Origin of the sequence: Solibacillus sp. R5-41 (assembly GCF_002736105.1) — a bacterium.
GTDB lineage: Bacteria > Bacillota > Bacilli > Bacillales_A > Planococcaceae > Solibacillus.
In genome coordinates this window covers 3,123,572-3,354,257 of sequence record NZ_CP024123.1, presented here as the reverse complement: position 1 = coordinate 3,354,257, position 230,686 = coordinate 3,123,572, and the positions used below count along the sequence as shown (strand labels likewise).

The window sequence follows — 230,686 nt, the reverse complement described above, 5'->3', positions numbered from 1 at the left end:
TCACCGCCGTGGTGTCGAATTTCCTGGTGGCAAGCAAGAAGCGGATGAAACATTGCAAGAGGCAGCTGTTCGAGAAGTTTATGAAGAAGCAACTGTGCGAATTGAAGATGTAAAATGGTTTGCCTATTATATTGTGCATGACGAAATTCCGTTTTGTAAGGCGGTGTTTACAGCAAAAGTAAAAGAAATTGACCCTTTTGTTGGCGATTACGAAACGGAAGGCATGTTATGGCTTTCAGAAGCTGAGCTTTGGCAGCAACCTAATTTGAGTTTTTACATGCGCGATGCGGGGATGAAGATGATGTTACAGGAAGTGAAAAATCATGAAAGGCAATGGTAAAATTGTTTCCGTGCGAAACTATCCCTCACCTAATCCAGCAATCCGGTTGGATGAAATTACATATTGGTCACAAGGGCTACGTGTAAAAGGATTACTTGCACGTCCAAAGCAGCATGGAGATTATGAAGGCTTACTTTATTTACGTGGAGGCTTACAATCCATTGGTATGGTTCGTCCAGCGCGCATTGCTCAATTTGCGGCACAGGGCTTTGTCGTTTTTGCTCCATATTACCGTGGAAACCGCGGAGGAGAAGGGAAAGATGAGTTTGCCGGTGAAGATCGCTATGATGCTGTTTTTGGCGTTGATGTATTAAAGAAATTCATAATGAAAGATAAAGTTCACTTATACGGATTCTCACGTGGTGGGCTGATGGTATTATGGACAGCGATTATACGAAATGATATCCAGTCTGTTGTCACGTGGGCGGGTGTGTCAGATGCGACGGCTACCTATTGGGAAAGAGTGGACATGCGGAGAGCGTTAAAACGCATTATTGGCGGGACTCCAAATAAAGTACCTAAACAGTATGAGGAAAGGACACCCCTCTATGCAATCGAGCAAATTCAAGCCCCTGTTTTGATTATTCATGGTACGGAAGATGCACATGTTGATATTGCGCATGCGTACCAATTAGAGAGAAATTTAAAGGGTGACGGAAAATCTGTGGAAACGTGGTTTTCATTTGGCTTAAAGCACCATTATCCACCAAAGTTAAACAGAGAAACAGTTAAACAATTATGTGAATGGATGAAATCTCATCAATGATAAAAGCGTTAAATGAAAAGAAGGCTAATATGTAAGTAAAAACACTTACGAATTAGCCTTCTTTTCTATGATATGAAATATAATTAAGTTAAAAGTTTAACGTTATGTCGTTAATTAGTGGATTTGCAATTAAGCTAATGGGCCACCTTTAGTTTGGATTGATTCATCAACATTTGCAAATTTAGTGAAATTGTTTTTGAATAACCCAGCAAGATCAGCTGCTTTTTTATCATATGCCGCTTTATCTGTCCATGCATCACGAGGATTTAATACTTCTGTTGGAACGCCTTCAACAGTTGTTGGAATATTTAATCCAAATACAGCGTCTTGAATCGTTTCAACATCGTTTAATTTGCCTTCGATTGCTGCACGTACCATTGCACGTGTATAAGAAAGCTTCATACGGCTACCTACGCCATATTCGCCACCAGTCCAACCAGTGTTAACTAAAAATACTTGTGAACCGTGCTCATCAATTTTCTTACCTAATTGCTCAGCATAAACTGTTGCAGGTAGTGGTAAGAATGGAGAACCGAAGCATGTAGAGAATACTGGTTCTGGCTCAGTAACGCCACGCTCTGTACCTGCTAATTTTGAAGTGAAACCACTTAAGAAGTGATACATCGCTTGCTCTTTAGTTAATTTAGAAACTGGAGGTAACACACCGAATGCATCCGCAGTTAAGAATACGATTGTTTTTGGGTGACCTGCAACAGATGGTAATACGATATTGTCAATATAATCAATTGGGTATGCTACACGAGTATTTTCAGTTAATGAACCGTTGTCGTAGTCACATACGCGTGTTTCTGGATCCACCGCTACGTTTTCTAAAACCGAACCGAATTTAATCGCATTGTAAATTTCAGGCTCTTTTTCAGCTGAAAGATTGATTGTTTTTGCATAACATCCACCTTCAATATTGAACACACCATTATCTGACCAGCCATGCTCATCATCACCGATTAATTTACGGTCAGCATCTGCAGATAAAGTTGTTTTACCAGTACCTGATAAACCGAAGAATAAAGCTACGTCGCCTTCTTCACCAACGTTTGCAGAGCAGTGCATTGGGAAAATACCTTGTTCAGGTAGTAAGTAGTTCATAATACCAAAGATAGATTTTTTCATTTCGCCAGCGTACTCTGTACCACCGATTAAAATGATTTTCTTCTCAATTGATGTAATAATAAATGTTTCTGAATCTGTACCATCAACAGCAGGGTCTGCTTTGAAGTTTGGCGCAGATACGATTGTAAAATCAGCAACGTGAGAAGCAAGTTCTTCTGCAGTTGGGCGGATGAATAATTGATGGCAGAAAAGGTTATGCCAAGCATATTCATTAATTACTTTAATCGATAATTGAGAGGCTTTATCGGCACCTGCAAAACCGTTAAATACGAATAATTCATCGCGCTCTTTTAAGTAATTAACAACTTTAACATAAAGATTGTCGAACACTTCAGATGAAATTGGACGATTCACTTTACCCCAGTCGATTTTATCTTTAGAGCTGTCTTCTTCAACTGTATATTTATCTTTAGGAGAACGTCCAGTATATTTACCTGTTTCAGCGCGTAATGCACCATCAACAGTTAACGTTGCTTCTCCACGTGATGTAGCTTTTTCAACTAATTGTGGTACTGATAATTGATTATTAATATTTTCCCCGTTTAAAAGTTCTTTCAGCTCGTTAGCAATTTCTACCGAATTCATCGATTAAATACCATCCTTTTTTCAAAGTATTCCCTTGTGGAGGGGAGTTGTTTGTTAATTCAAAAATAGTATAACACATTGCTTTCAATTATTTATACTAATTAGGAAATTTTTTTTTTGCTAATATAGTAAATGTTTAGAAACAGGACAAAATTGGTTGACATTAAAATAATATTTACGTAAGATGTTTAATTGAACGGATACTCTTATCCCGAGCTGGTGGAGGGTCAGGCCCTATGAAACCCGGCAACCTGCAATACGTGTAATGACGTAACGCGTTGGTGCCAACCTGATGCAAGGGGAATTTCCCTTGAACGATAAGAGTGAAAGGTAACGAAACACATCCCCCTTTCCTCACGCGTGTTACACGCAATTTGTGAGTGGAGGGTTTTTTTATTTTGGTGATCATTACGGATTCATATGGATTGGAATTGTACCGTTTGATAACGGAGTTTTAACCGTAGCAATGAATCGTAAACATGCCAAATATGATTTTACAAATTAAATCGAATTTTAATCATAAATAAACAAACAACCTTTCAAAACCCTCGTGTTAAAGCAGTAAAGCTTGGCGTTTATAATTAACTTGTTTCAGCAGAAGTCCCTACTTCCATAAGTGTGGGAAGAATGCCAAATCTGCAATTTTATTCAGTAGGTTTCAAACCCCGGCTGAATCAAGTTATTGCCCCGGTGGATGTCACAGATTTTTAAGGGAGGCCTGCGTGATGCAGGTCAGTTAGCCGTTGTCGCATGGACGCGACGAACTTAGGCTAACATCCTCCCAACGAGCGAGCTCGAAAAAAATCTGGACGCAAATACGCCGAGGCGTATTTGAATTATAAACGGACATGGGTAACGAGTACCGTATCAAATTAGCAAAACACTTGCAAAGTGACCTAGGAGGAAATGAAATGAAAAATCGTCGACTGTTTACATCAGAAAGTGTAACAGAAGGGCATCCGGATAAAATTTGTGACCAAATTTCAGATGCTATTTTAGATGCTATTTTAGCAGCAGATCCGAATGCACGTGTAGCTTGTGAAACTACGGTAACAACAGGCTTAGTATTAGTTTCTGGTGAAATTACAACATCTACGTATGTAGATATGAAGGGAATTATCCGTGATACAGTAGCAGGTATCGGCTATACGCGCGGTAAATACGGCTTTGATGCTGAAAACTTGGCGGTTCTTGTAGCTGTTGGTGAGCAATCTCCAGACATAGCTCAAGGTGTTGACCAAGCCCTAGAAGCACGTGAAGGCTCTATGACAGATGAAGAATTAGAAGCGATTGGCGCGGGTGACCAAGGCTTAATGTTTGGTTATGCATGTAACGAAACACCAGAGCTTATGCCATTACCAATTTCATTAGCACATAAATTAGCACGTCGTTTAGCAGAAGTTCGAAAATCAGGCGAACTTGCATATTTACGTCCAGATGGTAAAACGCAAGTAACAATCGAGTATGATGAAAATAACGAACCAGTACGTGTAGATACAATTGTTATTTCAACACAGCATGATGAAGAAGCGACTTTAGAGCAAATTCAAGCAGATATGAAGGCACATGTTATTCAACCAGTAGTACCAGCTGAATTATTAGATGATGCAACAAAATACTTCATTAATCCAACAGGTCGATTTGTTATTGGTGGACCTAAAGGGGATGCAGGTTTAACAGGCCGTAAAATTATTGTAGATACGTATGGTGGGTATGCACGTCACGGTGGTGGAGCATTCTCTGGTAAGGATGCTACAAAAGTTGACCGTTCAGCAGCGTATGCAGCACGTTACGTTGCAAAAAATATCGTTGCAGCAGGACTTGCTGATCGTGCAGAAGTTCAGCTTGCGTATGCAATTGGTGTTGCACAACCAGTTTCGATTGCTGTCGATACATTCGGCACAGGGAAAGTGGAAGAAAGCCAAATTGTGGAGTGGGTACGTGAATTATTTGACCTACGTCCAGCAGGCATTATTAAAATGCTTGATTTACGTCGACCTATTTACAAACAAACAGCGGCATACGGTCACTTCGGTCGTACAGATCTTGATGTTTCTTGGGAAAAGACAGATAAAGCAGCTGAATTACAAGCAAGAGCAGGACTATAATTAAGATAGAATCTTTGAGATTAAGGGTCTATCTAATAAGTCCCTTTTACAACAAAATTACTTGAATTTGAAAATGCCGAAATGTTGTTAAATCAACGTTTCGGCATTTTGCGTTTTACACATTTTAAGCTCAAACTTCCCTTTGGGAAAGCCTTTTTAAAGAATGTTTAATCCCCCATGAAAAATGAACATATATAAAGGAAGAATTTAAGAAGGAAATGTATAAAATTAGAAAAATGTAGATTTATCTGAATATTACAATTATAATGTTGAGTAAAATAGAATGGAGGATTGAGTTATGTCGACAGATTTAGTTCATGTTTATAGAGGCAATATAATTGAGTCAAAGCATTATGGATCTATTGTAGTTGTTGATAATTTTGGTAATATAATAAGTCAAATTGGGGAAAGTCAAAGAGAAATATTTGCCCGTTCATCCATGAAACTTTTTCAAATAATCCCCGCAATTGAAGCAGGTATTATGGAAAAATATGATCTTGCATCTAAAGATATTTCGTTATTTTGTGCTTCTCATAGTGGAGAAGATTTTCATACTGAAACAGTTATGAAAAATTTAGAAAAGGCAGATTTACAAATTAATGCGTTGAAATGTGGGGTACACCCACCAAGACATATTAAAACATACGAAAATATGCTAATTGAACACAGGGAATTTAGTCCAATACATAATAATTGTTCTGGGAAGCATACGGGAATGCTATTAACGGCAAAAGCTTTGAATGAAGAAATAGCAAATTACTATGAGTTGAATCACCCGGTCCAACAACGAATTTTACATGCAATTAGTGACATATGCGAATATCCCATCGAAAAAATTCAACTCGGGGTTGATGGGTGTGGTGTCCCTGTACATTGTTTACCAATGTATAATATTGCACTTGGTTATGCGAATTTAGTGGCAAATTTGAAATACGATCCACAGCGTACAAAAGCTATTCAAACGATGGTTCATTCAATTATTAATGAACCAGAAATGATTGGAGGAACGAATCGTTTTTGTTCTGATTTAGTGCGAATATGTGGTGGCAAGCTTATTGCAAAAGCCGGTGCAGAAGGAGTGTATTGTATAGGACATATTGATAAAAAATTTGGTATTGCAATAAAAATAGATGATGGTAATTCACGTGCAAGCTATCCTGTGGCAATGGAAGTATTGAAACAATTAGATTTAATTACAACCGACGAATATAGCGAACTAATTGAATATGCACTTCCAAATGTATTGAATGCCCGAAATGAAATTGTCGGCAAATTAAAAGTGAATTTTAAGCTTTCAAAGACAGTGAAGGAAGAAGTGTGATGAGGTTTGAACTACCCTATTATTGATCTGCATTGTGATGTATTATCGAGGTTTGAATCGAAAAAACTGAATTTTCTGGATTCTGTTGAATTAGATGCGAATTTAGAAAATTTACGTATTGGTCATGTAAAGGTTCAGGCGTTTGCTATTTTTATTTCTCCAAACATACCAAAGCAAGAAAAGATTAAAAGCGCCCTTCGTCAAATCTATTATTTTAATGAATACGTCATTCGTCCTGAAAATAATGTTATCCATATAAAAAAATGGTCTCAAATTGAGCAACTAAAAGAAAATGAAATTGGAGCATTTATAACGATAGAGGGGGTAGATTTCTTTGAAGGCGATATAAAAAAATGGCATTTATTTAAAGATTTCGGCGTTCTAAATATTGGATTAACATGGAATTTTTCAAACGAAGCGGCAGATGGTGTAGGAGAAGATTTAGCGCGAGGAGTGACAAGTTTTGGGCGAGAGATCATTCAATTGAATAATGCACATAAAATTTTTACAGATGTTTCTCACTTAAGTGAAAGAAGTTTTTGGGATGTAATTGAACATGCAAATCATGTTATAGCGACGCACTCAAATGCAAAAGCATTATGTGATCACCGACGTAATTTGTCAGATGCTCAAATTCAAGCAATGATACGAAAAAATGCCCCGATCCATATTGTATATAACCCCCCGTTTATTAAACAGAATGGTGTGGTGAATATAAAAGACTTATTACATCATGTAGAACATATTTGTTCATTAGGTGGAAAGGAGCTGGTTGGGCTAGGTTCAGATTTTGATGGGATTAGTGAAAAAGTATGTGGGCTTGAAACAGCAGCTCAACAACAAAATTTAATCAATGAAATGTTAAAGCTGTATCCAGAGGAAGATGTAAAAGGTTTTGCTTATCAAAATTTTTTAAATCATTGTCCGAAGTAATGTTATTACATATTTAGGTAATCTTGTAGAGTTAGCAGGTTCAACTGAATTATATGAAACGCCTTTACATCCGTATACACAAGCATTACTTTCTGCAATTCCAGTAGTAGAGCGGAGTCGTAAACGAATCATTCTTGAAGGTGATATACCAAATCCTATTAACCCACCTGTTGGTTGTCCATTTAGAACGAGATGCCATGTAGCGATTGATAAATGTGAACAAAAGCCAAATTGGTTTGAAGCAAAACCAAATCATTGGGTTGCATGTCATATTGTAGAGGGAAATTACAAAAAATAAAATTTGGAAATTGAACAAGGCGAAAACTATTCCTAGGTGATGTTCATGAAATTAATGAACATCACCTAGGATTTTTTCTTTATACGCTTAATTACTTTTGCAGCGATTTATAATACTGCCCTTTTTCTACATATTCGCGAATGATGCGATCCATATCTGCCCGGTCCTCCGCTGTTACTTCGCGCACGACTTTAGCGGGACGGCCCATTGCTAACATATTCGGTGGAATTACCTTACCTGGTGGAACAAGACTACCGGCACCGATAAATGCCCCTTCACCAATTACAGCGCCATCTAAAATTATGGAACCCATACCGATTAATGCGCGTTTACGAATGGTGCAGCTATGTAATGTTACTTGATGCCCAACTGTCACCTCATCTTCTATAATTAATGGGAAGGCTGGACTTTGATGCAAGCAAGATAAGTCTTGAATGCTAACGCGCTCACCAATAATGGTTTTGTTGACATCTCCACGTATGACCGTATTAAACCAAATAGAAGTTTGCGCACCAATTTTTACATCACCTGTAATCGTTGCGTAATCTGCAATGAAAGCTGAAGGATCAATAATTGGGTGTTTATCTTTGTATGGATAAATCATTTCGTAACGCCTCTTTTCTTTTATTAAACAAGTCTACCACTATCGTAACAAATGATTAGCAATTTTCAAATATCATTTCATTTTCTAAAAGATACATTATAATAAGATAAGTTTAGTATTAAGGAGGTTAGGCCATGTGGAAATGGGAGGCTGAAGGGCAACCGAAAGCTGTGGTAGCAATACTTCATAGTGCATACGAGAATCATCACTGGTACGCATGGTTAATCGAAAGGTTTCGAAGCGCTGGCTTTCATGTCGTTATGGGCGATTTGCCTGGGCATGGAAAACAGGGTCAATATTTAAGATATCATAATGAAGATTTTAAAGGTTATTTAACCTATACAAAACGATTATTAAACATAGCACTTGAATATAATTTACCTTTATTTGTGATTGGTAATGGTCTAGGTGGCGCAATTGCCTTAAGAGCATTACAAAAATATAAAATTGAATGTGCTGGATTAGTCATCACATCCCCGTGGATCAATTTAAAACTAACACCAGGGAAGATACCAAATGCTTTATCAAGCTTTAGTGCCTTTACATCAAATGTTAAGTTAAATCACGAGCTGACATTGTATCATTTTACGAGAAATACAGATGTTTTACTTGAGTTAAAGGAGCACTTACCTTTAAACAATGTCGTTACGGTAAAATGGTATAGTGATTGGAAAAATTTAACGAGGGACTTGCGTGATCCAGAATTTAAGCTTCCGAATATACCATTGCTACTAATGAATGGTGAAAAAGATAAAGTGGCAGATAGCTCGGCATCAAAAAGATGGTTAGCGCAGCAAAGCTTATCAGAATACCATTATAAAGAATGGAATGATTGTTTCCACAGTCTTTATTTTGAGGTTGAGCGTGAGGAAATATTCCAATTTACTGTGGATTTTATAAATAATGTGTTACGAGATTTAGGATATATAATAGAATAATGGAAAACCTAACAAACTATTTTGTTAGGTTTTTTTTATAAACGTAAAAAACATATCGAATATTTCGAAAATTTGTAATATACTAAATACATAAACAATACAATGTTTACCAAAGGGGTGACTAAATGGGGTTTATTAATGATTTTGTAGGCTGGGCTAATAATATTCTTTGGGGTCCAGTAATGATTTACGGTATTTTAATTGTAGGACTATTTTTCTCTATTTTGACAAAGTTTGCCCAGATTCGATTAATTAAGGACATGTTTGTGTTAATGTTCACAGGTGAAAAATCGGATGCTGGTGTATCCTCCTTCCAAGCAATGTCGATTGCATTATCAGGTCGTGTAGGTACGGGGAATATCATTGGTACGGCGTCGGCTATCGCTTTTGGTGGTCCTGGTGCAGTATTCTGGATGTGGGTGACTGCATTCATTGGCGCATCGACAGCCTATATGGAATCAACACTAGCTCAAATTTATAAAGAAAAGAAAAACGGACAGTATCGTGGTGGTCCAGCTTTCTACATTGAAAAAGCGACAGGTATTCGTATTTTAGGGGTTATTTTCGCAATTTCTGCTATTCTTTCAGTAGCGGTTCTAATGCCGGGAGTACAAGCTAATGCGATTGCTGGTGCGGTGGATAATGCATTTGGAATTGAACCTTGGATTACTGGACTTGTAACGATTATTTTATTAGGAGTCATTATTTTCGGTGGGGTTAAACGTATAGCGAATGTTGCCCAAATTTTAGTACCTTTTATGGCTTTAGGTTATTTAATTGTAGCTGGAATTATTATTGTAATGAATATTTCTGAAGTACCTGGCATATTTTCATTAATTTTCCGAAGCGCATTTAATTCAGATGCTGTATTTGGTGGAATGATTGGTAGTGCAATTTTCTGGGGTGTAAAACGTGCGATTTATTCAAACGAGGCAGGTCAAGGTACAGGAGCTCACCCGGCTGCTGCTGCTGAAGTTTCACACCCAGCAATGCAAGGTTTAGTGCAAGCGGCATCTGTTTATATTGATACACTTTTAGTATGTACAGCAACAGCTTTAATGATTTTATTCATGGGTACCTATAACGTCCATGATGGTAGTCAGGATGGTCCATTAATCGAGGCGAAAATGGATACTGAAATAACGTATACAGGATTTACACAAGCGGCAGTGAATGAAGCGTTCCCATCATTAAACAATTTTGGTTCAAGCTTTGTTGCAATAGCGCTATTCTTATTTGCCTTTACAACATTAATGGCTTATTACTATGTAGCAGAGACAAATGTCTCCTACTTAGTATCTGGAACAGCAGAAAAAATTGGAATATTCCTTATGAAGCTTGTTCTTCTAGCATCGGCATTCTATGGAACTGTGAAAACATCTGATTTAGCGTGGGCATTTGGTGACGTCGGATTAGGTTTGACAGTATGGATAAATGTTATTATGATGCTATTCATTATGAAACCAGCGCTCATTGCTTTAAAAGACTATGAGCAACAGAAAAAAGAAGGAAAAAATCCAGTCTTTGATCCTATTAAACTAGGTATTAAAAATGCTAAGTTCTGGGAAACGTATAAAAAAGAATAATGAAAAAATCGTCATTTGGAAATCCTTCCAGATGACGATTTTTTTGATTATATAAGTAAAGTATCAGCTTCCCTTAGGAAGTTCCTTTACCTTTTCTAAAGCGATAACAAACGGTGGCTCATTTTTTTGATTTAAAAATTCATATTTCAGAACATGTACCGATTTTTGTGGTAGCTCGCTTACAAAACGAATCACTTCATCTCGTTCCTCTTTACCACCATCATGCCCATGATAGACAACTAATACAATGACACCACCGATTTTTAATAAAGGCAATAAGCTTTCCAGTGCTTGTATAGTCGTATTTGGTTTCGTAATAATTGAATGATCACTACCTGGTAAGTAACCAAGATTGAAAATGGCACCTGCAACGGGCTTTGTTACGTATTTTCCAATGTTTTCATGGCCATCGCGCAATACAAGTGCGCGGTGTTCAAGCGAGTGATCAAGCAAGCGGTGAAGGGTCGCGTTAACTGCCTCTTTTTGTACATCAAAGGCATAAACATACCCATCATCACCAACTAGGTTTGCTAAAAATAATGTATCATGCCCATTGCCAGCAGTTGCATCTACAGCAATATCACCTTCTGCAATCGACATTTGAAGTAAATTTTGAGCATATTGTAATACGCGTTGAAGCTTCATTATTTCATCACATCCGGTTGATAAAATTTCCCCTGCCAACTACCTCGACGTTCCAACTCGGCATCGATGCCATTTAATACTTCCCACTTATTAACAGACCACATTGGACCAATCATTAAATCAATCGGACCGTCTCCAGTAATGCGGTGAACAATCATTTCAGGAGGAAGTATTTCAAGCTGGTCGGCAACAAGTTGAATATAGGCATCCTTGTCCATAAATTCAAGCATTCCTTTTTCATATTGCTTTACAAGTGGTGTGCCTTTTAATAAATGTAGCAAATGAATTTTAATCCCTTGTACATCAAGTTTTGCCACTTCACGAGTCGTTTCCATCATCATATTGTAATCCTCGAGTGGTAAGCCGTTAATAATATGTGTTACAACTCGAATGCCATGTTTTCGTAGCTTATTAACCCCTTCAACATACATTTCATAATCATGCGCACGGTTAATTAAATTCGCTGTTTTTTCATGTACAGTTTGTAATCCTAGCTCAACCCAAAGATATGTTCGTTCATTTAATTCAGCTAAATATTCGACTACATCGTCTGGTAAGCAGTCAGGGCGGGTTGCGATACTGAGTCCCATTACACCTTCACAAGCAAGTGCTGCCTCGAATTTTTCCTTTAAAACAGGAAGTGGTGCGTGGGTATTTGTGTAAGCTTGGAAATAGGCCATAGTTAAACCGTCTTTCCATTTGCTCTCCATTTTCGATTTAATCTTTTCAAATTGTACAGAAATCGGATCTACCTTATCGCCAGCAAAATCCCCTGAGCCAGCAGCTGAACAAAATGTACAACCACCAAAAGCGACCGTACCATCTCGGTTTGGACAATCAAAACCAGCATCCAATGCCACTTTATAAACCTTCTTACCAAATTCATTTCGTAAATAACGGTTCCATGTATAATAGCGCTTTCCATCAGATGGGAAAGGGAAATTTATTTCAGTCATTAGTCTATTCACTCCTCTAACGTTTTATTTTAACATGTACACATATACGGTACTAATAGAAAATCTTTTATATTGTATATTTTCGGCTAAAAGAATAAACTAATTCAATGAAAGTTGTAAATTTTAGGAGGAAAATACATGCCAAAACAAGTTTGGCTTTTAATAATTGGAACATTTGTCAATACGGTCGGGAATTCATTTTTATGGCCGTTAAACAGTATTTACATACATGATTATTTAGGAAAGACATTAACGATGGCAGGGTTTGTTTTGATGCTCAATTCCTTAGCCGGTGTGTTTGGCAATATATTAGGCGGTATATTGTTTGATAAGCTTGGCGGCTATAAAACTATATTAATAGGAGTCATTTTAAATTTATTTTCGATTACATTACTTGCAATTTGGCATGAATGGCCGCAATACATTATTTTTTTAACGATGTTAGGGTTCAGTGGTGGGATTGTATTTCCCGCACTTTATGCTATTGCAGGAAGTGCTTGGCCAGAAGGGGGTAGGAGGTCGTTTAACGCGATATTTTTAGCAAATAATGTAGGGGTAGCGATTGGACCGGCACTTGCAGGGGTCATAGCAGATATACAATTTGAATGGGTCTTTATTTCAAATTTAATTGCTTATATTGTGTTTTTCCTTATTGTCATCTTTACATTTAAGCGCTTTGATTCAGGTAAAATCACAATGAAAAAAGTAACTTCAGAAGCGAGCGATAAAAAAGTGAGAGCACCTCTTATTGCGTTAAGTATTTTAAGTGTTTCATTAGTATTATGCTGGTTATCCTATTCGCAATGGAGTGCAACAATCTCCTCTTACACGCAGTTTTTAGGTATGAGCTTGTCGCAATATAGTTTATTGTGGACATTGAACGGCTTTATGATCGTGGCGGTTCAGCCAATTATTAAACCACTTGTGACACGTTGGGAAAAGAAAATCAAACATCAGCTCGTACTTGGTTTAGCATTAATGTCCGTTTCCTTTTTCGTCGTGTATTTTGCAGGTGATTTTAAAATGTTTGCCGCAGCGATGGTTATTTTGACTTTAGGGGAAGTATTCTTTTCACCTGTTATCCCAATGCTGGCGAATAAGTTGGCGCCACCTGGACAGGAAGGCTTTTATCAAGGGTTAGTGAACAGTGCCACAACTGTAGGAAGAATGATTGGTCCGTTATTTGGTGGATTAATGGTCGATCTATACGGAATGCAAGTATTAATGCTTATTTTAACGGTTATATTGATTGTAGCGATGGTTCCTTGTTTATTATTTGACCGAGGATTGAAAAACAAGGAAATTGGATGATTTTTTTGATGAAAGAGCAATATGAAATATTGAAATTGCCAGTAAATGATAAACAGCCTCTTGTGCTTTTGCTGACAATCCGCTAAAATGAATGAAATATTAAAAAAGACTGTGATAAGGAATAGTAGACGGTTCTTCCTTTTAGAGAGCTAGCGGTTGGTGAAAGCTAGTAGGTAGTAAGTCGAACTCGCCTTTGAGTTAGCTTTGGTGAACTAATAGTAGCTAAAGCCGTGTATTCGCGTTAAGAAATCAAGCTGAGTGCAGTGTCACTAATGTGGGTGGTACCGCGGGAGTATAAAATATCTCTCGTCCCTTCTTATTTTTTAAGAATGGGGCGGGATTTTTTTGTTTCCTGAATTTTCTGTAAATTCAACCCAAATACATTAACAGCTTATGTATACATTTTTAAAGGAATCCACATAAGAAAGAATAGAACCTTGCACAACTTTTGTACAAGAAATATCTTTCTAATCACAGCAATCGAAAACTAGAGGAGGAATTTTTGTGAGCTTTAATCATCAACAAATCGAAAAGAAATGGCAGAAATATTGGGCCGACAATAAAACGTTTAAAACGGAAAATGAAGCGGATAAACCAAAGTTTTATGCACTTGATATGTTCCCATATCCATCGGGTTCAGGTCTACATGTAGGGCATCCAGAAGGGTATACAGCAACAGATATTCTTTCACGTTTTAAACGTATGCAAGGCTATAATGTGCTACATCCAATGGGCTGGGATGCATTTGGTTTACCAGCAGAGCAATATGCACTGGATACAGGAAATGACCCGGCTGAATTTACGGCGAAAAACATTGCAACATTTAAGCGTCAAATTCAAGAGCTCGGCTTCTCTTATGATTGGGATCGTGAAATCAATACGACGGACCCTTCATACTACAAATGGACACAATGGATTTTCACGAAATTAGTGGAAATGGATTTAGCATATGTGGATGAAGTGGCTGTTAACTGGTGTGAAGCACTTGGGACAGTACTTGCCAATGAAGAAGTAATTGACGGTCTTTCTGAGCGCGGTAGTCACCCAGTAGTGCGTCGTCCAATGCGCCAATGGGTTTTACGTATTACAAAATACGCAGACCGTTTAATTGACGATCTTGTAGATGTCGATTGGCCAGAATCAATTAAAGATATGCAACGTAACTGGATTGGGCGTTCTGAAGGCGCACAAGTGAAATTTACTATTGCAGGTACTGACAAAGACTTTGAAGTATTTACAACGCGTCCAGATACATTATTTGGTGCAACTTACTGTGTACTTGCGCCAGAGCATAAATTAGTAGCAGAAATTACGTCAGCTGACCAAAAAGCTGCGGTAGAAGCATATTTAGAAAAAGTTTCATTAAAATCTGACTTAGAGCGTACAGATTTAGCGAAAGAAAAAACAGGTGTGTTCACTGGTGCTTATGCTGTGAATCCGATTAACGGGAAGCAAGTACCGATTTGGATCGCTGACTATGTGCTAGCTACTTACGGTACTGGTGCCATTATGGCGGTTCCAGCACATGATGAGCGCGACTATGAATTCGCAAAAGAATTTGGCTTAGACATTGTTGCTGTTTTAGAAGGTGGCAACATTGAAACAGAAGCGTTCACTGGTGACGGTGTCCACATCAATTCTGATTTCCTAGACGGTTTAAATAAAGAAGACGGTATTGCAAAGGCAATTGCTTGGCTAGTAGAAAACGGTGTTGGGGAACAGAAAATTACGTACCGTTTACGTGACTGGTTATTCTCTCGTCAACGTTATTGGGGTGAGCCAATTCCAGTTATTCACTGGGAAGATGGCACAATGACAACGATTCCAGTTGAACAATTGCCATTAGAATTACCGAAAACAGATAATATTCGTCCTTCAGGTACAGGTGAATCACCACTTGCAAATATTGACGAGTGGGTTAATGTTGTACACCCTGAAACAGGCTTAAAAGGTCGTCGTGAAACGAACACAATGCCGCAGTGGGCAGGTTCTTCATGGTACTTCTTACGCTATATCGATCCAACAAATGATGAAGCAATAGCAGATCCAGAATTACTAAAACGTTGGTTACCAGTTGATATTTATATCGGTGGCGCGGAGCATGCGGTTCTTCACTTGCTGTACGCACGTTTCTGGCATAAAGTGCTGTACGATTTAGGTGTTGTACACACGAAAGAGCCATTCCAAAAGCTATTTAACCAAGGAATGATCCTAGGTGAAGGTAATGAGAAGATGTCTAAATCAAAAGGGAATGTTGTAAACCCGGATGATATTATTGAATCCCACGGTGCGGATACATTACGTTTATATGAAATGTTCATGGGTCCATTAGAAGCATCTATTGCATGGAGCACAAATGGCTTAGATGGGGCACGTCGTTTCTTAGATCGTATTTGGCGTTTATTCGTAACAGAAGAAGGTCAATTAGCTGAGAAAGTTCAAGTTTCGGCTGATCAAACATTAGAAAAAGTATATCATCAAACAGTGAAAAAAGTGACGGAAAACTATGAAGGTATCCGATTCAATACAGCTATTTCACAAATGATGGTGTTCATTAATGAATGCTATAAAGCGGAAGTGATTCCAGTTGATTATGTAGAAGGCTTTGTGAAGTTATTATCCCCAATCGCACCACACGTAGCGGAAGAACTTTGGGCGGTTTTAGGTCGTGAAGGTACAATTACGTATACAGAATGGCCAGTAGCTGACGAGTCTAAGCTTGTAGATGATGAAGTAGAAGTCGTTGTTCAAGTATTAGGTAAAGTACGTGCGAAAGTAAAAGTAGCAAAAGATATTTCTAAAGAAGATTTAGAAAAAGTTGCACTGGAAGATAGCAAAGTACAAGAATTTATCGACGGCAAAACAGTCGTAAAAGTCGTTGTTATTCCAGGGAAATTAGTAAACATTGTTGTTAAATAATAATCTGTAAATTTAATCTATTCAAAAAATGACATTTTGGCTTATGCTGAAAATGTCATTTTTTGTTTTAAAACCACAAATGATATGGTAGAATTTTGAAATAGAATACTGTGCGATAAGAAATAAACTGCTTTGGAATGATCAATATCACAACTTTGGATGGCGAAAAATTAAAGTTGATTGGAATGAAGGGGAGGCGACTCCTGCGGGAACAGCACGACTTCTGAGACTACAGGCTCAGGCCGTATCCGTGGAAAGCGTCCGAACCGGAATGGAAATCAACCCCTATCATACGGGAGAGATTCAAAAAAGGGACGTGAACACTTTTGGAAGAATCAACAATATTAATCATAGAAGATGATGCTGATATTTTAGAAGTACTTTCATTGTATGTTCAAAATGCAGGATATCACACATTAAAAGCAACATCCGTTGAAGAAGGCTGGAAGCTAATTACGACAGAAGCCATTGATTTAATGTTAATTGATATCAATTTACCAGATGGGAATGGCATCGATTTAGTAAAGCGAATACGTGAACAATCGGAAGCCATCATCTTTTTTGTTACGGCCAATGATACAATCGAAGACAAGTTGCAAGGCTTTGATGTTGGAGCGGCAGATTATATTACAAAACCTTTTATACCGAAAGAAGTAATCGCTCGAATTAAGGCACATTTAAATCGCAAAAATGTCCAACGAAAACATCAATATACTGTAAGTAATCTAGTAATCGATTTCGAAGAAAAGTCTGTATACAAAGCGGGAGAGAAACTGCATTTATATACAAAAGAAAGACAAATATTATTTTATTTAGTCGAACACCGGAATCAAGTATTAAGTGTAGATCAAATAATTAATTATGTATGGGGCTTTGAAGAAATAGTCGACATAAAAGCGGTTACGGTACATATAAGCATGCTCAGAAAAAAGATTGAAAAAAATCCTGCGAAACCTGAAATAATTAAAACAGTAAGAGGTTTCGGCTATGTATTTAATACGAACATAGACGAAAATTAGGGGTTATATAGAATTGGCAACTAATAAAAATGAAACAAAATTGTCGATGAAACGTCATATGTATAAGGCAAAATAGCTATTCAGAACATAGTAAATTTATGTAATACTATAGGAGTAAATGATTTTGACCATTTAACGATCTAATAGAAGAAAGTAGTGTATAAAGATGGCACAAGCATCACATTCAGTTGAAATTCCAGTAAGTCAAGACAAGGTATGGAGCTTTGTTAGTAAAATCGAAAAATGGGCAACATTAGTTCCTGCTTATAAAGAGCACACAGAAATCGATGATCAAACATCAAAATGGACTTTCGAAGGTAATTTTAAAGGCCTAAAGAAAAAAGTAGAACTTGAAATAAAAATTGTAGAGTTTAATGAACCATCAAATATTAAATTTGAAATCAAAGGTTTATCTGATAACTTCACTGGTGGCGGTGAATTTAAAGCCGAAGCAAATGACAACGGCACAATGATGACAGGTACAGTAGAAATTAATGCGGGTGGTTTATCAGGCGCGGTTTTAACACCAGCTATTAAAGTGTTGTTACCAAAAGTGACGTCACGTTTAACAGAAAAAATCGCACGTAAAATTCAAGCGTAATTTTTTAGCTCATTAGAAATGTTTCTTATTTCTAATGGGCTTTTTTGATGGAAAAGACAAAAGAATAGGGTAATTAGAAATAGTTCTAAATAACTTTTAAAATTTGACGATGAATAGTACAGAGGTATAAGTTGTTTCATATTTAGTTTAGTATACATAGAGAATTTAATGATAGTAGGAGGAAAATGTTATGAAAAAAAACAGCTCGAATTTTAATAAATTATTTGCAACGACAGCCATCGCAACAGCTGCTATTGTCGTCCCGGTAGCTATAGCTGGGGCGGAGGAAGTGAAAGAAGTCCCTGTTGAAAAAATTTCAGAATTAATTAAAGTACATAAAGTAAATGGCGAGACACCGAAAATTAATTATACGATTGAAGTGGATGCAAAAAAGATTCCACCAAGACATATTACAGAAAAATATGAATGGTATTATGTTGAGACTGTAGATGGGGTAGAGAAGGAATTCATCATTCAAGACGCAACTTCCAAAACGCTAAAAGTTCCGCTAGAAGCACTTGGGAAAAGTATTCAAGTGAAAGTAACAGCTCATGAAATTGATGCAAATGATAAACCTGTGAAAGATGATGCAGGCAATATTAAAAAGAAGGTATTCGTCGCCGACCAACCCCATGAAGTAAATAAAATCAATATAACAATGGATCCAATCTCATTAGTAGGAATTGATGTAGAGCAAGCTGCAACGGTTGGTGATGTAATTACAGTGGGGGAAATTGTATTAAAAGATAGTGATACTCAAAAAGTTTTACCGGTTGAAAATAATCAAATTAAGTACACTTTTGAATGGTATGAAAAAGATGAAAATAATTATAGTATTATTTCCGGTGCAACAGCTCGATCATTTAAAATTACACCTGCTACAAAGGATAAAACGATTTTAGCAAAAGTATCGTTTGAATTAAATGGTGAAACGTATTCGAATTATACAGATTCATTTGATTTGAGTGGAAATTTAGATCGTATCGCTTTATTGAATAAAGATATTGATGATTTAATTATATATTCTACCGTTCAGGATCAAGATGTATATGAGATTGGGGATTATAGTAAATTCTCGGAAGATATTAATAATTTATTGAAACGTTACAATGCGCTAGCTGAAGGTGCGAAAGCTCAAATTACAAATGCAGATATTTTAAAAGACGCAGAAAAAAATATTGGTATTATTAATGAATTCGTTAAAGAAATTGAAGCTGCTAAAGTAAAAATTCCAAGCGATGATATGTTAAATCAATTAACTGAAAGTCAAATAAATAATCTAGAAAAAATTCAACTATCACTGCAAACAAAATACGATGCACTTGATTCGTTACAGCACTCATTATTGAAGGTAATGAATGAAGTTAATTATGACGAATTAATGACAGTCTTAAGTGATGTTTTAGAGAATCGACAATATAATGTCGTATTTGAAAAAGTGAAGGAAATAAATAATGAAATCATCGGATTATTTAATGTGAATCTTGATTTAAGTACCTCACCAATTGTAGTCGATAGTTTACGTTCAGCTTATAATGAATCGCTTGCAGAAGTATCAAGTAAAATTGCCTCTATTAATAAGGAAATCTCAAAGCTTGATAAAAATTATAAGCCATTTGTTTATACGAATTTAGTAAAGCAAATTGATGCGGATGTAAAAAAAGCAGAAGCTGTAGATAAAAAAATTACTAAAATTTCAGAAGCAAAGCTCGATAAGAAAAAAGCAACTGCAAGTGCGGCTTACAAAGCCTATATTGCATTGACTCCATTACAAAAATCTTTAATTTCAGAAGAGCGCTTTGCATTAATTAAAGCGGGTATAGATATTGAATTAGATGATAAACTTTTAGAGTTAAATGAAAACATTGTGGATTATTTATTTGGAGGCGCAAGTGATAGCTATGATGCCTATGAGGTGAATGATTTATCATCAGCGCAAGGAGAAACGGATGCGTTATTAGCTACTTATAAAATGCTCACAAGTGCTGAAAAGAAATTTATTACAAACTACCACTATTTAACAACAGCTCAAAAGGATATTAAAGCAGCACTAAATGTAAATAAATTATTTGAAGAAGCTGAAACATTAGAAAGTAATATTGGTGGAAATACTGAAAAAGAAGAGTTATCTGCTACTGAAAAAGCAATATCGAAATATAAAAGTGCCATTTCTGCCCATGCAAAATTAACAAAAATGCAGCAATCATTAATTTCAGATATCTCTCTGAATAATACATTAGCGACATATGGTGATTTAGTAATAGCAGCATATGAACTAGAAATCGCAATTAAACTAGACAAAAATCCAGATTTAGATATTGAAAAGCCTGATTTTTCGTTGAATAGTAGCATTGCAGCATTGATTTCTTCTGACAAATTATCTTATACGGGAACGATTCCAAATTTCCAAAAGACAGTTAATGAATTGCTTCAAAAATATAAGGAGTTACCGTCTAAGGATCGAAAGGCCATTTACAATTATTCTACTTTAACAAAAGCAAGTTCTGATATTAAAAAGGCGGCAAGTGTGTTATCCAAGCTTCAAGCAGCAGCAAATGCGAATGATCAAAAGAAATATCAAAGTGCATTAGACTCTTATAAGAAACTTACCTCATTACAACAATCGCTCATAGATTTTTCCGATATTAATACAGATGGGATGGAAGGGATAAATGAAATTGTTGGTGAAGTGGAAGAGGCTATTAATGATTTGCGAGGTCTTATAGTAAACGGAACAGTATTGTTGGAAGATATTGAGTCTGTAAATCTGCAATATAATAAATTAACATCCTCTCAGAAAAAGCTTGTATCAAATTACACCATTTTAAAAGATATTTTAAAAGATGTGTCAGCAGTTAAAAGCTTTGTCTCAAAATTGGATAAGCTAGGATTTAACCCAACATTTTCAAAGAAAGAATCTATTTTACAAAGCTATTACAAATTATCAACTACTCAAGTAAAGTTGTTTAAAGATAATTATAGTGATGGTGGAGCTTACCAATCACCAGTGGATCGATTAATTGCTTATGAAGCAGACGTTTACAATAAAACAAACACTGCAAAACAATTAAATGAAAAAATTAATTCAATTGTAGATAAAAATACTACATATCCTACTTTAGCTGAGTTGAATGAAAAAGTAGCTCAAATTGACGCAGAATATTTAGCATTACCAAGCGCAGATCAAAAGCTAATTACAAATTATTCAAAGTTAAATACTGTGAAAAAGGATATTGAAGCAGTAACAAAGGCGATTGAATTAGAGGAGTTGAAGAATGAGGAAGCTAAAAAAGATCCAACGTCAGCAACTGCAATAAATGCGGAAAAGGACTGGAAAAAGGCGTACAACCGATTAAATAGCCGCCAAATGGGCTTATATAATAATCGATAAAATCAATTATCAAAAGGAAGTACCTCTTCATGAGTGTACTTCTATTTTTGTTAGAGGAACAAATATCCAACTAACCCATGATAAACATCACATCATATGCATGACACTTTTCTCTACTACTTATTCGGCACGTCTATTATACTTAATGTAAGAAAGAGGTGCATTGGCGTGACGCAAGTAATGACGAATCAGAGTAGTTATAGTGCAAAAGAGGAATTTTGGAATGGATTAACGCATGGAATTGCAGCGTTGTTAACAATACCTGCAACACTTTTATTAATAGAAAAGGCTCAAATAAGTGGGTCACAAACTGAAATGATTAGTTATATCATTTTTGGTATTTCCATGTTTTGCTTATATTTTGCCTCTACGATGTATCATATTTGGCCAACACATAAAGTATTTTTGAAAAAACTTGATCATAGTTCCATTTTCCTTTTAATCGCTGGAACGTATACACCGGTCGTTTTAGTAGCTATTGGTGGGAATCTCGGTTGGACGATATTTGTTATTCAATGGGTACTTGCGGCAATTGGCATTATATTAAAACAGTTTTTTGTATACCGCTTTAAAATTGTTTCGTTGCTTGTCTATATTGGGATGGGCTGGATTATTATTTTTGTTGCAAAGCCACTGTTAGCTCATATTTCATGGGAAGGTTTTTCCCTACTGCTTGTCGGGGGGCTTTGTTACACAGCGGGAACATATTTTTATAAAAATAAACGAATTGCATACAATCACGCAATTTGGCATTTATTTGTTGTAGCTGGTAGCGCCGCGATGTTTGCCGCAATTTATTTATACGTATAAAATGAAAAGTCTATATAAGAAAAAAGGACAACCACTCAATTTCGAATGGTTGTCCTTTTTCATATAGCTTGTAAGTTCCTTATATACTTGCAGCAAATTTTTCGATTAAATCTTGTAAATAATCATCGTATTGCTCATTATTGCATTTTTTCATTTGTAATAAAATACGGTTTAAAAAATCCTCATTTTCCATAAACTGATCAGGTATCGTGTTATAAAGTTGCTCATGATGGAAATTTTCCTGGTCTAAATAAAGTTCGAAGTAATAGCCAAGCTTATCTTCCTCATTAAATAAATGCATCATGCACTCCACTTCATAACATTGCATAATATATTCATGGCTAAATCCTGCTTTTACCGTAAAGGCAATATGGCCACCCGTATCATCAATCGTGAATGGACTTACATTTGAAATGAGTTTATCCCCGTAATATAGCCAAAAAAGCGCGTTTGTTTGACGATTTGTCGATAACGATGTAATGCCCCGAGGTGCTTGGCTTAAAAAGAATTGCTTTGCCTGCGCTGCATGTATCGTTGTTTCTGGGTCCTCAGCCGTAATCAAAGCATTTAAGTTGCTTGAAATGCTTTGTAAAAATGCAGGACTTTTTTGTATATGTTCAACAATTTTCTTCATTTGTTTTGGCAATGTATTTGGAATATTGTTCAAATCGATTGCTAAAGACATGCCTAAACCATTTTTACTTAATCCAAGTATTAATTGAAGTGGCACATTTTTAGCATATTTTTCTTTTATTTCATAATAGCAATTCGCACGAACGAGAAATCCAAATTCCTCCGCATTAAAATCCTGCATTCGATAGGAAGTTAAGTGGAGCTGCATTTGCTCATCAGTGGCCAAATAAAGTGTTGTTGGTGAATCTTGGTTATTTTGCATGTTTCGGATCCCCCCTCGTAGTGTTGCTTAAGTTTCATTTTCCATTAATTAGTTAGCAGTTTGAGAACTATAATGACCTGCACTCATTCCCGCAATTCTTCCTGTTACGAGTGCTGAAGTAATATTATAACCGCCCGTATAGCCATGGATATCCAATATTTCACCACAGAAATAAAGTCCCTGTTTTTTCTTCGAAGCCATCGTTTTTGGTTCGATTTCTTTTACGGAAACACCACCGCCAGTAACAAACGCTTTTTCGATAGGCTGTGTACCGTGAGCATCCATTGTAAAGCTGATGAGCTCACGAGCAAGATTGCGAATTTTTTCTTGTGATAATTCAATACCCGTCATGCTTGGATCGATAGTTGCTCGCTCCATTAAAAAGAGGAGCCATCGTTCAGGGACGAGTGATTTCCATAAATTTTTCACTGCTTTTTTTGGATCTTCTTTAATCGTTTTATTTAGCAATTGGAAGCATGTTTCTTCATTGTATGCTGTTAATGACTGAATTCGAACTTGAACAGGTGCACTCCCTGTCTTTAATTGTTCCTTTACAATAAACTGGCTGCATCTTAAAATTGCGGGACCGCTTAAGCCAAAATGTGTAAAGAGCATGTCCATTTGATGGGTAACGAGTGTTTTGCCCTTTTTATTTAACACAGAAACAGCTACATCACGCAATGCCAATCCTTGTAGTTCACGTGATTGAATAAAGGGTTCTTTAGATGTGACAGGAACTTCTGTTGGGAATAATGTCGTCACTGTATGACCAGCGCGCTCAGCCCAAGGGTATCCGTCTCCCGTAGAGCCTGTTTGAGGAACCGCTTTACCACCGACTGCGACAACGACCGCTTGTGCACGTATTTCTTCACCACTAGCTAAACGGACTCCGTAAATTTGTTCATCATCCATTAACAGCTTATTAACAGCAGTATGGAAACGAACATCTACTTGTAGTCGTTTTAATTCTTTTTCTAATGCACCGACAACATCGTGGGCGTTATTGGAAACGGGGAACATGCGACCGTGATCCTCTTCCTTTAATGGAACGCCAAGGCCTTCAAAAAATTCGATAATATTTTCGTTATTGTAAACGGTAAAGGGACTGTATAAAAAACGGCCATTGCCAGGAATATGTTTGACGATTTCATCCGCAGATAAACGGTTTGTGACGTTGCATCGACCTCCGCCAGAAATCGCTAATTTTTTTCCGAGCTTGGAACCTTTTTCAATAAGCATTACTTTTTTGTGCTGCTCAGCTGCAGCGATCGCGGCCATTAATCCAGACGGACCACCACCAATTACTATTACATCAATCATTGGATATTTCTCGCTTTCTCTATAAAAAAATTTGTATTTCAAGTGCTATCTATAAGACTTATTATACATGAAAAAAAGAAACTATTTGAGTAAATGGACTTTCACATGTAAACTTGTTAAAGGAAAGGTACGGGAACCTCGTAAATGGGATTCCGTCGATAGGAAGAGCGACCGAAAATGGATAAAAAGTAATAATTTAATTTCGGTAAATCATTGTAATATAATTTTATTAGCGATAATATTGAGCAAATAGAAATACAGTTTAGTGAATTTTACATAGAACGGAAGGTTTTTCATGTCTTCATTAATGAAGGGAACGGCAATTTTAACCATTGGATTGTTTTTATCCAAGCTTTTAGGATTAGTTTATATTTTTCCATTTTACGCTATTGTTGGTGAAGAAAATATTGGTTTATATAATTACGCGTATATCCCATATAATATTATGCTTTCGATTGCGATATCGGGCTTGCCGATTGCAGTGTCGAAGTTTGTTTCGAAATATAATGCAATAGGAGATTATGATGCAGGCCGTCGTTTAGTCAAAACCGGTGCATTACTCATGATTATTACGGGGTTTATCGCGTTTATAATTATGAACATGCTGGCAACCCCGATTGCAAATATTGTTATTGCAGACGATGAGCAAATGTTTACCGTTGAGGAAATTGCCAATGTTATTCAATGGGTGAGCTATGCCTTAATTTTAGTACCATTTATGAGTTTAGTGCGCGGTTATTTACAAGGCTATGGTCATTTTTTACCGACCTCTGTGTCACAATTAATTGAACAAATTGCCCGTATCGTCTTTTTATTAGGCGGGGTGTTTATCGTCATGAACGTACTCGAAGGTGATCCTGTTACAGCGGTAAATGTCTCGGTATTTGCGGCGTTTTTCGGTTCAATCGGAGGGCTTGCCACATTATTTTATTTTTGGAAAAGGCTGCGACCTGAAATAAAGGCGGTGCAAGTTATTGCACCTAAAGAACATCAATTGCCTTATTCAACGATGTATAAAGAAATCTTTAAGTATGCTATACCAATCGTATTCGTCGGTCTTGGAAGCTCATTATTCCAATTAGTTGATATGTTAACGTTTAACCGTGCAATGATTGCTGGTGGTGTATCCGCCAAGCTAACGGACACATATTTCACTATGCTAAACTTATTAACGCAAAAAATTGTCATGATTCCAGTTGTTTTAGCGACAGGTTTTTCGATGGCAATCATTCCGACCATCGCGAAGTTTTATGCGCAAAAGGATATCATTCAAGTGCGCGTGTCAATGGATAAAACATATCAAATATTATTATTCATCACTGTGCCAGCTGCTTTAGGTATTTCGGCTTTAGCAGAAGATTTATATCATTTCTTCTATGAACAAAGTGAAATGGGTACACAAGTATTAAGTCATTACGCACCACTTGCCGTATTATTCGCGCTATTTACTGTGACAGCAGCCATTTTACAAGGTGTTGAATATCAAAAGTGGGTTGTCTTTAGTCTATTAGTAGGGGTGTTTACGAAAACCGTTTTAAATACACCCTTAATTAAAATGTGGTCCGTTGATGGTGCAATTATCGCCACGGCAATTGGTTATGGTGTGACGATATGCATTAATATTGCGGTCATTAACAAAGTAACGGACTATAAGGCGAAAATTATCGTCCGAAGAATTTTATTAATATTTATTTTAACCGGTGTGATGATTCTTGCTGTGTTAATTACCCACTTTGTATTAACATGGATTTCACCAGCTGACACGAAAGTTTTAGCCTTTATTTATGCAGCCATTTGTGCTGGCATCGGAGGTACTATTTACGGTGTGATTTCTTACAAACTCGGTTTAGCACAAGCATTACTTGGTGATAAAATAACGAAAATTGCACGTAAATTAAAATTAGTTAAATAAACGAACGAACACATTCCATTCGTTGTGATGGGATGTGTTTTCTTAAACTTGTTTCAGCAGAAGTCATCTTCATTTATAAGTGGTGGCTGAATTCCAAATTAAAGTCAGTGGGGGTTCAAACCAGGCTGAATCAAGTTAAAGCCCCGGCGGATGTCACAGATTTTAAAAGGAGTTTTTCGAGCATGCTCGAAAAAAATCTGGACGCAATAACGCCGGGGTGTAATTGATAATCAAGGAGGCAATTATTCATGAGATTAGATAAATTATTGGCTAATATGGGCTATGGCTCGCGCAAAGAAGTAAAGGTTTTATTAAAACAAAAGGCGGTTACAGTTGAAGGGGAAGTAGTGAAGGATTCAGCGATGCATGTAGATCCCGTTAAGCAAAATGTTGCGGTTTTCGGAGAGCGTGTAGAATATGTAGAGTTTATTTATATTATGATGCATAAACCACCAGGCGTCATTTCTGCAACAGAGGATCGCCATGATCAAACGGTTATTGATTTATTAGACCCGTATGTACAGCATTTTCAGCCGTTTCCAGTAGGACGATTGGATAAGGATACAGAAGGGTTGTTATTAATTACGAATGATGGCAATCTCGCACATAATTTGCTATCACCGAAAAAGCATGTACCGAAATGGTATTATGCAAAAATTGATGGAGTCGTTACAGAGGCGGATATTGAAGCGTTTGCAAAGGGTGTAACGCTGGATGACGGGTACGAAACTAAACCAGGCGAGCTCGTTATTTTATCTTCTGGCATTGAGTCAGAAATTGAATTGATGATTCAAGAAGGAAAGTTTCATCAAGTCAAACGCATGTTTGAAGCCGTAGGGAAAAAGGTAACGTATTTAAAACGTATATCGATGGGGCCGCTGCAATTAGACACAGAGCTTGAATTAGGGGATTACCGTGAATTAACGGAAGAAGAATTATCGAATTTAGTTAAACATAACATCTAAAAAATAGATAGGCGCGCTAAAAGAGAATGCCCCGACGAAAAGGCATTCTCTTTTAGTTTACCAAAAATTTTGAATTACAAAAGATATAGTTGATACTATACATAATTTATTACATTGTATAGCTGATCGACACCTTATAATATGTGTGAGGCAAATTCATGCCATTCTACTAAAATAAGAATCAGCCGCTATTACTATTCTAAGATGTCATTTTTACTTTTTTCTTCGTCGTTGTCCATTTACCCCGACTTGGGCTAACAACCAAGTCATTGAAGGCTAACACATTCAAATCTCTTTGAATGGTGCGAGGAGTGATGTTGAACTCTTCGACCAAATCCTGTGTAGTCACTTCACCTTTATTTAAGATAAACATATACACGTCTTTAATACGATTAAGCATTCTGTCAGTAGTTGGTTTCAAAAAAAACCACTCCTTCGATCTTAATTCTCATGGCATAAGACTAGCGGACGACAAGTTTTGTGCGGAGTGCACTGAGGACTTAATTGATTGCCTTAGACAGCCCCTTTTCTAAAAGTTTGGTCAGAATGAATGTTCTGACACAAACATTATAGCGAAAAATTAAGTATATTTCCATAATTGAAACCGAATTGTTAATATTTTTACCGAAAATTCATATACTTTAATTTTATTCAACAATTTCAATTTAATACCTACGTATATTAAAATGGGGCTATATCTACAAAATTCAGAAAATATTAAAAACATTTTAAATTTAAATAATTTTTGTGTATAATTGGTATAGACAACTATACCGAGTTGTACGAAACGAAATATGTTGTAGTAAATAGTAAAGGTGGTGGACCATTGATGGAAACATTGCTCATTACGAATAGTACAATTGTTAATTGCGATGAAAGACAAGAAATATGCGACATCTTTATTGAAAATGGGAAAATTATTGAAATTGGCCAATCTTTAAAAAAAGAAGCAATGCGGACAATTGATTGTAAACAACAGTCATTATTTTTACTTCCTGGATTTATTGATATTCACATTCATGGAGCGAATGGCTTTGATACGATGGACAGTTCGCAGCAAGCGTTGGAAGAAATATCAAAGCATTTAGTGAAAGAAGGCGTAACTAGTTTTTTAGCTACGACGATGACCCAATCAATCGGAAATATCGAGGCTGCTTTAGTAAATGTGAAAAACTATGAAGATCATTTTGAAGGGGCTCAGCTATTAGGTGTCCATGTCGAAGGGCCATTTTTATCGGTTAAGCGTGCAGGTGCACAACCAGTCGAGTTTATGCAACCACCTTGCATTCCACTACTTGAGCGTTGGCAGGAGTTAAGTGGTGGATTAATAAAAATAATGACGGTCGCGCCAGAACTTGAAAATGGATTGGCGTTTGTAAAGAAGCTGCGTCACCTTAATATTATTGCCTCTATGGGACATACGGATGCAACAATGGATGAAGTGCAAAAAGCTGTTGATGCAGGTGTAACACAAGCAACCCATTTGTTTAATCAAATGCGTCCATTCCATCACCGTGAACCAGGAGTAGTTGGCGCGGCATTACAAGATGATGAAATATTCGTGGAGTTAATTGTCGATTTTATTCATTGTCATCCAAAAGCTGTAAACTTAGTTTATAAAGTGAAAGGGCCCAAGCAAATTATTTTAATAACAGATGCCATGAGAGCAAAGGGATTACCTTATGGTGAATATGATTTAGGTGGGCAAACGGTGTATGTTGCGGAAGATGGTGCACGGTTAAACGACGGTTCATTGGCTGGAAGTGTCCTCACGATGGAGCAAGCTTTGAAAAATATGAGAGCGGTTACGGCTTGTAGTTTAGAAGACATTGTTGCGATGACCTCGTCAAATATAGCACAACAACTACATGCCACTACAAAAGGGCGCATTGCTGTTGGTTATGAAGCTGATCTCGTATTAATAGACAGCGAATTAACAGTGCATAAAACAATTCGTCAAGGACAGGTTGTTTATGAAAAATCCTGAATTTGAGAGGTATTAAAGATGCATACAAAAATTGATAAAAATTCTAGAATCCCAATTTATGGGCAAATAGAAGAGATTTTAAAGCAAAGCATTTATTCAAAGAGTTATAAAATTGGTGAAAATATCCCTTCTGAACGAGAGCTTTCGGTTCAATTTGATGTAAGCCGAATGACCGTTAGACAAGCAATCACAAACTTGGTTAATAGTGGTCTATTATATCGTGAAAAAGGGCGAGGGACTTATGTAGCCAATCCAAAATTAGAGCAGCCACTAACAGGTCTTCGGAGTTTTTCAGAGGATATGCTAGCACGAGGTATGAAACCAAGCAGCAAAGTATTGCGGTTTGAAAAAATAATCCCTTCGCTCGATATAGCAAATGATTTATTTTTAGAGCCAGGGGTGGAGGTTTTTTACATTGTCCGTATTCGAAGTGCCGATAATAAACCAATGGGCATCGAGCACGCCTATATACCTGTAAGATTATTGCCAGATTTGGATGAACAAAAAGTATTGGGCTCTATATATGCGCTAATTGAAGGGAAGTTTCAACAAAAAATTGGCAATGCAGTACAGCAAATAGAGGCTTCCCTTGTGACAAAAGATGAAAGTAAACATTTAAAAATAAACCCAACTTCCGCTGTTTTAAATATTAAGCGGATCAGTTACTTTAGCGACGGCTTCCCATTTGAAGTGGTAGAAAGTACGTATCGAGCGGATAGCTATAAATTTATAAGTGAGATTAAAAGATAAATAGATATAAAAATATGAGTATGAATTTAATTTAAATAAATGGGGGTATGAAAAATGGAAAAAATGTTTAAAATTACTGCGCCAGAAGGACTTCATGCAAGACCGGCTGCATTGCTTGTATCAGCGGCTACACCATTTAAAGCGGACATTACATTGCATTTTAAAGAAAAAACAGCAAACTTAAAATCAATTATAGGTGTTATGGCACAAGGTGTTGCTCCTGGAAGTACGATTGTTATTTCTACGCAAGGGAGCGATGAAGCAGAGGCATTGCAAGCAATTAGCGATGTTATTGCGACGAAGGGAATTGGAGAAGAATGCTAGCATTAAAGGGAATCCCAGTTTCGAACGGTGTTGCCATTGCAAAGGGTTATTGTTTAGTAGAGCCCGATTTGTCCTTTTCCAAAATAACGATTCAAAATAATGATGCAGAAATTATGCGGCTAAATGAAGCAATCGAGCATTCAAAAATAGAAATTGAACGCATGCAAGCTGCTGCAACACAAAAATATGGTGAAGATAAAGGGGCTATTTTTGGCGCACATTTACTTGTTTTACAAGATCCAGAACTATTCGTTGGGGTGGCGCAAAAAATTCAAAGTGGAATGAATGCTGAGCATGCATTAGATGAAACGGTGCAATTTTTCATTCAAATGTTTGAAGGAATGGATAATGACTATATGAAAGAACGTGCTGCGGATATTCGCGATGTATCAAAACGGGTAATGGCTCATCTGTTAGGTGTGGAGTTGCCAGATTATAGTCGTATTAACGAAGCCGTCATTATTGTAGCAAAGGATTTAACGCCGTCGATGACAACACAGTTGGATCCAACTTTTGTAAAGGGATTCATCACAGATATCGGAGGGAAAACATCGCATACTGCTATTCTGGCAAGGACGATGGGCATCCCAGCGGTAGTTGGTGCTAAAAGTGCGACAATGGATATTAAACATGGAGAACCTTTAATTATTGATGGTTCCACGGGAGAAATTTTTATTCAACCGAATAACGAGCAGATTGCCCAATACAAAAAAGTAGAAGAAGAAAACAAGCAATTCAAGCAACAATTAGCGAAATATAGTGAATTAAAAAGTATATCAAAAGATGGCTATTCCGTTGAGCTTGCAGGGAATATTGGTAAGCCACAAGATGTCGCATCTGTCCTAGCTGCTGGTGGTGAGGGCATTGGTCTTTTTAGAACAGAATTTCTCTATATGGACCGACTAGATTTGCCAAGTGAGGAAGAGCAATTTACAGCGTATAAAGAGGTTTTAGAGGCGCTAAATGGTAAGCCTGTCGTTGTTCGTACATTGGATATTGGTGGGGATAAAAACTTACCTTATTTAAACTTACCACATGAGATGAATCCCTTTTTAGGCTATCGCGCTATTCGACTTTGTTTGGATCATCAAGAGCTATTCCGTATTCAATTACGAGCATTGCTGCGCGCGAGTGTTTATGGCAATTTAAAAGTTATGTTTCCGATGATTGCCACGTTAGAAGAGTTTCGTATGGCTAAGACGATTTTAGAAGAAGAAAAAGAAAAGCTACTATTAACGGACGTTCCAATATCAACAGAAATAGAAATCGGTCTGATGATTGAAATTCCATCAGCTGCAATTATTGCGGATTTATTTGCGAAAGAAGCAGATTTTTTATCAATTGGCACAAATGATTTAATTCAATACACATTGGCTGCGGATCGCATGAATGAAAATGTATCGTACTTATATCAGCCTTATCATCCAGCCATTTTACGTTTAGTAAAAATGATTATTGATGCGGGCCATGCAGAAGGTAAGTGGGTAGGGATGTGCGGTGAAATGGCAGGGGATAAGGTAGCCATTCCAATTTTACTTGCACTCGGTTTAGACGAGTTTTCAATGAGTGCTTCATCGATTTTAACTGTACGTAGTCAGCTCGCGACTTTGAGTAAAGAGCTGCTTGTTCCACATGTCCAAAAATTACTACAACTATCCACTGCACAGCAAGTAGAGCAGGTGGTAATAGATATACTAAAATAATTATTGCTTGTTAATGAAAGGTGATGAAACATTTTGGAAATCAAAAAAGTACCACCTTCTGATTATGAACAAATTTATCGATTACGTGATTATAGCTTTCCGACGGTTTATGATGGCGACAAAAAAGCGGATTTTCAATATTGGGTAGCAAATAGTACAACGCTTGGTGCATATGAACAAAACCAAATAATCGGTCAATTATTAGTGCTTCCGTTAAATATGACTGTGCATGAAGTGAATATGCCGATGGGGGGAATTGGCTTTGTTGCAACGTATCCAGAGCATCGAAATAAGGGCGTAATGAAACAATTAATACAAAGAGCATTAGAAAGCATGCGTCAACAAGGGCAGCTTGTTTCAGTGTTAGCACCATTTTCTGTTTCTTTTTATCGGTACTTTGGCTGGGAACTTTTTGTTGATAAAGTTCACTATACAGTACCACGCACCACATTTCCTGACTTTGGTAAGCAACTAGATGAGGTCAAACGTTTTAGCTTTTCAGTAATAGACGGACAGCTTTTTTACGATGTACAACGGTTTCATAATACGATGTGCGCGAAGAAAAACGGTGCCATGTTACGTGATTTAGCTTGGTGGAAGCGAATCGAACGACGCCAACCAACGAGCCATTTTGCTGTTGTTTACGAACAGCAAGAAGTGATCGGCTATATTCGTTATACGATCAATCAATTAACATTTGACGTGCAAGACTTTATTGTAAAAAACTATTCTGCCCATAAAGCTTTATGGCGTTTTATGACCGCTCATGCAGCAAGTGTAGAAAAAATATGCGGTATTACTTCGGTCAAGGAGCAGATGGGCTTCCTATTCCAAGAGCCTCAATATAAGCGTGAACTGACGCGTGATGTAATGGCTCGAATTGTTGATGTGGAAAAGTTTTTGCAGCTATACAATTGGCGAGCGGTTGAAGTGAATTTATATGTGCAAATTACCGATCCATTTTGCGAGTGGAATGAAGCACTTTATGAAATAAATAAATGTGGAAAAATTACGAAAGACAGTGAAGAAAATGTGAATAAGGAGCATATATTAATGCTAACAATTAATCACTTGTCTGCATTGCTACTTGGGTATATTACTATGGAACGTTTAGTATATTTAACAAATGTTACGTGTAAAGAGGAAATTATTCATCATTGGGAAAGGGCTATTCCGTCTCAAGCACCTACTTTTTACGAGTACTTTTAACTTGCATCAGATGAATCAAGTTAATGCAGCCGGCGGAAGTCACAGATTTTTAGCGGAGTATTTCGAGCAAGCTCGAAAAAAATCTCGACGTAATTGATAAAATTTTTTTTGGATTTTTTTCTGGACTATACCAGTTTTTCAAGAAAGGTTAATTTCATTGCAATTCCGTTATAGACCGCACATTCAAGTAAATGGTAATTAATAAATATTCTGTAAAAAACATATTGTGGTATAGACCGACAGATGCTATTCTCACTTTAAGAAAGCGATTTCATGAGATGGAAACAGAAGAAAATCTTTAGAACAGGGGTGTGTTAAATGAAGAATATTATGTTAGTTTGTGTTGCAGGTATGAGTACTAGTTTACTTGTTTCAAAAATGCAAAAAGTAGCGCAGGAAAAAAATGTAGAAGCTCATATTTTCGCAGTTGCTGAAAATGAGGTGGACAAGGTTTTAGCGAGTGAAGATGTCCATGTTTTATTGCTAGGTCCACAAGTTCGTTATTTAAAATCTACTTTTGAAGCGAAGTATAAAGATTACAATATTCCGATTGATACAATTGCGATGGTTGATTACGGCATGATGAATGGTGATAAAGTATTAAATCACGCATTACAGCTTATTGGATAAGGGGTTTTGACGGTGGAGCAAAATGAAATGTTACAAGCAGTGATGGGGTTAATCATCCACAGTGGGAATACGAAAAGTGAATGTATGGAAGCGTTACAACTTGCAAAAGCAGGGAATCTTAGCGAGGCAAAAGAAAAAATTGCACTAGCGAATGAAGCGTTAATTGAAGCACATCATTCGCAAACAGGGCTACTTACAATAGAGGCAAATGGGGAAAAAGTAGAACTGACGATGTTGTTGATACATGCACAAGATCATTTAATGAACGCGATTACATTTAGAGATTTGGCAATTGAAATGATTGAGCTGTATGAACGTTTTGAAGGAAATACCATCTAATTTTAGATGCATCTTATAAAAACAAAGGGGATTGGTTGTTATGTTCAAATTTTTAGAAGAAAAATTTGTACCCGTAGCAGCAAGAATTGGGAACCAGCGTCATTTAATTGCCATTCGAGATGGCTTTATCGCAATTATGCCACTGACAATTGCGGGATCACTTGCAGTATTAGTTAACAGTTTGCCAATTGATTTTTATCAAAACACGATGAACGCCATTTTTGGTGAGGGAAATTGGAAGCAGTGGGGAGGGAATATATGGAATGCTACCTTCGCAGTGCTGTCCATCTTACTGGCATTTACAATTGCCTATAATTTAGCAAAGGGCTATGGCAAAGATGCACTATCCGCAGGGGTGATGGGACTCGCGGCTTACATGACATTCGGTACATTCGGTGATGGTGGATTGTCAGGGCTAACAACAGGTACAGGCGGAATATTTATTGCCATTATTGTTTCATTACTTGCTTCTGAGATATTTTGCCGATTATCTGGAAATAGTAAACTAATAATTAAAATGCCAGATGGTGTACCACCAGCAGTATCAAAATCATTTGCGGCATTATTTCCAGTAATTATTACAATCAGTATTTTTGCTCTCGTTCGAACATTGATTTCGGTAGGGTTGGAAATACCTGATATTATTGGTTCGTTTTATTCGACAGTACAAGAGCCGTTCATGGGCTTAACAAACACTTGGACAGCAGGATTAATCATCGCGTTTATCCCTGCGTTTTTATGGACATTAGGTGTGCACGGTGCAAATATTATTGAGCCTTTCATGCAAACGATTAATGCAGACGCGATTGCTAAGAACGTAGCAGCACTACAAGCGGGAGAAACAGCACCGTATATTATTAACAAGCCATTCTTTGATGCATTTGTTAATATGGGCGGTTCAGGAACAACAATCGCATTAATTATCGCAATATTCATATTTGCAAGAAAGAACAAGCAATATAGCACCGTCGGAAAACTTTCAGCGGGACCAGGTTTATTTAATATTAATGAACCATTACTATTCGGACTTCCGATTGTATTAAATCCAATTTTATTCATTCCGTTTATTTTAACGCCGATGGTCAATGTATCAATCGCTTATTTCGCTACAAAATTGGGCCTTGTACCTGCAGCAATTGCTGTTATACCTTGGACAATCCCTCCTGTTATAAACGGCTTTTTAGTAACGCAACATTGGAGTGGCGCGGTATTAAGTTTAGTGCTCCTTGTCATTTCGGTATTAATTTATTTACCATTTATCGCGATGGCGAATCGTATGGCGAAAAATAATGAGCAAAACGTGAATTAATGTATGGAGGTATTGCAATGAGAAGGCTTGGAATTGCTGTTTATCCGCAGCATAGCACAGTAGAAGAACTGCAAGCCTATATTCAGCTTGCGCATAGTAATGGCTTTGATCGAATGTTTACATGCTTAATGTCATTAACAAATGAACAGGAACTGAACAAGCTACAGCAAGTCAATGCATTTGCAAAAAAATTAGGTTTTAATATTTCCGCAGATATTGCACCATCAGTGTTTCAGGAATTAGGCAAAACATATCGTGATGCTGGTTATTTTAAAGAGCAATTTCATCTATCGGCATTGCGTCTCGATATGGGCTTTAGCGGGCAAGAGGAGGCGTTTATGTCTCTTGATGAAAGCAATATTAAAGTAGAATTAAATATGAGCAACGGAACTAAATATGTTGAAACGATTTTGTCCTACGAAGCAAATCGTGAAAATTTATTAGGCTGTCACAACTTTTATCCAAGAAAATATACAGCACTTTCTCGTCAGCATTTTTTGACAACATCTCAACAATTTAAAGCGCAACATATTCGAACGGCTGCGATGATTAGTTCGCAACACGGAAAGTTTGGACCATGGGAAGAGACGTTGCACGGGCTCCCTACATTAGAGGAACACCGTGATTTACCGATTACTGTACAAGCAAAGGATTTGTGGAATACCGGTTTAATAGACGATTTAATTATTGGTAATATGTTTGCCTCTGAGCAGGAGCTACAAGCACTTGGTCAACTAAATCGTCAAAAACTAGAACTACAGGTCCTCCCGGTAGCAGACATTACTTCTGTAGAGGAAAAAATTGTTTTTGATGAACATCACTTTAGTCGTGGGGATGTATCAGAATATATGATTCGCAGCACGCAATCACGCGTAAAATTTAAACAGGAAAGCTTTCCGGCACACACGGTTGAACCATTACGATTCGGCGATGTGACAATCGATAATAATGAAGATATTCGGTATAAAGGGGAGCTGCAAATTGTCCTAAAAGAAATGCCGAATGAAAGGACAACAAACATTGTGGGAACAATTGTAGAGGAGGAAAAATTTTTACTCCATCAAATTAAACCGTGGCAATCGTTTAGACTTGTTAAGTAGAAGGTAAAATCGAGGGGGTTGGGCATTCATTGCTCGGTCCTTTTTTTCGTTTTTAAAACAATACCTTTTGCCAAATTACGTAGCAATGGACTCATTATTGTTCCAAGTAGTATGATAAGTAGGAATTGTAAAAATCTATGTAAAATGAGTGTTTGAGATTGTCATAATGAAAAGGTGAGGTGCTTTGATGGACTGGTTGAAAATTGCCGAAATGAGGCAAGAGGAACTCGTAAAAGAATTACAACAACTGATTCAAATTGAAAGTATATTAGATGAACAGCATAAGTCTAAAGAGACGCCATTTGGACCTGGTCCGCGTGCAGCGCTTGATTTTATGCTAGCAAAAGGGCATCAGTACGGCATGAAAACAAAAGATGTAGACCATATGGCAGGACATATTGAAATGGGTGAGGGCGAAGAGTTAATCGGTGTGCTTTGCCATGTAGATGTTGTGCCAGCTGGAGACGTAGCCACATGGACTTATCCTCCATTTGCAGGGCAGGTTGAAGGTGGAAAACTTTTTGGTCGTGGTGCAATTGATGATAAAGGGCCAACGATGGCGGCGTGGCTTGCGATGAAGATGATTCAAGATGAAGGCATCCAATTAACGAAACGTGTGCGCATGATTATTGGTTCAGATGAGGAAAGTGGCTTCCGTTGTGTGAAGCGCTATTTTGAACAAGAGGAGATGCCAACTGTTGGCTTTGCACCGGACGCGGATTTTCCGTTAATAAATGCTGAAAAAGGAATTGCTCATCTAGTGTTTAGTTTAAATGCTGAAAAAACGGGACAAGAACAGCTCATTACATTTGAAGCAGGAAAGCGAATAAATATGGTTCCGGAACAAGCAACTGCAAAATTAAAAGCGGTACAAAAAGATACAAAAGAGAATTTTGAGCTATTTTTAGCAGATAATCGTATAGATGGGTCTTTCATTGAGTCGGATGAAGGGATTATAATAACGATTAAAGGGAAATCTGCCCATGCAATGGAGCCAGAAAAAGGGCGAAATGCTGCAGTTTATTTAGCAAAGTTTTTAAAAGCTGTTTTAGTCGAAGGACAAGATGCCGCATTTATCAAATTTATTGTCCAACTTTTTGATGGAGATCATACCGGCTCTATGCTGCAATTAAACTTTGAAGATGCCATGTCGGGTCCTACTACGTTGAATCCAGGTGTTGTGAAATTTGATAGAAATGGCGGTTTTGTTGAAGTAAGCATGCGTTATTCTGTCTCGTACCCTTTTGAACAAAAAATAACATCTGCACAAAAAATGTTGCAAGAGCAGCCGTTTACATTAGATGTCGTAGGGAATTCAAAGCCACATTATGTTAGTGAAGATGACGAGTTTGTTCAAACGCTACTGGAAGTGTACCAAAAGTATAGTGGGGACTTCTCAAAGCCACTATCTACTGGTGGTGGAACGTATGCCCGCGTTATGAAAAAGGGCGTTGCCTTTGGAATGCTCTTTCCTGGCGAGCCTGACGTGGCGCATCAAGCAGATGAATTCGTTGTCATTGAAAACTTAGTAAAAGCGGCTGCGATTTATGCAGAAGCAATTGTAAAATTAGCAAGTAAATAATTAATAAAGGATGATAAAAATGAGTTATAGCTTATGGAATGACCAAATCGTAAATGATGAAAAAGTAGTAGTTGATAAGGAGGACCGTGGCTATCAATTTGGCGATGGTGTTTATGAAGTTGTAAAAGTATATAACGGTGAATTATTTACAGCAGAGGAGCATGTCGATCGTTTTTACGCGAGCGCTGAAAAAATTCGCGTTACGATTCCTTATACGAAAGACAAATTGCATCAATTATTGCATCAGTTAGTTGAAATGAATAAAGTTGAAACAGGGCATATTTATTTCCAAATTACGCGTGGTGCTGGCCCTCGTAATCATATTTTCCCTGGTGATGAAGTGAAGCCAGTATTAACAGGTAATACCAAGGAAAATCCACGTCCCGTTGCAAACTTTGAAAACGGTGTGAAAGCAACATTTGTAGAAGACATTCGTTGGTTACGCTGTGACATTAAATCATTAAATTTACTTGGTGCGGTTCTTGCGAAACAAGAAGCTCATGAAAAAGGATGCTATGAAGCGGTTTTACATCGTGATGAAATCGTAACAGAAGGGTCTTCTTCAAATATTTATGGAATTAAAGATGGTATTTTATACACACATCCAGCGAATAACTTCATCTTAAACGGTATTACTCGCCAAGTAATTATTAAATGTGCAGCTGAAATTGGCTTACCGGTGAAGGAAGAAGCAATGACTAAAACTCAACTTCTTGCAATGGATGAAGTGATTGTTTCATCAACAACTTCAGAAGTAACGCCAATTATCGATATAGATGGAACAGTAATTGGTGCGGGTAAACCGGGTGAATGGACACGTAAATTACAAGCACAATTTGATACGAAAATTCCAAAAGGTATTCGCGCATAATCACTAATCTTCATTCAGTAGAAAATGCTCATTTCAATAGGTGGTAGGATGAATGCAGTTTTAAACTTTTATCAAAAGGTGTTCAAACGCTCACTGAATGAAGATATTGCCTCAGGCGGATGTCACAAATTTTGAAGGAAATTAATATTAGGATGTTATCCTAAGTTCGTCGCATCCATGTGACAACGGCTAACTGACCTGCATCGTGCGGGCCTAAGCACAATTCAAAATCTGGACGCAATTACGCCGAGGCGTAATTGATTTAGTAAATAGAGAATTGCAATTTAGCAATTCTCTATTTTTTTCGGTCAATAACCTGTAAAATATGAAGCAATGACAACTAGATATAAATAGGGAGTAGATCATTATGGCTCAGTTAGTAAAACTTCAAGATTATATTTCACGCTATGAAAAGGACTTGACCCGTTATCCGACGCAATTTATTCGCTTAAAACAAAACCAATGGGAACGGGTAAAATACCAGTGGCAATCAGGCGAAATTATTGAGCGTTGGGAGCAAGAATTGGATACGGAAGTAGAAGAACCGAAAAAGTCTTCCATTTTCCAAAAGCTTTTTTCATTTAATAAGGTGAAAGACGATAAATCGGATAGTGAAAATGTAGATAGTTCAAATGAATTGTTATTAAATGAAGACGAAATTCCTGAGGAAAGCTCAACTTTAATGTTTGAACCGAATATTGTATATGCACCGAAAACAATAGAAGAATTAAAGCGAATGTTTATTGACCAATTTTTCCATTTTCAAATGAAGTGGGCGAGTTCGACATTACGTGAAAAATCCTATGTGGATCCAAAATATATGCGTGATACATTACTGCGTGCGATGCTTCAAACATTGCCCGATACGTATCTTCTGTTTTATTTTCCGATTTTGCGTGTCAAAAAGGCGCCAATTGAATTAGATATTATGATAATGACACCAACAGAATGTATATGTGTGACGTTATTAGAACAAGAAGATCAAGCAGTATATGTAGGAACGAGCGAACGTTTTTGGGTAAAAAAAGTGGGGAAAGTTGATAAAAAAGTATTAAACCCGCTCATCCAATTAAATCGCATGGAAAAAGTGGTCGAGCAATTATTTATGCAAAACGGAATTGAACTTCCAATTAGAAGAGTATTATTAACGCGAAATGGCTATATAGATTATCCAGGTACAATGTATGGTATTCAACTTGTTGATAAACGAAATTTTCCTGAATGGATGCAAAATTTACAAAAATCAGTGTCCCCAATGAAGCATATGCAAATTCGTGCAGCTCAAACGATTTTAAAAACGGTCCAAACAACATCTTTCAACCGTGATATTTGGAACACGGAAAAGATAGAGGATTAAATTTGCAGCTACACTTTATTGTGAATGCATTTGCGGGCGGTGGAAAGGGAAAAGAAGTTTGGCAACGGTTTGAGCAACAGTTAAAAATACCATATGAAATACATTGGACAAAATATTCTGGACATACAAGTGAGATTGCGAGAGAAATTGCACAAGCGACAACAGAGCAAGAGAACGTGTGCTTGATTGCTATTGGCGGAGATGGAACGATCCATGAATTATTAAATGGAGCGGGAATGTACGACCATATTATTATTGGTGTCATTGCTGCTGGTTCAGGAAATGACTTTGCACGTGGGTATGAGATTTTTGAAACAATCGAGCAAATTGAGCAATTTATTCAAACACGTGAAGTGACTGTTCATGATTACGGTGTAGCATATTTTAACGAGCAAAAGAAGCTCTTTGTTAATAATTTTGGCATTGGTTTTGATGCACTTGTCGGAAAATTAACAAATGAATCCCAACTAAAAAAATTTTTAAATCGGATAAAGCTAGGGAAGATAAGCTACGCATTTTTTGTCATTTATGCATTATTTACATTTAAGCCTTTTCATTTAAAGGTGCTACATAACGGGTATGAAAAAAGATTTAAAGATGTTTGGTTTGTGACCGTGAGCAATCAACAATTTTTTGGTGGAGGAATGAATTTATCCCCGACTTCCGATACTTCTGACGGCATGCTTGAGGTGACCGTCGTTTCGGAGTTGTCAAAATGGAAATTACTGTTTGTTTTCATGACTGTTTACTTTGCAAGACATACGAATTTTAAGGAAGTTCACCAATTTAGTAGCAATGCGATAACTTTAAAATACGATGCAACGATTTTAGGTCATGCGGATGGAGAAATTCAGACATTGCCGCATGGACATAATACAATCAAGCTTGTCGTAAAAGAAAAAGCATGGAAGCTAGCAAAAAAAAGTAAATATTAAAGCGAAACCTATAAATTTGCGCTATAATATGGGCAATGTACAACATAGAAATGAGGATTTATTAGTGAGATTAAGACATAAACCATGGGCAGTAGAATTTATCGATGCACATACAGATGTGGTTATTCCAAACCCAGAAGCACATAAAACAAAATGGAGTGAAGTATTCGGAAATGAAAATCCCGTTCATATTGAAGTAGGAACAGGAAAAGGTCAATTTGTTCTAGGAATGGCTTTGCAAAATCCGGATATTAACTATATTGGTATCGAATTATTCGACAGCGTCATTGTGTGCGCATTAGAAAAAATTATTGAGGCAGAAAAGCCAGCCAATTTACGATTATTAAAAGTAAATGGTGCTAAATTAGAAGAGTTTTTTGCGAAAGGCGATGTAAGTCGTGTTTACTTGAATTTCTCGGATCCTTGGCCAAAAATACGCCATGCAAAGCGTCGTTTAACGCATGAGGGCTTCCTGAAATTATATGAAAATGTTTTAATTGATAATGGTGAAATTCACTTTAAAACGGATAACCGTGGTCTTTTTGAATATTCATTAGTTAGTATGAATGAATATGGCATGGCATTAAATTTTGTTTCATTAGATTTACATGTCAATATGCCAGAGGACAATGTGATGACTGAGTATGAAGAGAAATTTTCTGCGCTAGGTCAGCCGATTTATCGATTGGAATGTCAATTTAAATCGAATAAATAATTGTTTTAAGGGGGAGAAATGGATGGATTCTTACGTATTTCACAACATGACATTAACTTGGTTAAACGGTGGTGTTACAGCACTTGATGGCGGGGCGATGTTTGGGGTAGTGCCAAGAGCATTATGGTCACGCAAATACCCAGTGAATGAATTAAATCAAATTGAATTAGCTTGTGAACCTATATTAATTCAATATGAGGGGAAAAATTATTTAATAGATTCGGGTGTAGGCGCAGGAAAGTTGAACGAAAAGCAATTGCGTAACTTCGGCGTTTCAGAGGAATCAACAATCGAAAAAAGCTTGGCAAAACTCGACATAAAGCCAGAGCAAATTGATGCGATTTTAATGACGCACTTACATTTCGATCATGCCGGAGGTTTAACAAAATGGGTAGGCGATACGTTAGTACCCGTGTTTCCAAATGCGGTAATACACACGACTCAAACGGAATGGGATGAAATGCGTAATCCAAATATCCGTTCGAAAAACACGTATTGGAAAGAAAATTGGGAGCCTGTGCAGCATTTAGTGAAGACATTTGAAGGGGAGCTAGAAGTAGCGCCTGGTTTAAAAATGATTCATACAGGTGGACATAGTGATGGACATGCCATTATTCGTATTGAGCAAAATGGTGAGGTGGCATTACACATGGCCGATATTATGCCGACACATGCACATCAAAATCCTTTATGGGTGCTTGCTTATGATGATTATCCGATGACAAGTGTATTTGCAAAGGAAAAGTTATTAAAAGAAGCACTAGAAAATGGCTATCGTTTTATTTTTTACCATGATGCATACTTCCGAATGATTCAGTGGGATGTAACGGGTAAGAATATTGTTGATAGCTTGAAGCGAACGAACGAGGCAATGATTCAATTTAAATAATGCTTAGAAATGTAGAAACGTTAATAAAAGCGTTTCTACATTTTTTAGTTAATAGAAACCTCAAAAAAAAACAAATCCCGATCACTTACTGCGAACTTTAAATATATATTGTGCGTTAATGCTGATTAGTATGAGAGAAATTACTAAAATAGAAAATAGTTGTGATTCACCTGTTAAAACGGAATACACCATAAAAAGAACGAGGGCAAAAATAAGTAAAACATACATTAAATTATAGGCAGAATAAAGACCATTTAATATAATATGACGCTCCCCTTCATCAGCAGCTTCTAAAAGTTTGTTCATATAATTTTTATCATTTTGGTTTGGAAGGTTACGGTCTGGATAAACATAACGCATGGAATTGCCTGTCATAATGGAAACGATCGAACTAAAGAATACTAATATTAAGGAAATAATAATAAGTGGGAAAACCTCTTCTGTAATGACACCAATGCAAAGTATCACAATGCTTAAAATGAGAGCAGTAGAACTTGCTAAAGATACATCGCTATATTTCTTGTATAGCCAATCATCACGTAAATCTTCCTCCTCTCCATAAAGCGTTTGTGATGCTTTCTTTTTAATTGTAGCTAAGCGAATTAAGCTAAAAATACATAGAAAGAACGAAATGATAGCGAAAATGACCATTGTTTCTGTTGAAAAATCATAAATCGGAAGTGTAAAGGAACCTCCTAAAAGAACATACCCTAAAAACCCCCCGATTAGTGCGCCATAGCCTAATTGTTTTAATACTCTCATTACAATTCATCCTCCTCGAAAATAAAAATGTTATCAATTGGTTCGTTAAATATTTTGGAAATCCTAACGGCAATTATTAGCGATGGAACGAGTTCTTCGCGTTCAATTAGGCTTATTGTTTGACGAGAAACTTTTGCACGTTTAGCCAATTCGGTTTGATTTAATTGATCACGTGCACGCAATTCCTTTATTCTTGTTTTCATCGTTTCACCTCTTGAAAATAATGTAAACTAAAGCAAACATTTTGACAATTATTTTTGTCATAATGACTAATAAATTTTAATGAAACCAAAAATAAAATGCCTACTGATCTAGGTCAGATAGGCATTTTTGTATTAATAAATTTTTTTTTAGTAACTTCAAGTTAAACTTTTTTTAATTCAACAACGGCGCCAGAACGGGCATCGGCAGCGAATTCAAAGTTTTCCATTTCGCCATCCATCATGCGAGAAATACCGCCACGATAGACAGGTGTTTCCGTAAAGCCATTGTTAAATTGCTCTGTTTTCATATAAATCCAAGAGCCGTCAATTGGTGCTTGTTTTTTAAATTCGTCTTTAATCGTAGTTAAAATGTTATTTGGAGATAAGTAAGGTGAAACGCGTTCGCTCATTTCCTTAATGATGACAGCTGCTGCTAGTCCCGTAACAACGCCAAGTGCAAAATCTTTCATTTTCATACAAATAACCCCCTCAAATAATGAACTACTATCACTTTAACATACTGTTATTTCGGTGTACAAAAAAATAGAAGGTTCGAATTACGAAATAAACTTTTAATTTATGTTATAATGAGAAAAATTCAAATTTTACGAGGTGTTTACAGTGAATCAAGATACACTTGCGATGTTTAAAACGTTAACAGAATTACCTGGTGCTCCAGGAAATGAACGAGCAGTTCGTCAGTTTATGCGTGAGCAACTAACGCCATACGCAGATGAGATTATTCAAGATCAATTAGGTGGGATTTTCGGTGTTCGAAAAGCGCAGGATGAAAATGCGCCCAAAATTTTAGTTGCGGGTCATATGGATGAAGTCGGGTTCATGGTAACTTCTATTACGGATAATGGGATGCTACGTTTCCAAACGCTAGGTGGCTGGTGGAATCAAGTGATGCTTGCACAGCGCGTAACAGTTTATGCGAAAGATCGTGAAATTCCAGGGGTCATTGCTTCGATTCCTCCGCATTTATTAACAGATGCAGAGCGTGCAAAGCCAATGGACATTAAGAATATGTTAATTGATATTGGTGCTGATTCGAAAGAGGACGCGCACAATATGGGCGTACGTGCGGGACAATCCATTATCCCAATCTGTCCATTTACACCAATGGCAAATCCGAAAAAAATTATGGCGAAAGCTTGGGATAACCGTTATGGTTGTGGTTTAGCGATTGAATTATTAAAAGAATTACATGGCCAAGAAGTGAAGAGTCATATTTATTCAGGTGCGAACGTAATGGAAGAAGTCGGTTTACGTGGCGCGGCTGTATCTGCTAATATGATTCAGCCTGATCTATTCTTTGCGCTTGACGCTTCACCAGCAAATGATACATCTGGCGACAATAATCAATTTGGTCAATTAGGAAAAGGTCCGTTATTACGTATTTTCGACCGTTCTATGGTGACACATCGCGGAATGCGTGAATTTGTATTAGATACAGCTGAATCGAATAAAATTCCATATCAATATTTCGTTTCTCCTGGTGGAACAGATGCTGGTCGTGTACATACACAAAATGACGGTATTCCATCAGCTGTTATTGGAATCTGTTCACGCTATATTCATACTGCAGCTTCTATTATCCATGTAGATGACTACGCTGCAGCAAAAGAATTATTAGTAAAGCTTATCCAATCTGCAGACCGTTCTACAATTGAGTCAATTAAAGCAAACGTATAAAAAAAAAAGCGTATGCATTATAATACAAGAATGTGGTGTACTCACATTCTTGTTTTTTTTAGTTAAACATATGAAAGTATATTGATAAAATTAATGGAGATGAAATGATGAAAATTGCAATTGGTACAAAAAATCAGGCAAAAGTTGGTGCAGTAGAAGCCATCGTTTCACAGTATTTTTCGAATGTTCAATTTGAGCATGTGGATGTCGCTTCTGAAGTATCTATTCAACCATTTTCGAATGAAGAGACGAGACAAGGAGCGATAAATCGCGCGCGAAATGCATTGATTGCAACACATGCAGACATCAGTTTTGGCTTAGAGGGCGGTGTAGAAGAAATAGACGGTTTAATGTATTGCTGTAATTGGGGAGCGGTTGCTTTAAAAGATGGGACAATCCTTTCAAGTTCAGGCGCACAATTTGCCCTGCCTGAAAAAATAGCCATTGAATTACGTAGTGGCAAGGAACTTGGTACGGTCATGGACGTCTTTACTAATGAAAAGAATATACGACACCATGCAGGCGCAATTGGAATTTTCACAAATGGATTAATTGATCGCAAAGAGATGTTTGAACATATTGTGAAGCTTTTAATTGGACAAATTTTATTTTCGTCTAGCAAAGAACTCCCACCAAAATAGTTGGTAAGATGAATGCAATGTTCGTAGGTTTCAAAATTTAGACATCAGTTAGCTGAGTCGAAATTGATAGTTAACAAACTAAAAGGTTTAGTCAAATCACAAAATTTGCAATTAGTTAAAAAGAGAAATTATGATAGAAGAAAAAGAGTGAAGGTGAGGGAATTGAAAATGAAACGCAAATGGGTTCTTGTTTTTTTCGTAAGTATCGTAATGTTACTTATTACTGGATGTAATCAGTCTGTTGAAGAACAAGTTTCAGCTGGCTTAGAAAATGCAAAAACGACTTTTGAAAGCAAGCCGAATGAGCCGAATAAAATGATTGGACATATTGAACTATATATTCCAAAGGGCTATGGCATTGAAAAAGGGATTGATGAATTAAATTATACAATAGTGAATGGTGAGGATTCTTATATTTTATTTGTGAATCCCCATGAACCAGGTGATAGTCAATTACATCATACAATTTTAAAAGAGGAACCAAATATAGAAATTGTGCAAGAAAAAATATATAAGGCTGATGAAGTTTTTGGCTTTTCTACTGTAATCAGACGCGATGAAAATCAATATGAACTCGTTGTTAGTATCGGTGGCGTAAAATTAACTACTCTTTCTAATAATAAAAAAATCGATCAAAAATTACAGGAAATGATGGAAATTGTGCAAACTGTTCGCACCATTGATTAACTCAAGCAAGGAACAGGGCATTATGGGTACTTTTTTGATACAATGAAGTAACGATAGCGATAATGGAACGGTTCACAATGGTGGACCGTTTTCTATTGGTACATAAAAGTAGAGGAGTGATGAAAATGGAATCTCCACAATTAGTCGCGCAAATTAAAAGCCGATTAGGGGAAGCGACGTATTCGTTTACTTTTGATGAGAAGCAAGATAAATTGCGCCTAGATCATAAAGTTTTAGAGAAAGGGATGGATATTTCTTTAGCTGAAGTTTTAGCAAAATATGAAACGAAAAAAGATCAAGCAATAGATGAAGTTATTTATACGATTAAACAAACGTTTTTGGCGATGGAACGTGAACTAAAAGAGGGCTTTGCGGGCTTTGCTGCAGTATATCCAATTATTCGTTCGACTTCATTCCCCTTAAAATCAAATGAAGGACATACATTTATTACGACAGATCATACAGCAGAAACTAGAATTTATTATGCACTTGATTTAGGCACTACGTATCGATTGATTGACGAGTCCATGCTGCCGAAATTGACAATAACACAAGATCAAATACGAGAAGCGGCACGTTTTACTGTAAAAAAATTACCGACTTCTTTCAAACGTGATGAAGTTTCAGGCAATGTGTATTACTTTTTAAATCATAATGATGGTTATGATGCGAGTCGCATTTTAAATGAAAGCTTTTTAAATGAGATGGCACAACAAATAGAAGGGGAAATGACGGTATCTGTTCCTCATCAAGACGTGTTAATTATTGGTGATATTCGCAATGAAGTAGGGTATGATGTATTAGCACAGATGACGATGCATTTCTTTACAGTCGGAGCGGTTCCAATTACATCGCTTTCGTTTGTTTACGAGAACGGTCATCTCGAACCTATCTTTATTTTAGCAAAAAACAAAGTGAAAAAGGAGCAAGAAGATTAATGAAAGTAGCTTATAACAAACAACATGTCGGCGATGTTCTATTAGTTCAAATCGCGATGGAAGAAATTGTACAAACACAAATGGAGCGCATTGGCGATTTAGCCATTTTAAAAGAAGAAGCAACAGGTGAGGTAAAAGCATTTAACTTGTTCAACGCAAGTAAATATATTGCGTTAGATGTCGTGGGCAACGTAGAAGTAACGCCTGAGCTTGTAGAAAAATTAGAAGCTGCGATTCAAGCAAACGGTGCAGAGCTTTCATTAAATGTTGACTTCTCGCCAAAGTTTGTTGTTGGGTATGTCCAATCGAAAGAAAAACATCCAAATGCAGATAAATTAAGTGTGTGCCAAGTTAACGTGGGCGATGAAACAGTACAAATTGTATGTGGAGCGCCAAATGTTGAAGCAGGTCAAAAAGTAGTCGTTGCAAAAGTAGGCGCGGTTATGCCATCTGGTTTATTAATTAAAGAAGGAAATTTACGCGGAGAAGATTCTTTCGGTATGCTTTGTTCGGCTCGCGAATTAGCTATTCCTGGAGCACCAGAAGTTAAAGGGATTTTAGTTCTAGAGGAATCATCAGAAGTGGGTAGTCCGTTCGAAGTTCTAGCACGCTAATTTGAATATAAAGTCAGTATGAGTTTTTATTATTGCTCATACTGACTTTTTTTATGTTGAAAAACATCCGTACAATGCCCATTTCCCCCACTAAATATGATATGATTTTGAGGGATGCGTATTATAACTTGTTTCAGCAGAAGTCCCCTACCTCTATAAGTGGGGATGAATGATAAATATGCATTTTTATTAGGTGGGGGTTTAAACCCCGGCTAAATCAAGTTAATGTTCCGGCGGATGTCACAGATTTTTTAAGGGGAGTTTTTCGAGTGAGCTCGAAAAAAATCTGGACGCAATTACGCCTCGGCGTAATTGATAAATACTATAAAGACCACTACAAAATATAAGCTTGTAGGGCGATGTTTTTTGAGAAAGAAGTGATGAACTTGAGTTGGATAAAAAATCAGTTAAATAAATTCCTCTATAAGGATACAGAAGATGAGTTTGATGACGCTGAATACGAGCGTTTTTCAGAAAATAAGGAAGCACAATATGGGGGACAACGCGTTGTTCATGATACGCCGCAATCGAGTCGTACAACATTTCGTTTCCCTTTAATTGATGATGAAGCTGCCGAAGTAACTGAACAACAGAAGCAACAACAATTTGAACCGAAAAAATATGAGCAACACAATAATCATTATAAAAGTGAAGATAATGAGGAATTTAAATTACCGCAATATTTGCAAAAACCAGCGCCCAACACTGTTTACGATGTTGAAATATCAGGTATTCGGGATTTATTAGAACGCCGTAGAAAAGGTCGAGGTCATTCAAATGTCATTCGCAGTCAAGATAGTACAGAACCTAGAGCGCAGGTGACAAGAGCAGAACGCGAAATTTTAACGACAAATCCAAAGCGTGAAGAGCGAAAAATTAATAAGGAATTTGTTAATCCACTAGCTAATCGTAAACGTTTTGTACCGACAGATGTGCCATCACCAGTATATGGATTTCAAAAACTAACACCGATTGAAACGTTAATGGAACGACAGCAACCAACTCAAAGCGATCAGCTAAACAACGAGAACCATTCAGCTGTAACTGAAAAGGTCGAGAGCAAAGTTGCGCCATTGCCAGCTAATGAAGAAATTTTGGTACATAATGAAAATATGGAAGCACCAAAAATAGTACCCGTTCTAGTAGAACAACAAATTTTAGATGAAGTAGCAGTAACAACAGTAGAGTCGGTACTAGAAAAAGAGCCGATTCCATTAAAAGCGGAAATAACGGATGTATCAAAAGAAATCGTAGATGATACGGCTTTCTCTGAAAATCATCGTGCACCATCGATTCAAGGAGATGCAGTGGAAGAAGAATCGTTAAATGAAGTTCAAGTGAAACATGTAACGATTGAAAATTCAACCATTCATATCGGGCAGTTAAATGTTGAGCAAATTCCACAAACTGAAGAGGTACAAGTAACGGATGAAAATAGACAAGTAGCGCAACAATTACGTGAAAGAACAAGAAGTCGTGTGCCATTTAATGTGGTCATGCTAAAATCTGATAAGCAAAAACTAATGGCACGCCAAATGCTTGAAAAACAATTTTATCAAGCACATGCGACACAAAATGCTGAAATGAAAGAAATCAGTCACGAAAAAAGCATTGAAGATGTATTGATAAAAGATGACGCACATTTGAATGTAGTTGATGAAGAAAAAAGTGAGCCAGTTAATGAACATTTGAGTGCGCCAGTTGAAATGATCGCTGTGCCATTACAAGAAATAGTTGAACATGAACAACTGCAAAAGGATAGCGAACTACTTGACCAAAAAACTGAACCAATTGAAAAATTAGTTCAAAAAGACGTGGAACCTATTAAAGAACTGAGTAAACTGATGCCCGAACAAATTGAGCTAGCTATAACGGGTGAAATAGTTGAAGAAAAGATTGAGGAACCGACGCAGGATATAAGCGAACTAGCAATGGAAGAAATAAGTGAAGAACCAATCGAAGAACCAATCGAAGAACCAATCGACCTTTCATCACAAGAAGTCGAGGTCGTTCTAGATAGATTCGAGCCGATTCAACAAGCAGTAGAAGTGAAAAAAATCCCATATGTGAAGCCACCATTAGATTTTTTAGTTCCACCAGAGGAAATGTTAGAAGATCGAGAATGGATGGATGAGCAAGGGGAACGATTAGTAGAAGCATTGTCGTATTTTCAAATTCAAGCACATATAGAATCGATCGTTCAAGGTCCGGCTGTTACCCAATTTGAAATTACAGTTGGACAAGGGACAAAAGTGAGCAAAGTTCGCAACCTTGCTGATGATATCAAGCTTGCTTTAGCGGCAAAAGATATTCGAATTGATGCGCCAATTCCAGGGAAACGCTCCATTGGAATCGAAATTCCGAACCGTATTTCACGAGCAGTTCGCTTGTCTGAAGTTACCGATTCGGATTCATTCCGCAATTCCGATTCACCACTTGAAGCAGCGCTGGGCTTAGATTTGACAGGGAAGCCTGTAACGATTGATTTACGCAAAATGCCACATGGATTAATCGCAGGCGCAACTGGTTCTGGAAAATCGGTATGTATAAACTCAATTTTAGTGAGCTTATTATATAAAGCGAATCCAAATGATTTAAAATTAATGTTAATCGATCCGAAAATGGTGGAGTTAGCACCGTTTAATCACATTCCACATTTAGTGAGCCCAGTCATTACAGATGTTAAAGCGGCCACAGCTGCATTGAAGTGGGCAGTAGAAGAAATGGAAAGACGTTATCAGCTATTTATGCATAGCGGTGCACGAAAAATTGAAGCATATAATAAAATGTGTGAAGAGAATCGAATGTACGCACAAAAATTACCTTACTTATTAATTGTCATTGATGAGCTAGCAGATTTAATGATGATGTCGCCACAAGATGTAGAAGATAGCATTTGTCGCATTACACAAAAGGCACGTGCAGCTGGAATTCATTTGATTGTTGCTACACAGCGTCCTTCTGTGGATGTTATTACCGGTTTAATAAAGGCCAATATACCATCTCGTATTGCCTTCTCTGTTTCATCACAAATTGATTCTCGTACAATATTAGATGCACAAGGTGCGGAACGATTACTTGGGCGGGGAGATATGTTATATTTAGGAAATGGTATGTCTGCACCAACGCGCATTCAAGGCACATTTGTAACGGACGATGAAATTGAAGAAATTATTGAATATGTCCGTGAACAAGGAGAGCCAGAATATATTTTCAAACAAGAAGAGTTATTAAAACGTTCAGAATCTTTAGAAGAGCAGGATGAGCTGTTTGAAGAAATTTGCCGATTCGTATTTGAACAAGGCTCTGCTTCCACATCTTTATTACAACGTCGCTACCATATTGGCTATAATCGCGCAGCAAGATTAATCGATATGTTAGAAAAACATGGCTATGTTTCAGAGCCAAAAGGTAGTAAACCGAGGGATGTTTTTATTACGGAAGAGGATTTAGCTGTACAATTTGGAGACTAAAGATCTAGTAAATGAACGGAATCAATTTTTAGAATTGTCGTTCATTTATTATTTTGAGCAAATAGTGCTATAATAAATATAGTTTAAACAAAATAATGATTAAAATATTGATGATTCAATGGGATCTTTGCATCCTAGGAGGGTTTTACAAAATGACACGATATCATTTTACAGGTATTAAAGGTTCGGGTATGAGCCCACTTGCGCAAATTTTATTTGATTCTGGTGAAGAAGTGCAAGGTTCTGATGTAGAAACGTATTATTTTACTGAACAACCTTTACGTGACCGTGGTATTAAAATTTTAACTTTTGATGAAAATAATATAGAACCAGGTTTAACAGTAATTGCTGGAAATGCTTTTTCAGATGACCACCCAGAGCTTGTTCGCGCACGTGAATTAGGTTTGGAAATCATTCGCTACCATAAGTTTTTAGGGGAATATAGTAACCGCTATACGTCCATTGCGATTACTGGTGCTCACGGAAAAACGTCAACAACAGGCTTAATGAGTCATGTAATCGGCGGCTATATGCCAACATCTTTTTTAATTGGTGATGGTACAGGGGCAGGTAAAGAAGATGCGTCTTATTTTGTAATGGAGGCATGTGAATACCGCCGACATTTCTTAGCGTATCATCCAGATTATGCTGTGATGACGAATATTGACTTTGACCATCCAGATTATTTTAAAAATATTGACGATGTATACAACGCATTCCAATCATTAGCTTTACAAGTAAATAAAGCGATTATTGCATGTGGTGATGACGAGCAATTACAAAAAATCCAGGCAAATGTCCCTGTTGTCTATTACGGCTTTGGTCAAGAAAATGATTTTGCAGCGCGTAATATTGTGAAAACAACGGAAGGTACAGAATTTGAAGTATATGTCCGCAATGAATTTTATAGTAAGTTCTTCATTCCATTGTTTGGTGATCACACGATTTTAAATTCATTAGCTGTTATTTCACTATGTCATTATGAAGGGATTCCAGCGAGCTTAATTCAGGAGCGCCTTCACACATATGGTGGTGTAAAAAGACGATTTACGGAAAAGACTATTGGCAACAATGTGTTAGTGGATGATTATGCACATCACCCAACAGAAATTGCTGCGACACTTCAATCTGCTCGTCAAAAGTATCCAGATCGTGAAGTTGTGGCGATTTTCCAACCACATACGTTTACACGAACACAAGCATTCCTGCAAAATTTTGCAGATAGCCTAAGCGGAGCCGATGCTACTTATTTATGTGATATTTTTGGTTCAGCTCGTGAAAAACAAGGTGAATTAACTATTACAGATTTAAGCGATTTAATCGACCGTAGTGAAGTGCTACAATTGGAGACAATATCACAATTACAAAAGCATAAACATGCTGTGTTCCTATTCATGGGTGCTGGCGACGTACACAAATATCAAGATGCTTTTGAAGCGCTATTGAACGAAGAAACAGCTTAGTCCATTACGGATAGGCTGTTTTTCTTCAATTGAATAGTATGACAAATTTCTCGATTCCTTTTACATATAATATTGTTTTATCTTTTAAATGAATGGGAATTATGTAATTATGGATAATATGTAATGGATATTTCCAAGCAGGATTGTCACTATTTTTGTCGAATAATTATATAGGAACGAGATGGAGGAGGTCATCAGATGGAGTTAGTACTTTATATTGCCGCTTTAATTGCAGCAATTGGTTTTTTAGTTTTATGTATTAGTATTGGTATGACATTGTTCTCATTGAAGAACACATTAAATTCAATTGCTGGGACGGTAGCCGGGATTGAAGGCCAAATGGAAGGCATCACACGTGAAACAACCTCGTTATTAACGAAAACAAATAATTTGGCTGATGATATTTCAGATAAATCTGAGAAGTTGAATTCCGTTATACATGCTGTACAAGGTGTTGGCGAATCAGTAAATGGTTTAAATTCATCCGTACAACGCATTACCACTTCTATTTCAACAGAAGTTCAAAAGAATGAAGAAAAAATTGCGCAAGTTGTTCAATGGAGTAATGTAGCAATGGGTATTGCCGAACAATGGCGTCAACGTAAACCAATTGATCAAGATGAAGTGGTTTTTACTAGCACGAAAACAAATGAAACACCAGCAGGAATGGAAACGAAATCAAAGTTTGGCTTCTTAAAACGCAATAAAGCATAATTCTGTTATCTTCGTTCAGCAGAAAATTCCTACCTCAATAGGTAGAGATGAATGGAGTGTTCGTTTTGTTTATTGGGTGTTCAAACATACAATGAACAAAGATAAAGCCCCCGGCGGATGTCACAGATTTTGAAGGGAGGGATGCAGGTCAGTTAGCCGTTGTCGTATGGATGCGACGAACTTAGGCTAACATCCTGTGCAAATACAATTCAAAATCTGGACCAATTACGCCGAGGCGTAATCGATAAGGGGAGAGCTGAATATGTCTGAAAAGCAATTTACTGTAAATGCACCTCAAGATTATACGCATATTAACGAATCGATTTATGGAGAGGAGACAATACAGTTGAAAGATTTCATTCTCGGTGCATTTGTAGGCGGAATTGTAGGTGCAGCTGCCGCATTACTTCTAGCACCAAAGGCAGGTAGTGAATTAAGAAGTGACGTTGCAATCCAAGCAGTTTCTTTAAAAGAAAAGAGTGTAGAATTTTCAGGAACGGCAAAAGAAAAAACAACTCAAATTTCGAACCAATTAAAAGAGCAATCAACTAACTTAGTAGAAAAAGTAAAAGCAAAAACAGCAAAACAGCCACCCGCTTTTGATGATGGAACGGTTTCTTTTGAAGGCGAGGAGCCGCTAGACTCAATTAAAGATGTGGTAGATGCGACTGTAACAGAGGCGACGGAAGGCATTTCAGAAGTGGCCAATTCGACTCGCCATACTTCTGTGGAGGAGTCATATAAGTAAGAACTATGCAATCCATTTAAGACGCATTAGTAAACGCACCATTTCACAAAAGTTGAAATGGTGCGTTTTTGGTTTTTCGAAAATCCTCTTACGTTATATTTTTATAGATTGCTCGATTAACTGAATTTCCAATTGATCCCCACCGAATATTTCTGCATCAAATGAAGAAGACTGTCCATTTCTTAAAATGGAAAACGAACCTTTAAAGGCAGTAGGCAGTTGCCAAGATGAAAAACGGAACACATCTTGATAAATCCACTTGCTCGAATCTTTTTCTAAAATTTTGATCGTCGCTCCATTTGGCACAGTCGCATGTTTTTGTACGACTATCCCATTAACAAAAAATTCTCGTGCCGTTTTTACAAGCTCAACTAGTTCCTTTTGGAATGTAACAACTGCTTTTTCCTCAAGCAGTAAATTGAGCTCGTTTGCAATCATATCAGCCGTAGGTAACTGGAACTGTTCAAATGTAATGACATCCCCATTTTGAATTGGGTAGTTCAGTTTACCAGGCTTGCCATTAACAAATAATCGCGATGAAAATTCAGGCAGGTGCACGGGCTTCCCATCAATATGAATAAAGTATGAACTGAATTGATTTAATTGTAAAAGGTTATCGGTATGTTTAAAAGCCGCTTCAATAGTTTCAACGGTTTCGACCATTATAATATCACGATCTTTTAGCATCGTATCCAGGCTGACTAATTCACCGTTTACATATACTTTTGGTTCAATCATAAACAATGTATTTTGAATCGTTACAGATTTAACAGCGGCATTATCAATAATATCACGTACATTTACCGTGGCGTCTGTACCATCCAATCCAGCAATCAGCTCTATTTGATCGCCATTTTTAACGAGCGATTTCGTCGAGGCAGTTTGTCCATTTAATAGTATTTGCGCGGGTTGCCCATGCTCACCTGGAACAAAGATACTTTGGCCATTGACTGTAATAGATAAACCATGTCCTAATTTTCCGTAAAGCTGTTTTGCACGAATATTTGCCGCTAAAAAGGCATCCCCCACAGTCATTTCCTTCAATTCAAATAAACGAATAACTTGCTCGTTTACAGAAATGGACATGTAGTGAATGGGTGCTTTTTGTGCAGCAATGGCAATACCAATTGGCGTCACAAGCTCTGGTGTTGCAGCAATCTTCTCATCACGTGTTAAATTTTGAATAGCGTCAATTCCTCGAACAGCTACACGATTTTCTGGTAGCCCTAAAACATTTCCAATTTCTTTAGGTAAATTGGGTGTTAAGCTTCCTCCACCGACTAACATCACCGCTTTTGGGGCAACATTATTATTAAGACGTAAAATTTCTTTACCGATGGATTGAGCTAAGTTTTGTATTGCAGGATATATCGCTTTTAACACGTCATCATAAGGGAAATATTGATCGAAGCCTAAAATATCTTGTATTAAGATTTCTTGCGCCGTATGCATTTGACGCTTCGCCATTTCTGCAACAGGGAAATCAAGTAAATAATGGTCGCTCAATGCTTCAGTAATTTCATCTCCAGCTGTCGGTACCATTCCGTAGGCAACAACCGTGCTATTATCTGTAATGGCTATGTCAGATGTGCCAGCGCCAATATCAACAAGTGCAATATTTAATCGACGCATTGTAGGAGGGATGAGCACATTGATTGCAGCAATCGGTTCAAGCGTCAGTGCTTCCATTTCTAAATCCGCCCGTTTCAATGCTGCGAGTAAAGATTCTATAACGACGCGCGGTAAAAAAGTCGCAATCACTTCAATTGTTGCCTCGTCACCTTGTTGATCCAATAAACTACCGATTTCTTCCCCATCTAACCGGTAGTACAACACGGAATAACCGACACAATAATAGTGATTGGATTTCGCATCCTCTTTTTGTTGAAGAAGCTGCTGCTGTGCTTGCTGTACAGCTTGTAATTCCAAACGATTAATATCTTCTTCAGTGAAAATTGGACGGTTTTTAATCGGAATTGTGACACTTGCATGCTCCGTTTTTAAAGCACGACCAGCAGCTGCGACGCTTACCTTTTTTAGAGGCCCGTGCAGTACTTCTAATTCTTTTTTAATTACTTGTATGAGCTCGGATACATAGAGCACATTATGTATTTGACCATCTACCATTGCTCGTTCTTTATGTTCTTTTACGAGAATATCTGAAACATGGTAATGATCATCGTGCTGTTCTAAAATAATGCCGACTACGGAGCGAGTACCAATGTCCAAAGCAAATAATTTTTTCGTCATGTGAAAACGCTTCCTTCCGTTCAAATTCTCACATTATACTTTAACGAGTTGAAGCGCTAAAATAAAATACGTGACATTCTATCATTAGTTGATTATAATAAGATTATTATTTTAAAATGTATCATACTTTTATAGTAACAGAAAGTGCCGGATACGAGGAAGAGGGGAACAAGATGATGGGTCAACAAGATTTAGAAAGCTTACGTAGTCAGATCGACGATTTAAACTTAGAAATTTTACGTTTAATTAATGAACGTGCCTCAGTAGTTGAAGAAATTGGTAAAATTAAAGAAAAGCAAGGCGTTAATCGATACGATCCGCTACGTGAACGTCACATGCTGGACTTAATAAAAAAGAATAATAACGGTCCTTTAAATCAAATGACGGTTGATTTTATTTTCAAGCAAATCTTCAAGACAGCGTTAAAACAACTTGAAGCTGAAAAGAAAAAAGAGCTCCTTGTTTCACGAAAAGAAAAGTCAGAAGATACTGTCATTAATGTGAACGGCGAATTAATTGGTTCTGGGGCACCTTCCTTTGTATTCGGACCATGTGCAGTTGAGTCATACGAGCAAGTAGCAGCGGTTGCCGCAACAATTAAAGAAAAAGGCTTAAAACTAATTCGTGGTGGTGCATACAAACCACGTACATCACCATATGATTTCCAAGGTTTAGGCTTAGATGGTTTGAAAATTTTAAAACAAGTTTCAGATGAATACGGTTTAGGGGTTATTACAGAAATCGTAACGCCATCGGACTTAGATCATGCGTTAGATTACATTGATGTGATCCAAATTGGTGCGCGTAATATGCAAAACTTTGAGCTATTAAAGGCAGCAGGTGCTACGAATAAGCCGGTATTATTAAAACGTGGCTTAGCGGCTACAATTGATGAATTCATCCATGCTGCGGAATACATTATGTCAAAGGGCAATGAAAACATTATCCTTTGTGAACGCGGTATTCGTACGTACGAAAAAGCAACACGTAATACATTAGATATTTCAGCTGTGCCTATTTTAAAGCAAGAAACACATTTACCGGTAATGGTAGACGTAACGCACTCTACAGGTCGTCGTGATTTATTATTACCATGTGCAAAAGCGGCAATTGCAATTGGTGCAGACGGTGTTATGGCAGAAGTACACCCTGATCCTTCAATTGCACTATCTGATCAACAACAACAAATGGACATCCCAACGTTCAATGCTTTCTATGAAGAAATTCAAAAATTCATGAGGCAATATGAAGTATCAAAATAAGTGAATGTCTAATCTCTAAGTCAACTAAGGCTTAGAGATTTTTTATAATAAATTATTTACTTACTTTCAAATGAAGGAATAAAAATGACCTTATCAGATAAAAATGAAGCGGGATTACCACAAGTAATATTTGAGAATCCAACCCATGATTTATAAACTGAACAGTTTACCTTTAAACTATTTAATGATAAACTAATTATAATTAACTGATAAGGGAGCTGTATTCTTATGAAATTACAAGATAAAGTTGTTATTATTACTGGCGGTGCTGGTGGTATTGGTGGCGGTATGGCAAATGCAATGGCAAAAGAAGGCGCAATTATAGCAATCGTTGATTTAAATGAAGAAACAGGTAAAGCGATGGAAGCGGAATTACAAAAAATTTCTCCAAAATCAATGTTTATTCAAGCGAACTTAACTGACCGCGAAAACCTACCGAAAATTATTGATATAGTAATTGCGCAATACGGTAAATTAGATGTATTAGTAAACAATGCACATGCATCACGTCAAGTAAGTCTTGAAGAAGCAACTCAAGCAGATTTAGATTTATCATTTAATACAGGTTTCTACCCAACATTTTACTTAATGCAAGCAGCATACCCGCACTTAAAAGCAACTGAAGGTAATATTATTAACTTTGCTTCTGGTGCTGGTCTAAATGGTCACGTTACACAAGGTGTTTATGCAGCAGCAAAAGAGGCGATTCGCGGGATCTCTCGTGTTGCAGCAAATGAATGGGGTAAAGATGGAATTAATGTTAACTTAATTAGTCCGATCGCAGAATCTCCAGGAGTTCGCGCATGGGCAGAGGCACAACCTGATTATTACCAAGAAGTATTATCGAAAATTCCTTTAGGTCGTTTCGGTCATATCGAAGAAGATATCGGTCGTGTTGCAGTATTCTTAGCAAGCGAGGATTCACAATATATCACTGGTCAAACAATTATGGTAGATGGTGGGTCAATTATGTTAAGATAATGATAAAAAAGGTTAGGTTTTCAAATGGAAAAAAAGAGTATTTTTCAATTAATTCATACAGTTGAGCAAATGAATAATGAATACATTATCCGTTTCACCAAAAGATATCCTTATCCAATCGGCGTATCACCCATTTTAGTATTAGCCGAGCTAAGAACTAAGGGGCCAAGGAAACAAGTAGAACTAGCAGAAGTGCTCGGTTATACAAAAGGCGCTATGACAAGCATTGCAAATAAATTAGTATCGCTTGATTTAGCGGAGCGGATGTATGATGAAACAGATCGCCGAATCATTCAACTTCGTATAACAGAAAAAGGGAACGAAGCTTTTCTTATGGCACAAAAAATTGGTGAAGAGATGTATATGGAGTTATACAAAATATTTACTCCAGAAGAAATCGCAACCTATTTATCATTACAACAAAAGTTATTGAGCAATGCGAAAAAGAACATTCGAAATTAATATGAAGGAGTGCTATCTCTTGGTAGCGCTTTTTTTATTGAATCGACTATGTTTAACTTACTTTAGTAGAATGTCCTCAACGTCTATACGAGTACGGGATGAATAAAAAATCTGGACAAAAGTTAGTCTTAGTGTAATTGATTAATTGATTGAAAATGGAAATGAAAGTATTATATGATTAGTATAACCATATTCGGTGCTATAAATAAGTCTGGGCTAATTGGATGGAAAATAGCATTTATCAATAAAAAAGGGGGAGATTCTTTGACTGTCACAATTTATGATGTTGCACGTGAGGCAAATGTGTCAATGGCAACGGTGTCTCGAGTAGTAAATGGTAATCAAAATGTAAAGCCTGCAACAAGAAAGAAAGTATTAGATGTAATTGAACGACTAGAGTATCGTCCAAATGCTGTAGCACGTGGTTTGGCAAGTAAAAAAACAACATCAGTAGGAGTCATCATCCCTGATATTTCAAATAATTTAAATGCAGAGTTAGCGAGAGGGATTGAAGATATCGCAACGATGTATCGATATAATATTATTCTGGCCAATTCAGACCAAAACGAAGAAAAAGAGTTAACACTTTTAGATACAATGCTTGGCAAACAAGTAGATGGCATTGTCATAATGAGTGATGAAGTAACAGAAAATATTCAACGAGCAGTTGAAGCATGCTCTGTACCAATCGTTTTAGCGGGTTCCATTAGTTTAACAGAAAAAGTGGCATCAGTTAATATTGATTATTACACAGCAACGTATGAAGCGATTCAATTATTTATTGAGCATGGTCATAAACGAATTGCATTTGTTTCAGGTCCATTAAAACATACAGTCAATGGTCAGCAAAAGTTACAGGCTTATTTGGATGTATTGCAAGAGGCTGGAATTGAGCTAGATGATTCATTAATCGTTGCAGGGGAAGATTCCTATGATGATGGTTTAGAAGGATGGGAAACGTTAAGCCAACTAGAAAATCCACCAACTGCTATATTTGTAGGAAATGATGAGTTAGCAATTGGTCTTGTCCACGGCATGCAAGATAGCGGAAAACAAGTACCTGAAGATATAGAAGTAATTAGCTTTGGAAACTCGAAACTTGCCCGCATGGTTCGCCCACAGCTAACAAGTGTCGTTTTACCGCTTTACGATATCGGAGCTGTTGCGATGCGTCTATTAACGAAGTATATGAATAAAGAAGAAGTAGAAGTTCAAAAGGTCATTCTGCCTCATCGAATTGAAATGCGCGACTCCATTCAAAAATAATAGAAAACTCCCCATTCATCGATTTATTAATGTGAATAGGGAGTTTTAAGTGTTGGATGAATGCTAAATATGTACTGAATTCAGTAGGAGTTCAAACCCCGGCTGAATAGGGGAACTCAGGCTAAGATCGCCACGTCCTGCGGAAACGCCTGAGTAACCAACATCTTGTTGGCCCTAAGCCCCCGGAGGATATCACAGATTTTTTACGAGTATGCTCGATAAAAATCTGGACGCAATTACGCCGAGGTGTAATTGATTTATTCTTACGTTACGTTTGGCTAGTGATTTGGAGTACCGTTTTTCATGTTGTTCGTTGTCTTTACGAGTTTTGGCGTTTCAGAAACACTAAATTTTGTTTTAGTTTGATTACTTATCACCTTTTTCATTAATCGAAGCTGTCTTTCCAAAGTAAAATGAAACAATTGAAATGATAACCGTTTGAATAAAATTAGTCTCCAGCAAGCCCTTCACCGAAAGGACAAAGAATAATAATACCGTAACTAACGCAATAATCTTCCTTACCTCCAATAATGAAGTTAGCTTGTTTTTCATTAACCAACACCTTTCTCCCAGCCTCTTGCTAGGTTTAATCTAAATACATTCTACAGCCAAGTGAAATGTCCAACTGCGATTACTATCACTATATTGATAAATTACGAATTTTATCACCCATGTTCAAATTCAATAAATACAGGGCAATCGAACATCGTTTACTGCTAACCAAGGCTAACCGCATAAATAAAGAAACGCCCTTTCCACATTAATTGTTAATGTGGAAAGGGCGTTTTTTAATCTTTCATTTTGAACTATAATTTTATGGTTATTTTACTAGTAAAGTCGAACAGTTCGCATTTTTCGTTACATATGTACTCACACTGCCAAATACCATTTCGTGCATTGGGTTTAATCCGCGACAACCGATGACAACTAAATTCACTTTATTGTCGTTCGCGTATTTTGAAATCATACGACCTGCATGACCATGAGTAATAACGACTTTATAGTTGGCATGATTATTTTTAATGAATTGTTCCTCTCTGGCAAACTTAGTGCGGTAATTTTGTTCTAAGTTATCTAAAGTACCTGCGTGAGCTGCTTGTGAAGTAATTCCTTCTGTTGATATAACAGAAATAATTTCGATTAAAGTATTAGATGTTGCAATATTCACTGCATCCTGTGCTGCGCGGAATGAATTGTCAGAACCATCAACTGCAAGTAAAATATGTTTATACATAAAAACTCCCCCTAATCTATTATGATACTATTATAGTATAAGGCTGAATATTTTTGGGTCATTCTTCTTTTTTTAGCTAAAAAGCTATACAATCTTTGTCCAAAGAGTGTATAGCTAGTCAATTGCTATGATCGATTTTTTTCAGTACGTATCATATGTAGCGCCTTTGCAAGCATTTGGGCGTTTTTTTCTTGAATTTCCGCCTTTCGAGGAATCGCTTCATAGAGGGGAAATGGGTCATTCCAAGTCGGAATTAACGGTACGGGAGATTCGGCTTGCCATTTATCTAGCCAAGCTTGTGGCAATGGCCCGGCAGGTTCTTGTTGATCTGTCATTTCCGTCCAAATATAAGACCAGGCACGGGGAACAACGCGCCAAATATCATAGCCACCCCCACCAACTGCGATCCATCTTCCCCCGCAATATTCATGAGCGAGTTTATGGGCAAGCTTTGGAATTTCTTTATAAATATTCATCGTTCCGTATAAGTGTGTGAGCGGATCAAAATAATGTGCATCTGCGCCATTTTGTGTGAGCACAACATCGGGTTTAAAAAATTCGAATACTTCACGCATCGATTGCTCATATATTTCTAAGAAGCTTTCATCCTCGGTAAATGCATCGACAGGGAAGTTAAAAGAAGTACCATAACCTTCACCATTGCCTCGCTCGGTAATATTCCCTGTACCTGGAAATAAATAGCGACCTGTTTCATGAATGGACAATGTACAAACATTGGGGTCATCATAAAATGACCATTGCACCCCGTCACCATGATGTGCGTCGGTATCCACATATAAAACACGTAGACCATACTTTTCTTGAATATATTTTATAGCGACACTGCTGTCGTTATAAATACAAAATCCAGAAGCACGACCACGGAAACCATGGTGCAAACCACCGCCAAGATTGAGCGCGTGCTGTGCTTTTCCTTGTAAAACATAATCCACTGCTTGGAGAGTACCTCCTACAAGCAGTGCACTTGCCTCATGCATATTTTGGAACATGGGCGTATCTTCCGTCCCGATTCCGAAAGGCTCTCCTTGCTTAGCAGTTAATTCCCCGTGACCTGCTTTTTTGACAATTTCAATATATTTCGGATCATGAGCTAGTGCAATTTCTTCATCTGTGGCCATACGTGCAGGAATAATATCATCATCGCTCAATGCGTTAATATTTTTTAATAAATCAATTGTTAAGTGTAATCGTTTATGGTTGAAAGGGTGTGTGTCCGAAAATTTGTAATTTAATTGGTCTGGCGAATAAACAAAAACTGCTTTTTTCATAGCGTAACGCCAGGGAGATTTGGCCAGAGCACATTGTAGCCCTGCTGACGTAAATCTTCAATAATTGAGAGTGGGTTAATTACTTGTAATCGGACACTTAAAATACGCGTATTAGCGCTTTCACCATCTGGATATACCAAAACACTTAAAACGTTGGCTTTATGATCATTAAATATTTTCGAAATCTCAAATAACACTCCGGGCTTGTCTGTGACACGAATATCAATTTTAGAGCCTGGTTTATGAGTGCCTGTTAATTCGATATAGGTATATAGCAAGTCCGTAGTTGTGACGATACCTACAAGCTCGCCTGCTGTCACAATCGGCATGCAGCTAATTTTAGATTCATAAAAAATAAGGGCAATTTCCTCGACGAAATCTAAAGGATGGCCAACAATTGGATTTTTCGTCATAATACTTTCGATGGGTGCATCAAATAATGAAGAATCTGGCTCCTCACGAGCAGGTAAAACATTTTTAATATCACGCTCTGTAATAATACCAATTACGCTCTTGTGCTCGTCGATAATCGGTAAATGGCGGAATTTTTTTTCACGCATTAAACGAGAGGCTTCTCGAATTGTATTTTCAGGCGATAGTGTATGTACTTCGGTATTCATAATCTCTTCGACAATCATTTTTCAATCCCCTTTGTGATAAGAATTAATACATGAAACGACTTTTAAAACGAAGTCTGTCAAAACGTTCAAGCGTCTCAGCTTGAACTCGTGAGCCAGTACGTGCCATTAAGCAGTTTGCTGGATGAGAAGTAATTTCTGGGTCATCTGTTGCATAATATTCAAATTTAGCAGAGCTCATCATCCGCTCCATCATATTACGGTAATCCCAAACGGATAAACCAGTACCTTTCAAATCCCAGTGCCAGTAATATTCGGTCGTAATAACTAAATAATCTTCTAAAGCGTCATCCATGAACGACACTTCAAGTAATTTCTTTCCAGCGCCTGTTCCACGGAAGGATGGAATCACCTCAATCGCTCCAAGTTCAATCATATTGGGAATTCGATCTTCTGCCCAGCGCTCGAGCGGGTCGGGATAAAGATAGGTTACATAGCCGACGACAAGGCTATTTTGCCGAATGACGATAATACGTCCTTCGTCAAGTTGGGCAATTCCGATGAGTGCTTCATGTTGTTGCTTGGAAGGTCTAAATGCTTTGAGGTCTTCGTGTAATTCGTAAGTAGCTAATATCTCAGAGGGAACAGGACCTTCAATTAAAACTTTACCGTTTTTTGTATTTTCTTCAATACTGTAAAAAATTTTAATGTGCTCCATTTTCACACCACCTGCTCGTTATATTTCTATTATACAGGATTTAATGCGAAAATACGCTCAATATTGTTAAAAACAACTAAATTGTCACAAAATTATAAAAATTTTGCCGATTAAAAAAGTTTTCGTGTAGAATAATACTATCTTTGAAGTTGAAGGGGGATATTTCATGGGGATGAAAACATTGGAGAAATTAGCAGCACGTCCAGGGGAACATAGTTTAATAAACTATGAGGATACGGCAGCAACTCACGATTGGGAGAATACGGAGAAGGCTTTTTCTTGGTATGAAACGGGGAAGGTGAATATTGCGTATGAAGCAATAGACCGTCATGTAGATAGTCATCGGAAAAATAAAGTCGCACTTTATTATAATGATGGTGTACGTAAAGAGTCGTATTCATTTTATGATATGAAGCGCAACTCAAATAAAGCGGCAAATGTTTTAAAAGAGAAGGCTAATTTACAAAGGGGTGATCGCCTATTTATTTTTATGCCACGCTCACCAGAATTATATTTTAGTTTGCTTGGCGCATTAAAAATGGGCGTGATTGTTGGTCCGTTATTCGAAGCGTTTATGGAAGGTGCGGTATATGACCGGTTGGCTGATAGTGAGGCGGTTTCGATTGTGACAACACCATCATTGCTAAGTCGTGTTCCAATCAATAAATTACCAAACTTAAAAACGGTTTTCGTTGTTGGGGAGAACGTCGAAGAAACCGATATAATTATTGATTTTAATCGTAATTTTAAAGAAGCCTCTTCAAACTTTGAAATTGAATGGATGGATAAGGAAGATGGCTCTATTTTACATTATACATCGGGTTCTACTGGGGCACCAAAAGGCGTGTTACATGTACATTATGCGATGGTACAACAATATCAAACAGCACAGTGGGTACTCGATTTAAAAGAGAATGATATTTATTGGTGTACAGCGGATCCAGGCTGGATTACAGGTACGGCATATGGTATTTTTGGTCCTTGGTTAAATGGTGTCACGAATGTAGTTGTCGGTGGTCGCTTTAGTCCACAAGCTTGGTATGGTGCCATTGAGGAATATGGTGTTACTGTATGGTATAGCGCACCGACTGCATTCCGAATGCTAATGGGTGCAGGTCCAAAAGCGCTTGAGCAGTTTAATCTTTCAACGGTACGCCATGTTTTATCGGTTGGGGAGCCGTTAAATCCAGAGGTTGTACGATGGGGGATTGAAACGCTAAATCATCGTATACATGATACATGGTGGATGACAGAAACAGGCGGGCATATGATTTGTAATTATCCTTCCATGGATATTAAGCCAGGTTCGATGGGGAAACCGGTACCTGGAATTTTTGCAACAATTGTGGATGACCAAGGAGATGAAGTACCACCTTGTACAATGGGGAATTTAGCAATTCGTAGAGGATGGCCGGCAATGATGCGTCAAATTTGGGGCAATCCAGAACGTTATGAATCTTACTTCTTAAAAGGAGAATGGTATGTCTCTGGAGACTCCGCTTATATGGATGAGGAAGGTTATTTTTGGTTCCAGGGTCGAGTGGATGATGTCATTATGACTGCGGGTGAACGTATTGGTCCATTTGAGGTAGAAAGCAAATTACTCGAGCATCCACATATTTTAGAGGCGGGTGTTATTGGGAAGCCTGATCCGGTGCGCGGGGAAATTATAAAGGCGTTTGTTTCATTACGTGAAGGGGTAGAACCTTCAGAAGCATTAGAAGCAGAAATTCGTGAATTTGTTAAAACGGGATTGTCTGCACATGCGGCTCCAAGAGAAATCGAATTTAAGGACAAGCTGCCAAAAACACGGAGCGGAAAAATTATGCGTCGTGTATTAAAAGCATGGGAACTAAATCTCCCAACTGGTGATCTTTCAACAATGGAAGAGTAATAGGTCTCAAGTAATTAAATGCATGTGGAAGTCTTATGTGAGCATAAGGCTTCTTTTTATTTGATTCGCAAGTTAAATTTAAAAAATTTAGAATTATTTATATTTATATAAAAATACAGTTGACTAAATAAATATACATAATTTATACTTACTTTTATCCTTTATAAAAATAGACAGAATATTATTTTCCGTGAAATAGAATGATTAAGAAATCCAGGGGTGACGTGATGAAAGTTGGAATTATTGGGGCTACTGGCTACGGTGGCTTAGAGTTAGTACGTTTTTTACATAATCATAAAGAAGTAGAAGATATTGCATTATTCACATCTTCGGAGGAAGGAACAATTTTTTCAGCAAAGTTTCCTCATTTAACAGATTTATATAATCAGCCATTACAAAAAATCGATTATGATGCATTAGCTAAGTTTGATGTGGTGTTTGCGAGTACACCATCTGGGGTATCTAGTAATCTATTTCCTCCATTAGTAGGCGTAGGACCAAAGCTTATTGATTTATCGGGAGATTTTCGTTTAAAAGATGTTACCAGTTATGAAACGTGGTATAAAAAGGCGGCAGCACCTCTAGAAACTGTGAAAAAAAGTGTGTATGGCTTAACAGAATGGAATGAACAGGAAATTAGGCAAGCAGAGCTCATCGCAAATCCAGGATGCTACCCGACTGCTGTATTACTATCCCTCTTGCCTTTAATTAAATCGAATTTGATTGATCCAAGTTTTTTGGTGATTGATGCAAAAAGTGGGGTTTCAGGGGCAGGGAATAAGCCATCTCAATTGACGCATTTTAGTGAAACCAATGAAAGCTTCTCCATTTATAAAATTAATGAACATCAGCATATTCCAGAAATTGAGCAGGCCATTTCAATGTTCGCGCATGTTGATACAAAAATTACATTTAACACACATTTAGTCCCGATGACGCGCGGAATTTTAGCCACGTCCTATGCCCAAGTTCACGCAGGTACTACACAGCAGCAATTAGTACATTGTTTAAAAGAAACGTATGCCAACCATCCATTTGTGCGAGTAATAGAAGAAGCATCTTCTATCGGAACGAACAGAGTGAAGGGGTCCAATTACTGTGATATTTCAGTAAAGCTAGATGAACGAACAAATCGTGCAACAATTGTTGGCGTCATTGACAATTTAGTCAAAGGGGCAGCAGGGCAAGCAATTCAAAATATGAACGTTCAGTTTGGATTACCACAAAAAACAGGATTGGATCTCATTCCGTATTTTATTTAGTTAATTTGCTTCAGCAGGTTCGAAAAAAATCTGGACTAAAGTTAGTCGAGGTGTAATTGATTAAAAAACACATTATCCTGAGGAGGAATTTTATATGGTATCAACAATTGAAATGAAAAAATTATCGAGTAAAAATATCGTTTCACCGAAAGGCTTCAAAGCAGCAGGAATTCATTGTGGCATCAAGCATAAGAAAAAAGATTTAGCAATTTTAGTCAGTGAGGTACCGGCAAGCGTTGCGGGTGTATTTACGACAAATGCTGTACAGGCGGCTCCGATCAAAGTTACGAAGGAAGTTGTGTATGCCACTAAAAAAATGCAAGCGATGATTGTTAACTCAGGAAATGCGAATGCTTGCACAGGAAAGCAAGGGTTGGCGGACGCGTATGAAATGCAACAGTTGGCAGCGCAAAAATTAGGCATTGATAGCGAATTAATCGGTGTAGCTTCTACGGGTGTTATTGGTGAAATTATGAAGATGGAGCCAATCCAAAAAGGCATTGAACTACTAATACCAGATTCAAAATTAGAAAATGGCATTGATTTTGCACAGGCAATTATGACGACGGATACGGTTATGAAAAATACGACGTACGCAACTGTAATTGATGGCAAAGAAGTGCTCGTTTCAGGCTCTGCAAAGGGTTCAGGAATGATTGAACCAAATATGGCGACGATGCTAGGCTTTATAACAACAGATGCCAATATTGAATCGGATGAATTACAAAAAGCATTATCGAGCGTGACGGATTGCACGTTTAATTCAATTACAGTGGATGGAGATACGTCAACGAATGATACAGTAATTGTGATGGCAAATGGCTTAGCAGGGAATGAATCGCTAACACCTGCACATCCAGAATGGGAAAACTTTTATACGGTACTACGTCTTGTAGCGGAAGATTTAGCTAAATCGATTGCTCGTGACGGAGAGGGTGCGACAAAATTAATTGAAGTCGAAGTAGACGGGGCAATTTCAGATGAAGAAGCAAGAAAAATTGCGAAAACAGTCGTTGGTTCACCACTTGTTAAAACAGCGGTCTTTGGCTGTGATGCAAACTGGGGACGTATTATCGCGGCAGTGGGATACTCGGGTGCACATGTAGATCCTGAAAAAATTACGATTAAAATTGGCGGTGCAACAATGGTCGAAAATGGCGAGCCAATTAAATTCTCAGAAGAAGAATTGATTGAAATTTTAAAGCAGCATGAAGTAAAAATTTATGTATCGCTAGAAGTTGGAGAAGGGCGCGGATTTGCATGGGGGTGTGATTTAACTTATGACTACGTTCAAATCAACGCATCATACCGTTCGTAAAATGGTCATCAAGCTTGGTGGTAGTACTTTAGAAGGTCTAAACGAGGCCTTCTTTCGTAATTTTAAAGCATTACAGCATCAGGGAATTCAATTAATTATTACACATGGTGGAGGACCTGCGATTAATCGTGAGCTTGCGGCAGCGGGGATTGAATCGTATACAGTTAATGGTTTACGTGTAACGAATGAGGACATGATTGGCATTGTCCAATCGACGTTAATTGGAAAAGTAAATCCGGCACTTGTGCATGAGCTAACAGCGGCAGGAATTGCTGCAGTTGGATTAAATGGTTTTGATGGAAATTTACTAGAGAGTCATTTTCTTGATGAAGCCACATATGGTTATGTAGGTGAAGTTAAATACGTTCATACACGAATATTGAATGCATTATCAGCAGCAGGCATTGTCCCGGTTATTGCTTGTATTGGTACGACGAGAGAAGGGCAAGCATTGAATATTAATGGTGATACGGTTGCAAGTGAGATTGCACTTGCTGTAGGCGCAGATCGCTTATTACTCGTAACCGATGTTGCAGGAATCCGTATTAATGACGAGTATCAAAGGGAAGTTACGCCAACACTCATCAAGCAATGGATTGAGGAAGGTCATATTAATGGTGGGATGATCCCGAAAGTACAAGGGGCGATTAATTGCTTATCAGCGGGAATTCCATCGGTACAAATTGTGAATGAAACATTAACAGGTACAACTATTTTAAGTGAGGAGCTAGTCCAATGAGTGCATTATTTCAAAATTATGCAAGAAGACCAATCGTGATAGTTGAGGGCAAGGGAACAGAAGTTTTTGATGTAAATGGAAAACGTTTTTTAGATTTTACAAGCGGGATTGCTGTATGTAGTTTAGGGCATGCACATCCAGGAATTGTTGAGACGCTTCAAAAGCAAAGTGAAAAACTTTGGCATATTAGTAATCTGTTCGAAAGTCCAGGGCAGGAAAAATTAGCAGCTAGCCTTTTGATGGATTTACATTTGTCGTATGCATTTTTCTGTAATAGTGGTGCAGAGGCGAATGAAGCAGCGATTAAGCTTGTTCGTAAGCATACAGGAAAGCATAAAATAATTGTATTCGAACAAAGTTTTCATGGCCGTACATTTGGGGCAATGAGTGCAACTGGACAGGATAAAGTGCGCAATGGCTTTGGTCCACTTGTGAGCGAATTTATTACATTGCCATTTAATGATGTTGAAGCATTACAGGCAGCGGTAGATGGAGAAACGGCTGCAATTATGCTCGAGATGATTCAAGGTGAGGGCGGCGTAAACGCGGTATCGGAGGAATTTGCACAGGCGATTCATGATATCCATCAATCAACGGACATTTTATTAATTATTGATGAAGTACAAACGGGAATTGGTCGAACGGGAACACGTTTTGCATTTGAACAAACGGTTCTTAAGCCGAATATCGTTTCATTGGCAAAAGGTTTAGGAGGAGGCTTCCCAGTTGGAGGTATTTTAGGGACGGCCGAATTATTTGAAACGTTTAATGCAGGGACGCATGGTACGACGTTTGGTGGAAATCCACTAGCCGTAGCTGTAGCGCAAACCGTGATTGACCATGTATTTGACGAGGCATTTTTAGAAACGGTTCAGCAAAAATCAGCCTACTTTACTGCGAAGCTAAAAGAGGCTTTCCCAGAGGGAAAATATTCGGTGCTAGGAAAGGGCTTAATGCTTGGTTTCGGCTTTGGTGAAGAAGTAGCACCCTATGTTTCGGCACTTGATGAAGCTGGGTTACTGACAGTTGCTGCAGGTCCTAAAGTCATTCGTTTATTGCCACCACTAACTGTTTCAGAGCAAGAAATAGATGAGGCTGTGGCCATTTTAAAATCAGTTATACAAAAATCATAATCAAAAAAATCATCATTTTAGGCCAAAGCCCGAAATGATGATTTTTGATTTAGAGGAAAACCTTAAAATATTCCTAGTAATAGCTAGTTCGTACCAGTATCTTCAACAGGTTGTTCTATGTCCTCTGGTTCCGTCGGTTCGATAGTGTCCTCGGTATTGTCACCTGGGTTCGTATTTTCTTCAGGATCTGGAGGGAGTTCAATAATTACCCCAACTTCATTTGAGTGACTCGATTCAAAACCTGTAATATCCACTGCGACTACTACATAACGTACACCAGGTGTAACTTTCATACTGTGACTTTCATTAGATTTGAATGAAGCAACGAATGATCGACCACCATTTGTAAGGCTATATACACGATAGCCAACAATATCGTTTGAAGCGGAATTCGTCCATGATAGTACCCCATTCCCCAATGTTGCCGATACAGGGCTTGGAGACACACTATCAGCTTTGAATGCTGAACTAGAAACGACCGTATTACCGGAACTGTGTGGTAATAGTTTTGATGCGTCCCCACCTAATTTACCTAACATTCGATTTGCAAATGCTTGATTCAAACCGAAGCCACCTTTTTTAACGAATTCTGGTGGTGTTTTTCCAAGTGCTGCATAAGACTTTCCATTTATGACAACCGATGAAGAGGATATAAAACTATCATCAGGCTTCGATGGATAAAGGACGCTTTTATTAAATAAGTCAGACGTTACAAGACCTGCATTTGCACAGGAAGTGGATGGCGCTAAGCCTGAAATTCCACAAAATGAAGCGGAAACGACATTCGCAGGTTTTTGGAACGGCTCTTTTGTCCCAATCAATTCTGGGTCTACTTTGTATAAACTATTCATATATTTTGCCCAAAGCGTGTTAACACGAGCACTTGGGTGCTGATACGTATTATTGAAAGCGTATAAAGTACGTGGCTGATCATAACCTAACCAAACCCCGAGTGAAATATTAGGATTATATCCAACTAACCAGACGTCTTTATGATCTTGCGTTGTCCCAGTTTTAGCTGCAAAATCAGATGAGAAACTTAATAAGTTCTTCGCTTTTGTTGCTGTTCCACCGTCTTTTAAAACGCCGCGCAGCATATCTGTCATCATATAAGCAGTCTCTTCAGAAAATACGTCTACTGGCTCTGTTTGATGTTCAAAAATGACATTGCCATCTAAATCTTCAATGCGTTCGATCATATAGGCGTCGATAAATTGTCCGTTATTCGCAAATGTTGCATAGGCATTCGTATTTTCTTCTACCGTTGCGCCGTGGGTAATCCCACCAATTGCAGTAGAAAGGTTAACGAAATCGCCTTCCGTTAATTTTGAAAAGCCCATTTTCTCTAAAAACGTGGCAGGTCGTTTATCTAAAATGTCGTCATATAGTCGGAGCACAGCTAAGTTTTGTGACGATGCAACTGCTTGACGAGCTGAAATAATACCAAGCTCTTGATTTGGATTGTAGTTGACTGGTTCATAGTTGTCGTAGCTACGTTTAAATTTCACATCAACGACTGGGCTACCCGCACCGATAACACCATACTCTAAAGCGGGTGCATATGCGAGTAGAGGCTTCATCGTAGAACCGTTTGAACGGTATGCCTTTGTAGCGTGATTTAATTGTTCTAATTCATGATCACGTCCACCAACGAAGCTTAAAATTTTGCCCGTCTTATTTTCGATGACCATACTACCAGTTTGTACAGGGACATCGACTTCAATTTCTTCCCCAGTTTCAGGGTCTTTTACTTTTTTCTTATACGTTTGACCATATAATTTAAATTCATCTGTTACTTGCTGCATTGCATCATACATATCTTTATTTATTGTTGAATAAATGCGGTAACCACCTGAACGAATCTGACGGTCAGCTAAGATTGTATATTTATCGTGAAGATTTGATTCTTCTTTTAGACGTGCTGGATCAATCCCATCTTTTTCAGCAAGGATAGTGGCAAAAACCTCTTTAGCACGTTCTTCTAGCTCCGCTGTTAGCCATGGATATTTATCCTCTGGACGTTCTTCGTGATCTCTAAAATCTTGTGTAATATCATAAGCAATAGCTTCTTCATATTCTTTTTTCGTAATGTATCCAACTTCATTCATGCGATACAAAACGGTTTTCATACGGTCAATTCCGTGTTGCATCCCTTCTTGACTTTTACGCTCCCCTTTGTTCGTGAAAGGAGTATATTTAAAAGGAGCCTGTGGAATACCGGCAATATAAGCAGATTGTGGCAAAGATAATTCAGATGCAGGAATCCCGAAAATACCTTGTGCCGCCGTTTCTATCCCTGCAATATTACGCCCAGATGAATTACGTCCATAAGGAATAATATTTAAATATGCCTCTAAAATTTCTTCTTTTGACATAAAATACTCTAAACGTAATGCGAGTAAAATTTCCTTTGCTTTACGCTCATAAGATACTTCGTTTGTTAATATTTGGTTTTTAATTAATTGCTGCGTTAACGTTGAACCACCTGTTTGAGTTGAGGAATTCGATACGTCCTGTAAAAGACCACGTAAAACCGCTTTCGGTACAATCCCATTATGCTCACGGAAATATTCGTCCTCTGTCGCAAGAACTGCATTAATTACGTTAGGTGATATATTGGCAAGCGATGTTTCACGACGGTCTAAATCAGTACGGATTTTTCCGATGTAAATATCGTTTGCGAAATAAAGCTCACTTGTTTCTTCATAGCTAAAGATTTCCTCGCGCATTTCTTCTTTTGAACGGAGTGGTTCCTCCTTAACGAGTGAAGCAAAATAACCAGCTCCAACGCTTACCATAAAAATGGCTGAGGCGGTGAGGAATATAATCGTTAAAAGAGTCAGGTTCCAAAAAACGCCACCCGCTATACGGAAATGACGCATCCATTTTGAAGAAGCAAGGATTTCGATTTTTTTATTTAATTTTTCGAGCCATTCTTTCACTTCATCGACCTCCTAAAGTCTTGTTTATCTTCATTCACAAAGATAATATTTACTGAACGAAGATAAAGCTCCCGGCGAATGTCACAGATTTTGAAAATCTAGACACAATTACGCCTAGGCGTAATTGATTATAGCATATTTGTTTCTGATACGAATATAATTATTGACATAGTAAAGATATTGAGTAGAATAAAGAATATAAAATTTCAAACAATGAAGAGTTTGCAGTAATGAATTCATTCCCTGATTTAGAGAGCTAGCGGTTGGTGTAAGCTAGACATAGTGAATTCATGAAGTACGTGCTCAGAGTTTGAACGGGTCGTTTCGATATAAACGCTTAAAGTGGAAGGAATTTTTTCCTTCAAGCCGGGTGGTACCGCGTTAAATAATGCTTATTTGACGTCCCTGCATGCAGTTTGCGTGTAGGGACGTTTTTTGTTGCCCTTACATGCAAAAAAACACATGTAAAAGGAGAGTTTAAGATGAACGAATTAATTCAAGACTTACAATGGCGCGGGTTATTATACCAGCAAACAGATGCAGAAGGTATGGAAAAATTATTAAACGAGCAAAAAGTATCGTTGTATGTTGGGGTGGATCCAACAGCTGATTCCATGCATATCGGTCATATTGTACCATTATTAACATTACGCCGTTTCCAACAAGCGGGGCATACGCCTGTTTTATTAGTAGGTGGAGCAACAGGAACAGTTGGAGATCCATCGGGTCGTTCAGAAGAGCGTCAATTACAAACGATGGAGCAAATCGATCAAAACGTACAAGGCTTAAAGAAACAAATGGAGCGTTTATTTGATTTTACTTCGGGTTCTGAAAACGCAGCTAAACTTGTAAACAACCATGACTGGGTTGGTCCATTATCATTAATCGATTTCCTACGTGATTACGGAAAGCTAATTAACGTCAACTACATTTTAAATAAAGATACAGTGGCATCACGTCTTGATTCAGGTATTTCGTTTACGGAATTTGCGTACACATTAATTCAAGGGATTGACTTTAATCATTTATACGATCACCACAATGTTCGAATTCAAGTAGGTGGTTCTGATCAGTGGGGGAATATTACGACTGGATTAGAAATGATTCGTAAAACACATGATGAGCAGGCGAAAGCTTTTGGTATTACGATTCCTTTAGTAACAAAAGCAGATGGTACAAAGTTCGGTAAAACAGCGGGTGGCGCGGTTTGGTTAGATGCAGAAAAAACATCACCTTATGAGTTCTACCAATTTTGGATTAACGCAGCCGATGCAGATGTTGTGAAATACTTAAAAATCTTCACATTCTTATCGCATGAAGAAATAGAAAGCTTAGAAGTAAGTGTGCAAGAAGAGCCACATTTACGCAAAGCACAAAAGGCATTAGCAGAAGAAATGACGCGATTAATTCATGGAGAAGCGGGCTTAGAAGCAGCGGAACGTATTACAAAAGCATTGTTCTCAGGTGATTTAAAGTCGTTGTCTGTAGATGAAATGAAAGTTGCCTTTGCGGGTATTCCTTCTGTTGAAGTAGCAAAGGCAGATCAAAACATCGTGGAATTAATTGTTGAAGCAGGCATTTCATCATCAAAGCGTCAAGCACGAGAAGATGTGACAAATGGAGCGATTAGCATTAACGGTGAAAAAGTGACGGATTTAGAATATGTTGTCGATAGTAAATATCGTTTAGAAGACGCCTTTGCCATCATCCGTCGCGGTAAGAAAAAATACCATATGGTGAAATTCGTCTAATCTTAAATGACGAGCTTATAGGGGAAGCGTCTCAGAAATTACTCTGAGGCGTTTTTTATATTATCGGAGTGAATGCGTAGTGAAATTAGTTGCAACGATTTTTAACGTTCGATAACTTTGAATCACTTTAAAAATAACAGTATAATATAGTTTGTATTATTATTTTTAGGAGGTTCTATTTTGGTTGAACAGCAAGTGAGATATGTCGATGATCGGCATGCCATTTTAAGTATTGCGATTAAACCGCGTGATACAATTCAGTATGTATTAAAAACGAAAAACTTGCCGTACTTTCTATTTATCGGGATTATCGGCATGTTTAGTAGTAATGTAGCGAGTTTTATAGGGTCGACGTTTGATGGGAAATACTCATTAGGAGATATCATTTACTCTTCGTTCATGTCGAGTTTCTTACTTTATTTTTTATCAACCTTCATTGTAGCGGGAATTTTTCTATTGTCTGCAAAAATGTTAGGTGGAAAAGGCACCTTTAAGCAAATGTTCCGTGTTGTAAGCATCACGATGATTCCCTATATTTGGATTTTGCCATTGCTGTTATTTTGGATGCAATTTGCACCGCAGTCCTTTTTCGATATTTCGTATATCGAAACCGGTCTAGGTGATGTCATTTTACAATTTGTTGGCTACGTCTTTATTCTCATCGCAAGTATTTGGACATATGCATTAACGATTATCGGTATTTCAGAAGTACATAAAATTACAAAATGGCGTGCCTTTTTCGCTTCAATTCTTGTACTCATTGTCCTATGTGCGATTTTAGTATTTACATTACTTTAGTAGCAAAAAGGTTATAAAAAACAGTCAATCAATTTTAAATTGAGGGCTGTTTTTTTATATAAAGAAAGTAATTTGTGTGGAATATAAATTATAAAATAACTTTGGGATGGTTTTAATACAAATAAAAAACTCCCAAACACTTGATAAACAAGGTTTGGGAGCTTTTTTGAATCTCGGAACGATTAACGAGAGTAGAACTCTACGATGAATTGTTCGTTGATTTCAGCAGATAATTCAGAACGCTCTGGTAAACGTACAAATGTACCAACTTTAGAGTCAGCATCAAATGATAAGTACTCAGGAACGAAGTTGTTTACTTCGATTGATTCAGCAACTACTGTTAAGTTAGCTGATTTTTCGCGTAATGCGATTGTTTGACCTGGTTTTACTGAGTAAGATGGGATGTCAACGCGACTACCATTTACTAAGATGTGACCGTGGTTAACTAATTGACGAGCTGCACGACGAGTGCGAGCTAAACCTAAACGGTAAACTAAGTTGTCAAGGCGAGTTTCTAATAAGATCATGAAGTTTTCACCGTGTAGACCTTGTAATTTACCAGCTTTGATATAAACGTTTTTGAATTGACGTTCAGTCATACCGTACATATGACGTAATTTTTGTTTTTCAGTTAATTGTAGACCATACTCTGATTTCTTAGTGCGAGAGTTTGGACCGTGTTGACCTGGTGCGTAAGGGCGTTTAGCGATTTCTTTACCTGTGCCGCTTAATGAAATACCAAGACGACGAGAAAGTTTCCATGATGGACCTGTATAACGAGACATAATTGTGTCTCCTCCTTTAAATTTGGTTTTTGTTGTAAAAGAAAAACCAGCTGTACCCAACAAAAAGGGTATTTTATTTTCACGTATCTTCGCCCATGCAGCCGAAAGGGTTACGCAATACACCGTCCTATTTTAAAAATAGAAGGAATAAAATACAAACAATTAAGTCATACAACTACTGCGTTCATTTTACACAAGTAGTATTGTAACTTTTATTATCATTTTAGTCAATAAAGAAGTATATTGCGGGAAATAGATGAATATTAAAATAGCAGGACAACTTTTGGTTAAAATGACCTATAAATGACCTGTTGTTTATAGATATTTCAATTGATTATGAGAAAGGCACAGGAAAATAGAAAAAAAAACCATAAATTTATAGTCAAATAGACACGATAAGTGTATACTTGAAATTAAGTTAATCGATTTGATTCGGTAAATGTGAAAGAAAAGGTGATTTAATGATAGTGCATCAAAAGATGATAGAAAAATTTAAATCTGAAGTCCTGAGTCTTTGTATTAATTCAAATAAAAAATTGAATAATTTTGAAGATTTTTTTTCACTACTTAATAATAGTTTGACTAAATTTTTTGGTGTAGAAGAGTGCTTTCTTTTCAATATAGAAGGTGAATTTTTAAAACCGTTACAAAAAGAACTTTTAGTACAAGGCTTCGAATTACCTTTAGCTTTTAATTTATTTGAAACTTATTTTAATGATAGTAAAGTAGTTGAATTGCCAAACTTTTTGAAAGAAAAGGGGCCTTTTACTGAGTACACTTCCATGATGCTTGTGCATTTGGCAGAAGATAAACCAGAGGCAATCTTATTGTTCAAATGTAATCACGAACACGAAGGATGTTTATGTTTTAATCATGCTAATGAATCGGTAATAGAACTCGAAGCTATTTTTAAATATTTATATCAAAGTTTTGAAGTGCATGCAAATGAGCAACAATATCGTAAATTATATAATATGACCGATTTATTCCATTCTACAATGGATATCGATGTTATTTTAGAAAATGTACTTGTAACCATTGAGGAAAATTTTCATGATTTAGAAGTAGAGCTTATATTACCAAATGATCAAGACCGACAAACAAGAGTTCGAATTAAGCCGTTTGATTATTTATTGGAAAGACCATCTACAATAGAAGCATTCGTTTCAGGTGAGTTGAAAGAGGAAGTGGTAGAGGAATTGAATTACCGTTTGCTAGATGCACCAATTAAAGGGCGTCAAGCGATTTACGGTATCCTTCAAGTGAAAGCGCCTTTAACATATGCCTTTTCAGAGGCGCAAAAAGAATTTATTCGCATGTTAGCACAAGCATCAGGGAATTCCCTCGAAAATGCGAAACTTTATCATCAATCACATCGATTAATAAGTGATTTACAATTAATCAATGAAACGTCACATCGTTTAAATATGAAGCTTAATATTAATGAAATGCTCTCGTTTTTACAAAAGCAGTTAAGCAAATCATTCCAACCGACGGAACTGGGCTTCCTATTTAAAGTTGAAGATTCCTATGAAATGTCAAATGCATGTACAGATGTATTTAAATCAGCAGCAGGAAACGCCTATATCCAGCATGTAGAGAAGCATTTCGAAAAAACGCAGGATCCGCTATTTATTGCCGATTTTAGTCGATTACTTGAAGCGGATATCGAGTATAAATCGTTGATGGCCATCCCGATGATTGTAGAAGAAAAAATTAGCGGTTTTAGTATTGTCCTTCATAAAGAGCCCTATTTCTTCTCCTTTGACAGCTTTAAATTAATGCAATCCTTAATCCATCACTCGTCATTAGCAATATCTAACTCCATTTTAAGAAATCAGCTACAAGACATGGTAGATTGCGATCATTTAACGAAGCTTTATGCTCGTAATTATTCAGATAAATATATTGTAAATTCTTTAGAACAAGATGACTCAGGTATGTTCTTATTAGTCGATATTGATGATTTTAAAAAGATTAACGATACGCATGGTCATCAAGTTGGTGATGATGTTCTTGTGCAAATTAGTTCGGAACTCCGAAATTTTATCGGAACGAGGGGGATTTGTTCTCGTTGGGGTGGAGAAGAGCTGTCGATTTATATTCCAAATATACTAGAGAGTGAAGCACTGAAAATTTCGAGGGAAATTGTTGAAGTCTTGCCAAAAGTGACGAGTCCGACTGTGACTATTTCTGCGGGAATGATTGCATGGAAGAAAGAAAATCGTCCGCAATTCCAACAATTTTTCCAACAAGCTGATATAGCGCTTTATTGTGCAAAAAATAGTGGGAAAAATAAAGTATGTGTATTTGAAGATTCGATGCAATTACAATCATAAAAAATGGAGAGTGGGTCGTAAGTGTAAAGGACAACTCTCCTTTTTTTTATGCTCAAAATGAGGAATTTACAAGTGATTGATGAGCGTTTGTACAAACTGCTCCAAGCCTAATTGATCCTCTTTTGAAAATCGCGCTTCAAATGGACTGTCAATATCTAAAACGCCAATAATTGTATCATTTTTAATTAAAGGAATAACAATTTCCGATTTCGAAGCTGCATCACAAGCAATATGGCCAGGAAATGCATGAACATCATCGATAAGGAGCGTTTGTTTTTGCTCAACCGATGAACCGCACACCCCACGCCCAACAGGAATACGTACGCAAGCAGGTAACCCTTGGAATGGTCCAAGCACAAGCTCGCCATCGTTCATTAAATAAAAACCAACCCAGTTGATTCGGTCTAAAAATTGATTTAATAATGCAGATGCATTACTTAAATTTGCAATCAGATCCTGTTCGCCATCTAATAATGCATGTAACTGTTGAGAAATTGCTGTATATTGCTCGGCAAGTGAGCCTTCATAATTAATTTGAGAATACATAAAGAACCTCCGTTTAAAATTTAAATTTTTGAGAAATTTGGCTGTAATGTTGATGTAAGTCTTTGGCGGTATGGGCATCAGAACCAAAAACAACGGGTAACTTGATTTTTTGTGCAAATGTAACTAGATCCAATGGCGGATAAGGTTCTTTGCACAGTGGTTTACTTAATCCAGCACTATTTAAATCGAGCTCGTAACCACTTCTTGCCATCTTAGTAAACAATGATTCGATTTGATTTTTGTCATCGATTTGGAGCGAATGTGCGAGCTGAAATTTATGAATTAATGTTGGATGTCCAATCCTTTTTGGTTTAAAGGGACCTAAATCCGCTTGAATGGACATTTGTACAGTTTGATAATAATGATCATACATTTCCTGAATCCCACCAACTTGCTCTGCAAAATGTAAGTAAACTTCCTCAGAGAAATCAATGCAATAATAATTGTCGTCGTGTTTTAAAAAGTGGACCGATAATATAGCGTCGTCGAGAAATTTCCCGTATTCGTTCAAAAATTGGCGCGTTTCAGCTTCATATCCGACAATATAATCAATTTCTAAACCGATATTAATTTTAATTTGAGCTTTATACAATTCTTTTAGGCGCTGAAGCTGCTCAATATAATTATGTAATTGCGCCGAATCCATCCCACTATCTTGCTCAGGTGTAGGGTCGACAAAGTTTGCAGGTAGCGGTGCATGCTCGGTAAATGTGATTTCTTCAAAGCTATTGGCAATTGCCTTTTCAATATATAACTCGAATGGGTCAGAAGAACCGTGCGGACAAAATGGTGTATGGATGTGACCATCTCTTTTTATTTGAATCCCCTCCTTTTGTACTAGGTTTAAAGAAGTTAGAAAAAACGGTGAAATAGTTCAACAAAACTATGAAAACATGGTATTATTAGAGTTACGTATATAGCCGATTTATAGATTTTAATTTGGAGTAGGGGGCTTACAATGATAAAGTATATCATCATTGTCGTCGTCATACTATTAGCATTATTAATTACAGGATTAGTAGTAAGGCGCAAGCATAATGCAGAAATAGGACGATTAGAAAAAGAGAAGATGCAAATCCAGCATTATCCAATATTTGAAGAGCTTGCAAAAGTAAAGGCTTTAAATATGAATGGACAAACCGAAGAACTTTTTGAAAACTGGCGTAATCGTTGGTTGGATGTTGTCGACGTTCAAGTGACAAAGTTAGACGAAATGCTTTTTGATGCAGAAGAGTATATCGACCGCTTTAATTTTAAAAAAGCGACACATATTGAACGTGAAATCGAACAAGAGATTATTAAATGCGAGCAAGTGCGAGTTGAAATTATTACAGAGCTGGATGAATTAATTGGCAGTGAGGAAAAGAATCGTATTGAAATAGAACAACTAAAAGAATATTACCGTTCTGCACGAAAAACGATTTTAGCTCACCAGCATTCATTTGGACCTGCACTAAAACAACTTGAGAAAAAAATAGAAGATTTCACACCGAAATTTGAAGAGTTTGATACATTAACAATGGACGGAAACTATTTGCAAGCTCGTGAAATCGTGTTGCAACTAAATAGTGAAGCACAAAATATTTTTAGTTTATTAAGTGAAGTTCCTACTTTATTGACAGATATTCAAGCGAAAATACCAACAGCAATCCATGAATTGCGTAACGGGCAGCGCGAAATGGAAGAGCAAAATTATTATTTACGCCATTTAGAGTTATCACAGTATTTAGATAATCTAGAAAAAGAATTGGATACATTAAAAACAGCGATTGCTGAATTAAATTTACAAGCTGTTGCACCACGTATCCAAGAAATTAATGATGAAATTGATAATTTCTATGACTTGCTAGAAAAAGAAGTACTCGCAAGAAATTACGTGGATCGTCATTGTTCGGCTATGTATAGTACGATTTCAGAGGTTGTGCGTTTAACAAAAGAAATCAGTGCTGAAGCAACGTATGTTCAACATAGCTATCGCCTGCAAGAAAAGGAAGCCGAAATTCCGAAAGCGGGCTTGAAACATTTAGAAGTTTTACAAAGGCGATACGATTTATTGTCTATTCGAGTGCAAGAGGAGCAATCCGCATATTCTAGCTTGCAAGAAGAGCTTCAGGAAATTACAGAAGAAATTGAGCGTATTGCAGATGAGCAAGAAAGCTTCTCAAATAACCTGAAAAATTTACGTATTGATGAAAATCAAGCACGTGCAGATTTAGAGGGCTTGAAGCGTTTATTACAAAATACCGATCGCATGATAAACCGAGCAAACATTCCAGGGATTCCGGGAGAAATGGATGCACGCATTGAAGAAGCAGAGGAAAGAATTTATGTTGTGATGCAAAGCTTACAAGAAGTTCCACTAAATATCGGGCAAGTAAATCAAAATTTATTTAGTGCTAAGCAAAGCATTGAAGAAGTAAATGACCGCGCACAAGAAATGATTGAAAATGTGATGATTATTGAACGTCTAATTCAATTTGGTAATCGTTATCGTGCTACCAATGGACAAGTGCATGAGCGTTTATTGGAAGCGGAGGAAGCATTTACACAATTCCGCTATGTAAAAGCATTAGAGGATGCGGCAAAGGCTGTGGAAACGGTCGATCCAAGTGCGATTAAACGAATTGAAGAGCTCGTTCAGGAGGAATTACTAATAAAATCATAAGCATAACGGTTACATGTTCAGCCTTTGCGCGTTATAATTATAGAGCAAAAAATGAAGGCCACCTTGCATAGTTTGTGCAGGTGGTTTTCTTAGTGAAAAGAAAGTAAATCTTCCGCCAAAATAGGCAAGTACGCGTATAATACTTACGTGAGTTGCTTCTTACTAACGGAAAGAACGTTAATAAAAAGAAGGTAAAACATTCATGATTTATTTAGATAACAGCGCCACAACAAAACCACATAAAGAAGTGCTTGCGACATTTATGCAAGTCAATGAATTGTATTATGCAAATCCTGCGTCTATTCATAACGCAGGAGTTGAGGCGAATAGTTTATTAGCAAAAGCACGTGAACAAATTGCCCAATTATTAAATACAGTGGCAAATAATGTGTTATTTACAGCTGGAGGAACAGAGTCAAATAACTTTGCTTTTTTTGGTGCTGCAAAAAAAGGAAATTTCAGAGGGAAGCATATTATTACAACCGAAATTGAGCATCCGTCCATTTTAGAAGCCGCAAAACGTTTGGAAGCGGAAGGTTATGAAATAGATTACTTAAAACCGGATAAAAACGGCGTCATTTCGTTAGATGAACTACATGAAAAATTGCGTAAAGAGACGATTTTAGTAAGTATTATGCATGTAAATAATGAAATGGGTGCGATTCAACCGATTGAAGAAGCTGCTGAAATGATTCACGAAAATAGCCGAGCAATGTTTCATGTTGATGCGATTCAAAGTTTTGGTAAGCTACCTATTGCATTTAATGATGAGGCAGGTCCTGATATTTTATCTATATCTGGTCATAAAATCCATGCACTAAAAGGATCTGGTGTTATCGCTTTCCGCAAAAAACCAATGATTGAGCCATTTCTTGTCGGAGGTGGCCAAGAATTTGGATTAAGAAGTGGTACAGTAGCTGTGCCGCAAGCTGTTGCTCTTGCTAAGGCAGCTCGGTTAGCTGTTGAGGCACTGCCGGTTCAGCTTGAAAAATATAAAAAATGGTCAGCCAACTTACACGAGTATTTTACCCAATTTGGTTCGGAAGTATTAGTCCTTTCACCAAAAAATGGGGCAGCACATATTTTATCATTTAGTGTGCGCGGTTTAAAAGGTGAAATTTTAATTAATGCCTTGCAAAAGCGGGATATTATTGTCTCGACTTCAAGTGCCTGTTCATCGAAGCAAACGAAAACGAGTCATGTCGTGGAAGCGTTAAACGTAGACAACCGTTTTAAAAATGGTGTGCTTCGACTCAGTTTCGGTGCTTTTACAACAGAAACGGAAATCGAACAATTTAAACAAGCATTTACTGCTGTAATGAAAGAGCTAAAAGGAGAAAATGAACAATGATATTTAAAGAAATATTAGTTCGCTATGGCGAATTATCTACTAAGGGTCGCAATAAAAAGGATTTCATCAATCGATTACGAGATAATGTCCGTTATTCATTTAATGATATTATGCCATTAAAAATTCGTGCTGAACGTGATCGCATGTTTATCGTCATTGAAAACGATGAGAAATTTAACGTATTGATGGAAAGACTTCCGCATGTATTTGGTATTCAATCATTTAGCCCAGTTGCTTCGTGTGGAAAAGACTTAGACGAAATGAAGGCACTTGCTTTAGAAATTTTAGAGGATTACCGTGATGTAGGTGACATTACTTTTAAAGTAGAAGTGCATCGTACCGATAAAGCATTCCCGTTAAATACACATGAATTACAACGTGAAATGGGTGCAACCATTTTACCTCAATTCTCAAATTTTTCAGTGCAAGTAAAAAATCCGGATGTTGCGTTACGTATTGAGGTGCGTGAAGATGCCGTTTATATGATGGCACAAGTAATTCAAGGTGCGGGTGGCATGCCAGTTGGTTCAAATGGTAAATCATTATTAATGCTGTCAGGTGGGATTGATAGCCCAGTTGCAGGTTATTTAATGATGAAGCGCGGCGTTCGAATCGATGCGATTCATTTCTTTAGTCCGCCATACACAAGTGATAATGCGCTACAAAAGGTAAAAGAATTAGCAAATGGATTAACAAAATTCGGTGCCAATGTGCGACTGATTGTCATTCCATTTACTGAATTACAAGTAGCGGTCAAAGATAATGTTCCAGATAATATGACGATGACTTCGACGCGACGCATGATGATGAAAGTGGCCGATAAAGTGCGAGAGGAAGTTGGCGCACTTGGCATTGTTACAGGAGAAAGTTTAGGTCAAGTAGCTTCACAAACACTTGAAAGCTTAACAGCAATTAATGATGTAACGAGCACACCTATTTTACGTCCGTTAATTGCGGCAGACAAATTAGATATCATTAAAATTGCAAAAGAAATTGGCACATATGAAACATCGATTCAGCCATTTGAAGATTGCTGTACAGTATTCACACCAGCGAGTCCGAAAACAAAGCCAAGACTTGATAAAGTGCAACACTTTGAAAGCTTTACGCAATTTGATGAATTAATTGAACGTGCCGTAAAAAATCGTGAAACATATATTTTCCCACAAAAGGAAGTAAAAGAAGATAAATTTGCTGATTTATTATAAATTTTCACGGATTTGATAGTAATTACCTAATAGAAGAACAAATTACCTATAATTAATGGCGTATGTTTTTTCTCATCCGGCGCATTCTAATTGCACAAGGAGGTGAGAGAGACATGACAAACAACAACGGTAGTTCAAACAAATTAAACGTACCTGGCGCAAAACAAGCACTTGACCAAATGAAATACGAAATCGCTCAAGAGTTTGGCGTACAATTAGGTGCAGAAGCTTCATCACGTGCAAACGGTTCAGTAGGCGGAGAAATTACAAAACGCTTAGTACAAATGGCTGAACAACAACTTAAAGGTAAACAATAACAAATCTTTAAAAAAGGACGCTGCAACTTTAACGAGTTGCAGTTCTTTTTTTATTTTTAAACAATTCGCTATGGATTATACAATTAAAAAAAGTACATAAGAACAGGAAATTTTTGAAAATATGCCGGAAAGTCAGTATACTGAATTTGTAAGAATCATTTTTACAATCAAAGGGGGATTCGGAAATGATCCACAATCAGTTAATTGCACCAAATGTTTATAATATTATTAATGAATTTGAAAAGCATGAAAATCTAGAACGAAAAATTGCACTTATTATTAAAGAGGAAGATGGCAGTGAAGCAAGTTTTACATATAAACAAATTTTGCAACAGGCCAATCAAGTAGCAAATACATTCCATTCTAAGGGACTAAAAAAAGGGGACGTTGTTTTAATTATGCTTCCACGTTGTTTAGAGGCATACGTAACATATATTGCTGCGCTTAAAGCAGGACTTGTCATCATCCCGAGCTCAGAGCTGTTGCGTGGAAAAGATATTGATTATCGTATTGAACATTCAAATGCGAAAGCAATTATTGCTATGGAGCAATATATTGATGAATTTGAACAAGCAGAAAATTTAAGCGGACTTCAGTTGTTCATAGTCGGTGATGAAAAAGATCAATGGACATCTTTAATGACAGAAGCTCAGCAACAGTCAAATGAATTCCAAGGAGCAGCAACTGAGGCTTCTGATTTAGCCTTTTTAGCATATACATCTGGAACAACTGGGAATCCAAAAGGGGTTATGCATTCCCACGGTTGGGGCTATGCACATTTACGTACAGCAGCAACGCAATGGTTAGGTGTACAAGATGGCGACATCGTTTGGGCGACAGCAGCGCCAGGTTGGCAAAAGTGGATTTGGAGTCCATTTTTAGCGGTATTGGGTAGTGGTGCAACTGCTTTTGTTTATAAAGGAAAGTTTGATGCTCAAAATTATTTAAATATGATTGAGCAGCAAAAGGTAAATGTATTATGCTGTACGCCAACTGAATATCGAATGATTGCGAAGCTCGATAACTTATCGTCGTTCCATTTATCATCTTTGCGTAGTGCGGTATCTGCTGGAGAACCATTAAATCGCGAAGTAATTGAAACGTTTGAGCGTGAATATAATCTTGTTGTGCGCGATGGCTATGGTCAAACAGAAAATACATTGCTTGTTGGGACGTTAATTGATACGGAAGTGCGACCTGGCTCGATGGGTAAACCGACACCGGGTAATCAAGTAGACGTAATCGATGAATTTGGTCAACCATTGCCAGCTGGAGAAGTGGGTGATATTGCGGTTCACAAATCGACTCCGGCGTTATTCAAGGGCTATTTCAATGATGCAGAGCGAACAGCGATGCAGTATCGAGGCGATTGGTATGTTACTGGGGATCAAGCGAAAAAAGATGAGGATGGTTACTTTTGGTTTGAAGGTCGTAACGACGATATCATCATTTCATCTGGCTACACAATTGGACCATTTGAAGTAGAAGATGCATTAGTAAAGCATCCGGCAGTAAGTGAATGTGCGGTTGTAGCGAGTCCTGATGAAATTCGTGGAAATGTTGTAAAAGCGTATGTCGTTTTAAAAGATCCAGAATTAAAAAATTCGACAACACTTGTAGCTGAGTTACAAAATCATGTGAAAGTATTAACAGCACCTTATAAATACCCAAGAATTATTGAATTTATTGATGAACTTCCGAAAACGATTTCGGGGAAAATCCGTCGTGTCGAATTACGAGTAGTTGCGCAAAAATAATCGTATTTTCGAAATTATTTCCTGGGGAATGAAAAGATGGTCGAATTTTGGCCATCTTTTTTCTGTGGGATAGATCAATGGTTGAAAAAAATGAAACTTAAAGTAAAATACTTTCGTATGAAGGTATAGGAGGTAATGAAATGAATACAAAACGATGGGTAGCACTAGGCATTGCGGCAGTGCTCATGTTTTTCTCAATTGGGATTAACACAATTATTACTATTTTTAAAACAGATTTCTTTAGTAGCTTCGATAATTTGATGGGAACTGAAGTAACTGCACTTGAAAATGTTGTTGAAACTGGCGATTATAATAAACGAATTGTCCATTTAACAGTAAACGGCGTAATCCAGGATGTGGGCGAGCCGAGTGTTTGGGAAACGGTTGACTACAATCATCAATTATTTATGGATCAATTGGAATCCGTTTTATATGATGAATCAATTAAAGGTGTTGTTCTAACAGTTAACACACCTGGTGGCGGTGTTATTGAATCCGCTGAAATTTATGAAAAGCTCGTGCAAATAAAAGAAGAGCGCAATGTTCCAATTTACGTATCAATGGGAACGATGGCTGCATCTGGTGGTTACTATATTTCTGCACCAGCAGACAAAATCTTCGCACAGCGTGAAACAATTACAGGCTCGATTGGTGTCATTATGCAGTCCATTAACTATGGGGAATTAGCCAAAAAAGTAGGCATTGAATTTGAAACAATCAAATCAGGAGAGCATAAAGATATGTTCGGCGGTGTCCGTCCATCTACACCAGAGGAATTGGCGATGCTTCAAGAAATGATTGATGAGTCGTATGAGCAGTTTGTAGATATTATTGAAGAAGGTCGCGGTATGACTGATGCACAGGTGAAAAAAGTTGCGGATGGTCGAATTTTAGGTGGCACGCAAGCATTAAAAGCTGGATTAGTAGATGAAATCGGAAACGAAAAGGATGTAATTGCTGCGATGCGTGCGGATTTTGGACTTGAGGATGCAGAACTTTTTGAATATGCTACAGAATCAGATAGCTGGGCATCACTATTTGGTGTAAAGATTGGTTCGATGTTAAGCCCATCTGCTGAATCACAATATCTATCTAAAATTATTTCATCGACAAACTCACCGCGAATGATGTATTTATATGGTGAATATTAAAGGGAGGGAACGACATGACTGAGGTAATCGAAACATTTGAAACGACGCCGACCATCCGGTACCCTCAAATTCAACAAAAAACAGCAGGATTTTGGATGCGCTTTTGGGCATTTGTTTTAGATTCACTGATCATCTCTGCGATTGTAGGCGTTACAATTCGTCCACTTTTTGCCGTGATGGATTGGGATTTAGTTGGTGTTAATTGGTATGCGCCGTTTACTGTGTTATCTGTAATGATTTATTATGCGTATTTCGTTTTTTTAACAAAATATTTTAAGCAAACATTAGGGAAAATGGTATTTGGTCTACATGTAGAAAAGGATAATGGGGAGCCGTTAGATTGGCCCACTATTTTATTCCGTGAAGGTATAGGACGATTTATTAATAGTACATTTTTACATTTGCCGTATTTAATTGTCGCCTTTTCACAAAAAAACAAAAGTGTAGCGGATTATTTTTCTGATACAATCGTAGTGCATGAAAAAATGTTTGTAGAAAAGGTTTAAAATATTATATATCGAAAACGTTTAACTATCGACAACTTCTAAGCTTGAAAAGTCGCCTATTTATAGGCGGCTTTTCGTTTGTGGAAAAATGACATCTGCCGGAGACATTGGGCCAACAGGATGTTGGTCACTTAGGCGTTGCCGCAGGACGCGGCGTTCTTAGCAAGAGTTCCTCTATTCAGTTTGCGTTTGATTCCCTCTGAAAAAAGCTTACTTGCATTCATTACGCTATATATAGATCTGAGTATTCTGCTGAATGAAGATAAAATAAGACTAGTTAGTTGCATTCACTATTTTATATCTAGTAATATAAGGGAATAATAAGGAGGCGGATATTTATGGTACAAGTAACATTTAAAAATGGTCCAGTAACACTAATCGGTAATGAAGTAACAGTAGGATCTATGGCACCAGATTTTAACGTATTAGCAAATGATTTATCAGCAGTAACATTAAATGATTCTAAAGGTAAAATTCGTTTGTTTTCAGTTGTTCCTTCTTTAGATACGGGGGTTTGTGATCAGCAAACACGTAAATTTAATGAAGCGGCAGCCGAATTAGGCGACAATGTCATTGTTTATACAGTGTCAATGGATTTACCATTTGCTCAAAAACGTTGGTGCGGTGCAGCGGGAATTGATCAAGTTGTTACAGTATCTGATCACCGTGACGCATCATTTGGTGAAGCATATGGCGTACATATTAAAGAATTACGCCTACTAACTCGCGCCGTATTTGTAGTAGATGAAACAGATAAAGTTACCTATGTAGAGTACGTATCTGAAGCAACAAACCACCCAAACTACGAAGCTGCAATTGAAGCCGTAAAAGCCCTTTCAAAATAACTTTTATTTTGTTATTGTGTTGCTCATCAGAAATGAAAACGGACACCCACTCAATTATATTTGAGTGGGTTGTTCATTTTAGAAGGAAAATAATCAAAGTTCGAGTATAGTAGTAGTTATAGTGCGGATGCTACAGATTTTGAATTGTGCATAGCACAATCCAAAATCTGAACGCAATTACGCCAAGGCGTAATCGATTAGAAGGAGCAATAAAGATGGAAAAATTTGAACAAATTTTTGGATTTATGAATGGACATGCAGAAGAAATTGTAAAAGAGCAAGACATCGATTATTTAGATGCTTTATTACAAACATTAGAGGAAACATTGGATGGAAAATATGAATGGCAAGTCGAAGGTACGACGAAAGAAGATATGCGAAAAGCAACTCAAATTGCCATTTTAAAAGGAATGCGTAAAAGTGCACAACCAAATCATCAAATGACACCCGATACACTTGGATTACTCGTAAGCCATTTTGTGGAGCAATGCTTTGAAGAGGAATTGAAAAATGGTCCTATTTCCGTTTTAGATCCGGCATTAGGAACAGGCAATTTACTTTATACAGTGATGAATAAAATGGATGGGAAAATTCAAGCAACAGGTGTGGAGGTTGATGAGTTGCTCATTCGTTTAGCAGCAGCAACAGGGGATTTGACTGAACAGCCTGTAACATTATTCCGCCAAGATTCATTAGAAAAGTTATTAGCTGACCCAGTGGACGCAGTCATTTGCGATTTACCGGTTGGATATTATCCAAATGAAGAAGTTGCATTAGATTATGAGCTTTGTGCATCGGAAGGGATGAGTTATGCGCACCATTTGTTCATTGAGCAATCGTTGAACCATACAAAAGATGGCGGCTATGCGTTCTTTTTAATTCCTACAAATTTATTTGAGTCAGAGCAGGCTAAGCAATTACACAAATTTATTAAAGGTCACGCTTGGATTCAGGCTGTTATTCAATTGCCTGAAAATCTATTTTCTTCAAGTACACATGAAAAAAGCATTTTAATTTTGCAAAAACAAAGTCCGGCACTTAAAGCACCGCGCGAAGTATTACTAGCAAAAGTACCAAATATGTCTAATAGACAGGCACTAGCAATGTTTTTTGAAAAAGTGCGCATGTGGAAAGAAGGAAAATAATAAAAAAAGCTACTGAAAGATCATTGAAAAATGACTTCCAGTAGCTTTTTTAGGTGGAAATGATCATCACTCTGGCGTACGAATAACTAATACATCACAGTTTGCAGAACGTACAATCGCTTCTGAAACAGAACCGATCAAGAAACGTTCAACAGCGTTTAAACCTGTTGCACCACAAATAATTAAGTCTGCTTCAACTACTTTAGAAAGCTCTTTTGTGATGATGTTTTTTGGAGAACCGTATTCAATTACTAAGTTAACGTTTGTAAGGCCTGCTTCTTCAGCTTGCTTTTTGTAACCGTTTAGTAATTCTTCAGAGTGCTCTTGTGCGCGCTCAGCGATTGTGCGGTCATATGCTTCAATTGCAGCGAATGAACGTGTGTCGATTACATTTACAAGATTGATTGTTGCACCTTCATTACGTTTTGCCACGTCAATTGATTTACGGAATGCATATTCTGCTTCTTTAGAACCGTCTACTGCTACTACAATACTTTTATAATGATTAGCCATTTTCATTTCCTCCTTATTTGCCTATACGTGTATTATACCAAATGTTTTACAGTTGGAAATAGCTAACATTGAAAAAACAAAGGTAACAATCGAAATGTTAAAAAAAAGACAATAAATATACTAATATTTTTCTTGGAAATAGTAGAATTTCAGTACTTTAATATTGTGACGAAGAGTGGAAAAACTGATAAATGAAGCATTTGAAAACTGACAATTAAAAATTAATTGTAAATTGAATAAATTTAACTACTATTTTTTTCGTTAAATTGGTAGAATGGATTTGAATTAACTTTGTTCTTGGGAGGAATAAACGATGAAAATTGGGGTACCGAAAGAAATTAAAAATAATGAAAACCGTGTGGCAATGACACCAGCTGGGGTTTTATCACTCGTGACGGCAGGACATGAAGTAGTAATAGAAAAAGGAGCAGGCTTAGGCTCTGCATTTACAGACGCAGATTATCTTTTAGCGGGGGCAAAAATTGTTGAAAGCGCAGAAGAAGCTTGGACTGCCGAAATGGTTTTAAAGGTGAAGGAGCCAGTTGAAAGCGAGTATGGTCATTTCCGCGAGGGGTTAATTTTGTTTACATATTTGCATTTAGCGCCTGAGCCAGCATTAACGAAGGCATTAATCGCCAATAAAGTAGTAGGTATTGCATACGAAACAGTACAATTACCAAATCGTTCATTGCCGTTATTAACTCCAATGAGTGAAGTTGCAGGGAAAATGGCAACGCAAATCGGTGCACATTACTTAGAAAAATTACCGGGTGGAAAAGGGATTTTATTAGGTGGTGTGTCAGGCGTACAGCGTGGCAAAGTGACGGTAATTGGTGGTGGAATTGCTGGTACGAACGCTGCGAAAATTGCTGTTGGTATGGGGGCTGACGTGACGATTATTGATTTAAGCCCAGAGCGCCTTCGTCAATTAGAGGATATTTTTGGCCGTGATGTACAAACACTAATTTCAAATCCATATAATATTGCGCAGGCCGTGAAAGAAGCTGATTTAGTTGTAGGATCTGTATTAATCCCAGGAGCAAAGGCACCTAAGCTTGTAACAGAGGACATGATTCGTTCAATGTCACCTGGTTCAGTTGTTGTTGATATTGCGATTGACCAAGGTGGCTGCTTCGAAACATCTGAAAAAGTAACAACACATGACAAACCAACATTCGAGAAGCATGGTGTCGTGCACTATACGGTTGCTAATATGCCAGGTGCGGTTCCACGTACTTCAACGGTTGCTTTAACAAATAATACAGTTCCGTATGCATTACAAATTGCCAACAAAGGCTATGTGCAAGCATGTTTGGACAATCCAGCATTAAAACTAGGTATTAATACACTAGAAGGTCATGTTGTGTATAAGGCTGTAGCAGATGCACAAGGCGTTCCATATGTTTCAGTAGATGACGTATTAGGTGTTTTATCTGGTTTAGCTAATTAAAAAAAAGTCGACGAATTTAGGATTCGTCGGCTTTTTCATTTATTGATTAATCTTGGACCGCTATAAGCTCTGTTGAAGTATTGCCTTCATAGTCTGTAATTTTAATGATGCCATAATCTTTAGCAATAAATAATGTCGAGCCATTTGGATAAGTTAGCACAACGACATTTTTGAATGTACCAGCTTTTGTATGGACCGTTTCGGTAGTGCTAGTAACAGTCACATCGGTATAATCATTTTTTTCTATTCCATAATCCGTGTCGCGAATGGTTGCCTTTGCTTTCATTGGATAATCTAATGAAAAATAGAAAACATCCGAATACGCGACACCAAGGGCAAAGCTTGAAGGAGATTCAATATACGTATAGCCTGTGTACTCATCTTCTAATAAATTTACCGCATTGTCGAAGTAGGGATTTTTTGTAGCCACATATGTTTTTTTCTCAGGACCATGAAATGAAGGCTCATATGTGTAACTTTGCCCTACATTCGGTAGAAGTCCACCTATAATTGTCGTGTCGGTTGCTAGATTTGCTACTAACTTTTTTTTCGTTTGTGTCGATACATCCAAATTGCCTTTTCCTTTTTGAAACTCAGTCGATGCCCATCTGTTTGTCACAGCGTGAATAATTTCTTTAGTGTGATTTTTAATGGTTGCTTTTTTTTCGGCATGGGAAGTAGGTGCTTCATGAAGAGAAGTGCCGTGATTTGTTTGAATAGCTTGTGTAGATGCTGCTTGCGTTAAACTGTGCTTAGAAATACTGTAGGGCAAAACGGTTACAAACAATAAGGTCATTGTAAGTATCAATGAATTTTTGAACCGTTTCTTCATGCTTCACTTCCTTTCATAAATAAGTTGTTCTTATTATTCCAAGAAAAACCATTTTAAAACGAGCAAAAAAATGAAAGAAAATAGATTTCCTTATGAAATTATTAAAATTTTGAAAGAAAAAACCATTTTGAATTCTATCAAAACGGTCTTTTTTAAATATATGAAAGTCAATTTTATAAAATGACTAATTCTTTTGTGAATTTCGTTAAAATTTCTACGCCATCCGCTGTAACGACTACATCATCCTCAATTCGAACTCCGGCAACATCATTCTTATAAATTCCTGGTTCGATTGTAAATACAGTACCTGGATTTAACATCATTTCATTTGTCCCTGTAATGGATGGGAATTCATGAACAGAGATGCCAAGTCCATGACCGAGGCGGTGCGTGAAATATTGTCCGTAGCCTGCTTCCGTAATAACATCACGCGCAATTTTATCTAAATCCATCGCGCGAACACCTGGTTTTACAGCAGCAACCGCATCCTCATTTGCTTTGCGAACTGCATTGTAAATTTTTACTTGTTCTTCATTTGGCTGACCAAACGCAACGGTACGCGTAATGTCGGAACAATAGCCTTCATAAATTACACCTAAATCAAATAAAATAAGATCCCCTTTTTGAATTTTTCGATCTCCAGGCGTCCCGTGTGGGGATGCTGCTTTTTCACCTGCAAGCACCATCGTATCAAAGCTCATTGCATAGCCTTTTGCTTTAATAGCGGATTCAATAGTATTTAAAATGTCCATCTCCGTTTTGCCCTCAGCAATTGCATCACAGCCTACTTGAATAGCGAAGTCAGCGAGTTCTGCTGCTTTACGCATTTTCACTAATTCATCTTCATCCTTTTGAATACGCATCGCATTAATTTTAGTATCAATGCTCGCAAATTGAGCTGCTGGATAACGCTCCTGTAACGCCTCTAAACGTTCAACCGTAAGATGCGCTTTTTCAATAGCAAGTGAAGATAACTGAACATTCATTGAAGCAACAGTTTTGACTAAAACATCCCAAGCATTATCCGTATCTTCATGACCGACCACATCATATGTCCAACCCGCGGCCACTGCATCAGGAACTTCCATCTTAGGACAAATTAAAAATGGTTTCTCCTGTTGGAACACCATAATCCCTAATAATCGTTCATGTGGATTGCTTTTGAAACCTGAAAAATAAAAAACATTGTCTGGTGTTGTAATGAATGCGGCCTCTAAATTATTTTCAATCAAATAATTTTGTAATTGTAGTAGTTTTGACATATGCAAAACCCCCTTCTTCTTATTTAATCTTGCTGAAAAGTGAAATATCTGACATAAATAGCATATCAAAAAAAAGGGATTTCTGCATTTTTCTCGAATAACAAAATAAATGCTAGAATAGGAGGCTTTTTTTATGCGAATTTCATTTCATGGACATTCAGTTGTAAAAATTCAAACAAATAATCACACTATTTTAATCGATCCATTTATTAATGGAAATGGACAAACCGACTTGCACGTAGAAAATGAAAAACCCGATGTAATTTTATTAACACATGGGCATAATGATCACGTCGGGGATACGGTGGAGCTTGCGAAGAAAAATGACGCACTTGTCGTAGCGCCGAATGAATTAGCGAATTATTTAGGTTGGCAAGGGTGTCGTGTACACAATATGCATATTGGCGGTGCGCATGTATTTGATTTTGGTAAAGTAAAATTTACTCAAGCCTTTCACGGATCTTCATATGTAACAGAAAATAATGAAATGATATATACGGGTATGCCTGCAGGGATTTTATTTACGGCAGAAGATGTCACAATTTATCATGCAGGGGATACGGCGTTATTTGGAGATATGGAGCTGATTGGCAAACGCCATCCAATCGACGTCGCGTTTTTACCGATTGGCGATAATTTTACGATGGGCCCTGAGGATGCGGCATATGCAGTGTCATTATTAAAGCCGAAAATCGTTGTCCCAATCCATTATAATACATTCCCACCAATCGTTCAGAATCCAAATGATTTTTCAAAGTTAGTAGAAGATGTAAACGTTCAAATTTTAAAGCCAGGTGAGGTTGTTCGATTTTGAATAGTCGATATGAAAAAAAGTAGCGAAAACAGCTACTTTTTTTCTATGTGTACAATTTTTGTTAATTGACATCCTCATACGTCTGACCATTAGTGAAATTTGTATAATTGTAACAATCAAATATGGTACACTAGGGACAGGAACGAATGATGGGAAATAGGTGATAATATTGTCAACAAAACACGAAAAAATACTACAATATATCGAATCTCTACCGGTTGGCGATAAAATTTCAGTACGCCAAATTGCTAAGGAAATGCAAGTAAGTGAAGGAACAGCTTACCGCGCGATCAAGGAAGCAGAAAATCGCCGTTTAGTAAGCTCGATTGAACGAGTTGGTACGATTCGTATTGAGAAGAAAAAGAAAGAAAATATCGAACGCCTGACATTTGCAGAAATAGTCAATATTATAGATGGTCAAGTTTTAGGTGGTAAAACAGGATTACACAAAACATTAACTAAATTCGTTATTGGTGCTATGAAGCTGGATGATATGATGCGCTACACAGATGCGGGAAGCTTACTCATTGTTGGGAATCGTACACAGGCACATGAATATGCATTAAAAACGGGTGCAGCTGTGTTAATAACTGGTGGCTTTGATACAACAGAAGAAAATAAAATACTTGCAGATGAATTAGATTTACCAATCATTTCGACAAGCTATGATACTTTTACAGTGGCAACAATGATTAACCGCGCCATTTATGACCAATTAATTAAAAAAGACATTTTATTAATTGAGGATATTTATGTCCCGATGGAAGATACAGCGGTGCTACGCAATACGCATTTAATTGCTGATTATCATAAACAAAATATGCGTACAACACATGGTGCGTTTCCAGTTGTCACAAATCAAAATAAGCTAGTTGGAATGATTACAAGTAAAGACGTTATTGGACGTGATGAATCGGAAGCCATTGATAAAGTTATGACGAAAAACCCAATTGCTGCATCGATGAAAACAAGTGTTGCTACTGCAGGACACCGTATGATTTGGGAAGGAATTGATTTACTTCCTGTTATTAATGAAGATGGATTATTACAAGGTGTTATTACCCGCCAAGACGTTTTGAAAGCATTGCAATTAGCCCAACGTCAACCGCAGCATGGTGAAACAATTGATGATTTAGTGAAAAATGAAATGCGTGTATTAGGTGATGAGGATCTCATCGTGGAATTTACAGTCACGCCTCAAATGACGAACCAATTTGGTGCGATTTCTTACGGTGCCTTTACAACATTGTTAGCGGAAGTTGGTTCGTTTGCATTAAAGCGTCGAAAACGTGGGGATGCAATTGCTGAAAATATGACCATTTATTTCATTAAGCCCGTTCAAATGGAGAGCATATTAACTGTTCGACCACGAATTTTAGATATGAGTCGTAAGTTTGTAAAAATGGATTTCGAAGTATTTAATGGCACTCTCTTAGTAGGAAAAGCGATGATGATGTTCCAACTTTTAGAAAGATAATCGCAATATGAAATAAAAAGGGGCAGCCCTCAAAATAGGATGCCCCTTTTCATCATTATTTATTAAGTTCATATTCTTCAAAAATGTACTTACCTTCGTGACGCATGCGCTTAAAGTTATTTACACTAAGTCCCGCACCAACAATAGCAAATATAGCCGCTACAATAAAGCCAACAGCATCCGGGTAAAGTATGATGGCATTACAACTAAAGAAAATAAGAAAAGCACCTAATGCAACCCCAGCTTTTGCTGTGTACCATTTTTTACGAATCGGTAATGTAGCACGAAATTGTTTTGTCTTAAAATAAAAGTAAAAAACGATTGAAATAACAATAGCTGCCACAAAAATAAAGTTTAAATAAATCATAGTGAACCTCCCAATAGCATAGCTAATAAGTATTGTACCGATTTTTTAGAAAAATTGCGACTGGAATTCACTTACCATTAGGGGGAAACACTTGTGAAACGACAAATCATCGACACAATTCAGCAATACGAAACAATTATTTTACACCGCCATGTACGTCCAGACCCAGACGCATATGGTTCGCAATTTGGCTTAGCGGAACTTATTCGAGCTAATTATCCAAATAAAAAAGTTTATACCGTTGGAGAGCATGAGGAATCCCTCACTTTTTTAGCGCAGCCACAGCAAATTCAAGACGATTTATTTGAGGGAGCGTTAATAGTAGTCACAGATACGGCCAATACCGAGCGCATCGATGATCAACGCTATAAAAAGGGCGCATTTGTCATTAAAATTGACCATCACCCGAATGATGATGCTTATGGAGATTTGCTTTGGGTTGATACGAACGCTAGCTCTTGCAGCGAAATGATTTATGAATTGTATGAAGAGGCTAAAAATCATGCAAATTGGGCGATGTCAGATGAAGCTGCTCGGTTACTTTTTGCAGGTATTGTTGGCGATACAGGACGCTTTTTATTCCCAAGTGCAAGCGAAAAAACATTCGAAACAGCAGGTCATCTCGTGTCATACAATTTTAATCGAAATGAATTATTTGATGCGATGTACGAAATGGACCGAAAATTACTTCACTTACAAGGGTATATGTATCAAAACTTTACGATGGATAAACACGGCGCGGCCCATATTAAAATTACAAAAGACATTTTAACAGAATTTGATGTAACCCCTTCAGAGACATCATTATTAGTTGGTTCTTTAGGCACTGTGAAAGGAATTTGTGCATGGATTATCTTTATCGAAGAAAACGACACAATTCGTGTGCGATTACGCTCAAAAGGACCGGTTATTAATACTTTAGCGAAAAAATATAATGGTGGCGGACATCCATTAGCATCAGGTGCCACTGCATATTCTTGGGAAGAAGCTGACCAAGTCATTGAAGAGTTAAAAGAAATTTGTAAGAATCATTAATTATATAACTTGAACATATGAATCCTGCTTTATATTGGAATGGAAATCTAACTAAGAATTCGCCGACTCCCACGGTAGTGGCGCAATAAATCTAGAAAGCTTCAGTATGCAAGCCTAACAGGTACACACTTTATTAGAATTCATAATAGAAAGCTTACAGTAACAGAAGGAATTCTTTAATTCAATTTATATAGATGGAAAGGAAGGGATGGATTATGTCTATTGTTTATCCACAAATACGGACAAGTGCAGATTTATTAAAAAGTACGATTCGTATCGAAGAGCTCATTCCTTTTTTACAACACCAAGAGGCAGAAGCATGTGCAATCGTTAATACGAAATTGTACGGGCTTTTGCCTTTTTGGCATCAAATGAAAAAAGCTGGGATTCATCCTGTTATTGGATTAACGCTACAAATTGAAGTTGCAGAAAATCAATTACTACCGTTAGTCCTTTATGCAAAAAATGATATAGGATATAAAAACTTATTGAAAATTTCAAGCAGCATCGCGATTCGTCCTCAAAATACACTGCCATTACGCTGGTTAGTTGCTTATGGAAAAGGGCTTGCCCTAGTTGTGCCTGCACTCGAACAGCAAGCCAGTTGGATTCACGATGCACATCATTCCACGGTTCAAACGTTAAAAGAACAATTTGCAGACAATTTTTTTGTTACGATATCAAGAGCAAATGGTATTTCCGAACAGGAGCCCATTGCAGTACAGTGGGCGGAAAAAATGGGGGCGGTGCTCCTTGCCACACATGAAAGCTTGTTTTTAAGACGTGAAGATTATTTTGCATTTGAAGTTGCACAAGCTATTGAGACAGGTAGAAAACTTGATGAATCGACGCACAATGAAGAATTAAAGGACAACTATGTGTTATCAAAAAATGAATGGGAACAGCGTTTTGGTGATAAACCGGAATGGCTTCAAGCAACAAGAGACTTATTAGTAAGCTGTCACGTAGAGGTGGAAAGTGATGCCGTGCATATGCCGAAATTCCCTTTGGCACCAAATCAAACGGCAGAGCAGTTATTATATGATGAAGTAAAAAAGGGGTTGCAACAACGTCTCCTTGCAGAAATACTTCCGGAACAGTACGAAAAGCGCATGCACTATGAGCTACAAGTCATTCAAACTATGGGCTATTCCGATTATTTTTTGATTGTAGCAGACTTTATGCGCTTTGCGAGAGAACAGCAAATTTTGACTGGCCCAGGGCGTGGATCATCTGCGTCGTCACTCATTGCCTACGCACTACGAATTACGCAAGTAGACCCTTTACAATTTGATTTATTATTTGAACGATTTTTAAATCCCGAGCGTGTTTCATTACCTGATATAGATATCGATTTTCTCGATACGCGTCGCCATGAAGTGATTCAATATGTCGCTAAAAAATACGGGAAACAATATGTCGCACAGATTATTACGTTTGGTACGCTGTCTGCAAAAGCAGTAGCCAGGGATGTTGCGCGAATGTTTCAATTTGATAGTGAAACACTTGAAATGATTTCTAGATTGATACCAAATAAACCGGGCATTACCTTAAATGAAGCGTATGGCCAATCTGAAAAGCTAAGACAGTGGATTATGTCACAACCGATTCATCAAAAATGGTATGAAGCAGCATGCCGTCTAGAAGGCTTACCGAGAAATTCCTCTACGCATGCAGCGGGTGTCGTGCTAAGTCCAGTGCCATTAGTAGACGTTGTGCCGATAGAAGAAGGGCATGAAGGGATTTATTTAACGCAGTGGCCAATGAATGAGGTTGAACAAACAGGCTTATTGAAAATAGATTTTTTAGGGTTACGAAATTTAACCATTATTGAACAAATTCGTCGTTCTATTCAATTTTCACATCAAGTACAACTGGAGTTAAATCATATTCCATTAACGGACGCAGCAACTTTTAAATTGTTGCAGCATGGCGATACGGCGGGAGTTTTCCAATTAGAATCAGAAGGTATGAAAAATGCATTACGTGAAATACAGCCGACGCATTTTTTAGATATTGTGGCAGTTAATGCATTGTATCGACCTGGTCCTATGGAGTTTATTTCTAATTATTCGCGTCGTAAGCATGGTCAAGAGCAAGTGTTAATGCCTCATCCTGCATTGGAGCCGATATTGCGTGAAACATATGGGGTCATTATTTACCAAGAGCAAATAATGCGAATCGCCAATGTGATGGCAGGCTTTTCGATTGGTGAAGCTGATTTATTGCGCCGCGCGGTTAGTAAGAAAAAACGAGAAGTGCTCGAGCAGCAGCGAACGGCTTTTGTACAAGGGGCCTGCAAACAAGGATTTACCGAGCAAGTAGCGGATGAAGTGTATGAATTAATTGTTCGTTTTGCAGACTATGGATTTCCGAAAAGTCATGCTGTGGCTTATAGTATAATCTCCTATCAAATGGCGTATTTAAAAGCCAATTTCCCTGTGAATTTTTATGCGGCGTTATTAACAAATGCCACAGGAAATGCTGACAAATTAGCTCAAATTATAGCTGAGGCAAAGTCACGAGGAATTGAATTTTTACCTCCTTCGATTAATCGTAGTGTGCGTCATTTTAAAGTGGAAAGTGGCAAAATTCGTTTTAGTCTTACGGCAATAAAAGGGGTTCCACAACCATTTTTACAAAAATTAATTGCGATACGAGAAAATAAGGAGCAGACTTTCCAGGATATTTTTGATTTAGCAATTTCACTAAGTGCAGCAAACTTTTCGCGAAAAGTGATGGAGCCTTTAATTAAAGCAGGCGCTTTAGATGAGTTTGGGAAGGAGCGAGCGACGTTATTGGCGACGATTGATGGTGCGCAAAAACAGGCAGAACTCGTACGCCCAAATGAGGGAGAGGAGTTATTTGCCAATTCAATGTTTGTTTTTGGGAAGCCCAAACATAATGAAGTACCTCCGCTATCTGAAAAAATAAAATTGCAATTTGAAAAAGAAGTACTCGGCTATTATTTATCGGATCACCCACTTGTCAAAATTCGTCCAGAGTACCCTGAGGCGACAACAACGGTTAAAATGTTAACGATGTTAAAGGATAATACTTATGTGAAAATGATTGGTTTTGTAAATGAAATACGTCAGCTGCGTACTAAAAAAGGAGAGCTGATGGCTTTTGTTCAAATAGAAGATGAGTTCGGTAGCGTGTCTTTAACATTATTTCCAAAAGAATATGAGCTCGTTGCAGGCAAGTTAGTTGAAGGAATATTAATATCGATTGAAGGCTTTTTTGAACAACGATTTAATAAACAGCAAGTCAAAGTGAAACAAATTATTATTCTATAAATAGTAAAAGAGGATGTTCTATGTATAAATACTAGAGCATCCTCTTTTCTTATTGGAAAAAATATTGTAGAAAAAGTATGTTTATTAGTTATAAAAGCGAAAAAAATCTTATATATATTAGAAGCCTATGCTAATTTTTGCTTTACATTTCTAAAAACATTTTGTATTCTATGGTAAGAAAATGGTCAGACCACTTTTATCTTTGTTCAGTGAGTTTTCAGACACTCACTGAACGAAGATAAAGCCTCCGGCGGATGTCACAGATTTTGAAAGGAGTCAATTGTGTAGGCACAATTCAAAATCTGGACGCAATTACGCCAAGGCGTAATTGATAATGATGAGGTGAGAAAAGTGGAGCAAAAGCATACGAAAAAAATGTTTCTCCAAATTGTGAAGCAGCTACGCGATTTAATTGCTGTCCAAAATATTCAAGAAGGAGAAAAATTGCCTTCTGAACGGGTATTAAGTGAACAGTTAAATGTAGGGAGGTCTTCGGTAAGGGAAGCTTTGCGAAGTCTAGAACTACTCGGCTTAATTGAAACAAGGCATGGCGATGGCACCTATTTAGCGAGCATGAAGCACCATCATTTAGTTGAAATCGTCGGATCATTTATTTTACAAGATGCAAGCTCAGTTGCTGATGTCCATGCAACACGTGAGATGCATGAAAAAGAAGCGATAAAAATCATTTGTCAATCGGAAACATTGAGGAAACTACCAGTTTGGGAGAGTTTTTTTGCAGAAATTGAATTAGAGCAATCATTGCAACGTGAAGCAATATTACGTGAATGTATGATTGTTACAGAAAATAGGCTCGCGTTTAAAATTTGGCTACAATTATCGGCATATAGTAATAGCGCATTAGTGAATGATATAACAAAGGAAGAAAAATCACACTTACAAATTATGCTAGCTTCAATGCAAATGGGCTATTTACCCGAAGCGATTGAAGCCTATGAAAAATGGATAGAAATTTTGAAGTAATAACAATATTAGCAGTGAAAACAAAGGGGGATTATCATGGCAATTCGTGATTTATTTTCGATAAACCGTAAGAAGAATACAGCAAGTATAATTAAAAAATCGGATGAGAAACACTTTCCAGAAGGAATTGTAACAAAATGTCCGCAATGTAAAACGATTCATGTAACGAAGGAAATTGAAAAAAACATCAAGGTTTGCCCAAAATGCGCGTACCACTTTAATATGACAGCTCATGAACGAATTAGCTGTTTTTTAGATAAAGATTCTTTTACCTCAATGGATGACCATCTACAAACAACCAATCCATTAAATTTCCCAGCTTATATCGAAAAAGTGAATTCTGATATGGCTAAAACAGGATTGAATGAAGCGGTTTTAACAGGGGTTGGCACATTAAAGGGGAATCCTGTTGCGATTGCTGTTATGGACTCTCATTTCCGAATGGGCTCAATGGGCTCGGTTGTTGGAGAAAAAATAACGCGAGCGGTTGAAAAAGCGACAGAATTACGTATTCCCTTCATTATTTTTACTGCGAGCGGCGGTGCGCGAATGCAAGAAGGTGTCCTGTCATTAATGCAAATGGCCAAAACAAGTGTTGCGTTAAAGCGCCATAGTGAAGAGGGCTTATTATACATTTCGATTATGACACATCCAACGACGGGTGGCGTATCAGCTAGCTTTGCGTCGATTGGGGATTTAAATATTGCGGAACCACAAAGTTTAATTGGCTTTGCAGGAAGACGTGTGATTGAGCAAACAGTTCGTGAAAAGTTACCAGATGATTTCCAAACGGCAGAGTTTTTATTGGAGCATGGTCAATTAGATGCTATTATTAGCCGCTTAGATATGCGCGATAAAATTGCAACGATAGTGAAACTACATGTACAAGGAGGCGTGTCTCATGTCTAAATTAATGGCGTTTGAAGAACCCGTTGTAAAGCTACGCGAAAAAATAGATGAATTAAAATCAATCGCAGTAGAAGCAGATGTGGACATGAGCGGTGAGATTGAAAAGTTAGAAACGCGTTTATCCCAGCTAGAGCAAAGCCTTTATGCTAATATGGAGCCGTGGAATCGCGTACAAGTAGCTCGTCATCCTCAACGACCTACAACGCTCGATTACATTGAACGAATTTTTAATGATTTTATCGAATTACATGGCGATCGTAGTTTTAAGGATGATGCAGCGATTGTTGGTGGGATCGCGTCATTTAATGGACAACCTATTACGATAATTGGGCATCAGCGAGGAAAAACTACCAAGGAAAATATTCGTCGTAATTTTGGAATGCCCCATCCGGAAGGGTATCGAAAAGCTTTGCGATTAATGCAGCAAGCCGAAAAATTCAAAAGACCAATTATTTGCTTTATCGATACGAAAGGCGCATATCCAGGAAAAGCCGCGGAAGAACGTGGTCAAAGTGAAGCCATTGCGCGTAATTTATTCGAAATGGCAGGCTTTAAAGTGCCGATTATTAGCATTGTTATTGGTGAAGGTGGAAGTGGTGGCGCATTAGCACTTGGCGTTGCGAATAAAATTTTCATGCTTGAAAATTCAACGTATTCGGTTATATCTCCTGAGGGAGCGGCCTCGATATTATGGAAAGATGCAAGCTATGCAAAGCAGGCAGCAGAAGCCATGAAAATTACTGCACCGGATTTAAAACAATTGGGTGTCATTGATGGCATTATCCCTGAAGTTGCAGGCGGCGCACATAAAAATATTGATCAGCAAGCAAGTACGATGAAAGAGTGTATTGCAGACACATTAGCCCATTTAAATAGCTTATCCGTAGACCAATTAATTGAAGAGCGTTATTCTAAATATAAAAATATCGGTCAATTTATCGAATAAGCGATTGAGTAGGAATTTTCCTAAAAAGTCAATTATGCCTAGGCGTAATTGATTTTTTTTGTAAAGCTTTCGATAATTGTTCTCCAGAATAGTTACATATCAACGATTTTCTGTTAATGTGAATAGTATGAGTAATATAGGAGGAGAACATTTGATGAAAAAGATAGCAGTTTTAACGAGTGGAGGAGATTCTCCAGGGATGAACGCTGCCATCCGTGCTGTTGTTCGTAAAGCACGTTATCATGGCGTAGAAGTCGTTGGAGTTTATCATGGTTATGAAGGGCTCTATAATGAAAATTATAAGCCTTTAGATATAGGCTCAGTAGGTGACATTATACAGCGAGGTGGTACGATCTTATATTCTGCTCGTTTCCCAGAGTTTAAAGAGGGAGATTATCAGGAAAAAGCGATAGAACGCATGAAAAATGCAGGCATTGAAGGCTTAGTTGTCATCGGTGGTGATGGCTCTTATCGGGGTGCGATGCAGTTATCTGAAAAAGGTTTCCCATGTGTTGGAATCCCAGGTACGATTGATAATGACGTTCCTGGGACAGAATATACAATAGGATTTGATACAGCATTAAATACAGTGGTGGAGTCAATCGATAAAATCCGAGATACGGCTACAAGTCATGAAAATACTTTTGTAATCGAAGTAATGGGGCGTGATGCGGGGGATATTGCATTATGGGCTGGATTAGCAGCAGGAGCAGAATCGATTTTAATCCCAGAGGAAAAGTTTGAAATTGAGGATGTCGTGAAGCGTTTAGAGCGGGGTGCTTCACGAGGAAAACGACATAGTATCATTATTGTTGCTGAAGGTGTGATGAAAGGCCATAAGCTCGCAAAACAATTAGAAGAACGTACTGGGGTAAAAATACGAACTTCTGTACTAGGTCATATTCAGCGTGGCGGCTCACCATCCGCGCGTGACCGAGTTTTAGCAGGTTTATTTGGAGCACGCGCAGTCGAACTTCTAATAGAAGGTAAGGGCGGACGTGCTGTAGGTATTAAAAGTCATGATGTGGTTGATTATGATTTTAAAGAGGCTTTTGAACAAAAGCATCAAGCAGATTTAAGTTTATACACATTATCAAAAGAATTATCAATTTAAAGTGCACAAACGGAGATGACATAAAATGAGAAAAACTAAAATTGTATGTACGATTGGACCAGCAAGTGAATCACCAGAAATGCTAGATAAATTAATTACAGCAGGTATGAATGTTGCGAGATTAAACTTTTCGCACGGGAATCATGAAGAGCATGCTGTTCGAATTGCGGCAATCCGCGATGCATCAGTGCGTTTGAAGAAGCCTGTTGGAATATTATTAGATACGAAGGGACCTGAAATTCGTACACATAATATGGAAAATGATGAGCTTCATTTAGTAGTAGGACAAGTTATTGATATTTCAATGACAGAAGTAATCGGAAATGAATCTTGTTTTTCTGTAACATATGATCGTCTTATTGAAGATGTGGAGCAAAATGACCGAATTTTATTAGATGACGGCTTAATCGAACTACGTGTTTTAGCGAAAGATATGGAACAAGGTCGAATCCATACTATTGTTGAAAATACGGGCGTTTTGAAAAATAAAAAAGGTGTAAATGTGCCAGGTGTTTCAGTGAAATTACCAGGTATTACTGACAAAGACGCATCAGATATTTTATTTGGTATTGAGCAAGGTGTTGATTTTATTGCGGCATCATTTGTTCGAACTGCAAAAGATGTTTTAGAAATTCGTGAATTATTAGAACAAAATGAAGGCAGTCATATTCAAATTATTCCTAAAATCGAAAACCAAGAAGGTGTCGATAATATTGATGAAATTATCGAAGTTTCAGATGGTTTAATGGTTGCACGTGGAGATCTAGGCGTAGAAATTCCTGCTGAGGAAGTACCACTTGTACAAAAGAACTTAATTAAAAAATGTAACCAAGTAGGAAAACCTGTAATTACAGCAACACAAATGTTAGATTCTATGCAACGCAACCCACGTCCAACTCGCGCAGAAGCATCAGACGTTGCCAATGCCATTATTGATGGTACAGATGCAATCATGCTTTCTGGTGAGACGGCTGCTGGATTATATCCAGTAGAATCCGTAGCAACGATGAACAAAATTGCAGAACGCACGGAAGATTCATTAAATTATCGCTCAATCGTTTCGCAACGTAGTCGTGAAAGAGAGGCGAATATGACCGAAGCGATTTCTCAAGCGGTAGCATTTACATCAATTAACCTTGGTGTAAAAGCAGTGTTAGCGCCAACTGAAAGCGGAAATACAGCACGCATGATTGCCAAATATCGTCCAGGAGTTTCAATAATTGCAATTACAAGTCAGACATCAACTGCTCAAAAATTAACGTTAGTTTGGGGCGTAAAACCAATTGTTACTTCTCGTGTAACGACAACAGATGAAATTTTAGAGCTATCTGTTGATGAAGCATTAAAGCATGAATTTGTAAATCATGGAGATGTTGTAGTAATTACTGCAGGCGTACCAGTTGGTGAAGCAGGTACAACAAACTTAATGAAAGTTCACGTAATAGGTGACTTATTAGCGCGCGGGCAAGGTATTGGTAAAGCATCTGTTGTTGCTAAAGCTGTTGTCGCAAAAAATGCAGGTGAAGCATTAGCTTATGATACAGAAGGTGTAATTATCGTAACGGTTGGTTCGGACCGAGAAATGATGCCTGCGATTGAAAACTGTGTAGGAATCATTACAGAAGAAGGTGGACTAACGAGTCATGCGGCAGTAGTCGGCTTGAGCTTAGGAATCCCAGTAATTGTTGGTGTAAAAGAAGCAACAACTTTAATTCGTCATGGTCAAGAAATTACAATGGATGCAGAAACAGGTGTCATCTATAAAGGGCATGCAAGCGTACTTTAATAAATAATACAAATAAAACATCATTAGATTTTTTATCTAAATGATGTTTTTTTGTTGAGACGAATTGAAACTTTTTCGTCCTGCAAACGTATATAAAAGTAACAATAGGAGGAATACCCATGAAAAAGCTACTAGTAGGATTATTATTTATAGTATTTGCAGAAATTGCGACATTGATCATTGTTGGTAAAGCAATTGGTGTTTTATATACATTATTATTAATCGTCATGACATCTGTTGTCGGCGTAATCATTGCCAAAAAACGTGGCATTAAATCTTTTCAAGAGATTCAAAAGAGTGCTGCACAAGGGCAGCCTCCTGGTTTACCAATGATTGAAACTTTTCTAATATTTATCGGAGGCGTTTTATTAGCCTTGCCAGGTTTTTTAACCGATATTATTGGCTTATTATTTGTATTAGGCATTACAAGAAGCTTATTTAAGCCACTTATTTTCTATTGGTTACGTAAAAAGATGAAGCAAGGTCAAGTCGTTATTTTGCAAAAATAGCACTTTGCTTCACTTTTACTGCAAGCATTAATAAAATTGGGCTTATGAGGATGCCATAAAATCCGAACAGTAAGATTGAGGCAGCGCTGATTAAGAATGTATGAATCATGCGTATATGCAGCGTATGTGACCATAGTTTTGACTCAGCCAACTGCCTCGTTATTTGAACAAATAAATAAAGAATAATGATAGCTACCCCTAAAGTTAGTTCATTGACAAAAAGGTAATATGCCGCTAATGGAATTAAAAAAATTCCAATACCTAAAAAAGGAAGGCAATCGGCTATTGCAATTAAAAATGCTTTACTAATAGGTGCATCAAATTGTAAAAAATAAAATCCTGTACAAAGTAGAATAAATGTTAGTGTAAATAACTGAATTTCGACAAAAATAAAATAGCTAATGAGTTCCATTGACTTTGAGAAATAGTGCGACCATTCTTTTCGGAAGGATTTTGGTGTATAGGCAAAAAACCAAAGTCTATTTTTTTTGCTCTCAAAAATAGAGAAGTAAAAAGCAATAAGAAAAATGAATAATTCAAAAATGGAATTAAGAAGATTTTTAATGAAGCTAATAAAAAATAGCATCACATCATTCAGTAATGTGGAGACTTTTTCAAGAAAAAATGGTAGTAACGGTTGCGTAATGTAATGACTTGAAAATGTTTGAAGTGCATTTTGTATCGTGGGAAGGAGTTGTAATGAACTTTGTAGAAATAAGAAAACTAATGTTGCGATGAATGCGAGAAAAAGTAAGGTAACAATAATCACCGAAATGAAAAAGGGTATTTTTAATCGCTCTTTTAAAAAAGCGATGACTGGATAAATAATGTATGCGCAAAAAATACCTAGTACAATTGGAAACGTGAAAAAAATTAAAGCAATATATAGCAATAAAATGACGTATTTCCAGGTCCGATTCAGTAAACTATTAAAATTATACAATTCCTTCATCTAAATCACTCCTATTATATTCCAAATATATCTCGTTCGAAACTCTTTATTCTCTTTAATACAAGAAATAGATTAGATTTGCTTTTTTTTCCTAAAATAAACGTAATTCATTCACAAAGCCGTCAAAATTGATTATAATAAATTTTGTAAGCGATTTACTTATAGGTTCATTGAGCAGAACATATGTAAATGTTTTTTTATATATTTAAGAAAGCACTTACAAAACTAATTTATCATGTGAAGGAGCGATTTTTTTATGTCAGCAACTAAAGGTTTAGAAGGTATCGTTGCAGCGGAATCTAAAATTAGTTCTATCATCGATGATACACTTACTTATGTAGGTTATAACATTGACGATCTTACTAATAATGCAACGTTTGAAGAAATCATTTACTTATTATGGCACACTCGTTTACCAAAAGCGGACGAGCTAGCTGAATTAAAACAACAACTTGCTGAGAACATGTCTATTCCAGCGGCAATTACAGACTTATTCAAATCTATGCCAATCAACACTGTACACCCAATGGCTGCTTTACGCACGGCTGTATCAATGTTAGGTACATTTGATGAAGAAGCAGACGTAATGGAAACAGAAGCAAACTACCGTAAAGCAATTCGTTTACAAGCGAAAATTGCTACAGTTGTAACTACTTTTGCTCGTGTTCGTCAAGGTAAAGAACCGATTGCTCCGAAACCAGAATTAGGTTATGCAGCAAACTTCTTATATATGTTATCTGGTAATGAGCCAGAAGCAATCGCAATCGAAGCATTCGACAAAGCGTTAGTATTACACGCTGACCACGAATTAAATGCTTCAACATTTACAGCTCGTGTATGTGTAGCTACATTATCAGATGTATATTCTGGTGTAACAGCTGCAATCGGCGCATTAAAAGGCCCATTACACGGTGGCGCAAATGAACAAGTTATGAAAATGTTAACTGAAATCGGGTCAATTGATAAAGTTGAATCTTGGGTTCAAAACAAACTTGATAACAAAGAAAAAATCATGGGCTTCGGTCACCGCGTATACCGCAAAGGCGACCCACGCGCACCACACTTACGCGTAATGTCTGAGAAATTAACTAAATTAACTGGTAAACCAGAATTATACGATATGTCTGTTAAAATCCATGACATGATCGTAGAACAAAAGAATTTACCAGCTAACGTAGACTTCTTCTCAGCATCAGTATATGATTCTTTAGGTATCGAGCATGACTTATTTACACCAATCTTCGCAGTATCTCGTACTTCTGGTTGGGTAGCTCATATTCTTGAGCAATATGCAAACAACCGTTTAATCCGTCCACGTGCAGAGTATGTTGGACCAGGTATGCAAAAATACATTCCAATTAACGAGCGTTAATCAGAAAAGTATGATAACATATCTAGGACTGTGCGGACGCCAGTCCTAGATTTACGATTATTAGGAGGCAATTTCCAATGACTAACAAAATAGTAGTAGATAACGGTAATTTAAACGTTCCAAACAATCCAGTGATTCCTTTCATCGAGGGTGACGGTATCGGTCCAGATATCTGGGCAGCAGCTTCTCGCGTAATCGACGCGGCTGTAGCAAAAGCTTATAACAACGAAAAGAAAATCGAATGGTTAGAAGTTTTAGCTGGTGAAAAAGCATTCAACCAAACTGGTGAATGGTTACCACAAGAAACTTTAGACAAAATCAATGAATATTTAATCGCTATTAAAGGTCCTTTAACAACTCCAATCGGTGGCGGTATCCGTTCTCTAAACGTAGCATTACGTCAACAACTTGACCTATATGTATGCTTACGTCCAGTACGTCACTTTGACGGTGTTCCTTCACCAGTTAAACGTCCTGAGGATGTAAACATGGTTATTTTCCGTGAAAACACAGAAGATATTTATGCTGGTATCGAGTTTGAAGCTGGTTCTGACCAAGCTAAAAAAATCATCGACTTCTTACAAACAGAATTCGGTACAAAAAACATCCGTTTCCCAGAAACTTCAGGTATCGGTGTTAAACCAGTATCTAAAGAAGGTACACAACGTTTAGTGCGTGCAGCAATCGAGTATGCAATCAAGCACAACGAACCAACTGTTACTCTAGTACACAAAGGTAACATCATGAAGTACACTGAGGGTGGATTCAAAAAATGGGGTTATGAATTAGCAGAAACTGAATTTGCTGATCAAACTTTCACTTGGAACCAATATGATGCAATTAAAGCTGAACAAGGTGAAGCTGCTGCAAACGCTGCACAAGATGCTGCATTAGCTGCTGGTAAAATCTTAGTTAAAGATTCAATTGCTGATATCTTCTTACAACAAATCTTAACTCGTCCAAATGAGTTCGACGTAGTAGCTACAATGAACTTAAACGGTGACTACATCTCTGACGCATTAGCTGCTCAAGTTGGTGGTATCGGTATCGCTCCAGGAGCTAACATCAACTACGTAACTGGTCACGCTATCTTTGAAGCTACTCACGGTACAGCTCCAAAATATGCTGGTCAAGATAAAGTAAACCCATCTTCAGTATTACTTTCAGGCGTATTAATGCTTGAGCACTTAGGATGGCAAGAAGCTGCAGACATGATTACAAACTCAGTTGAGAAAACAATCTCTTCTAAAGTTGTAACTTATGACTTTGCACGTTTAATGGATGGCGCTACTGAAGTAAAATGTTCAGAGTTTGCTGACGAATTAATCAAAAACCTTTAATTTGTAAACAACTTTACCCATTCATGTGAAATATTACACAAATTGTTTGTTGTCAAATAATTTAATAAATCTATGTTTGGGTAAATATTGACATTGCGTTCAATACGTTTCAAAATAAATAGTGTAGTTAGAAAAGGGAGAAGCTTTTAGTTTTCTCCCTTTTTTGTCGATAAAAAGCATATATTTGTTGTGCTGGTTGTGTGTAATTAAGAAAGATTGTAAAATAAATGAAGAGGAGTGGATTGGACATGTCATTGAATCGTAAAAAAATCTCTGTAATTGGCGGTGGCTTTACTGGTGCGACTGCTGCGTTTTTAGTAGCACAAAAAGAGTTAGGTGATGTTGTTTTAGTAGATATTCCAGAAGTAGAAAATCCAACTAAAGGTAAGGCACTTGATATGTGGGAAGCTGCACCTGTACAAGGCTTCGACTCTTATGTAAAAGGAACTTCAAATTATGAAGATACAGCGGATTCAGACGTTGTTTTAATCACGGCTGGTGTAGCACGTAAACCAGGTATGAGTCGTGATGATTTAGTACAAATCAATCAAGGCGTCATGAAGTCCGTGGCTAAGCAAATAGCGAAGTTCTCTCCAAATGCGACAATTATTGTATTAACAAATCCAGTGGATGCGATGACTTATACTGTATTTAAAGAAACAGGGTTCCCTAAAAACCGTGTCATCGGACAATCAGGTGTGCTCGATACAGCGCGTTTCCGAGCTTTTATTGCAGAAGAGCTCAATATTTCGGTAAAGGATATTACCGGCTTTGTATTAGGCGGTCACGGGGACACGATGGTTCCGCTAACTCGTTATTCATTTGCAGGTGGAATTCCACTAGAAACACTCATTCCAGCCCAACGATTAGAAGAAATTGTTCAACGTACGCGTGTTGGTGGTGGAGAAATCGTTAACCTATTAGGGAATGGTTCGGCCTACTATGCTCCAGCGGCTGCAATGGTTGAAATGACCGAAGCAATTTTAAAAGATCAAAAGCGTATTTTACCGTCAATTGCCTATTTAGAAGGCGAATTTGGTTATGAAGGAATTTATTTAGGCGTTCCGACGCTTTTAGGTGCCAATGGTATCGAAAAAATCTTTGAATTAGAGTTAACCGAAAAAGAAAAAGCTGCATTAGACGATTCTGCACAAGCAGTTAAGGAAATAATGGACGCATTATTATAATTTTGAATGACCCAAGCAGGAAGAGACTTCTCGCTTGGGATTTTTGTATGAAATTTTGATTATTAAATAAAAATAAAAATTCATTACACCTGTATTTGTACTTTGTGGTAAAAGTTGATACTATGAAAGTAATCTCAAAATGAAGGGGTTGCGCATATTTGTTGAAACCGAATGGAAAATTAGGCAGGAAAATTGATGAAATGGAAATTGGCGAACGATTACACATTACAGAAACGATAGAGGATAAGGATTTATTATTATACCTAGGTTTAACAAATGACAGTAATCCATTGTATATCCAGCATGATTATGCAGCAGACACACCATTTGGCAAACCAATCGTACCGACGATTATGTTAAATGGAATTATCACTTCAGCTATTTCCAAGCATATGCCAGGACCGGGTTCAAATATTTTAGAGCAACATTTAATCTATTCACTGCCCGTTTTTCATTACGAAACGATTGAATTCACATTACAAATGGAACAAATTGATGAGGCGAAAAATATGGTTGAAATCAGTGTGCGAGGCTATAATACACAGAAACAATAGGTTGTTGAAGGGATTTTGAAAGTTTCACCACCATACTAATGGAAAATATCGATTTGAGGTGGGGGTTTCAAATTGATTTTGGAGGAAGCGAACAATGGTAAAAACAATTTTAGTAGTAGAAGATGAATTATCAATTGCAACGTTATTAAAATATAACTTAGAACAAGGTGGCTTTGAGGTACTGCTTGCACATGATGGACAAACAGGTTTAGATATTGCTGTTAAGCAGTTACCGGATTTATTGCTGCTCGATTTAATGTTACCTAAATTAGATGGCGTGGAAGTATGTAAAGAACTTCGCAGGTTGCGTATTAATATTCCAATCATCATGCTTACAGCAAGGGATGATGAATTTGATAAAGTGCTTGGTCTTGAGCTAGGTGCAGATGATTATATGACTAAACCATTTAGCCCAAGAGAAGTCATTGCGCGTGTGAAGGCCGTATTACGACGCTTTTCAGGTCCAATTGTAGAAGAAGTAATCGAACCAGGTGAGGTTGTTTATTCATATGGGAAACTACAAGTGTATCCAGAGCGCTTTGAGGCATTTATTAATGAAGAATCTTTGGAATTTACGCCAAAGGAATTTGAGCTTTTAGTTTATTTACTTGAAAATAAAAATCGAGTATTAACACGCGATCAGCTACTAAGTGCCGTTTGGAACTATGATTTTGCGGGAGATACCCGAATCGTTGATGTACATATTAGCCATTTACGAGATAAAATTGAAGAAAATAGTCGAAAACCGATTTATATTAAAACAATACGAGGATTGGGCTATAAGTTTGAGGAGCCTAAAAAATAATGAATGCAATGACAAATCGCTTATTCCATACGTTGATTTTTGTTTTTGGATCCATTTTAGCTGTTCTAATATTATTCTTAGGGCAGCTTTTTCCTTTCTTTGCCCAGGATTATGTAGAAATAGCAACAAGCTTGAATCAACAACAACTAGAGCAAGTATTAAATGAACAGAAAATACAGCTCACTCCTGCTGAAAAAGAAGCGTTGCTAGAAACGTATGAAATTGATAAGTATGCCGAAGAATTCTACTCAATCCATAAACGACTTTACGTATTTCTCGGCGTAATCATGCTTATTTCATTTGTATTAATGGTGACGATATCGCTGCGTGTAGCCAATAATTTCATTCATCCAATTATTAATATTACGAGAACCGCGATGGAATTATCGAAAGGGAATTATCGTGCGAGAGCATTTGCGAATGGACCAAAAACGGTAATAGAGCTGCGAAATTCAATAAATTTATTAGCAAGAAATTTACAAGATATTACAAAATCGAGAATGATTGAAGAAGAACGTTTGAAAACATTAATTGAAAATATGGGAAGTGCCCTTATGATGATTGATCGCGAGGGGAATGTTTCAATAGTCAATCGAAAGTTTCAAACACATTTTGAATTAGATAAAAATCAATTGATTGGGAAAAACTTTTTAAACCTTGGTATGCCAACAGCGTTGGAAGAATTTATTGATCATGTATTTTTAACAGAAATGCCGTATCGCCAACAGTTGCAAATGGAAATTGGGCAAGAATTGTATATTGAACAAGTATATGGTGCACCTGTTGTAGGGGAGCATGGGCGGTGGTTAGGTGTAGTAATTGTTATGCATGATATAAGCGAACTGATTCGTTTAGAGCAAATTCGAAAAGATTTCGTTGCTAATGTATCACATGAACTGCGTACACCGATTACGTCGATTAAAGGCTTTGCGGAAACGCTACTCGATGGTGCCTTTAAAGATGAGCAAATGTTGCTGTCATTTTTAGGAATCATTAATGAGGAAAGTAATCGCATCCAAGTGCTTGTAAATGATTTATTGGAACTATCCAAAATTGAACAGCATGGCTTTACAGTAAATGCTTTGCCAACTCGTGTACAAGATATTTTAATTCGTGTAGTGGATATTACGAGCGCACAGCTAGAAAGTAAAAATATGCAGTTTGAAGTGGAAATTGAACAAGATGCTATGATTTTAGGGGATGCGAATCGATTGATTCAAATTTTTACAAATTTAATTAATAATGCAATCGCTTATTCAAAAGAGGAAACGACAGTCACATTACGAATTAGTACAAATGAGCAATATGGAATATTTGAAGTGAAGGATCAAGGGATTGGTATTGAAAAGGCAGAAATACCACGCATTTTTGAACGATTTTATCGAGTAGACCGAGCGCGTAGTCGAAATTCTGGTGGCACGGGATTAGGTTTATCGATCGTAAAACATTTAATTGAAGCTCATCAAGGGAAAATCCATGTAACGAGTGAAGTAGGATGTGGCACGAGCATGAAAGTTTATTTGCCGCTTTCTCAGTAAACTTAACAATGTCTTTACAAATCGTTTATATGTACTTTATATTATGGTGTTAAAGTTATATTTAGAAACCCCCGTTTCAAATATAGCAAATGCCCTGGCGGATTTCACAGATTTTTAAGGGAAGCTTTTCGAGTGAAATCGGAAAAAATCTGGACGAAAATTAGCCAATGCGTAATTGAACTCACCCCAAAACAAAACACAGCCTGTCCTATTATTAATGGATGGCTGTGTTTTGTTTTGTCATTACTTCACTAATATAATAATTTTCTATAAAAATGAAACTAATTAAACTTTTATCCGTAAATGGTATAGAATAGAAAAATTGGATAGGAGGTTTTTTGCTATGGGTGTAAAACGTACGTTATTATTTATTGGTCTTAGTCTTTTCGCTCTTATTGCACTTCTTGCTGTAACGACGTCTTGGTATACCGTTGATGAATCTGAGCAAGCGGTTGTTATAACTTTTGGTCAGGCAGATGAAACGGTTCAAGATTCAGGATTACATTTTAAGCTCCCTTGGCCGATTCAAAAGGTAGAGGTGTTATCGAAGGAAACATACAGTTTACAGTTTGGCTATAAACAAAAGGCAGATGGTACATTAGACACATTTGATAAAGAAACAAAAATGATTACTGGTGATGAGTATATCGTATTGACGGATTTAGTCGTACAATGGCGCATCGTTGATCCAAAGAAATATTTATTTAATTCACAAGATCCGAAAATGATTTTACATAGTGCGACATCGAGCGCAATAAGATCCGTTATTGGTAGCTCAACAATTGATGCCGCTCTAACAGATGGAAAAGCAGATATTGAAGCGAAAACGCGTGATATACTCGTTTCACTTGTTGAAAAATATGATATTGGCATTGGCATTATGGGGGTAAAACTTCAAGATGTTGATGTTCCAAATGAAGATGTTCGAGCAGCATTTACAGACGTAACCGATGCCCGTGAAACGAAAAATACGAAAATTAATGAGGCAGAAAAGTACCGAAATCAGCGTAAAAGTGAAGCAGAAGGGGAAATAGATGCGATTATTTCAAAAGCAAATGGTGAAAAAACAGCTCGTATTGAACAAGCAAATGGTGAGGTTGCGATCTTTAATAAATTATTCGAACAGTACCGATTAAATAAAGAAATTACTCGTGACCGTTTAGTACTTGAGACGTTGGAAGCGGTATTACCGAATGCTCAAATATACATTATGAATGATGATGCGAATGGGACGATGAAGTATTTACCGATCCAGCCGGTTCAAAAAACACCATCTGCTGAAAAACCAACAGAAGGGAGTTCAAACTGATGAGCAATAATAAAAATAATTTTGATGGCGACTTAGAAAAGTTTGTGAAAAAATTATTTGGCAATAATAAATCGTCGAAAGCTGTGAAAGACGTGACTCCTGACGAGCAAAAAGAGTCAAATAATTCTAGCGGTCCAACTCCGATTAAAAAGAATAAAAAACCAGTTAATGTTCGCCAATGGCTAGCATCCACAATTGTTGTGACGGTTGTATTTGCTGCACTTGTCACTGTATTAGCGAATTTATATGTTGTAAAAGAAAATGAATTTAAAGTTGTTCGTCAGTTTGGGGAAGTCATGAAATATGAAAAAGAACCTGGGCTTCATATGAAAATTCCATTCATTCAAAGTGTGACAACATTACCTCGGAACTTAATGACACATGATATGACAGAAGAAGAAATTAGTACGAAAGATAAAAAACGTATTATTATTGATAATTATACGGTTTGGCGTGTGACGGATCCAAAGGCATTGATTTCCAATGCAGGTCAACTGTTAAATGCAGAAAACCGTATGGAGGAATTTATTTATTCTGCATTACGTACTGAATTTGGTCAAACGGATTATGATGATATTATAAACGAAAATAAATCAGATCGCGGGAATATTAATGACCGAGTGACAGAGCGTGTGAATGAATTGATTGCGGATGCAAATTTTGGGATTGAAGTGTTGGATGTGCGTATTCGTCGAACGGATTTACCAGCAGAAAACGAGCAGTCTGTATATACGCGTATGGTTTCTGAGCGTCAATCGATCGCCCAAAAGTATTTATCTGAGGGGGACGCGGAAAAACGTCGTAAGGAAGCGATCACGGATCAAGAAGTGCAAGTGATGTTGGCAACAGCGAAAAAAGAAGCAGCACTTATTCAGGCTGAAGGTGAATCACAAGCGGCACAAATTTATAACAATGCTTATTCTAAGGACCCTGAGTTTTATAGCTTATTCCGCACGTTAGAGTCGTATAAGAAAACAATTAATGAGGAAACGATGATTATCATTCCATCCGACTCACCATATGCGAGATTATTATCTGGGTCTTTAAAATGAAATCGAAACACCATTAAATGACGTTTTTAAACGTCATTTAATGGTGTTTTTTCTTATATGTGTACGGAAATTCCTATTCTAATACAGCATTCATTTAGTAGAGTGAAAGTATATTACTTTAAAATAATATTTTTTTTGTTATAATAGTTTATGAAACTAGAAAAAGGAGTGAGTGCATTTGAGTAAATGGATTCAAAATACATTGCTAGCGTTCATTATTGCAACTTCCGTAACAGCATTATTCCAGGGCACGAGCTTCACTTGGATCAATGCGTCTATTTTTCATATACCTGTCCTATTTATTGTTATATTATTTGCTGGCTTTATCATTGCAGAAGATGTTCGAAATTCGTTTAAAAAAGTACTATGGTTCGAAAAGCGTAAAGACAAACGACCTATTTGGCAAGTTGGGATTGGGATGATTTTTTACTTCACGCAAATCGGGTTTGTGGAAGTGTTTGCGCGCTCTCTCATGCAGTATGATTTAGGAGGAATGCCCCTGTATTTTGTCATTCCTTTCTTAAACGCGTTCCTATTAACGGTGATTTTTGAAGAAATCTTTTATCGAGAAGAAAAAGATTCCGTGGAAAATTTTAAATTTAAAAAGTTAAAATAATAAAGACAGACAACATATACAACGTCCATTTTGCATGTAAGCGAAATGGGCGTTTTTTTTCTGCATTTTGAATGAATTGCAAGCAAATCTACATTTTATTCTTATAATCGTTTAACAGTTATTTGAAAATTATTTGAAGGAATGAGTCATCGGCTATTTTGAAAAAAGATTTTTTTTAATTTGGTCAATATTTTTGAATATTACCAATAAACTAAATTGATTAATATGTAAGAAGAATGAAAATATTCGTTGACATGGAAAGGGAAAAGTTGCAAAATTTATGTAACCGATTACATGTGAGAAAGAATTTTTTAAGAAGGGAGAAAAAATGTCAAATATAAAAGATGTTGCAAATTTAGCAGGGGTTTCTGTCGCAACTGTATCGCGGTATATAAACGATAAAGGCTATGTTAGCGAAAAATCCAAGCAAAAAATAAAAGATGCAATTAATCAGCTGGATTATAAACCGAATTTAATTGCACGCTCCTTATCGACAAAACAAGACAATACAATCGGACTTATATTACCAGATATTACAAACCCCTTTTTCCCTGAATTAGCAAGAGCAATAGAGGATGTTTGTATTGAAAAAGGATATACGGTCATCTTATGCAATACTGATAATGATGCGAAAAAGGAAAGAGCTTATGTTGAAAAATTGCTCCAAAAATATGTCGCAGGGCTTATTATTACGACGAATTTATTGGAAAGCTCTGAATATGAAAAATTGAATATTCCGATTGTGGGATTAGACCGTGTACAAAATATTCCATTTCCCATTGTTACAACTGATAATGATGTTGGGGGGAAATTAGCTGCGGAAACATTGATTTCAAAAGGTTGCCAAAATATTTTAATTTTAGGCGGGCCAGAAAATATAAACTCATCACTTGAACGTATTGCTGGTTTTTTAAGTTATTCAAATCAATTCGAACACATTACGGTAAAGGTAATTCCATCTTTTTTTAATTACAAAAAAACATACGATATTGTGTTGAAAGCGTTACAAATGAGTGAAACAATTGATGGTATTTTTGCCTGCAGTGATACGGATGGTGTTGCTGCAATTAAAGCTGCAAGAACGCTTCAATATGAAATTCCAAATAATCTTCAAGTAGTTGGATTTGATGGGGTTTCACTAGGAGAGGTGACATCGCCTAGTTTAACGACAATTGCGCAAAACATTTATGAAATGGGCGAACTCGCAGCGGAAAAATTGATTATGCAAATTGAGGGGAAAGAAAATATTATAGAGCATATAAAAATTGCCCCTCAATTAATTTTAAGGGAGTCCACTAGAAAGGAAAATAAAGATGATTACGGTAATCGGTAGTATAAATATGGATATTGCGGTTTCAACAGAGCAATTTCCAGTACAAGGTGAAACGGTTTTTGGAACAGATTTTGCAACAATTCCGGGAGGGAAAGGTGCAAATCAAGCCGTAGCAGCAGCTAAGCTTGGTTCAAACACGAATATTGTTGGTTGTGTCGGAAATGATGCATTCGGTGGTGAATTGCTGAAGAATTTAGATAAATATCAAATCAATACGTCGACTGTTCAAATGGTTTCCAATTCGACAGGCATTGCAACAATTTTATTATACGAACAGGATAATCGAATTATCGTTGTTCCCGGAGCAAATGCAGCATTAACAAAAGAGAAGATTGATGAAAGTTGGGCAACAATTGAGCAAAGTAAATTAGTCGTTTTGCAGTTAGAAATACCGAAAGAAACGGTAGCTTATGTTATTGAACGATGCAATGAAGCGAACATTCCAATTTTATTAAATCCTGCACCAGCAACCCATTTTATGTTGGAATGGATGGATAAAGTGAGCTATATTACCCCGAATGAATCGGAATGTGAGCAAATTTTTCAAGAGCCGTTTGAAAAGGTTGTAGAAAAGTATCCTAATAAAGTAATTGTCACATTAGGGAGCAAAGGAGCTTGCTACCATGATGGTGAACGCTTTGTCATGGTAAACAGTTACCAATCAGAAGTAATTGATACAACTGGTGCAGGCGATACATTTAATGGTGCACTCGCTTATGCGTTAACAAATGATGCCTCTTTAGAAAAAGCAATACAATTTGCAAATTGTGCAGCATCCTTATCGGTTGAGAGTTTTGGTGCGCAAGGTGGAATGCCAACAATTACCGAGGTTATTATTCGATTGCAGCAAGTGAAATAACAAATAGACCGATTGCTATGAGTGAAATGTTCATTGCAAATACTTTTTCGGTCAAATGTAATCGATTACATATTACTTTTGAATAACGGGGAGGCAACGTATTATGAAAGAAATTAATATTTTATCTCCATGTGGGATGTTAGGTTATGGGTTTCCGATTGAAAGTTTTGAGAGAGCTTTTCAAGAGCACCAAGTAGACGGTATTGTTGTTGATGCAGGTTCAACAGATGCAGGTCCACATAAACTTGGCGCAAATGTTTCGATTGTTAGCCGCATGGCACTGAAAAAAGATTTGGTCAATATGATTCAAAAAGGATTGCATTATAAAATTCCAGTCATTATTGGATCAGCAGGTGGCGCGGGTGCAAAAACACATGTTGAGCATACGATTGAGGTTATTAAAGAGATTTTAGAAGAGATGAATGTACATGCGAAAATAGGTGTTATTTGGGCGGATTTCACACAACAAGAGATAATTACAGCAGTTGAAGAAGAACGTATTGTATCGCTATCCCCTAACATTCCACCATTAACTGTGGAAGCAATCAGGAAAACAAATACGATTGTTGCACAAATGGGACATGAGCCAATCTTGGAAGCACTAGAAAGAAACTGTGACATTATCATTTGCGGACGAAGCTATGACCCGTCTCCATTTGCAGCATTAGGTATTTACCACGGAATGGACGGAGGATTGTCTTATCATTTAGGAAAAATTTTAGAATGTGGGGCATTATGTGCAATGCCTGGTACGACGAAGGATTGCATTTTGGGGACGTTAAAAGCAGATAGCTTCACTATTCAAGCGTTGAATCCAATTCGTACATGTACACCAACAAGTGTTGCAGCACACACATTTTATGAAAAAGAGCATCCGTTTATTTTACATGGGCCAGGCTTTACATTAAATTTGGAAAACTGCACATTTACAGACATTGGAAATGGTGTTGTAGAAGTGAAAAATAGTCAATTTATAAAAGATGATGTGTACCGAATTAAGCTAGAAGGCGCTAGTAAAGTAGCTTATCGCACATTTGTGTTAGCTGGTATTCGAGATCCTTTATTAATTGCGCAACTAGATGAAGTAGAGCAGGAAGTGCTTCATCAAGTGCAAACATACTTCTCAGAAATTAATCCTGCAGATTACCAAGTCAATTTTTATCACTACGGTCGCAATGGCGTTTTAGGTGAGCAGGAGCCAGAGCTTTTTACTGGGCATGAGATCGGCTTAATGTTTGAGGTTTTAGCGCAGTCTCAAGAAATAGCGAATGCGATTTGTGCAAATGTTCGATCGACCTACTTACATTATGGGTATAAAAACAGGAAATCTTCTGCAGGGAATTTAGCATTCCCATTCGCACCGAGTGATGTAGAATTCGGACCTGTTTACGAATTTTCTATTTATCATTTAATGGAAATTCAAAATAGTCCGTTCCAACTAGATGTGATGGAGGTTTAACTATGAAACTTTATGAAAAAGCCAAAATTTTAAGAAGTAAAAATTCTGGCCCATTTGAAGTGACATTGGATATTTTATTTGATAATCAACTAGATTATGAGGATGTAAAAAATAGTGGGAAAGTAACGAAAGAAGCAATTGCAAAAGCGTACAATATTGCATTAACAGACATCCATCATTTTGTGTTTTTTGACCAAGCATATGGCATAAAAATTACGATTGCTCGAAAGATTTCATCAGGAAGTCCTGGTGATCGGGATGTATATGGGGCACAGCAACACGCGCCATTAATGAATATAGACGTATAAATCAATAGGGAAGGAGGAACTCACCTATGAAAACGTTAAAACGTATGCGCAAGGATCTTATTTTATATGTAATGTTAGTACCTGGGTTCATTTACTTCACAATATTTCATATTATTCCTATCGTTAATATGAAGCTTGCGTTCCAAGATTATAAAATTATTGGGGAAAATACATGGGTTGGCATGAAGCATTTTAATACGCTTTTCAGTTCGCCAGCGTTTCAAGATGTATTGCTAAACACTATTATTATTAGCTCAATGAAAATTATTTTTATCTTCCCAATTCCAATTCTATTATCACTACTTATTAATGAATTACGCTTTGGACCTTATCGGAAATTTATCCAATCCGTTTCGTATTTACCTCATTTTCTATCCTGGGTAGTCATTGCAGGGATTTGGATTACGCTATTAAATCCTGCTGATGGTGCAATCAATGTGATTCGAAATTTCTTCAATCTTCCATCGCTTGATTTTATGACGAGTAAAGAACATATCCGTTGGGTACTCGTGTTCTCAGAAATGTGGCGAAGTGCTGGGTGGGATACGATTTTATACATTGCAGCGATATTGAAAATTAGTCCAGCGCTCTATGAAGCAGCGAAAATGGACGGTGCATCAACGTTTCAACAGATGCGCTATATTACACTTCCAGCAATGATGAGTACTGTAATTACGGTATTTATTTTAAATTTAGGGTTTTTCATGAACGCTGGTTTTGACCAAGTATTCAATTTAATGAATGACTCTGTTTTAAGTGTGATTGATATTTTAGATACGTATGTATATCGAATTGGTTTAATGAATGGTCAATATGCCTATGCAACAGCGGCAAGTTTATTTAAAGGTGTGATTGGCTTAATTTTAATTTTAGGTACGCATTTTATCTCGAAAAAAATTACGGGCAAGGGCGTATGGTAGGGGAGGATTAAAATGAGAACATTTTCTGTTACAAAATCGATTATTCAATTTGTATTGTTTTTATTCGCGCTTGCGATATTAATCCCATTACTAAACATTTTAGCAATGTCATTATCTGATCCAGCCCGAGTAAATGAAATGTCAGGTTTAGACGTGTTACCAAAGGGATTTTCGTTCATAAATTTTGAAATTATTTTTTCGAACCCATTAATCATAAAAAGTTTACTTAATTCCTTATTTATTACGATTACTGGCACGTTATTAAACTTATTTTTAACAGCCCTTACAGCGTACGTATTAGCGCGTACTGAATTTGTAGGGAAAAAGTTAGTGTTGTTTGTATTAATCGGCATTATGGTATTCGAGCCTTCTATGATTACAGAGTATTTATTAATGAAGGATTTAGGGCTGTTGAATTCCTATGCTTCTGTCATTTTGTATAAGGCGATTAATGTTTATTACTTATTTATTTTAATGCGATTCTTCCAGGAAATACCCGATAGTGTTTTAGAAGCTGCGCGTATTGATGGGGCGGGGCATTTCCGTATTTTTACCCGCATTGTACTGCCATTATCAAAGCCTGCATTAGCCACATTAGCTCTATTTTATGGTGTGTATCATTGGAATGAATATTTCCGCGCAACAATCTACATTACCGATCCGAATAAATGGCCATTACAAGTCGTTTTACGCCAATTCGTCGTGTCTCAAGATAATAAAACGATGTTGCAAGGTATTGAAGGAATGACACCGGAATTGCTTGCGTCGCTTGATTTCGGTTCATTGCAATCTGCAACGATTGTCGTGGCAGTAATTCCTATGTTATTACTTTATCCTCTAATCTTGAAGTATTTCACAAAGGGTACGATGGATGGCGGAGAGAAAGAATAAAAAATTAAATGGAGGTATTTCAAATGAAAAAATTTAGTTTATTATTTTTAACTTTATTTGTGTTTATTTTAGCGGCATGTAGTGATAAGGGGGACACAACGACTGAACCACAAGTAAATGAAGAGGGCAAGACGGTTATTAAAGTAGTGTTTAAGGATGACGGTCCATCAAATCCAGAAGCAGTAAAATTTTATGATGCATTAGAAGTTGGTTTAAAAGAGGATAAAGGTTTAGATATTGAATTTGAACTGGTTGAAGTGGCACAAGGTTCTTATGCAGAAAAGTTAAATTTATTATTATATAGTGGTACAATTCCAGATTTAATTTACTTCCAAGGTGGCGATGAGCAAATCGCGAGCCAAGGTCTTTTAGAAGATTTAACGCCATATATCGAGAAATCGGAAAACCTAAAAGGCATTTTACAACCGCATAATAAAACACGTTTGGAAAATTATCCATATCTATTATGGGTGAAAAATATCGACAATAAAGTGCCAGTAGTGCGTACAGACTTCTTAGAGCAAACGGATTCGGGTCCTGCATTAGTACAAAATCCAACAGTAGAAAACTACACAGCATTCTTTGAAGAGTTAGTAGCAAAAGGGTTGGTAAAAAATGGTGTGACCGTTGCAGGTGATATCGCAGAGCTAGATTTTATTTTCAATGATGCATTTGGTGTTACTTCTTCATGGCTACAACAAGATGGCGCATATGTTTACAAGAAAGTATCGGCAGCAGAAAAAAATAAATTAGCTTACTATAGCGAGCTCTATTCAAAAGGTTTACTAGATAATCAATATTTAACACAAGCATGGGATACAAAGGAAGATGCATTTTATAATAATCAATCAGGTGTTGTTGTAGGTACGAATGGTAAAGTAGTAGATTTCTACAACAGCCGTCAAATGCAAGTGAACGGTGAAGCCGCTACATTAACAGTATTACCTCCTGCAAAAGGTGAGAGCCAAGGTTTCGGTGCGACAAGTGTAACGAAAGAAGCGCGTGGGTTAGCAATTTCTTCTCAATCACCGAATAAAGAGCTAGTGTTTGAAGTTTTAGATTATTTAGCGAGTCCAAACGGCTTAAAATTAGATGCTTTAGGTTATGAAGGCATACATCATACGCTAAATGGCGATGTAATAGAGTTAAATGATAAATACTATTCAGATTGGTATACGCGTTATTGGGAGCCAATGAATGCTGATTTAGGTGTGAAAGTTAGTGAGGATACGCCATTATTAAGCGCCCCTGCGAAACAATCACAAGAAGCCGTAAATTCGTTTTATCATGAAGATAATAACTTTACTATTCCAGAAGATATGATTTCGCAATGGGATGCTATGGAAAACTTATACAAAGAATATGCAGCAGATATTATTACAGGGAAAAAATCAATCGATGCATTTGATGAGTTTGTAACGAAATGGTATGCATCTGGTGGTGAGCAACTGACGAAATATGCAAACGAAAATATTAAATAATAGGAGCTAGTTATGACGAACTTTCACGATCGAGTAAAGGGAGTCTTACTTTCTACGGCACTGGGCGATGCGCTCGGTGCTCCCGTAGAAAAGCTAAGTCGCCTACAAATTGCTGAACAATATGGTTATGTAACAGCTTTAGAAACAGCTTGGTATAAAGAAAATTTAGGTCCAGAAGTGAATTTAGGAAGACATCGTGGAAACGGTACAGCGACAGATGATACGTTAATGACACTTGCATTATGCCGTGTTTATAAAACAGAAAAACGTCATTTAGATGCATATGATATGGCCAATGAATTCGTCAAAGAAATTGCCTTTCGTAAAGTGTACATACCTGAATTAAGACGTGACGCATTAATCATTGATCGCTTATTTTATCCAGAAAAGCATATTTTCCTCCGCCATGTATTAGCAAACTGTGAGCCACGTGAAGGCGGTTATGGAAACATGGTCAATTGCGGTGCTGCCATGTATATTGCACCAATTGGCATTGTCAATGCAGGAAATCCGCTTGCCGCTTACAATGAAGCAATTTTATTTGCAAGTGGACATCAAGTGAGCTATGGCTTAGAGGCGGCGGGAGTATTAGCGGCCTGTGTTGCAAAGGCGTTTGAAAAAAATGTCACGATTGAAGCGATTATTGAAACGGCTATTACCTTTGCGAAGGACGGCACGAAAGCAGCAATTATCGCAGTTACAGGAAAGGCGAACGAGTTAAAGGGACAAAATCTATCCTATGATGAAATCGTTGCGGCACTTCATGAAGCAATTGCACCTTTTTCTCCTATGGGTGATGACGTACATCGCAAAATAGAAAAATTAGGGGTGCCATCCAATCATTACACACCAAGTCGTCTATTTGCAATTGAGGAATTGCCTTTAGCGTTAGCATTTATCCTTTATAATGATGGCGATTATTATAAGTCAATCCAAGATGGCATTAACTCAGGGCGAGATACGGATTCAATTGGCGTCATGGCCGGTGTCATTTTAGGTGCCATGTATGGTGCGTCTATCATAAAGGCGGAAGATGAACAGCTTTTAAGTGAAACTAACCAGATTGATTTTGATTTAGAAGCGACAAGTTTTGCGGATGTTGCAAAGGCAATTATTCAAAAGGACATTGAAACCGCACACATAGTACAATCAATTCTTTCTTAGTATTCGGAGGGTATACCAATGTTTCCAATAGACTATACAGAAAAAGTTTATGCGAGTATTTTAGCGATGAACGCGGGCATTCGATTAGGTGCTCCAGTAGAACCGATTGAATGGGATACAGAAACTATTCAAGATGTATTTGGTGATATCCGTGACTATGTCAAGGATTATACAGTGTTCTCAGCAGATGATGATGCCAATGGTCCGATTTTCTTTCTTCGCGCATTAATGGACTATGCGAAAGACCGCCCACTTGAACCGCAAGATGTGGCGAAAACGTGGTTAAACTATATGCGTGAAGGCTTAGGGATGATTTGGTGGGGTGGTGACCAAATTAGTACAGAGCACACAGCTTATTTAAATTTGAAAAAAGGCATTCCCGCACCACAATCTGGCTCAATTGAGATCAATGGCGAGATTTTGGCAGAGCAAATTGGTGGTCAAATTTTCATCGATTCATTTGCTTTATTATATCCGAACAATCCAACAAAAGCGGCAGATTATGCTGAGATTTCAGCAAGTGTTTCACATGATGGTGACGGTCTACACGGTGCTCGCTTTATTGCAGCTTGTATTGCTACTGCTTTTACCGAAAAATCAATAAATGAAATTATTGAAATTGGTTTGAGTGAAATTCCAGCAACGAGTACATATGCTAAGGTTGTACATGCTGTTGTAGATTTCCATGCGAAGTACCCTCATGATTTCCGAGCATGTCGTCAATATTTAGAAGAGGAATGGGGCTACGACAAGTACGGTGGAATTTGTCATATCATTCCGAATGCTGGTGTATGTGTCCTTTCACTCTTATATGGTGAGGGAGATGTAAGCCGTACAATCGAAATCGCTACAATGTGTGGCTGGGATACAGATTGTAATGCAGGAAATGTTGGTTCAATTGTTGGAGTATTAAAAGGACTTGATGGCATCGCACCAAATTATAGAAAGCCAATTAATGATGCCATTGTTGCATCAAGTGTATCAGGTTACTTAAATATTGTTGATTTGCCTACCATCGCGAAGCAGCTTGCATTATTAGGATATCGTGAAAATAATATCGTACCACCTCAAGCGCTTGTAGAAAGCTATAAGGACGAGGAAATTTACTTTGATTTTACTTTGAAGGGCTCGACGCATGGCTTTAAAACAAGTTACCCATTTAAAACTTTTTTACGTCATACAGAATCAGTGGGCTATAAGCAAAATGGCGCATTAGAAATCTTTATTGATCGTATGTATAAAGGTGATGTTAGTACGGTATTTTACCAATCATTTTACCGTAGAGAACAATTTATGGATGAAAAATATGCACCGAACTTTTCACCAACAGCATATAGTGGTCAAACCGTTTCAATGAAAATAATTGCGGACCAAAAGCGAGGTTCTGAAATTATCATTTCTCCGTATGTTCGCACAACGTATAGCAAAGAAATCATTTTTATAGCGGAGCCGTTTGTTGTAACGGATGATTGGCAACATGTAGAATTTTTGATTCCAAATACGAATGGAGACTTAATTGAAGAAGTTGGGATTCAAATTCATTCTGATTCTGATCGAACAGACCGCGCATTTGGTAAAATATATTTAGATGAATTTCATATTTATGGTACACCAAGCTATTCGATTGATTTAAATAAACAGGCTGTTGAATTTAAATCGGTGACTCCATTTGCGCATCATCGCGGTAAATGGACGTTGGAAAATGGCGTCATGGCAATGGAAAGTCCAGATTTTACGGCGAGCTTTACCGGCCATTATTTCATGGCGCATACGGTATTAAAGGTCGCAATGGAAATAAAAGATGGTTCAAATCATCAAGCAATCGTTCGTGCAAAAGGTGTTGAACGTTATTATAGTGCAGGCTTTGAATGTGAAAATACAGTAGCTATTGTATTGAATGATGATGGGCAGAGGAATGTATTAGCATCTGCACCCTTTGAATGGCAAAAAGGTGAAACCTATGAACTAACTGTGAAAGCAATTGGTGAAGAAATTTCATTAGCAATTGACGGAAACCTACTATTAACAGCAAAAGATAATCGTTTCGAAACTGGGATGATTGGTGTATGTGCATTAAAAGGTGGACAATGTAACTACACTGGATTTTCGGTGAATATATAGATTGAACTATAGAAAACATCTTTTAAGGGCCACGATTAAAGGGGGAAGAGTTGATTTCCATTACGGTACGGACGCTTTCCACGGGCAATGAATTTTTCCATGAGATGAAAGTCAATTTAGGATTACGCCGCCTCCCACGGTAGCGGCACACTAAATGTGGAAATATTCGGAAGCGGAACCTTTATAAAGGCTGGCCTTGCACAAAGCACAAAGCACAAAGCTCAAAGTTGTGTGGCTCATGTGTTTAGCCAGCCAAATCAGCACACACTTTATTAGAATCCCTAATAGAAAACTTATAAATTTAAATTAAGATGGCAGCTCATTTCAAAGAGTTGTCATTTTTTTGTTTTTATATTGGCATTTTTCTTTAATAATAGCTAAAGTAGAAGGAGAACATACAATCGTAAATCAAAAACTGAAATAGAGTTAACCGAGGCGAAATTAATAAATTGGAGGAACACAGCATGACGAAAGAAAAATTACTTTTATTAGATGGCAATAGTTTAGCGTATCGTGCGTTTTTTGCTTTACCACCGTTGACAAATGATAGTGGGATTCATACAAATGCAACATACGGCTTTACGACGATGCTACAAAAAATTATTGGTGAGGAAAATCCAACCCAAATGCTTGTGGCGTTTGATGCGGGGAAAACGACATTCCGCCATGAATCATATGGAGAATACAAAGGTGGTCGTCAAAAAACACCTTCTGAATTATCAGAGCAATTTCCGTACATTCGTAAGTTGGTTGATGCGTATCAAATAAAACGCTACGAGCTTGCCATGTATGAAGCGGATGATATTATCGGTACTTTAGCAAAGCAAGCGGCGGCACTAGGAACAGAAGTCATTATTGTTTCGGGTGATAAAGATTTAACGCAATTAGCTTCGAGCGAGGTAACGGTTTATATTACACGTAAAGGAATCACGGATATAGAAAAATATACACCTGCTTATATTGATGAAAAATACGGCTTAACGCCTGAGCAAATTATTGATATGAAAGGCTTAATGGGTGACCAATCCGATAATATTCCGGGTGTGCCAGGTGTTGGTGAAAAGACCGCGATTAAGCTATTAAAAGAGCACGGTACGATTGAAGCACTTTATGAGGCGATTGATTCGATGAAGGCATCTAAAATGAAGGAAAAGCTTATTGAAAATGAGGAGCTTGCCCATTTATCGAAAAAATTAGTCACAATTCATACGGAAGCCCCGATTGAAGTGTCGTTAAATGAGTTAGCTTATGCAGGCCCTAATGAAGAGCAATTGCTTGAAGTATGGCAGGAGCTTGGCTTTAAATCTCTAATTGAAAAAAGTGATTTTGAAAGTGAGGAAATTGAGCAAGATGAGCTGCAGTTTTCAATAGTAGAACTTGTAACAGAAGACATGCTTCAAAATACGATGGCGATGCATTTAGAGCTTGAAAATGAGCATTATCATAGTTGCGAGGCGCTCGGGTTAGCATTAACAGATGGTATTCACACAATTTTTACATCCATAAATAACGTAGTAGAAAATAGCGCATTAAAAACATGGCTAGAGGATGCAACGAAGAAAAAATATGTAACAGATAGTAAAGCTACACAGGCGATGCTTCACCGTTTAGGTATTGAATTAAAAGGTGTGGAATTTGATTTATTATTAGCCTCTTACATTATGAAACCGTCCACTTCTGGTGATGATGTGGCTACACATGCAAAGGAATTTGGTTATCAAAATGTTAAGTCCAATGAATCTGTTTATGGAAAAGGTGCCAAATGGGCAGTACCAGCAGCTGATGTATTAGCGGAGCATGTGAGTCGAAAAGCAATGGCGATTTGGAAACTTCATCCGGTTTTAGAGGAAAAATTAAAAGCGAACGAACAATTTAAATTATATAACGAGTTAGAGCTTCCTCTTGCGCATATTTTAGGGAAGATGGAGAGCGAGGGCATTACAGTAAATGCAGATACTTTACAGCAAATGGGTAATGACTTAAAGCAAAAACTCGATGTTATAGAGGCAACGATTTACGACTCGGCAGGAGAGAAGTTTAATATTAACTCACCAAAGCAATTAGGTGTCATTTTATTTGATAAGCTCGGTTTGCCAGTTATTAAAAAAACAAAAACAGGCTATTCTACTGCAGCGGATGTGTTAGAAAAGCTTCAATCAGAACATGAAATTGTGAAACATATTTTAACGTATCGAACATTGGCGAAACTGCAATCGACGTATATTGAAGGATTAACGAAAGAAATTCATCACGAAGATTCAAAAGTGCATACACGTTTCCAACAAGCGTTAACTGCAACAGGTCGCTTAAGTTCAACAGATCCAAATTTACAAAACATCCCGATTCGTTTAGAGGAAGGGCGAAAAATTAGACAAGCATTTATACCATCTAAAAAAGATTGGATTTTATTTGCGGCGGACTATTCTCAAATTGAATTACGTGTACTAGCGCATATGTGTGAGGACCCTGCCTTAGTAGAGGCGTTTACACAAGGGATGGATATTCATACGAGAACAGCGATGGATGTTTTTGATGTCCAACCGGATGAAGTGACGAGCAATATGCGCCGAACAGCGAAGGCGGTAAACTTTGGGATCGTTTATGGCATTAGTGACTACGGTTTATCACAAAGCTTAGACATAACACGTAAAGAAGCAGCAACATTTATCGAAAACTATTTAGCAAGCTTCCCGGGTGTACAAAATTATATGGATTCGATTGTTGTCGAGGCGAAGAAACAAGGGTTTGTGGCAACGATATTAAACCGTCGTCGTTATTTACCGGATATTACGAGCTCGAATTTCAATTTGCGTAGCTTTGCAGAGCGCACGGCGATGAATACACCAATTCAGGGTAGTGCAGCGGATATTATTAAAAAGGCAATGCTTGATATGGATGCACGTTTGCAGCAAGAGGGCTTGCAGGCAAAATTATTGCTACAAGTACATGATGAGTTAATTTTTGAAGCACCAAAAGAAGAAATCGAAATTTTAGAACGTATCGTACCTGAAGTGATGGAGAACGCGATTCAATTATTAGTGCCATTGAAGGTAGACTTTTCATATGGCGACACGTGGTACGACGCGAAGTAAGGAGTTTTCATCATGCCGGAATTACCAGAAGTAGAAGGAGTTGTCCGCGATTTAAAGCCGATTGTGGAAGGGAAAACGATTGAAAAAGTAACATTATCCAGCGTTATTTTTGCTTCCAACGAGGCTGGCAAACAAGCTATCGTTAAAAATATGGCGCCACAATTATTTGAACAACAGCTTCAAAATTGGACGATTCTAGAAATAAAAAGACGTTCAAAATATATTTTTTTCATGCTTGAAAATGAAGGGGAAACCTTTGTTTTAGTGAATCATTTAGGTATGAGTGGCGCGTGGTTTGTCGTAAATGATGAACAGGAAATTACAGAGGAAAAATTCCGCAAGCATATCCATGCTGTTTTTACGTTAACGACAGGTGAGCTGTTAGTGTATTCTGATATTCGCCGTTTTGGGGAATTACGTTTTTTGAAGGAAATCGCGGATCATCCACCACTACTGAAAATGGCACCAGAGCCGTTTGATGAAGAGGCTTGTGCGTACTTTATGGCGCAAAGCGAAAAGCAAAAATATGCAAATAAGCCAATTAAAGAAGTCATTATGGATGGCCAGGTGATTTCCGGTTGTGGAAATATATACGCGACTGAGGCACTTTTTAAAATGGGTATTCATCCTGGGCGGAAAACAAGTCGCATAAGTCATGCAAGAAAAGAAGCATTGTTTCAAGTTATTTGTGATGTGCTTCAAGAAAGTATCGATTCAGGTGGCTCAACCATTTCAGATTATCGGAGTATTAATGGCGGGGCGGGAACGATGCAACATCGACTGAAAATGTACGGCAAGAAAGAATGTTTAGCCTGTGGTACAGAAACAAAGTCGATGGTTATTGGCGGAAGAACATCTGTCTATTGCCCATATTGTCAAAAATAAGAGGTGTAAGCGTATGATTATTGGTTTAACCGGAAGTATTGCAAGTGGAAAGAGCACGGTCGCAAAAATGCTAGCAGCGTATAAAATACCAATTGTCGATGCTGATATGGTAGCTCGTCAAGTAGTGAAGCCAGGAACTAGCACATTGCAGAAAATTGCCGAGGCATTCGGTCCAGAGGTCATTGCAGCGGATGGGACGATGGATCGTGCAAAAGTGGGAGCAATTATTTTTCATAATGAAGAAAAGCGCGAGGTGCTTAATGGAATTATCCATCCAGCAATTCGTGCAGAAATGCTTCGTCAACGGGATGAGCATTTGGCGAAGGGTGAAAAAACCGTCATTATGGATATTCCATTATTATTCGAAAGTAAGCTTCAGCATTTTGTTGAGAAGATTTTGGTCGTCACCGTTTCAGAGGAGAACCAGCTCAAACGCCTGATGGAGCGAAATGGCTTTTCGATGGAAGAAGCGCGTGCCCGTATTACGACACAAATCCCTGGTGCTGAAAAAGAAGCATTAGCAGATGCCGTCATTTTTAATAATGGCACGCTGGAAGAGACTGCCGATCAATTAGAACAAATTTTGAAGCGGTGGCAGGTCATTAAACTTGCTGTAAGCGAATAACGTTTTGGAATGAAGAATGCATCGTTTTTGTTCAACGATGCATTCTATTTGTGTTGGGTAAAACAAGGTAGAGTTAGGCATATATAAGTCAAACAAAAGATTCTATCCTTTTGAGGTAATTTTTCTATTATGGATTCTAATAATGAAGGGAAGGCGACTCCTGCGGGAACAGCAGCTTAGGAACGAAGGCTAAAACCGTCACTTCCTGTGACAACGCCTTCGTGACCAACATCGTGTTGGCCTGAAAATCCACTTGCTTCGAGATACATCTCGAAACAAGTTAGTTGGAGCCGCGCCCGCGGAAAGCGTCCGTACCGGAATGGAAATCAACTCCCCCTTTTAAAAGAGGGATTATTTAGTCTAATTTATAATAATGGAGCGTTTTCAGAAAATAACAACTTTATTATTATGGATTAAATATGTTCACTATTTAGAAAAATGTGTTATACTAATGAGCGGATAAAACAATTAGAATTAATCGTACTTTTAGGAGGATTTATATAATATGACAGTTTCTATTGCAATCAATGGATTTGGCCGTATCGGTCGTATGGTTTTCAGACAAGCGATGATGCAAGGTGATGTAAATATCGTTGCAGTTAATGCTAGCTACCCAGCTGAAACGTTAGCACATTTAATTAAGTATGACACAAATCATGGTACTTTTCCTGGAACAGTTGAAGCAGAAGAAGGCGCTTTAATTGTAAACGGTAAACGTGTTGTATTAGTGAGCGAACGTGATCCGTTAAAATTACCTTGGACTGAAATGGGCGTAGATATCGTTATTGAAGCGACTGGTAAATTTAATGACCGTGACAAAGCGGCGATGCATTTAGAAGCTGGTGCTAAAAAAGTTATTTTAACTGCTCCAGGTAAAAATGAAGATATCACGGTTGTTCTAGGTGTTAACGATGAGAAATTAGATTTATCAAAACATGATGTTATTTCAAATGCATCTTGTACAACAAACTGCTTAGCTCCAGTAGCGAAAGTATTAAATGATGAGTTTGGTATTGTAAACGGTTTAATGACAACAGTTCATGCGTATACAAATGACCAAAACAACATTGACAACCCACATAAAGATTTACGTCGTGCGCGTAACTGTGCATCATCAATTATTCCAACTTCAACTGGTGCAGCAAAAGCATTGCGTTTAGTGTTACCAGAGTTAGATGGCAAAATTCATGGTATGGCATTACGTGTACCTACACCAAATGTTTCTTTAGTAGACTTAGTTGTAGACTTAGAAAAAGACGTGACAGTGGAAGAAGTAAATGGTGCATTCAAAGCGGCTGCTGAAGGTAAAATGAAAGGTATTTTAAACTTCACAATGGAGCCACTTGTATCTTCTGACTTCAACACAACGACTTTCTCTTCTACAGTTGACGGTTTAACTACAATCGTTTTAGGTGACCGTAAAGTAAAAGTTTTAGCTTGGTATGACAATGAGTGGGGTTATTCTGCACGCGTTGTAGACTTAACGGTGAAAATTGCAAAAGAATTAGCAACAGTAAACGCCTAATTTCAAGAAAGAAATCCTTTGCGGAAAATTCCAATTTTCTCGCAAAGGTTTTTTATATTGTACATACATATTAATAAGCTGTATAATTTTCGGAAACGATGCGCGCGCAGGAATGACTATTTCATGCGCGTTATTTTTGTTATAATACGATTATGACTTAAGAATCAGGAGAATGAACTATGAGATGTCCAACTTGTCAATACAACGGAACTCGTGTTGTAGACTCTAGACCTGTTGATGATAATAAAGAAATTCGTAGACGTCGTGAATGCGAATCATGTAGCTTTCGATTTACAACGTTTGAAAAAATAGAAGAAACACCATTAATTGTTGTGAAAAAAGAAGGTTCACGAGAGGAATTTACTCGCGAAAAGGTTTTGCGTGGACTTATTCGTGCGTGTGAAAAACGTCCGGTACCGCTAGACCATTTAGAAGAGCTTGTGATGGACATTGAAAAAGAGTTGCGTCGTGTAGGAAATGCCGAAGTACGCTCGGAAGATGTTGGTGAAATGGTCATGGATCGATTAGCGAAAATTGATGAGGTTGCTTATGTTCGATTTGCATCGGTTTATCGTCAGTTTAAAGACATTACTGTATTTATTGAAGAACTAAAAGATATTATGACCCGTCAATCGCATGACAAATAATTCAGAGGGAGGAACAAAAATGGTTCAATTGATGAAAGAATTACAACCCACGGATCATTTTGAAATAAAGCTCCCTCATGCATTATCGACAAATGAACGCCAGCTTGTCACATTATTTTACCAGCCATTAACAGGGGCAGAACCGATTAGTCTTTATTTAACGTTATGGGCAGAGGCAGAAAGCTATGTTCCACAAGAGATGAACCATTATTATTTAATGAATGTGTTATCGATGCCGCTACCAAAAGTGTTTGAAGCACGCATTGCTTTAGAAGCAATCGGTTTATTACGTACGTGGAAAAAGGATTTAGGCACTAGTCGTCATTTTGTATATGAGCTTGTGCGTCCATTAGATGCCCAAAGTTTTTTTAAAGACCCGCTACTGTCGATGTTTTTATTCAGTAAAATTGGGGAAGGCGCTTATCGAAAACTGCGTCAACGTTTTATATCGCAACCAATTAAAGAAGCATTTGATGAAGTGACCCGAACGTTTATAGATGTGTACAAACCTGTGCATACGAATGTCCCAACGGATTTTAATGAAGAAGAAGCACCGAAGCAACAGGATTATCCGTTTTATTATGAACAATTTGATTTTCAATTATTACAGTCGGGATTATCTGAACAGCTTGTCCCTTCTTCTGCATTGACGATTGAAGCGCGGGAAATGATTGCAAAGCTTTCCTTTTTGTATAAGCTTTCCCCGATTGACATGCAAAAAGTCGTTATTTTAGCATTAGATGAACAAATGAAACTGCCGACGGAAAAGTTGAAGAAAGCTGCTGCCGATTACTATAAGCTATCTGTATCAAAAGATGCGCCGACGTTTACTAAGACTTTCCAAAGTAAACAAGTGGAAGAAACAGTTCAACAAAATTTATCGAAGGAGCAGGAATTGCTTCAATACTTAGAAACAACACCGCCCGTTCAGGTTTTACGGGATATTAACAAAGGCAAGGAACCGCTCCCTTCGTCGATTCAACTAGCGCAAGATTTAGTCGTAACCTATAGTATGCCAATTGGTGTTGTAAATGTATTACTTGAATATGTCATGCTATCTACGGATATGAAGTTGCCTCGAAGTTATGTTGAAAAGATTGCCGATCATTGGAGTCGAAAGCATTTAAAGACGGCGAAAGAAGCGATGGATTTAGCGCGCCAGGAACGTGATAAATATGCGCAATGGAAAACAGAAAGTGCTACGCCAAAACCTTCAACGACTCCAAATAAATCGTATCAAAAATCATCGACATCTCGTAAAAATACACGTAACGAGCAAGTGCCAGATTGGTTTTATAAGCGCAATGAACAACCGAAGCAAGAAGACACAAGCGCAGTCGATTTTGAAAAAGAACGTTTGAAAATCTTACAAAAACTAGAACAACAAAAGTAGGTGAATTCCAATCGAACCGATTAATGAACAATTAAATCAAATAAAGAAAAAAATGCCGTCATTTGAGGCGCGTTTTGAAGAGATGCGTAGAGAAACGGTCGAGCATCCGAAAGTACAACAATTTTTATTAGAACATAATCAACAAGTGACAACACAAATGGTCGATATTAGTTTACCGAAGCTTTATGAATATATTACGCAGGACACAGAATGCTGTGGTTGTGGCGATACGAGAAATTGCACGAATTTGTTAAAGGGTTACGTCCCGAAATTGTTTACAACATACAATGCTATTGATATTTCCTATGTACCATGTGAGCAAAAAATACGTGAGGACGAGAGACGTGACGTGGCAAATATGATTTCAAGTATGTATATGCCAAAGGATGTCTTAAAGGCAACGTTAAAAGATTTAGCCATCGACAATCACTCCCGTTTGAGCATTGCCGATCAAGCAGCTGAATTTGTTGCAGAATATAGTCGTACAGGCGTGCTACCGAAAAAAGGATTTTACTTGTATGGTCAGTTTGGTGTAGGGAAATCATTCGTACTAGGTGCGATTGCCAATGAACTCGCTTCATTAAAAGTACGTTCTGTCGTTGTGTTTGTACCCGAATTTTTACGTGAGATGAAAAATGCCATTTCAGATAATACATTAAATGAAAAAATTGATTATGTGAAAAAAGCACCTGTTTTGATGCTGGATGATATTGGCGCTGAAACGATGTCTGCTTGGACGAGAGATGAAATTTTAGGGACGATTCTTCACTATCGTATGAGTGAGGAACTGCCAACATTTATTACGTCAAATTTTGATTACGCTGGACTAGAGCATCATTTAGCGCAGTCGCAGCGTGGTGATATTGAGGTCGTGAAGGCTGCGCGTGTAATGGAACGTATTAAAGCGGTAACAGTTCCGATTCCAATGGATGGCATTAACCGCCGTCTATAATTTGTCAGAATAAATCTCCTATTAGCAGTTGCAATTCGTGAGGAACGAGCGTATACTACTTTAGTAATTAACTTGATTCAGCAGATATCTCCTACTTTTAAAATTTGGGATAAATGCCAAGTGCGAACTTTATTCAGTGAGGGTTTAAATCACAGCTGAATCAAGTTATGCCCCTGGCGGATGTCACAGATTTTTATAGGAGTTTTTCGAGCAAGCTCGAAAAAATCTGGACGCAATTACGCCGAGGCGTAATTGATCAACATTCAAATGCCTTGAAGAGGACAACAAGTTTTACGAACTAGCTTTTAGAGAGGGAAGTCACGGCTGCAAACTTCCTAGCAAAAGCGTAAATCTTTACTACCTTGGAGCAGTGACGGGGCGAATCCGTCAACGTTTCTCAGTACGTTAACTGACCGAGAGCTTCAATTTCGCAATTTTGCGAGAAGGAAGAAGGGTGGCACCACGAGCATATACAGCATCGTCCCTTTGTTGGGATGGTGCTTTTTATTTTGCCCGTAAAAGCGCACGAATAGATTAAAGGAGGAAGAAATATGTCAGAAATGATTCAACTTACATTCCCAGATGGCAATGTAAAAGAGTTTGAAAAAGGGATTTCAACTTTAGATGTTGCAGGCTCGATTAGTCCTGGATTAAAAAAGAGTGCATTAGCAGGTAAGGTCAATGGTACTTTAGTTGATGCCAAAACACCGATTGAAGAAGATGCACATATCGAAATTATTACGAATAAATCAACAGAAGCATTAGAAATTTTACGTCACTCTACGGCTCACTTAACAGCACAAGCAGTGAAACGCCTATTCCCAGAAGTGAAATTAGGAATTGGTCCGGTTATTGATTCAGGTTTCTACTATGATATCGATGCACCGACACCAATTACAGCAGAAGATTTACCAGCGATTGAAAAAGAAATGAAAAAAATTATTGCTGAAAATATCGAAATTGACCGTAAAGCGGTTTCTCGTGATGAAGCGCAAGCGATTTATGAACAAGTCGGCGACGAATACAAATTAGAATTACTAGAAGCTATCCCAGCAGATGACCAAGTGTCGATCTACTACCAAGGTGATTTCTTTGACCTTTGCCGTGGGGTTCACGTTCCATCGACAGGGAAATTAAAAGAGTTTAAATTATTATCTTTAGCAGGTGCTTACTGGCGCGGAAACTCGGATAATAAAATGCTACAACGTATTTACGGTACAGCTTTCTTCACTAAAGATGAGTTAAAACATCATTTACAAATGATTGAAGAAGCAAAAGAGCGTGATCACCGTAAAATCGGTAAAGAATTAGATTTATTTATGACGAGTCAAACAGTTGGTCAAGGTTTACCGCTATGGTTGCCAAATGGTGCAACAATTCGTCGTACAATTGAGCGTTACATCGTAGATAAAGAACTATCTTTAGGTTATAAGCATGTATACACACCAGTGCTTGGTTCGAAAAAATTATACGAAACTTCAGGTCACTGGGAGCACTATCAAGAAGGTATTTTCCCTCCAATGGAGATGGACAATGAAACATTAATTTTACGTCCGATGAACTGCCCTCACCATATGATGGTATTTAAAAATGGCTTGCATTCTTATCGCCACTTACCATTACGTATCGCGGAGCTTGGAACAATGCACCGTTATGAAATGTCTGGAGCTGTTTCAGGTTTACAACGTGTACGTGGAATGACGTTAAATGATGCACATATTTTCGTTCGTCCAGATCAAATTAAAACAGAGTTCAAAAAAGTAGTGGAGTTAATCCTTGAAGTTTACAAAGACTTTGATTTAACAGATTATTCATTCCGTTTATCTTATCGTGATCCGAACAACAAAGAGAAATACTATGATGACGATGAAATGTGGGAAACAGCACAACGCATGCTAAAAGAAGCAATGGATGAGCTTGGCTTAGACTACTTCGAAGCAGAAGATGAAGCGGCATTCTACGGTCCAAAATTAGACGTTCAAGTTAAAACAGCGATTGGTAAAGAAGAAACATTATCAACAGCACAGCTTGATTTCTTATTACCACAACGCTTTGATCTTTCTTACATTGGTGAAGATGGTCAACCGCAACGTCCAGTTGTTATTCACCGTGGTGTTGTATCTACAATGGAACGTTTCGTAGCCTTCTTAATTGAAGAATACAAAGGGGCATTCCCGACGTGGCTAGCGCCAGTACAAGCGACAGTTATTCCAGTATCAAACAGCGTACATTATGATTACGCACGTGAAGTACAAGAAAAATTAGCTGCAGCTGGTATCCGTGTAGAAATGGATGATCGTGAAGAAAAATTAGGCTATAAAATCCGTGAAGCACAAATGCAAAAAATTCCATACATGCTTGTTATCGGAGACAAAGAAGTGGAAGCAGGCGGCGTAAATATTCGTCGTTACGGCTCAAAAGATTCTGAAACAATTAGCTTTGATGAATTCTTAACAAATATTTCAGCAGAAGCAAAGAAATAATATTCGTATAGAAGTTACTCGAGAGGTGAATCCTTTTGAGTAACTTTTTTATTTTAAGCAATCACTTCGATGAGCAATTTTATAGACAAATTACACACGCTTTTAGTATAGTTACTTAGAATAAATTAACTTTAAACGATGAGTTTAATATAGTGAGAAAATAATAATTTTGGGCATTATTTTTTCTCTATAAATATTGTTGACATTATTAAATGACTCATGGTATTATTAATGAGGTTATGAATACTAAGTTTGAAAGTAGAGGCTGCCCGCTTCTCACCTGACGAATGCTTTCGAGTTATTTACAGGTAATGACACGTTGAATTGTTTTACGCAGTCGTTGCGTATGCACATATAGCGGGCGGACATCTCAAATGTCCGTCTTTTTTGTTGGGTTAAACCACAAAATGATTGGGAATATGAATTTATTTCCAAGGGACATATGGACATATCACGGAGGTGTACCGTTCGACCGGGGTATACTTTACACCAACTCATGTATTCGGGACACTATCTTGGAGGTGGATTAATATTAGCAAAGACATGTATGTAAACGAAGGCATTCGCGCACGTGAACTTCGATTAATCGATCACAATGGGGATCAACTAGGCGTTAAAACACGTATTGAAGCGTTAGAACTTGCTACTCGTGCTAACTTGGATCTTGTCCTTGTGGCCCCTCAAGCCAAGCCACCAGTCGCTCGTATCATGGACTATGGTAAGTTTAAGTTTGATCAGCAAAAGAAAGACCGTGAAATTCGTAAAAATCAAAAAGTTATCAGTATGAAAGAGGTTCGTTTGAGCCCTACAATTGATGAGCATGATTTCCAAACGAAATTACGTGCTGGAATTAAGTTCCTTGAAAAAGGTGACAAAGTGAAGGCATCTATACGTTTCAAAGGTCGAGCAATCACACACAAAGAAATTGGTCAGCGTGTGTTAGATCGCTTTGCTGAAGCTTGTGCCGAAATGTCTACGGTTGAACAAAAACCGAAGATGGAAGGCCGAAGCATGTTCTTAGTTCTTCAACCGAAGGCAGAGAATTAAAAGTATTGTTAGAAACAAGTTTAGGAGGAAATCGACATGCCAAAAATGAAAACTCACCGTGGAGCTGCGAAGCGTTTCAAAAAAACAGGTACTGGTAAATTAAAATTTGACCGCGCTTACGGAAGCCACTTATTCGCTAACAAATCAACTAAAGCAAAACGTCACTTACGTAAAGCTAAAGTTGCATCATCTGGCGATTTCAAACGTATCCGTACATTATTAACTTACATGAAATAATCGATTATCGATTTTCTGTAAACAAAAACAAAAAAACAATTAAACATTCGAAAGAATTAGCAGGAGGTAATTGCTATGCCACGCGTAAAAGGCGGAACAGTAACACGCGCTCGTCGCAAAAGAGTATTAAAATTAGCTAAAGGTTACTATGGTTCAAAACATACATTATATAAAGTAGCTAACCAAGCAGTAATGAAGTCAGGTTCATATGCATACCGTGACCGTCGTCAAAAGAAACGTGATTTCCGTAAATTATGGATCACTCGTATCAACGCGGCTGCTCGCATGAATGGTTTATCTTACAGCCGTTTAATGCACGGTTTAAAATTAGCTGGTATCGAAGTTAACCGTAAAATGTTAGCTGACCTAGCTGTAAACGATGCTGCAGCATTCGCTCAATTAGCTGAAGCTGCTAAAAGCGCTCAAGCTAAATAATTTACACTTCAAAAGACTGACAGGGAGAATAGCTCTCCTTATCAGTCTTTTTTCAGTCGTTAAAAAGTAGTTGCTTTGGGGAATCTAATCACACGATTTTTTGTGCGAACGTTTTCTTTCTAAGAAGCGAAAGGGGAATAAAATTTTATGGATTTAGCCGTACTTGCATACGTATCGATTGTTTCGCTTATTTTATGTATTTATATGTATAGTGATAAAGAACGTGCCAAAAATAAAGAATGGCGTATATCTGAAAAAACATTATTTACGTTAGCGTTTTTCGGGGGAGCGATTGGTGGGGTGATCGGCATGTATTTATTCCGACACAAAACAAAACATAATACCTTCGCATTTGGTTTTCCGTTACTCGCTGCCGTACAATTTTTCTTACTTGTCCAGCTGTTTTAGAGAAGTTTTTCAAGCGTGCTCGAAAAATTTTGGACAAAAGTTGGCAGGAGCACAATTGATTGGGAATATAGACTGTATTTTTGGTTCAGACGGCGAATTTGATGGAAAGAAAGATAAAAGTGAATGATAGAAGTTAGAAAGTGATAGATAAAAATTAAAAAGTGATGGATAGAACGATTATTCAGTCGGTTTATAATCAAATCTGTATCAATTTGAGTTACAATTTTGTTAACACACATCAAAAATCCACCATTTTAACAAAAGTTAAAATGGTGGATTTTTGGTTTGGGTAGCGCTCCTAAATAAGCTGCGATGCACGAAAAAGTAGTCTGTACTTTAATCCTTCATTAACATTTCAATGGGATTTTTCCAATTAATTTTCGCATTTGGATAATTCATTAATATTTCCTTTTCTAAATAGTGAAAGTCCTCTTTTGTAAAACCTTGCAACTTCATCGGATCATGAACAAATACGAAAATACTAACAACTTCAAAAGCATTTTCAGTAGTACCTAAATATTTTTCACCTTCAAATAACGCATCTTTATACGAAATGAAAAAGTTTTTACGGATATTTTTAACATCGTCATAAAAATAATAGTGCCCATTTTCGTACGCCTCATCAAATTTACGCTTTGGGTCTGTTAAATAACGCACCCCTTTATAAAATATGTAAATGATGAGAATAATGATGGCGATGCGCAATAGTAGAGCCATGAAACTTCCTCCTTGCTTACGCTGTTTTCATGCTATACGATTAAGTAGTGAAGAAGGTTTCATTTTTTTGATAAATAAGGAGAAATATTATGGAATTTAAACAATTATTTGAAATGCAGCGTGAACTTGATCTATTTATTGAGGAAACGCAAAATGTACAAAAGGATGTATTTGAAGAAAAGGGCTTGGCTCTATTAGTTGAATTATCGGAACTAGCAAATGAAACGCGCTGTTTTAAGTTTTGGTCGACAAAAGGCCCTTCAGAACGCGAAGTTATTTTAGAGGAATTTGTTGATTCCATTCATTTCATGCTGTCGCTAGGAAATATGAGAGGGTTTATTTTAACGGAGTGGCCAAACCTGCCGCAAAAACAAGCGCTAACGCCATTATTTATCGAAATGACACAAGTTGTTTTGACATTTGTGAAGGAGCAGACAGAGGCGAGTTATAAAGCGCTTTGGAATAGCTATAGTATACTGGCATACAATTTAGGGTTTACCGTGGAAGATATTATAAAAGCATATAAAGAAAAAAACGAAAAAAATTATGAGCGCCAACGTTCAGGTTACTGACTTGATTCAGCAGTGGTTCAAACCCCAACTGTTTAGAAGGATCTCAGGCTAAGAACGCCGCGTCGTGCGGCAACGCCTGAGTGACCAACATCGTGTTGGCCTAAAGCCCCGGCGGATGTCACAGAATTTTTAGGGAAGCTTTTCGAGCATGCTCGAAAAAAATCTGGACACAATTAAGTCGAGGCGTAATTGATTAGTACTATTTCACATTTCGAAATAATTTCGTTATAATATGAAATGAAGTACATATTTGGGAGGCAGATGAATGATGACAAAGCTTGACTCTACATTACAAATGTTTAAAGATTTAACGGATGCAAACGGGATTCCGGGGAATGAGCGTGCACCTCGCGAGGTAATGAAAAAATACATTACGCCATTTGCTGATGAAATTGAAACAGATAACTTAGGAAGCTTAATCGCCAAAAAAGTGGGCGATGAAAACGGACCGAAAATTATGGTTGCCGGTCACTTAGATGAAGTTGGTTTCATGGTAACGCGTATTGACGATAAAGGTTTCGTATTCTTTCAAACAGTTGGCGGCTGGTGGGGTCAAGTCATGCTTGCTCAACGTGTCACAATTACGACGCGTAAAGATGGGGAAATTATTGGGGTAATCGGTTCAAAACCACCTCATATTTTACCAGCAGAAGTGCGTAATAAGCCAGTTGATATAAAAGCAATGTTCGTTGATATTGGTGCCACTTCTAAAGAAGAAGCGATGGAGTGGGGCGTTCGTCCAGGCGATATGATCACACCTTATTTCGAATTCCACGTAATGAAAAATGAAAAGCATTTATTAGCGAAAGCTTGGGATAACCGAATTGGCTGTGCTATTGCAATCGATGTATTAAAAGCATTAAAAGATGAAAAACATCCAAATATTGTTTATGGTGTAGGGAATGTACAAGAAGAAATCGGCCTACGTGGTGCGAAAACTTCGACATTTAAAGTACAACCAGATATCGGTTTCTCAGTAGATGTAGGTGTAGCAGGAGACACACCAGGCGTAACACCAAGTGAGTCGACATCAAAAATCGGTGCAGGTCCACAAATTGTTGTGTATGATGCATCAATGGTGTCACACACAGGCTTACGTGAATTGGTTATTGATACAGCAGAGGAAGCAGGCATTCCATATCAATTCGAAGCAATGGCTGGCGGCGGTACGGATGCAGGCTCAATCCACATCACAGCAAACGGCGTTCCATCACTTGCAATCGGTGTTGCGACACGTTATATCCATTCACATGCCGGTATTTTGCACCGTGATGACTACGACAATGCAGTTAAATTAATCGTAGAAGTAATCAAGAAATTAGACCGTGACACAGTAAATAAAATTACGTTCGAATAATAAAGCGTAAAAGGTAGTTTAATTCTGTAAAGGATTAACCTACCTTTTGCATTATATAAACATCTTCTGTTGATTTTAGCATTCTAATCATACATAAAATGAATAAAAAAGAACGGAGGAGAAAAGTTGGTTTGGTTTATATTAGCGGGATTATTTATCTTTTTAGGATTTGCGGTGCATAAATTGAAATGGTACTTCTTAATTTCGGGCTTTAATACAATGTCAAAAGAGCGTAAGGCCAATGTCGATACAAAAGGGTTAGGACGCTTGATGGGGCTGTATATGTACTTTCTCTCCTTTTTATTTGTAGTAATGGGCTCCTTGCAATGGATGGATAAACCCGCTATGTCAGCACTAATTATGATTGTATTTGCCATTGCAACGGTTATTTTGATTGTAAAAGCTCAAAAGTTTAATGGTAATTTATTTGATGAAAACGGTAATTGGAAGAAAGGTGCGAGCAAGCAGTTAAAAACGCCGATTACGATTTTGGTCATTACTTTAATAGGAGTAGCGATTTTAATGTATTTTTCGACGCAACAATCCGGCATTGTAGCGAGTGAAGATGCACTAGAAATTGGTGGTATGTATGGAGATGTATATGAGTGGGCAGAAATAGAACAGCTTACTTTAATAGAAGAACTTCCTGAAATTTCAATGCGTACAAATGGTTCTGCTGTAGGCTCCCATTTAAAAGGACATTTTAAATTTAAGAATGGAGAGAAGGCAAAGCTTTTTGTTGATAAAAATGTACCACCATTTATTTCGTTTGTCGTGAATGATAAAAAAATCATTTTAAATTTAGATACAGAGGACGAAACTGCGGCATTTTATAAAGAGATGGAAGAAAAAGTTCCGCAGTAGAAATATTGAACGGCGTATGAAAGGAGTTGACCTTTCATACGCCGTTTCAATTTAGGTGCTTATAGAATATTCTCCATTTAACTTTGCTTTAATGGCTTCAATTAATTGTTCCGTCATTTGTGGGACGAAGTTTTCTAAAACGGGATTAATCATCATCCCCATCATTCCACTAGCAGAAAGGTCGAGGCTTCCTGTGAATTGTGTTGTCGTTTCATTCACCTCATGAAGCTTAAAATAGCCATTCCCATTAAAGCTATCCGATAGACCGGTCAACTTGAACTTCACATCGGATGGCACAGAGAGCGCCTGTATATCAACTTGTAGTTTAATTGTTTTTTTCGTAAAACCAAGATCTGCTTTAAAAACCCAATGGAATTGTGTATCACTTTGTACATCATGCGCTAAATAGCCGGAAATTAATGGCGCCCACGAGTTAAAATCCTTCGTAAAATCCCAAACGACTTCATTACTTAATGCGACTTCAACTGAATGAATTGCTTTTGCCATTGCTTGCTCATCCCCTTTTACTATCATTATGAACGGTTCTCGAATAATGGAAAAAATACAAAAAAAACCAATCATTCATTTTATTATTACGGAAAATAACTATGATTTCAATATAATTAACTATAAATTCTAGTGAAATTGATTATTTTCTACTTTATGCGGGTATTTACTTTATTCGCTGCGAGCACTTTTATGCCTAATAATTATAAAAAATTAAATATTTAATTTTTTATAATAATCCACTTGATTTTATATTTATGCATATGTATAATAAAGACAACATTAAGGTTACAGAGGTGTAGGAGCATGAAATTATTAGAAGAGATACAGTTAAAGCCTGTCGAAAGCTTAAAAGGTAAAGATTTGCTAACACTGCTTGATTATACAAGTGAAGAGGTTCAAGATTTAATTAAATTAGCAACACAGCTAAAAACGATTACAAAAGCGGGTAAGTGTCCACGTTTACTAGAAGGTAAAACGCTAGGGATGATTTTTGAAAAAAGCTCGACTCGTACACGTGTATCATTTGAAGTAGGCATGCAGCAGCTAGGTGGCTACGGAATGTATATGAATGCACGGGATATGCAAATTGGTCGTGGGGAGCCTGTTTCGGATACAGGACAAGTTTTGTCAGGATATTTGGACGGCATTATGATTCGTGCAAATTCACATGCTATGGTTGAAGAACTTGCTGAGGCTGCTTCGATTCCGGTAATCAATGGTTTAACAGACATTGATCATCCTTGCCAAGCATTAGCTGATCTTGAAACAATTGCTGAAAACAAAGGTGAATTAAAAGGCTTGAAAATTGCCTATGTTGGAGATGGGAATAACGTTGCCCATGCATTAGTCGTTGCAGCTGCCCATGTAGGCATGCACATAACTGTTGCAACACCGGCTGGCTATGAATGTGATGAAACGATTATCGAAAAAGCACAAGAAATTGCAGCGGAAAATGGTAGTATCGTTTTTGTTACAAATGACCCTGTTTTAGCTGTACAAGATGCGGATGCCATCTATTCAGATGTTTGGACGTCGATGGGGCAAGAAGAAGAAACGGCACAGCGCTTAAAGGACTTTACAGGTTATCAAATTAATGATGCACTTGTTGCACATGCTAAGCCAGATTATATGTTCCTACACTGTTTACCTGCACATCGCGAGGAAGAAATAGCTACCTCTGTCATTGATGGACCAAATTCGTTCATTTTTGAACAAGCTGAAAATCGTCTGCATGCACAAAAAGCGGTGTTAGTTTCAGTATTATCATAATGAAAAAGCTTCACGATTGCGGGTTGTAATGGTGATGCTATATATAAAAACATATCTACTTGCAAGCAGGAAGGGCGAACAAGTAGATAGTAGCACTGTTTGATGCTGGAATGGGAGACGCTGTGACACATCAAATAACTACACGTGATGAAAGTACTCAAGATGGAATACCTCATCACTACATAGTAAAAGTAATCCGGGAGACGCTGGATTGCTTTTTTTTCTGTTATAAAGGATATGAACCAAAAAGGAAGTATATTTGGTCATCGCTGAACAAGATGCACTTATATTAGGCTTTGCGGTCATTAAATTTAAAGGTATTTTGCTACCTAAATTAAGCGACCTTTATGTAAAAGAGGAGTGTCGTGGTAATTGTATAGGTTCAGCTTATGATAAAACTTACTTTACTGCATATTATCTAAAAATCGTTGTATTTCTTTTGGTGATTTTAATAGAATAACGTTCTTACTATTAGAGAATTGTCTAAGTTTATTTAGAATTTCTGGCCTTTTAGTTTTTGGATAATCCCATATCCATTTTAAAAAATTTAAGTCAATTCTTTCTTCGCAGCCTTCCCCCATATCTGGTCTTGTTTTATTGCGATATTGCAACATTCTTTTGAAAGCACGATACACACAGATCGTTCTATGAATATCCAGAAAAATAATAGTGTCAGCTGCATTAATTCGTATATCCATCGTTCCGCCATAGTTTCCATCAATAATCCATTCTTCTTTTTTTACAATATCTTGCTGAATTTTTCTTTGATCGTCTTTGGTAACGTCAACCCAATTAGGTTTCCAAAATAACGAATCTAGATGATAAACATCTATTTTTAAACTTTCCCCCAATTTCCTTGCTAATGTGGATTTCCCTGCTCCCCCAGAACCAATGAGTATGATTTTTTTCATATTGTACCCCTTTATAAATCTTTTTAGATTAGGAATATTTTAACATAAAATACCTTCATCTAACATTAAGTACGCTATTTTATTAAATTTGGATCTAGATGTCAGCAGCTGGAATACTTTTTTGCTATTAATAAAAAAAGATGAACAAAAGAAACGAGGATGCACTTATTGAATATTAAAAGAAAAAAAAAAAAGATTAAGCGGATTTATGGAATGAACTTATGTAGCGCTCTATTAAAGGTTATCGATTAGTTAAATAAAGGGATATTTGTTTTTATATAGAATTGTATATACGTACATATTTATAGGAAGAACTTTCATGGATAACTCATTTTCAGTGTTTTTAGATACTTTTTTAGATATTTGAAGATAATGTTAGTACAAATAGCGGCGCAGTTTAATCGAAGTAGGGAGTGGACACTGATGATAAACTTTTTAATGATAATATGACATCATTCATGACTTTATATATTGGTAAAATATTGAAATATTAAAGGGGAGAGGTGTAGAATATGCAATTACTTATTGAAAATATGAATGGAGAAATAGCCAAAGAGGTACTAAGCTGGGAATATGATAAACCATATGATTTCTACAATAATGAATTAACGGATGAAGCGATGAAGGAACTACTTGATGGTTCATATAATGCACTTGTTAATAATAATCAAGAATTAATTGGATTTTTTTGCACTGGTAACAATGCGCAAGTTCCTGTTGGGAAAAAGCTTGGTGTTTATTCAGCTAAATCAATTGATATGGGACTAGGCATGAACCCTAAATATGTAGGCAAAGGGAGCGGTTTTGAATTTTGCTCTTTTATTATGCGTTATATCGAAAAGAACTATCAAAGTACGCCAATTAGACTGACTGTAGCAAAGTTCAATCAAAGAGCGATCCATCTATATGAAAAGCTTGGTTTTGTTAAGAAAGATGAATTTAGCACCGATTTTGCAGAATTTATGACTATGGTCAAAGAGTTTGAATAGTATTGGAAAGTAATATGAAATGAGTGGAGGAATATCAATGAAAACTAATGTAATTCAAAAAATTGGACAAATCGGAGTGCCAATAAAAAATATAGAAAATGCCATTGAATTTTATAAAGATGCATTGGGGTTACCGCTTCTTTTTAGCACTGACAGTATGGCATTTTTTGAATGTAATGGGCAACGCCTTCTACTTTCCCTTCCAGAAAAAAAGGAATTTGCCACTTCAAGTTCGGTTATTTATTTTCAAGTAGAAGATATAAAAATCGCCTACGAAGAATTGATTGAAAAGGGAGTTCCCTTTATCGATCAACCACACGTCGTTGCAAAAATGGAGAATACAGAAACGTGGATGACTTTCTTTAATGATACTGAAGGTAATACACATGCTTTAATCTGTGAAGTACAAATTTAGTTCGAAAAATCTCCTTTACTAATCTAAAGAAGACTTGGGTGCAATGTGGAATTAAACCCTTTTCTTACAATTAACTCAGCAGTGGTTTGAGGAAAAAGGAATAGTTTTATTATATAAAGGTGGATACTTTAAGGGAAGCAAAAATTTGAAGGTACGGATTAGTGATTATTTTTATTATGTGAGAAAGGTTGTGAAGTATTTTGGGTGGTTATAAAGCAATGCTATTTGATTTAGATGATACTTTGCTTGATAGGGATAATGCCGTGGAGAAAATGTTTTTTGTTATATTAAATAAATTTTATGAGGATGTTAAACACTCTGAAATAAACAGAATGCTTGAAAAGTTCAAGGAATATGACAATAGAAGCTATGGAGATAATGATAAAATAAAAGTTCTTGAGTCATTTTTTAATGAATTCCCACCCCAATGTAGATTACCACGCCACGGCATTCAAGATTTTTGGAATAATCATTTTCCGAATTGTTTTTCGATAAACCAAGAAACTATAAATATCATCAAAGCGATACAAATGCATGTTAAAGTTGCGATTATTACAAACGGCTCAACTCAGAGACAAAAAGCTAAAATAATTAACACTAAATTAAATAGATGTTTTGAAATAATCATTATTTCTGAAGAAGTGGGATTTAGTAAACCTGACAAGCGCATATTTGAATGGGCATTAAATAAGCTTAATGTGCAACCGGAAGCCACATTATTCGTTGGAGATGATTTAGAAAAGGATATTGGTGGCTGCCAAAATGCAAATATAAAGGGCATATGGTTCAATCCTCATATGATCAAGAATGATACGGAAATAAAACCGTATGACGAGATCAATTCTTTTGATGGATTATTAAGTTATCTTACATAGTAAGAAGAAACAGGTATATGTATTATTGGGAAAGTAAGGTTTATTTGGGTAATAATCTATATTCATGTAACTTTGGGCATTTTAAAAATGAAATAAATATTAAAAAATGTGAAACGTTAGAAGAAGTTAGAAGAAGTAAACCGAGAAATTAAGAGTTACAAAACTTATTACAATCATTATCGAGACCTTTGGAATTTAAAAAAGCTGCCACCTGCAAAATACAGACAGCAGCTTCAACAAGTTGCCTAGGATTTTTCAAAATGTCCTTTACAAAGAGTACACTTAATAGTTGGTAGGGACTTTCCTATGCATTTAATGTATAAATCTAAATCCTAAAAGATTATTTGTATTTTTTGGCTAGAGATTCGCTGCCAATCGCTCCAATGATAGACATAAAAAACGGTCCAATTTGAAATAACAGAGACCCCTGTAAGAACGCGATATTTAAATCAAAAAACTTATTACCTATAACAACGAATATCTTAGCTAGTATGATAAAAAAACCAATTGTTAGAAGAATATCAAAAAATAATTTCCATCTTGGATAGGCTAATTGTTGGCTATCTTTTATGATTTTCTCTTTTAAAGAATTATCCTGCTTTACTAATTCGTCCAGAGTAATTTCAAATAGGTCACTTATCTTTATTAGTAATTCAATACTAGGGTAACTTTCTCCACGTTCCCATTTGGAAATAGATTGTCTACTAATATTAAGTTTTTCTCCAAGCTGTTGTTGTGACAAATTATGCTTCTGACGTTCTTCTTTTATTTTTGAAGAAAAATACATATGATCAACTCCTATCCATAGTATATTTATTTTTACTGAAAAACTAAAGAACCGCATAGTTGCAAGTGTGTAAACTGTTGGTTTCCCCTTGAAAACAACGTTTGTTTATAGTCCTTTGTTCAACTGTTGATCAATAAAACAAATATGTATCGCTCTATTATTAATCTTTTGATACTTTACAAAGTATTAAATTAATAAGGAACACCATCTAAAAAAGTACCGTTGCGATAGCTAGCATAGGCTTCCTTAATTTCCTCGTCCGTATTCATGACGAATGGACCGCGCGCGACAATTGGTTCTTTAATAGGTAATCCCGCGAAGAGAACGAATTTTGCATGTGTTGAATTGCTGTATGGAATCGAATCTATTTCGCTGGAACTTTCAAAACGAACGACTTGGTGCGCATGTATTGTTTGATCTTGAATTGCGATACTACCTTCAAGAACTTAAAGATAGCTATTGTAATAAGCAGGAATAAAGCTCAGATGCCCTGCTCTCCACCGTAACGCCCCAAACAACAAGAAAAGTACGCAAAAGAAGTGGAGAACTCTTTACAGGGTTTACTATTTAAAGGCTGAGTGGAAATATTTTGACCTCGCATTCAATAGAAAAACACCATAACGTTAATTTGAGATGGGGCAATCTCAAATTTCAACATTGTGGTGTTTTAAGAGCGTTCTTACAGTTGTCATTAAACTGAAAAGATATATTTACTTGTGATTCTCCCTGTTTGTATCGCGCTCGTTAAGATGCGAATTGGGCAGCTAACTTTTGGGAAAATTCATTTCTTTCATTTTCATTTGCTGCACTCCACCATTTCTCTAAAAAGACACCGAGACCTGGTAGCAGATGCTCCTCTCCACGTGAAATCGCATCGTTTACAATGTCGCTAAACTCCTGTGGCTGTTGATTTGTAACGTTTGCCGTAATGGCTTGTCGAATTTGAAAATCCATATGAAACCTCCTTTTTACTTACTATGAACAAAAATTCAACAATTATACATCGAATCCATTAGGGGAAAAAAGTGTTTTATGCTAAAATGGATAATCGAGTAAATGTAAAGGACGGATAGAATGAAACGAATTGAATCAACTCAAAATGCGCTCGTAAAGCATTGGAAAAAGCTACTAACACAACGTAAAGAACGTGAAAAATCAGGCGAGTATATCGTAGAAGGTTTTCATTTAGTAGAAGAAGCATTAAAACATAAAGATCAAATTACGCAAATTATCGTTCGTGACGGCGTAGATTTACCGTTACTATGGGAAATTGATGATGTTGTGCTTGTAGAAGTAAATGATGCCGTAGCAAAGGAAATTGCCGAAACTGAAAATTCACAAGGTGTGTTTGCTCATTGTACGCAACGTGAAGTGTCAGAAGACGAAAAGTACGATTGGCGCAAAGTACTGCTAGTCGATGCGGTACAAGATCCAGGGAATATTGGTACAATGATTCGAACGGCTGATGCAGCAGGAATTGACGCGGTCGTATTAGGAAAAGGCTGTGTGGATGCTTTCAATCCAAAAACACTGCGCTCTGCACAAGGTTCACATTTCCACATCCCTGTTGTACGTGGCGATTTAATGGAATGGATTGAAAACCTTCAGCAAGATGGTGTTCGCGTATATGGTACATCGCTTGAAGAAGCTGTTTCGTATAAGGACGTTGAGCCAAGTGAAGCCTTTGCATTACTTTTAGGTAATGAAGGCAGTGGGATAAGCCCGCAATTGCTTGCCAAAACAGATCAAAATGTTATTATCCCCATTTTAGGCGGCGCAGAGTCATTAAATGTAGCAGTAGCAGCGGGAATATTATTGTATGCTTTTGTGAAATAATAAATAAAAAAGTAATACGGCTTAGTTGGCTGTATTACTTTTTTTTTTTTAAAATAACTAAATCATAACCACAAGTTGGAGCTGTTCTCGCAAAACAAAATGTGTTCGCGGCAAAGTTGAAACTAGCCCTAGGATAGAGTTGAGGAAGATATATCCTTGGTGTATTTGTAAAATAAATGTAGCTAATACATATTGTGAATGAGTCAGAATCATCAGAAGAAATTAACTTTTACAAGTTCATAGAAATGTCATTATTGATATGGTGTGCGTTTTTCGCTCGATATTGCGTATTTTTAATCAAATTCGGTCGATTATCCCGGATTACAAAATTTAACCAACTCTAAAAAAATAGTGAAATCGGCTTTTTTCCAATTAGATGTTTTGACACTTATTTGATCTTTCACTAGAATCGATAACAGTTAGACATGTCACTCAAGTGTAATGCATGACAGGATAATAATTCTTTCGTAGAGATTTCAGAAAACGTTTCTTACGATTCATACAAATACGTACGGATGAAAATTTTGTATTGTGGGAACATATAACGTAGTTTTCACTATTAGCATGGTGCAAAAAGGTACAAAGAATTTTTATTCATGCATCACTTACATTTATTTTAGTATAAGCATTCATTGTAAGCGCTTAAGACAATTCTAACTAGCTCTATCTATATTGGAAAGGAGTCCAACTATGAAAGTAAATATGAAGGGAACATTACTCTCTATCATGGGACTAGGTGCAGTATTATTAGCAGGCTGTAATGATAAATTAGCAGTCCTTGATCCTAAAGGTCCTCAAGCACAAAGACAAGCCGATGATACGATGTTATTAATTTACATTATGTCTGGCGTTGTTATTACCGTTTTTGCAATGTTGGTATATATGTTAATTAAATACCGTGCGTCAAAACAAAGTCCAGATTATGAACCACCACATATCGAGGGTAACTGGCTTGTAGAAACAATTATGATTGGTATTCCTGTAATTATCGTTATTTTCTTATCAGTTGTATCTGTTAAGAGTAACTATATCGTTGAGAACGTACCACAAGGATATGAAGATCAGGAACCACTTGTAATTTATGCTTCATCATCAGACTGGAAATGGCACTTCAGTTATCCAGAACAAGATGTTGAGACGGTAAACTATTTATACATTCCTGCAAATCGTCCAATTGAATTTAGATTATATTCTTACGGTCCGATTACAAGTTTCTGGATTCCACAACTAGGTGGTCAGAAATATGCCATGTCAGACATGGTTACAACATTAAATTTAGCAGCAGATGCTCCAGGCGAATTCTGGGGACGTAATGCAAACTTCAGTGGTCGTGGGACAGCAGAAAATACATTTATTACAACTGCCATGACACAAACTGAGTTTGATGAGTGGGTAGATGAAGTACATGCTACTGCTGAACCAATTACAGAAGACAAGTTTGAAGAGTTGTTAGAGCCAGGTCACCTTGGTCGCTCAACTTATACTGGTACACACTTAGAGTTCTCACCAGCTCCGCATCATAATCACGGTTCATCAGATGAAAATCAATCTGGCGAAGAGCATGAAGAGCACGAAGAGCATGAAGAACATTCGAATAAGTAATTTTTTCTAACATAGAAATTTTGAAAGGAGTACTACAATGAAAGAATTTTTTGCTCAGTTTGCCATTCCACATCCAAGCTTATTGATTTATATTGCGATGGCTTCGATGGTTATTGGCGCAATCGCTTTAGTAGCTATTGTCACATACTTTAAATTGTGGGGCTACTTATGGCGCGAATGGATTACAACTGTTGACCATAAAAAAATCGGTATCATGTATTTACTCACTGCATTATTAATGCTATTCCGCGGTGGTGTAGACGCAATTATGTTGCGTATGCAACTTGCTGTTCCAGATAATGCATTTTTAGATGCACAACACTATAATGAGGTATTTACAACACACGGGGTAGTCATGATTTTATTCATGGCCATGCCATTTATCATTTTCTTCTTTAACTATTTAGTACCATTACAAATCGGGGCTCGTGACGTAGCGTTCCCACGATTAAATGCTGTTTCATTCTGGTTATTCTTCATGGGGATGGGATTATTCAACCTCTCATTCGTAATTGGTGGATCTCCAGACGCTGGTTGGACTTCTTACTTCCCACTAGCAGGTAATGAATTCAGTACTTCTGTTGGTACAAACTACTATATGATTTCGCTCCAAATTGCGGGTCTTGGTACGTTGATTACAGGTGTTAACTTCATTACGACAATTATGAAAATGCGTGCACCAGGCATGACATTATTCAAAATGCCAATGTTCACTTGGTCGGCACTGATTGCCAACTTAATTATCGTATTCGCATTCCCTGTATTAACAGTGGCACTTGCAATGGGTACGTTAGATCGTTTATTCGGTACACAATTCTTTACTACTGCTAATGGTGGTATGGACATGTTATGGGCCAACCTATTCTGGGTTTGGGGTCACCCTGAAGTATACATCTTGATTTTACCGGCATTCGGTTTATTCTCGGAAATTATTACAACATTTGCTCGTCGTAATCTATATGGCTACAATTCAATGGTATGGTCTATGCTTATGATTTCAGTGTTCTCATTTGCAGTTTGGACGCACCATTTCTTCACAATGGGTCAAGGTGCATTAACAAACTCAATCTTCTCGATTACAACAATGGCGATTGCCATCCCGACAGGTGTAAAAATCTTTAACTGGATACTCACGCTGTACAAAGGGAAAATTGTTATAACGACACCAATGTTATACGCGTTGCACTTCTTGCCGTTATTTACATTAGGTGGGGTAACGGGTGTTATGCTTGCGATGTCAGCAGCTGACTACCAATACCACAACACAATGTTCTTAGTAGCTCACTTCCATAACGTAATCATCCCTGGTGTTGTTTACGCGATGTTAGCTGGTTTAACATTCTACTGGCCAAAAATGTTCGGCTTCATGCTGAATGAAAAAATTGGTAAAGCAACAGTTTGGGTAATGTCTATTGGATTCGTATTAGCGTTTATGCCAATGTATATTACTGGTTTAGATGGTCAAGCGCGTCGTATGTACACTTACTCTGAATCAACAGGCTTTAGCTTCTTAAACATGGTATCGTTCATCGGTGCTGGTCTAATGACAGTTTCGTTTATCATGCTTGTATGGAACATTTGGTATAGCTTTAAAAACTCTCCTCGTGATATTTCAAGTGATCCTTGGGATGCGCGCGGTCTTGAGTGGGCAACGCATACACCAGTTCCGGTTTATAACTTTGCAATTACACCAAACCTTGAAAAAGGATCTTCAGAAGCATTCTGGGATTCTAAGAAAAACGGGGTTCAATTATTTAAAGGCAAAATAGAAGATATCCATATGCCAAATAACTCGGGTCAACCGTTTATTATGTCAATATTCTTCTTTATTGCAGGCTTCGGTATGGTATTCAGCATGTGGCCAATGGCAATCTTCGGACTAATCGGCGTATTAGCGACAATGGCTGCACGTTCATTAGAAGATGATCACGGTTACCATATTCATGCTCATGAAGTAGAAGAAACAGAAAAAAGTTATGAAAAAGGAGGTGCGAAATAATGGGGAAAGTTAATAATAATGTTCCTTTAGAGTATTCTACTGAGGAAAACAATTTGAAAATCTTTGGTTTCTGGGTATTCCTAGGTGCGGAAATTATGTTATTCGGTACATTATTCGCATCATACTTCACACTTGTGGACCGTACAGGTACTGGTCCAACAGGTGCTGAGATTTTCGAAATCACACCTGTTTTACTTGAAACATTTATTCTTTTAGTATCAAGTTTTACAATCGGGTTAGCCATTCATGCAATGCGCCTTGGTAGTAAAAAAGCAACGATTTCATTTATGGTAATTACATTACTATTAGGTGCAGCATTCATAAGCGTAGAGGTTTATGAATTTATACACTATGTACACATCGGGGCTGGCATAACAGTAAGTGCATTTACATCTATTTTATTAACAACTTTAGGGACACACGGTCTTCACGTTACATTTGGTTTATTATGGGGTACATTCTTAATTATCCAAATCGCAAAACGTGGCTTAACACCAGTTACAGCAGGGAAAACATTTGTATTCTCACTTTACTGGCACTTCCTAGACGTTGTTTGGATCTTCATCTTTAGTTTCGTGTACTTGAAAGGAATGATGTAATATGGCGAAGTTCTTTCCTTTAGGTCAAGTAATGGGCTTCATCTTTTCACTTGTATTAACAGGAATTGCGATGTTAGTGTATTTCACAGATATGTCATTCACGACAGGTATGATTGTTCTTTTAGTAACAGCGTTCATACAAGCTGGATTACAGTTCCTGGTATTCATGCATGCTGGTGAAACAGAAGATAAATGGTCAATTTACTCAAACATTTTTTACGGTATAGGTTTAGTAGTTCTGACAATTTTAGGTACACTTTTAATCCTACTTTGGGATATGTAAGTTCTAATTTAGTTGAAAATAAATTCAAAATACATTAGACTAAATGGAGAATAACTACTAAATGCATTGACCGGGAAGAGTAATTATGTGAAATTTGTTTTAGGAAATGTGAGCCGAGACTGCAAGCTTGCATACAAATTGCATAATGAAGTTCACCCCGCGAGCAGCTTCCGGGAGCCAAAATTGGTGAAAGGATTGCCGGCGTAATGAGTCGTTAGCTCAAATGAAGTGATTGCATTTTTGCAATAACTAGGGTGGTACCGCGAAACTCGTCCTCGTCCCTTTTTTAGGGGGCGAGGTTTTTTTGTGGATCGAAATAGCATCCCAAAAAAATTTAAGCAGCTCACGTCCATATAGCACGTGTGCTGTTTTTCTAATTTTCATTTAAGGAGGAAATCAAAAAATGGAACAACAATTAAAGCAATTAGAACATGAAGTTTTAACGAAAATTGCAGAAGCTGCAGATTTAAAAGCGTTAAATGAAGTTCGTGTCGCTTATTTAGGTAAAAAGGGTCCAATTACAGATTTATTAAAAGGAATGGGCAAGCTTTCGGCCGAAGAACGTCCGAAAATGGGTGCGCTTGTAAATACAGTACGTGAAAATGTAACTGCTCAATTAGAGCAAAAGATTGCTGCTCTTGAAGAAGCGGCAATTCTAGCACAACTGGAAAATGAGTCAATTGATGTCACATTACCAGGTGCCCAAGTGCGCATCGGAAATCGTCATCCATTAACACGTGTAGTGGAAGAAATTGAAGATCTATTCGTTGGTATGGGCTATGAAATCGCGGAAGGTCCAGAAGTCGAAAAAGACTACTATAACTTCGAAGCGTTAAACTTACCAAAAGGCCACCCAGCACGTGATATGCAAGATTCTTTCTATATATCTGAAGAGCTATTATTACGTACGCATACATCACCTGTACAAGCACGTACAATGGAAGCGAAAAAAGGAGAAACAATCCGTATTATTTGTCCAGGTAAAGTATTCCGTCGTGATACAGATGACGCGACGCATTCACACCAATTCATGCAAATTGAAGGGCTAGTAATTGGGGAAAACATCCGCATGTCTGATTTAAAAGGGACGTTGGATGTATTAGCAAAAAAAATGTTCGGTGCAGAGCGTGAAATTCGCTTACGTCCATCTTTCTTCCCGTTCACAGAACCATCAGTAGAAGTGGATGTGTCTTGCCATAAATGTGGTGGTGAAGGCTGTAATGTTTGTAAAAAGACTGGCTGGATTGAAATTTTAGGTGCTGGTATGGTTCATCCAAACGTACTTGAAATGGCTGGCTATGACTCGAAAAAGGTTTCAGGCTTCGCATTCGGTATCGGTGCAGAGCGTATTGCAATGTTAAAATATGGGGTGGATGATATTCGTCATTTCTATACAAATGACACGCGTTTCTTAGCACAATTCCACCAGGCAGAAGTGTGAGGAGGAAGAAATAGATGTTAGTATCATTAAAATGGTTAAGCCAATATGTTGATTTTGAATCATTAACAGCCAATGAATTAGCTGAAAAAATTACACGCGCAGGTATTGAAGTAGATGCTGTGATCGACCGTTCACAAGGGATGACAAATGTTGTCGTAGGTCATGTTGTATCAAAAGAAAAACATCCTGAAGCAGATAAATTAAATGTGTGCCAAGTAGATGTTGGGGAAGAAGAGCTTCAACAAATCGTATGTGGTGCACCAAATGTTGATGCAGGGCAAAAAGTAATCGTTGCACGTCCAGGGGCAAAATTGCCAGGTGGCATTAAAATAAAAAAAGCAAAATTACGTGGTCAAGAATCAAACGGTATGATTTGCTCGCTACAAGAGCTAGGCATAGAAGGGCGTCTTGTACCTAAAGCGTATGCAGAAGGTATTTACGTATTACCAGCTGACAGCGTGCCAGGAGCTGATGTTTTAGCGTTATTAGGCTTAGACGATACGGTATTAGAGCTTGGTTTAACACCAAACCGTTCAGATGCGATGAGTATGCTAGGTGTTGCATATGATGTGGCGGCGATTTTAGGTCAAGACGTGAAATTACCAGTAATTACGTATGCAAAAGCTACTGAAAAAGCAACGGATTTATTAAAGCTTCGTGTTGAAAATATCGAAGCAAACCCAATGTATGCAGCGAAAGTTGTGAAAAACATTGAAGTAAAAGATTCGCCATTATGGCTACAACATTACTTAATGGCAGCGGGTGTTCGTCCACTGAATAACGTAGTCGATATTACAAACTATGTGTTAATGGAATATGGTCAACCGTTACACGCATTTGACTATGATCAATTAGAAACGGGTGAAATTGTAACGCGTCTTGCTAAAGATGGTGAAACGATGACTACGTTAGATGACCAAGAACGTAAATTTGCGAGTCACAATCTTGTTATTACGAATGGTCTAGAAGCAGAAGCTATTGCTGGTGTAATGGGCGGAGCAAAATCAGAAGTATCAAATGCGACGAAAACAGTCGTAATTGAATCGGCTTATTTCAATCCTGCATCAGTTCGTCGTACATCAAAAGAAATTGGCTTACGTTCGGATTCGTCTGCACGCTTTGAAAAAGGTGTCGATCCAAATCGTGTATTAGTAGCAGCTGAACGGGCAGCACAATTACTAGCTGAGCTTGCAAACGGGGAAGTATTAGAAGGTACTGTTTTAGTCGATGAGCTAGACAAAACGCCAGTACGAATTGTTGTATCACCAGATTTCATCAATGGCCGTCTAGGGATGAAAATTTCTTTAGAAGATATGTTAGAAATTTTAGAGCGTTTAAAATTCGATGTAGAAGCAGCAAATGGTGTATTAGTAATTGATGCACCAACGCGTCGTGGAGATATTAAAATTCCAGAAGATATCGTTGAAGAAATTGCACGTATGTATGGCTATGATGAAATTCCAATGAGCTTACCAGCAGGGGATCAAGTCGGAAAGTTAACAGCTTACCAAGCAGGTCGCCGTATCGTTCGTAATGTGATGGAAGGTGCGGGTCTTTACCAAGCGGTTACGTATTCACTTACTTCTTCAGCGTCTGCACAAAAATTCGCATTAAAAGAAGAGTCTACAACAAAATTATTAATGCCAATGTCTGAAGATCGTTCAACTTTGCGACAAAGCTTAATCCCACATTTAGTGGAAGCGGCAAGCTATAATGTAGCGCGTCAAGCGGAAACAGTAGCCTTTTATGAAATTGGTTCTGTCTTCTTTGGCCAAACAGCAGATGGAACACCAGTAGAAGAAGAGCATTTAGCACTTGTTTTAACAGGTAAATGGATTGATAATAGCTGGCAAGGTGAAAAGAAAAATGTCGATTTCTTCGTTGCAAAAGGAATGATTGAAGCTGTATTTGCAAAACTAGGCTTAACGAATAAAGTAACGTATGCTAAAGCAGTAGTAGATGGCTTACATCCTGGACGTACAGCTGAAATTTTATTAGATGGCGAAAAAATTGGGGTTCTTGCACAGTTACATCCACAGGAGCAAAAAGCAATGGATGTGAAGGAAACATATGTAGCAGAACTAAATTTACATGCGATTTTAAAAGCAGCAAAAGAAGATTTAATTTATTCAGTTGTTCCTCGATTCCCAGTCATGACACGCGATATTGCGCTTGAACTTGATCGTACAGTGCCAGCTGGTGAAATGGTGGAAGTCATTAAAAACGCCGGTACAAAATTATTAAAAGATGTGAAAGTATTCGATGTTTATGAAGGGGAAAAAATGACAGAAGGTAAAAAGTCAGTTGCATTCTCATTAAAATATTTTGACCCAGAGCGTACATTAACAGACGATGAAGTAGTAGCAGCCCACAATAAAGTACTAAAAGCATTAGCCGAGGCCGGTGCAGAAGTACGCTAAGTAATTGAACGAAGCCCCGATGATTTTTTACTCAATCATCGGGTTTTTTTTGTGCCTTTTTTTTCACCTTTTGTATTTTCGACTTTATAGTTTTGCGAATATTCCTTCTCTGTGTTGGGCATTCTTATACATATCGAGGCAAAGGATAGAGGGGGATTTTGATGTTCAAACGAAAGGGAGTAAAAGGGAATGGTTTGAATACGTATGAAAACCTTCAACAAGAAGAGAAATCTCTTTTTCCAAAATTAGCCGACAACATATTCTTTGTTCAAAACTCACTAGTTCATACAGAAGATTTGATTATTCATCATTTATCCGAAACAGATACTCTCTTTTTTATTGAATCTTTAGTTGATTCAAAAGAGATTTCTGATAAAGTTTTAACACGCATTATGGCTAGTGACAATGAAATCATATGTGATATAAAAATTACCAACCTATATGAAATTACAAATTTTCTTATAGAAGGATACGCTATTTTTATTTCAGAAGGTAGGACCTACGCAGCTGCGTTCAATTCCGCAGCACAAGAAAAAAGAGCAATTCAAGAACCTTTAAGTGAAAAAATATTAAAAGGTTCACATGAAGGATTTATTGAGAATTTAGAAACAAATATTTTATTAGTTAGAAAGTACATTAAAAATCCTAAGCTAATGGTAAGGTATATGACGTTAGGAGAAAGATCCCGCACAAAAGTTGCCGTCATTTATATAGAAGATTTGGCCAACGATGATATCATAAATGAATTATTTCGCCGATTATCTTACGCGAAAGTTGATTATATACAGTCACCTGGTCACATACAGGAATTTATTGAAGATGAAACGTATTCTCCTTTTCCACAAATGTTAAATACGGAACGACCTGATCGTGTTGTAGCTAATTTGATGGAAGGTAGGTTTGCAATCATAGCTGACGGCAGTCCAACGGCTATGATTGCACCGATAAATTTCTTTGCTTTTATTCAGACACCTGATGATTACAATAATCGTTGGCTAATTGGTTCATTTTTAACGCTATTCCGAGTGATGAGTTTAATGATTGCGATTGGTTTACCCTCTTTATACATTGCGGTCGTTTCTTTTCATTACGAGATAATTCCATTTGAACTCGTCCTTGCTTTAAAGGGAACGTTAGAATTTGTCCCTGTCCCGCCCATTGTCGAAGCTGTGTCCATGCTTATAATTTTAGAACTTTTAAGTGAGGCAGCTACGCGTTTGCCAAGTCCAATTGCCCAGACGATCGGTGTCGTAGGTGGTTTAGTTATCGGAACAGCAGTAGTAGAAGCGAATTTAGTATCGAATTCTATGGTTGTCGTCGTTGCGTTAACAGCAGTAGCCTCTTATGCACTTCCTATTACAGAGATGGGGACAACCATTCGCTTGCTTAGTTTCCCTCTCATGGTGGCCTCCTCTTTATTTGGTCTTGTTGGGATTGTGTTTGGATTAATGGTTATTTTACTTCACCTATGTAAGCTGGAATCCTTTGGTACACCTTATTTTACGCCATTAGCACCTTTTAGGTTATCAGAAAACAAAGATACAATAATTAGGCTTCCACTTGGGCAATTTATCAAAAGGCCATCTGGTCCACGTCCGAAAGATAGTGTTAGAACAGGTCACCCTAGGGGATGGAAAAGAGATGAATGAAAAAAGCATTTCTCAAAAGCAATTATATTTTATGGTTTTACAGTCCCAAATAGGGATAGGGCTTCTAGCACTTCCCTCCAATGTTTTTGGTCATTCCAAAAATGATGGATGGATTTCTGTCCTGTTGGCAGGGATTAGTATACAAATATTAATTTTGCTACTGTGGACTTTACTAAATGGATTTAAAGGCAAGAGCATTTTTGAAATCTCGGTCATTGTATTTGGCAAATATGTAGGGAAATTTATTAACATTTTATACACCGTTTACTTTCTGATTGTAATGGCTTTATTAGCGTTTCTGTTTGCGAATCTTTTAAAAGAATGGATATTAGGGTATACACCGTTTTCAATTCTACTCTTGATTATACTGGCAACAACAATCTATATAGGAAAGAGCAATTTGCGGGTGTTGGCTCGATTTTATATGTTAACCGCAGGAGTAATCATCATTTCCATCGTACTTCCTTGGTTCGCCTTCACATTCAATTTCGAATGGGCCTATTTATTTCCGATAGGACAATCGGGAGTAGGGAATATTACGATGGGAGCCCATGATGCCATTGTAGCCATGTTAGGATTTGAGATAATTGCGGTCGTTTTACCTTTCGTGGAGGGGACGTATAAACAATCATTAAAGAACGTCTCATTGGCAAATATGACGGTGACCTTGATGTATGTTTATTTTACGATTGCTTGCTATTTAATATTTAGTCCAGCGGAAATTAAGATTATTTCAGAACCTGTTTTATATTTATTAAAAGCGGTGAGTTTCCCATGGGTTGAGCGACTCGATCTAATTTTCCTATCGATTTGGATTATTCCAATGACAACCTCCCTTGTAACATATTTTTATTTATCGAGTAAAGGTGCAGCATATACCCTGCATAAAGGGCAAAGAAAGTACACCATTTGGTACTTACCTCTCTTTGTGTTTATTTTAGGTTTATTTTTTTCTTCCGAGTTCGAACTGAAACAATTTAGTAAATATGTTGCTATTAGCGGTTATATCTTTAGTGTATTTATTCCACTCCTTACTTTACTTGTGTCAATAGTAAGAAAGAAATACAACTATAGGAGTTCATCTGTATGAAAAAAGGAATGCTCATCTTGATTGTTTTGAATTTATGGTTATTAACGGGGTGTTGGGATGTACGGCTATTGAAAGATAATAGCTTAGTAGTAGGGATAGGTCTCGATGTAGAAGATGATGATAAAATAATGCAAACGGCCGTCATCAGACAAATCAAACAAGACAGTGGCGGAACTGGAAAGCCTGCTACATCAAACGTCATTTATAGTGCTGCTGGAAATACATTGCGAGAGACTCGGTCCTACATTCAAAAGCAGCTTGGAGGAAAATATGCATCGAATAAAATGCAAGTTCTTATGCTTGGCGAGGAATTAGCGGGAGAAGATATTCTTCCAATTATAGATATTTTTTATAGGGATCCAAGGAATTCTTTAGGGGCAAAACTGGTTGTTGCTGAAGGTACTGCTAAGGATCTACTTAATATGAAAATGTCAGAGGATGTTTTTATTAGTGAAAAAATATATAAGACTTTAATAGAAACGGAAGAACAAACATTGATTCCTGGCGTAACGATTCAATCGGTTTGTCCAGATTTATTTGATCCAGGGAAAGATTTTGCGCTGCCTTATATAAAAGCAAAGGATTCAGATAATTTTGATGTAGCTGGAATGGCTCTTTTTCATGATAAAAGCTTTACAGGTACAGTATTGGAGGGAGAAGATGCGACAGTCTTGTTGTATTTGAATGGAGAACATGGGGAAAGTTCAACGTTAAGCTTCAATGTCAATCCAGAAGAAGAACAATTTCAGAATCAATTCCTCACGACAAATGCATTTTTAAAGGATCAAAAGTTAAAGGTAAAAGTCGATAAAAGTCATAATGTTTCTGTTGAAATTAATGTGAAATTAAATGTTACAGTAGTAGAATATCCGAAAGATCATTTATTTGAACATGAAAAAGTACTTAAATTGAACAAGGAAATTTCTAAGCAATTAACCGAAAAAGCAGAAAAAGTAGTTGAACAATTACAAAAAGCCAATTGTGATTATTTTGGAATTGGTAGGGAACTAATGGCTTATCATCCTGAAACTTGGAAGGAAATCGATTGGCCAGACGCGTTTCCTACGATTGACATCAAACCTAAAATAGAAGTAGAAATAACAGGTACGGGAATTCTTAAATAAGGTGTTTTTTATCGACTCTATTAAAAAAGTGATGCGAGAAGACAGGAGTTAATCACTCTCTTCTTCTTGCATCACAGTAGAAAAACGGACAATCTATTGGTTGGACTATTGATTATTTTAAATAATAAAAACCACTTCCCTGATTAGTATGCTGTCCTCAAATATTTCTACAAATTTTGGGTCATACTAAAATTATCACTCCATTCATAAGGAGTTTTAATTCCAAACGTGTAAAAGTGGGTTTATCACTACAATTAAGAGTGAGTAAAAATGATGATGAAGGGAAGTTATTTAAATGTTGAAACAATTAATATTTACGCTTGTTGCTACATTTTTACTAGTTGTACCAAAGACTTATGCACACACGTACTTAGATTTAACAAATCCAACAGATGGTGCGACAGTCACAGAGGAATTACAAACGATTGAATTAAACTATTCAAGTAAAATTGAAGATGGCAGCACCTTTAAAGTACTTGCAAGCGATGGTACAGAAATGGCAATGGAATCGTTTGCAATAAATGATGATGTACTAACCGGTACTATAGCTTCTCCTCTTCCAAATGACAACTATACAGTTAAATGGGATGTTATTAGCCAAGACGGGCACCCATTATCAGGTTCATTTACTTTTACAATGAATGCTCTTGTTGCTTCCGAGTCTGATAACGAAAAGATTTCTGGAGCTGATACTAATGAGAAAATAGCATCAGATGTAACAAAAATTGTAGATACATTAAAAACTGAAACCGATTCTGAAGATGGAAATTCAATATGGGCTTTAATATCTGTCATTGTAATTATTTTAGTTGTTATAACTGTTATAACTATTTATACCTATAAGAGAACTTATGTAAAGCGCAAAAAAAATAAATAACCATTTATTGATATAGGTCAATTTATTCCTCATAAATAGTAATCTGTAAAAAAATTTAGAAATAGGTCGGTTTATGGTCATAAGTTTCGTATTCCTATGCTATGGGATGGGTCGTCACGATGTTGCTCTCGGATGAGTTACTTTACAATTTGGCGTGCCGAGCGTTCAATCCTTCACAGTAGATTTTTTAAATATGCCTATAATCGTTGCAGCTAATCCGCTCACGACATGAATAATTCCGAATGTATAAAAGTTAAGAAAAACATGATTCGTATATTCATTTAGCGTTGGGAAGCCGTATATTTGTGAACCTTTTGTATGTGTATTACCACCAAGTGATGCATACACATCATTTTTAAACTCGATTGCATAAAAAATAAGTACAATAAGTAGCGCAACGCCAAAAATTAAATAAATTAAGCGCATCAACTGATCACGTGCTTGGCTCGACGTTACTAGAAAGAAACGATATGTAATAAACAAGCTTAACAGAATAAACGGTGCAGCAAGTGCTAAACCAAGTGCGCCAAGATTTCCAGCTTGTGCAACATCATCTGGTTTCATTGTGAAAAATTGTTGAATAAGCATTACACCAAATAAACTAATGCCCATACTAATGAGCCAACTAAGTCGTAACATGAAAATCCTCCATTTCTAGTTAACACTATACAGGCTAGTTAATCCTATTTCAACTTGCTTCAGCACAATTCCGCTATTTCGTTACGTCTAAATATGCTCTTAATTCAGTGGGGGTTCAAACCCTGCCTGAGTGACCAACATTCGTGTTGGCCTAATGCCCCCGGCGGATTTCACCGATTTTTATAGGGGTTTTCTGAGCATTCTCAAAAAAATTTGGATCCAATTCCGCTGAGGTGTAATTGATCGAAAGAAAAGCATACTTTCTCTTATTATTTCAAGTATAATGAGATTGAAATGAGACGTAGGGGAGGAATTGTTATGCTTACGAAAGAAGAAACGGTATTAGTGTTAATTGATATTCAAGGAAAGCTAGCACAAATTGTGGATGAGAGTGAAATTGTAATCGATAGCATTTCAAAAGTAGTACAAGGAGCACAAGCATTACAGCTTCCTATTTTATGGCTAGAGCAATACCCGAAAGGTTTAGGTCCGACGGTTGAAGAAATAGCCCAACATTTAACGGACATTAAGCCAATTGAAAAAATAACATTTAGCGCATATGATACACCAGAATTTGTCGATCAATTAGAAGCAACAGGAAGAAAAAAAGTATTGCTTGCAGGTATTGAAACGCATATTTGTGTTTATCAAACAGCCGCGCACTTGCTAACAAATGGCTATGAGGTGGAAGTATTAGCAGACTGTGTGACATCACGTACTGCGGGAAATCGCGAAGTAGGCGTACAGAAAATGCTTCAATTAGGAGCAAAGCTAACAAGTGTTGAAATGGCATTATTCGAAATGCAGCAAATAGCAAAGGGCGATACATTTAAAACAATTAGTGGCTTAGTAAAATGAAGTTAAAAAGTCGAGAAAGGTGTAGGATGCCCATCTCGACTTTTTGTTATTTATTTAAATAGAGGCAACTTCTTTAGCGCCAAACATGCAGGAATTGCAATTAACATACCAACAAAGTTTTGCACTAAGTTTCCAGGAATCGAGGCAAGAGGAATAACCCAACTGCCGTATAAAACGCGCTCACATACATAATAGCCTAATAGCATAAATGGAACGGAACTAATAATTGCCACGACATTAAAGACAGGGCTCTTCCCTTTACGCCCACCAGACCAAGCGATTTTCCCCACAATATAACCTTGAACACCACGAGCGACTAACGTAAACGGAGCCCATAAAGTCCAACCTGAAAATAGATCAAATAATGCCATCCCAACTGCACCAGCAATTGCCCCTTTTTTCGGACCGAACATAATTGCAACGATAAATAACATACCTGAGCCTAAATGAACAAGTCCACCATTTGCTGCAATTGGTAGTCGAATGTTAATGAAAAACGTTGCTACAAACACAAGGGAGATGAGCAAGCTCGTTATGATCAAATCAAATGTTTTATTGCTTTTACCATAAGTCACCGGAATAGATTTTGATGGTTCTGCAGTTAAGATTACATCAGAGTTTGTATTGCTTGAAGCAGTGTAGCTTTTAGTTGATTGCATATGTAAACACTCCTTATTGATTTAATTGCTCTTAATATTATCAACAGTCTGGCATTTGTGAAAGTGTCAATTAAATAATATATGATAAGGTCAGATAGGATTACAGATAAAAAAATCTCCCACATGAATGGCCCTTTTTTCGGCCACTAAGTGGGAGATTTTAGATGGAAAATTATTTTGTATAGTTGTCGAAGTAACCTTGGATATAAATCATAGGCGTTCCTTTATCACCAGAACCAGATGTTAAGTCAGATAAAGAACCAATTAAATCCGTTAATTTACGTGGAGTTGTACCTTGAGCGGCCATATTCCCTGTTAAATCTTCTTCTTTATTGTTGATATATTCTTTAATAGCTGCTTTTAACTCTTCACCTTGTAATTCAGCGAAATTATTGTCAGCTAAATATTTTAATTTAATTTCATTTGGTGTGCCATCTAGACCTGGTGTAAATGCAGGTGATACAACAGGGTCTGCAAGCTCCCAAATTTGTCCAACAGGATCTTTAAATGCACCATCACCATAAATCATTACTTCTACTAATTTTCCAGTAGCTGCAAGAATTTTTGATTGAATGTCATCAACGATTGGTTGGCAGTTATTTGGGAATAATTTAATGCCATCTTCAGTCGATTTGTTTGAACCTAATAAACCGTATTGCGCATTGCAACCTGAGCCATTATTTGATTCAGATAAAATATTGTCTAATCCGAATACTTTTTCAGCACCAGCAGCTGTTAAAATGCGTTTTGTACGGAAACGAGAGTGGATATCACAAGTTAAAACGTTTTTCGTATAATCTAAAATCGTTTTCGCATTGTTTGAGAAAATAACTTCTACTTCTGCGCCTTGTTCAATAATTAATTCTTTGTAGTAATCGATATAATCAATACCTGTAAATGTATGCTTTTTGTAGCCGAAGTGACCACGGAATTGTGCTTCTGTTAATACATCTGTCCAAGGGTTAACGCCTTTTTCATCTAACTCATCAAGTGATACTAAATGGTTCCCAACTTCATCAGATGGATAGCTTAGCATAAGGACGATTTTCTTTGAACCTTTTGCAATCCCTTTTAAAATATTTGAGAAACGGTTACGTGAAAGGATTGGGAAAATAACTCCAACTGTATCATCGCCGAATTTTGCTTTTACATCAGCAGCGATATCTGCTATGCTTGCATAATTTCCTTGTGCACGAGCAACAACTGATTCTGTTACTGTTACGATATCACGGTCAGCAATTTCAAAACCTTCAACCTTTGCTGCGTTTAATGCTGTATCAACAACGATTTGTACAATATCGTCACCTTCATTAATGATTGGGCCACGAAGACCTCTGACTACTGTTCCTACTACACGTTCCAAAATAAATCTCTCCCATCAATATCAATGTTTGTTAATTTCTAATTCTCACAAGGTTTACTATAACGTAGGTTTATGGTATAAGTAAAATTAATAATTCTAATAACTGATATAAGAGGTGCTTATATGATTGCGAAGCTCGAATCGTATCGGATTTTTAATGTTGTAAGTCGTAATCAAAGCTTTTCGAAGGCAGCCGCGGAATTATATATGACACAACCCGCAGTCAGTCAAACGATTTCAAAGCTTGAGAAAGAACTTGAAACCTTACTTTTTAATCGGACACCAAAAGGAGTTACATTAACAAATGAGGGAAAGCTTTTACACGAATATGTTAATTCCGCTCTTGGTATTTTGGATGCCGGAGAAGAAAAAATTTTAGAATTTAAAAATTTGCGAACAGGTCAGCTAAGAATTGGTGTAGGTGATACAATTTCGCGTTATTTTCTTTTACCCTATTTAGAAGCTTTTCATGTGAAATATCCTGGAATTAAATTAAAGGTTTTAAATGGAACAACGATTGAAATTTTGGCGTTTATAAAATCGGGAGAGGCAGACTTAGGTATTTGTAATTTACCGATAGTAGATGAGCAATTGCAAGTCCTACCGTGTAAGGAAATTCAAGACATTTTCGTCTGTGGTGAAAAATACCGAAATTTAACGAAAAAACCGATTAGTTTGGATATGCTGATGAAGTTACCGTTAATTTTTTTAGAAAAAAAAGCGAATTCTCGAAACTATGTAGAGAATTATTTAAAGGAACAAGGGTATACTATTTCACCTGAATTTGAACTAGGTTCACATGATTTAGTGTTGGAATTCGCAAAAATCAATTTGGGCGTTGCTAGTGTGACGAAAGAGTTTGCATTAGATTATTTGGATAAAGGGATATTACATGAGGTCAGTTTACAACTAGAAGTACCAAAGCGAAGTATAGGGATTGTCCATTTGAAATCGGTCCCAATTTCAAGAGCGACAAAGAAATTTATTGCAATTGTCGATCCAGCAATTGCAAACATTTAACTTTTTTCAGTAGAAGTATCCTACCTATATAAGTGGTAAGATGAAAATGGATTTTAAGTTAGTTTTCAGTGTTTATCTAAACAATTACTGAAATAAGTTAAGCCCCGGCGGATGTCACAGAATCGGAAAGGAGGCCAGCATGATGCAGGTCAGTTAGCCGTTGTCGCATGGATGCGACGAACTTAGGCTAACATCCTGTGCCAACACAAAGCCGATTCCGGACGCAATTATGCCGAGGCATATTTGATTATAAAGAAAAAGGAGCAAATGATGCGTAAACAATTTCAACAATTTAATTTATCAGACGAAATCATCCGAGCACTGGGTGATTTAGATTATACAGAGCCAACTGAAATTCAAGATAGAGTGCTGCCAATTGCACTTCAAAAAGAGGATATCATCGCAAAATCTCAAACCGGAAGTGGGAAAACGGCTGCATTTGCCATTCCGATTTGTGAAAATGTTGAATGGCTTGAAAATAAACCACAAGCACTTGTCTTAACACCGACAAGGGAATTAGCGGTACAAGTGAAGGAAGAGTTTACGAATATTGGACGCTATAAACGTATTAAGGCAACGGCTCTTTATGGAAAACAGCCATTCCGTTATCAACAGGATGAGCTAAAGCAAAAAACACATATTGCAGTAGGGACTCCCGGACGTGTATTAGATCATATCGAAAAAGGAACGCTAAAGCTAGATAAAATAAAGTATCTTGTATTAGATGAAGCTGATGAAATGCTGAATATGGGCTTTTTAGACCAAGTGGAGGCCATTTTATCGTACTTACCAAAAGAACGTGTAACGATGCTCTTTTCAGCAACTGTGCCGAATGAAATTAAAACTTTAGCACTGCGCCATATGAAGCAGCCCGTTGATATCGAAGTCCAACAAGAACAACAAACGGCGCCTAAAATTGAGCATATCGCAATGGAAGTACAAGAGGACGAGAAACTTGCCGTATTAAAAAAGGCAATGATTGTGGAAAATCCAGATAGTTGTATTATTTTTTGTCGCACAAAAGATCGTGTGGATGAAGTTCATGACCACTTATATGATTTAGAATATAGTGTCGATAAGCTGCACGGGGGTATGGATCAGTCTACCCGTTTAATGGTAATGGATGACTATAAGCGCGGTGAGTTTCGTTATTTAGTAGCGACGGATGTTGCTGCGCGCGGGATTGATGTTGAAAATATTTCACTTGTTGTAAACTATGATCTACCATTAGAAAAGGAAGCCTATGTTCATCGGACGGGTCGAACAGGTCGTGCAGGATTATCAGGCAAAGCCATTACGTTCGTAACACCGTTTGAGCATAAATTTTTAGCGGGCATTGAAGAATTTATTCAATTTGAGCTTGCGAAAACCCCACTTCCAACAGCAGAGGCAGTAGCGGCCAACCAGGATGCATTTGAACAGAAAATGGACGCCATGCCGATTAAGAAAAAATCGAAAAGTGCCAAAGTGAATGCACAAATTACGAAGCTCTATTTTAACGGCGGTAAAAAGAAGAAATTGCGTGCAGTAGACTTTGTTGGGACAATTGCCAAAATACCAGGAATGACTGGAGATGATATTGGAATCATTACGATTTTGGATACATCAACCTTTATTGAAATATTGAATGGCAAAGGTCATTTAGTGTTAAAGGCAATGAAAACAACACCAATAAAAGGCAAGCATTTAAAAGTGCATATCGCGAATAGTAAGTCATTTTAATTTGCTTCAACAGAAATCTTCCGCTTATATAGGTGTGGATGAATACGAAATATTCACTGATTTCAGAGGGGGTTCAAACCCAGGCTGAATCAAATTAAAGCCCCCGGCGGATGTCACAGATTTTTAAGAGGAGCTTTTCGAGCTAGCTCGAAAAAATCTGGACGCAATTACGCCAAGGCGTAATTGATAAGCATAACAAAAAAAGCATTTGCATCTATTTCCGTGTTGAAACGGTGGGAGCAAATGCTTTTCGTTATTTTGATTCCTGTATATTTTTAAGGAAGTACCACATCAAATTCGCTATTTCGATGGTTTCTGCAATATGGGGCGTACCTTCTAACGATTCACGAAAACTCTTGAGTAATGTTTCAATTACTGCAATTCGTAGGTTATCTCGCTTAAACTCGTCCAATAAACTTTCTGTAAATTGTACAGCTGTACAATGGGCATTATCATAAATTAATCCTTCATGAAAACCAATAAGTTTTTCTAACACGTCTTCTTTTGAAACGGATTTGCGCGCCACTTTTGATTCTATTAAACCCCATAAATCTTGCGTCAATAAAATATCTCCACTATTCATTACAGGTAAAATCGCTTTAATATTTCTAAAAGCAACATTCACAATTTTGTCCGCCTCAATGGCAATACCTCGCGACGACCGATAAGTCATTGATAAATGCTGAATGATTCCAAAGAATGTAATAGTCAATTCGAACGTAAAGGGCCTTGCCTCTTCGCCAAATACATCAACGAATCGGTTAGATACCCATTCGACTTCATATAGACGATAACGTGCCAGCATGGATCGTAATTCAGCATCATTTGATTGGAAAATCCCTTCAAATAAAGGAATTAAATTTTGTTCCTTATTAATTTTCATTAAGACAATGATTTGTTCAATTAATACTTGTTCATCCGCGACATCTTTGCCGAGAAGTATTTCGTGTCGACGTAGATTCGCTTCGTAACGGCTTTGCTCTAAGATGGCCATGAAACATTCATTTTTTGAAGAAAAATAATTATAAAATGTCCCTTTTGAAATTTTTGCACGATCTAAAATTTCTTGAATTGATGTATTGTGAAAACCTTTTTCGATAAATAGCTGTAAGGCCGAATCAATCACTTGTCTTTTTCGTTGATTCATAAAGTCCTCCCAAATTAATGATATGTTAATTTTACTTCTCATACATTAAAATAGCAATCGATTTGGACTTGCTGTTCAAAAAAGTTGAATTTTTTGGACTTGGAGTATAAAATAGTGCAAGTACAGTTAATTATGTAGAAAGAAGAGAGGAAAATTCAATGGCACAAACAGCACAAACAACTCAAACCAAAAAGCCACCTTATTTAATGATTGTAATATTATTTGTCGGGGCTTTCGTAGCATTTTTAAACAATACGTTATTAAACGTAGCACTCCCAACGATTATGAAATCTTTTAATATTGAAGATTTTTCAACGGTACAGTGGTTATCCACAGGGTACATGCTTGTGGGGGGGGTATTAGTTCCTGCTTCGGCATACTTAATAACAAAATTTAAAACAAAACCATTATTTATTGTTTCAATGTCGATCTTCGTGGTCGGTACAGCAATGGCAGCATTTGCTCCATCATTTGAAATTTTACTTGCTGGTCGTATGGTTCAAGCAGCAGGAGCATCTGCTATTGCACCAATTTTAATGAACGTTATGTTAATTAGCTTCCCTATTGAAAAGCGCGGTACAGCAATGGGTATATTCGGTTTAGTTATGGTATTAGCACCAGCAATTGGGCCAACATTATCTGGTTGGATCGTGGAACATTACGACTGGAGCGTACTGTTCAAAATGATTTTACCATTCGCCATCATTTCACTATTATTGGCGATTTGGAAATTAGAGAACGTATTACCAAACCGACCAGCAAAAATTGATATTCTATCAGTTGGTTTATCAACGATTGGATTTGGCGGTTTATTATATGGATTTAGTACAGCGAGTACAGCAGGATGGGAAGCAGTTGAAGTTTGGGGAACAATTTTAGTAGGTGCGATCGGAATCGTTTGGTTCGTTATTCGTCAGCTAAGATTAGAAGAACCTTTACTAGATTTACGAATTTACTCTTATCCAACCTATGCGTTAGCATCGGTCATTTCAATGGTATTATCAGTAGCGATGTTTTCAGGAATGATTTTAACACCTGCTTATGTACAAAATGTACGTGAGATTAGTCCATTTGACGCGGGATTAATGATGTTGCCAGGTGCGATTGTAATGGGGATCATGTCTCCGATAACAGGGAAATTATTTGATAAATTTGGACCTCGAATCATTGCACTTTTCGGGTTATTTGTTACAACGGTTGCAACGGTCGGACTCGGCTATTTATCACTAGATTCTTCTTATTTATATATTATTTCAATGTATACAATCCGTATGTTCGGTATTTCATTGGTTATGATGCCAATTATGACGAACGGCTTGAACGCTTTACCGAATCGTCTAAATCCGCATGGTACAGCGATGAACAATACAGCACAACAAGTGGCAGGAGCAATTGGTACTGCTATATTAGTAACAATTTTTAACGCACACACGAAAACACGTGCAACAGAAATTGCAGGAGAAATGCAGGCTAATTTAACTCCGGGTACGAAATTGCCAGTGGAACAATTGATGCAAATTAAACAACAGGCAATGCTTGAAGGGATTACGTATTCATTCATGATTTCAGCAGGAGTAACTGTTGTTGCGTTGATTTTGACAATATTCGTAAAACGTGTTGATGTCACAAAACGTGAAGATTACACAGGAAATGTTAAAGGGAAATAATGAATGAAAAGGCATGGGCGAAATTTGCTCATGCCGTTTTTTCTAATGTATAGTAGAGAAGATCGGAGAAGTAGAAAGGAAGATGTAGATGATTGAACAATTAGGACAAGTAATGCTTTATGTTGACAATCAAGAGCAGGCTAAAACGTTTTGGACAGAAAAAATGGGGTTTGTCGTTATTTCTGATGAGGATAATGGGATGCGAGTGATAACTATCTCACCAACAGAAGAGGCTCAAACTAGTATCGTTTTACATGACAAGCAAGCCATTGCCAAAATGCAGCCGGAGCTTAATTTAAAAACACCTTCATTACTATTTTATTCAAGCCAATTGGACGCACTTTATGAAAAGTTAAAAGACTTAAATGTAACGATAGGCGAAATGGTGACAATGCCTTTTGGGAAAGTATTTAATTTTGCAGATGATGAAGGAAATTACTTCGCTATAGTAGAAAAGTAATAAAAAGCTACGAACTTTTTTATTGTTCGTAGCTTTTTGGTCATTTGTATAAATTGAACTAAAGAATCCCTCTTTTAAAAATTATCCTTACTTATCTATTTAGTTCGAGCGCAATTTTTGAATGAGGGTCTGCGCCTTTTCCGTATTAGCAAAATGCCATTTCGTCATGGAGCGCAATGTGTCCTCACCAAACTTTAGCCAAATTTTAGCGGCCATTTGATCCACTTTTCCGCTCGCGCCTTTTTGAAGAGGAAAGCCTACTATTTTCGCTAAATTATCCATTTCCTTTAAAAAGGCACATCGAGCTAAAATAGAAGCAGTTGCTACAGCGACATGTAAATTTTCCGCCTTTGTTGAAAAGAGTACTTGTTCACGAATAATCTCTTTTTCATTTTTAATATGATTATAATAAATGCCACGTTCTGCAAATTGATCGATTAAAATATAATCAGGCTTTTCTGGAGCGATTTTATTTAATACATGCTTTAATGCTTGGTTGTGTAAAATCGCTTTTATTTTCCCCTGTGAATAGCCCCGTGCTTGAATTTCATTATATTTGTCATTGCGTAAAGTTAAAATACTGTGCGTACAAACCTTCATTAAATCGGGTGCAATTTTTCTCATATAATCATCTGTTAATTGTTTAGAATCCTTTACGCCAAGCTCTTGAACTAATTCAATTTTATCTGACGGCACATAAACCGCCGCGACTGTTACTGGCCCAAAATAATCACCTGTCCCTGTTTCATCAGAGCCAATAACGGAAAGGGAAGCGAAATCTTTCGGAAGTGTATCGCCTTTTGTATTCGTGCTCTTTTTAGCTGTTGCGGAGACTGTACCCCATTTAGCCGCTTCTCGTGTAGCACCAGATCCTTGAAACATCACTTTTCCCGATTTATAGGCTGTAATCGCGGTATCAGTTAGTTTAATCCCAAAAAGTATACCTGGGCCGTTACGTTCAATAAGCGACTTTTTATAGAACCCCTTTATTTTTTGTTGTTCTTCACTTGTTAACTGCAATACAATATTTGTCATAGTAAACCCTTTCTCAAATAAAACTAGTTAATTATTAGTATAACGGGTTGAAGTAAAAAGTGGAAATTTCATTGAAATATCATGTTTCGTAGTGACAATACGGTGATTGTGTTGCTATGTGTAAATTGGAAATGGTATGATGTAAAATATGAAAAATGCAAATTTAATTAAACAGGAATCAGATTGTATATTGAAAAGAATGGTAATACTGTTAGATGAAGTCATACTATGATGGTCACTGTTTTATATATTCTTTCTGGAGGGATTATTTTGACTGCACAAGAGAAGAATCGAATTTCAGTAGAAATTTATGGTCATACATATAAAATGGTGGGAACTGAGTCGACAGGACATATGCGATTAGTTGCTTCATTAGTAGATGACAAAATGCGTGAAATCAGTTCACATAATCCATCATTAGACAGTGCCAAACTAGCAGTGCTTACAGCGGTTAATTCAATTCATGATTATTTATTATTAAAAGAGCAATGTGAAAAATTAGAAGAACAATTGAAACAATTGAAGGGTTGAAATAAATGTTAGATTTAGTTATTTTCTTTATACTTATTATTAGTTTAATTATTGGTGCAAGACGTGGATTAATTGTACAATTAATTCATATTGGCAGCATCATTATTGCACTGCTTATTGCGGTTTCTTATTATAAGCAACTTGCGGATAAATTTGTTTTGTGGATTCCTTATCCAGGTTTCACGAATAATACAACGATTACACTTGTATTGGATTCGTTAGATGTGGACCGTACATTTTATCGCATCTTTGCTTTTGCGATTATCTTTTTCGTAGCAAAAATTGCCTTACAAATTATTTTGTCTATGTTTGACTTTTTAGCTTATTTACCTGTACTGAATTCATTGAATTTCCTATTAGGTGCAGTATTTTGCTTTATCGAAGCGTATATTTTAATATTTATTGGCTTATATGTAGTAGCACTTATTCCATTAGAGTCAGTCCAAAAATTTACGGATAGTTCTATTTTGACGGGCATTATGCTTGAACATACACCAGTCATTTCGAATATGTTCCAAAACTGGTGGTATATTTACATGAAATAATTGAAAATCAATGTGAAGCGCTTCTCTCGATTTTCGGGGGAAGTTTTTTTAACTGATTAGGGGGTATGTATTACTTATGAACAAGAAAATAATCATCCGTACATTAGAAAAAATTGCATTGTATATGGAATTACAGGCGGAAAATCCATTTAAAGTTTCTGCATTTCGTAAGGCGGCGGCGGCACTCGAAGCAGACGAACGCAGTTTAAGTGAAATAGACGATATAACTGCTATAAAAGGCATTGGCAAAGGGACGGCAGCAGTTATTTTAGAGCTTATCGAGACAGGACAATCAAGCGTATTAATGGAGCTCGAAACAGCAGTACCAAAAGGCTTAATACCACTAATGAAGTTACCGGGATTAGGTGGCAAAAAACTAGCGAAACTTTATCAAGAATTAAATATTTCAGATGCAGAAACGCTGAAAGCAGCATGTGAAGCAGGAAAAGTTCGTGAACTTGCTGGCTTTGCTGCCAAAACAGAAGAAAAGATTATAAAGGAGTTAGAAAACTTCGGAAGTCGTGCAGAACGTTTACCAATATGGCAATTAGAGCCGGTAGTTGTTGAAATTAATGAATTGCTGGCGAGCTTGCCTGAAGTAGAAAAGTATTCAGTGGCAGGGAGCTTCCGTCGTGTTGCTGAAACGAGTAAAGATGTTGATTTTATCGTCGCAACAGAAGCACATGATCTCGTGCGTGAAGCGATTTTATCCAAGTTAGCGATTTTAGAAACAGTTGCTGCTGGAGACACGAAAATTTCGGTTATCTTAGATAGAGATGAGCCTGTTAGCGTCGATTTTAGATTGGTGAAACGCTCAGAATATGCAACTGCGTTACACCATTTTACAGGCTCTAAAGATCATAATGTCCGCATGCGCCAACTCGCAAAATCGAAGGGCAAAAAAATAAGCGAATATGGTGTGGAACAAGAAGATGGATCGGTTGTAACATTTGAAACAGAAGAACAATTTTTTGCGCATTTCAATTTGCCATTTATTCCGCCAACTGTTCGTGAAAGTGGAAAAGAGTTGGATCGTTTAGATGAACTTAATCAACTTATCCAGCTTTCGGATATTGTCTCAGATTTACACATGCATACAACTTGGTCGGATGGTGCGCATTCTGTGGTGGAAATGGGAGAAGCTTTAATCACTCGTGGCTATACACATGGTGTCATTACCGACCATTCCCAGTATTTAAAAGTGGCGAATGGGTTAACGCCAGAACGGTTGGAGAAGCAAAAGCTAGAAATTATCGCATTCAATGAAGCACACCCAAAATTCCGTTTATACCATGGGACAGAGATGGATATTTTACCTGATGGGTCATTAGATTTTGATGAGGATGTAATGAGGCAATTAGATTTTGTTATCGCATCGATTCATTCTAGCTTTACGCAATCACAAGATAAAATTATGGCTCGCTTAAAAACGGCCATCGAAAATCCTTATGTCCATATGATTGCCCATCCTACTGGGCGCATAGTTGGGCAGCGCGGTGGCTATGATCCAGATGTTCCGTTACTAATTGAATGGGCGGCGCAACACGGTAAAATTTTGGAACTAAATGCCAATCCGTACCGTTTAGATTTATGTGTGGAGCATTTGCAATTGGCAATGGAGAAAAACGTGCCGATTGCCATTAATACCGATGCACATGCAATTGATCAACTACGCTTTATGGATATCGGAACAAAATATGCGCAAAAAGCTTGGCTGAAAAAAGATTTAATTGTAAATACATGGTCAAAAGAACAGTTTGATACGTTCATTAACAAAAATAAAAACTAATTTAGAGTAACAGGAGGTGTTCTCATGATCGAAAATAGAGCACTGAAAACACTAGAATTTGATAAGGTCCGAGAGCAAGTAGCGGCATTTTGTACAAATACAATTGGTAAAAAAGCAATTGATGAATTAGTACCAGAAACAAATTTTGAAACGGTCGTAGAATTACTTGAGGAAATGGATGAAGGTTTAGCTATTTTACGTGTCAAAGGTAGCGCACCATTGGGCGGGATTTTTGATGTACGTCCCCATGCAAGGCGTGCTCAAATTGGTGGTACATTAAGTCCAATGGAATTAATGGAAATCGCCAGTACAATTCGAGCAAGTCGAATTTTACGTAATTTTATTGAAGAAATTGAATCTGATAATACGATTACTATTCCTCATTTTATTGAACGAAAAGAGCAAATGCCTGTATTAACAGCGTTGCAGCATGAAATAAATGATTGCATTGATGATAATGGTGGGGTCTTAGATTCAGCGAGCCAAGCATTGCGATCTATTCGCCAGAGTTTACGTGCGGAAGAATCAAAAGTTCGCCAAAAATTAGAAAGCTTAACACGCGGATCAAATGCGACAAAAATGTTATCCGATACGATTATTACAATTCGGAATGATCGCTTCGTTATCCCAGTAAAACAAGAATATCGTTCGCATTATGGTGGGATTATTCATGACCAATCGGCTTCAGGGCAGACACTATTTATCGAACCTGATGCAGTTGTACAAGCAAATAATGAAGTACAGCGTTTAAAAATGAAGGAAAAAGCCGAAATCGAGCGTATTTTATTAGCATTAACTGCAATGGTTGAAGAAGTAGGGCATGATATATTTGTACTTGTTCAGCTACTTGGTGAAATTGATGTAATTTTAGCAAAAGGAAAATATGGACAGGCGAATAAATGCACGATGCCGAAAATGAATAAGGAGGGTTTCACGCGCTTAGTACGGGCTCGACATCCTCTTTTACCAATTGAACAAGCGGTGCCAAATACGATTGAATTTGGCCGTGATATAACAGCAATTGTCATTACAGGACCGAATACAGGTGGTAAAACAGTTACGCTTAAAACAGTAGGCCTCTGTACAATAATGGCGCAATGTGGTTTACCAGTACCTGCGTTAGATGGGTCGGAATTAGCCGTATTCGATCAAATCTTTACAGATATTGGCGATGAACAGTCCATCGAACAATCGTTATCAACGTTTTCCTCACACATGGTGAACATTGTTGATATTTTAAGTAAGTTTGATGAAAACTCCCTAGTACTTTTTGATGAGCTTGGAGCAGGGACAGACCCTCAAGAAGGTGCAGCATTAGCCATTTCTATTTTAGATGAAGTTGTAGGTAAAGGCGCACGCATTATGGCAACAACGCATTATCCTGAATTAAAAGCATACGGTTACAATCGACCTTCTGTTGTGAACGCAAGCGTGGAATTTGATGTGGAGACGCTGAGCCCAACCTATCGTTTATTAATCGGTGTACCAGGACGTTCAAATGCATTTGAAATTTCGAAACGACTTGGACTAAGTAATGGGATCATCGACCGTGCAAAATCATTTACTGGAACGGATCGACATGAGGTAGAGTCAATGATTGCCTCGTTAGAAGAAAGTCGACTACGTTCGGAGCGTGAAGCGGATGAAGCGCACATTTTATTAGAGGATGCACAAAAAATTCGTACAGAGCTTGAAGCGCGATTAAGAGCCTATGATGAAAAGAAAGAGAACTTAGAGAAAAAAGCAAAAGATAAAGCACGTAAAATTGTCGATGACGCGAAAAAAGAAGCCGAAAAAGTCATTGAAGAATTACGTGAAATGAAGAAAAACGCCGCCATGTCAGTTAAAGAGCATGAAATAATTGATGCGAAAAAACGTTTAGATGAAGCCGCGCCTCAAAATAATAAAGTGTTACAAAAGGCCGTTGCTACACGTGAACGCATTCAAAATCTTCAAGTTGGTGACGAAGTAAAGGTTTTAAGCTATGGTCAAAAAGGGTCATTGCTTCAAAAAGTAAGTGCTAAGGAATGGGTCGTTCAAATTGGTATTTTAAAAATGAAACTGCCAGAATCGGATTTAGAATATATTAAGCCTGAAAAAGAGCAAGTGACAAGAACGATGACGAATATTAAAAATCGAAAAGATACGCATGTGAAGCTGGAGCTTGATCTACGAGGGGAACGTTATGAAGACGCGTTAATCCGTACTGAAAAGTATTTAGATGATGCTGTTTTATCCAATTATCCACGTGTCTCCATTATCCACGGTAAAGGTACAGGTGCGCTACGACAAGGAATTCAAAGCTTTTTAAAGAAACATAAGCGTGTAAAAACATACCGCTACGGGGAAGCTGGCGAGGGTGGCTTTGGTGTCACTGTTGTCGAATTAAAATAAAACATTGCTTCTTTGCTAATTTTGGCTAGTATAAGATATATAAGTTGATTTAGAAGGGGTTGAATGGATTGCTAAGTGCAATTTTTTGGCACCATCCTCTCATTGAAACAGCAGGTTATTTTAGTGTGGTCATTCTTTGCCTGTTTGTTTCAATGGTTATATTTGAAATCGTAACAAAGTACAAAAATTGGGAAGAAATAAAAAAGGGAAATATTGCAGTTGCTTTAGCGACAGGAGGTAAAATCCTCGGGGTTTGTAATATTTTCCGTTATTCCATTGAGAAACATACTTCGTTGGTTGAAATGTTAGGTTGGGGCTTATTTGGTTTTACTCTATTAATTTTTGCGTATTTATTATTTGAATTTTTAACGCCAAAATTTAAAGTAGATGAAGAAATTGCTGCAGATAATCGTTCGGTTGGATTTATTTCGTGTACGATTTCTGTTGGCTTATCCTTCGTAATTGGTGCAAGTATATCTTAGGAGAATATGATGGAAACCTTATCAAAAGTTTTAATTGTCGTCTGTTTATTATTCCTGGTTGTAGGTGTCTACTACATGTTTACTGTTTAAAGGGCTGTCTAATAAGTCCTTTTACAATAAAATTAACTGAATTTGAAATGCCGAAACGTTGTTAAATCAAAGTTTCGGCATTTTTTATCTTAGTTCAATAGCAAACAAGTTATATAGTCATTTGGTAAAGACCTAAAATTGTTATTCCTAAAAAGTATTTTTAGGGTATGTATGTATAATTTAGTTGGCAAATGAATATATAGATTACTATGAAAAACATAATTGTTTTTAGATAAAAAACGCTCAAACGAGAAAATTGGTGCGATTGTAACGAAAATAGTTTGAAAGAATTTCCTTTTTTAATTATAATAAATGGAAGTAAATGAAGCTTTTGCAAAGGGGAGAAGTTTTATGACAGAAAAAGTATGGTTTGCCAGTTATCCTGATGAAGTTCCTCATACGTTGGAAATTCCCCAAAATCCTGTGCAACAATTTTTAACACAGGCAAATAATGAAGTTCCAACGAATGTAGCAATACATTTTATGGGGAAAGAGCTGACGTTTAAGGAACTGTATGAGTCTTCTTTAAAATTTGCGAATTACTTGCGTTCTCTAGGGGTGGAGAAGGATGATCGTGTAGCGGTTATGCTGCCAAACTGTCCACAAGCAGTAATCGCGTATTACGGGATTCTGTATGCAGGTGGGATTGTCGTTCAAACGAACCCTTTGTATACAGAGCGTGAGTTGCAATATCAAATGGCCGATTCAGGAGCCAAAGTCATTTTAGTGATGGATATTTTATATCCACGCGCGATGAAAATATTAAAAGAAACAAAAATTGAAAATGTGATTGTGACAGGCATTAAAGATTATTTACCATTCCCTAAAAATTTAGTGTATCCATTTATTCAAAAGAAGCAGTACGGCTTTAGTGTAAAAGTTGAACATAGTGGGATGAACCACTTATTCACTGAAATTATGCGCTCTGCTTCTGCAAATCCGATTGATGTCGAATTTGATTTTGAGAATGATTTAGCATTGTTACAATATACGGGTGGTACGACTGGGTTTCCTAAAGGTGTCATGCTAACGCATAAAAATTTAGTTGCCAATACAACGATGTGTGATGCTTGGATGTATCGTTGTAAAAAACGAGAAGAAATCATTTTAGGTGTGTTACCGTTTTTCCACGTATATGGGATGACGACGGTGTTAGTTTTATCGGTCATGCAACAAGCTAAAATGGTGTTATTACCGAAATTTGATGTCGAGCAAACGTTAAAAAACATCGATAAGCAAAAGCCAACATTATTCCCTGGTGCACCAACGATGTATATCGGCATTTTAAATCATCCAGACTTATCCAAATATGACCTCTCTTCAATCAAGGCATGTATGAGTGGTTCTGCACCGTTACCGTTAGAATTGCAGGAAAAATTCGAAGAGATAACAGGTGGGCGTATAGTGGAAGGCTATGGGTTAACGGAAACGTCACCAGTTACACATGTGAATCCAATTTGGGAGAATCGAATTAACGGTTCCATTGGTTTACCATGGCCTAATACGGATTGCGTTATATTCCGTACAGGAGATACAGAAATCTTACCACCAGGAGAAATCGGAGAAATTGCGATAAAAGGTCCACAGGTCATGAAAGGCTATTGGAACCGTCCGGAAGATACAGCGATGACTTTTGCAGATGGTTGGTTTTTAACAGGAGATTTAGGGTATATGGATGAAAAGGGGTACTTCTACGTTGTTGATCGTAAGAAGGATTTGATTATTGCGGGTGGCTTTAATATTTATCCTCGTGAAGTTGAAGAAGTGCTGTATGAGCATGAAGCCATTCAAGAATGTGTTGTTGCAGGGATACCTGATGCATATCGTGGCGAAACAGTAAAAGCTTATATTGTGTTAAAAGAAGGAAAATCGGTAACGGAAGACGAATTAAATACGTATTGCCGTCAAAACTTAGCTGCCTTTAAAGTGCCACGTTTTTATGAGTTCCGTACTGAGCTACCAAAAACGGCGGTAGGGAAAATATTACGCCGCACACTAGTTGAAGAGGAAAAGAAAAAGATGGAAGAACAAGCAGCGAAATAATTCGTCAGCAAACTATTGACAGAAACTTCGATTAATTATAAGATAAAAACATGAATGAATGGTCATTCATGTTTTTATCTTTTTTAATTCAAAAAGGAGAAATTAGCTTTCTCCAGTGCATAAGTAAGGACATCTTTTAAGCTATTCAGCAAAAAATGTGTCATCTAATTGGTGGTGAACAACTTGAAACGAAATAAACCAAAGTATATGCAAATAGTGGATGCAGCTGTAATTGCAATTGCTGAAAATGGCTATCATCAAGCGCAAGTATCTAAAATTGCAAAACAGGCGGGTGTAGCAGACGGAACTATTTATTTATACTTTAAAAACAAGGAAGATATATTAATTTCTGTATTTAAGGAAAAAATGAGTATATTCGTAGATAATTTACAGGATATAATGAATAGTGGAAATACTCCTTCAGAAAAGTTATGCAAGATGATTGATAATCACTTAAGTGTCCTTTCGAGCGATCGTCATTTAGCGACAGTTACACAGCTTGAATTGAGACAGTCGAATAGAGAACTCCGATTGAAAATTAATTCGATTCTAAAAGAATACTTAGCATTGCTCGATCAAATTTTGATAGAAGGTATGGTAAGTGGAGAATTTAATGCAACGATGGATGTTCGTATAGCCAGACAAATGGTGTTCGGTACAATCGATGAAATTTCGACAACTTGGGTGATGGCGGATTATCGGTATGACTTATTGGAGCAGTCTCCAAAAATTCAACAATTACTGTTGAGTGCACTAAAAGCATAAAAGAGGATGTGGGGAAATGGAGTTTCTTAGTTGGAGAGTAGAAGAAGGCGTAGCGGTTGTTACAATTTCTAGACCACCTGCAAATGCGTTATCACAAGGATTAATTAAAGATGTAGATGCTTTTTTAGATGCAGTTGAGCAAGATGAAGGCGTTCGTGTAATTGTTTTGCATGGTGAAGGACGATTTTTCTCTGCTGGTGCGGACATTAAAGAATTTACGAGCGTTCAAACGGGTGAAGAATTTACTGTCCTAGCACAAAATGGACAGCAAGTTTTTGAACGATTAGAAAATTTCCCGAAACCAGTTATTGCGGCCATTCATGGTGCAGCATTAGGTGGCGGGTTGGAGTTAGCAATGGGCTGCCATATTCGATTTGTTACAGAATCGGCTAAGCTAGGATTACCTGAGCTTTCATTAGGTCTTATTCCAGGTTTTGCGGGTACACAGCGCTTACCACGTTATGTTGGCGTTGCAAAAGCAGCTGAAATGATGTTTACAAGCGATCCGATTTCTGGGACAGAGGCTGTTCAATGGGGATTAGCAAATCGTGCTTTCACAGAGGATGAACTTCTTCCAAAAACACTTGAAATGGCAAAGAAAATAGCAAAGAAAAGTCCAATTGCTTTAAGAGCAACGATTCAAATGCTTAATCACGCTAAAACGCCATCTTTTTATGAAGGTGTGCTAGCAGAGGCAACAAGTTTTGGTGAAGTTTTTGTATCAGCAGATGCTAAAGAAGGTATTCAAGCATTTATTGAAAAACGTGAACCAATGTTTACTGGCAAATAAAAATAGAAGCTTTTAGGAGGTCTGAATAATGAATATTTTTGTATTAGTAAAACGTACTTTTGACACAGAAGAAAAGATCGTCATTACTGGCGGTAAAATTCAAGAGGATGGTGCAGAATTTATCATCAATCCATACGATGAATATGCGATTGAAGAAGCCATTCAAAAACGCGATGCTTTAGGCGGTAAAGTTACGGTTTTAACAATCGGTGGTGAGGATGCTGAAAAGCAACTTCGTACAGCATTAGCAATGGGTGCAGATGAAGCCGTATTAATTAATACAGAAGATGATTTAGATGAGTTAGATCAATATTCTGCAGCGTACATATTAGCTGAATATTTAAAAGACAAAGAAGCGGATTTAATTTTAGCTGGTAATGTTGCCATTGATGGAGGTTCTGGTCAAGTAGGGCCTCGTTTAGCAGACTTATTAGGAATCAATTATGTTACAACAATTACAAGTCTTGAAATTGAAGGAACGACAGCAAAAATCGTTCGTGATATTGAAGGGGACTCTGAAATATTAGAAACATCATTACCATTATTAGTAACAGCACAGCAAGGTTTAAATGAACCACGCTACCCATCATTACCGGGAATCATGAAGGCGAAAAAGAAGCCACTTGCCGAACTTGAGTTAGATGATTTAAATATCGATGAAGATGATGTGGAAGTGAAAATCGAGACAATCGAAATTTATTTACCACCTCAAAAAGTAGCTGGCCGCGTATTAGCAGGCGATCTTTCTGCACAAGTAAAAGAGCTAGTTAACTTACTTCATAATGAGGCAAAAGTAATTTAAGTGGTTAAGGAATTTTAAGGTTAAACAAAAACGCCTAATGGCTAAATTTACGAAGATGGTAATGGAGGGATATGCATGTCAAAGAAAGTATTGGTGTTAGGTGAAGTTCGTGAAGGAAGCTTACGTAACGTTTCATTTGAGGCAATAGCTGCAGGTGCACAAATCGCTAATGGTGGCGAGGTAGTGGGTCTTTTAGTAGGAGATGCAGTTGCTGGGGTAGCATCTGAATTAATTGAGTTTGGAGCAAATCGTGTCGTAACGGTGGAACATCCACATTTAAAAACATATACTTCGGATGGGTTTAGCCAAGCTGTTTTAGCGGTAGTTGAGCAAGAAAAACCAGATGCAATTGTATTCGGTCATACATCTTTAGGGAAAGATTTATCTCCTAAAATTGCGTCTCGCTTAAAAGCTGGTTTAGTATCAGATGTCACAGAAATTCAAGGCGCTGGAGAGGATGTTGTTTTCATTCGTCCAATCTATTCTGGTAAAGCGTTCGAAAAAGTAAAGGTAAAAGACGGCATTATATTTGCTACAATTCGTCCAAATAACATCACGCCGCTTGCAAAAGAAGCAGGTCGCGCAGGTGATGTATCGGCTTTATCGGTAGACATTACAAATTTACGTACAATTATTAAAGAAGTTGTTCGTAAATCAACTGAAGGGGTCGATTTATCTGAGGCAAAAGTAGTTGTAGCAGGTGGTCGTGGTGTGAAGTCTGAAGATGGCTTTGGTCCATTGTATGATCTTGCTAAATTACTAGGTGGTGCAGTTGGTGCATCACGTGGTGCATGTGACGCGGACTACTGTGATTACTCATTACAAATTGGTCAAACGGGTAAAGTCGTAACACCAGACCTTTATATCGCAGCGGGTATTTCGGGTGCAATCCAGCATGTTGCAGGAATGTCGAACTCGAAAGTAATCGTAGCAATTAATAAGGATCCAGAAGCAAATATTTTTAAAATTGCAGACTATGGAATTGTTGGCGATTTATTCGAAGTTATTCCAATGCTTATTGAAGAGTTTAAAGCGTTAAAAGTAGGAGCATAATAATGACAGCTTCCTCACCTTTCGATGAGGAAGCTGTTATTTTTCCATGTTCAAGGGATTTTTGAAGAAAATATACCTCCCCGAGCATATTATTTTTTTCTAATTGGGAAATCATGCTATACTACAAATATATGTTAGATAAGGAGGCTATTTAATTATGGCAATTGTACACGGTACAGATCAAACTTTTGGGCAAGAAATTTCAAATGGTGTCGTTTTAGTAGACTTTTGGGCTGCATGGTGTGGTCCATGTAAAATGATCGCTCCAGTTCTTGAAGAGCTTGACGCAGAAATTGGTAACGATGTGAAAATCGTGAAGGTGGATGTTGATAATAACCAAGGAACAGCAGCTGAATATCAAATCATGTCTATTCCATCATTATTATTATTCGTTGATGGCGAGTTAAAAGCAAAAACTGCTGGCTTCATGCCAAAAGAAGCGTTAATCGATTTCATTAACGACAACAAATAATCCATTTCAAAAAGTCGTATGCCACTAGCGGGTATACGACTTTTTTTAGTCTGTAAAAATTGAACAAAAGAATCCATCTTAATAAGTTCACCAAAAAAGGAGGAGTTAATTTCCATTTCGGTAAGGACCCTTACTGCGGGCAATGCTCCAACTAACTTGTTTCGAGGTGGATCTAGAAACAAGTGGATTTTCATGCAAATACGATGGATTTTTTCCTATTGGGATAAAAATCTACTTAGGATGACGCCGCCTCCCACGGTAGCGGCGCAAGAAATTCAGAAAGCTCCAGTAGGATAAACGTTAAAAAGGCTGGCCTTACACAAAGCACAGAGATGAGTCGTACAGATTTGTGGAAACAAAGCTGTGTGACTCATGTGCTTAGCCAGCCAAATAAGCGCACACTTTATAAGGATCCCTAATAGAAAACTTATATCAAAGAGATAGAATCTTTTGTTTTTCATATGTGGAAACGAATAAAGCTTCGATTCTTGCCTTTTAAAATCACTTGAACATAGGGTAAACTAAGGGGAAACGACGGAAATTTAAGGTGATGGAATGAATGCAAATATTAAGGCGAAATTAGAAATTTTGCCGAGTGATCCAGGTTGTTATTTGATGAAAGATCACCAAGGGACGATAATTTATGTTGGTAAGGCAAAATCATTAAAAAATCGGGTACGTTCGTATTTTACAAGTAGCCATGATGGGAAGACTGCCCGTCTAGTAAGTGAAATTGTGGACCTCGAATATATCGTGACTTCAAGCGACTTAGAAGCATTAATTTTAGAACTAAATTTAATAAAGCTTCATGATCCGAAATATAATATTAAACTAACAGATGATAAAACCTATCCGTATATAAAAATTACAAATGAAAAATATCCGCGCATTTTAACGACACGCAAGATCAAAAAGGATAAGGCCAAATATTTCGGTCCTTATCCGAATTCATTTGCAGCAAATGAGACGAGAAAATTATTAGATCGCTTGTATCCATTAAGAAAATGCGCGAAAATTCCAAAGCAAGTGTGCCTTTACTATCATTTAGGTCAATGTTTAGCACCATGTGTGAAAGAAATTGACAACAATGTATATAGTGAAATGATTGATGAAATTGCGAAGTTTTTAAATGGTGGCTATGAAGAAGTAAAGCAAGATTTAGAACAAAAAATGCTCGATGCTGCTGAAAAATTAGAATTTGAAAGAGCTAAGGAATATCGAGATTTAATTGCTCATATTGAAAAGATTATGCAAAAGCAAAAAATTGTGACGGGTGATTTAAGTAATCGCGATGTATTCGGTTATGCCGTGGAAAAGGGCTGGATGTGTGTGCAAGTGTTTTTTGTTCGACAAGGAAAGTTAATCGAACGAGATGTATCCATTTTTCCGATTTACAATGAACCTGAAGAGGAATTTTTAACATTTGTTGGGCGTTTTTATGATGAACCGAACCATATGCTTCCAAAGGAAATTTTCATTCCTACACAAGTGGATGGCGTTTTATTAGAAAAGCTTTTGAATGTTAAAATTGTTATCCCTAAAAAAGGTTCAAAAAAGGAATTGGTTGACTTAGCTTCGAAAAATGCAGATATTGCGATCCATGAAAAATTCCAACTAATTGAGCGTCAAGAGGAACGAACGATTGGTGCGTGTGAGGCGCTAGGTGAAGCAATGAATATTCCTATTCCGATGCGCATTGAAGCATTTGATAACAGTCATATGCACGGTGCGGACCCCGTTTCAGCGATGGTTGTTTTTGTGGACGGAAAGCCGCTAAAAAAAGAGTACCGTAAATATAAAACGAGGGAAGCGGCGAAACATGATGATTATGGCGCAATGCAAGAAGTCATTCGACGTCGTTACACACGTGTATTACGAGAAAATTTACCGTTGCCTGATTTAATCGTTATTGATGGTGGGAAGGGACATATGGAAGTTGCGCGTGAAGTAATAGAAGATGAGTTAGGTCTTTATATTCCGATTGCTGGATTAGCGAAGGATGAGAAGCATAATACGTCTCAATTATTGTTCGGTGACCCAGTGGAGCAAATTCCATTAATGAGAACGAGTGATGCATTTTATTTATTGCAGCGCATTCAAGACGAGGTACACCGTTTTGCGATTACGTTTTTAAGACAGCAACGGCAAGCGAATACCATAGTTTCGATATTAGACGGCATAGAAGGAATTGGTCCGAAGCGTAAACAACAGCTGATGAAGCATTTTGGGTCGGTGAAAAGAATACGTGAAGCCACTGTTTTACAGCTTATTGAAGCGGGCATACCCAAAAAGCTAGCTGAAACAATTCATCACTATTTTCAAGAGCAGTCATTGAAAAACGAGTCGTAGTATGCTAGAGTGAGACTAATTTAATAATTTCAATCGATAGAGGCGCAGTGTTCAAAAGTACGATGCATGAGGAAGGACAATTCCGTTGAATGCATTCGAAAGGGGAGACTGCCGAAGTGAATTGTGTATTGTTCGCACAAATTGCTGGTTTTGCATTTAAGAAATGTAAAATTGTCAGAGCGCATGTTCTGGAGAGCTATCCAAAAAGAACAATTAACTTTATTATTTGTCTTGACGGCGACTTTCCATGAACATGGAAGGTCGCTTTTTTTCGTGGATTAATAGGTCCGAATCTTATTTTTGAGTGCTAATATAAAGGGGTTACTAAAAATGAAAAATAATTTAATGGTGTGCGGGGTAGCTTATGAAGCGGATGTAATTCGATTAACGATTGGCTATGATTTTTATGAAACTGCATCACTTGCAGAAGTATTTAGTGTTTTAGCGGAAAATAATATTAATGTGGACATGATCGTGCAGTCTGTAATGGATGGTGTCAAACCAACCGTTTCGTTTACGATTGCTAAGGAAAAATTTGCTGAAAGTTTACGAATATTAGAAGCGAGTAAAGCATCTTTAGGTTTTCGTTTTGCTGATTTCGAAATAGGTTTAGCGAAAATATCAATAATCGGAGCGGGCATGAATTTTAGTCCAGGAGTAGCAGCACGGGTGTTTGCGCGGTTAGGGAAGGAACATATTCCCATTAAGATGCTAAGTGCATCTGAAGTGAAAGTGTCGGTCATCGTGCCGCAAGATGCGATGATGCAAGCCGCCAATGTATTGCATGATGAGTTTATGTTCGTTCAGCAGAAAATGTCCATCTAAATCGCTGGTGAATTGAAGTGAAAAAACTTCAAGCTAGATTTCATTGCTTGAAGTTTCTTCGAAGGAAAAGTAATTAGCGGATTGGTTCTTTTAAATCCCATTTTAATATGAATTTAACACAATTGTGCTTCACGTTTTTTTCCTCGTAACATTCCGTTAAATGACCAATATTTTTTTGTTTTTGCTCTGCTAGAAACCCAGCCTCTAATCGAAAACAGCGCTGCTCGATGTTTAATGATGCAGGGTCTTCAGTCGTGAGTATGTAATGCGCCTCATCCTTCAATTCCTTCTCTATAGCGAGTTGTCCCCAACCCGCTTCTATGAAAAAAGAAGATGCTTCTTCCATTGAAAACAATGGGAATTGACGAGCGACTTCTTTACCACCCCAATAAAGGACATCTGCCTCATGTTTTCCTAAAATTGACGTAAGTAAATGATCGCGAACGATTTCGTAACCAAAAGTTGGAATCGTTTTCATTTTGTGCCCTTCCATAGAAAAAAACCTCTTTCATAAATTTTCTTATAATATAAACCGTAATCTAGAAAAGTGAACTATAAGTAGAATAATAGCGACTCTAAACAGCGTAAAAGTGTCTTTAAAAACGGCATGAAATATGCGGTGTTACCTTGACGCTAGTATCTGTGAAGAGTACAATGGACATGTCATAATATTGTACCATGATGAGATGCGCAGTCAATAAACAACATTTACAAATTAGTGACTTTGTTGATGCGGATTTCAAGTACTAAGGGGGGTAACAGTTTTGTCGAAAGATCGTGAATTTTTATGGCGCCGCTTACATTCGTTATTAGGTGTAATTCCAGTAGGATTGTTCTTGGCGTTCCACTTATCTTTGAACTTCACTGCTGTGGGCGGTGAAGAAAATTACAATAATGCTACAGGTATGATGGAATTAGTTCCACATTCATTATTGTTAGCAATGGAATGGATTATTATCTATATTCCGCTTATGTTCCACGCATTCTACGGTGTGTATATTGCATTTACTGCTACAAACAACGTGAAACGCTTCGGCACATTCCGTAACTGGATGTTCGCATTACAACGCTTTACGGGAATTTTCCTTGTAATCTTCATTGCATGGCATATTTTCCAAACTCGTGTTCAAAAAGCGTTTGGTGAAGAAGTTAACTTTGATATGATTGCTGAAATCGTGGCGAATCCATTCATGTTAGGATTCTACATCGTAGGTATCTTATCTGCAACTTTCCACTTAGCGAACGGCCTATGGTCATTCCTAGTTAGCTGGGGTATTACACAATCTAAAAAGTCACAACAAATCGCAACTTATATTACATTATTAGTATTTGTAATTTTAAGTATTATGGGTGTTGCGGCAATCTTGGCGTTCGTTTAATTTTTCTTACTAGAACACTGATACAAAGTAAGAAATTGATGATGAATGAATTGTGAGTAAGAGTAATTAGCAATTATTATGAGGAGTGAGAAATAATCATGGCGAAAAGTAAAGTCATCGTCGTTGGCGGCGGTCTTGCTGGCTTAATGGCTACGATTAAAGCAGCTGAAGTTGGTACAGCAGTTGAATTATTCTCGTTAGTTCCTGTTAAACGTTCACACTCTGTATGTGCGCAAGGCGGAATTAACGGAGCAGTTAATACAAAAGGTGAAGGGGATTCTCCATGGATCCACTTTGACGATACAGTTTACGGTGGGGATTTCTTAGCGAACCAACCACCAGTTAAGGGTATGTGTGATGCAGCCCCTGGTATTATCCACTTAATGGACCGTATGGGTGTAATGTTCAACCGTACGCCAGAAGGTTTATTAGACTTCCGTCGCTTCGGTGGTACATTAATGCACCGTACAGCATTCTCGGGTGCTACAACGGGTCAACAATTATTATACGCACTAGACGAGCAAGTTCGTTCTCACGAAGTAGCTGGTTTAGTTACTAAATATGAGCACTGGGAATTCCTTGGTGCAGTGCTTGATGACGAAGGTGTATGCCGCGGTATCGTAGCACAAGATTTAAGAACTGAAGAAATTAAATCATTCCGTTCTGACGCTGTAATTATGGCGACAGGTGGTCCTGGTATTATCTTCGGTAAAACAACGAACTCAGTAATTAATACGGGTTCTGCAGCATCAATTGTTTACCAACAAGGTGCTACTTATTCAAATGGTGAAATGATTCAAATTCACCCAACAGCGATTCCTGGGGACGACAAAAACCGTCTAATGTCAGAATCTGCTCGTGGTGAAGGTGGACGTGTATGGACTTACAAAGATGGTAAACCTTGGTACTTCTTAGAAGAAAAATACCCAGCTTACGGTAACCTAGTACCACGTGATATCGCAACACGCGAAATCTTCGACGTATGTGTTAACCAAAAACTTGGTATTAACGGCGAAAACATGGTATACCTAGACCTTTCTCATAAAGATCCACATGAATTAGACATCAAATTAGGTGGAATTATCGAAATCTACGAAAAGTTCGTAGGGGATGACCCACGTAAATTACCAATGAAAATTTTCCCGGCAGTTCACTATTCAATGGGTGGATTATGGGTTGACTATGACCAAATGACTGAAATTCCAGGCTTATTTGCTGCAGGTGAATGTGATTACTCACAACATGGAGCGAACCGCTTAGGAGCGAACTCATTATTATCAGCTATTTATGGCGGTATGGTTGCTGGTCCAAACGCAGTAGCATACACAAAAACGCTTAAAAAGCACGCTGAAGACTTACCAGAAGATATTTTCACTGCTCGTGAAGAGGAAGAAAAAGCGAAATGGGAAGCAATCCTTAACATGGATGGCACAGAAAACGCTTACTTACTACACAAAGAGCTTGGTGAATGGATGACTGACAATATGACAGTAGTACGTCATAATGACCGTCTAGAAAAAACATATGAAAAATTAACTGAGTTACAAGAGCGTTGGGAAAAAATCAACATTAACGACACACAAAAATGGTCGAACCAAGGTGCTCACTTTACGCGTCAGTTAAAAAATATGTTATACCTAGCTAAAGTAATGACAAAGGGTGCATTATTACGTGATGAATCTCGTGGTGCTCACTACAAACCAGATTTCCCAGAACGTGATGATGAGAAATTCTTAAAAACGACTATGGCGAAGTTCGATCCAGCTACTGGTGAACCAATTATTACTTACGGAGAAGTCGACGTTTCGTTAATTCCACCACGTAAACGTGACTACTCGGCATAAGGGGGGAACTAAAAATGGAAACAGTAAATACTGGAAAAACAGTTCAGTTTGAAATTCTTCGTCAAGATACGGAGAATGGCAGTACACGCGTTGAAAAATTTGAGGTTCCTTACCGTCCTGGTATGAACGTAATCTCTGCATTAATGTATATTCAAAAATATCCTGTAACGAAAGAGGGTCAAAAAACGACTCCAGTTTCTTGGGATATGAGTTGTTTAGAGGAAGTTTGTGGTGCTTGTTCAATGGTCATCAATGGCCGTCCGCAACAATCATGTTCAGCATTAGTTGACAAACTTACTCAACCAATTCGCTTAGAGCCAATGAAAACTTTCCCAGTAGTACGTGACTTACAGGTTGATCGTAGCCGTATGTTCAATGCACTTAAGAAAGTAAAAGCATGGGTTCCAATCGACGGTACTTACGATTTAGGTGAAGGTCCACGTATGCCTGAGCGTAAACGTCAATGGGCTTATGAATTATCTAAATGTATGACTTGTGGTGTATGTATGGAAGCATGTCCAAACGTGTCTGAATCAGCTTCGTTTATGGGACCAGCCCCATTATCACAAGTACGCTTATTCAACACTCACCCAACTGGTGCAATGAACAAAGATGAGCGTTTAGCTGCAATTATGGGCGACGGTGGTCTTGCAAACTGTGGTAACTCACAAAACTGTGTAGCGGCTTGTCCAAAAGGGATTCCTTTAACAACTTCAATCGCTTCACTTAACCGTGCGACAACAGTTCAAATGTTCAAGAACTTCTTCGGTTCTGACCACATGGTTGACTAATAATATATTTAGGGCCCTCACATCTGTGGGGGTCTTTTTGGATGGTTAAGAAATTCCACGAGGTTCTAAAAATGAAAATATGATATAATGAATACGTATTCATTTAACATGATTCAGTTGGGGTGAACCCCCACTGAATAGGGGAACTCAGGCTAATAAAACCGCGTCGTGCGGCAACGCCTGAGTGACCAACATCGTGTTGGTTCAAAGGCTCCGGTGGATGTCACAGTTTTTTTGAGCTTGCTCGAAAAAAAATCTGGACAAGAGTTAGCCGAGGCGTAATTGATTAAAAGGGGAACTTTTTCGAAAAGGGAGGAATTAGGATGCGTGCTACATATATTCAGGATGTACAAGAATGGGTTGCAGGGTTTAATTTTTCGACGGAAGTGCAGGTTCGGTTTTCGGAAACAGATATGTATGGTCATGTGAACAATACAAAGGTGCTTACTTATTTTGAATATGCTCGAATCGAATATTTAAAAGCGTTAGGGTTTCACTTTAATCCAGAGGCAGGGAGTAAGAACATGCTTGTCGTAGCAGACATACAATGTGATTACTTGAAAGAGGCATTTTTCGATCAAGTGCTGACTGTTTTTGTGAAAACAGCCTCGATTGGCACGTCATCTATGGATTTACATTATTTAGTGAAAAATACCAAGGATGAAATTTGTTATACAGGACGAGGTACGTTAGTGCAGCTAAATTGCGAAACGGGTAAAGGGTCTCCGATTTTAGAAGAGCAGAAAAAAATATTACTGGGGAAATAGTTAAATGCCCTCACCTGCTTTGTAGTGTTGACATACTTTACAAAGAAGAGGATAGGAGGGTGTTGCAAAATGACTAGTTCGCAGCATCGTTCGCTGTTAACAAAGCGAGAACGAGAAATTTTTGAGCTATTAATCAAAGACTATTCGACACGAGATATTTCAAATAAACTTGGCATTAGCGAAAAAACTGTTCGTAATCATATTTCAAATACCATTCAAAAACTTGGAGTCTCCAGTAGAACGCAAGCATTAATCGAATTACTACGATTGCAAGAATTATCTATAAACTAAGTGGATACTTGCTATTTTACGCAAAAAACTTCAAAATAGAATTATGAAAAGTATTGGGGAGTGAATGGACTAGATGACAGACCAAAACAAACATAGTTCTGAATCTGTAGCAATCCTAGAAAAAGAATTAAGATATATTTCACACTTAATTAAGCAAAAAGGTCGTGAAATTTTAAGTAATTATACAATTACACCTCCACAGTTTGTTGCGCTTCAATGGTTACATGAGTCAGGTGATATGACGATTGGAGATTTGTCGACAAAGATGTATTTAGCGTTTAGCACGACAACGGATTTAGTTGATCGTATGGAAAAGAATGAGTTAGTGCAGCGTGTACGTGACGAAAAAGATCGCCGAGTTGTACGTATTCACCTTTTACCAGAAGGAGAACGCATTATTGAAGAGGTAATATTGAAACGACAAAATTATTTACATGATATTATGGGTGAATTTGATGAAGCGGAATTTAAACAATTATCAAATAACTTACAAAAGTTACATTTATTAATGAAATAGGATAGAGGCGGTAGTAGTGAATGCCCCAATTGGTGTAATCGATTCTGGAGTTGGCGGGTTAACAGTTGCAAAAGCGATAATGGAGCTTTTGCCGAACGAAACAATTTATTATATTGGCGATACAGCACGTTGTCCATACGGGCCACGTTCGAAACAAGAAGTAAGAAATTTTACTTGGCAAATGGCAAAGGCACTTGAAAAAATGAATGTTAAACTGCTTGTTATTGCTTGCAATACAGCGACAGCAGTAGCGTTGGAAAGTTTACAAAAACATATGCCATTTCCGGTTTTAGGTGTCATAAATGCAGGGGCAAGGGCCGCAGTAAAAAAGACAAAACGCAATGAAATTGTCGTATTAGCAACAGAGGGTACGATAAAAAGTGGAGCCTATGAGGATGCGTTAAATTCCCTTGCGACAAAGGCGAAGGTTATTTCTCTTGCATGCCCTACGTTTGTTCCGCTTGTTGAAAGTGGTGAATATGAAGGGCAGTTTTCATATGATTTAGTAGCAAATGGTTTAAATCCAATAGCAAATGAACGTTTTGATACGGTTATTTTAGGCTGTACACATTATCCGATTTTACAAAAGCAAATCGAAGCTGCGGTAGGTACGGGGGTAAATGTATTATCCTCTGCTGAAGAAACGGCAAAGGATGTTGAAGCGATTTTAAGCTATACCAATCAGTTGCGTACAGACAAAGAATCACCGAAACATATTTTCCATGCATCGGGCTCAGTACCGATTTTCAGATCCATCGCTGAACGTTGGCTGGATCAAGGTGAATTAACGATTCGACGTATTTCATTTTAATACGAAATAAAAAATTTGCGAAAGGCTCAGATAGATGAAAGTCTATTTGAGTTTTTTTGCATGGTGTTTTACGGGAAGGTAATTTTCCTTTAGGCGTTAAAAAAAATATGTTAAAATAAGTGCGCGAATCTATTTAGGAGGTCAACAATGACTAGACATGACTTACGAGCTGTGAATGAATTACGTCCAGTTCAAATTGAAAATAATTATTTAATGCATCCGGAAGGCTCTGTATTAATTGCAGTAGGTAATACAAAAGTAATTTGTACGGCAACGATTGAAGAGAAAGTACCAGGCTTTTTACGTGGACAAGGCAAGGGTTGGATTACTGCGGAGTATTCAATGCTTCCACGTGCTACAGAGCAACGTACACGCCGTGAATCATCAGCAGGAAAAGTAACAGGGCGTACAATGGAAATTCAGCGCCTAATCGGTCGTGCTTTACGTGCGGTTGTCGATTTAGAGGCACTTGGAGAAAAAACGATTTGGATTGATTGTGATGTCATTCAAGCTGATGGCGGCACGCGTACAGCATCCATTACAGGAGCATTTGTTGCGATGACACAAGCAATAGCAAAATTAGCTGCGGATAAGCCATTTGCAAAATTCCCAGTAACAGATTATTTAGCAGCGACAAGTGTAGGTAAGCTTTCAGACATAGGTGCTGTACTCGATTTAAATTATATTGAAGATTCTTCTGCGGATGTGGACATGAATGTGATTATGACAGGTGCAGGTCAATTTGTAGAACTGCAAGGTACTGGCGAAGAAGCGACATTTTCACGTGCAGAGTTAAATGAATTATTAGATTTAGGGGAAGTAGGAATTGCCCGATTAATCGATATTCAAAAAGCAGCACTAGGTGAGCTAGCAGGCTATGTAGGAAAGGTGGATGCTGAATGAAACAAGTAGTCATTGCAACGAAAAACAAAGGCAAAGCAAAGGATTTTGAAGCATTATTTCAACCATTTGGATATGAAGTCGTAACAATGTTTGATGTTGCCCCTGATTTAGAAATAGAAGAAACAGGTACTACATTTGAAGATAATGCAATTTTAAAGGCAGAAACATTGGCCAATTTACTCGGAAAAATCGTCATTGCAGATGATAGCGGCTTAGCAATTGATGCTTTAAACGGCGAACCAGGCGTCTATTCAGCACGCTATGCTGGCGATCATGACGATGAGGCAAACATGGTGAAAGTGTTAGCAAACATGAAGGATGTCCCAGAAGAAGCGCGTACAGCTCGTTTTTGCTGTGCTCTAGCTATTGCCGGTCCAAACATGGAAACAAAAACGGTGTTTGGCACATGCGAAGGGGTCATTGCAGAGGAAAAGCGCGGAACCAATGGCTTTGGCTATGATCCAATTTTCTACGTACCGGCATTGCAACGCCATATGGCTGAGCTATCAGCAGATGAAAAGGGTGCCATTTCACACCGCGGCAACGCTATTCGTGAATTAGCCTTTAAATTAGCCGAAATATTAAAATAACACCCATTCTGCCAAGGCATAATGGATAGGAGTGATGGTAATGAAACTAGTCGTAATGAGTGATACACATGGAGATGCAGAGGTAATTGAACGGGTAAGAAGCTATCACACGGATGCACAGAAGGTCATTCATTGCGGAGATAGTGAGTTACCATTTACTCATCCTAATTTACAAGGTGTAGAGCGGGTAAAAGGCAATTGTGATGCAGATCCGAACTTTTTGGATGAGCTTTTATTTCAAGTGGCAGACGAGCGCATTTATGTGACACATGGACATTTGTTTGATGTGAAAAATTCACCGATGAGACTCGCATACCGCGCAAAGGAAGTTGGAGCGACAATCGTTTGCTTCGGTCATTCCCACGTGTTAGGCGCGGAATTGATTGACGGTACTCTGTTTGTGAATCCAGGCAGCCTTTTAAAACCACGCCGCCTAAAAGAAAAAACGTTCATGACGATTACGATTTCGGAAACGCATTATATCGTTGATTGCTATGAGGATCATAATAATTTGTTGGAGCAAATGGTTTTTGAAAGACCCACGATGGATTATTAATGTTTGAGAAGTTTTGAACATATACTAAAGAGAATCTATAATATTGGGTTCTCTTTGGAATAAGTTTGTACAAATAATAATTTATATTTAATTACGTGTTGACTTTCTAGTATTTGTAGCCTATAATAAAAAATGTCTTAATTACCAAAACGGTGATGAAAAACATGTCTCAGTAGCTCAGCTGGATAGAGCAACGCCCTTCTAAGGCGTCGGTCGGGGGTTCGAATCCCTCCTGGGACGTAATCAGGTTCGGATAGAATAAGTTTGAACCAACTGAAAAGCGCTTTAAATCCTTTAATATCAAGGGTTTGAGGCGCTTTTTCTTTTTCTGAGAATCCGTTAGAAAAGGAGTAAATGAAAAGTTTCTAAATAAGCAAGTGCCTTGAAGATGCTATTTGTCTGTTTCGAATCGAACTCACCGAATTTTTTAGAAATGGTGATGGTAGTACATTAATCAAGATAAACAATTCGAGTAAAAGCAAAAAAAACAGCCAAAAATTTATTGAAAAGTTATCAGATACTCGAGAAGAAAAAAAATCGGCATTAGTATGATTTTCTCGTTATTTTCAATTCATCACCAAATTCCGGGGATTAACAAAATCAATGCCCTGTTTCCAAGGTGATTCTGAGTATGCACTAAGCGGTTGTGTATCTTTTTTAACAATCCATCAATTAAAGGGATTAGAGAGGATTAGAGTTTCCAATTGTAGTATTGGCTATGCGAACAAGATGGCGATCCTTATGTGACATTTAATAAGGATTAAGCAGTAATTGATCATACGATAAAATCATTTGATAATATAGTAGCGCGCATCGAAAACCATGATTAGACAATTAAAGAACGTCCAAAAATAGCATTGTGGGAACTGTGATATAAGTTATTAATGTGATAGGAATATTAAAAGTGGAATTGATATTAATAAATAATAAATTTTGTGATATTGGTTTATTCATACTAAAAAAATTCGATTACGTTGAAAGAAACGTAATCGAATTTTTTTATTCGATATAAGGCTAATGTTACCTATTAAAGCCCTCACTTAGAAAAAATCCGATAAATAATTAAATTTAGCGTGGCTTTTGATGCAAGTGAAACTTCTTGAATCCGAAAATGATTTCACGCGTGTACGAGCAATAAACATCGCACCATTTTCGCCAATATCACCCCTTTTGTAAACGCTATGTAAATTTATTTTAGAAAAGTAATAAGAATGAGTTAGTTTAAAGAAGATATATTTCCAATATAAAGAAATCTAACTGCACATCGGCAAATTTTAGACAAATTTGTAGCAGAAGTATGATGAAAGAAATGTAATGTAAGGAAGTAAAAGAATAATTCATTTCACTGCTATTAGTAGTCAAAAAAACGAACGACTCGAACGGATTGAAGTAAAAATAAATTAGGAGTTTATTAGTTAAACAAATGCATAAACGTAAATTTTATTTAGTTACAGATATATTTGTCAGAAAATAAAGTGAATTATTATTATATTTTACAGTCTATCAACGGCTGATTTATGAAATTTACATAAGGTTTACATTCTTTATATATGGGGTTAATTTTAATTCTTTATTGTTAAGGTAACGAAGAAACTACTTGGGGGATTAATCAAACATGTGGAAAAAATCATTTTACTTTGTTTGTTTTACAGTACTATTAACTATGCTTGTAGCTTGTAGTAATGAAGAAGATACAGCAGATACGCAAACGGGTGGCTCGCTAGTAACGATTTCAGGTTCAACATCAGTAGGACCTCTTGCAGAGAAGCTAGCTATGAAATATGAAGAAGAAAACGATGTGAAAATTGAAGTAAACCAAATAGGTTCTTCGGCAGGTATTACAAATGCAATCAGCGGTGTTTCTCAAATCGGGATGGCATCACGTGACTTAAAGCAAGAAGAGAAGGACAGTAATTTACAAGAACTGATTATTGCTTATGATGGGATTGTTGTTGTAACACATCCTTCTAATCCTGTAAAAAATTTAACGATGGAGCAGGTGAAGCAAATTTTCACAGGTGAGGTTACGAACTGGAAAGAGGTTGGTGGCAAGGACATGGAAATTGTTGTTGTTTCACGTGAGGACGGTTCAGGATCACGCGATGCGTTCCAAGAAATCGTCGGCTATGAATCAGGTCAACTTATTAAGAATGCGATTGTAGCAAGTGGTAACGGGAATATTAAAACGACAGTTGCAATGAACAAGCATGCAATCGGATTCATTTCCTTTGAATATGTTGATGAATCAGTTTCGACAATGGATATCAATGGAGTACAAGCAACGGCTGAAAATGTGTTAGCAGGACAATATGAACTATCTCGACCATTTTTATTTGTGCATAAAGAAGATGTACCGGAGTCAGCAAAGCAATTTATGGAGTTTATTTTAACGCCTGAAGGGCAAAAGATTGTTGAATCAGCTGGTGCAATTCCGTTAACGAAATAATAGTCGTGGAGGACGAAAAAGTGGCAACACACCATACAAAAGAAGTAGAACAACAGATTAGTAAAGGAAATGCACGAAAGTACTTTTTTGAAAAATTATCATCGAAAATTTTCTTAGCCTGTGCATTGCTATCAGTAATTAGTTTATTACTTATCGTAGGATTTGTTTTTTATAAAGGGGCTAACCCATTCGTAACAGGCGATTATAGCTTCCTAAGCTTTATCTTCGGATCAGAATGGGTGCCAAGTGAAGATAAATTCGGGATTTTCCCGATGATTGTCGCATCGATTTATGCGACAATTGGTGCTTTAGTAATCGGGGTTCCGGTTGGTTTATTTACAGCGATTTTTTTAGCTGAGATTGCACCGAAGCGCGTGGCGAAAATTGTGTCACCAGCAATTCAATTATTAGCAGGTATTCCATCTGTTTTGTATGGGGTATTTGGTTTAGCGATTATCGTACCATTTTTACAAGACAATTTAGGGCTTGCTCGTGGGCAAAGCTTAATCGCAGTTATTTTAGTATTAGCGATTATGATGCTTCCGACAATTGTAACAGTAGCAGAAACAGCAATTCGTGCGGTACCAAAATCATATCGTGAAGGTTCATTAGCACTAGGGGTTTCTGAAATTGGGACAATCTTTAAAGTTGTGGTACCAGCTGCAAAATCAGGTATTATGGCTGCGATTGTTTTAGGCCTTGGTCGTGCATTAGGTGAGACAATGGCAGTTATTTTAGTTGCAGGTAACTCCTTAATTATTCCAACAAGCCTGACAGACAGTATACGTCCATTGACTACAAATATTGCACTTGAAATGGGTTATGCAGCTGGTACACATCAGGAAATGTTATTTGCGACAGGTATCGTATTATTCTCATTCATCTTAATTATAAACTTAGTATTAGCTCGATTAACAGCGAAAGGTGGTCACTAAGATGCGCCAAGCAAAAGATAATCTACTACGCGCAATGCTTTGGGGCTCAGCGTTTGTATCAGTAGCGATTTTATTAACGATTGTTGGATATTTATTCTACAAAGGATTTTCATACATTAGCTTTGATTTTATTTTTGGTGACTATTCACCAATAGGTGGCGGCGGGATTTTCCCAATGATTGTCACAACGTTATACACAATTATCATTTCATTAGTTATTGCAACACCAATTGGTATTTTAGCAGCGGTTTACTTACAGGAGTATGCGAAGCAAGGTCGCTTAGTCCGCATCATCCGTTATGCAACGGAAAGCTTAACAGGTATTCCATCAATTATTTATGGTCTATTCGGTGCCGTATTCTTCGTAGCGATTTTGAAGTTAGGTATGTCAATCATAGCTGCTTCATTAACTTTAACAATTATCGTTTTACCGGTTATTATTCGTACGACAGAAGAAGCGCTAAAAACGGTACCAGCATCATATCGTGAGGGCTCGTTAGCACTAGGAACTACAAAGCTTCAAACACTGTATAAAGTCATTTTACCGAGCGCAATGCCTGGTATTTTAGCAGGTATTATTTTATCAATTGGTCGAATTGTAGGGGAGTCGGCAGCGATTTTCTTAACAGCAGGTACAGTAGCCGCGATGCCAGATAGTATTTTCTCGTCGGCTCGTACATTAACGGTACACTCGTACTTAGTAACACAGGAATCAGGGGATATTGGTTTAGCAGCAGCAATAGGAATCGTATTGATTTTCATTATTTTAGCACTTAACTTATCGGCAACATATATTTCGAAGAAGTTCAATAAAGCAGATTATTAACAAAGGAGAATGGACATGGTAATGATGGTAACCGAGGTAGCAGCAGTGAACGAACAACAAGTTTCTACTGTATCAGCGCAATCTAAAATTCTTGTCAATGATATAAATTTATACTACGGGGAAAAGCAAGCATTATTTAATGTCTCATTAGATATTAAGGAGAAAGAAGTAACGGCTTTAATCGGTCCTTCGGGATGTGGTAAATCGACTTTTTTACGTACGTTAAATCGTATGAATGATTTAATTGACGGTGTGCGTGTTATCGGTAACATTAATATTGATGGTGAGGATATTTACACTTCAAATGATGTTATAAAATTACGTACAAAAGTAGGGATGGTATTCCAAAAATCGAACCTGTTCCCGATGAGTATTTATGACAATGTAGCCTATGGTCCACGTATGCAAGGAATTAAAAATCGTAAAGTGCTAGATGCTTTAGTAGAAGAATCTTTACGAGGCGCGGCGATTTGGGATGAGGTAAAGGACCGTTTAAAAACATCAGCATTAGGTCTTTCAGGCGGTCAGCAACAGCGTATTTGTATTGCACGTGCCATTGCAATGAAGCCAGATGTTATTTTAATGGACGAACCAACGAGCGCACTAGATCCAATTTCAACATTAAAAGTAGAAGAACTGATTACGCAAATGAAAAAAGACTATACAATCGTCATTGTAACGCACAACATGCAACAGGCTGCGCGCATTAGTGATAAGACAGCTTTCTTCTTAAATGGAGAAGTTGTAGAGTACGATGATACAAATGTGATTTTCTCAACACCAAAAGATCAACGAACAGAAGATTATATAACAGGTCGTTTCGGCTAAGAAGGGGAAATAGAAATGATTCGTGAAAGCTTCGAAAAAAATATGCTTGAGCTTCAAAATAAAATGGGTGAGATGGTAGAGGCGACAGTGGCAGCGATGGAAAAAGCCTTCACCGCACTCGAAACGCAAGATATGACAATTGCTTTGGCGGTTTTTGAGGAAGATGTGTACATTGATGCACTTGAAAATGAAATGAATCAAATGGCAACTTGGCTGATGGCAAAAGAACAGCCAGTTGCACGTGATTTACGTCGCATACTAAGCATGATTAAGATGTCTGCAGATATTGAGCGTATTGCAGATTTCGCGGTAAATATATCAAAATCAACTATTAAAATTGGCAAGACGGACTCATTACTTCCACTAACATCGTTAGTACAAATGAAAGTTATTTCGATGGATATGCTGAAAAAGGCACTGAAATCCTTTGTGGAAGAGGATTTTGTACTAGCGAAAGAAGTAGGCGAATTAGATGATCGTGTTGATGAAAAAAATCATCAAAACTATAAAGCGTTAATCAATTTGATTCAACAGCATCCAGAGCAGGCAGAAGAAATTGTACAGCTACTGTTTATTAATCGTTACGTCGAACGTACAGCAGATCATATTACGAATATGGCAGAGTCAACGGCTTACTTCATAAAAGGGCAATTATTTGATTTAAATTAATGGAATCTTTGATACGTGAAAGAGGACTAATTTATGAAAAAAAGAATATTAGTCGTAGAAGATGATCGTCATATGGCCGACTTGATTCAAGTACGCTTGAAAAAAGAAGGCTATGAAGTAGAGTGCGTGCATGATGGGGTAGAGGCGTTGCGAGTTGTGGAACGTTGTTTACCAGATTGTATGCTTCTTGATTGGATGTTACCGAAGATGGAAGGTATTGAAGTATGTAGACAAGTACGATATCAACATGATTTTCCGATTATTATGATTAGCGGGAGAACGGAAGAACTAGATATTGTTCTTGCCTTAGAGTTAGGTGCGACAGATTACTTAACAAAGCCATTTGGTTTTCGTGAACTTCTAACACGTATGCGTATGCATATGAAACGCTTTGAAAATAAACGAAGATACAAAGAATATGTGTCGAAGTTTTCAATCGGACCATTCCATATTGATTTAGTTGCTTTTAAAGTTTATAAAAATAATTTAGAGATACCACTAACACAACGAGAGTTCAAGGTACTGTTGCATTTATTGCAAAGACCAGGCGATGTTCAGACGCGCGAACAAATTATAGTGGTGCTAGAATCTTCAAAAGGTGATCGACGTACAGTTGATGTTATCATTCGACGATTGCGTGAAAAAATTGAGAAGCAGCCAAGTGCTCCAAAATGGATTAAGACGAAAAACGGAATAGGCTATTATTTTCATATTGATTCAAAAGAAGTCTCTTACTATTAGTGGGAGGCTTTTAGTTTAGGCAATAATTGATACCTTTTTTGGAATTTGAACGATGGTCACTACGATAAATAAAATGCGTACGAAGCCCGTCCCTTTACTTAGTGCAATTTATTTTCGAAAAAAGCATTGAATAACATATAAAATGTATTTGAAAATTACAAAAAGTGTACAAGTTGAAAAAAAATAAGACGTAAACAAGGGTTTTACGATGGACGCTCGCAAGAAGGACGTAATAGGAATATATGAAATGAGTGGCTTTAGCATCGAGGCTACGTTTGGAAATAATCGATCTAAAGGCATTCAGAAGATTTAGCAGGAGCTCGAATAAATCAGCGATGAGTTTAGGCGGAAAACACAATATTAGAGGACGAAATTTTTTACATCTAAATTAAGAGGAAATCTCCTTCTTTTTGTCGAAGTTAAAAAGATAAAGTAGGTGGAATGGAGGGGTTGCGAAAATATAAAATTAAAAGGACTAATGGACTATGGGTTTGATGAAGCTTATTTCTTTGTTGAACATATGAAAGAGTAAGAACAAGAAAATGATAAATTACATTTCGGGTATTATTTTTGCACCTTAGTATCTTCGGTTAGAAGTGTTTTACAGAATGCTCAAGGACTTTTCCAAGTGAAATTACACATTAGCTTTAAAAACTAATTCAAGTGCTCAAAGAGAGTAAATTAAATCAAAGTATTAAAGAACCAAGAAATTTTTATGCCTTCTACAATCATCTGTGGAGGGCTTTTATTATAAAAGAAAGGTGGGAGATGGTATGGAAACAAACACATTGTGGACGTCGTTTATTGGTGGTATTACAGCGTGGATTGCATATTTATTTGGTGGTGTAGATGAATTGGTAAAGGCACTCGGTATTTTGATGGCAATCGATTTTACAATAGCCCATATGGTCGCTTGGTTAATTCAAGATGTAGATTCACGCAGAGCTTTTAAGAGGCTTTTGAAAAAGACAGCAATGATATTAATGGTCGTAGCAGCGGTGCAATTGGACAACGCTACAGATAGTGGTGATTTCATGCGTAATGCTATGATTCTATTTCTAATCGGAATGGAAGGGCTTAGTATGATAGAGAACCTTGGGCATTTAGGAATTAAAGTTCCTCGTTTTTTGCAGAATGCATTTACACAATTACAAAATGATAATGATTATAAACCAAAAGAAGGTGAAAATAAATCGAAAGACGGTGAGGATAAATGACAAGCGTTACAAATACAAGTCGTGACTTGGGTGAGCTATTACCAGCTGCACCTGACTTAATTAAAGTAAAGATTGTACTATTTAAAATTGCTATGGATATCAAAGGAGGTACATTAACTGTTGCAAGTACATTAAGAGCTGTATTTGTAGGTGCTTAAAACAATGCTGTTGAACGTTGGGAAAGAAAGTTGAATAAAACCTTTTATATAGAAGAAATAATAAAAGGGAACGTCCAATACCGTTTTAAAACTGGCTAGAGGAAAGGGATAATCTTTATACATTATATTAATATCTGCAATTGCACGCCTATTAATTACCAAAGGATCTACTGAGGGTGCCGAAACATAAAACACCATTACTAAACGATCGCCTGCTAATAATGGTACAGGTTGGGTATTAGCTGAAGCAAAGGCAATTCGACCTCCTGCAGGTGGCGGAGTTAATCAACACTTTAGATAATAAAATCGGTGTTGAATTGTATTTAATTAACTGAATTGTTTTTGCACCCGATGCCGTTTTTTGGGCAGACAACTCAGCTGAATCTGTCATACAAGCGGTGGAAGAATAAATTTACTTTTAAAATTACCAACGCTTCCAAAAATGACTCTACTACCTGATAACGATTGAATATTGATCCCAGATGGCTGCTTAGAATTTTTAGAAACTGTCAACTTCACTGGGTAATTAAAAGTCTTTTTTATTTTCTTTTTTGATTCGGATGGTTGGGAACAATCTCCACGTATTTTCCATATACGTTTCATATTCTTTCTAAAATGTTGAATTAAGATCTTCTTCGATCGAAATACGATCGTTCTAAAGTAGTGTGAATAGAATTGAGAATAAGGTCACATTAATTATACTCCCTGACGCTAAACCAAAACCGAAAAACAGTAAAACAGTAAAACAGTTGCCGTATAGCTTGGGTGCCGGTAATAAAAATATAAACCATGTTTGATGACTTTTTTTCCTTCTTTTACTTGAATCAGTCCATCAAAACGAAACACAAGTTAATAGGATAAACGGTTGAATCATCGTACCTTAGTTAGATAAGATATTTAATTTTCATTAAAATCATCCTTTTGAATCCTTATTCAATTTTTTACCAAATCTCCAACCTAAAAATCCTCCTACCAACACACCTGCAAATGCACCTAACATACTATTCCGAAAGATAGAAACGATATAATCATACACTTGTAAGTACTTTGTTGAATAACCACCATCAAAATGATAAGTAATTTTGTAATCCATAAAAAATAGATAAAGCTAAGGAAATGAAAAAGCCATAATTAGCCCATTATTAAATACTTTTTTCCAAATACTCATCGCTAAATCATCTTTTTGTTTAAAATTTGTAACATAACAGAGTATGAATTGGGTTCAGTTTAAGTCTGGTGAAAAATAAAAAAGTTACAAAAATAATATACTAAGGAAACTTTTATCTATTATACTATGAATGAAAAACAAGCAAAGAATCGAAATCAAAAGGGTGAAAGTAAATGAAGAAACTATTAGGGAATCTCAAGATTGTCACAAAAATTGGTATACTTATTCCTATTATTACAATATTTCTAGTGAGTATGTCTATCATTAACTATTTCAGTGCATCTAATGAACTGGAAGAGTCTATTGAGAATGAAATGTCATTATTGTCGGATAATGTAAGTAATTCAGTTGAAAGTAAATTATATTCGCATAAACAGCTCATGTATAGTGCAAAGTCTGCAATAGAATCAATAGATAAGCCTATGACAAGGGAACAATTCACACGCTTCGTAGAGCAATTACTTCCATCAAACAAAGAAACATATGGTATGGGATTTTGGTTAGAGAAGGATGTTGCAAATGGTGAATTGTTTGGACCATACGCCCATAAGGATGGCGAAAAAGTTATCTATACTGACATTTATGAAGATCCATCATATGCTTTTCATACACAGGAGTGGTATACAAATAGCTTAAAATCAGCAGAAGTTACATATACAGAGCCCTATTTTGATGAGGCTTTAGGGGAAATGTTTATTTCATTTGGTATTCAAGTAGTAAACGGCAACGTGCCAATCGGGGTTATTACAGCTGATTACGTGCTCAATTCGATTCAATCCATAGTATCAGACGTCACTATTCGAGAAAGTGGATATGCCTTTTTAATGGAAGACAGTGGAAAATTTTTAACACATCCCGATCCGGAAAAAGTGAATAATGAAACGGTTCAAAACTACATGAATATTCCTATTGAACAGTTAGCAAATGATGAAGATTTAATAGAAATAACAATCGATGACAAAGATTATACCTTACAATACAAGCAAATCGACGGTATGCCATGGAAGCTTGTTTTACTTGTGCCAACGAGTGAGCTTTATAGTGAGGTACAAGCAATGCTTTATCAACAAATTATTGCAAGTATTGTATTAATATTACTCATTGCTATCGTCATTTTCTTGATTGCACGCTATATACGCGGTGAAGTACAAAATATGAATGATTATTTAGGTAGTCTTGCAAATGGTGATTTAACGCAAACAATGTCTGCCGATACAAAGGATGAATTTGGTGAGATGGCCCAATATTACAATCATTCTCTGCAATCATTAGGGGGTATGGTACAACGAATATTGTCTGAGTCAGAAATTGTTGCATCTACGGCAGAGGAGCTAACTGCAAGTGTACAAGAAGTCAATCTATCTATTACAAATGTAGCTACATCTATGCAAGATGTAGCAGAAAATACAAGTAAACAGCATGTAGTCAGTGAACAGTTAGAATCAGTAACTACTGTACTAGCTAATGATATGTATGGTGTAGTGAATGTTTTAGAAAATGCTGTTCAAAGATCGACAGCAACATCTGATATTGCAGTGGGCGGCTCAAAACAAATTCGCACATTCGTTGATGAGATTACACAGCTACATATACAGGTGGAGAACAGTGCTAACTTAGTAAATAGCTTAAAGGATCAATCCGCACAGATTGAGACGATGAGCCACCTCATTTCATCTATTACTGACCAAACAAACTTGTTATCTTTAAATGCAGCTATTGAAGCAGCGCGTGCTGGGGAAGCAGGAAAAGGTTTTGCGGTGGTTGCTGGAGAAGTAAAAGCCCTTGCTGAGCAAACAGGCCATGCCTCTCAGGACATCGCCAAGCTCGTGCGTAGTATTCAAGATCAAATCAACGAAGCTGTTTCAATGATGGAACAAAGTCGTACAATTGCTCATAACGGTATTGATTCTGTTCAACAAGCAGGAGTAACGTTTGATACGATTACAAATGCTGTTCAAGATTTAAAAAGGACGATTGAAGAGACTAATCATAACACAACAAATGCTTACGGGAAGCTTACAGAGGTAACTGTAACCGTTCAAGCAATAAGAGAACAGGCAATAGCAACAAACGAGCACACATTAAATGTATCAGCTATCACAGAGGAACAATCGTCTACAATGAATGAAATGGCGGTAGCCTCTGAGCAGCTTGCAATGCTCGCACAAAACCTACAGGAAGAAACAGGGAAGTTTAACGTTTAGTTTGTATTTGAAAGGTCTGCAACTTTTGATAGCTTACGATTATCAAAATTCCTTTTTTAGTTCTTCTTCATAACGAGGAAATTAAAGTGAGTAAAAGTCGTACAATTGAAAATCGAGTAGTAAGTTATTGGGATTGTTATTATCGAAGTAAACATCCATCTAAAACAGATTTTGTTGGTTTTGAAATGATTGAGTATTTCAGTTCGTAAATTTTCTTTTTATTGATTTTAAGCTTTGGGGAGTCCAAAATATTACTTGGACTCCTCTTAGTTTTTTCTAATTAACGACTTGAACATTTAACAAAACCTTTGATAAGGATGTTTTATAGACTAGTAACATCGGAAGATTTTCTGTCTGAAGTTGCCGGAGATCCAAGATGAAGATGATGATAATTTCCAATTTAATACATAAAGTGAAGGGCACTTAAACTATATAATCTGTTTAAGTGTCTTATTTGTGTAGCAAAAATCATTAAAGTCCCAATATGTTGTAGAAAAAAATGGATTTATTTGACGTGTAAACTTAAAGATTGTGAAGTTTTGGACTTAAAGCAAATGAGCAGAAATTTCAATAACGATGATCGCTTTTTCTTGTTCAACTAAATGGCAGGTTCGTTTCGAAAGTCGTAAGTTTAGAACATCGGGATGGAAATTAATAATAAAGTTACATATTATTCCTAATGGGATTCTATATAATAGATGTAGTAAGGAGGGCTAAAGTGTTTCTAGTGCTCCGTTTTTATTAGTTGAAAAGAAAGGGGGGAATATTGAATGTCCAATGATAATGAAGTTCTTTTAGATAAAGGAAAACGAAATGATTTAAAAGTGAAAGAAGTAAGGAGAGAAGGGGAACCGACTCCAGCATTCAAAGGCGCTTCTTGGTCAGCGCTATTAGTAGGTGTTGTGTCTTATTTTATCGGTTTGTTTAACGCAAATATGCAATTGAACGAAAAAGGATATTACTTTGCAATTTTAGTATTTGGACTTTATTCAGCAATATCTTTACAAAAAGCCGTTAGAGATAAGGAGGAGGGAATACCCGTTACTCCTATTTATTATGGAATTAGTTGGGTAGCACTTTGTGTTTCGATTGCATTAATGGCGATTGGTTTATACAATGCGGCAAGTATTGTTTTAAGCGAAAAAGGATTTTATGGGATGGCTTTTGTTCTTAGTGTATTTGCAGCGATAACGATTCAAAAGAATATTAGAGATACACAGAGGGCGAGAGAAAAGGATTGAATTTGAGTTTATGAGTTTATTTGGGTAATAAAATTAACTTGCTTCAACAGAAGTCCTCCACTTTTATAAGTGGGGGATTTTTTCATATGATTTACGCCACGTGCTTTAAAGTATCATTATTCATTAATAAATGTTTCGCAGCGAAAGAACCTGTCTCTTTATGATTTTTACTCCAACGATTTAAAGTAGAAGTCGTGATGTCATATTCTCTCGCAATTACATTATCTGTTTTCCACTAAACGGAATCCCTCCTCGCACTTGCTCTTAATAATGCTGTGTAACGTCCAGTCTTTAAAGTAACCTTTTTAAGAATAAGACCGCCTGTTTCTAAGGTAGGTAAATCACCGTATACTTTCACAACAAGGGTATGAGGCGCCTCTTGTTAAGTTGGTTGAAAATGAATCATAAAATGATTTTTTCCCCAAGATTATCTAAATCCCTTGTTAAGTTAAAAATAATAAGTATTTTATGAGACCTTTCTGTAACTCGGCCAAAATCTACAACTTGTTGTATTTCCACGATGTCATTTGTATAAATTTTTTGTGAGTCTCTAACTTCGGTAATCGTTACACCTATGTTAGTAGCATCCCAATTTATTACGTTAAGTTCAACTGCTACTTGATAAGAAGTGTTAATATTCAAATCATCATCTCCTTGTTTTATAAATGACTGAAAATTACATCTATTAGGATTGTAACACAATAAATATCGAGGTGGTAAATACATGGAAAAGTGTAAAAGGAAATTGATCGTTATAGAGGGGCATTAAAACAATACAATCGGGTAAAGTGTCTAATTTGTGCAGCAAAAAAACATCAAAATCCTTAGAAATATACGCAAAATTGAAACCATTACGTGATGGTTTTCGTAATAGTAGTATACGTTAAACAATCAGAGGATGAGTAGTACTTGTTACAATATAAAATATATAGCAAACAACACAAAGAGTGGGTCGTTTTAGTACATGGCGCTGGAGGGAGCTCGACGATTTGGTACAAGCAAATTCGGGCATACCGCAAGCATTTTAATGTATTGGTTGTTGATCTTCGAGGTCATGGTGCTTGTGTGATTACGAATAGTCCGACTAAATATACCCTTGATTTAGTTAGTCGGGATATTTTAGATGTGCTCGATTCATTAAACATTGAAAAGGCTCATTTTGTAGGGATTTCACTAGGTACGATGTTAATTCGCCAATTAGCTGAATCGAATCCAGAGCGTTTCCACACGATGTTGCTAGCAGGCGCTGTGATACGGATTACACCTAGGCTGCGAATTTTACTTGGTGCAGCCAATACATTTAAAAAAATGATTCCGTTTATTTGGTTATATAAATTGATGGCGTGGATTATTATGCCGAGAAAAGCCCATGAGTCTTCACGCCATTTATTTATTCAAGAGGCAAAAAAAATTAAGCAAAGAGAGTTTTTACGTTGGTTAACATTAACGGGTGGTGTCGCAAAATATTTAGTGAAAATTAATGAAAAGGATACAAAAATTCCGTCACTCTACATAATGGGAGACGAGGATTATGTATTTTTAGAACCCGTGAAGCGATTAGTGAAAAAGCAACCATCTAGTAAATTAGTCATATTAAAAGACAGTGGCCATGTATGCAATGTAGATCAAGATGTGGAATTTAATGAAGTGTCATTACAATTCTTATGTAACGCATTGAACTAGCATGGGAATTTACTTCATATGGACAAAAAAATAGTGTTATTTTCTTTATGTGAAATGCAAATAATAATTAAGCAAAATTTGGGATTAGTTGAAGGTATAAAGTTGTCTTTAATGTGAGAATATAAATAAAAACCAGTAAGAATGGCTGATTTAACAGCTTTTCTTACTGGTTTTATGTTTCACAACGTCTATTTAAGAGTTTGGTGGTTGTGTAATATATGAGCCCTACGCAATCATTAAGTAAGCGCTATATAAAACACACTTTCTACTAAAAGTAACGGACACGAGACAATTACAACTTTTTAGATTATGCTGTTTTCATAAAATATAGGCTACTATAATCCTTAACTTTACATAGAAAAATTTTTTAAATCATCCGAACTAAGACTATAAGATTCAACTTTTTTCTTGTATTGCTTGACTACATCAATGTTATCTTCAGAACAATAAACTGAGAAATTAAAAACTTTATTGCCTCTTTTTACGTTCATGATAAATGGTGTAACGGTAGTCTCTGGATTTAGGAATAATTGTTCATTGCCTTTAAAAATAAAATGTCTTTTTAAAATGTAAGCTTCATTAAAATATTCAATAAATCTATTTTTTACTTGTCCTTCTAATTGCTTTCCATTAAATGTTACAATAACATCTTTTGAATCAAGTTTTGAATGTAGTGCAAATTTCCTTAAAGTCCATGTCACTAGTGAACTCGGAGGACTTATTAAAAAATTTATAATAAAAAATATTACCGAAATAACTAAAATCCAAAACATATCATATCAACTCTTTCATTAATAATATCTGGTAACTCTCAAGATGTTTTTTCTAATGATTAAGTATTTACTTTCCTACCTAGAAATTGCCCTAAAATATACAAAATAATGTTTCGGATATTGTTACGATTGCAATAATAATGTAAACCTGCTAACAACGCAATAACAACACCTCGAATAGTTACAGTACGGAAGTAGGTAACTAAGAACATTGTATTTTGCCTGCTGGCATACCAAGTAACAGGACCAATACTCCACCTATTATGTATGGAAAGATTCCCTTTCAAAAACAATATCTTTGGCTTTTACCTAGGTTTGAGGTCCTTTTAAAATCAAAACAAAAAAATAGAGAAAGACCAATTAATCTGAACCAAATTTTTCATAAACAAACCCCTATTAATTATTCTTTGAAGCATTTTAGGGCACTATGGGTAATGGGTTTGTATGGATTTTTGATTCACAATTGATTTTTATAATAGCTTTATAAAATTTGAAACACAAGAATTTATGAAATATAACACAAAATGTTCTTAAACTAAATAATTTTTTTAGTATAGTTTTATCGGTTTGAATAGGCATAAAATCAAGGTTCTTACATGAAAATTTAGTATGATTTCTAAAGTGGATGGTTAAAAAAATAATAAAGTGGATGGTTAAAGACAGATGAATTTATATTAGTATTTATGTTTTTTAGCTTACATGGCTGCAAAAAAGATGAATAAAATCATGAGGTGAGTACATATGGATTGGAAACCGGATAGAACAGCGAAAATAGCTATCTATAAACAACTCGCACAATATATTGAAAATGGGATTGCGGATGGGACATTTCCACCTGATAAACCATTACCATCAGAACGGCATTTGGCCAATGTTCTGAATGTAAATAGAAGTACTGTGGTGAATGCATATGACGAATTAGAATCGATGGGGCTAATTGAAAGAAATAGAGGCAGTGGTACTACTATTAGTAAAGATATTTGGGGTATAACAAAAAAACGGATACCTAGTTGGAATAGGTATATTGTGGCGGGCTCCTTTTTACCAAACTTACCTGTAACACAAAAAATAAGAAAAGAAGCTGTTGATCATCAATTAATCAATTTAGCTACTGGTGAATTGTCAGAAGAACTTTTCCCAAAAAGCTTTTTAAGGGAGATAACCTCAACACGATCTTTTATTGGAAACCTCGGATACGATCATCCACAGGGGAGTGAAATCCTAAGAACTACCCTTACAAAACACATGAAAAAAAGTCGGGGAATCGAAACTCATCCTACTTCAATACTTATAACATCTGGAGCCCAACAAGCATTGCATTTAATTGTACAATGTTTATTAAAGCCTGGAGATGCAATAGCAATAGAAGATCCTTCTTACAATTATAATCTTACAATTTTTAAATCAGCAGGTATACAAATACATTATCTACCTGTCGATCGGGATGGAATTAACCCTGAAGATTTGCAGTCATTATATAAGAAACACCGGATTAAAATGATTTTTTTAAATCCAGATTTTCAAAATCCAACAGGTTCCTTAATGAGTATAAAGAAAAGAGAAACTATTTTAGAAACATCCTCAAAGCTTGGAATACCAGTAGTAGAGGACGATCCTTATAGTTTAACAGCTTTTTCAGGAGATAAAATACCTACCCTTAAATCATTAGATAAGAACGGAAACGTATTATACATTAGTTCTTTATCCAAAATTGTTGCCTCAGGATTAAGGATAGGTTGGATCATCGGCCCAGCACCGGTAATTGAAAGATTATCCGATGCAAAGCAGCAAATCGATTTTGGCCATTCAAGCTTTACACAATGGATTGCGAATGATTTTTTAGAATCAACTAATTTCAATGTTCATATGGAAAGTTTAATAAAAGAGTTAGAAAAAAGGCGAAATAAAATTATTAAAAGTCTTAATATATATTTAAAAGACCAGGTGGAGTATTCTATTCCTAACGGTGGTATTCATATATGGTGTAAAATTCTTAAAAATTATGATGAAATTGAATTACTTGAAGAGTCCATTAAAAGAGGCGTCATGTATGTTCCTGGTTCTACAATGGGATCTAAAAATGGATTTGTTCGTTTTACTTTCGCAAGAGAAGATGAGGATTCGATTGAAGAAGGTATCAAAAGGTTTGCAGAAGCGCTTTTGAAAGTAGTAACTACACCATAGAGGCTTCATCCATAAACCTTTCAATTATAGTGATAAGGAAGTGAGAAAATGTTTTTGGCCTTGAATGAAATTAAGAAAAATAAATTGCGCTTTACATTAATTGTTGGGGTATTAATGCTCGTATCCTACTTAGTATTCTTTCTATCTGGACTTGCAACTGGCCTGGAAAATTTGAATCGGGAATCCGTCGATAAATGGAATGCTACAGCAATCGTTTTGACAGAGGAATCAGATAAGAGTATAAACCAATCCTCATTAACAATTGAAGATACAAGCGATGTTAATGGCAAAGAAATGGCGGTAATCGGCCAAATAAATGCTGTCGCCGGTAATGGTGAACAAAAGACAAATGTATCAATTTTTGGGATAAACAAAGATGAATTCATTATGCCCGAAGTGACGGAAGGGGATGCGTTTGCTAAAGAAAATGAAGTGATCGCAAGTGATGCATTAAAAGAAGAGGGGTTTAAAATCGGCGATACATTACAATTGTCTTCAACTGCTGAAGTATTAACGATTGTAGGCTTCACAGACCAAGCTAGATTTAATGCGGCGCCAGTTCTGTATGGGGACCTGTCTACATTTCATCGTGTGAAATACGGTGATTTGGCTGATAAATATAAAGAAAGTATTAATGGAATCGTCGTTCGTGATGATAAACTAACAGCTATTACTCAAAACGACTCACTGGAATTAATTGAAATTGAATCGTTTATACAAAACTTGCCGGGTTATACGGAACAGAATTTAACACTAAACTTCATGATCTATTTCTTGTTTGGTATTTCAGCGGTAATTGTAGCCATATTCCTGTATGTTTTGACCGTACAGAAAATCAGTATGTTCGGTGTCATGAAGGCACAAGGTATCTCGAATATGTATCTGTCGCGCTCAGTCATTGCTCAAACGTTCCTATTAGCTGCAATTGGTGTAGCTGTCGGTTTCGTATTGACCTTAATTACCGGTGCATTCTTACCAAGTGCGGTACCAGTAGCATTCGACCTTGTAACGATGCTTATTTACGGTGTTGTTCTAGTTGTCGTTGCGATAATGGGTGCGGTGTTCTCAGTTCTGACAATTGTTCGAATTGATCCATTGAAAGCGATAGGGGGATAAAGGATGGGCGTTTTAGAATTAATACAAGTGAAAAAGACATTTGGCAGTGGTCATAAACAAATAGAAGCACTAAAGGAAACAAACTTCTCGGCGGACAAAGGAGAACTCATTGCGATTATCGGACCATCTGGATCTGGGAAAAGTACTTTCCTTACGATTGTCGGCGGCCTTCTTACGCCTACTTCAGGTGATGTCATCATTAATGATAAGAATTTAACGGATTTGAATGAGAAAGAGCGTTCAAAAATACGGTTGAAGGAAATCGGCTTCATTTTACAAGCTTCCAACCTAATACCATTCTTAACGGTGGCCAATCAGTTGAAGCTATTGGATCAAGTAAAGAAAGAGAATATGACAAAAACTCAACTCGAAGCGCTATATGGGGACTTGGGGATTGGTGATTTACGAACTAAATATCCGGCAGATTTGTCTGGAGGTGAACGTCAGCGAGTGGCGATTGCCAAAGCATTATATAGTAATCCCTCCATTATCTTAGCGGATGAACCAACAGCGTCGCTAGATTCAGACCGTGCCTATGAAGTAATGGAGCTACTGAAAAATGAAACGAAAAACAAAAACACAACAACCATTGTCGTCACACATGATATCCGTCTAGTAGATTATTGCGACAAGGTTTACAACATGACGGATGGCGTACTTGTTCAGCAAAAATAAAAATGAATGAACTATATACCGTCAGTAAAAATAGACAAGAGTAATCAATCTAAAGATGATTACCTTGTTTTTTTCATGCCTCCAAAGAAAATGAACGAAATGGGACATACTACCGTGAACCGATATGAAGGATGAGATATAGTTGAAAAAAATAATCGTTTGGTTTAGGAAAGATTTACGTTTACATGATAACCCAGCTTTATGGAATGCTGCACAGCAAGGGATGGTCATTCCTGTTTATATTTGGTCGGAGGAAGAGGAACGTGAATATGCTACAAGCGAAGCGGCGAGATGGTGGCTTCATCATTCATTGATTGCCTTGGAAAAAAAACTAAAAACTCATGGATGGACACTAATTTTAAGAAAAGGCAGTAGTTTTGCACAACTGACTTCAATTATTAAACAAACGCAAGCAGATGCTATCTTTTTTGGTGAACGATATGAGCCTTCAATAATTAGACGGGATCGTACAATTACTAGTGACCTGCTTTCTCAGGTAAGTGAAGTTCGTTCGTTTTCATCAAACTTGCTATTTACACCCATGGATTTGTTAAATCAAAAAAATGAACCTTATAAAGTATTTACCTCATTTTGGAAAAGAGCGATACGCGAATTGGTCAGTCGTCCACTTCCAATCCCGGTGAATATTGCTCCATACGCAAAACCAATCTCCTCTTTGCAAGTGGAGGAGCTTGGTTTGTTACCGACAAAGACTTGGCATGAAAAATTTCATAAACACTGGAAGCCAGGTGAAGAGGGGGCAATTGCTAGATGGGAACAGTTTGTGGAGAAAGGGCTTAATTATTATGTAGAGAAAAGCGATATTCCCTCTGCTCTCGCGGTTTCATTGTTGTCGCCTCATTTAGTATGGGGAGATATTAGTGTCAGGTCAGTGTGGTATTCTGCGAAGAGACTTACGGATGAAGAGCCGGAAAAATACATGAATTCTTCCATTGATGCATTCCTAAGGCAACTTATATGGCGGGAGTTCGCTTATCACCAGCTTATCCATTATCCTACAATGATACATGATCCATTACGTGAGAAATTTAAATTGTTTCCTTGGCAGGGAACCGAAGAAGAAATGAAAAAATGGCAAAAAGGCATGACAGGTTATCCCCTTGTTGATGCAGGGATGCGAGAATTATGGGAAACGGGTGCACTTCATAATCGGGTGCGTATGGTTGTTTCTTCTTTCTTAGTTAAACACTTACTCATTTCTTGGGTCGACGGATCTAAGTGGTTTCAAGAAACGCTTGTTGATTTTGATGCTGCTAGTAACGCGATGGGGTGGCAGTGGGTGGCAGGCTCAGGAATTGACGCGGCGCCGTATTTTCGTATATTCAATCCAATTATACAAAGTCAAAAATTTGATGCTGATGGCCAATACATTCGCAAGTGGCTTCCCGAAATTGCAAACATCCCTTCGAAGTATATCCATGAACCGTGGAAAGCGCCCGCACATATACTGCTTGAAGCTGGCGTAGTACTTGGTAAGACGTATCCGCTCCCAATTATCGATCATTCATTTGCCAGAATCCGTGCGTTAGAAGCATATAAAGAAGTTAAAAACGAAATGTGAAGTCTATCCGTATTCCTTGAAAATAAGAATACGGTTTTTTTGATTGCGCTTTAACTTTGAAAATCTATTCCGTAAAATGGATTTATTTCCTCGAGTACAATATAAGCTTTACGGACATAATACAAATTCAAACACAAAAAGGAGTGATTTTTAATGGATATGAACGATAAAGTACAAAAAGAATTAGCTAAGATTAACGAAGAAACAAAAGATGAGATTTTAGGGAACTTTAATCAATTTAAGCAGTATCTTGCTGAAAAAGTAGAGTTGGGAGAAAACATGGGTTTGAGTGAAGAGAAGCTTGCTAAAACGACCGAGTTAGTTGCAAATTATCTCTCCAAACATGAAAACCCAAGAAATAGAGAAGAGAATATGTTAATGGAACTTTGGAATGCCGGATCTAAAGAAGAACAACATACGCTTGCACATATGCTACTTAAGATGGTTAGGAAAGCTTAATATTATGTGGATTGTTCATAAATTAATGAGTAAAAGTTAAAAAATCGACTCATCCAAAGATGAATTGCACCCAAATTGTGAGTGGTATCCTGACAATTTGAGTGCTTTTTCATTAATTGTAGATTTCGTTTTTTCAGTGAAGAAGCCATTGTTAGTGGTACTTTACTAGTTCAATGTTAATTTGATTAATTATGCACGCAAAAAAGGCTACAACTATGTTTAACAAAATAAATACGTTTATTAAAAAAAAAAATTATTTTAGGACTAGCCAAACAGGATTTTATGATATATAATAAATGTAATAACATCGTTTATAAGAAAACAATAAATTCACATATTACAAAGAGTAATCATGTAATGGGCGATACTTTTTGTAATATGTGGATTTTTTCTTTTGATGAAGAATGATATTATTTAATACAATTAATGGAGGTCATTTAAATGACACAACAAGGTACAGTAAAATGGTTCAACGCAGAAAAAGGTTTCGGTTTCATCGAAGTTGAAGGCGGAAACGACGTATTCGCTCACTTCTCAGCTATCCAAGGTGACGGTTTCAAATCACTTGACGAAGGTCAAAAAGTTGAGTTTTCAGTTGAAGACGGTCAACGTGGCCCACAAGCTACAAACATCGTAAAACTTTAATTTTAATGATGTAACCATAAGAGGCTGCCCCAAAAGTCATTTTAATGACTTTTGGTGGTAGCCTTTTTTTATTTTATTTAATATAAAAAGCGTATCTAGGTAAGTGCTTTCGCTTATGATACGATATGACCAGTGGTATTTTAGTTTGGCGAAGATGTAAACTCATGATGATAAGGGGGACAATTATGCGAGATAGAGGTTCGGTTGTGTTAATAGAAAATAATAAAATTGCTTTAATTAAAAGGACGAAGGATGGTTCAGTCTATTATGTGTTTCCTGGTGGTGGAATAGAAGATGGCGAAACACCAGAAGAAGCAACAAAAAGGGAAGCTTTAGAAGAATTGGGCGTTGAAGTTAAAGTGAAGGAGTGTATTGCCAAAATTATATTTAATGGCACACAATACTTTTATCTAGTTGAAATAATTAATGGAACTTTTGGTACTGGTAAAGGTGCAGAGTTCACTAAGGAAAGTAAAGACAGAGGCACTTATTTACCAATGTGGATAGATATAGAAATGCTGTCAACTATTAATGTAGTGCCTAAAGAGGTTGCTTTAAATGTAAAATCCATTTATTTGAGTCAATTTTGCGCACATACAATAACCTCCTATAATCCGCGATAATAGAAGGTTAAAAAAGTTATTTAAAATTTATTTTTTAAACAAACCAACAATAAAACCATCCAATCCAAAATAGTTATCTTGGTCAGACATAGGTATCATTTTTCGTATTTCAATTTCATTTAGTGATTGAAAAACTTCTTTTAATTGCTGCTCTGTATAGCCTAATCCGCCATCTAAAGTGCGTTTTTTATAAACTTCTTCATCTGAAATATCAGAACCACCATATGCCCCTCCCACTTCAAAAGAACATAAAGCAAAGTATCCATCTGTTTTAAGGAACTTATGTATTAGCTCCAAATATGTAATTCTCCGATGTGGTGCAAGATGATGAAAACAACCTGAATCATAAATTAAGTCAAAATTATTTTCTTGTAGATCTAATTCAAAAATATCCGAATGAATAAAATCAATTTCTAATTTTGCTTCCTCCGCTCGCTCATTTGCCCAGTGTAACGCATTTTCTGATAAATCTACTCCAACTACTGAAAAACCTTGTTTCGCCAAATAAATAGCATTTCTTCCAGCTCCACAACCCAGTTCCAAAACTTTCTTAGGTTGTATCTTTCCAGTTTCTATATAATCTACTAGATTTTCATCTGGCTTATTAATAAAGAATGGAATTGGTTTTAATTTATCTTGATAAAAATCATCCCAAAAACTTTGAGGTTCTCTCAAAAGAGTATCTAACAATTTCAATAAATCTTGCTCGGATTTAACTAGCAATTGTATAATCCCCCTGCTTTTTTAGTGTAATATTCTAACTCTATTATAAAAGATAAAAAGTTGTATTTACAATGAGAATTGTTTGAGGGGTTCAGAAAATGTTGAAATAAATATATGTGTTTAGATAATCCGGGAAGAAGGGGAATGGCATCGAAAGGTGTAATTTTTAACGTGATTTTGCATTTTTATTGCCTGTATTATTAATAAAAAGTCATGTCTTTTGCCCATTATATTGGATGTTGAATTTTGAATTGAGAGGCAAGAAACTCTTTGTTTTGTGTTGTTTTTACCTTTTTAGGTTGTTTTTGTAAGTTTATGGAGATATTATTTAGGTAACTCGTACTTCATAAATGAAAGAAATAACCAATGTATTACATAATAAATTAACCAACATAAAATCAAAAAAGGACTGAACGGCATTGAATTTATTCATAGTAAGTGATATTCACGGGATGTATCAGCAATTTGAACATTTAATTAATAAGTGGGATATGGAAAGTAAATTGGTGATTTTGGGCGATATGATTGATCGAGGTCCACAGTCATTAGATGTGATTCGAAAAGTAATGGACTTAAAGCAAACTTATGGGCAACAGGTTATTGTTTGTAAGGGGAATCATGAGGTTATGTTTTTGAACTATTTAACATTACCAGAAGCGAATGTAGATTTTTATTTTCGAAATGGTGGGCGTCAAACAATGGATTCTTTTTTAAATCAATTGCCAAATGAAACAAAAGCGTTAAACCCGATTGAACAAGCTGCTGTCATAAAGGAAAAGTTCAATGAGGAAATCGCCTTTATAGAAAGTGCTGAGTTATATGTCGTTGTAGGTGGCGTTTTACTAACACATGCTGGTTTTGAAACGGCTTATGACAATTTGGATGAATCCAATGAGGATAATTTTTTATGGATGCGTAACCATTACTTAAAAGAAAATCAAACGCCATATGTGAATGTGTTTGGGCATACACCATTAAAGTTTATTCATGAACAAGATGATATTTGGATTAGTGAAGATTGCAAATATATAGGTATTGATGGTGGCTGCTGCTATGGTGGGCAATTAAATGCCTTACACATTTCAGAAAAGGGCGAGATTTTGAATTCTTTTTATGAAAAGTGAAAAGATAAAACTGGGTGTGTTAAAGTTGTATTAATTTTAAATTCAAACTTTACAAATGGATTGAATAGTTGGAACTAAAAAAGCAAAAAACTCTTAATATATAAGGGTTTTTTGCCTTTTTTATTGAAGTGAAAGAACAAATTTATTACAACATCTTGGAAAGGTCAATTTGATAACCGTAATATTTATTGACACAAGAAACTGATAGTGTAAAATTACACTAAATGGAGGTCGTTATATTTGGAAAAAGAACAATTGATAATATTAATATCAGATAAAATGAAGCTTGTTCGTACAGAGCAGGAATATTCGCAAGATAAGATGGCTGAAATATTAGGAATTTCGAAAAAAACACTCGTTCAAATTGAAAAAGGTCGGATAACCGCCAATTGGACGACGGTTATAGCATTTTGTGCACTATTTAATCAAAGTCAACTGCTTTTATCGGTAATTGGTGATGAACCGATGTATCTCGTTCAATTAATTGCGCAAAAAAATAACCATACACCGAAAGATAAAACGATGGGTGGTATGTTTTGGTGGAAGGAAATTTGTAAAATGGGTGAATTTCGCTTGCAACAAAACATCGTTAGTAACCATTATCGAATTTTAGATGAACAGCATTATCGCTGGTATAGCTCGTTTGATGAAGCAGATGCCATAAAGCGATTACAGGAACTTCATGCAGAGTGCTAAATGATAAATTTCTTGAGGAGGAATTAGTTGAAGCTTGCATGGTTTATTATTTCAATCATTCCAATGCCATTTATTTTTTCATTTTTAGATAGTTTACAATCGGGTTTTAATTTTTCACTAATAGCTGTAGTTGGTTATGTTTTACTTGCTGGAATTCTCTCAACTAAAATCCAGCCACTCCTCATACTTTTCATGAGTGCCATACCAATTGTTATCTCATTATATTTAGCACCTTTTTATGTCATACCACCTAACGCACGCTCCCATTGACTGCGATATTATATAATGGGCTAGTATTCGTTGTATGGTATTTACCGAAATAAAAGCCATCTCATATTAATTTATATGAGATGGCTTTTATTTTAATTGTTGTATTCTATAAAAATTACAATGATTGAATTACACGGTCATTCACAAAAGCTTTAATGAAAAATAGTTCATCATCATTTGGTTCTCTTTTATTTTCTACCTTAAAGGACGCTATTGCATTTTCTAAAGAAGAAGATTTAACGGCTTCACTTGCTGCTGTTAGCTCTTTCCAAAATTTAGTCATTTCATTTAAATCGCAAATAGATTCATGACCTAGTAGGAACATTTCTGCATCATACTTTTGAATGTCTTCAATCATTGGTAGTAACACCGATTGCTTGTAATGAAATAAAGAATTTGTAGTTGTACCATATGCACAATCAGCTAAAAAAACAACTTTTTCATCAGGAATATAAACGATTGTAGAATCATCAGTATGAGTACTTTTGATTTTTTCTAGTATACAAACTTTATTTCCTAAATCAATTGTTAATGAATTATCAAAGATGATATCTGGCGTATTCAACTTAAAACTATCCCTGTTAGGTATCTCATCTTGAATTATCTTCATACACATAGCACTCATCTGTTTATTATCCACATACATTTGCAGTGAATTATCATCAAATGAATAACTTTGCCATTTTCTCAACATTTCATTTGTTTGGCTATTTACAATAACCGTTGCATCAAATTCATTCATTCCAAGGAAGTGATCCCAATGCGCATGTGTAATCACCAAATATTTAATTGGGGGTACATTTAGCTTTGCGATTTCTAGTAAAAAATCTTGAGCATGCTGTGTAGAATTACCAGAATCTATTAAAAGACTATATTGGTCACCACATACCAATCCTAGTGTTGGTCGATCTCTATCATCTTGATGTGATAAATAATAAATAGTATCACTTAATTTATTTAACATGGTCTATCTCCTCTTTTTTAGATACAATTTCTATGAATCTTATGAAAGAGAAAATCTACATCTTTATTCTAATATTAATAAAAATATTATAAGATTTTCTCATTTTATTTTATTACCATTGGACTTGTACCTCCATTGTTAATAAGGAAAATTATAACATATTATATATATATCAACCTCCATTTTTCGTGAAAATTCAGAATTATTTTTCGCTGTAGCGGGTGAAAAATCTATAACAAGGTGATATTAGAAGGTTATTTGTATGTTTAGATAGCCTGTATTTTTTGATGAACAAAAGCGGAAAAAGAAGGTGTTTTCTAGGATATAAAGAAAATCATTAATAAACTGAATTTTGTAGGGAGAGTTGCAAAATGATTAAAGCTATTATTTTTGATTTAGATGGAACTTTGTTGAACCGAGATGAGTCAGTGAAGAAATTTATTGATAACCAATACGAGCGATTGAAAAAATGGGTATCTCATATCCCAAAAGAAAAATATATATCAAGATTTATCGAACTCGACAACCGTGGTTATGTTTGGAAAGATAAAGTATATCAACAATTAACTGAAGAACTTAATATTACTGGGGTGACTTGGGAAGACCTGCTTCAAGATTACATAAAACAATTTAAGAATCATTGTGTACCGTTTCCAAACCTAATAAGTATGTTAGAGGAAATGAGAAGTAACAATCTTACTTTAGGAATCATTACAAATGGATTTGGACAATTTCAAATGGATAATATTAAGGCTTTAGGTATTGATAATTATTTTGAAACTATTTTAGTATCCGAATGGGAAGGCATAAAAAAACCAGACCCACAAATATTTAGAAGAGCCTTGCATCAACTTCATGTAACACCAAATTTAGATAATGACTGTTAATGAGTAGTTTACTGACTATGTAAGCTGGGTGCATAATCTTTCACTTTAATTGTGCTTCCCCTTTTTGTAGAAGAAAAACGACGCATTTTGTATTTTATCATGAGAGTTAATTGAAAGAAAAATGCTTATCAAAAGGTAATCTTTTTGATTTTTGGGAAAATTTAAAATGACCTATGCTATAATGTAAACTATCATTCTATAAGGTCATTGAGGGATAGACTAAATGAAAAGACGCTCATTAAATTTTCAATTTTTTAAATATAATATTTTTTTAGTCGTAACGGTATCATTTATTATTCTTATTTCCACTTATTTTATAATGGGGGAAATTGTAGAGTACGAAATTGGAGAACGAGCTCTAAGTGTTGCTAAAGTATCATCTAAACATCCAGAAATCATAACAGGATTAAAGAAGAACGAGACAACGGAAGCGTTACAACAATTAGCTTTACAAATTCAAGAAAGTGTCGGAGCCGAATATGTTGTACTTGGAGATGAAAATGGAATACGTTATGCTCACCCAGTGAACGAGCGGATTGGTGAACAAATGGTTGGAGATGACAACGATAAGGCGTTAATCGAGGGTGAGGCATATATTTCGATTGCCGAGGGTACTTTAGGAAAGGCCTTACGTGGAAAAGCGCCCATAAAAGATGAAGATGGAAAAATAATCGGTGTAGTTTCTGTTGGTTTTTTATATGAGGACATTTTTTCCATGAATATTAATTATGGACGCTATTTAATCGTTTTATTTATTATTACCTTATTACTCTCAATCCTTATTTCTACATATTTATCCAATAAAATAAAGAAACAGCTTTTAAACTTTGAACCACAAGAAATCGTAAAAATATTGACTGAGCGAAATGCTATTTTGGAGTCGATTCGTGAGGGCATTATTATGGTAGATACAGAGGGAACGATCACTTTAAGCAATCAGTCTGCGAGCGCCATATTAAATAATGAAAAATCGGTAGTAGGTAACAATATTTATTCGGTCATCCCGAATACGCGATTAATAAAAGTGATGGAATCAGGGCATGAACAATTAAATCGAATGATGACAATTAATGGAGTGAAAACTTTAGTTAACCGAGTACCAATTATCAATGAAGGGAAAGTCATCGGTGCTGTTTCGAGTTTCAGACCGTTTGAGGAAATTGATTTAGTTGCAAATGAATTATCTCAAGTGAAGCAATATATCGAATCATTACGCGCCCAAACACATGAGTATAATAACTTTCTTTATACGATTTCAGGTTTGCTTCAGCTAAAGGAATACGATGAAGCGTTAAATTTAATACATTCAGAGCGTCTAGGTAATCATGCGTTAATTTCCTTTATCAATGTACATATTAAAGATACTTTTATAAGCGGTTTAATGATTGGATTTTATAATCGGGCAAAAGAGCTAAAGGTGACACTCATTTTAGATGAGGATAGTTATTGTGGAAAATTAGGTCAATATTTTGAAAAACATTTATTAATTTCAATTTTAGGGAATTTAGTAATGAATGCATTTGAGGCAGTCGAACATTTAGATGAAGAAGAGCGAATTGTTCGTATTTACATTTATGAATATGAAAAAGAAGTCATTTGTGAAATAGAAGATTCCGGAAACGGTATCGATCAACAGCTACTAAATAATCTATTTAAATTGAAGCAATCAACAAAGGATAAAGAAACGCGGGGATATGGTTTATATATCGTAAATGAGAATTTAAAAAGATTGAATGGTTCTATCGCTATTGAAAACGGAGAATTAGGGGGAGCACTATTTATTGTTTCTATTCCTAAAGAGGGGTAAAAGGTATGGCGAAAAATATTGAAGTGTTAATCGTTGAAGATGATGTGCGAATTGCTCAAATTCACGAAAAATTTTTAGAGCAGCTTGAAGGATTTCAAACGATTGGGATGTCACATACAATTGAAGAAGCGAA

The 230,686-nt window shown here is 37.0% G+C and carries 214 protein-coding genes, 1 tRNA gene, 2 pseudogenes, 2 riboswitches and 4 other annotated features (2 of these 223 cut by a window edge); of the genes and pseudogenes, 175 read left to right on the top strand and 42 right to left on the bottom strand.

What is annotated here, in order from left to right; translation table 11 throughout:
• Together CSE16_RS16495 and CSE16_RS16490 are read left to right on the top strand one after the other, a co-directional pair.
• A protein-coding gene (locus CSE16_RS16495) for an NUDIX hydrolase (protein ID WP_099424930.1) crosses the window boundary here: on the top strand, positions 1–340 show its 3' portion. 128 nt of this gene lie to the left of the window's left edge; only the last 340 of its 468 coding nucleotides appear in the window; its start codon lies off the left edge, out of view; it ends in the stop codon at positions 338–340.
• A complete protein-coding gene (locus CSE16_RS16490) occupies positions 324–1,106 on the top strand; it encodes an alpha/beta hydrolase family protein (protein ID WP_099424929.1) in 783 nt (260 codons plus the stop codon). Before CSE16_RS16495 ends, CSE16_RS16490 begins: the two co-directional genes overlap by 17 nt.
• 129 nt (positions 1,107–1,235) lie before the next feature.
• Here the strand turns inward: CSE16_RS16490 and pckA are convergent, their stop codons facing one another.
• Positions 1,236–2,822 carry a phosphoenolpyruvate carboxykinase (ATP) gene (gene pckA / locus CSE16_RS16485; protein ID WP_099424928.1) on the bottom strand — a complete coding sequence of 529 codons (1,587 nt, stop codon included), beginning with the start codon at positions 2,820–2,822 and terminating at the stop codon, positions 1,236–1,238.
• Between the two features lie 203 nt (positions 2,823–3,025).
• Positions 3,026–3,146, top strand: a riboswitch (SAM riboswitch).
• A gap of 587 nt (positions 3,147–3,733) precedes the next feature.
• Between pckA and metK the strand changes: the two genes are divergently transcribed.
• From metK to CSE16_RS16465, 4 genes are all read left to right on the top strand, one after another.
• Positions 3,734–4,930, top strand: a complete 1,197-nt coding sequence (gene metK, locus CSE16_RS16480) for a methionine adenosyltransferase (RefSeq protein WP_099424927.1) — start codon at positions 3,734–3,736, stop codon at positions 4,928–4,930.
• 298 nt (positions 4,931–5,228) lie between these two features.
• Positions 5,229–6,251 (top strand): asparaginase, encoded by a 1,023-nt coding sequence (locus CSE16_RS16475; RefSeq protein ID WP_099424926.1) that lies wholly within the window; start codon positions 5,229–5,231, stop codon positions 6,249–6,251.
• 6 nt (positions 6,252–6,257) lie between these two features.
• Positions 6,258–7,184 carry a dipeptidase gene (locus CSE16_RS16470; RefSeq protein WP_099424925.1) on the top strand — a complete coding sequence of 309 codons (927 nt, stop codon included), beginning with the start codon at positions 6,258–6,260 and terminating at the stop codon, positions 7,182–7,184.
• Positions 7,168–7,482 carry an oligopeptide/dipeptide ABC transporter ATP-binding protein gene (locus CSE16_RS16465; RefSeq protein ID WP_099425863.1) on the top strand — a complete coding sequence of 105 codons (315 nt, stop codon included), beginning with the start codon at positions 7,168–7,170 and terminating at the stop codon, positions 7,480–7,482. The genes CSE16_RS16470 and CSE16_RS16465 overlap by 17 nt, the downstream gene beginning before the upstream one ends.
• Positions 7,483–7,573: 91 nt before the next feature.
• Here the strand turns inward: CSE16_RS16465 and CSE16_RS16460 are convergent, their stop codons facing one another.
• Complete coding sequence (locus tag CSE16_RS16460; RefSeq protein ID WP_099424924.1) at positions 7,574–8,086, bottom strand: gamma carbonic anhydrase; 513 nt, start codon at positions 8,084–8,086, stop codon at positions 7,574–7,576.
• 134 nt (positions 8,087–8,220) lie between these two features.
• Between CSE16_RS16460 and CSE16_RS16455 the strand changes: the two genes are divergently transcribed.
• Both CSE16_RS16455 and CSE16_RS16450 read left to right on the top strand, forming a co-directional pair.
• The gene (locus tag CSE16_RS16455; RefSeq protein WP_099424923.1) at positions 8,221–9,024 is read left to right on the top strand and encodes an alpha/beta hydrolase; all 804 of its coding nucleotides are present in this window, start codon (positions 8,221–8,223) and stop codon (positions 9,022–9,024) included.
• Positions 9,025–9,149: 125 nt separating this feature from the next.
• Positions 9,150–10,610 carry an alanine/glycine:cation symporter family protein gene (locus CSE16_RS16450; protein ID WP_099424922.1) on the top strand — a complete coding sequence of 487 codons (1,461 nt, stop codon included), beginning with the start codon at positions 9,150–9,152 and terminating at the stop codon, positions 10,608–10,610.
• Between the two features lie 63 nt (positions 10,611–10,673).
• Here the strand turns inward: CSE16_RS16450 and CSE16_RS16445 are convergent, their stop codons facing one another.
• Both CSE16_RS16445 and CSE16_RS16440 read right to left on the bottom strand, forming a co-directional pair.
• Entirely contained in the window at positions 10,674–11,255 is a 582-nt protein-coding gene (locus CSE16_RS16445; protein ID WP_099424921.1) for a tRNA 5-(aminomethyl)-2-thiouridylate-methyltransferase MnmM, read from the bottom strand.
• The gene (locus tag CSE16_RS16440) at positions 11,255–12,211 is read right to left on the bottom strand and encodes a tRNA modification radical SAM protein MnmL/YtqA (RefSeq protein WP_099424920.1); all 957 of its coding nucleotides are present in this window, start codon (positions 12,209–12,211) and stop codon (positions 11,255–11,257) included. The genes CSE16_RS16445 and CSE16_RS16440 overlap by 1 nt, the downstream gene beginning before the upstream one ends.
• A gap of 138 nt (positions 12,212–12,349) precedes the next feature.
• On the opposite strand from CSE16_RS16440, the gene CSE16_RS16435 reads away from it, so the two are divergent.
• The 6 genes from CSE16_RS16435 (at position 12,350) to CSE16_RS16410 (ending at position 22,262) form a co-directional block, all read left to right on the top strand.
• Complete coding sequence (locus CSE16_RS16435) at positions 12,350–13,522, top strand: MDR family MFS transporter (RefSeq protein ID WP_099424919.1); 1,173 nt, start codon at positions 12,350–12,352, stop codon at positions 13,520–13,522.
• 102 nt (positions 13,523–13,624) lie between these two features.
• Positions 13,625–13,839 (top strand) — a binding site (T-box leader).
• Positions 13,840–14,026: 187 nt separating this feature from the next.
• Positions 14,027–16,441 carry a leucine--tRNA ligase gene (gene leuS, locus CSE16_RS16430; RefSeq protein ID WP_099424918.1) on the top strand — a complete coding sequence of 805 codons (2,415 nt, stop codon included), beginning with the start codon at positions 14,027–14,029 and terminating at the stop codon, positions 16,439–16,441.
• Positions 16,442–16,767: 326 nt separating this feature from the next.
• The gene (locus CSE16_RS16425; RefSeq protein ID WP_099424917.1) at positions 16,768–17,460 is read left to right on the top strand and encodes a response regulator transcription factor; all 693 of its coding nucleotides are present in this window, start codon (positions 16,768–16,770) and stop codon (positions 17,458–17,460) included.
• Between the two features lie 166 nt (positions 17,461–17,626).
• Positions 17,627–18,061, top strand: coding sequence for an SRPBCC family protein (locus CSE16_RS16420; RefSeq protein WP_099424916.1), 435 nt, complete (start codon positions 17,627–17,629; stop codon positions 18,059–18,061).
• Between the two features lie 190 nt (positions 18,062–18,251).
• The gene (locus CSE16_RS16415) at positions 18,252–21,452 is read left to right on the top strand and encodes a hypothetical protein (RefSeq protein WP_099424915.1); all 3,201 of its coding nucleotides are present in this window, start codon (positions 18,252–18,254) and stop codon (positions 21,450–21,452) included.
• 168 nt (positions 21,453–21,620) lie between these two features.
• Complete coding sequence (locus CSE16_RS16410) at positions 21,621–22,262, top strand: PAQR family membrane homeostasis protein TrhA (protein WP_099424914.1); 642 nt, start codon at positions 21,621–21,623, stop codon at positions 22,260–22,262.
• 79 nt (positions 22,263–22,341) lie between these two features.
• Here the strand turns inward: CSE16_RS16410 and CSE16_RS16405 are convergent, their stop codons facing one another.
• Both CSE16_RS16405 and CSE16_RS16400 read right to left on the bottom strand, forming a co-directional pair.
• A complete protein-coding gene (locus CSE16_RS16405; protein WP_099424913.1) occupies positions 22,342–23,157 on the bottom strand; it encodes a cysteine methyltransferase in 816 nt (271 codons plus the stop codon).
• A gap of 48 nt (positions 23,158–23,205) precedes the next feature.
• Entirely contained in the window at positions 23,206–24,477 is a 1,272-nt protein-coding gene (locus CSE16_RS16400) for a BaiN/RdsA family NAD(P)/FAD-dependent oxidoreductase (RefSeq protein WP_099424912.1), read from the bottom strand.
• A gap of 295 nt (positions 24,478–24,772) precedes the next feature.
• Between CSE16_RS16400 and CSE16_RS16395 the strand changes: the two genes are divergently transcribed.
• Positions 24,773–26,389 carry a putative polysaccharide biosynthesis protein gene (locus CSE16_RS16395; RefSeq protein WP_099424911.1) on the top strand — a complete coding sequence of 539 codons (1,617 nt, stop codon included), beginning with the start codon at positions 24,773–24,775 and terminating at the stop codon, positions 26,387–26,389.
• 248 nt (positions 26,390–26,637) lie between these two features.
• Positions 26,638–27,354 (top strand): pseudouridine synthase, encoded by a 717-nt coding sequence (locus CSE16_RS16390; RefSeq protein ID WP_099424910.1) that lies wholly within the window; start codon positions 26,638–26,640, stop codon positions 27,352–27,354.
• Positions 27,355–27,553: 199 nt separating this feature from the next.
• Here the strand turns inward: CSE16_RS16390 and CSE16_RS16385 are convergent, their stop codons facing one another.
• On the bottom strand, positions 27,554–27,775 hold the full coding sequence (locus CSE16_RS16385) for a DeoR family transcriptional regulator (protein ID WP_057989039.1): 222 nt from the start codon (positions 27,773–27,775) through the stop codon (positions 27,554–27,556).
• Positions 27,776–28,183: 408 nt separating this feature from the next.
• Between CSE16_RS16385 and nagA the strand changes: the two genes are divergently transcribed.
• The 15 genes from nagA (at position 28,184) to CSE16_RS16310 (ending at position 43,054) form a co-directional block, all read left to right on the top strand.
• Complete coding sequence (nagA, locus tag CSE16_RS16380) at positions 28,184–29,341, top strand: N-acetylglucosamine-6-phosphate deacetylase (RefSeq protein ID WP_099424909.1); 1,158 nt, start codon at positions 28,184–28,186, stop codon at positions 29,339–29,341.
• Between the two features lie 18 nt (positions 29,342–29,359).
• Positions 29,360–30,091 carry a GntR family transcriptional regulator gene (locus CSE16_RS16375; RefSeq protein WP_099424908.1) on the top strand — a complete coding sequence of 244 codons (732 nt, stop codon included), beginning with the start codon at positions 29,360–29,362 and terminating at the stop codon, positions 30,089–30,091.
• A gap of 54 nt (positions 30,092–30,145) precedes the next feature.
• On the top strand, positions 30,146–30,415 hold the full coding sequence (locus tag CSE16_RS16370) for an HPr family phosphocarrier protein (RefSeq protein WP_099424907.1): 270 nt from the start codon (positions 30,146–30,148) through the stop codon (positions 30,413–30,415).
• Positions 30,409–32,118: a phosphoenolpyruvate--protein phosphotransferase gene (gene ptsP / locus CSE16_RS16365; protein ID WP_099424906.1), complete on the top strand. Its 1,710-nt coding sequence runs from the start codon at positions 30,409–30,411 to the stop codon at positions 32,116–32,118. Before CSE16_RS16370 ends, ptsP begins: the two co-directional genes overlap by 7 nt.
• Before the next feature lie 33 nt (positions 32,119–32,151).
• The gene (gene eis / locus CSE16_RS16360) at positions 32,152–33,327 is read left to right on the top strand and encodes a GNAT family N-acetyltransferase (protein ID WP_099424905.1); all 1,176 of its coding nucleotides are present in this window, start codon (positions 32,152–32,154) and stop codon (positions 33,325–33,327) included.
• 318 nt (positions 33,328–33,645) lie between these two features.
• On the top strand, positions 33,646–33,957 hold the full coding sequence (locus CSE16_RS16355) for a PTS sugar transporter subunit IIB (protein ID WP_099424904.1): 312 nt from the start codon (positions 33,646–33,648) through the stop codon (positions 33,955–33,957).
• 27 nt (positions 33,958–33,984) lie between these two features.
• Entirely contained in the window at positions 33,985–34,296 is a 312-nt protein-coding gene (locus CSE16_RS16350; protein WP_216641147.1) for a PTS lactose/cellobiose transporter subunit IIA, read from the top strand.
• Between the two features lie 40 nt (positions 34,297–34,336).
• Positions 34,337–35,605: a PTS sugar transporter subunit IIC gene (locus tag CSE16_RS16345; RefSeq protein ID WP_099424902.1), complete on the top strand. Its 1,269-nt coding sequence runs from the start codon at positions 34,337–34,339 to the stop codon at positions 35,603–35,605.
• Positions 35,606–35,622: 17 nt separating this feature from the next.
• A complete protein-coding gene (locus tag CSE16_RS16340) occupies positions 35,623–36,705 on the top strand; it encodes a DUF871 domain-containing protein (protein WP_099424901.1) in 1,083 nt (360 codons plus the stop codon).
• A 187-nt stretch (positions 36,706–36,892) separates the two neighbouring features.
• The gene (pepV, locus tag CSE16_RS16335) at positions 36,893–38,287 is read left to right on the top strand and encodes a dipeptidase PepV (RefSeq protein WP_099424900.1); all 1,395 of its coding nucleotides are present in this window, start codon (positions 36,893–36,895) and stop codon (positions 38,285–38,287) included.
• Between the two features lie 19 nt (positions 38,288–38,306).
• On the top strand, positions 38,307–39,158 hold the full coding sequence (gene dat / locus CSE16_RS16330; protein ID WP_099424899.1) for a D-amino-acid transaminase: 852 nt from the start codon (positions 38,307–38,309) through the stop codon (positions 39,156–39,158).
• A gap of 367 nt (positions 39,159–39,525) precedes the next feature.
• Positions 39,526–40,515 carry a nuclease-related domain-containing protein gene (locus CSE16_RS16325; RefSeq protein WP_099424898.1) on the top strand — a complete coding sequence of 330 codons (990 nt, stop codon included), beginning with the start codon at positions 39,526–39,528 and terminating at the stop codon, positions 40,513–40,515.
• 2 nt (positions 40,516–40,517) lie between these two features.
• The gene (locus tag CSE16_RS16320; protein WP_099424897.1) at positions 40,518–41,450 is read left to right on the top strand and encodes a diacylglycerol/lipid kinase family protein; all 933 of its coding nucleotides are present in this window, start codon (positions 40,518–40,520) and stop codon (positions 41,448–41,450) included.
• A 64-nt stretch (positions 41,451–41,514) separates the two neighbouring features.
• Positions 41,515–42,165: a tRNA (guanosine(46)-N7)-methyltransferase TrmB gene (trmB, locus tag CSE16_RS16315; RefSeq protein ID WP_099424896.1), complete on the top strand. Its 651-nt coding sequence runs from the start codon at positions 41,515–41,517 to the stop codon at positions 42,163–42,165.
• A gap of 22 nt (positions 42,166–42,187) precedes the next feature.
• The gene (locus CSE16_RS16310; protein ID WP_099424895.1) at positions 42,188–43,054 is read left to right on the top strand and encodes a YtnP family quorum-quenching lactonase; all 867 of its coding nucleotides are present in this window, start codon (positions 42,188–42,190) and stop codon (positions 43,052–43,054) included.
• 81 nt (positions 43,055–43,135) lie between these two features.
• On the opposite strand, the gene CSE16_RS16305 is transcribed toward CSE16_RS16310, so the two are convergent.
• The 3 genes from CSE16_RS16305 to CSE16_RS16295 all read right to left on the bottom strand — a co-directional run bounded on the left by CSE16_RS16305 (position 43,136) and on the right by CSE16_RS16295 (position 44,495).
• Complete coding sequence (locus tag CSE16_RS16305) at positions 43,136–43,816, bottom strand: DUF3169 family protein (protein WP_099424894.1); 681 nt, start codon at positions 43,814–43,816, stop codon at positions 43,136–43,138.
• On the bottom strand, positions 43,816–44,019 hold the full coding sequence (locus tag CSE16_RS16300; protein WP_099424893.1) for a helix-turn-helix transcriptional regulator: 204 nt from the start codon (positions 44,017–44,019) through the stop codon (positions 43,816–43,818). The genes CSE16_RS16305 and CSE16_RS16300 overlap by 1 nt, the downstream gene beginning before the upstream one ends.
• 161 nt (positions 44,020–44,180) lie before the next feature.
• A complete protein-coding gene (locus tag CSE16_RS16295) occupies positions 44,181–44,495 on the bottom strand; it encodes a hypothetical protein (RefSeq protein WP_099424892.1) in 315 nt (104 codons plus the stop codon).
• Positions 44,496–44,640: 145 nt separating this feature from the next.
• Between CSE16_RS16295 and CSE16_RS16290 the strand changes: the two genes are divergently transcribed.
• From CSE16_RS16290 to CSE16_RS16250, 9 genes are all read left to right on the top strand, one after another.
• On the top strand, positions 44,641–45,717 hold the full coding sequence (locus CSE16_RS16290; protein WP_099424891.1) for a M42 family metallopeptidase: 1,077 nt from the start codon (positions 44,641–44,643) through the stop codon (positions 45,715–45,717).
• Between the two features lie 107 nt (positions 45,718–45,824).
• Positions 45,825–46,358 carry a DUF84 family protein gene (locus tag CSE16_RS16285; RefSeq protein WP_099424890.1) on the top strand — a complete coding sequence of 178 codons (534 nt, stop codon included), beginning with the start codon at positions 45,825–45,827 and terminating at the stop codon, positions 46,356–46,358.
• Positions 46,359–46,526: 168 nt separating this feature from the next.
• A complete protein-coding gene (locus tag CSE16_RS16280; protein WP_099424889.1) occupies positions 46,527–47,045 on the top strand; it encodes a hypothetical protein in 519 nt (172 codons plus the stop codon).
• A gap of 125 nt (positions 47,046–47,170) precedes the next feature.
• Positions 47,171–47,983, top strand: coding sequence for a DUF1444 domain-containing protein (locus CSE16_RS16275; protein ID WP_099424888.1), 813 nt, complete (start codon positions 47,171–47,173; stop codon positions 47,981–47,983).
• Positions 47,983–48,597 carry a YtpR family tRNA-binding protein gene (gene ytpR / locus CSE16_RS16270; protein WP_099424887.1) on the top strand — a complete coding sequence of 205 codons (615 nt, stop codon included), beginning with the start codon at positions 47,983–47,985 and terminating at the stop codon, positions 48,595–48,597. Before CSE16_RS16275 ends, ytpR begins: the two co-directional genes overlap by 1 nt.
• Before the next feature lie 386 nt (positions 48,598–48,983).
• On the top strand, positions 48,984–52,070 hold the full coding sequence (locus tag CSE16_RS16265; protein ID WP_099424886.1) for a DNA translocase FtsK: 3,087 nt from the start codon (positions 48,984–48,986) through the stop codon (positions 52,068–52,070).
• Between the two features lie 152 nt (positions 52,071–52,222).
• Positions 52,223–53,533 carry a UDP-N-acetylmuramate--L-alanine ligase gene (gene murC, locus CSE16_RS16260; RefSeq protein WP_099424885.1) on the top strand — a complete coding sequence of 437 codons (1,311 nt, stop codon included), beginning with the start codon at positions 52,223–52,225 and terminating at the stop codon, positions 53,531–53,533.
• Between the two features lie 198 nt (positions 53,534–53,731).
• On the top strand, positions 53,732–54,247 hold the full coding sequence (locus CSE16_RS16255; RefSeq protein ID WP_099424884.1) for a DUF948 domain-containing protein: 516 nt from the start codon (positions 53,732–53,734) through the stop codon (positions 54,245–54,247).
• Between the two features lie 262 nt (positions 54,248–54,509).
• On the top strand, positions 54,510–54,995 hold the full coding sequence (locus CSE16_RS16250; RefSeq protein WP_099424883.1) for a YtxH domain-containing protein: 486 nt from the start codon (positions 54,510–54,512) through the stop codon (positions 54,993–54,995).
• 93 nt (positions 54,996–55,088) lie between these two features.
• On the opposite strand, the gene pilM is transcribed toward CSE16_RS16250, so the two are convergent.
• Positions 55,089–57,245, bottom strand: coding sequence for a pilus assembly protein PilM (pilM, locus tag CSE16_RS16245; protein WP_099424882.1), 2,157 nt, complete (start codon positions 57,243–57,245; stop codon positions 55,089–55,091).
• Positions 57,246–57,421: 176 nt separating this feature from the next.
• On the opposite strand from pilM, the gene CSE16_RS16240 reads away from it, so the two are divergent.
• The 4 genes from CSE16_RS16240 to ccpA all read left to right on the top strand — a co-directional run bounded on the left by CSE16_RS16240 (position 57,422) and on the right by ccpA (position 61,216).
• Positions 57,422–58,507: a bifunctional 3-deoxy-7-phosphoheptulonate synthase/chorismate mutase gene (locus CSE16_RS16240; RefSeq protein ID WP_099425862.1), complete on the top strand. Its 1,086-nt coding sequence runs from the start codon at positions 57,422–57,424 to the stop codon at positions 58,505–58,507.
• Positions 58,508–58,735: 228 nt separating this feature from the next.
• The gene (locus CSE16_RS16235) at positions 58,736–59,488 is read left to right on the top strand and encodes an SDR family NAD(P)-dependent oxidoreductase (protein ID WP_099424881.1); all 753 of its coding nucleotides are present in this window, start codon (positions 58,736–58,738) and stop codon (positions 59,486–59,488) included.
• Between the two features lie 24 nt (positions 59,489–59,512).
• A complete protein-coding gene (locus CSE16_RS16230; RefSeq protein ID WP_099424880.1) occupies positions 59,513–59,950 on the top strand; it encodes a MarR family winged helix-turn-helix transcriptional regulator in 438 nt (145 codons plus the stop codon).
• A gap of 264 nt (positions 59,951–60,214) precedes the next feature.
• Positions 60,215–61,216 carry a catabolite control protein A gene (gene ccpA, locus CSE16_RS16225; RefSeq protein ID WP_099424879.1) on the top strand — a complete coding sequence of 334 codons (1,002 nt, stop codon included), beginning with the start codon at positions 60,215–60,217 and terminating at the stop codon, positions 61,214–61,216.
• A 366-nt stretch (positions 61,217–61,582) separates the two neighbouring features.
• Here ccpA and CSE16_RS16220 read toward each other — a convergent pair whose 3' ends face one another.
• The 5 genes from CSE16_RS16220 to CSE16_RS16200 all read right to left on the bottom strand — a co-directional run bounded on the left by CSE16_RS16220 (position 61,583) and on the right by CSE16_RS16200 (position 65,035).
• Complete coding sequence (locus CSE16_RS16220; protein WP_099424878.1) at positions 61,583–61,768, bottom strand: hypothetical protein; 186 nt, start codon at positions 61,766–61,768, stop codon at positions 61,583–61,585.
• Between the two features lie 268 nt (positions 61,769–62,036).
• Positions 62,037–62,450: a universal stress protein gene (locus CSE16_RS16215; protein WP_099424877.1), complete on the bottom strand. Its 414-nt coding sequence runs from the start codon at positions 62,448–62,450 to the stop codon at positions 62,037–62,039.
• Between the two features lie 125 nt (positions 62,451–62,575).
• The gene (locus CSE16_RS16210) at positions 62,576–63,739 is read right to left on the bottom strand and encodes an acetoin utilization protein AcuC (RefSeq protein WP_099424876.1); all 1,164 of its coding nucleotides are present in this window, start codon (positions 63,737–63,739) and stop codon (positions 62,576–62,578) included.
• Positions 63,736–64,377: an acetoin utilization AcuB family protein gene (locus CSE16_RS16205; RefSeq protein WP_099424875.1), complete on the bottom strand. Its 642-nt coding sequence runs from the start codon at positions 64,375–64,377 to the stop codon at positions 63,736–63,738. The genes CSE16_RS16210 and CSE16_RS16205 overlap by 4 nt, the downstream gene beginning before the upstream one ends.
• A gap of 25 nt (positions 64,378–64,402) precedes the next feature.
• Positions 64,403–65,035, bottom strand: coding sequence for a GNAT family N-acetyltransferase (locus tag CSE16_RS16200; RefSeq protein WP_099424874.1), 633 nt, complete (start codon positions 65,033–65,035; stop codon positions 64,403–64,405).
• 166 nt (positions 65,036–65,201) lie between these two features.
• Between CSE16_RS16200 and acsA the strand changes: the two genes are divergently transcribed.
• From acsA to CSE16_RS16175, 5 genes are all read left to right on the top strand, one after another.
• On the top strand, positions 65,202–66,929 hold the full coding sequence (gene acsA / locus CSE16_RS16195) for an acetate--CoA ligase (RefSeq protein ID WP_099424873.1): 1,728 nt from the start codon (positions 65,202–65,204) through the stop codon (positions 66,927–66,929).
• A gap of 227 nt (positions 66,930–67,156) precedes the next feature.
• Entirely contained in the window at positions 67,157–68,191 is a 1,035-nt protein-coding gene (argC, locus tag CSE16_RS16190; RefSeq protein ID WP_099424872.1) for an N-acetyl-gamma-glutamyl-phosphate reductase, read from the top strand.
• Positions 68,192–68,285: 94 nt separating this feature from the next.
• Positions 68,286–69,509: a bifunctional ornithine acetyltransferase/N-acetylglutamate synthase gene (gene argJ, locus CSE16_RS16185; protein ID WP_099424871.1), complete on the top strand. Its 1,224-nt coding sequence runs from the start codon at positions 68,286–68,288 to the stop codon at positions 69,507–69,509.
• Positions 69,472–70,248, top strand: a complete 777-nt coding sequence (argB, locus tag CSE16_RS16180) for an acetylglutamate kinase (RefSeq protein ID WP_099424870.1) — start codon at positions 69,472–69,474, stop codon at positions 70,246–70,248. Before argJ ends, argB begins: the two co-directional genes overlap by 38 nt.
• A complete protein-coding gene (locus tag CSE16_RS16175) occupies positions 70,245–71,381 on the top strand; it encodes an acetylornithine transaminase (RefSeq protein WP_099424869.1) in 1,137 nt (378 codons plus the stop codon). The genes argB and CSE16_RS16175 overlap by 4 nt, the downstream gene beginning before the upstream one ends.
• A gap of 83 nt (positions 71,382–71,464) precedes the next feature.
• On the opposite strand, the gene CSE16_RS16170 is transcribed toward CSE16_RS16175, so the two are convergent.
• Positions 71,465–74,323, bottom strand: coding sequence for a transglycosylase domain-containing protein (locus CSE16_RS16170; RefSeq protein WP_099424868.1), 2,859 nt, complete (start codon positions 74,321–74,323; stop codon positions 71,465–71,467).
• Positions 74,324–74,527: 204 nt separating this feature from the next.
• Positions 74,528–74,733: a binding site (T-box leader), on the top strand.
• A gap of 72 nt (positions 74,734–74,805) precedes the next feature.
• Between CSE16_RS16170 and tyrS the strand changes: the two genes are divergently transcribed.
• A complete protein-coding gene (tyrS, locus tag CSE16_RS16165; protein ID WP_099424867.1) occupies positions 74,806–76,074 on the top strand; it encodes a tyrosine--tRNA ligase in 1,269 nt (422 codons plus the stop codon).
• 180 nt (positions 76,075–76,254) lie between these two features.
• On the top strand, positions 76,255–76,872 hold the full coding sequence (locus tag CSE16_RS16160) for a Yip1 family protein (RefSeq protein WP_099424866.1): 618 nt from the start codon (positions 76,255–76,257) through the stop codon (positions 76,870–76,872).
• 182 nt (positions 76,873–77,054) lie between these two features.
• On the opposite strand, the gene rpsD is transcribed toward CSE16_RS16160, so the two are convergent.
• Positions 77,055–77,657 carry a 30S ribosomal protein S4 gene (gene rpsD, locus CSE16_RS16155; protein WP_099424865.1) on the bottom strand — a complete coding sequence of 201 codons (603 nt, stop codon included), beginning with the start codon at positions 77,655–77,657 and terminating at the stop codon, positions 77,055–77,057.
• Between the two features lie 461 nt (positions 77,658–78,118).
• Here rpsD and CSE16_RS16150 point away from each other — a divergent pair, with 461 nt between their 5' ends.
• Positions 78,119–79,996, top strand: coding sequence for a sensor domain-containing diguanylate cyclase (locus CSE16_RS16150; RefSeq protein WP_099424864.1), 1,878 nt, complete (start codon positions 78,119–78,121; stop codon positions 79,994–79,996).
• Between the two features lie 66 nt (positions 79,997–80,062).
• Here the strand turns inward: CSE16_RS16150 and CSE16_RS16145 are convergent, their stop codons facing one another.
• Complete coding sequence (locus CSE16_RS16145; RefSeq protein WP_099424863.1) at positions 80,063–80,542, bottom strand: GAF domain-containing protein; 480 nt, start codon at positions 80,540–80,542, stop codon at positions 80,063–80,065.
• A gap of 13 nt (positions 80,543–80,555) precedes the next feature.
• On the bottom strand, positions 80,556–81,359 hold the full coding sequence (gene hisJ, locus CSE16_RS16140; RefSeq protein ID WP_099424862.1) for a histidinol-phosphatase HisJ: 804 nt from the start codon (positions 81,357–81,359) through the stop codon (positions 80,556–80,558).
• 141 nt (positions 81,360–81,500) lie between these two features.
• On the opposite strand from hisJ, the gene ezrA reads away from it, so the two are divergent.
• The 9 genes from ezrA to CSE16_RS16095 all read left to right on the top strand — a co-directional run bounded on the left by ezrA (position 81,501) and on the right by CSE16_RS16095 (position 91,487).
• Positions 81,501–83,207 (top strand): septation ring formation regulator EzrA, encoded by a 1,707-nt coding sequence (gene ezrA, locus CSE16_RS16135; protein WP_099424861.1) that lies wholly within the window; start codon positions 81,501–81,503, stop codon positions 83,205–83,207.
• 202 nt (positions 83,208–83,409) lie between these two features.
• Complete coding sequence (locus CSE16_RS16130) at positions 83,410–84,558, top strand: cysteine desulfurase family protein (protein ID WP_099424860.1); 1,149 nt, start codon at positions 83,410–83,412, stop codon at positions 84,556–84,558.
• Positions 84,555–85,766 carry a tRNA uracil 4-sulfurtransferase ThiI gene (thiI, locus tag CSE16_RS16125; RefSeq protein WP_099424859.1) on the top strand — a complete coding sequence of 404 codons (1,212 nt, stop codon included), beginning with the start codon at positions 84,555–84,557 and terminating at the stop codon, positions 85,764–85,766. Before CSE16_RS16130 ends, thiI begins: the two co-directional genes overlap by 4 nt.
• Before the next feature lie 113 nt (positions 85,767–85,879).
• On the top strand, positions 85,880–86,083 hold the full coding sequence (locus CSE16_RS16120) for an alpha/beta-type small acid-soluble spore protein (RefSeq protein WP_099424858.1): 204 nt from the start codon (positions 85,880–85,882) through the stop codon (positions 86,081–86,083).
• Positions 86,084–86,268: 185 nt separating this feature from the next.
• Positions 86,269–87,840: an acyl-CoA synthetase MbcS gene (gene mbcS / locus CSE16_RS16115; protein WP_099424857.1), complete on the top strand. Its 1,572-nt coding sequence runs from the start codon at positions 86,269–86,271 to the stop codon at positions 87,838–87,840.
• 140 nt (positions 87,841–87,980) lie between these two features.
• Positions 87,981–88,991, top strand: a complete 1,011-nt coding sequence (sppA, locus tag CSE16_RS16110; RefSeq protein ID WP_099424856.1) for a signal peptide peptidase SppA — start codon at positions 87,981–87,983, stop codon at positions 88,989–88,991.
• A gap of 14 nt (positions 88,992–89,005) precedes the next feature.
• Positions 89,006–89,497 carry an RDD family protein gene (locus CSE16_RS16105; protein ID WP_099424855.1) on the top strand — a complete coding sequence of 164 codons (492 nt, stop codon included), beginning with the start codon at positions 89,006–89,008 and terminating at the stop codon, positions 89,495–89,497.
• A 338-nt stretch (positions 89,498–89,835) separates the two neighbouring features.
• A complete protein-coding gene (gene tpx / locus CSE16_RS16100) occupies positions 89,836–90,342 on the top strand; it encodes a thiol peroxidase (protein WP_099424854.1) in 507 nt (168 codons plus the stop codon).
• A gap of 215 nt (positions 90,343–90,557) precedes the next feature.
• A complete protein-coding gene (locus tag CSE16_RS16095) occupies positions 90,558–91,487 on the top strand; it encodes a class I SAM-dependent methyltransferase (protein ID WP_099424853.1) in 930 nt (309 codons plus the stop codon).
• Positions 91,488–91,553: 66 nt separating this feature from the next.
• On the opposite strand, the gene CSE16_RS16090 is transcribed toward CSE16_RS16095, so the two are convergent.
• Positions 91,554–92,000 (bottom strand): universal stress protein, encoded by a 447-nt coding sequence (locus tag CSE16_RS16090; RefSeq protein ID WP_099424852.1) that lies wholly within the window; start codon positions 91,998–92,000, stop codon positions 91,554–91,556.
• A gap of 313 nt (positions 92,001–92,313) precedes the next feature.
• Between CSE16_RS16090 and ald the strand changes: the two genes are divergently transcribed.
• The gene (gene ald, locus CSE16_RS16085) at positions 92,314–93,450 is read left to right on the top strand and encodes an alanine dehydrogenase (RefSeq protein WP_099424851.1); all 1,137 of its coding nucleotides are present in this window, start codon (positions 92,314–92,316) and stop codon (positions 93,448–93,450) included.
• A 46-nt stretch (positions 93,451–93,496) separates the two neighbouring features.
• Here ald and CSE16_RS16080 read toward each other — a convergent pair whose 3' ends face one another.
• Complete coding sequence (locus CSE16_RS16080) at positions 93,497–94,282, bottom strand: hypothetical protein (protein ID WP_099424850.1); 786 nt, start codon at positions 94,280–94,282, stop codon at positions 93,497–93,499.
• Positions 94,283–94,455: 173 nt separating this feature from the next.
• Positions 94,456–95,544: a M24 family metallopeptidase gene (locus CSE16_RS16075; RefSeq protein WP_099424849.1), complete on the bottom strand. Its 1,089-nt coding sequence runs from the start codon at positions 95,542–95,544 to the stop codon at positions 94,456–94,458.
• 133 nt (positions 95,545–95,677) lie between these two features.
• On the opposite strand from CSE16_RS16075, the gene CSE16_RS16070 reads away from it, so the two are divergent.
• Positions 95,678–96,358, top strand: a complete 681-nt coding sequence (locus CSE16_RS16070) for a metal-dependent hydrolase (RefSeq protein WP_099424848.1) — start codon at positions 95,678–95,680, stop codon at positions 96,356–96,358.
• Positions 96,359–96,527: 169 nt separating this feature from the next.
• Complete coding sequence (locus tag CSE16_RS16065) at positions 96,528–97,835, top strand: DRTGG domain-containing protein (RefSeq protein ID WP_099424847.1); 1,308 nt, start codon at positions 96,528–96,530, stop codon at positions 97,833–97,835.
• Positions 97,836–97,890: 55 nt separating this feature from the next.
• On the opposite strand, the gene CSE16_RS16060 is transcribed toward CSE16_RS16065, so the two are convergent.
• Entirely contained in the window at positions 97,891–98,202 is a 312-nt protein-coding gene (locus tag CSE16_RS16060; RefSeq protein ID WP_099424846.1) for a YtpI family protein, read from the bottom strand.
• Positions 98,203–98,295: 93 nt separating this feature from the next.
• Here CSE16_RS16060 and CSE16_RS16055 point away from each other — a divergent pair, with 93 nt between their 5' ends.
• The 8 genes from CSE16_RS16055 (at position 98,296) to CSE16_RS16020 (ending at position 108,784) form a co-directional block, all read left to right on the top strand.
• A complete protein-coding gene (locus tag CSE16_RS16055) occupies positions 98,296–99,237 on the top strand; it encodes a DHH family phosphoesterase (protein WP_099424845.1) in 942 nt (313 codons plus the stop codon).
• A gap of 215 nt (positions 99,238–99,452) precedes the next feature.
• Positions 99,453–102,536: a DNA polymerase III subunit alpha gene (gene dnaE / locus CSE16_RS16050; protein ID WP_099424844.1), complete on the top strand. Its 3,084-nt coding sequence runs from the start codon at positions 99,453–99,455 to the stop codon at positions 102,534–102,536.
• Positions 102,537–102,887: 351 nt separating this feature from the next.
• A complete protein-coding gene (locus CSE16_RS16045) occupies positions 102,888–103,520 on the top strand; it encodes a FadR/GntR family transcriptional regulator (protein WP_099424843.1) in 633 nt (210 codons plus the stop codon).
• Positions 103,521–103,556: 36 nt separating this feature from the next.
• Positions 103,557–104,429, top strand: coding sequence for an acetyl-CoA carboxylase, carboxyltransferase subunit beta (accD, locus tag CSE16_RS16040; RefSeq protein ID WP_099424842.1), 873 nt, complete (start codon positions 103,557–103,559; stop codon positions 104,427–104,429).
• A complete protein-coding gene (locus tag CSE16_RS16035; protein WP_099424841.1) occupies positions 104,422–105,375 on the top strand; it encodes an acetyl-CoA carboxylase carboxyltransferase subunit alpha in 954 nt (317 codons plus the stop codon). The genes accD and CSE16_RS16035 overlap by 8 nt, the downstream gene beginning before the upstream one ends.
• Before the next feature lie 154 nt (positions 105,376–105,529).
• Positions 105,530–106,489: a 6-phosphofructokinase gene (gene pfkA, locus CSE16_RS16030; protein ID WP_099424840.1), complete on the top strand. Its 960-nt coding sequence runs from the start codon at positions 105,530–105,532 to the stop codon at positions 106,487–106,489.
• Positions 106,490–106,514: 25 nt separating this feature from the next.
• A complete protein-coding gene (pyk, locus tag CSE16_RS16025) occupies positions 106,515–108,275 on the top strand; it encodes a pyruvate kinase (protein WP_099424839.1) in 1,761 nt (586 codons plus the stop codon).
• 119 nt (positions 108,276–108,394) lie between these two features.
• Positions 108,395–108,784: an FxsA family protein gene (locus CSE16_RS16020; protein WP_099424838.1), complete on the top strand. Its 390-nt coding sequence runs from the start codon at positions 108,395–108,397 to the stop codon at positions 108,782–108,784.
• Here the strand turns inward: CSE16_RS16020 and CSE16_RS16015 are convergent.
• Entirely contained in the window at positions 108,768–109,736 is a 969-nt protein-coding gene (locus CSE16_RS16015; protein WP_099424837.1) for an AI-2E family transporter, read from the bottom strand. The two genes, CSE16_RS16020 and CSE16_RS16015, sit on opposite strands and share 17 nt — an antisense overlap.
• Positions 109,737–109,992: 256 nt before the next feature.
• On the opposite strand from CSE16_RS16015, the gene citZ reads away from it, so the two are divergent.
• The 30 genes from citZ to CSE16_RS15865 all read left to right on the top strand — a co-directional run bounded on the left by citZ (position 109,993) and on the right by CSE16_RS15865 (position 143,774).
• Positions 109,993–111,108, top strand: coding sequence for a citrate synthase (gene citZ, locus CSE16_RS16010; RefSeq protein ID WP_099424836.1), 1,116 nt, complete (start codon positions 109,993–109,995; stop codon positions 111,106–111,108).
• Between the two features lie 77 nt (positions 111,109–111,185).
• Entirely contained in the window at positions 111,186–112,448 is a 1,263-nt protein-coding gene (gene icd, locus CSE16_RS16005) for an NADP-dependent isocitrate dehydrogenase (protein WP_099424835.1), read from the top strand.
• A 248-nt stretch (positions 112,449–112,696) separates the two neighbouring features.
• Positions 112,697–113,635 carry a malate dehydrogenase gene (mdh, locus tag CSE16_RS16000; protein WP_099424834.1) on the top strand — a complete coding sequence of 313 codons (939 nt, stop codon included), beginning with the start codon at positions 112,697–112,699 and terminating at the stop codon, positions 113,633–113,635.
• A 200-nt stretch (positions 113,636–113,835) separates the two neighbouring features.
• Entirely contained in the window at positions 113,836–114,189 is a 354-nt protein-coding gene (locus CSE16_RS15995; RefSeq protein WP_099425861.1) for a MaoC/PaaZ C-terminal domain-containing protein, read from the top strand.
• Positions 114,190–114,283: 94 nt separating this feature from the next.
• A complete protein-coding gene (locus CSE16_RS15990; RefSeq protein WP_099424833.1) occupies positions 114,284–114,994 on the top strand; it encodes a response regulator transcription factor in 711 nt (236 codons plus the stop codon).
• Positions 114,994–116,532, top strand: a complete 1,539-nt coding sequence (gene pnpS / locus CSE16_RS15985) for a two-component system histidine kinase PnpS (protein WP_099424832.1) — start codon at positions 114,994–114,996, stop codon at positions 116,530–116,532. The genes CSE16_RS15990 and pnpS overlap by 1 nt, the downstream gene beginning before the upstream one ends.
• Positions 116,533–116,875: 343 nt before the next feature.
• Positions 116,876–117,841, top strand: coding sequence for an FtsH protease activity modulator HflK (hflK, locus tag CSE16_RS15980; protein WP_099424831.1), 966 nt, complete (start codon positions 116,876–116,878; stop codon positions 117,839–117,841).
• A complete protein-coding gene (gene hflC / locus CSE16_RS15975) occupies positions 117,841–118,893 on the top strand; it encodes a protease modulator HflC (RefSeq protein WP_099424830.1) in 1,053 nt (350 codons plus the stop codon). Before hflK ends, hflC begins: the two co-directional genes overlap by 1 nt.
• Before the next feature lie 172 nt (positions 118,894–119,065).
• Positions 119,066–119,509 carry a DNA polymerase I gene (locus CSE16_RS15970; protein WP_253896103.1) on the top strand — a complete coding sequence of 148 codons (444 nt, stop codon included), beginning with the start codon at positions 119,066–119,068 and terminating at the stop codon, positions 119,507–119,509.
• A gap of 328 nt (positions 119,510–119,837) precedes the next feature.
• Positions 119,838–120,842: a LacI family DNA-binding transcriptional regulator gene (locus tag CSE16_RS15965; protein WP_099424828.1), complete on the top strand. Its 1,005-nt coding sequence runs from the start codon at positions 119,838–119,840 to the stop codon at positions 120,840–120,842.
• Positions 120,823–121,701 carry a ribokinase gene (gene rbsK, locus CSE16_RS15960; protein ID WP_099424827.1) on the top strand — a complete coding sequence of 293 codons (879 nt, stop codon included), beginning with the start codon at positions 120,823–120,825 and terminating at the stop codon, positions 121,699–121,701. Before CSE16_RS15965 ends, rbsK begins: the two co-directional genes overlap by 20 nt.
• A 103-nt stretch (positions 121,702–121,804) precedes the next feature.
• Positions 121,805–123,160: an acyclic terpene utilization AtuA family protein gene (locus CSE16_RS15955; protein ID WP_099424826.1), complete on the top strand. Its 1,356-nt coding sequence runs from the start codon at positions 121,805–121,807 to the stop codon at positions 123,158–123,160.
• Positions 123,161–123,162: 2 nt separating this feature from the next.
• On the top strand, positions 123,163–123,468 hold the full coding sequence (locus tag CSE16_RS15950) for a DUF4387 domain-containing protein (RefSeq protein ID WP_099424825.1): 306 nt from the start codon (positions 123,163–123,165) through the stop codon (positions 123,466–123,468).
• Between the two features lie 26 nt (positions 123,469–123,494).
• Positions 123,495–124,388 (top strand): ABC transporter permease, encoded by an 894-nt coding sequence (locus tag CSE16_RS15945; protein WP_099424824.1) that lies wholly within the window; start codon positions 123,495–123,497, stop codon positions 124,386–124,388.
• Between the two features lie 12 nt (positions 124,389–124,400).
• Positions 124,401–125,279, top strand: coding sequence for a carbohydrate ABC transporter permease (locus tag CSE16_RS15940; RefSeq protein ID WP_099424823.1), 879 nt, complete (start codon positions 124,401–124,403; stop codon positions 125,277–125,279).
• A 23-nt stretch (positions 125,280–125,302) separates the two neighbouring features.
• Entirely contained in the window at positions 125,303–126,760 is a 1,458-nt protein-coding gene (locus CSE16_RS15935) for an extracellular solute-binding protein (protein ID WP_099424822.1), read from the top strand.
• 12 nt (positions 126,761–126,772) lie between these two features.
• Positions 126,773–127,924: an ADP-ribosylglycohydrolase family protein gene (locus CSE16_RS15930; protein ID WP_099424821.1), complete on the top strand. Its 1,152-nt coding sequence runs from the start codon at positions 126,773–126,775 to the stop codon at positions 127,922–127,924.
• Between the two features lie 18 nt (positions 127,925–127,942).
• On the top strand, positions 127,943–130,045 hold the full coding sequence (locus CSE16_RS15925; RefSeq protein ID WP_099424820.1) for an ADP-ribosylglycohydrolase family protein: 2,103 nt from the start codon (positions 127,943–127,945) through the stop codon (positions 130,043–130,045).
• Positions 130,046–130,509: 464 nt separating this feature from the next.
• Positions 130,510–133,137 (top strand): DNA polymerase I, encoded by a 2,628-nt coding sequence (gene polA, locus CSE16_RS15920; RefSeq protein WP_099424819.1) that lies wholly within the window; start codon positions 130,510–130,512, stop codon positions 133,135–133,137.
• A 12-nt stretch (positions 133,138–133,149) separates the two neighbouring features.
• A complete protein-coding gene (gene mutM / locus CSE16_RS15915; protein WP_099424818.1) occupies positions 133,150–134,022 on the top strand; it encodes a bifunctional DNA-formamidopyrimidine glycosylase/DNA-(apurinic or apyrimidinic site) lyase in 873 nt (290 codons plus the stop codon).
• Between the two features lie 13 nt (positions 134,023–134,035).
• Positions 134,036–134,647, top strand: coding sequence for a dephospho-CoA kinase (gene coaE / locus CSE16_RS15910; RefSeq protein WP_099424817.1), 612 nt, complete (start codon positions 134,036–134,038; stop codon positions 134,645–134,647).
• Between the two features lie 505 nt (positions 134,648–135,152).
• Entirely contained in the window at positions 135,153–136,172 is a 1,020-nt protein-coding gene (locus CSE16_RS15905; RefSeq protein ID WP_099424816.1) for a glyceraldehyde-3-phosphate dehydrogenase, read from the top strand.
• Between the two features lie 179 nt (positions 136,173–136,351).
• Entirely contained in the window at positions 136,352–136,819 is a 468-nt protein-coding gene (gene nrdR / locus CSE16_RS15900; RefSeq protein WP_099424815.1) for a transcriptional regulator NrdR, read from the top strand.
• 19 nt (positions 136,820–136,838) lie between these two features.
• Complete coding sequence (locus tag CSE16_RS15895; RefSeq protein ID WP_099424814.1) at positions 136,839–138,212, top strand: replication initiation and membrane attachment family protein; 1,374 nt, start codon at positions 136,839–136,841, stop codon at positions 138,210–138,212.
• Positions 138,213–138,222: 10 nt separating this feature from the next.
• Positions 138,223–139,164: a primosomal protein DnaI gene (dnaI, locus tag CSE16_RS15890; RefSeq protein ID WP_099424813.1), complete on the top strand. Its 942-nt coding sequence runs from the start codon at positions 138,223–138,225 to the stop codon at positions 139,162–139,164.
• Between the two features lie 551 nt (positions 139,165–139,715).
• The gene (gene thrS, locus CSE16_RS15885) at positions 139,716–141,647 is read left to right on the top strand and encodes a threonine--tRNA ligase (protein WP_099424812.1); all 1,932 of its coding nucleotides are present in this window, start codon (positions 139,716–139,718) and stop codon (positions 141,645–141,647) included.
• 250 nt (positions 141,648–141,897) lie between these two features.
• Positions 141,898–142,043, top strand: a sequence feature (ribosomal protein L20 leader region).
• Positions 142,044–142,190: 147 nt separating this feature from the next.
• Complete coding sequence (infC, locus tag CSE16_RS15880) at positions 142,191–142,694, top strand: translation initiation factor IF-3 (RefSeq protein ID WP_157764847.1); 504 nt, start codon at positions 142,191–142,193, stop codon at positions 142,692–142,694.
• 36 nt (positions 142,695–142,730) lie between these two features.
• On the top strand, positions 142,731–142,931 hold the full coding sequence (rpmI, locus tag CSE16_RS15875; protein WP_036156293.1) for a 50S ribosomal protein L35: 201 nt from the start codon (positions 142,731–142,733) through the stop codon (positions 142,929–142,931).
• A 75-nt stretch (positions 142,932–143,006) separates the two neighbouring features.
• Positions 143,007–143,366: a 50S ribosomal protein L20 gene (gene rplT, locus CSE16_RS15870; protein ID WP_099424810.1), complete on the top strand. Its 360-nt coding sequence runs from the start codon at positions 143,007–143,009 to the stop codon at positions 143,364–143,366.
• A 147-nt stretch (positions 143,367–143,513) separates the two neighbouring features.
• A complete protein-coding gene (locus CSE16_RS15865) occupies positions 143,514–143,774 on the top strand; it encodes a DUF1294 domain-containing protein (protein WP_099424809.1) in 261 nt (86 codons plus the stop codon).
• A 336-nt stretch (positions 143,775–144,110) separates the two neighbouring features.
• Here the strand turns inward: CSE16_RS15865 and CSE16_RS15860 are convergent, their stop codons facing one another.
• Positions 144,111–144,491, bottom strand: a complete 381-nt coding sequence (locus CSE16_RS15860) for a sigma-w pathway protein ysdB (RefSeq protein WP_099424808.1) — start codon at positions 144,489–144,491, stop codon at positions 144,111–144,113.
• A gap of 89 nt (positions 144,492–144,580) precedes the next feature.
• Here CSE16_RS15860 and CSE16_RS15855 point away from each other — a divergent pair, with 89 nt between their 5' ends.
• The 3 genes from CSE16_RS15855 to CSE16_RS15845 all read left to right on the top strand — a co-directional run bounded on the left by CSE16_RS15855 (position 144,581) and on the right by CSE16_RS15845 (position 147,284).
• Positions 144,581–145,063, top strand: a complete 483-nt coding sequence (locus CSE16_RS15855) for a dUTP diphosphatase (RefSeq protein WP_099424807.1) — start codon at positions 144,581–144,583, stop codon at positions 145,061–145,063.
• Between the two features lie 268 nt (positions 145,064–145,331).
• Positions 145,332–146,420: a M42 family metallopeptidase gene (locus CSE16_RS15850; RefSeq protein ID WP_099425860.1), complete on the top strand. Its 1,089-nt coding sequence runs from the start codon at positions 145,332–145,334 to the stop codon at positions 146,418–146,420.
• Positions 146,421–146,546: 126 nt separating this feature from the next.
• The gene (locus CSE16_RS15845) at positions 146,547–147,284 is read left to right on the top strand and encodes a DUF3784 domain-containing protein (RefSeq protein WP_157764845.1); all 738 of its coding nucleotides are present in this window, start codon (positions 146,547–146,549) and stop codon (positions 147,282–147,284) included.
• A 51-nt stretch (positions 147,285–147,335) separates the two neighbouring features.
• On the opposite strand, the gene CSE16_RS15840 is transcribed toward CSE16_RS15845, so the two are convergent.
• Positions 147,336–147,791, bottom strand: a complete 456-nt coding sequence (locus CSE16_RS15840; protein WP_099424805.1) for an SRPBCC family protein — start codon at positions 147,789–147,791, stop codon at positions 147,336–147,338.
• 306 nt (positions 147,792–148,097) lie between these two features.
• On the opposite strand from CSE16_RS15840, the gene argF reads away from it, so the two are divergent.
• Positions 148,098–149,063: an ornithine carbamoyltransferase gene (gene argF, locus CSE16_RS15835; protein WP_099424804.1), complete on the top strand. Its 966-nt coding sequence runs from the start codon at positions 148,098–148,100 to the stop codon at positions 149,061–149,063.
• A gap of 404 nt (positions 149,064–149,467) precedes the next feature.
• On the opposite strand, the gene CSE16_RS15825 is transcribed toward argF, so the two are convergent.
• On the bottom strand, positions 149,468–149,974 hold the full coding sequence (locus CSE16_RS15825; protein ID WP_099424803.1) for a DNA topology modulation protein: 507 nt from the start codon (positions 149,972–149,974) through the stop codon (positions 149,468–149,470).
• 512 nt (positions 149,975–150,486) lie between these two features.
• Between CSE16_RS15825 and CSE16_RS15820 the strand changes: the two genes are divergently transcribed.
• The 4 genes from CSE16_RS15820 (at position 150,487) to CSE16_RS21965 (ending at position 152,502) form a co-directional block, all read left to right on the top strand.
• Entirely contained in the window at positions 150,487–150,963 is a 477-nt protein-coding gene (locus tag CSE16_RS15820) for a GNAT family N-acetyltransferase (protein WP_099424802.1), read from the top strand.
• A gap of 37 nt (positions 150,964–151,000) precedes the next feature.
• Positions 151,001–151,378, top strand: coding sequence for a VOC family protein (locus CSE16_RS15815; RefSeq protein ID WP_099424801.1), 378 nt, complete (start codon positions 151,001–151,003; stop codon positions 151,376–151,378).
• Between the two features lie 218 nt (positions 151,379–151,596).
• Entirely contained in the window at positions 151,597–152,253 is a 657-nt protein-coding gene (locus CSE16_RS15810) for an HAD family hydrolase (protein ID WP_099424800.1), read from the top strand.
• A 147-nt stretch (positions 152,254–152,400) separates the two neighbouring features.
• Positions 152,401–152,502, top strand: coding sequence for a hypothetical protein (locus CSE16_RS21965; protein ID WP_253896279.1), 102 nt, complete (start codon positions 152,401–152,403; stop codon positions 152,500–152,502).
• 91 nt (positions 152,503–152,593) lie between these two features.
• On the opposite strand, the gene CSE16_RS15800 is transcribed toward CSE16_RS21965, so the two are convergent.
• The 3 genes and pseudogenes from CSE16_RS15800 to sspI form a co-directional block, all read right to left on the bottom strand.
• Positions 152,594–153,040, bottom strand: a complete 447-nt coding sequence (locus CSE16_RS15800) for a helix-turn-helix domain-containing protein (RefSeq protein ID WP_099424799.1) — start codon at positions 153,038–153,040, stop codon at positions 152,594–152,596.
• Positions 153,041–153,231: 191 nt separating this feature from the next.
• A pseudogene (locus tag CSE16_RS15795) lies at positions 153,232–153,474 on the bottom strand (pirin-like C-terminal cupin domain-containing protein); the annotation flags it as partial.
• A 310-nt stretch (positions 153,475–153,784) separates the two neighbouring features.
• Positions 153,785–153,994: a small acid-soluble spore protein SspI gene (gene sspI / locus CSE16_RS15790; RefSeq protein WP_057989759.1), complete on the bottom strand. Its 210-nt coding sequence runs from the start codon at positions 153,992–153,994 to the stop codon at positions 153,785–153,787.
• Positions 153,995–154,114: 120 nt separating this feature from the next.
• Between sspI and CSE16_RS15785 the strand changes: the two genes are divergently transcribed.
• The 11 genes from CSE16_RS15785 (at position 154,115) to CSE16_RS15735 (ending at position 167,960) form a co-directional block, all read left to right on the top strand.
• Positions 154,115–154,876 carry a TrmH family RNA methyltransferase gene (locus CSE16_RS15785; protein WP_099424798.1) on the top strand — a complete coding sequence of 254 codons (762 nt, stop codon included), beginning with the start codon at positions 154,115–154,117 and terminating at the stop codon, positions 154,874–154,876.
• 690 nt (positions 154,877–155,566) lie between these two features.
• Positions 155,567–156,478 (top strand): cytochrome aa3 quinol oxidase subunit II, encoded by a 912-nt coding sequence (gene qoxA, locus CSE16_RS15780; protein WP_099424797.1) that lies wholly within the window; start codon positions 155,567–155,569, stop codon positions 156,476–156,478.
• Positions 156,479–156,515: 37 nt separating this feature from the next.
• Positions 156,516–158,477: a cytochrome aa3 quinol oxidase subunit I gene (gene qoxB, locus CSE16_RS15775; RefSeq protein WP_099424796.1), complete on the top strand. Its 1,962-nt coding sequence runs from the start codon at positions 156,516–156,518 to the stop codon at positions 158,475–158,477.
• Positions 158,477–159,076 (top strand): cytochrome aa3 quinol oxidase subunit III, encoded by a 600-nt coding sequence (gene qoxC / locus CSE16_RS15770; RefSeq protein WP_099424795.1) that lies wholly within the window; start codon positions 158,477–158,479, stop codon positions 159,074–159,076. Before qoxB ends, qoxC begins: the two co-directional genes overlap by 1 nt.
• Before the next feature lies 1 nt (position 159,077).
• The gene (gene qoxD / locus CSE16_RS15765; RefSeq protein ID WP_099424794.1) at positions 159,078–159,359 is read left to right on the top strand and encodes a cytochrome aa3 quinol oxidase subunit IV; all 282 of its coding nucleotides are present in this window, start codon (positions 159,078–159,080) and stop codon (positions 159,357–159,359) included.
• 57 nt (positions 159,360–159,416) lie between these two features.
• Positions 159,417–159,645, top strand: a binding site (T-box leader).
• Positions 159,646–159,762: 117 nt separating this feature from the next.
• Positions 159,763–160,800 carry a phenylalanine--tRNA ligase subunit alpha gene (gene pheS, locus CSE16_RS15760; protein WP_099424793.1) on the top strand — a complete coding sequence of 346 codons (1,038 nt, stop codon included), beginning with the start codon at positions 159,763–159,765 and terminating at the stop codon, positions 160,798–160,800.
• A gap of 14 nt (positions 160,801–160,814) precedes the next feature.
• Positions 160,815–163,220 (top strand): phenylalanine--tRNA ligase subunit beta, encoded by a 2,406-nt coding sequence (gene pheT, locus CSE16_RS15755; protein ID WP_099424792.1) that lies wholly within the window; start codon positions 160,815–160,817, stop codon positions 163,218–163,220.
• A 161-nt stretch (positions 163,221–163,381) separates the two neighbouring features.
• Entirely contained in the window at positions 163,382–164,869 is a 1,488-nt protein-coding gene (locus CSE16_RS15750) for a spore germination protein (protein ID WP_099424791.1), read from the top strand.
• Positions 164,862–165,959 carry a GerAB/ArcD/ProY family transporter gene (locus CSE16_RS15745; protein WP_099424790.1) on the top strand — a complete coding sequence of 366 codons (1,098 nt, stop codon included), beginning with the start codon at positions 164,862–164,864 and terminating at the stop codon, positions 165,957–165,959. The genes CSE16_RS15750 and CSE16_RS15745 overlap by 8 nt, the downstream gene beginning before the upstream one ends.
• Positions 165,956–167,083, top strand: coding sequence for a Ger(x)C family spore germination protein (locus CSE16_RS15740; protein ID WP_099424789.1), 1,128 nt, complete (start codon positions 165,956–165,958; stop codon positions 167,081–167,083). Before CSE16_RS15745 ends, CSE16_RS15740 begins: the two co-directional genes overlap by 4 nt.
• A 295-nt stretch (positions 167,084–167,378) precedes the next feature.
• The gene (locus tag CSE16_RS15735; RefSeq protein ID WP_099424788.1) at positions 167,379–167,960 is read left to right on the top strand and encodes a copper resistance CopC family protein; all 582 of its coding nucleotides are present in this window, start codon (positions 167,379–167,381) and stop codon (positions 167,958–167,960) included.
• A gap of 165 nt (positions 167,961–168,125) precedes the next feature.
• On the opposite strand, the gene CSE16_RS15730 is transcribed toward CSE16_RS15735, so the two are convergent.
• Entirely contained in the window at positions 168,126–168,599 is a 474-nt protein-coding gene (locus tag CSE16_RS15730) for a nucleoside-diphosphate sugar epimerase (protein ID WP_099424787.1), read from the bottom strand.
• 318 nt (positions 168,600–168,917) lie between these two features.
• On the opposite strand from CSE16_RS15730, the gene CSE16_RS15725 reads away from it, so the two are divergent.
• Positions 168,918–169,457 (top strand): hydrolase, encoded by a 540-nt coding sequence (locus tag CSE16_RS15725; RefSeq protein WP_099424786.1) that lies wholly within the window; start codon positions 168,918–168,920, stop codon positions 169,455–169,457.
• A gap of 50 nt (positions 169,458–169,507) precedes the next feature.
• Here the strand turns inward: CSE16_RS15725 and CSE16_RS15720 are convergent, their stop codons facing one another.
• Both CSE16_RS15720 and CSE16_RS15715 read right to left on the bottom strand, forming a co-directional pair.
• Positions 169,508–170,116 carry an ECF transporter S component gene (locus CSE16_RS15720; RefSeq protein WP_099424785.1) on the bottom strand — a complete coding sequence of 203 codons (609 nt, stop codon included), beginning with the start codon at positions 170,114–170,116 and terminating at the stop codon, positions 169,508–169,510.
• Positions 170,117–170,288: 172 nt separating this feature from the next.
• The gene (locus tag CSE16_RS15715; RefSeq protein WP_099424784.1) at positions 170,289–171,479 is read right to left on the bottom strand and encodes a coenzyme F420-0:L-glutamate ligase; all 1,191 of its coding nucleotides are present in this window, start codon (positions 171,477–171,479) and stop codon (positions 170,289–170,291) included.
• 123 nt (positions 171,480–171,602) lie between these two features.
• Here CSE16_RS15715 and CSE16_RS15710 point away from each other — a divergent pair, with 123 nt between their 5' ends.
• Both CSE16_RS15710 and CSE16_RS15705 read left to right on the top strand, forming a co-directional pair.
• Entirely contained in the window at positions 171,603–172,499 is an 897-nt protein-coding gene (locus CSE16_RS15710) for a LysR family transcriptional regulator (RefSeq protein ID WP_099424783.1), read from the top strand.
• Positions 172,500–172,766: 267 nt separating this feature from the next.
• Complete coding sequence (locus tag CSE16_RS15705) at positions 172,767–174,221, top strand: DEAD/DEAH box helicase (protein WP_172954395.1); 1,455 nt, start codon at positions 172,767–172,769, stop codon at positions 174,219–174,221.
• A gap of 253 nt (positions 174,222–174,474) precedes the next feature.
• Here CSE16_RS15705 and CSE16_RS15700 read toward each other — a convergent pair whose 3' ends face one another.
• Positions 174,475–175,368 (bottom strand): TetR/AcrR family transcriptional regulator, encoded by an 894-nt coding sequence (locus tag CSE16_RS15700; protein ID WP_099424781.1) that lies wholly within the window; start codon positions 175,366–175,368, stop codon positions 174,475–174,477.
• A gap of 158 nt (positions 175,369–175,526) precedes the next feature.
• On the opposite strand from CSE16_RS15700, the gene CSE16_RS15695 reads away from it, so the two are divergent.
• Positions 175,527–177,035, top strand: coding sequence for a DHA2 family efflux MFS transporter permease subunit (locus tag CSE16_RS15695; RefSeq protein ID WP_099424780.1), 1,509 nt, complete (start codon positions 175,527–175,529; stop codon positions 177,033–177,035).
• Between the two features lie 88 nt (positions 177,036–177,123).
• A complete protein-coding gene (locus CSE16_RS15690; RefSeq protein ID WP_099424779.1) occupies positions 177,124–177,495 on the top strand; it encodes a VOC family protein in 372 nt (123 codons plus the stop codon).
• A 99-nt stretch (positions 177,496–177,594) separates the two neighbouring features.
• Here CSE16_RS15690 and rnhC read toward each other — a convergent pair whose 3' ends face one another.
• Positions 177,595–178,530: a ribonuclease HIII gene (rnhC, locus tag CSE16_RS15685; RefSeq protein WP_099424778.1), complete on the bottom strand. Its 936-nt coding sequence runs from the start codon at positions 178,528–178,530 to the stop codon at positions 177,595–177,597.
• Positions 178,531–178,800: 270 nt separating this feature from the next.
• Between rnhC and zapA the strand changes: the two genes are divergently transcribed.
• The 13 genes from zapA to CSE16_RS15620 all read left to right on the top strand — a co-directional run bounded on the left by zapA (position 178,801) and on the right by CSE16_RS15620 (position 193,460).
• Positions 178,801–179,061, top strand: coding sequence for a cell division protein ZapA (zapA, locus tag CSE16_RS15680; RefSeq protein WP_099424777.1), 261 nt, complete (start codon positions 178,801–178,803; stop codon positions 179,059–179,061).
• 5 nt (positions 179,062–179,066) lie between these two features.
• Positions 179,067–179,606, top strand: a complete 540-nt coding sequence (locus tag CSE16_RS15675; RefSeq protein WP_099424776.1) for a CvpA family protein — start codon at positions 179,067–179,069, stop codon at positions 179,604–179,606.
• Between the two features lie 76 nt (positions 179,607–179,682).
• Positions 179,683–181,395 (top strand): DNA polymerase/3'-5' exonuclease PolX, encoded by a 1,713-nt coding sequence (gene polX / locus CSE16_RS15670; RefSeq protein ID WP_099424775.1) that lies wholly within the window; start codon positions 179,683–179,685, stop codon positions 181,393–181,395.
• Positions 181,396–181,419: 24 nt separating this feature from the next.
• Complete coding sequence (locus CSE16_RS15665; protein WP_099424774.1) at positions 181,420–183,789, top strand: endonuclease MutS2; 2,370 nt, start codon at positions 181,420–181,422, stop codon at positions 183,787–183,789.
• A gap of 68 nt (positions 183,790–183,857) precedes the next feature.
• Positions 183,858–184,271, top strand: a complete 414-nt coding sequence (locus tag CSE16_RS15660) for a DUF350 domain-containing protein (protein ID WP_099424773.1) — start codon at positions 183,858–183,860, stop codon at positions 184,269–184,271.
• 441 nt (positions 184,272–184,712) lie between these two features.
• Positions 184,713–186,404 (top strand): long-chain-fatty-acid--CoA ligase, encoded by a 1,692-nt coding sequence (locus tag CSE16_RS15655; RefSeq protein ID WP_099424772.1) that lies wholly within the window; start codon positions 184,713–184,715, stop codon positions 186,402–186,404.
• A gap of 183 nt (positions 186,405–186,587) precedes the next feature.
• On the top strand, positions 186,588–187,169 hold the full coding sequence (locus CSE16_RS15650; protein ID WP_099424771.1) for a fatty acid metabolism transcriptional regulator FadR: 582 nt from the start codon (positions 186,588–186,590) through the stop codon (positions 187,167–187,169).
• A gap of 16 nt (positions 187,170–187,185) precedes the next feature.
• Positions 187,186–187,959 carry an enoyl-CoA hydratase gene (locus tag CSE16_RS15645; RefSeq protein ID WP_099424770.1) on the top strand — a complete coding sequence of 258 codons (774 nt, stop codon included), beginning with the start codon at positions 187,186–187,188 and terminating at the stop codon, positions 187,957–187,959.
• 28 nt (positions 187,960–187,987) lie between these two features.
• Complete coding sequence (locus tag CSE16_RS15640) at positions 187,988–188,761, top strand: electron transfer flavoprotein subunit beta/FixA family protein (protein WP_099424769.1); 774 nt, start codon at positions 187,988–187,990, stop codon at positions 188,759–188,761.
• Positions 188,762–188,836: 75 nt separating this feature from the next.
• Positions 188,837–189,814 carry an electron transfer flavoprotein subunit alpha/FixB family protein gene (locus CSE16_RS15635; protein ID WP_099424768.1) on the top strand — a complete coding sequence of 326 codons (978 nt, stop codon included), beginning with the start codon at positions 188,837–188,839 and terminating at the stop codon, positions 189,812–189,814.
• A gap of 157 nt (positions 189,815–189,971) precedes the next feature.
• The gene (gene trxA, locus CSE16_RS15630) at positions 189,972–190,286 is read left to right on the top strand and encodes a thioredoxin (protein ID WP_099424767.1); all 315 of its coding nucleotides are present in this window, start codon (positions 189,972–189,974) and stop codon (positions 190,284–190,286) included.
• 555 nt (positions 190,287–190,841) lie between these two features.
• Positions 190,842–192,635: an excinuclease ABC subunit UvrC gene (gene uvrC / locus CSE16_RS15625; protein WP_099424766.1), complete on the top strand. Its 1,794-nt coding sequence runs from the start codon at positions 190,842–190,844 to the stop codon at positions 192,633–192,635.
• 29 nt (positions 192,636–192,664) lie between these two features.
• A riboswitch (Lysine riboswitch) is annotated at positions 192,665–192,842 on the top strand.
• 123 nt (positions 192,843–192,965) lie between these two features.
• Positions 192,966–193,460, top strand: coding sequence for an ACT domain-containing protein (locus CSE16_RS15620; protein WP_099424765.1), 495 nt, complete (start codon positions 192,966–192,968; stop codon positions 193,458–193,460).
• A 73-nt stretch (positions 193,461–193,533) separates the two neighbouring features.
• Here CSE16_RS15620 and CSE16_RS15615 read toward each other — a convergent pair whose 3' ends face one another.
• On the bottom strand, positions 193,534–193,953 hold the full coding sequence (locus CSE16_RS15615; protein ID WP_099424764.1) for a YslB family protein: 420 nt from the start codon (positions 193,951–193,953) through the stop codon (positions 193,534–193,536).
• A 271-nt stretch (positions 193,954–194,224) separates the two neighbouring features.
• Between CSE16_RS15615 and CSE16_RS15610 the strand changes: the two genes are divergently transcribed.
• The 19 genes from CSE16_RS15610 (at position 194,225) to CSE16_RS21465 (ending at position 209,729) form a co-directional block, all read left to right on the top strand.
• Positions 194,225–194,839, top strand: coding sequence for a succinate dehydrogenase cytochrome b558 subunit (locus CSE16_RS15610; protein ID WP_099424763.1), 615 nt, complete (start codon positions 194,225–194,227; stop codon positions 194,837–194,839).
• A 98-nt stretch (positions 194,840–194,937) separates the two neighbouring features.
• Positions 194,938–196,683: a succinate dehydrogenase flavoprotein subunit gene (gene sdhA, locus CSE16_RS15605; RefSeq protein ID WP_099424762.1), complete on the top strand. Its 1,746-nt coding sequence runs from the start codon at positions 194,938–194,940 to the stop codon at positions 196,681–196,683.
• Between the two features lie 14 nt (positions 196,684–196,697).
• On the top strand, positions 196,698–197,474 hold the full coding sequence (sdhB, locus tag CSE16_RS15600; RefSeq protein ID WP_099424761.1) for a succinate dehydrogenase iron-sulfur subunit: 777 nt from the start codon (positions 196,698–196,700) through the stop codon (positions 197,472–197,474).
• A gap of 323 nt (positions 197,475–197,797) precedes the next feature.
• Positions 197,798–198,241: an acyl-CoA thioesterase gene (locus CSE16_RS15595; RefSeq protein ID WP_099424760.1), complete on the top strand. Its 444-nt coding sequence runs from the start codon at positions 197,798–197,800 to the stop codon at positions 198,239–198,241.
• Positions 198,242–198,310: 69 nt separating this feature from the next.
• The gene (locus CSE16_RS15590) at positions 198,311–198,532 is read left to right on the top strand and encodes a helix-turn-helix domain-containing protein (RefSeq protein ID WP_057989864.1); all 222 of its coding nucleotides are present in this window, start codon (positions 198,311–198,313) and stop codon (positions 198,530–198,532) included.
• 73 nt (positions 198,533–198,605) lie between these two features.
• Positions 198,606–199,049: a MarR family winged helix-turn-helix transcriptional regulator gene (locus CSE16_RS15585; RefSeq protein WP_099424759.1), complete on the top strand. Its 444-nt coding sequence runs from the start codon at positions 198,606–198,608 to the stop codon at positions 199,047–199,049.
• Positions 199,050–199,065: 16 nt separating this feature from the next.
• On the top strand, positions 199,066–199,860 hold the full coding sequence (gene racE, locus CSE16_RS15580; protein WP_099424758.1) for a glutamate racemase: 795 nt from the start codon (positions 199,066–199,068) through the stop codon (positions 199,858–199,860).
• 147 nt (positions 199,861–200,007) lie between these two features.
• Positions 200,008–200,763 (top strand): ribonuclease PH, encoded by a 756-nt coding sequence (gene rph / locus CSE16_RS15575; RefSeq protein ID WP_099424757.1) that lies wholly within the window; start codon positions 200,008–200,010, stop codon positions 200,761–200,763.
• Positions 200,760–201,353 (top strand): XTP/dITP diphosphatase, encoded by a 594-nt coding sequence (locus CSE16_RS15570; RefSeq protein ID WP_099424756.1) that lies wholly within the window; start codon positions 200,760–200,762, stop codon positions 201,351–201,353. Before rph ends, CSE16_RS15570 begins: the two co-directional genes overlap by 4 nt.
• 40 nt (positions 201,354–201,393) lie before the next feature.
• Positions 201,394–201,909, top strand: coding sequence for a metallophosphoesterase (locus CSE16_RS15565; protein ID WP_099424755.1), 516 nt, complete (start codon positions 201,394–201,396; stop codon positions 201,907–201,909).
• Between the two features lie 166 nt (positions 201,910–202,075).
• Positions 202,076–202,149, top strand: a tRNA-Arg gene (locus CSE16_RS15560).
• Between the two features lie 1,375 nt (positions 202,150–203,524).
• Positions 203,525–204,355, top strand: a complete 831-nt coding sequence (locus CSE16_RS15555; protein ID WP_099424754.1) for a phosphate ABC transporter substrate-binding protein — start codon at positions 203,525–203,527, stop codon at positions 204,353–204,355.
• A gap of 20 nt (positions 204,356–204,375) precedes the next feature.
• On the top strand, positions 204,376–205,290 hold the full coding sequence (gene pstC, locus CSE16_RS15550) for a phosphate ABC transporter permease subunit PstC (RefSeq protein ID WP_099424753.1): 915 nt from the start codon (positions 204,376–204,378) through the stop codon (positions 205,288–205,290).
• Position 205,291: 1 nt separating this feature from the next.
• Entirely contained in the window at positions 205,292–206,116 is an 825-nt protein-coding gene (gene pstA / locus CSE16_RS15545; RefSeq protein WP_099424752.1) for a phosphate ABC transporter permease PstA, read from the top strand.
• A gap of 24 nt (positions 206,117–206,140) precedes the next feature.
• Positions 206,141–206,944: a phosphate ABC transporter ATP-binding protein PstB gene (gene pstB / locus CSE16_RS15540; RefSeq protein WP_099425858.1), complete on the top strand. Its 804-nt coding sequence runs from the start codon at positions 206,141–206,143 to the stop codon at positions 206,942–206,944.
• A 15-nt stretch (positions 206,945–206,959) separates the two neighbouring features.
• Complete coding sequence (phoU, locus tag CSE16_RS15535) at positions 206,960–207,613, top strand: phosphate signaling complex protein PhoU (protein WP_099424751.1); 654 nt, start codon at positions 206,960–206,962, stop codon at positions 207,611–207,613.
• Between the two features lie 33 nt (positions 207,614–207,646).
• Positions 207,647–208,354 carry a response regulator transcription factor gene (locus CSE16_RS15530; protein WP_099424750.1) on the top strand — a complete coding sequence of 236 codons (708 nt, stop codon included), beginning with the start codon at positions 207,647–207,649 and terminating at the stop codon, positions 208,352–208,354.
• Between the two features lie 773 nt (positions 208,355–209,127).
• Positions 209,128–209,571, top strand: coding sequence for a phage holin family protein (locus CSE16_RS15525; protein ID WP_099424749.1), 444 nt, complete (start codon positions 209,128–209,130; stop codon positions 209,569–209,571).
• Positions 209,568–209,729 (top strand): hypothetical protein, encoded by a 162-nt coding sequence (locus tag CSE16_RS21465; protein ID WP_157764844.1) that lies wholly within the window; start codon positions 209,568–209,570, stop codon positions 209,727–209,729. Before CSE16_RS15525 ends, CSE16_RS21465 begins: the two co-directional genes overlap by 4 nt.
• Before the next feature lie 711 nt (positions 209,730–210,440).
• On the opposite strand, the gene CSE16_RS22260 is transcribed toward CSE16_RS21465, so the two are convergent.
• Complete coding sequence (locus CSE16_RS22260) at positions 210,441–210,575, bottom strand: isoprenylcysteine carboxylmethyltransferase family protein (RefSeq protein WP_099424748.1); 135 nt, start codon at positions 210,573–210,575, stop codon at positions 210,441–210,443.
• Between the two features lie 495 nt (positions 210,576–211,070).
• On the opposite strand from CSE16_RS22260, the gene CSE16_RS15510 reads away from it, so the two are divergent.
• The 3 genes from CSE16_RS15510 (at position 211,071) to yiaA (ending at position 214,342) form a co-directional block, all read left to right on the top strand.
• A complete protein-coding gene (locus tag CSE16_RS15510; RefSeq protein ID WP_099424747.1) occupies positions 211,071–213,101 on the top strand; it encodes a methyl-accepting chemotaxis protein in 2,031 nt (676 codons plus the stop codon).
• A gap of 86 nt (positions 213,102–213,187) precedes the next feature.
• The gene (locus CSE16_RS22085) at positions 213,188–213,310 is read left to right on the top strand and encodes a hypothetical protein (RefSeq protein WP_256376299.1); all 123 of its coding nucleotides are present in this window, start codon (positions 213,188–213,190) and stop codon (positions 213,308–213,310) included.
• Between the two features lie 561 nt (positions 213,311–213,871).
• Positions 213,872–214,342: an inner membrane protein YiaA gene (yiaA, locus tag CSE16_RS15505; RefSeq protein WP_099424746.1), complete on the top strand. Its 471-nt coding sequence runs from the start codon at positions 213,872–213,874 to the stop codon at positions 214,340–214,342.
• Positions 214,343–214,744: 402 nt separating this feature from the next.
• Here yiaA and CSE16_RS15500 read toward each other — a convergent pair whose 3' ends face one another.
• Positions 214,745–214,984, bottom strand: a complete 240-nt coding sequence (locus tag CSE16_RS15500) for a hypothetical protein (protein WP_099424745.1) — start codon at positions 214,982–214,984, stop codon at positions 214,745–214,747.
• 267 nt (positions 214,985–215,251) lie between these two features.
• Between CSE16_RS15500 and CSE16_RS15495 the strand changes: the two genes are divergently transcribed.
• On the top strand, positions 215,252–216,025 hold the full coding sequence (locus CSE16_RS15495; RefSeq protein WP_099424744.1) for an alpha/beta fold hydrolase: 774 nt from the start codon (positions 215,252–215,254) through the stop codon (positions 216,023–216,025).
• A 350-nt stretch (positions 216,026–216,375) separates the two neighbouring features.
• Here the strand turns inward: CSE16_RS15495 and CSE16_RS15490 are convergent, their stop codons facing one another.
• Positions 216,376–216,798, bottom strand: a complete 423-nt coding sequence (locus tag CSE16_RS15490; RefSeq protein WP_099424743.1) for a YfmQ family protein — start codon at positions 216,796–216,798, stop codon at positions 216,376–216,378.
• A gap of 741 nt (positions 216,799–217,539) precedes the next feature.
• On the opposite strand from CSE16_RS15490, the gene CSE16_RS15480 reads away from it, so the two are divergent.
• The 7 genes from CSE16_RS15480 to CSE16_RS15450 all read left to right on the top strand — a co-directional run bounded on the left by CSE16_RS15480 (position 217,540) and on the right by CSE16_RS15450 (position 224,082).
• Positions 217,540–218,982 carry a MocR-like pyridoxine biosynthesis transcription factor PdxR gene (locus CSE16_RS15480; protein ID WP_099424741.1) on the top strand — a complete coding sequence of 481 codons (1,443 nt, stop codon included), beginning with the start codon at positions 217,540–217,542 and terminating at the stop codon, positions 218,980–218,982.
• Between the two features lie 48 nt (positions 218,983–219,030).
• Positions 219,031–220,098, top strand: a complete 1,068-nt coding sequence (locus CSE16_RS15475; protein ID WP_099424740.1) for an ABC transporter permease — start codon at positions 219,031–219,033, stop codon at positions 220,096–220,098.
• A 3-nt stretch (positions 220,099–220,101) separates the two neighbouring features.
• Entirely contained in the window at positions 220,102–220,773 is a 672-nt protein-coding gene (locus CSE16_RS15470) for an ABC transporter ATP-binding protein (RefSeq protein WP_099424739.1), read from the top strand.
• A gap of 142 nt (positions 220,774–220,915) precedes the next feature.
• Positions 220,916–222,355, top strand: coding sequence for a cryptochrome/photolyase family protein (locus CSE16_RS15465; RefSeq protein ID WP_099424738.1), 1,440 nt, complete (start codon positions 220,916–220,918; stop codon positions 222,353–222,355).
• A 153-nt stretch (positions 222,356–222,508) separates the two neighbouring features.
• Positions 222,509–222,814, top strand: a complete 306-nt coding sequence (locus CSE16_RS15460) for a DUF3243 domain-containing protein (protein WP_099424737.1) — start codon at positions 222,509–222,511, stop codon at positions 222,812–222,814.
• Between the two features lie 441 nt (positions 222,815–223,255).
• Positions 223,256–223,459 (top strand): cold-shock protein, encoded by a 204-nt coding sequence (locus CSE16_RS15455; protein WP_053582012.1) that lies wholly within the window; start codon positions 223,256–223,258, stop codon positions 223,457–223,459.
• Between the two features lie 182 nt (positions 223,460–223,641).
• Positions 223,642–224,082, top strand: coding sequence for an NUDIX hydrolase (locus tag CSE16_RS15450; RefSeq protein ID WP_099425857.1), 441 nt, complete (start codon positions 223,642–223,644; stop codon positions 224,080–224,082).
• 27 nt (positions 224,083–224,109) lie between these two features.
• Here the strand turns inward: CSE16_RS15450 and CSE16_RS15445 are convergent, their stop codons facing one another.
• Positions 224,110–224,805: a class I SAM-dependent methyltransferase gene (locus CSE16_RS15445; RefSeq protein WP_099424736.1), complete on the bottom strand. Its 696-nt coding sequence runs from the start codon at positions 224,803–224,805 to the stop codon at positions 224,110–224,112.
• 419 nt (positions 224,806–225,224) lie between these two features.
• Here CSE16_RS15445 and CSE16_RS15440 point away from each other — a divergent pair, with 419 nt between their 5' ends.
• From CSE16_RS15440 to CSE16_RS15430, 3 genes are all read left to right on the top strand, one after another.
• Positions 225,225–225,929, top strand: a complete 705-nt coding sequence (locus tag CSE16_RS15440) for a metallophosphoesterase family protein (protein ID WP_253896101.1) — start codon at positions 225,225–225,227, stop codon at positions 225,927–225,929.
• A 240-nt stretch (positions 225,930–226,169) separates the two neighbouring features.
• Positions 226,170–226,625: a helix-turn-helix transcriptional regulator gene (locus CSE16_RS15435; RefSeq protein ID WP_172954394.1), complete on the top strand. Its 456-nt coding sequence runs from the start codon at positions 226,170–226,172 to the stop codon at positions 226,623–226,625.
• Between the two features lie 27 nt (positions 226,626–226,652).
• Positions 226,653–226,895 (top strand): hypothetical protein, encoded by a 243-nt coding sequence (locus CSE16_RS15430; RefSeq protein ID WP_099424734.1) that lies wholly within the window; start codon positions 226,653–226,655, stop codon positions 226,893–226,895.
• Positions 226,896–227,010: 115 nt separating this feature from the next.
• Here CSE16_RS15430 and CSE16_RS15425 read toward each other — a convergent pair whose 3' ends face one another.
• Positions 227,011–227,859 (bottom strand): MBL fold metallo-hydrolase, encoded by an 849-nt coding sequence (locus CSE16_RS15425; RefSeq protein WP_099424733.1) that lies wholly within the window; start codon positions 227,857–227,859, stop codon positions 227,011–227,013.
• Positions 227,860–228,230: 371 nt separating this feature from the next.
• On the opposite strand from CSE16_RS15425, the pseudogene CSE16_RS15420 reads away from it, so the two are divergent.
• The 3 genes and pseudogenes from CSE16_RS15420 to CSE16_RS15410 all read left to right on the top strand — a co-directional run.
• Positions 228,231–228,728: pseudogene (locus tag CSE16_RS15420) on the top strand (HAD family hydrolase); the annotation flags it as partial.
• Between the two features lie 241 nt (positions 228,729–228,969).
• Complete coding sequence (locus CSE16_RS15415; protein ID WP_099424731.1) at positions 228,970–230,553, top strand: ATP-binding protein; 1,584 nt, start codon at positions 228,970–228,972, stop codon at positions 230,551–230,553.
• A 5-nt stretch (positions 230,554–230,558) separates the two neighbouring features.
• On the top strand, positions 230,559–230,686 hold the 5' end (the start) of the coding sequence (locus CSE16_RS15410) for a response regulator (RefSeq protein WP_099424730.1). Its footprint extends 556 nt past the window's final position; the window shows 128 of its 684 coding nt (coding positions 1–128); it begins with the start codon at positions 230,559–230,561; its stop codon lies beyond the right edge, outside the window.

Excerpts from the sequence above, each read along its gene's own strand:
- CSE16_RS16350 (WP_216641147.1), top strand. The coding sequence starts at position 33,985 with ATGTTACAAGCAGTGATGGGGTTAATCATCCACAGTGGGAATACGAAA.
- CSE16_RS16490 (WP_099424929.1), top strand. The coding sequence starts at position 324 with ATGAAAGGCAATGGTAAAATTGTTTCCGTGCGAAACTATCCCTCACCT.
- polA (WP_099424819.1), top strand. The coding sequence starts at position 130,510 with ATGACGAAAGAAAAATTACTTTTATTAGATGGCAATAGTTTAGCGTAT.
- yiaA (WP_099424746.1), top strand. The coding sequence starts at position 213,872 with ATGTCCAATGATAATGAAGTTCTTTTAGATAAAGGAAAACGAAATGAT.
- CSE16_RS15955 (WP_099424826.1), top strand. The coding sequence starts at position 121,805 with ATGAAAGAAATTAATATTTTATCTCCATGTGGGATGTTAGGTTATGGG.
- infC (WP_157764847.1), top strand. The coding sequence starts at position 142,191 with ATGTATGTAAACGAAGGCATTCGCGCACGTGAACTTCGATTAATCGAT.
- CSE16_RS16275 (WP_099424888.1), top strand. The coding sequence starts at position 47,171 with ATGGAATCTCCACAATTAGTCGCGCAAATTAAAAGCCGATTAGGGGAA.
- CSE16_RS15895 (WP_099424814.1), top strand. The coding sequence starts at position 136,839 with ATGGTTCAATTGATGAAAGAATTACAACCCACGGATCATTTTGAAATA.
- CSE16_RS16375 (WP_099424908.1), top strand. The coding sequence starts at position 29,360 with ATGCATACAAAAATTGATAAAAATTCTAGAATCCCAATTTATGGGCAA.
- rph (WP_099424757.1), top strand. The coding sequence starts at position 200,008 with ATGACTAGACATGACTTACGAGCTGTGAATGAATTACGTCCAGTTCAA.
- argB (WP_099424870.1), top strand. The coding sequence starts at position 69,472 with ATGACTACGTTCAAATCAACGCATCATACCGTTCGTAAAATGGTCATC.
- CSE16_RS16250 (WP_099424883.1), top strand. The coding sequence starts at position 54,510 with ATGTCTGAAAAGCAATTTACTGTAAATGCACCTCAAGATTATACGCAT.
- CSE16_RS15635 (WP_099424768.1), top strand. The coding sequence starts at position 188,837 with ATGTCAAAGAAAGTATTGGTGTTAGGTGAAGTTCGTGAAGGAAGCTTA.
- argF (WP_099424804.1), top strand. The coding sequence starts at position 148,098 with ATGAAATTATTAGAAGAGATACAGTTAAAGCCTGTCGAAAGCTTAAAA.
- pckA (WP_099424928.1), bottom strand. The coding sequence starts at position 2,822 with ATGAATTCGGTAGAAATTGCTAACGAGCTGAAAGAACTTTTAAACGGG.
- CSE16_RS16475 (WP_099424926.1), top strand. The coding sequence starts at position 5,229 with ATGTCGACAGATTTAGTTCATGTTTATAGAGGCAATATAATTGAGTCA.
- metK (WP_099424927.1), top strand. The coding sequence starts at position 3,734 with ATGAAAAATCGTCGACTGTTTACATCAGAAAGTGTAACAGAAGGGCAT.
- CSE16_RS16310 (WP_099424895.1), top strand. The coding sequence starts at position 42,188 with ATGGATTCTTACGTATTTCACAACATGACATTAACTTGGTTAAACGGT.
- ytpR (WP_099424887.1), top strand. The coding sequence starts at position 47,983 with ATGAAAGTAGCTTATAACAAACAACATGTCGGCGATGTTCTATTAGTT.
- sdhA (WP_099424762.1), top strand. The coding sequence starts at position 194,938 with ATGGCGAAAAGTAAAGTCATCGTCGTTGGCGGCGGTCTTGCTGGCTTA.
- rbsK (WP_099424827.1), top strand. The coding sequence starts at position 120,823 with ATGATTACGGTAATCGGTAGTATAAATATGGATATTGCGGTTTCAACA.
- murC (WP_099424885.1), top strand. The coding sequence starts at position 52,223 with ATGACACGATATCATTTTACAGGTATTAAAGGTTCGGGTATGAGCCCA.
- pepV (WP_099424900.1), top strand. The coding sequence starts at position 36,893 with ATGGACTGGTTGAAAATTGCCGAAATGAGGCAAGAGGAACTCGTAAAA.
- CSE16_RS15655 (WP_099424772.1), top strand. The coding sequence starts at position 184,713 with ATGACAGAAAAAGTATGGTTTGCCAGTTATCCTGATGAAGTTCCTCAT.
- CSE16_RS16405 (WP_099424913.1), bottom strand. The coding sequence starts at position 23,157 with ATGCAAAATAACCAAGATTCACCAACAACACTTTATTTGGCCACTGAT.
- CSE16_RS15695 (WP_099424780.1), top strand. The coding sequence starts at position 175,527 with ATGGCACAAACAGCACAAACAACTCAAACCAAAAAGCCACCTTATTTA.
- CSE16_RS16460 (WP_099424924.1), bottom strand. The coding sequence starts at position 8,086 with ATGATTTATCCATACAAAGATAAACACCCAATTATTGATCCTTCAGCT.
- pfkA (WP_099424840.1), top strand. The coding sequence starts at position 105,530 with ATGAAAAAGATAGCAGTTTTAACGAGTGGAGGAGATTCTCCAGGGATG.
- CSE16_RS16095 (WP_099424853.1), top strand. The coding sequence starts at position 90,558 with ATGGAAAAATTTGAACAAATTTTTGGATTTATGAATGGACATGCAGAA.
- CSE16_RS16255 (WP_099424884.1), top strand. The coding sequence starts at position 53,732 with ATGGAGTTAGTACTTTATATTGCCGCTTTAATTGCAGCAATTGGTTTT.
- ald (WP_099424851.1), top strand. The coding sequence starts at position 92,314 with ATGAAAATTGGGGTACCGAAAGAAATTAAAAATAATGAAAACCGTGTG.
- pstB (WP_099425858.1), top strand. The coding sequence starts at position 206,141 with ATGGTAACCGAGGTAGCAGCAGTGAACGAACAACAAGTTTCTACTGTA.
- CSE16_RS16325 (WP_099424898.1), top strand. The coding sequence starts at position 39,526 with ATGGCTCAGTTAGTAAAACTTCAAGATTATATTTCACGCTATGAAAAG.
- CSE16_RS16070 (WP_099424848.1), top strand. The coding sequence starts at position 95,678 with ATGCGAATTTCATTTCATGGACATTCAGTTGTAAAAATTCAAACAAAT.
- CSE16_RS16020 (WP_099424838.1), top strand. The coding sequence starts at position 108,395 with ATGAAAAAGCTACTAGTAGGATTATTATTTATAGTATTTGCAGAAATT.
- phoU (WP_099424751.1), top strand. The coding sequence starts at position 206,960 with ATGATTCGTGAAAGCTTCGAAAAAAATATGCTTGAGCTTCAAAATAAA.
- CSE16_RS16210 (WP_099424876.1), bottom strand. The coding sequence starts at position 63,739 with ATGAAAAAAGCAGTTTTTGTTTATTCGCCAGACCAATTAAATTACAAA.
- CSE16_RS16280 (WP_099424889.1), top strand. The coding sequence starts at position 46,527 with ATGAAACGCAAATGGGTTCTTGTTTTTTTCGTAAGTATCGTAATGTTA.
- CSE16_RS15530 (WP_099424750.1), top strand. The coding sequence starts at position 207,647 with ATGAAAAAAAGAATATTAGTCGTAGAAGATGATCGTCATATGGCCGAC.
- CSE16_RS16415 (WP_099424915.1), top strand. The coding sequence starts at position 18,252 with ATGAAAAAAAACAGCTCGAATTTTAATAAATTATTTGCAACGACAGCC.
- CSE16_RS15730 (WP_099424787.1), bottom strand. The coding sequence starts at position 168,599 with ATGTTACGACTTAGTTGGCTCATTAGTATGGGCATTAGTTTATTTGGT.
- qoxB (WP_099424796.1), top strand. The coding sequence starts at position 156,516 with ATGAAAGAATTTTTTGCTCAGTTTGCCATTCCACATCCAAGCTTATTG.
- CSE16_RS16340 (WP_099424901.1), top strand. The coding sequence starts at position 35,623 with ATGAGAAGGCTTGGAATTGCTGTTTATCCGCAGCATAGCACAGTAGAA.
- citZ (WP_099424836.1), top strand. The coding sequence starts at position 109,993 with ATGTCAGCAACTAAAGGTTTAGAAGGTATCGTTGCAGCGGAATCTAAA.
- CSE16_RS15820 (WP_099424802.1), top strand. The coding sequence starts at position 150,487 with ATGCAATTACTTATTGAAAATATGAATGGAGAAATAGCCAAAGAGGTA.
- CSE16_RS15645 (WP_099424770.1), top strand. The coding sequence starts at position 187,186 with ATGGAGTTTCTTAGTTGGAGAGTAGAAGAAGGCGTAGCGGTTGTTACA.
- dnaE (WP_099424844.1), top strand. The coding sequence starts at position 99,453 with ATGTCTATTGTTTATCCACAAATACGGACAAGTGCAGATTTATTAAAA.
- CSE16_RS15945 (WP_099424824.1), top strand. The coding sequence starts at position 123,495 with ATGAAAACGTTAAAACGTATGCGCAAGGATCTTATTTTATATGTAATG.
- CSE16_RS15825 (WP_099424803.1), bottom strand. The coding sequence starts at position 149,974 with ATGAAAAAAATCATACTCATTGGTTCTGGGGGAGCAGGGAAATCCACA.
- CSE16_RS15995 (WP_099425861.1), top strand. The coding sequence starts at position 113,836 with ATGGAAATTGGCGAACGATTACACATTACAGAAACGATAGAGGATAAG.
- CSE16_RS15460 (WP_099424737.1), top strand. The coding sequence starts at position 222,509 with ATGGATATGAACGATAAAGTACAAAAAGAATTAGCTAAGATTAACGAA.
- ezrA (WP_099424861.1), top strand. The coding sequence starts at position 81,501 with ATGATAAAGTATATCATCATTGTCGTCGTCATACTATTAGCATTATTA.
- CSE16_RS15735 (WP_099424788.1), top strand. The coding sequence starts at position 167,379 with ATGTTGAAACAATTAATATTTACGCTTGTTGCTACATTTTTACTAGTT.
- CSE16_RS15475 (WP_099424740.1), top strand. The coding sequence starts at position 219,031 with ATGTTTTTGGCCTTGAATGAAATTAAGAAAAATAAATTGCGCTTTACA.
- CSE16_RS15710 (WP_099424783.1), top strand. The coding sequence starts at position 171,603 with ATGATTGCGAAGCTCGAATCGTATCGGATTTTTAATGTTGTAAGTCGT.
- CSE16_RS16295 (WP_099424892.1), bottom strand. The coding sequence starts at position 44,495 with ATGAAAATGAAAGATTTTGCACTTGGCGTTGTTACGGGACTAGCAGCA.
- pstA (WP_099424752.1), top strand. The coding sequence starts at position 205,292 with ATGCGCCAAGCAAAAGATAATCTACTACGCGCAATGCTTTGGGGCTCA.
- sppA (WP_099424856.1), top strand. The coding sequence starts at position 87,981 with ATGAATACAAAACGATGGGTAGCACTAGGCATTGCGGCAGTGCTCATG.
- CSE16_RS15525 (WP_099424749.1), top strand. The coding sequence starts at position 209,128 with ATGGAAACAAACACATTGTGGACGTCGTTTATTGGTGGTATTACAGCG.
- CSE16_RS15510 (WP_099424747.1), top strand. The coding sequence starts at position 211,071 with ATGAAGAAACTATTAGGGAATCTCAAGATTGTCACAAAAATTGGTATA.
- qoxC (WP_099424795.1), top strand. The coding sequence starts at position 158,477 with ATGGGGAAAGTTAATAATAATGTTCCTTTAGAGTATTCTACTGAGGAA.
- CSE16_RS16440 (WP_099424920.1), bottom strand. The coding sequence starts at position 12,211 with ATGACTGAAATAAATTTCCCTTTCCCATCTGATGGAAAGCGCTATTAT.
- CSE16_RS16370 (WP_099424907.1), top strand. The coding sequence starts at position 30,146 with ATGGAAAAAATGTTTAAAATTACTGCGCCAGAAGGACTTCATGCAAGA.
- CSE16_RS16150 (WP_099424864.1), top strand. The coding sequence starts at position 78,119 with ATGATAGTGCATCAAAAGATGATAGAAAAATTTAAATCTGAAGTCCTG.
- CSE16_RS15745 (WP_099424790.1), top strand. The coding sequence starts at position 164,862 with ATGAATGAAAAAAGCATTTCTCAAAAGCAATTATATTTTATGGTTTTA.
- CSE16_RS15860 (WP_099424808.1), bottom strand. The coding sequence starts at position 144,491 with ATGGCTCTACTATTGCGCATCGCCATCATTATTCTCATCATTTACATA.
- CSE16_RS15935 (WP_099424822.1), top strand. The coding sequence starts at position 125,303 with ATGAAAAAATTTAGTTTATTATTTTTAACTTTATTTGTGTTTATTTTA.
- CSE16_RS16285 (WP_099424890.1), top strand. The coding sequence starts at position 45,825 with ATGAAAATTGCAATTGGTACAAAAAATCAGGCAAAAGTTGGTGCAGTA.
- CSE16_RS15705 (WP_172954395.1), top strand. The coding sequence starts at position 172,767 with ATGATGCGTAAACAATTTCAACAATTTAATTTATCAGACGAAATCATC.
- CSE16_RS15415 (WP_099424731.1), top strand. The coding sequence starts at position 228,970 with ATGAAAAGACGCTCATTAAATTTTCAATTTTTTAAATATAATATTTTT.
- CSE16_RS15850 (WP_099425860.1), top strand. The coding sequence starts at position 145,332 with ATGACAAAGCTTGACTCTACATTACAAATGTTTAAAGATTTAACGGAT.
- CSE16_RS15470 (WP_099424739.1), top strand. The coding sequence starts at position 220,102 with ATGGGCGTTTTAGAATTAATACAAGTGAAAAAGACATTTGGCAGTGGT.
- rpsD (WP_099424865.1), bottom strand. The coding sequence starts at position 77,657 with ATGTCTCGTTATACAGGTCCATCATGGAAACTTTCTCGTCGTCTTGGT.
- rplT (WP_099424810.1), top strand. The coding sequence starts at position 143,007 with ATGCCACGCGTAAAAGGCGGAACAGTAACACGCGCTCGTCGCAAAAGA.
- CSE16_RS15800 (WP_099424799.1), bottom strand. The coding sequence starts at position 153,040 with ATGTATTTTTCTTCAAAAATAAAAGAAGAACGTCAGAAGCATAATTTG.
- CSE16_RS16305 (WP_099424894.1), bottom strand. The coding sequence starts at position 43,816 with ATGAGAGTATTAAAACAATTAGGCTATGGCGCACTAATCGGGGGGTTT.
- icd (WP_099424835.1), top strand. The coding sequence starts at position 111,186 with ATGACTAACAAAATAGTAGTAGATAACGGTAATTTAAACGTTCCAAAC.
- CSE16_RS16080 (WP_099424850.1), bottom strand. The coding sequence starts at position 94,282 with ATGAAGAAACGGTTCAAAAATTCATTGATACTTACAATGACCTTATTG.
- CSE16_RS16145 (WP_099424863.1), bottom strand. The coding sequence starts at position 80,542 with ATGTATTCTCAAATTAATTATGAAGGCTCACTTGCCGAGCAATATACA.
- tpx (WP_099424854.1), top strand. The coding sequence starts at position 89,836 with ATGGTACAAGTAACATTTAAAAATGGTCCAGTAACACTAATCGGTAAT.
- CSE16_RS16390 (WP_099424910.1), top strand. The coding sequence starts at position 26,638 with ATGAGATTAGATAAATTATTGGCTAATATGGGCTATGGCTCGCGCAAA.
- CSE16_RS15865 (WP_099424809.1), top strand. The coding sequence starts at position 143,514 with ATGGATTTAGCCGTACTTGCATACGTATCGATTGTTTCGCTTATTTTA.
- CSE16_RS15990 (WP_099424833.1), top strand. The coding sequence starts at position 114,284 with ATGGTAAAAACAATTTTAGTAGTAGAAGATGAATTATCAATTGCAACG.
- CSE16_RS15590 (WP_057989864.1), top strand. The coding sequence starts at position 198,311 with ATGACTAGTTCGCAGCATCGTTCGCTGTTAACAAAGCGAGAACGAGAA.
- CSE16_RS15425 (WP_099424733.1), bottom strand. The coding sequence starts at position 227,859 with ATGTTAAATAAATTAAGTGATACTATTTATTATTTATCACATCAAGAT.
- pyk (WP_099424839.1), top strand. The coding sequence starts at position 106,515 with ATGAGAAAAACTAAAATTGTATGTACGATTGGACCAGCAAGTGAATCA.
- thrS (WP_099424812.1), top strand. The coding sequence starts at position 139,716 with ATGTCAGAAATGATTCAACTTACATTCCCAGATGGCAATGTAAAAGAG.
- thiI (WP_099424859.1), top strand. The coding sequence starts at position 84,555 with ATGATATTTAAAGAAATATTAGTTCGCTATGGCGAATTATCTACTAAG.
- CSE16_RS15640 (WP_099424769.1), top strand. The coding sequence starts at position 187,988 with ATGAATATTTTTGTATTAGTAAAACGTACTTTTGACACAGAAGAAAAG.
- CSE16_RS16200 (WP_099424874.1), bottom strand. The coding sequence starts at position 65,035 with ATGGAGCACATTAAAATTTTTTACAGTATTGAAGAAAATACAAAAAAC.
- pheS (WP_099424793.1), top strand. The coding sequence starts at position 159,763 with ATGGAACAACAATTAAAGCAATTAGAACATGAAGTTTTAACGAAAATT.
- CSE16_RS16060 (WP_099424846.1), bottom strand. The coding sequence starts at position 98,202 with ATGATTTATTTAAACTTTATTTTTGTGGCAGCTATTGTTATTTCAATC.
- CSE16_RS16355 (WP_099424904.1), top strand. The coding sequence starts at position 33,646 with ATGAAGAATATTATGTTAGTTTGTGTTGCAGGTATGAGTACTAGTTTA.
- CSE16_RS15785 (WP_099424798.1), top strand. The coding sequence starts at position 154,115 with ATGAAACGAATTGAATCAACTCAAAATGCGCTCGTAAAGCATTGGAAA.
- CSE16_RS15555 (WP_099424754.1), top strand. The coding sequence starts at position 203,525 with ATGTGGAAAAAATCATTTTACTTTGTTTGTTTTACAGTACTATTAACT.
- CSE16_RS16175 (WP_099424869.1), top strand. The coding sequence starts at position 70,245 with ATGAGTGCATTATTTCAAAATTATGCAAGAAGACCAATCGTGATAGTT.
- tyrS (WP_099424867.1), top strand. The coding sequence starts at position 74,806 with ATGAACGAATTAATTCAAGACTTACAATGGCGCGGGTTATTATACCAG.
- CSE16_RS15480 (WP_099424741.1), top strand. The coding sequence starts at position 217,540 with ATGGATTGGAAACCGGATAGAACAGCGAAAATAGCTATCTATAAACAA.
- CSE16_RS16450 (WP_099424922.1), top strand. The coding sequence starts at position 9,150 with ATGGGGTTTATTAATGATTTTGTAGGCTGGGCTAATAATATTCTTTGG.
- accD (WP_099424842.1), top strand. The coding sequence starts at position 103,557 with ATGGCAATTCGTGATTTATTTTCGATAAACCGTAAGAAGAATACAGCA.
- CSE16_RS16230 (WP_099424880.1), top strand. The coding sequence starts at position 59,513 with ATGGAAAAAAAGAGTATTTTTCAATTAATTCATACAGTTGAGCAAATG.
- CSE16_RS15965 (WP_099424828.1), top strand. The coding sequence starts at position 119,838 with ATGTCAAATATAAAAGATGTTGCAAATTTAGCAGGGGTTTCTGTCGCA.
- hflC (WP_099424830.1), top strand. The coding sequence starts at position 117,841 with ATGAGCAATAATAAAAATAATTTTGATGGCGACTTAGAAAAGTTTGTG.
- CSE16_RS16235 (WP_099424881.1), top strand. The coding sequence starts at position 58,736 with ATGAAATTACAAGATAAAGTTGTTATTATTACTGGCGGTGCTGGTGGT.
- sspI (WP_057989759.1), bottom strand. The coding sequence starts at position 153,994 with ATGGATTTTCAAATTCGACAAGCCATTACGGCAAACGTTACAAATCAA.
- CSE16_RS16445 (WP_099424921.1), bottom strand. The coding sequence starts at position 11,255 with ATGAAGCTTCAACGCGTATTACAATATGCTCAAAATTTACTTCAAATG.
- CSE16_RS16300 (WP_099424893.1), bottom strand. The coding sequence starts at position 44,019 with ATGAAAACAAGAATAAAGGAATTGCGTGCACGTGATCAATTAAATCAA.
- CSE16_RS15840 (WP_099424805.1), bottom strand. The coding sequence starts at position 147,791 with ATGGCAAAAGCAATTCATTCAGTTGAAGTCGCATTAAGTAATGAAGTC.
- CSE16_RS15950 (WP_099424825.1), top strand. The coding sequence starts at position 123,163 with ATGAAACTTTATGAAAAAGCCAAAATTTTAAGAAGTAAAAATTCTGGC.
- mbcS (WP_099424857.1), top strand. The coding sequence starts at position 86,269 with ATGATCCACAATCAGTTAATTGCACCAAATGTTTATAATATTATTAAT.
- argC (WP_099424872.1), top strand. The coding sequence starts at position 67,157 with ATGAAAGTTGGAATTATTGGGGCTACTGGCTACGGTGGCTTAGAGTTA.
- CSE16_RS16240 (WP_099425862.1), top strand. The coding sequence starts at position 57,422 with ATGGGTCAACAAGATTTAGAAAGCTTACGTAGTCAGATCGACGATTTA.
- CSE16_RS15940 (WP_099424823.1), top strand. The coding sequence starts at position 124,401 with ATGAGAACATTTTCTGTTACAAAATCGATTATTCAATTTGTATTGTTT.
- rnhC (WP_099424778.1), bottom strand. The coding sequence starts at position 178,530 with ATGACAAATATTGTATTGCAGTTAACAAGTGAAGAACAACAAAAAATA.
- CSE16_RS16105 (WP_099424855.1), top strand. The coding sequence starts at position 89,006 with ATGACTGAGGTAATCGAAACATTTGAAACGACGCCGACCATCCGGTAC.
- CSE16_RS16345 (WP_099424902.1), top strand. The coding sequence starts at position 34,337 with ATGTTCAAATTTTTAGAAGAAAAATTTGTACCCGTAGCAGCAAGAATT.
- CSE16_RS21465 (WP_157764844.1), top strand. The coding sequence starts at position 209,568 with ATGACAAGCGTTACAAATACAAGTCGTGACTTGGGTGAGCTATTACCA.
- nrdR (WP_099424815.1), top strand. The coding sequence starts at position 136,352 with ATGAGATGTCCAACTTGTCAATACAACGGAACTCGTGTTGTAGACTCT.
- CSE16_RS16015 (WP_099424837.1), bottom strand. The coding sequence starts at position 109,736 with ATGAAGGAATTGTATAATTTTAATAGTTTACTGAATCGGACCTGGAAA.
- CSE16_RS15665 (WP_099424774.1), top strand. The coding sequence starts at position 181,420 with ATGATCGAAAATAGAGCACTGAAAACACTAGAATTTGATAAGGTCCGA.
- CSE16_RS15740 (WP_099424789.1), top strand. The coding sequence starts at position 165,956 with ATGAAAAAAGGAATGCTCATCTTGATTGTTTTGAATTTATGGTTATTA.
- CSE16_RS16420 (WP_099424916.1), top strand. The coding sequence starts at position 17,627 with ATGGCACAAGCATCACATTCAGTTGAAATTCCAGTAAGTCAAGACAAG.
- CSE16_RS15675 (WP_099424776.1), top strand. The coding sequence starts at position 179,067 with ATGTTAGATTTAGTTATTTTCTTTATACTTATTATTAGTTTAATTATT.
- acsA (WP_099424873.1), top strand. The coding sequence starts at position 65,202 with ATGGGGATGAAAACATTGGAGAAATTAGCAGCACGTCCAGGGGAACAT.
- CSE16_RS16035 (WP_099424841.1), top strand. The coding sequence starts at position 104,422 with ATGTCTAAATTAATGGCGTTTGAAGAACCCGTTGTAAAGCTACGCGAA.
- CSE16_RS16215 (WP_099424877.1), bottom strand. The coding sequence starts at position 62,450 with ATGTATAAACATATTTTACTTGCAGTTGATGGTTCTGACAATTCATTC.
- CSE16_RS16395 (WP_099424911.1), top strand. The coding sequence starts at position 24,773 with ATGTCTTCATTAATGAAGGGAACGGCAATTTTAACCATTGGATTGTTT.
- CSE16_RS16400 (WP_099424912.1), bottom strand. The coding sequence starts at position 24,477 with ATGATTGATGTAATAGTAATTGGTGGTGGTCCGTCTGGATTAATGGCC.
- CSE16_RS16120 (WP_099424858.1), top strand. The coding sequence starts at position 85,880 with ATGACAAACAACAACGGTAGTTCAAACAAATTAAACGTACCTGGCGCA.
- coaE (WP_099424817.1), top strand. The coding sequence starts at position 134,036 with ATGATTATTGGTTTAACCGGAAGTATTGCAAGTGGAAAGAGCACGGTC.
- nagA (WP_099424909.1), top strand. The coding sequence starts at position 28,184 with ATGGAAACATTGCTCATTACGAATAGTACAATTGTTAATTGCGATGAA.
- CSE16_RS15455 (WP_053582012.1), top strand. The coding sequence starts at position 223,256 with ATGACACAACAAGGTACAGTAAAATGGTTCAACGCAGAAAAAGGTTTC.
- CSE16_RS15750 (WP_099424791.1), top strand. The coding sequence starts at position 163,382 with ATGTTCAAACGAAAGGGAGTAAAAGGGAATGGTTTGAATACGTATGAA.
- CSE16_RS15855 (WP_099424807.1), top strand. The coding sequence starts at position 144,581 with ATGGAATTTAAACAATTATTTGAAATGCAGCGTGAACTTGATCTATTT.
- dat (WP_099424899.1), top strand. The coding sequence starts at position 38,307 with ATGAGTTATAGCTTATGGAATGACCAAATCGTAAATGATGAAAAAGTA.
- argJ (WP_099424871.1), top strand. The coding sequence starts at position 68,286 with ATGGTATCAACAATTGAAATGAAAAAATTATCGAGTAAAAATATCGTT.
- polX (WP_099424775.1), top strand. The coding sequence starts at position 179,683 with ATGAACAAGAAAATAATCATCCGTACATTAGAAAAAATTGCATTGTAT.
- CSE16_RS15565 (WP_099424755.1), top strand. The coding sequence starts at position 201,394 with ATGAAACTAGTCGTAATGAGTGATACACATGGAGATGCAGAGGTAATT.
- CSE16_RS16130 (WP_099424860.1), top strand. The coding sequence starts at position 83,410 with ATGATTTATTTAGATAACAGCGCCACAACAAAACCACATAAAGAAGTG.
- CSE16_RS15810 (WP_099424800.1), top strand. The coding sequence starts at position 151,597 with ATGCTATTTGATTTAGATGATACTTTGCTTGATAGGGATAATGCCGTG.
- mutM (WP_099424818.1), top strand. The coding sequence starts at position 133,150 with ATGCCGGAATTACCAGAAGTAGAAGGAGTTGTCCGCGATTTAAAGCCG.
- CSE16_RS16435 (WP_099424919.1), top strand. The coding sequence starts at position 12,350 with ATGCCAAAACAAGTTTGGCTTTTAATAATTGGAACATTTGTCAATACG.
- CSE16_RS15490 (WP_099424743.1), bottom strand. The coding sequence starts at position 216,798 with ATGTTTTGGATTTTAGTTATTTCGGTAATATTTTTTATTATAAATTTT.
- sdhB (WP_099424761.1), top strand. The coding sequence starts at position 196,698 with ATGGAAACAGTAAATACTGGAAAAACAGTTCAGTTTGAAATTCTTCGT.
- qoxD (WP_099424794.1), top strand. The coding sequence starts at position 159,078 with ATGGCGAAGTTCTTTCCTTTAGGTCAAGTAATGGGCTTCATCTTTTCA.
- mdh (WP_099424834.1), top strand. The coding sequence starts at position 112,697 with ATGTCATTGAATCGTAAAAAAATCTCTGTAATTGGCGGTGGCTTTACT.
- CSE16_RS15815 (WP_099424801.1), top strand. The coding sequence starts at position 151,001 with ATGAAAACTAATGTAATTCAAAAAATTGGACAAATCGGAGTGCCAATA.
- qoxA (WP_099424797.1), top strand. The coding sequence starts at position 155,567 with ATGAAAGTAAATATGAAGGGAACATTACTCTCTATCATGGGACTAGGT.
- CSE16_RS15620 (WP_099424765.1), top strand. The coding sequence starts at position 192,966 with ATGAAAAATAATTTAATGGTGTGCGGGGTAGCTTATGAAGCGGATGTA.
- CSE16_RS16220 (WP_099424878.1), bottom strand. The coding sequence starts at position 61,768 with ATGAAAAACAAGCTAACTTCATTATTGGAGGTAAGGAAGATTATTGCG.
- CSE16_RS15585 (WP_099424759.1), top strand. The coding sequence starts at position 198,606 with ATGACAGACCAAAACAAACATAGTTCTGAATCTGTAGCAATCCTAGAA.
- uvrC (WP_099424766.1), top strand. The coding sequence starts at position 190,842 with ATGAATGCAAATATTAAGGCGAAATTAGAAATTTTGCCGAGTGATCCA.
- CSE16_RS15595 (WP_099424760.1), top strand. The coding sequence starts at position 197,798 with ATGCGTGCTACATATATTCAGGATGTACAAGAATGGGTTGCAGGGTTT.
- CSE16_RS15725 (WP_099424786.1), top strand. The coding sequence starts at position 168,918 with ATGCTTACGAAAGAAGAAACGGTATTAGTGTTAATTGATATTCAAGGA.
- rpmI (WP_036156293.1), top strand. The coding sequence starts at position 142,731 with ATGCCAAAAATGAAAACTCACCGTGGAGCTGCGAAGCGTTTCAAAAAA.
- pheT (WP_099424792.1), top strand. The coding sequence starts at position 160,815 with ATGTTAGTATCATTAAAATGGTTAAGCCAATATGTTGATTTTGAATCA.
- CSE16_RS15720 (WP_099424785.1), bottom strand. The coding sequence starts at position 170,116 with ATGCAATCAACTAAAAGCTACACTGCTTCAAGCAATACAAACTCTGAT.
- CSE16_RS15700 (WP_099424781.1), bottom strand. The coding sequence starts at position 175,368 with ATGAATCAACGAAAAAGACAAGTGATTGATTCGGCCTTACAGCTATTT.
- pilM (WP_099424882.1), bottom strand. The coding sequence starts at position 57,245 with ATGACGAAAAAATTATTTGCTTTGGACATTGGTACTCGCTCCGTAGTC.
- CSE16_RS16455 (WP_099424923.1), top strand. The coding sequence starts at position 8,221 with ATGTGGAAATGGGAGGCTGAAGGGCAACCGAAAGCTGTGGTAGCAATA.
- CSE16_RS15615 (WP_099424764.1), bottom strand. The coding sequence starts at position 193,953 with ATGGAAGGGCACAAAATGAAAACGATTCCAACTTTTGGTTACGAAATC.
- hflK (WP_099424831.1), top strand. The coding sequence starts at position 116,876 with ATGGGTGTAAAACGTACGTTATTATTTATTGGTCTTAGTCTTTTCGCT.
- CSE16_RS15905 (WP_099424816.1), top strand. The coding sequence starts at position 135,153 with ATGACAGTTTCTATTGCAATCAATGGATTTGGCCGTATCGGTCGTATG.
- CSE16_RS15690 (WP_099424779.1), top strand. The coding sequence starts at position 177,124 with ATGATTGAACAATTAGGACAAGTAATGCTTTATGTTGACAATCAAGAG.
- CSE16_RS16205 (WP_099424875.1), bottom strand. The coding sequence starts at position 64,377 with ATGATTGTCGAAGAGATTATGAATACCGAAGTACATACACTATCGCCT.
- ptsP (WP_099424906.1), top strand. The coding sequence starts at position 30,409 with ATGCTAGCATTAAAGGGAATCCCAGTTTCGAACGGTGTTGCCATTGCA.
- CSE16_RS16090 (WP_099424852.1), bottom strand. The coding sequence starts at position 92,000 with ATGGCTAATCATTATAAAAGTATTGTAGTAGCAGTAGACGGTTCTAAA.
- CSE16_RS15930 (WP_099424821.1), top strand. The coding sequence starts at position 126,773 with ATGACGAACTTTCACGATCGAGTAAAGGGAGTCTTACTTTCTACGGCA.
- pnpS (WP_099424832.1), top strand. The coding sequence starts at position 114,994 with ATGAATGCAATGACAAATCGCTTATTCCATACGTTGATTTTTGTTTTT.
- CSE16_RS16075 (WP_099424849.1), bottom strand. The coding sequence starts at position 95,544 with ATGTCAAAACTACTACAATTACAAAATTATTTGATTGAAAATAATTTA.
- CSE16_RS15925 (WP_099424820.1), top strand. The coding sequence starts at position 127,943 with ATGTTTCCAATAGACTATACAGAAAAAGTTTATGCGAGTATTTTAGCG.
- trxA (WP_099424767.1), top strand. The coding sequence starts at position 189,972 with ATGGCAATTGTACACGGTACAGATCAAACTTTTGGGCAAGAAATTTCA.
- CSE16_RS15570 (WP_099424756.1), top strand. The coding sequence starts at position 200,760 with ATGAAACAAGTAGTCATTGCAACGAAAAACAAAGGCAAAGCAAAGGAT.